The organism is Bacillus sp. AFS002410, from assembly GCF_002556365.1.
GTDB lineage: Bacteria > Bacillota > Bacilli > Bacillales > Bacillaceae_G > Gottfriedia.
This window is the reverse complement of sequence record NZ_NUEU01000001.1, coordinates 1-230,686: the sequence shown is the minus strand read 5'-3', so window position 1 is coordinate 230,686 and position 230,686 is coordinate 1. Positions and strand designations below refer to the sequence as shown.

General features: G+C 33.2%; 203 protein-coding genes, 5 pseudogenes, 1 riboswitch and 1 other annotated feature (1 of these 210 cut by a window edge). Of the genes and pseudogenes, 46 read left to right on the top strand and 162 right to left on the bottom strand.

From position 1 onward, the window contains the following. From CN692_RS01030 to maa, 5 genes are all read right to left on the bottom strand, one after another. Window positions 1-49, bottom strand: partial view of a GntP family permease gene (locus CN692_RS01030; protein ID WP_098117152.1) — the start only. 1,382 nt of this gene lie to the left of the window's left edge; only the first 49 of its 1,431 coding nucleotides appear in the window; it begins with the start codon at window positions 47-49; its stop codon lies off the left edge, out of view. A 489-nt stretch (window positions 50-538) separates the two neighbouring features. Next, window positions 539-1,414, bottom strand: a complete 876-nt coding sequence (locus CN692_RS01025) for an NAD-dependent epimerase/dehydratase family protein (protein WP_098117151.1) — start codon at window positions 1,412-1,414, stop codon at window positions 539-541. A 288-nt stretch (window positions 1,415-1,702) separates the two neighbouring features. After that, a complete protein-coding gene (locus tag CN692_RS01020) occupies window positions 1,703-8,647 on the bottom strand; it encodes an Ig-like domain-containing protein (protein ID WP_098117150.1) in 6,945 nt (2,314 codons plus the stop codon). 397 nt (window positions 8,648-9,044) lie between these two features. Beyond that, window positions 9,045-9,806: a metallophosphoesterase gene (locus tag CN692_RS01015; protein WP_179874347.1), complete on the bottom strand. Its 762-nt coding sequence runs from the start codon at window positions 9,804-9,806 to the stop codon at window positions 9,045-9,047. A gap of 78 nt (window positions 9,807-9,884) precedes the next feature. Then, window positions 9,885-10,442 carry a maltose O-acetyltransferase gene (gene maa / locus CN692_RS01010; RefSeq protein ID WP_098117338.1) on the bottom strand — a complete coding sequence of 186 codons (558 nt, stop codon included), beginning with the start codon at window positions 10,440-10,442 and terminating at the stop codon, window positions 9,885-9,887. 115 nt (window positions 10,443-10,557) lie between these two features. On the opposite strand from maa, the gene CN692_RS01005 reads away from it, so the two are divergent. After that, a complete protein-coding gene (locus CN692_RS01005) occupies window positions 10,558-11,181 on the top strand; it encodes a LysE family translocator (protein ID WP_098117148.1) in 624 nt (207 codons plus the stop codon). Between the two features lie 426 nt (window positions 11,182-11,607). Here the strand turns inward: CN692_RS01005 and CN692_RS01000 are convergent, their stop codons facing one another. The 6 genes from CN692_RS01000 to CN692_RS00975 all read right to left on the bottom strand — a co-directional run bounded on the left by CN692_RS01000 (window position 11,608) and on the right by CN692_RS00975 (window position 18,125). Then, entirely contained in the window at window positions 11,608-12,615 is a 1,008-nt protein-coding gene (locus tag CN692_RS01000; RefSeq protein ID WP_098117147.1) for a PTS sugar transporter subunit IIC, read from the bottom strand. Window positions 12,616-12,862: 247 nt separating this feature from the next. After that, on the bottom strand, window positions 12,863-14,254 hold the full coding sequence (argH, locus tag CN692_RS00995) for an argininosuccinate lyase (RefSeq protein ID WP_098117146.1): 1,392 nt from the start codon (window positions 14,252-14,254) through the stop codon (window positions 12,863-12,865). Between the two features lie 26 nt (window positions 14,255-14,280). Next, window positions 14,281-15,495: an argininosuccinate synthase gene (locus tag CN692_RS00990; RefSeq protein WP_098117145.1), complete on the bottom strand. Its 1,215-nt coding sequence runs from the start codon at window positions 15,493-15,495 to the stop codon at window positions 14,281-14,283. A gap of 49 nt (window positions 15,496-15,544) precedes the next feature. Then, window positions 15,545-16,531 carry an ornithine carbamoyltransferase gene (gene argF, locus CN692_RS00985; RefSeq protein WP_098117337.1) on the bottom strand — a complete coding sequence of 329 codons (987 nt, stop codon included), beginning with the start codon at window positions 16,529-16,531 and terminating at the stop codon, window positions 15,545-15,547. A 304-nt stretch (window positions 16,532-16,835) separates the two neighbouring features. Next, entirely contained in the window at window positions 16,836-17,273 is a 438-nt protein-coding gene (locus CN692_RS00980) for a Dps family protein (RefSeq protein WP_098117144.1), read from the bottom strand. A gap of 78 nt (window positions 17,274-17,351) precedes the next feature. Continuing rightward, window positions 17,352-18,125 carry a nucleotidyltransferase domain-containing protein gene (locus tag CN692_RS00975; RefSeq protein ID WP_098117143.1) on the bottom strand — a complete coding sequence of 258 codons (774 nt, stop codon included), beginning with the start codon at window positions 18,123-18,125 and terminating at the stop codon, window positions 17,352-17,354. A 60-nt stretch (window positions 18,126-18,185) separates the two neighbouring features. Between CN692_RS00975 and CN692_RS00970 the strand changes: the two genes are divergently transcribed. Beyond that, the gene (locus CN692_RS00970; RefSeq protein WP_098117142.1) at window positions 18,186-18,470 is read left to right on the top strand and encodes a YciI family protein; all 285 of its coding nucleotides are present in this window, start codon (window positions 18,186-18,188) and stop codon (window positions 18,468-18,470) included. A gap of 50 nt (window positions 18,471-18,520) precedes the next feature. On the opposite strand, the gene CN692_RS00965 is transcribed toward CN692_RS00970, so the two are convergent. The 3 genes from CN692_RS00965 to CN692_RS00955 all read right to left on the bottom strand — a co-directional run bounded on the left by CN692_RS00965 (window position 18,521) and on the right by CN692_RS00955 (window position 21,537). Then, window positions 18,521-19,471 (bottom strand): aminoglycoside phosphotransferase family protein, encoded by a 951-nt coding sequence (locus CN692_RS00965; RefSeq protein WP_098117141.1) that lies wholly within the window; start codon window positions 19,469-19,471, stop codon window positions 18,521-18,523. Between the two features lie 105 nt (window positions 19,472-19,576). Next, complete coding sequence (locus CN692_RS00960; RefSeq protein WP_257143949.1) at window positions 19,577-20,839, bottom strand: MFS transporter; 1,263 nt, start codon at window positions 20,837-20,839, stop codon at window positions 19,577-19,579. 152 nt (window positions 20,840-20,991) lie between these two features. Further along, window positions 20,992-21,537, bottom strand: a complete 546-nt coding sequence (locus tag CN692_RS00955; RefSeq protein WP_098117139.1) for a GNAT family N-acetyltransferase — start codon at window positions 21,535-21,537, stop codon at window positions 20,992-20,994. Window positions 21,538-21,985: 448 nt separating this feature from the next. Here CN692_RS00955 and CN692_RS00950 point away from each other — a divergent pair, with 448 nt between their 5' ends. After that, on the top strand, window positions 21,986-22,600 hold the full coding sequence (locus CN692_RS00950; RefSeq protein ID WP_098117138.1) for a DedA family protein: 615 nt from the start codon (window positions 21,986-21,988) through the stop codon (window positions 22,598-22,600). 56 nt (window positions 22,601-22,656) lie between these two features. On the opposite strand, the gene CN692_RS00945 is transcribed toward CN692_RS00950, so the two are convergent. The 8 genes from CN692_RS00945 to CN692_RS00910 all read right to left on the bottom strand — a co-directional run bounded on the left by CN692_RS00945 (window position 22,657) and on the right by CN692_RS00910 (window position 29,317). Next, window positions 22,657-24,783 (bottom strand): heavy metal translocating P-type ATPase, encoded by a 2,127-nt coding sequence (locus CN692_RS00945; RefSeq protein ID WP_306659887.1) that lies wholly within the window; start codon window positions 24,781-24,783, stop codon window positions 22,657-22,659. Between the two features lie 32 nt (window positions 24,784-24,815). Continuing rightward, window positions 24,816-25,139, bottom strand: coding sequence for an ArsR/SmtB family transcription factor (locus tag CN692_RS00940; RefSeq protein ID WP_373604983.1), 324 nt, complete (start codon window positions 25,137-25,139; stop codon window positions 24,816-24,818). 295 nt (window positions 25,140-25,434) lie between these two features. Further along, window positions 25,435-26,139 carry an HAD family hydrolase gene (locus CN692_RS00935; RefSeq protein WP_098117135.1) on the bottom strand — a complete coding sequence of 235 codons (705 nt, stop codon included), beginning with the start codon at window positions 26,137-26,139 and terminating at the stop codon, window positions 25,435-25,437. Window positions 26,140-26,459: 320 nt separating this feature from the next. After that, on the bottom strand, window positions 26,460-26,672 hold the full coding sequence (locus CN692_RS00930) for a hypothetical protein (RefSeq protein WP_098117134.1): 213 nt from the start codon (window positions 26,670-26,672) through the stop codon (window positions 26,460-26,462). Between the two features lie 255 nt (window positions 26,673-26,927). Beyond that, entirely contained in the window at window positions 26,928-27,344 is a 417-nt protein-coding gene (locus CN692_RS00925) for a hypothetical protein (protein WP_098117133.1), read from the bottom strand. A gap of 296 nt (window positions 27,345-27,640) precedes the next feature. After that, a complete protein-coding gene (locus CN692_RS00920) occupies window positions 27,641-28,006 on the bottom strand; it encodes a hypothetical protein (protein ID WP_098117132.1) in 366 nt (121 codons plus the stop codon). Between the two features lie 29 nt (window positions 28,007-28,035). Further along, window positions 28,036-28,548, bottom strand: coding sequence for a GNAT family N-acetyltransferase (locus CN692_RS00915; protein ID WP_098117131.1), 513 nt, complete (start codon window positions 28,546-28,548; stop codon window positions 28,036-28,038). 61 nt (window positions 28,549-28,609) lie between these two features. Continuing rightward, complete coding sequence (locus CN692_RS00910; protein WP_098117130.1) at window positions 28,610-29,317, bottom strand: DNA alkylation repair protein; 708 nt, start codon at window positions 29,315-29,317, stop codon at window positions 28,610-28,612. 86 nt (window positions 29,318-29,403) lie between these two features. On the opposite strand from CN692_RS00910, the gene CN692_RS00905 reads away from it, so the two are divergent. Then, window positions 29,404-30,189, top strand: coding sequence for a carbonic anhydrase (locus tag CN692_RS00905; RefSeq protein ID WP_179874346.1), 786 nt, complete (start codon window positions 29,404-29,406; stop codon window positions 30,187-30,189). Between the two features lie 59 nt (window positions 30,190-30,248). On the opposite strand, the gene CN692_RS00900 is transcribed toward CN692_RS00905, so the two are convergent. Continuing rightward, complete coding sequence (locus CN692_RS00900; protein WP_098117336.1) at window positions 30,249-30,818, bottom strand: beta-class carbonic anhydrase; 570 nt, start codon at window positions 30,816-30,818, stop codon at window positions 30,249-30,251. A gap of 265 nt (window positions 30,819-31,083) precedes the next feature. Between CN692_RS00900 and CN692_RS00895 the strand changes: the two genes are divergently transcribed. Continuing rightward, on the top strand, window positions 31,084-31,908 hold the full coding sequence (locus CN692_RS00895) for an aldo/keto reductase (protein ID WP_098117128.1): 825 nt from the start codon (window positions 31,084-31,086) through the stop codon (window positions 31,906-31,908). A 153-nt stretch (window positions 31,909-32,061) separates the two neighbouring features. On the opposite strand, the gene CN692_RS00890 is transcribed toward CN692_RS00895, so the two are convergent. Further along, window positions 32,062-32,703, bottom strand: a complete 642-nt coding sequence (locus CN692_RS00890) for an alanyl-tRNA editing protein (protein WP_098117127.1) — start codon at window positions 32,701-32,703, stop codon at window positions 32,062-32,064. Between the two features lie 119 nt (window positions 32,704-32,822). Between CN692_RS00890 and CN692_RS00885 the strand changes: the two genes are divergently transcribed. Beyond that, the gene (locus CN692_RS00885) at window positions 32,823-33,374 is read left to right on the top strand and encodes a DUF4269 domain-containing protein (protein WP_098117126.1); all 552 of its coding nucleotides are present in this window, start codon (window positions 32,823-32,825) and stop codon (window positions 33,372-33,374) included. Between the two features lie 35 nt (window positions 33,375-33,409). On the opposite strand, the gene CN692_RS00880 is transcribed toward CN692_RS00885, so the two are convergent. From CN692_RS00880 to CN692_RS00855, 5 genes are all read right to left on the bottom strand, one after another. Next, window positions 33,410-33,871, bottom strand: coding sequence for a hypothetical protein (locus CN692_RS00880; protein ID WP_098117125.1), 462 nt, complete (start codon window positions 33,869-33,871; stop codon window positions 33,410-33,412). Between the two features lie 468 nt (window positions 33,872-34,339). Further along, window positions 34,340-35,728: a HAMP domain-containing sensor histidine kinase gene (locus CN692_RS00870; RefSeq protein ID WP_098117123.1), complete on the bottom strand. Its 1,389-nt coding sequence runs from the start codon at window positions 35,726-35,728 to the stop codon at window positions 34,340-34,342. Between the two features lie 14 nt (window positions 35,729-35,742). Further along, entirely contained in the window at window positions 35,743-36,411 is a 669-nt protein-coding gene (locus CN692_RS00865) for a response regulator transcription factor (protein ID WP_098117122.1), read from the bottom strand. A 474-nt stretch (window positions 36,412-36,885) separates the two neighbouring features. Further along, complete coding sequence (locus tag CN692_RS00860; protein ID WP_098117121.1) at window positions 36,886-37,440, bottom strand: Gmad2 immunoglobulin-like domain-containing protein; 555 nt, start codon at window positions 37,438-37,440, stop codon at window positions 36,886-36,888. 311 nt (window positions 37,441-37,751) lie between these two features. Beyond that, complete coding sequence (locus CN692_RS00855) at window positions 37,752-38,096, bottom strand: hypothetical protein (RefSeq protein ID WP_098117120.1); 345 nt, start codon at window positions 38,094-38,096, stop codon at window positions 37,752-37,754. Between the two features lie 249 nt (window positions 38,097-38,345). On the opposite strand from CN692_RS00855, the gene CN692_RS00850 reads away from it, so the two are divergent. Beyond that, window positions 38,346-38,894 carry a GNAT family N-acetyltransferase gene (locus CN692_RS00850; protein WP_306659827.1) on the top strand — a complete coding sequence of 183 codons (549 nt, stop codon included), beginning with the start codon at window positions 38,346-38,348 and terminating at the stop codon, window positions 38,892-38,894. 77 nt (window positions 38,895-38,971) lie between these two features. Here the strand turns inward: CN692_RS00850 and CN692_RS00845 are convergent, their stop codons facing one another. Then, entirely contained in the window at window positions 38,972-40,510 is a 1,539-nt protein-coding gene (locus tag CN692_RS00845; protein ID WP_098117118.1) for an FAD-dependent oxidoreductase, read from the bottom strand. A 167-nt stretch (window positions 40,511-40,677) separates the two neighbouring features. Here CN692_RS00845 and hpt point away from each other — a divergent pair, with 167 nt between their 5' ends. Both hpt and CN692_RS00835 read left to right on the top strand, forming a co-directional pair. Continuing rightward, the gene (gene hpt, locus CN692_RS00840; protein ID WP_098117117.1) at window positions 40,678-41,205 is read left to right on the top strand and encodes a hypoxanthine phosphoribosyltransferase; all 528 of its coding nucleotides are present in this window, start codon (window positions 40,678-40,680) and stop codon (window positions 41,203-41,205) included. A gap of 194 nt (window positions 41,206-41,399) precedes the next feature. Then, the gene (locus tag CN692_RS00835; protein ID WP_179874345.1) at window positions 41,400-42,659 is read left to right on the top strand and encodes a TolB family protein; all 1,260 of its coding nucleotides are present in this window, start codon (window positions 41,400-41,402) and stop codon (window positions 42,657-42,659) included. Window positions 42,660-42,681: 22 nt separating this feature from the next. On the opposite strand, the gene CN692_RS00830 is transcribed toward CN692_RS00835, so the two are convergent. Both CN692_RS00830 and CN692_RS00825 read right to left on the bottom strand, forming a co-directional pair. Then, complete coding sequence (locus CN692_RS00830) at window positions 42,682-43,446, bottom strand: 2-phosphosulfolactate phosphatase (protein ID WP_098117116.1); 765 nt, start codon at window positions 43,444-43,446, stop codon at window positions 42,682-42,684. 70 nt (window positions 43,447-43,516) lie between these two features. Next, window positions 43,517-44,038 (bottom strand): hypothetical protein, encoded by a 522-nt coding sequence (locus CN692_RS00825; protein ID WP_098117115.1) that lies wholly within the window; start codon window positions 44,036-44,038, stop codon window positions 43,517-43,519. A gap of 163 nt (window positions 44,039-44,201) precedes the next feature. Between CN692_RS00825 and CN692_RS00820 the strand changes: the two genes are divergently transcribed. Further along, entirely contained in the window at window positions 44,202-44,675 is a 474-nt protein-coding gene (locus CN692_RS00820; RefSeq protein ID WP_098117114.1) for a GNAT family N-acetyltransferase, read from the top strand. Window positions 44,676-44,728: 53 nt separating this feature from the next. Here the strand turns inward: CN692_RS00820 and CN692_RS00815 are convergent. From CN692_RS00815 to CN692_RS00805, 3 genes and pseudogenes are all read right to left on the bottom strand, one after another. Next, window positions 44,729-45,703, bottom strand: a pseudogene (locus CN692_RS00815) (RtcB family protein); the annotation flags it as partial. A gap of 266 nt (window positions 45,704-45,969) precedes the next feature. Beyond that, on the bottom strand, window positions 45,970-46,188 hold the full coding sequence (locus CN692_RS00810; RefSeq protein ID WP_098117112.1) for an RtcB family protein: 219 nt from the start codon (window positions 46,186-46,188) through the stop codon (window positions 45,970-45,972). Between the two features lie 113 nt (window positions 46,189-46,301). Continuing rightward, window positions 46,302-46,754: a GNAT family N-acetyltransferase gene (locus CN692_RS00805; RefSeq protein ID WP_098117111.1), complete on the bottom strand. Its 453-nt coding sequence runs from the start codon at window positions 46,752-46,754 to the stop codon at window positions 46,302-46,304. A gap of 266 nt (window positions 46,755-47,020) precedes the next feature. Here CN692_RS00805 and CN692_RS00800 point away from each other — a divergent pair, with 266 nt between their 5' ends. The 6 genes from CN692_RS00800 to CN692_RS00775 all read left to right on the top strand — a co-directional run bounded on the left by CN692_RS00800 (window position 47,021) and on the right by CN692_RS00775 (window position 52,371). Further along, window positions 47,021-47,572, top strand: a complete 552-nt coding sequence (locus tag CN692_RS00800) for a cysteine hydrolase family protein (RefSeq protein ID WP_098117110.1) — start codon at window positions 47,021-47,023, stop codon at window positions 47,570-47,572. After that, window positions 47,569-49,038 (top strand): nicotinate phosphoribosyltransferase, encoded by a 1,470-nt coding sequence (locus CN692_RS00795; RefSeq protein WP_098117109.1) that lies wholly within the window; start codon window positions 47,569-47,571, stop codon window positions 49,036-49,038. The genes CN692_RS00800 and CN692_RS00795 overlap by 4 nt, the downstream gene beginning before the upstream one ends. Then, window positions 49,031-49,660: a nicotinate (nicotinamide) nucleotide adenylyltransferase gene (gene nadD / locus CN692_RS00790; RefSeq protein ID WP_098117108.1), complete on the top strand. Its 630-nt coding sequence runs from the start codon at window positions 49,031-49,033 to the stop codon at window positions 49,658-49,660. Before CN692_RS00795 ends, nadD begins: the two co-directional genes overlap by 8 nt. Then, window positions 49,657-50,478 (top strand): ammonia-dependent NAD(+) synthetase, encoded by an 822-nt coding sequence (gene nadE / locus CN692_RS00785; protein ID WP_098117107.1) that lies wholly within the window; start codon window positions 49,657-49,659, stop codon window positions 50,476-50,478. The genes nadD and nadE overlap by 4 nt, the downstream gene beginning before the upstream one ends. Window positions 50,479-50,532: 54 nt before the next feature. Further along, window positions 50,533-50,733, top strand: coding sequence for a lmo0937 family membrane protein (locus CN692_RS00780; RefSeq protein WP_306659828.1), 201 nt, complete (start codon window positions 50,533-50,535; stop codon window positions 50,731-50,733). A 129-nt stretch (window positions 50,734-50,862) separates the two neighbouring features. After that, a complete protein-coding gene (locus CN692_RS00775) occupies window positions 50,863-52,371 on the top strand; it encodes a flavin monoamine oxidase family protein (protein WP_098117105.1) in 1,509 nt (502 codons plus the stop codon). 233 nt (window positions 52,372-52,604) lie between these two features. On the opposite strand, the gene CN692_RS00770 is transcribed toward CN692_RS00775, so the two are convergent. The 7 genes and pseudogenes from CN692_RS00770 to CN692_RS00740 form a co-directional block, all read right to left on the bottom strand. Beyond that, entirely contained in the window at window positions 52,605-53,018 is a 414-nt protein-coding gene (locus CN692_RS00770) for a hypothetical protein (RefSeq protein ID WP_098117104.1), read from the bottom strand. Window positions 53,019-53,270: 252 nt separating this feature from the next. After that, a pseudogene (locus tag CN692_RS25795) lies at window positions 53,271-53,375 on the bottom strand (excalibur calcium-binding domain-containing protein); the annotation flags it as partial. A 174-nt stretch (window positions 53,376-53,549) separates the two neighbouring features. Then, window positions 53,550-54,482 carry a DNA-3-methyladenine glycosylase family protein gene (locus tag CN692_RS00760; RefSeq protein WP_257143947.1) on the bottom strand — a complete coding sequence of 311 codons (933 nt, stop codon included), beginning with the start codon at window positions 54,480-54,482 and terminating at the stop codon, window positions 53,550-53,552. A 45-nt stretch (window positions 54,483-54,527) separates the two neighbouring features. Further along, on the bottom strand, window positions 54,528-55,502 hold the full coding sequence (locus CN692_RS00755) for a DMT family transporter (protein WP_098117103.1): 975 nt from the start codon (window positions 55,500-55,502) through the stop codon (window positions 54,528-54,530). Between the two features lie 28 nt (window positions 55,503-55,530). Next, on the bottom strand, window positions 55,531-55,992 hold the full coding sequence (locus tag CN692_RS00750; RefSeq protein ID WP_098117102.1) for an NUDIX hydrolase: 462 nt from the start codon (window positions 55,990-55,992) through the stop codon (window positions 55,531-55,533). A 39-nt stretch (window positions 55,993-56,031) separates the two neighbouring features. Next, complete coding sequence (locus CN692_RS00745; RefSeq protein ID WP_098117101.1) at window positions 56,032-56,958, bottom strand: DUF1835 domain-containing protein; 927 nt, start codon at window positions 56,956-56,958, stop codon at window positions 56,032-56,034. 226 nt (window positions 56,959-57,184) lie between these two features. Then, entirely contained in the window at window positions 57,185-57,313 is a 129-nt protein-coding gene (locus CN692_RS00740; protein ID WP_098117100.1) for a YuzL family protein, read from the bottom strand. Between the two features lie 103 nt (window positions 57,314-57,416). Here CN692_RS00740 and CN692_RS00735 point away from each other — a divergent pair, with 103 nt between their 5' ends. Continuing rightward, window positions 57,417-57,659: a YkuS family protein gene (locus tag CN692_RS00735; RefSeq protein WP_098117099.1), complete on the top strand. Its 243-nt coding sequence runs from the start codon at window positions 57,417-57,419 to the stop codon at window positions 57,657-57,659. A 205-nt stretch (window positions 57,660-57,864) separates the two neighbouring features. Here CN692_RS00735 and CN692_RS00730 read toward each other — a convergent pair whose 3' ends face one another. The 4 genes from CN692_RS00730 to CN692_RS00715 are packed head-to-tail and all read right to left on the bottom strand — an operon-like array spanning window position 57,865 to window position 59,563. After that, window positions 57,865-58,389: a chromate transporter gene (locus CN692_RS00730; protein ID WP_098117098.1), complete on the bottom strand. Its 525-nt coding sequence runs from the start codon at window positions 58,387-58,389 to the stop codon at window positions 57,865-57,867. Then, entirely contained in the window at window positions 58,389-58,958 is a 570-nt protein-coding gene (locus CN692_RS00725; protein ID WP_098117097.1) for a chromate transporter, read from the bottom strand. The genes CN692_RS00730 and CN692_RS00725 overlap by 1 nt, the downstream gene beginning before the upstream one ends. Before the next feature lie 29 nt (window positions 58,959-58,987). After that, complete coding sequence (locus tag CN692_RS00720) at window positions 58,988-59,191, bottom strand: hypothetical protein (RefSeq protein ID WP_098117096.1); 204 nt, start codon at window positions 59,189-59,191, stop codon at window positions 58,988-58,990. Window positions 59,192-59,218: 27 nt separating this feature from the next. Further along, window positions 59,219-59,563 carry a 2Fe-2S iron-sulfur cluster-binding protein gene (locus CN692_RS00715; protein WP_098117095.1) on the bottom strand — a complete coding sequence of 115 codons (345 nt, stop codon included), beginning with the start codon at window positions 59,561-59,563 and terminating at the stop codon, window positions 59,219-59,221. Between the two features lie 191 nt (window positions 59,564-59,754). Between CN692_RS00715 and CN692_RS00710 the strand changes: the two genes are divergently transcribed. After that, the gene (locus CN692_RS00710; protein ID WP_098117094.1) at window positions 59,755-60,555 is read left to right on the top strand and encodes an aspartate dehydrogenase; all 801 of its coding nucleotides are present in this window, start codon (window positions 59,755-59,757) and stop codon (window positions 60,553-60,555) included. A 168-nt stretch (window positions 60,556-60,723) separates the two neighbouring features. Here CN692_RS00710 and CN692_RS00705 read toward each other — a convergent pair whose 3' ends face one another. From CN692_RS00705 to CN692_RS00675, 7 genes are all read right to left on the bottom strand, one after another. Then, window positions 60,724-61,392 (bottom strand): GntR family transcriptional regulator, encoded by a 669-nt coding sequence (locus tag CN692_RS00705; RefSeq protein ID WP_098117093.1) that lies wholly within the window; start codon window positions 61,390-61,392, stop codon window positions 60,724-60,726. 344 nt (window positions 61,393-61,736) lie between these two features. Further along, complete coding sequence (locus tag CN692_RS00700) at window positions 61,737-62,216, bottom strand: GlcG/HbpS family heme-binding protein (RefSeq protein ID WP_098117092.1); 480 nt, start codon at window positions 62,214-62,216, stop codon at window positions 61,737-61,739. 13 nt (window positions 62,217-62,229) lie between these two features. After that, window positions 62,230-63,702 carry an aldehyde dehydrogenase family protein gene (locus tag CN692_RS00695; protein WP_098117091.1) on the bottom strand — a complete coding sequence of 491 codons (1,473 nt, stop codon included), beginning with the start codon at window positions 63,700-63,702 and terminating at the stop codon, window positions 62,230-62,232. A 59-nt stretch (window positions 63,703-63,761) separates the two neighbouring features. Then, a complete protein-coding gene (locus CN692_RS00690; RefSeq protein ID WP_098117090.1) occupies window positions 63,762-64,490 on the bottom strand; it encodes a TenA family transcriptional regulator in 729 nt (242 codons plus the stop codon). 220 nt (window positions 64,491-64,710) lie between these two features. Continuing rightward, entirely contained in the window at window positions 64,711-66,165 is a 1,455-nt protein-coding gene (locus CN692_RS00685) for a hypothetical protein (RefSeq protein ID WP_098117089.1), read from the bottom strand. Window positions 66,166-66,192: 27 nt separating this feature from the next. Next, a complete protein-coding gene (locus CN692_RS00680) occupies window positions 66,193-66,963 on the bottom strand; it encodes a creatininase family protein (RefSeq protein WP_098117088.1) in 771 nt (256 codons plus the stop codon). Window positions 66,964-67,079: 116 nt separating this feature from the next. Further along, on the bottom strand, window positions 67,080-67,412 hold the full coding sequence (locus CN692_RS00675) for a 2Fe-2S iron-sulfur cluster-binding protein (protein ID WP_098117087.1): 333 nt from the start codon (window positions 67,410-67,412) through the stop codon (window positions 67,080-67,082). Between the two features lie 281 nt (window positions 67,413-67,693). Between CN692_RS00675 and CN692_RS00670 the strand changes: the two genes are divergently transcribed. Beyond that, window positions 67,694-68,029 (top strand): hypothetical protein, encoded by a 336-nt coding sequence (locus CN692_RS00670; RefSeq protein WP_098117086.1) that lies wholly within the window; start codon window positions 67,694-67,696, stop codon window positions 68,027-68,029. 267 nt (window positions 68,030-68,296) lie between these two features. Here CN692_RS00670 and CN692_RS00665 read toward each other — a convergent pair whose 3' ends face one another. Beyond that, entirely contained in the window at window positions 68,297-69,673 is a 1,377-nt protein-coding gene (locus tag CN692_RS00665; protein WP_098117085.1) for a hypothetical protein, read from the bottom strand. Window positions 69,674-70,061: 388 nt separating this feature from the next. Here CN692_RS00665 and CN692_RS00660 point away from each other — a divergent pair, with 388 nt between their 5' ends. After that, window positions 70,062-70,217: a DUF1540 domain-containing protein gene (locus CN692_RS00660; protein WP_098117084.1), complete on the top strand. Its 156-nt coding sequence runs from the start codon at window positions 70,062-70,064 to the stop codon at window positions 70,215-70,217. A gap of 157 nt (window positions 70,218-70,374) precedes the next feature. Here CN692_RS00660 and CN692_RS00655 read toward each other — a convergent pair whose 3' ends face one another. The 11 genes from CN692_RS00655 to CN692_RS00610 all read right to left on the bottom strand — a co-directional run bounded on the left by CN692_RS00655 (window position 70,375) and on the right by CN692_RS00610 (window position 79,607). Beyond that, window positions 70,375-70,701: an antibiotic biosynthesis monooxygenase family protein gene (locus tag CN692_RS00655; protein ID WP_098117083.1), complete on the bottom strand. Its 327-nt coding sequence runs from the start codon at window positions 70,699-70,701 to the stop codon at window positions 70,375-70,377. Between the two features lie 114 nt (window positions 70,702-70,815). After that, complete coding sequence (locus CN692_RS25950) at window positions 70,816-70,953, bottom strand: hypothetical protein (protein ID WP_179865567.1); 138 nt, start codon at window positions 70,951-70,953, stop codon at window positions 70,816-70,818. 113 nt (window positions 70,954-71,066) lie between these two features. Further along, window positions 71,067-72,227, bottom strand: a complete 1,161-nt coding sequence (locus CN692_RS00650) for an MFS transporter (protein ID WP_098117082.1) — start codon at window positions 72,225-72,227, stop codon at window positions 71,067-71,069. 724 nt (window positions 72,228-72,951) lie between these two features. Continuing rightward, window positions 72,952-73,323 carry an ArsR/SmtB family transcription factor gene (locus CN692_RS00645; protein WP_098117081.1) on the bottom strand — a complete coding sequence of 124 codons (372 nt, stop codon included), beginning with the start codon at window positions 73,321-73,323 and terminating at the stop codon, window positions 72,952-72,954. Further along, window positions 73,323-73,748 (bottom strand): SRPBCC family protein, encoded by a 426-nt coding sequence (locus CN692_RS00640; RefSeq protein WP_098117080.1) that lies wholly within the window; start codon window positions 73,746-73,748, stop codon window positions 73,323-73,325. Before CN692_RS00640 ends, CN692_RS00645 begins: the two co-directional genes overlap by 1 nt. Before the next feature lie 109 nt (window positions 73,749-73,857). After that, on the bottom strand, window positions 73,858-74,343 hold the full coding sequence (locus CN692_RS00635) for a GNAT family N-acetyltransferase (protein ID WP_098117079.1): 486 nt from the start codon (window positions 74,341-74,343) through the stop codon (window positions 73,858-73,860). A gap of 93 nt (window positions 74,344-74,436) precedes the next feature. Further along, complete coding sequence (locus CN692_RS00630; protein WP_098117078.1) at window positions 74,437-74,727, bottom strand: hypothetical protein; 291 nt, start codon at window positions 74,725-74,727, stop codon at window positions 74,437-74,439. A 181-nt stretch (window positions 74,728-74,908) separates the two neighbouring features. Next, on the bottom strand, window positions 74,909-76,108 hold the full coding sequence (locus CN692_RS00625; RefSeq protein WP_098117077.1) for a CapA family protein: 1,200 nt from the start codon (window positions 76,106-76,108) through the stop codon (window positions 74,909-74,911). Between the two features lie 230 nt (window positions 76,109-76,338). Then, a complete protein-coding gene (locus tag CN692_RS00620; RefSeq protein ID WP_098117076.1) occupies window positions 76,339-77,376 on the bottom strand; it encodes a hypothetical protein in 1,038 nt (345 codons plus the stop codon). Between the two features lie 90 nt (window positions 77,377-77,466). Beyond that, window positions 77,467-78,921 carry a sensor histidine kinase gene (locus CN692_RS00615; RefSeq protein ID WP_098117075.1) on the bottom strand — a complete coding sequence of 485 codons (1,455 nt, stop codon included), beginning with the start codon at window positions 78,919-78,921 and terminating at the stop codon, window positions 77,467-77,469. Next, on the bottom strand, window positions 78,918-79,607 hold the full coding sequence (locus tag CN692_RS00610) for a response regulator transcription factor (RefSeq protein WP_098117074.1): 690 nt from the start codon (window positions 79,605-79,607) through the stop codon (window positions 78,918-78,920). The genes CN692_RS00615 and CN692_RS00610 overlap by 4 nt, the downstream gene beginning before the upstream one ends. A gap of 247 nt (window positions 79,608-79,854) precedes the next feature. On the opposite strand from CN692_RS00610, the gene CN692_RS00605 reads away from it, so the two are divergent. Beyond that, window positions 79,855-80,181: a hypothetical protein gene (locus tag CN692_RS00605; protein ID WP_098117073.1), complete on the top strand. Its 327-nt coding sequence runs from the start codon at window positions 79,855-79,857 to the stop codon at window positions 80,179-80,181. Window positions 80,182-80,235: 54 nt separating this feature from the next. On the opposite strand, the gene CN692_RS00600 is transcribed toward CN692_RS00605, so the two are convergent. Together CN692_RS00600 and CN692_RS00595 are read right to left on the bottom strand one after the other, a co-directional pair. Then, window positions 80,236-81,081: a class I SAM-dependent methyltransferase gene (locus CN692_RS00600; protein WP_098117072.1), complete on the bottom strand. Its 846-nt coding sequence runs from the start codon at window positions 81,079-81,081 to the stop codon at window positions 80,236-80,238. 65 nt (window positions 81,082-81,146) lie between these two features. Further along, complete coding sequence (locus CN692_RS00595; protein WP_098117071.1) at window positions 81,147-81,866, bottom strand: toast rack family protein; 720 nt, start codon at window positions 81,864-81,866, stop codon at window positions 81,147-81,149. Window positions 81,867-82,131: 265 nt separating this feature from the next. On the opposite strand from CN692_RS00595, the gene CN692_RS00590 reads away from it, so the two are divergent. After that, the gene (locus tag CN692_RS00590; protein ID WP_098117070.1) at window positions 82,132-83,577 is read left to right on the top strand and encodes a flavin monoamine oxidase family protein; all 1,446 of its coding nucleotides are present in this window, start codon (window positions 82,132-82,134) and stop codon (window positions 83,575-83,577) included. 107 nt (window positions 83,578-83,684) lie between these two features. Here CN692_RS00590 and CN692_RS00585 read toward each other — a convergent pair whose 3' ends face one another. The 4 genes from CN692_RS00585 to CN692_RS00570 are packed head-to-tail and all read right to left on the bottom strand — an operon-like array spanning window position 83,685 to window position 86,355. Then, complete coding sequence (locus CN692_RS00585; RefSeq protein ID WP_098117069.1) at window positions 83,685-84,188, bottom strand: GNAT family N-acetyltransferase; 504 nt, start codon at window positions 84,186-84,188, stop codon at window positions 83,685-83,687. A gap of 22 nt (window positions 84,189-84,210) precedes the next feature. Further along, window positions 84,211-84,780 (bottom strand): nucleotidyltransferase domain-containing protein, encoded by a 570-nt coding sequence (locus CN692_RS00580; RefSeq protein ID WP_098117068.1) that lies wholly within the window; start codon window positions 84,778-84,780, stop codon window positions 84,211-84,213. Window positions 84,781-84,839: 59 nt separating this feature from the next. After that, complete coding sequence (locus CN692_RS00575) at window positions 84,840-85,100, bottom strand: hypothetical protein (protein WP_142317358.1); 261 nt, start codon at window positions 85,098-85,100, stop codon at window positions 84,840-84,842. A 4-nt stretch (window positions 85,101-85,104) separates the two neighbouring features. Next, on the bottom strand, window positions 85,105-86,355 hold the full coding sequence (locus tag CN692_RS00570) for a helix-turn-helix domain-containing protein (protein ID WP_098117066.1): 1,251 nt from the start codon (window positions 86,353-86,355) through the stop codon (window positions 85,105-85,107). A 450-nt stretch (window positions 86,356-86,805) separates the two neighbouring features. Here CN692_RS00570 and CN692_RS00565 point away from each other — a divergent pair, with 450 nt between their 5' ends. Next, window positions 86,806-87,303 (top strand): hypothetical protein, encoded by a 498-nt coding sequence (locus CN692_RS00565; protein ID WP_098117065.1) that lies wholly within the window; start codon window positions 86,806-86,808, stop codon window positions 87,301-87,303. A 276-nt stretch (window positions 87,304-87,579) separates the two neighbouring features. Here the strand turns inward: CN692_RS00565 and CN692_RS00560 are convergent, their stop codons facing one another. The 4 genes from CN692_RS00560 to CN692_RS00545 all read right to left on the bottom strand — a co-directional run bounded on the left by CN692_RS00560 (window position 87,580) and on the right by CN692_RS00545 (window position 89,962). Next, a complete protein-coding gene (locus CN692_RS00560; protein ID WP_098117064.1) occupies window positions 87,580-88,041 on the bottom strand; it encodes a hypothetical protein in 462 nt (153 codons plus the stop codon). After that, entirely contained in the window at window positions 88,034-88,294 is a 261-nt protein-coding gene (locus tag CN692_RS00555) for a hypothetical protein (protein ID WP_098117063.1), read from the bottom strand. Before CN692_RS00555 ends, CN692_RS00560 begins: the two co-directional genes overlap by 8 nt. A 228-nt stretch (window positions 88,295-88,522) precedes the next feature. Continuing rightward, on the bottom strand, window positions 88,523-89,242 hold the full coding sequence (locus tag CN692_RS00550; RefSeq protein ID WP_098117062.1) for a YebC/PmpR family DNA-binding transcriptional regulator: 720 nt from the start codon (window positions 89,240-89,242) through the stop codon (window positions 88,523-88,525). A gap of 267 nt (window positions 89,243-89,509) precedes the next feature. Continuing rightward, window positions 89,510-89,962, bottom strand: coding sequence for a hypothetical protein (locus CN692_RS00545; RefSeq protein WP_098117061.1), 453 nt, complete (start codon window positions 89,960-89,962; stop codon window positions 89,510-89,512). Between the two features lie 221 nt (window positions 89,963-90,183). Between CN692_RS00545 and CN692_RS00540 the strand changes: the two genes are divergently transcribed. Then, window positions 90,184-90,705, top strand: a complete 522-nt coding sequence (locus tag CN692_RS00540; RefSeq protein ID WP_098117060.1) for a cupin domain-containing protein — start codon at window positions 90,184-90,186, stop codon at window positions 90,703-90,705. Window positions 90,706-91,331: 626 nt separating this feature from the next. On the opposite strand, the gene CN692_RS00535 is transcribed toward CN692_RS00540, so the two are convergent. Then, entirely contained in the window at window positions 91,332-91,859 is a 528-nt protein-coding gene (locus tag CN692_RS00535) for an SH3 domain-containing protein (RefSeq protein WP_098117059.1), read from the bottom strand. A gap of 200 nt (window positions 91,860-92,059) precedes the next feature. On the opposite strand from CN692_RS00535, the pseudogene CN692_RS00530 reads away from it, so the two are divergent. Next, window positions 92,060-93,619, top strand: a pseudogene (locus CN692_RS00530) (catalase); the annotation flags it as partial. A gap of 312 nt (window positions 93,620-93,931) precedes the next feature. Beyond that, on the top strand, window positions 93,932-94,366 hold the full coding sequence (locus CN692_RS00525; protein WP_098117057.1) for an SRPBCC family protein: 435 nt from the start codon (window positions 93,932-93,934) through the stop codon (window positions 94,364-94,366). A gap of 444 nt (window positions 94,367-94,810) precedes the next feature. On the opposite strand, the gene pbfA (CN692_RS00520) is transcribed toward CN692_RS00525, so the two are convergent. From pbfA (CN692_RS00520) to CN692_RS00490, 7 genes are all read right to left on the bottom strand, one after another. Next, window positions 94,811-96,184: a (R)-1-hydroxy-2-aminoethylphosphonate ammonia-lyase gene (pbfA, locus tag CN692_RS00520; RefSeq protein ID WP_098117056.1), complete on the bottom strand. Its 1,374-nt coding sequence runs from the start codon at window positions 96,182-96,184 to the stop codon at window positions 94,811-94,813. A 68-nt stretch (window positions 96,185-96,252) separates the two neighbouring features. Continuing rightward, window positions 96,253-97,605, bottom strand: a complete 1,353-nt coding sequence (gene pbfA, locus CN692_RS00515; protein ID WP_098117055.1) for a (R)-1-hydroxy-2-aminoethylphosphonate ammonia-lyase — start codon at window positions 97,603-97,605, stop codon at window positions 96,253-96,255. Beyond that, window positions 97,595-98,410 (bottom strand): phosphonoacetaldehyde hydrolase, encoded by an 816-nt coding sequence (phnX, locus tag CN692_RS00510; RefSeq protein ID WP_098117054.1) that lies wholly within the window; start codon window positions 98,408-98,410, stop codon window positions 97,595-97,597. Before phnX ends, pbfA (CN692_RS00515) begins: the two co-directional genes overlap by 11 nt. Next, window positions 98,407-99,501, bottom strand: coding sequence for a 2-aminoethylphosphonate--pyruvate transaminase (gene phnW / locus CN692_RS00505; RefSeq protein WP_098117053.1), 1,095 nt, complete (start codon window positions 99,499-99,501; stop codon window positions 98,407-98,409). Before phnW ends, phnX begins: the two co-directional genes overlap by 4 nt. Before the next feature lie 21 nt (window positions 99,502-99,522). Then, on the bottom strand, window positions 99,523-100,515 hold the full coding sequence (locus tag CN692_RS00500; RefSeq protein WP_098117052.1) for an extracellular solute-binding protein: 993 nt from the start codon (window positions 100,513-100,515) through the stop codon (window positions 99,523-99,525). A 43-nt stretch (window positions 100,516-100,558) separates the two neighbouring features. Then, entirely contained in the window at window positions 100,559-102,184 is a 1,626-nt protein-coding gene (locus CN692_RS00495; protein ID WP_098117051.1) for an ABC transporter permease subunit, read from the bottom strand. Continuing rightward, window positions 102,177-102,929 (bottom strand): ABC transporter ATP-binding protein, encoded by a 753-nt coding sequence (locus CN692_RS00490; protein WP_098117050.1) that lies wholly within the window; start codon window positions 102,927-102,929, stop codon window positions 102,177-102,179. Before CN692_RS00490 ends, CN692_RS00495 begins: the two co-directional genes overlap by 8 nt. A 219-nt stretch (window positions 102,930-103,148) precedes the next feature. Here CN692_RS00490 and CN692_RS00485 point away from each other — a divergent pair, with 219 nt between their 5' ends. Continuing rightward, on the top strand, window positions 103,149-103,910 hold the full coding sequence (locus CN692_RS00485) for a DeoR/GlpR family DNA-binding transcription regulator (RefSeq protein WP_098117049.1): 762 nt from the start codon (window positions 103,149-103,151) through the stop codon (window positions 103,908-103,910). Between the two features lie 1,636 nt (window positions 103,911-105,546). Here CN692_RS00485 and CN692_RS00475 read toward each other — a convergent pair. The 15 genes from CN692_RS00475 to CN692_RS00405 form a co-directional block, all read right to left on the bottom strand. Further along, window positions 105,547-106,104 (bottom strand): hypothetical protein, encoded by a 558-nt coding sequence (locus CN692_RS00475; protein WP_098117047.1) that lies wholly within the window; start codon window positions 106,102-106,104, stop codon window positions 105,547-105,549. Window positions 106,105-106,374: 270 nt separating this feature from the next. Next, window positions 106,375-107,268, bottom strand: coding sequence for a WD40/YVTN/BNR-like repeat-containing protein (locus tag CN692_RS00470; RefSeq protein ID WP_098117046.1), 894 nt, complete (start codon window positions 107,266-107,268; stop codon window positions 106,375-106,377). Further along, window positions 107,265-107,732 (bottom strand): flavodoxin, encoded by a 468-nt coding sequence (locus CN692_RS00465; RefSeq protein ID WP_098117045.1) that lies wholly within the window; start codon window positions 107,730-107,732, stop codon window positions 107,265-107,267. Before CN692_RS00465 ends, CN692_RS00470 begins: the two co-directional genes overlap by 4 nt. A 44-nt stretch (window positions 107,733-107,776) precedes the next feature. After that, complete coding sequence (locus tag CN692_RS00460; RefSeq protein WP_098117044.1) at window positions 107,777-108,172, bottom strand: hypothetical protein; 396 nt, start codon at window positions 108,170-108,172, stop codon at window positions 107,777-107,779. A 569-nt stretch (window positions 108,173-108,741) separates the two neighbouring features. Beyond that, the gene (locus CN692_RS00455; RefSeq protein ID WP_098117043.1) at window positions 108,742-110,364 is read right to left on the bottom strand and encodes a lactate permease LctP family transporter; all 1,623 of its coding nucleotides are present in this window, start codon (window positions 110,362-110,364) and stop codon (window positions 108,742-108,744) included. A 210-nt stretch (window positions 110,365-110,574) separates the two neighbouring features. After that, window positions 110,575-110,787 (bottom strand): hypothetical protein, encoded by a 213-nt coding sequence (locus CN692_RS00450; protein ID WP_098117042.1) that lies wholly within the window; start codon window positions 110,785-110,787, stop codon window positions 110,575-110,577. Between the two features lie 275 nt (window positions 110,788-111,062). After that, window positions 111,063-111,788 carry an ECF transporter S component gene (locus CN692_RS00445; protein WP_098117041.1) on the bottom strand — a complete coding sequence of 242 codons (726 nt, stop codon included), beginning with the start codon at window positions 111,786-111,788 and terminating at the stop codon, window positions 111,063-111,065. Next, window positions 111,767-113,440, bottom strand: coding sequence for an ABC transporter ATP-binding protein (locus CN692_RS00440; protein WP_098117040.1), 1,674 nt, complete (start codon window positions 113,438-113,440; stop codon window positions 111,767-111,769). Before CN692_RS00440 ends, CN692_RS00445 begins: the two co-directional genes overlap by 22 nt. Continuing rightward, a complete protein-coding gene (locus tag CN692_RS00435) occupies window positions 113,413-114,303 on the bottom strand; it encodes an energy-coupling factor transporter transmembrane component T (RefSeq protein ID WP_098117039.1) in 891 nt (296 codons plus the stop codon). The genes CN692_RS00440 and CN692_RS00435 overlap by 28 nt, the downstream gene beginning before the upstream one ends. Next, window positions 114,300-115,220, bottom strand: a complete 921-nt coding sequence (locus tag CN692_RS00430) for a DUF4430 domain-containing protein (RefSeq protein ID WP_098117038.1) — start codon at window positions 115,218-115,220, stop codon at window positions 114,300-114,302. Before CN692_RS00430 ends, CN692_RS00435 begins: the two co-directional genes overlap by 4 nt. 106 nt (window positions 115,221-115,326) lie before the next feature. Next, the gene (locus CN692_RS00425) at window positions 115,327-117,645 is read right to left on the bottom strand and encodes an Ig-like domain-containing protein (RefSeq protein ID WP_098117037.1); all 2,319 of its coding nucleotides are present in this window, start codon (window positions 117,643-117,645) and stop codon (window positions 115,327-115,329) included. Window positions 117,646-117,795: 150 nt separating this feature from the next. After that, a complete protein-coding gene (locus CN692_RS00420; RefSeq protein ID WP_098117036.1) occupies window positions 117,796-121,086 on the bottom strand; it encodes an Ig-like domain-containing protein in 3,291 nt (1,096 codons plus the stop codon). A 405-nt stretch (window positions 121,087-121,491) separates the two neighbouring features. After that, window positions 121,492-121,685: riboswitch (cobalamin riboswitch) on the bottom strand. A 216-nt stretch (window positions 121,686-121,901) separates the two neighbouring features. After that, window positions 121,902-122,348: a hypothetical protein gene (locus CN692_RS00415; protein WP_098117035.1), complete on the bottom strand. Its 447-nt coding sequence runs from the start codon at window positions 122,346-122,348 to the stop codon at window positions 121,902-121,904. Between the two features lie 47 nt (window positions 122,349-122,395). After that, window positions 122,396-122,983: a hypothetical protein gene (locus tag CN692_RS00410; protein WP_098117034.1), complete on the bottom strand. Its 588-nt coding sequence runs from the start codon at window positions 122,981-122,983 to the stop codon at window positions 122,396-122,398. Between the two features lie 234 nt (window positions 122,984-123,217). Further along, window positions 123,218-123,412 carry a hypothetical protein gene (locus tag CN692_RS00405; RefSeq protein WP_098117033.1) on the bottom strand — a complete coding sequence of 65 codons (195 nt, stop codon included), beginning with the start codon at window positions 123,410-123,412 and terminating at the stop codon, window positions 123,218-123,220. A gap of 598 nt (window positions 123,413-124,010) precedes the next feature. On the opposite strand from CN692_RS00405, the gene CN692_RS00400 reads away from it, so the two are divergent. Next, entirely contained in the window at window positions 124,011-124,253 is a 243-nt protein-coding gene (locus tag CN692_RS00400; protein ID WP_098117032.1) for a DUF2584 family protein, read from the top strand. 47 nt (window positions 124,254-124,300) lie between these two features. Here CN692_RS00400 and CN692_RS00395 read toward each other — a convergent pair whose 3' ends face one another. Genes CN692_RS00395 through CN692_RS00385 form a run of 3 tightly spaced genes read right to left on the bottom strand, consistent with a single transcriptional unit; the run spans window position 124,301 to window position 126,550 of the window. Next, window positions 124,301-124,885 carry a GDSL-type esterase/lipase family protein gene (locus tag CN692_RS00395; RefSeq protein ID WP_098117031.1) on the bottom strand — a complete coding sequence of 195 codons (585 nt, stop codon included), beginning with the start codon at window positions 124,883-124,885 and terminating at the stop codon, window positions 124,301-124,303. Window positions 124,886-124,889: 4 nt separating this feature from the next. Then, the gene (locus tag CN692_RS00390) at window positions 124,890-126,365 is read right to left on the bottom strand and encodes a sodium:solute symporter family protein (protein ID WP_098117030.1); all 1,476 of its coding nucleotides are present in this window, start codon (window positions 126,363-126,365) and stop codon (window positions 124,890-124,892) included. Continuing rightward, window positions 126,362-126,550, bottom strand: coding sequence for a DUF3311 domain-containing protein (locus CN692_RS00385; protein ID WP_098117029.1), 189 nt, complete (start codon window positions 126,548-126,550; stop codon window positions 126,362-126,364). Before CN692_RS00385 ends, CN692_RS00390 begins: the two co-directional genes overlap by 4 nt. Before the next feature lie 137 nt (window positions 126,551-126,687). Here CN692_RS00385 and CN692_RS00380 point away from each other — a divergent pair, with 137 nt between their 5' ends. Then, window positions 126,688-128,049 carry a sigma-54 interaction domain-containing protein gene (locus tag CN692_RS00380; RefSeq protein ID WP_098117028.1) on the top strand — a complete coding sequence of 454 codons (1,362 nt, stop codon included), beginning with the start codon at window positions 126,688-126,690 and terminating at the stop codon, window positions 128,047-128,049. A 61-nt stretch (window positions 128,050-128,110) separates the two neighbouring features. Here the strand turns inward: CN692_RS00380 and CN692_RS00375 are convergent, their stop codons facing one another. From CN692_RS00375 to CN692_RS00360, 4 genes are all read right to left on the bottom strand, one after another. Next, entirely contained in the window at window positions 128,111-129,205 is a 1,095-nt protein-coding gene (locus tag CN692_RS00375) for a tartrate dehydrogenase (protein WP_098117027.1), read from the bottom strand. A gap of 15 nt (window positions 129,206-129,220) precedes the next feature. Next, window positions 129,221-130,663 carry an aldehyde dehydrogenase family protein gene (locus CN692_RS00370; RefSeq protein WP_373605017.1) on the bottom strand — a complete coding sequence of 481 codons (1,443 nt, stop codon included), beginning with the start codon at window positions 130,661-130,663 and terminating at the stop codon, window positions 129,221-129,223. After that, window positions 130,663-131,748 (bottom strand): aromatic ring-hydroxylating oxygenase subunit alpha, encoded by a 1,086-nt coding sequence (locus CN692_RS00365; protein ID WP_098117026.1) that lies wholly within the window; start codon window positions 131,746-131,748, stop codon window positions 130,663-130,665. Before CN692_RS00365 ends, CN692_RS00370 begins: the two co-directional genes overlap by 1 nt. A 487-nt stretch (window positions 131,749-132,235) precedes the next feature. Next, entirely contained in the window at window positions 132,236-133,531 is a 1,296-nt protein-coding gene (locus CN692_RS00360; RefSeq protein ID WP_098117025.1) for a VTT domain-containing protein, read from the bottom strand. Between the two features lie 238 nt (window positions 133,532-133,769). Here CN692_RS00360 and CN692_RS00355 point away from each other — a divergent pair, with 238 nt between their 5' ends. Continuing rightward, window positions 133,770-134,741 carry an LCP family protein gene (locus tag CN692_RS00355; protein ID WP_098117024.1) on the top strand — a complete coding sequence of 324 codons (972 nt, stop codon included), beginning with the start codon at window positions 133,770-133,772 and terminating at the stop codon, window positions 134,739-134,741. Window positions 134,742-135,142: 401 nt separating this feature from the next. Here the strand turns inward: CN692_RS00355 and CN692_RS00350 are convergent, their stop codons facing one another. From CN692_RS00350 to CN692_RS26505, 4 genes are all read right to left on the bottom strand, one after another. Continuing rightward, on the bottom strand, window positions 135,143-135,850 hold the full coding sequence (locus CN692_RS00350; RefSeq protein WP_098117023.1) for a DUF6320 domain-containing protein: 708 nt from the start codon (window positions 135,848-135,850) through the stop codon (window positions 135,143-135,145). Next, on the bottom strand, window positions 135,850-137,106 hold the full coding sequence (locus CN692_RS00345) for an alcohol acetyltransferase (protein WP_098117022.1): 1,257 nt from the start codon (window positions 137,104-137,106) through the stop codon (window positions 135,850-135,852). Before CN692_RS00345 ends, CN692_RS00350 begins: the two co-directional genes overlap by 1 nt. A 179-nt stretch (window positions 137,107-137,285) precedes the next feature. Continuing rightward, window positions 137,286-138,089 carry a DUF4097 family beta strand repeat-containing protein gene (locus CN692_RS00340; protein ID WP_098117021.1) on the bottom strand — a complete coding sequence of 268 codons (804 nt, stop codon included), beginning with the start codon at window positions 138,087-138,089 and terminating at the stop codon, window positions 137,286-137,288. Window positions 138,090-138,787: 698 nt separating this feature from the next. Beyond that, entirely contained in the window at window positions 138,788-138,913 is a 126-nt protein-coding gene (locus CN692_RS26505; protein WP_257143946.1) for a hypothetical protein, read from the bottom strand. 121 nt (window positions 138,914-139,034) lie between these two features. On the opposite strand from CN692_RS26505, the gene CN692_RS00330 reads away from it, so the two are divergent. Continuing rightward, entirely contained in the window at window positions 139,035-139,817 is a 783-nt protein-coding gene (locus CN692_RS00330; protein ID WP_098117020.1) for a MerR family transcriptional regulator, read from the top strand. 388 nt (window positions 139,818-140,205) lie between these two features. Here the strand turns inward: CN692_RS00330 and CN692_RS00325 are convergent, their stop codons facing one another. The 10 genes from CN692_RS00325 to CN692_RS00285 all read right to left on the bottom strand — a co-directional run bounded on the left by CN692_RS00325 (window position 140,206) and on the right by CN692_RS00285 (window position 146,838). Further along, the gene (locus tag CN692_RS00325) at window positions 140,206-140,715 is read right to left on the bottom strand and encodes a DinB family protein (RefSeq protein WP_098117019.1); all 510 of its coding nucleotides are present in this window, start codon (window positions 140,713-140,715) and stop codon (window positions 140,206-140,208) included. 271 nt (window positions 140,716-140,986) lie between these two features. Then, window positions 140,987-141,538: a 2'-5' RNA ligase family protein gene (locus tag CN692_RS00320; protein ID WP_098117018.1), complete on the bottom strand. Its 552-nt coding sequence runs from the start codon at window positions 141,536-141,538 to the stop codon at window positions 140,987-140,989. Window positions 141,539-141,559: 21 nt separating this feature from the next. After that, window positions 141,560-141,805: a GNAT family N-acetyltransferase gene (locus tag CN692_RS26980; RefSeq protein ID WP_306659888.1), complete on the bottom strand. Its 246-nt coding sequence runs from the start codon at window positions 141,803-141,805 to the stop codon at window positions 141,560-141,562. Between the two features lie 33 nt (window positions 141,806-141,838). Continuing rightward, window positions 141,839-142,060 (bottom strand): hypothetical protein, encoded by a 222-nt coding sequence (locus tag CN692_RS26975; protein ID WP_306659886.1) that lies wholly within the window; start codon window positions 142,058-142,060, stop codon window positions 141,839-141,841. A gap of 192 nt (window positions 142,061-142,252) precedes the next feature. Beyond that, entirely contained in the window at window positions 142,253-142,549 is a 297-nt protein-coding gene (locus tag CN692_RS00310; RefSeq protein WP_098117017.1) for a hypothetical protein, read from the bottom strand. A 172-nt stretch (window positions 142,550-142,721) separates the two neighbouring features. Then, entirely contained in the window at window positions 142,722-143,015 is a 294-nt protein-coding gene (locus CN692_RS00305) for a hypothetical protein (RefSeq protein WP_098117016.1), read from the bottom strand. 221 nt (window positions 143,016-143,236) lie between these two features. Then, window positions 143,237-143,803 (bottom strand): 5' nucleotidase, NT5C type, encoded by a 567-nt coding sequence (locus CN692_RS00300; protein ID WP_098117015.1) that lies wholly within the window; start codon window positions 143,801-143,803, stop codon window positions 143,237-143,239. Window positions 143,804-143,818: 15 nt separating this feature from the next. Further along, complete coding sequence (gene ribD / locus CN692_RS00295; RefSeq protein ID WP_098117014.1) at window positions 143,819-144,916, bottom strand: bifunctional diaminohydroxyphosphoribosylaminopyrimidine deaminase/5-amino-6-(5-phosphoribosylamino)uracil reductase RibD; 1,098 nt, start codon at window positions 144,914-144,916, stop codon at window positions 143,819-143,821. Continuing rightward, window positions 144,909-145,670 (bottom strand): GTP cyclohydrolase II, encoded by a 762-nt coding sequence (locus CN692_RS00290; RefSeq protein ID WP_098117013.1) that lies wholly within the window; start codon window positions 145,668-145,670, stop codon window positions 144,909-144,911. The genes ribD and CN692_RS00290 overlap by 8 nt, the downstream gene beginning before the upstream one ends. A 73-nt stretch (window positions 145,671-145,743) precedes the next feature. Continuing rightward, a complete protein-coding gene (locus CN692_RS00285; protein ID WP_098117012.1) occupies window positions 145,744-146,838 on the bottom strand; it encodes an FAD-dependent monooxygenase in 1,095 nt (364 codons plus the stop codon). Window positions 146,839-147,001: 163 nt separating this feature from the next. On the opposite strand from CN692_RS00285, the gene CN692_RS00280 reads away from it, so the two are divergent. Then, window positions 147,002-147,316, top strand: a complete 315-nt coding sequence (locus tag CN692_RS00280) for a winged helix-turn-helix transcriptional regulator (protein ID WP_098117011.1) — start codon at window positions 147,002-147,004, stop codon at window positions 147,314-147,316. A 772-nt stretch (window positions 147,317-148,088) separates the two neighbouring features. Here CN692_RS00280 and CN692_RS00275 read toward each other — a convergent pair. From CN692_RS00275 to CN692_RS00255, 5 genes are all read right to left on the bottom strand, one after another. Beyond that, window positions 148,089-150,338, bottom strand: a complete 2,250-nt coding sequence (locus tag CN692_RS00275; RefSeq protein WP_098117010.1) for a dockerin type I domain-containing protein — start codon at window positions 150,336-150,338, stop codon at window positions 148,089-148,091. Next, complete coding sequence (locus tag CN692_RS00270) at window positions 150,338-152,227, bottom strand: S8 family serine peptidase (protein WP_098117009.1); 1,890 nt, start codon at window positions 152,225-152,227, stop codon at window positions 150,338-150,340. The genes CN692_RS00275 and CN692_RS00270 overlap by 1 nt, the downstream gene beginning before the upstream one ends. A gap of 1,380 nt (window positions 152,228-153,607) precedes the next feature. After that, window positions 153,608-157,741 (bottom strand): S8 family serine peptidase, encoded by a 4,134-nt coding sequence (locus tag CN692_RS00265; protein ID WP_098117008.1) that lies wholly within the window; start codon window positions 157,739-157,741, stop codon window positions 153,608-153,610. A 389-nt stretch (window positions 157,742-158,130) separates the two neighbouring features. Continuing rightward, window positions 158,131-162,300 (bottom strand): S8 family serine peptidase, encoded by a 4,170-nt coding sequence (locus CN692_RS00260; RefSeq protein ID WP_098117007.1) that lies wholly within the window; start codon window positions 162,298-162,300, stop codon window positions 158,131-158,133. Window positions 162,301-162,634: 334 nt separating this feature from the next. Then, a complete protein-coding gene (locus tag CN692_RS00255) occupies window positions 162,635-163,891 on the bottom strand; it encodes a helix-turn-helix domain-containing protein (protein ID WP_098117006.1) in 1,257 nt (418 codons plus the stop codon). Window positions 163,892-164,211: 320 nt separating this feature from the next. Between CN692_RS00255 and CN692_RS00250 the strand changes: the two genes are divergently transcribed. Continuing rightward, window positions 164,212-165,114, top strand: a complete 903-nt coding sequence (locus tag CN692_RS00250) for a LysR family transcriptional regulator (RefSeq protein WP_098117005.1) — start codon at window positions 164,212-164,214, stop codon at window positions 165,112-165,114. 137 nt (window positions 165,115-165,251) lie between these two features. Here the strand turns inward: CN692_RS00250 and CN692_RS00245 are convergent, their stop codons facing one another. From CN692_RS00245 to CN692_RS00235, 3 genes are all read right to left on the bottom strand, one after another. Beyond that, window positions 165,252-167,636, bottom strand: a complete 2,385-nt coding sequence (locus tag CN692_RS00245; protein WP_098117004.1) for a pectate lyase-like adhesive domain-containing protein — start codon at window positions 167,634-167,636, stop codon at window positions 165,252-165,254. Between the two features lie 19 nt (window positions 167,637-167,655). Beyond that, window positions 167,656-168,696 carry a DUF916 and DUF3324 domain-containing protein gene (locus tag CN692_RS00240; RefSeq protein WP_098117003.1) on the bottom strand — a complete coding sequence of 347 codons (1,041 nt, stop codon included), beginning with the start codon at window positions 168,694-168,696 and terminating at the stop codon, window positions 167,656-167,658. Between the two features lie 136 nt (window positions 168,697-168,832). After that, entirely contained in the window at window positions 168,833-169,546 is a 714-nt protein-coding gene (locus CN692_RS00235) for a WxL domain-containing protein (RefSeq protein WP_098117002.1), read from the bottom strand. 226 nt (window positions 169,547-169,772) lie between these two features. Here CN692_RS00235 and CN692_RS00230 point away from each other — a divergent pair, with 226 nt between their 5' ends. Next, a complete protein-coding gene (locus tag CN692_RS00230) occupies window positions 169,773-171,227 on the top strand; it encodes a BglG family transcription antiterminator (RefSeq protein ID WP_098117001.1) in 1,455 nt (484 codons plus the stop codon). Window positions 171,228-171,299: 72 nt separating this feature from the next. On the opposite strand, the gene CN692_RS00225 is transcribed toward CN692_RS00230, so the two are convergent. The 5 genes from CN692_RS00225 to CN692_RS00205 form a co-directional block, all read right to left on the bottom strand. Beyond that, window positions 171,300-172,196, bottom strand: coding sequence for a LysR family transcriptional regulator (locus CN692_RS00225; protein ID WP_098117000.1), 897 nt, complete (start codon window positions 172,194-172,196; stop codon window positions 171,300-171,302). Between the two features lie 138 nt (window positions 172,197-172,334). Beyond that, on the bottom strand, window positions 172,335-176,576 hold the full coding sequence (locus CN692_RS00220; RefSeq protein WP_098116999.1) for a S8 family serine peptidase: 4,242 nt from the start codon (window positions 176,574-176,576) through the stop codon (window positions 172,335-172,337). Between the two features lie 523 nt (window positions 176,577-177,099). Beyond that, window positions 177,100-181,257 carry a S8 family serine peptidase gene (locus CN692_RS00215; RefSeq protein ID WP_098116998.1) on the bottom strand — a complete coding sequence of 1,386 codons (4,158 nt, stop codon included), beginning with the start codon at window positions 181,255-181,257 and terminating at the stop codon, window positions 177,100-177,102. A gap of 502 nt (window positions 181,258-181,759) precedes the next feature. Next, the gene (locus CN692_RS00210; RefSeq protein WP_179874344.1) at window positions 181,760-182,770 is read right to left on the bottom strand and encodes an alpha/beta hydrolase; all 1,011 of its coding nucleotides are present in this window, start codon (window positions 182,768-182,770) and stop codon (window positions 181,760-181,762) included. 251 nt (window positions 182,771-183,021) lie between these two features. Then, window positions 183,022-183,303, bottom strand: coding sequence for a DUF3892 domain-containing protein (locus tag CN692_RS00205; protein WP_098116996.1), 282 nt, complete (start codon window positions 183,301-183,303; stop codon window positions 183,022-183,024). 222 nt (window positions 183,304-183,525) lie between these two features. Here CN692_RS00205 and CN692_RS00200 point away from each other — a divergent pair, with 222 nt between their 5' ends. Together CN692_RS00200 and CN692_RS00190 are read left to right on the top strand one after the other, a co-directional pair. Then, window positions 183,526-183,738: a hypothetical protein gene (locus CN692_RS00200; protein ID WP_098116995.1), complete on the top strand. Its 213-nt coding sequence runs from the start codon at window positions 183,526-183,528 to the stop codon at window positions 183,736-183,738. A gap of 592 nt (window positions 183,739-184,330) precedes the next feature. Next, window positions 184,331-184,795 carry a hypothetical protein gene (locus CN692_RS00190; RefSeq protein ID WP_098116993.1) on the top strand — a complete coding sequence of 155 codons (465 nt, stop codon included), beginning with the start codon at window positions 184,331-184,333 and terminating at the stop codon, window positions 184,793-184,795. 278 nt (window positions 184,796-185,073) lie between these two features. Here the strand turns inward: CN692_RS00190 and modA are convergent, their stop codons facing one another. Further along, window positions 185,074-185,880: a molybdate ABC transporter substrate-binding protein gene (gene modA / locus CN692_RS00185; RefSeq protein ID WP_098116992.1), complete on the bottom strand. Its 807-nt coding sequence runs from the start codon at window positions 185,878-185,880 to the stop codon at window positions 185,074-185,076. Window positions 185,881-186,038: 158 nt separating this feature from the next. Between modA and CN692_RS00180 the strand changes: the two genes are divergently transcribed. After that, on the top strand, window positions 186,039-186,974 hold the full coding sequence (locus CN692_RS00180) for a substrate-binding domain-containing protein (protein ID WP_098116991.1): 936 nt from the start codon (window positions 186,039-186,041) through the stop codon (window positions 186,972-186,974). 36 nt (window positions 186,975-187,010) lie between these two features. On the opposite strand, the gene CN692_RS00175 is transcribed toward CN692_RS00180, so the two are convergent. Then, the gene (locus CN692_RS00175) at window positions 187,011-187,322 is read right to left on the bottom strand and encodes a LysR family transcriptional regulator (RefSeq protein WP_098116990.1); all 312 of its coding nucleotides are present in this window, start codon (window positions 187,320-187,322) and stop codon (window positions 187,011-187,013) included. 617 nt (window positions 187,323-187,939) lie between these two features. Here CN692_RS00175 and CN692_RS25945 point away from each other — a divergent pair. Together CN692_RS25945 and CN692_RS00170 are read left to right on the top strand one after the other, a co-directional pair. Continuing rightward, a complete protein-coding gene (locus tag CN692_RS25945; protein WP_172445867.1) occupies window positions 187,940-188,089 on the top strand; it encodes a hypothetical protein in 150 nt (49 codons plus the stop codon). Continuing rightward, on the top strand, window positions 188,086-188,901 hold the full coding sequence (locus CN692_RS00170; protein ID WP_098116989.1) for an SPFH domain-containing protein: 816 nt from the start codon (window positions 188,086-188,088) through the stop codon (window positions 188,899-188,901). Before CN692_RS25945 ends, CN692_RS00170 begins: the two co-directional genes overlap by 4 nt. 180 nt (window positions 188,902-189,081) lie before the next feature. Here the strand turns inward: CN692_RS00170 and CN692_RS00165 are convergent, their stop codons facing one another. The 3 genes from CN692_RS00165 to CN692_RS00155 are packed head-to-tail and all read right to left on the bottom strand — an operon-like array spanning window position 189,082 to window position 192,177. Beyond that, entirely contained in the window at window positions 189,082-190,221 is a 1,140-nt protein-coding gene (locus CN692_RS00165; RefSeq protein WP_098117331.1) for an ABC transporter permease, read from the bottom strand. Then, complete coding sequence (locus CN692_RS00160) at window positions 190,211-190,924, bottom strand: ABC transporter ATP-binding protein (protein ID WP_098117330.1); 714 nt, start codon at window positions 190,922-190,924, stop codon at window positions 190,211-190,213. Before CN692_RS00160 ends, CN692_RS00165 begins: the two co-directional genes overlap by 11 nt. Window positions 190,925-190,929: 5 nt before the next feature. Then, a complete protein-coding gene (locus tag CN692_RS00155) occupies window positions 190,930-192,177 on the bottom strand; it encodes an efflux RND transporter periplasmic adaptor subunit (RefSeq protein ID WP_098116988.1) in 1,248 nt (415 codons plus the stop codon). A 518-nt stretch (window positions 192,178-192,695) separates the two neighbouring features. On the opposite strand from CN692_RS00155, the gene CN692_RS00150 reads away from it, so the two are divergent. After that, a complete protein-coding gene (locus CN692_RS00150; protein ID WP_179874343.1) occupies window positions 192,696-193,283 on the top strand; it encodes a VanZ family protein in 588 nt (195 codons plus the stop codon). 397 nt (window positions 193,284-193,680) lie between these two features. Here the strand turns inward: CN692_RS00150 and CN692_RS00145 are convergent, their stop codons facing one another. The 7 genes from CN692_RS00145 to CN692_RS00115 all read right to left on the bottom strand — a co-directional run bounded on the left by CN692_RS00145 (window position 193,681) and on the right by CN692_RS00115 (window position 201,499). Next, a complete protein-coding gene (locus CN692_RS00145) occupies window positions 193,681-195,153 on the bottom strand; it encodes a sodium:solute symporter family protein (protein ID WP_098116986.1) in 1,473 nt (490 codons plus the stop codon). Between the two features lies 1 nt (window position 195,154). After that, entirely contained in the window at window positions 195,155-195,349 is a 195-nt protein-coding gene (locus tag CN692_RS00140) for a DUF3311 domain-containing protein (RefSeq protein WP_098116985.1), read from the bottom strand. A gap of 111 nt (window positions 195,350-195,460) precedes the next feature. Next, window positions 195,461-196,636 (bottom strand): M20 family metallopeptidase, encoded by a 1,176-nt coding sequence (locus tag CN692_RS00135; protein ID WP_098116984.1) that lies wholly within the window; start codon window positions 196,634-196,636, stop codon window positions 195,461-195,463. A gap of 14 nt (window positions 196,637-196,650) precedes the next feature. Next, the gene (locus CN692_RS00130) at window positions 196,651-197,880 is read right to left on the bottom strand and encodes a Zn-dependent hydrolase (RefSeq protein WP_098116983.1); all 1,230 of its coding nucleotides are present in this window, start codon (window positions 197,878-197,880) and stop codon (window positions 196,651-196,653) included. Between the two features lie 143 nt (window positions 197,881-198,023). Then, window positions 198,024-199,325, bottom strand: a complete 1,302-nt coding sequence (locus CN692_RS00125) for a transcriptional regulator (protein ID WP_098116982.1) — start codon at window positions 199,323-199,325, stop codon at window positions 198,024-198,026. Window positions 199,326-199,336: 11 nt separating this feature from the next. Further along, the gene (locus CN692_RS00120) at window positions 199,337-200,170 is read right to left on the bottom strand and encodes a DMT family transporter (RefSeq protein WP_098116981.1); all 834 of its coding nucleotides are present in this window, start codon (window positions 200,168-200,170) and stop codon (window positions 199,337-199,339) included. 24 nt (window positions 200,171-200,194) lie between these two features. Next, window positions 200,195-201,499, bottom strand: a complete 1,305-nt coding sequence (locus CN692_RS00115) for an amidohydrolase (protein ID WP_218923242.1) — start codon at window positions 201,497-201,499, stop codon at window positions 200,195-200,197. A 649-nt stretch (window positions 201,500-202,148) separates the two neighbouring features. Here CN692_RS00115 and CN692_RS25940 point away from each other — a divergent pair. Continuing rightward, window positions 202,149-202,301, top strand: a complete 153-nt coding sequence (locus tag CN692_RS25940) for a hypothetical protein (protein WP_179865570.1) — start codon at window positions 202,149-202,151, stop codon at window positions 202,299-202,301. Window positions 202,302-202,461: 160 nt separating this feature from the next. Here CN692_RS25940 and CN692_RS00110 read toward each other — a convergent pair whose 3' ends face one another. From CN692_RS00110 to CN692_RS00085, 7 genes are all read right to left on the bottom strand, one after another. Next, window positions 202,462-203,394 (bottom strand): LysR family transcriptional regulator, encoded by a 933-nt coding sequence (locus tag CN692_RS00110; protein ID WP_179874342.1) that lies wholly within the window; start codon window positions 203,392-203,394, stop codon window positions 202,462-202,464. A gap of 127 nt (window positions 203,395-203,521) precedes the next feature. After that, on the bottom strand, window positions 203,522-207,688 hold the full coding sequence (locus tag CN692_RS00105; protein WP_179874341.1) for a S8 family serine peptidase: 4,167 nt from the start codon (window positions 207,686-207,688) through the stop codon (window positions 203,522-203,524). 261 nt (window positions 207,689-207,949) lie between these two features. Next, window positions 207,950-209,038: a dockerin type I domain-containing protein gene (locus CN692_RS26500; protein WP_257143940.1), complete on the bottom strand. Its 1,089-nt coding sequence runs from the start codon at window positions 209,036-209,038 to the stop codon at window positions 207,950-207,952. Then, window positions 209,035-212,079, bottom strand: coding sequence for a S8 family serine peptidase (locus CN692_RS00100; protein WP_257143939.1), 3,045 nt, complete (start codon window positions 212,077-212,079; stop codon window positions 209,035-209,037). Before CN692_RS00100 ends, CN692_RS26500 begins: the two co-directional genes overlap by 4 nt. Before the next feature lie 572 nt (window positions 212,080-212,651). Continuing rightward, window positions 212,652-213,632 (bottom strand): MBL fold metallo-hydrolase, encoded by a 981-nt coding sequence (locus CN692_RS00095; protein ID WP_142317474.1) that lies wholly within the window; start codon window positions 213,630-213,632, stop codon window positions 212,652-212,654. Between the two features lie 35 nt (window positions 213,633-213,667). Further along, a complete protein-coding gene (locus CN692_RS00090) occupies window positions 213,668-214,993 on the bottom strand; it encodes an MFS transporter (RefSeq protein WP_098116977.1) in 1,326 nt (441 codons plus the stop codon). Window positions 214,994-215,033: 40 nt separating this feature from the next. After that, window positions 215,034-215,870, bottom strand: a complete 837-nt coding sequence (locus CN692_RS00085) for an alpha/beta hydrolase family protein (RefSeq protein ID WP_098116976.1) — start codon at window positions 215,868-215,870, stop codon at window positions 215,034-215,036. Between the two features lie 375 nt (window positions 215,871-216,245). On the opposite strand from CN692_RS00085, the gene CN692_RS00080 reads away from it, so the two are divergent. Further along, window positions 216,246-217,037, top strand: coding sequence for a TrmB family transcriptional regulator (locus CN692_RS00080; RefSeq protein ID WP_098116975.1), 792 nt, complete (start codon window positions 216,246-216,248; stop codon window positions 217,035-217,037). Between the two features lie 318 nt (window positions 217,038-217,355). On the opposite strand, the gene CN692_RS00075 is transcribed toward CN692_RS00080, so the two are convergent. The 3 genes from CN692_RS00075 to CN692_RS00065 form a co-directional block, all read right to left on the bottom strand. Beyond that, the gene (locus tag CN692_RS00075) at window positions 217,356-218,705 is read right to left on the bottom strand and encodes an amino acid permease (RefSeq protein ID WP_098116974.1); all 1,350 of its coding nucleotides are present in this window, start codon (window positions 218,703-218,705) and stop codon (window positions 217,356-217,358) included. A gap of 60 nt (window positions 218,706-218,765) precedes the next feature. Continuing rightward, window positions 218,766-219,001, bottom strand: a binding site (T-box leader). 237 nt (window positions 219,002-219,238) lie between these two features. Beyond that, on the bottom strand, window positions 219,239-219,616 hold the full coding sequence (locus tag CN692_RS00070) for a hypothetical protein (RefSeq protein WP_098116973.1): 378 nt from the start codon (window positions 219,614-219,616) through the stop codon (window positions 219,239-219,241). 6 nt (window positions 219,617-219,622) lie between these two features. Beyond that, window positions 219,623-220,111: a hypothetical protein gene (locus tag CN692_RS00065; protein ID WP_098116972.1), complete on the bottom strand. Its 489-nt coding sequence runs from the start codon at window positions 220,109-220,111 to the stop codon at window positions 219,623-219,625. Between the two features lie 391 nt (window positions 220,112-220,502). Here CN692_RS00065 and CN692_RS00060 point away from each other — a divergent pair, with 391 nt between their 5' ends. The 3 genes from CN692_RS00060 (at window position 220,503) to CN692_RS00045 (ending at window position 222,534) form a co-directional block, all read left to right on the top strand. Further along, a complete protein-coding gene (locus CN692_RS00060) occupies window positions 220,503-220,985 on the top strand; it encodes a DUF2975 domain-containing protein (protein ID WP_098116971.1) in 483 nt (160 codons plus the stop codon). 10 nt (window positions 220,986-220,995) lie between these two features. Next, on the top strand, window positions 220,996-221,211 hold the full coding sequence (locus CN692_RS00055; RefSeq protein ID WP_098116970.1) for a helix-turn-helix domain-containing protein: 216 nt from the start codon (window positions 220,996-220,998) through the stop codon (window positions 221,209-221,211). A 903-nt stretch (window positions 221,212-222,114) separates the two neighbouring features. After that, entirely contained in the window at window positions 222,115-222,534 is a 420-nt protein-coding gene (locus tag CN692_RS00045; RefSeq protein WP_218923530.1) for a hypothetical protein, read from the top strand. A 141-nt stretch (window positions 222,535-222,675) separates the two neighbouring features. Here the strand turns inward: CN692_RS00045 and CN692_RS00040 are convergent, their stop codons facing one another. The 3 genes and pseudogenes from CN692_RS00040 to CN692_RS00030 all read right to left on the bottom strand — a co-directional run bounded on the left by CN692_RS00040 (window position 222,676) and on the right by CN692_RS00030 (window position 225,693). Then, entirely contained in the window at window positions 222,676-224,271 is a 1,596-nt protein-coding gene (locus CN692_RS00040; protein ID WP_098116967.1) for an FMN-binding glutamate synthase family protein, read from the bottom strand. Between the two features lie 308 nt (window positions 224,272-224,579). Next, window positions 224,580-224,858: pseudogene (locus CN692_RS00035) on the bottom strand (stage V sporulation protein R); the annotation flags it as partial. A gap of 37 nt (window positions 224,859-224,895) precedes the next feature. Further along, a complete protein-coding gene (locus CN692_RS00030) occupies window positions 224,896-225,693 on the bottom strand; it encodes an alpha/beta hydrolase family protein (protein ID WP_098116966.1) in 798 nt (265 codons plus the stop codon). A 619-nt stretch (window positions 225,694-226,312) separates the two neighbouring features. Between CN692_RS00030 and CN692_RS00025 the strand changes: the two genes are divergently transcribed. Continuing rightward, window positions 226,313-226,780: a CarD family transcriptional regulator gene (locus CN692_RS00025; protein ID WP_142317473.1), complete on the top strand. Its 468-nt coding sequence runs from the start codon at window positions 226,313-226,315 to the stop codon at window positions 226,778-226,780. A gap of 277 nt (window positions 226,781-227,057) precedes the next feature. Here the strand turns inward: CN692_RS00025 and CN692_RS00020 are convergent, their stop codons facing one another. From CN692_RS00020 to CN692_RS00005, 5 genes and pseudogenes are all read right to left on the bottom strand, one after another. Beyond that, entirely contained in the window at window positions 227,058-227,270 is a 213-nt protein-coding gene (locus CN692_RS00020; RefSeq protein WP_098116965.1) for a hypothetical protein, read from the bottom strand. Window positions 227,271-227,685: 415 nt separating this feature from the next. Continuing rightward, window positions 227,686-227,886 carry a cold-shock protein gene (locus CN692_RS00015; protein WP_088011873.1) on the bottom strand — a complete coding sequence of 67 codons (201 nt, stop codon included), beginning with the start codon at window positions 227,884-227,886 and terminating at the stop codon, window positions 227,686-227,688. 154 nt (window positions 227,887-228,040) lie between these two features. Further along, window positions 228,041-228,124, bottom strand: a pseudogene (locus CN692_RS27300) (hypothetical protein); the annotation flags it as partial. Window positions 228,125-228,450: 326 nt separating this feature from the next. Beyond that, complete coding sequence (locus CN692_RS00010) at window positions 228,451-229,926, bottom strand: sodium:solute symporter family protein (RefSeq protein WP_098116964.1); 1,476 nt, start codon at window positions 229,924-229,926, stop codon at window positions 228,451-228,453. A gap of 2 nt (window positions 229,927-229,928) precedes the next feature. Continuing rightward, window positions 229,929-230,123, bottom strand: a complete 195-nt coding sequence (locus tag CN692_RS00005; protein WP_098116963.1) for a DUF3311 domain-containing protein — start codon at window positions 230,121-230,123, stop codon at window positions 229,929-229,931. Between the last annotated feature and the right edge of the window lie 563 nt (window positions 230,124-230,686).

The window sequence follows — 230,686 nt, the reverse complement described above, 5'->3', positions numbered from 1 at the left end:
CTACAAACATTAAAAGTCCCAATGCTAATAAAATAATGATGATTTCCATAATAACCTCCTTGTTATCTTTACGTATTGGTAATTTTGATAACGCTTTCATCCAAACTTTTAAGTAGTTTGAAATCCACTATTTACTGCATTTTGCTTTTTTTAACAGATTGTACTTCTGCTTTTATACAAGCAAATAGTGTGCCAAGTTATTATTGAAATTTATTCAGACTGTTGACAATCGCTCGCTTTCTTCGTTTCTTCGTCTGCCTGCGGTGCTCATTACCGTTTAGGGTAACTCTGCTCCTCATCAGACTTCGCGCCTCGAAAGACAAACGTTTTCAATCAGTCTGAACATCAGAATTTTAGGACTTTGTGTACACTACAACTATTTATTTTATAATACTATTAATATTAGGGTAATTTATAATTTTCTAACTATTTTAAATAGAGTTTTTCCGAGATTTCGGAATTTCACTTCAATAAAATTCCGAAAACCTGGAAATTCCAGAAATTCGGAATTTTATTCTTTGAACATATTGTGAACTTTTTAAATTGAACTATACTGTCGGATTAATTTCTCCATCCAATCATGTACTTCTAAAAATTGAAAACCTTCTTTTCTAGCTTTCTCGTTACTCAAAGACTGATCACTATATGCATCGAATGGCGACTGATGTTCACTCGGACCTTTAGAGCTGATAATAGCCTTTTTTCCAGTTTCCTTTTCACATATATTTACAATCTCTTTAAATGTAATACTACCATTAGAGCTCGCATTAAAAGGACCACTTTTAATCGATTCGTTTTCGCCTAACCATAGTAAAAACTCAGCGGTTTCATCAGAATCGATAAAGGTCATCTCTTTGTTTAAATCAGAAATTATCATTTCTTCATTATTAGATATTTTATTAACGTGGAAAAGCAATCTCTTAGTATAATCATCCGGTCCTAATACGATTGGAAATCTAGCTGCAAACACTGGAAAACTTGCTTCCTGAAATAAAACAGCTTCACAAAGGCGTTTCCCTTCCGCATAAGAATATTCATTATCTTTGTTATACACAACTGGATAATTAAAAGGATCAAAGTCACTTTCCACATGATTTAAGCCAGTATCATAGACTGCTAATGAAGAAGTAAAAATATATTTTTTAACATGATTTGTTAGTAGTTTAATAATTTCTTTCGCTTCAATCGGAGTATAACAAATATTATCATAAACAAGATCCCAATTATGATTACTTAAACTTGTTAAAGTCTCAGGATTTCGTCGGTCGATGACAAATCGATTAACTTGATCACCGAAGCTATCTTCCGTAAGTCCCCTTGTCGCGATTGAAACATCATAACCTTTTTCGATTAACTTATGAACAAGTCGTTTTCCGAAAAATCTCGTACCACCTAATACTAAAACTTTTTTCATTTTTTGAACCCCCAAAGAAAAAATACACATACTAACAATTCGCCATAAAGTAACAAAATACCTTTTTTATAAAGGGAACTTCTTTTAGCAAATTAGGTTTTCTATCTAGCTGTTTTTGTTATCTTGCTCTATCCACGTAAAAGAGTCTTCAATTGATCTGCACTTTTAACATAAAAAAAATAGCGAAGGCATCTTCAATTTTACCGAAGAAGCCTTCACTATTTTTATAATATTGATTTGATAAAAAGAGGGGCTATTCCTTTTCAACACCCCACTTTTTAAAGTGTTTTACTTTACAGTAACCTGACGTGATACTGTACTGCTCTTATTTCCTGCTTTATCAACTGCATAAATCGTAATTGTTAATTTACCAGCTTTTTGTTTTGGTAGTTTCGCTGCAAATGTACCATTACTAGATGCATTTACATTCGCTACAACTTTCGTGCCGTTTGAAATAACAATTTTCGCATTTGCTTCTGCTTTACCGTTTACTTGAATACCTGTTTTCGAACTTACAGATACACTTGTAATCTCTGGTTTATTTGGTGCTGTGCGGTCTAATACTGTTGTTTTCGATGCAACACTTTCATTTCCAGCTGCATCTTTAGCTGTTACATAAAGAACTGTTCCTGCTTTTTGCTTACTTAGTGAAATTTTATATGTTCCATTTGAAGCTACTTTTCCTGTTCCAATTACTTTCGTACCATTCTTGATTGTAATTGTAGCGTTTGCTTCTGCTTTACCAGTTAAAACTACATCGTTGTCATCAATAGCATTAATAACTGGTGCTGTAGGTGCTGTTCTGTCTAATACTGTTGTATTAGAAGCCCCACTTACGTTTCCAGATCCGTCAGTAGCTGTTACAGTTAAAGCTGTTCCTGCTTTTAGCTTACCTACTTGGATTTGGTAAGAGCCGTTTGAATCTGCTTTTCCTGAACCGATTACATTGTTACCAACTTTTACAGTGATTGTTGCATTTGCTTCTGCTTTACCAGTTAATGTCGCATCTTTATCACTAATTGCATTTACCACTGGTACTGTAGGTGCTGTTTTGTCCAGTACTACAACATCGAAAACATTACTTTCATTTCCTGCTTGATCTTTTGCAGTTACTGAAAGGATTGTTCCTACTGCTTGTTTTCCTACTTGAACTACAAAATAGCCGTTTGAATATGCTCTACCTGTTCCAATTACTTTATCTCCATTTTTTACGATAACTGTAGCGCCTGCTTCTGTACTACCTGTTATTTCCGTATCATTATCACTGAATGAATGAATAACAAGTGTAGCAGGAGCTGTTTTGTCTAATACTGTTGTATTAGCATCTTCACTCACATTTCCATCTGAATCTTTAGCAGTTACTGTTAGAGTTGTGCCTGCTGTTTGTTTACCTACTTGAATTTCAAATAATCCGTTTGCATCTGCTTTTCCAGATCCGATTTCTTTAGTACCATTTTTTACTGTAATTGTTGCATTTGCTTCTGTTTTTCCAGTTAGTACTGTTTCATTGTCACCAATTGGATTAATGATAATAGAATTTGGTGCTGTTTTGTCTAATACTGTTGTAGTAGAAGCTGCACTTTCATTTCCTGCTGAATCTTTAGCAGTTACTGTTAATGTTGTGCCTGCTGTTTGTTTACCGATTTGAATTTCATAAACTCCGTTTGAATCTGCTTTTCCAGTTCCAATTTCTGTATTGCCATTTTTTACTGAAACTGTTGCATTTCCTTCTGATTTACCTGTGATTACTGACTCGTTATCAGCAATTGGGTTAATTGTTGGTGCATTTGGAGCCGTTTTATCTAGAACCTTAACAGTTGTTGCTGCGCTCACGTTTCCTGCTGCGTCAGACACAGTTACTGTTAATTCAGTGCCTCCAGCAAGTGGGCTAATTCCAATATAGAACTTGCCTGCTTTGTTCGCGTCTTCAGTACCGATTACTTTTCCATCTGCTTTCACAGTAACCGTACCATAGCCTTCTACTGTTCCAGAAATTTGCGTATCATGGTCGGTAACAGCATTTACAACCGGTGCAGTAGGCGCAGTCGTGTCAGTAACAGAAACTGTTACATCCTTGCTTGCATTTCCTGCTGCGTCCGTTGAACTTACATAAAGAGTTGTACCTGCTTTTTGCGGTGCGATCGTAACTGAGTAGTTTCCATTTGCATCCGCTTTTGCACTTCCAAGTACACCATCATTGTTTCGTACAACTACAGTTGAACCTGCTTCAGCTTTACCTGTAACTGTCTTACTGCTATCGCCTACATTGTCAACAACCGGTGCATCTGGTGCCACGTTGTCACTCACTGTAATTGAAGTTACTGAGCTAACTTTATTGTCATCATTCGTTGCTGTAATACTTAATACTGTTCCTACTGATTGCTTAGCGATGCTTAAACTGAAATCGCCAGCTGCATTTGCTTTACCACTTGCTAAAACAGTGTCTCCCGCTTTTACTGTAACTGTAACATTAGGGTCTGCTTTTCCAGAAATTGTTGTATCTCCATTACCTAAGCCTTTTACAACTGGTGCGTTTGGAGTTGGTACCGTACTTGTTGTGATCGTTACTGCGTTCGATACACTTGCATTTAAACCGCCTGTGATCGCTACACGTACTTGGTATGTCGTATTTTCTGCTAAACCTGTAATCGTTGCTTTTCCATCTGTTACATTTAATGGCCCATCAACAGTAGCTGTTTGCCATGAAGAACCGTTATTCACACTCGTTTGGATTTTGATCGCTGTTGCATCCACTGCTGGGTCCCATGTGAACGTTGCTTTGTGTGCACTGCTATCCACATTTTTGAATGTGTTTACACCTGATGTGATACCAAGTACGTTAAAGTAATCAGTAGCGTATTTTCCATCTACCATTTCTTTTGGTGTGATCGTCGCATCGAAATTGGTTTTGTACAGGTTCCCGACAAGATAGTTCATATCTGTGATATCCACCACGCCGTCTTGGTTCAAGTCTTCCGGATTGAAAGCGGGACCTGCTTTTTTCACGCTGTATTTCTTTGCGACGGCTTTTACGTCAAGAACGTCAATCACGCCGTCTCCGTTTATATCTCCTGCTAGACCGTTCGGTTGCTTAGATGTAGCTCCGATATAGCCGCTAAACTGACCTACATTGTCGCCCCATGGAGTCTGCGCCGTCATTGTGATGGTCTGAACGCTCTTTAAGTGCCCCGGTGCTTCGATAATCACTTTAAATGGGTCGTTTGAAAGCGGAATGCCTAATATATTTACATACCCTTTCGGATCAATTGTTCCTGGGTACTTAGAACCATCCGAAAGTAGTGCATATGCTTTTGCATTTAGTGTGCTATAGTCGATAGTAAAGTTGTTATTAAACGCTTGAAGTCTAACAAAGGATTGGATTGAATTATGCGTTGGTAGAACTTGGAAGCTGTTGACCCGACCAAACGCTGCAATGTTGGTCGGCTGCGTTTGACCATATTGCATCATGCTGAAGTCGGTCTTTACATCATCCTCCACCATATTCCCATATATAATCCCTGCCGGCGATTGCGGGTCATCGTTCTTCACTTTTAATGTTACGTTCAGGAATGGCATCTTATCGCCGCTGAATCCTTTAAAGTCTTCTCCGCCGCTTAAATGTGCGCCTACATTAATCATGGTTTTGCTTGCATAAAGAGGGTCAGGCGTTTTAACCGGCGTATCCACATTGACCTTCACGCCATGATCATTTGCCCATTTTTGGAATTCTGGCGCTACCGTCACCCCTTGCAAATCGTACACATCGTTGAAGTACGATGCATTATATGCCCCTGACATCATTTGCTGTACATTGTGAAGATTCAAAGTCATTGTGACCGTATCATTCAGGGTCACTTTTTGTTTGTCATACGTCGGCACCATATACGGCGTGCCTTGTTTAACAAATACATACTGATGGAAATCATTAACAATTTCCGCATTTCCTGCTACATCATTAGGGAAGAGAGTGACGATTGCTGGGCCATTTTCAATGTCCGATTTTTCAATCCCGAATTTTGTATCACCATTTGAATCGGTCGGGAATACTCCTTCTGGATCGTCAATGCGATTATAGTAATAGAACAACGAGTTATTCGATTGGGTGATGCCTAAGGGAGCCAACTGTGCGGTTCCTTCATCATATAGGTTGGCATGAACCCAGAAAGCATGATAAGTATTGCCCTCCTGTTTTTCATCCGTATAATCTGAATCATTTAGCTCGTATACGCCTGGAGCATGGTCTTTATAGGTCAATTTCGGCAATTGGTTGTCCACTACAAATGGCATCGACTTCTCATACGTTTTAGCATACATATTTGTCGTATCAGTGGCACGGAATTTAATCGTGTACTGACCTTCTGGTAAGGCTGCTTTGGTGAACTGGTTTGTCAATTCTTTCGACGGATCGCCGATAAATGGATAGTAAATACCTGCGTCAAAAGGAATCGATAAAAACACATCCGTTGGCGCTGTACTTGCACTAATCGGCGATGGTGCCGTAGCTCCAAGTGCGTTGCCGTTTTTGTCATATATTACTGCCCACACGTATTTCATCGGGTTGTTTAATGTGAAGCCGATATTCCTTGAACTGCCAAGGTTAAAAAATGAAGGGATGACTGGCTTTCTAGTCGTGGCAGCATTGTCGTCCATCATCAAGTTGCTGACTCCTTTTTCCACCGTACGAACAGCAAGTGGCATACGATACGTTTCAGTTGGATCATTATGGTTCACAATATTCAAATACCCTTCGTATCGACCATACTCCGCACTATCAGGCACGTTTACAGTTGCTGTAAAGTCCGTTGTTTCACCTGCTTTTACTGTAAGTGATGGAGTGTTTGTTGTCACCGTAATACCGTTTTTATTTGCATCACTTACTGATGCACTTGGTTTAATGAAAGTTGCAGATATATCAAATGTTTTGTCAGTGTTTCCACGATTTTTTACTTTCACTGTTCGATTACTTGTATTGACCGCACCATCTTTTTTATAAACTGCACCAAAAGTTAATGAGCCTTTTTCGTAATTCAAAGTTACACTATTACCGCTACTATCAAGGTTTTCAGTTGTGTCTTGCGCTTTAAAGCTCACGTCACCTTTTACTGCTTTAACTACATTGACTAAACCCGCACCTTGTTCGTATACAGAATAATTACCGTCTAGATTTCCAGCAGTATTCGTTAACGCTGCTTTTACGTCAGCTGGCGTGTAATCTGGGTGAGCTTGTAAAATTAGTGCCGCAATACCTGTCACATGTGGAGATGCCATCGATGTACCTGAAATACGAGCATATGCGTTACTATAATCTACTTTATCTGGGCTATGGACGAAATATGGATATGTTGAATAAACCGATACACCTGGTGCAACAACATCTGGTTTAATATCATATGTCGAAGCGACTGGACCTCTAGAACTGAAGCTCGCTAAGTGATTGCCCTCTGTATTCGTTGAACTAATATTTGAAAAAGTGATCGTATTTGTGCCTGATACAGTTCGTAAACGTTCACCATCAGCTTTTGTCATACGGAATGTTGGGATAAACCCATCATCACTTGCTAAATAATTATCGATATCCCCATCAATATTGTTACTCATAATAGCTGCTACCGCGCCTGCTTTCGCTGCATTCGTAATTTTTTCGGCTAATGCGTTTGTACCACGTGCTATTAGTGCAACTTTTCCAGATAAGTCGATTGGATTACCATTTGCATCTTTAAAATCAGCTGCTTGCGCTAAACCAACATCAACGATTTGGTACGTTTTATTCTCAAGATCTGTTATACGATCGCCATATCCTTTTCCTAGTAACTTGAAGTTAGTAAATGTTTCATTACCTACTTTTGCTGATGCAGTCGGAATACTTACCGGGAAGTCACTTGCTCCAACCGTAATCGCAAGCGCTGAAGCACCCGGAGTACCAAGTGTTCCTTCACCTGGACCAGAGTTCCCTGCTGAAATTACACATGTAACACCTGCAAGAGTTGCATTATTGATTGCCACTGCTTCAGCTGATAATGGATCATTTACAGGTGCTCCAAGAGATAAGTTAATTACTTTCATACCATCTTGAACGGCTTTGTCAATTCCACCAATAATTCCATCATCGTAACCTGTACCGTATGGACCAAGCACACGATAGTTATACAAGTTTACGCCTGGCGCAACCCCTTGAGCTGGGAAATCTACATTATTTTTCGATTGAGCAGCAATCGTACCTGAAACGTGTGTACCGTGGAATGTGTAGTATGGCTCTCCACCATCACCTTCTGGTTTGCCAGCTTTTACCCAATCATCAACTGTTGTTTCCATTGGATCAGCATCGTTGTCAACGAAATCCCAACCTTTAACCGTTGATGGGTCGATTTTGCTTGCATCTTCACCGGCTTTTGCACGGTAACCTTTGTATACATCCGTTAAATCTGGGTGATTATAATCTATCCCTGTATCAATAACCCCAACATTAATTCCTTTTCCAGTCGTGCCATCTTTATGCAAGTCATCAATTCCAGGTAATGGAATATAATTTTCTGGTAGATCGCTAACACTTTGTTCACTTTTTGCCGAAGCCTTTAGCTCACTTGGGTCAAGCTTAACAATATTATCGTTTAGCACACGAGCTACTACATCAGAATCTAATAACTTCTCAACTAAATTACCTGGTAGGGTCATTGCTACCCCATTTAATGCATGTGTATATTCACGCGTAATTTGAGCCGTTGCGTCGCCATCATTGCCAGATGTTTCAGTAGATGCTTCATTTTGTGTAATAGTTAATGCAGACACTGTATTAGCTTTACTTTCATTATTATTTTTGTTTAACCCATTCACAAATGACTTGAATGATGCATGTGAAGCACTAACTGCGCTATTTTCTGCGCTTAATGTAGTTGTTTCACCTTCTACTGCTTTTTGTAGCACACTTATTTTTGCTGGTGCTTGTTTAAATTCGACAATGACACGCACTGGATTACTTGTCGTAGTGTCAATTTTTGGTGAAATCTTTACATCACTATTTGTTGATATTTTCTTTAACGCGTCAATTTGATCTGCCGTTAAGTTAGGCGTAGTTGTTTTTTGTGCAACAGAGCCCATTACCGTTTTTGGTGTGGTAGTTTGATTTGTCGCGATGTTAGGTGCAGCAGCGAAAACATTAAACGGAATCAGCGATGTAACAACAAATGCACTGATTGACGTTTTCGCTAAATTTGTTTTTAATTTCCTTTTACTCAAATTGTTCTCCCCCAATTTTTATAATTTTTTGACAATTTTCTTTCTTTTTTTCATTTTAGCGCTAGCAATCGACATCGTAAATTGGGGGAATTTAAACAATTCAACTCTAAAAATAATCAATTTAGCATCCGAATTTTCACTAAAGATTAACTAATACTACTTATAGAGCTTTATTTTTAGATAATAATCATTAGGGGGAATTTTCTACTTTTTAATCCAAAAAAATAAATCCTTGCATTTTCGATCAAGCTTCATTATATTTTTTTAATTAAACTAAATTTAACTACTAATTTTTTCTTAATAAAACACTAATAAAAACAGTCAAAATTAAAAAAAATTAAGAAAAAAATCTACAAAAAAAAAGAGACTAAGTGTCTCCTTTTTTACTAAAACAATTCTAGTTACTCTTAATCTCAATATAATGTGTTTCAGGACGTGCACCTAATCTAAGTGGTATTTTCGTCGTTCCATATCCATTACTAATTATTTGAGTTATTCCATTATATTTACGTGTTTTCCCTTTCTCGTAGGGACCATATCCAAAAATCCTAATTTGCCCACCATGCGTATGACCACTTAAAACAAGTGATACTCCATGTTCTTCAGTTAGTGACTTCAAAATTCTCGGATTATGACTCACTAAAAGCTTAAATGTATCTTGCTCAACACCTTGAAAGGCAAGATCAATGTCAACATGCCCTGTCTTCAAATCATCTACTCCAATTATTGCCCACTCATTTTGTTGATGACTTATCATATCAGCTGCATTTTTTAATACGACTACATTCCATTTATTAAAAATTTTCTCTATGTCCTTTTTTTCTATTTCAATATCATTATTTCCCCAAACAAAATAAACCTTACCAAGACTACTTAGCCTCTGAATATTTTGTTCAAGGCGTTTAAGTGGCACACCTTTTTCAACTAAATCTCCGCCAATAATGACAAGATCAACTTGATTTTTCATTTGCTCTATAATAGAAGAATGAACTTTCCTTCTATGAATATCAGAAATAAAAAATAGTCTAATTGGCTTTTCAAGAGGAGTATTTGAAAAAGAAAATTCATGTTTTCTTACTATATTTAAGTGAGCTTCTATAAACATATAAACTAACAAAAGAAAACCTAGTATTATACAAATGATAAATAGATTTAACATATAGCCCTCCATTTCCAGCATCGGAAAATTTTCATCGCGCTGTGTGCTTTTCTAAAAAGGACTTTTTCGCAAATACTCTTACTTAATTTCCTTTATAATTCTCGCAGGATTTCCTCCAACGACTACATTGTCTGGAACATCTTTTGTTACAACGGCCCCAGATGCCACAACTACATTATGACCAATTTTTACTCCTGGATTAATAATGGCTCTTCCGCCAATCCAAACATTATCACCAATCGTAACTGGTTTACCAAATTCTGCTCCACTAGCTCTTTCAACTGGATCAAGTGGATGTGTCGCAGTATAGATGTGTACACCAGGTGCCATAAAGCAATTTACTCCAATATGAACAGGGCATACATCCAAAATGACACAATCAAAGTTTGCGTAAAAATTTTCACCGACGTGAATATTATATCCGTAATCACAACGAAATGTCGGTTCAATGTATAGTGCTTCTCCAGTCGAACCAAATAACTGTTTCAATAGTTCTTCCCTTTTACTATTTTCAGTCTCAAGCGTTATGTTAAACTCACGCGTTAAACGTCGAGCATTAACTCTCTCTTCGACCAACTGAGGATCCCACGCCAAATATAGCTCACCATTTATCATTTTTTCCTTTTCACTCATAATATCTTTCTTCATCTTTTTCTAATCCCTTCTTTCCATTTTACCTATCAACTCGTGCCTCCAGTGTGTTAAAGTATGATTATTAAATTCAGCCAAATTCATTAAAGGAGGTATTTATTTGGATTTAACGATTTACTTATCATTTATTGGAGTATCTTTATTATTAATTATAGCACCTGGACCAGATAATATTTTTGTTATGGCTCAAAGCATTTCTTACGGAAAAAAAGAAGGAATCGCAACGGCTTGCGGTCTTTGTTCAGGAGTGACAATTCACACTCTTGCTGCTTCGATTGGATTATCTGCCATCTTATATAAATCAGATGTCGCTTTTTCCATTTTAAAATACTTAGGAGCTTTTTATTTACTTTATTTAGCTTATCAAGCCTTCCGTTCAAGTAGTGAAGTCGGTTCCTTTACAAAACCAAAAAAACAAACTTTACCAGCTTTATACCGTCGTGGTTTTTTGATGAATGTACTGAATCCTAAGGTTTCATTATTCTTTTTAGCATTTTTACCTCAATTTATAAACAAGAGCGGTATGGCAGTTCCTCTACAAATGATTATTTTAGGTTTAACTTTTATGGTATTAACACTAATTGTATTTTCTATTATAGCGATTTTTGCAGGTAGCTTAGGTGAAAAATTGTTACAAAATGAGAAATCTTCTAAAGCTATCAATCTAGCACAAGGAATTATTTTTACGGCAATCGGATTAAAACTATTTTTTATGGACCGATGAAAACGCATTTTAAATTGAACAGAAAAATGAGTACTTTAATTAGTACTCATTTTTCTATTTGTTGGGAAGTAAAATTTATCTATTTACTCTGATCTTATTGTTTTTTTATATAATTTTGTTCTGTTTTAGTTAATTCACATTCTATTTTATTATTATTTCGTTTAATTTAGTAGGTTTCCCTCAAATATTCATAATTCATGGTCCTTTATTTGCAGAATACCCGATTTTAATTGCAGTTTTCACTTTTTTATTTGCAGATTTGCAATATTTATTTGCAGATTTGCAATATTTATTTGCAGTTTTAGCTATTTTATTTGCAGTTGCACTATTTTATTTGCAGTTTTGGCTTTTTCATTTGCACTTTCACTAATTTTATTTGCAGTTTTCATCATTTTATTTGCACTTCATCATGATCTTATCGAAAATCTATAAGATTTTCAGTTCTCCAGCTTTAATCATACCTGCTTGTTTTAAGAACATATACACGATATACGAAACAATCCCTGGAACTAATATGTACGTTACCACCATAGGTATAATAGCTGCGCTTCCATATGTAGCCAATAAATTCATTGGAGCAACGAGTGCACATAATCCTAATCCAGCAATTTCTTTTGGTGCTTCTATATGAAATAAGAATGCAGATATTGGTCCAGCGACAGCACTTGCAACGATAGTTGGAATAAGGATTTTTATATTTCTAGTTACATTTGGCAGCTGTAACTTAGGCGTGATAATTAATAATCCAAGAATACTTCCTGGATCATTCTCTCGAGCAGAGATAATAGCTAAACCTACAAATTGTGCTGCACATCCCGCTAATGCAGCTCCCCCAGCTATGCCATCTAGATTCAATGCAATTGCTAGTGCAGCAGAAGAAGCAGGTGAAACAATTAATATCCCCCAAACTACAGCCAATACAATAGAAGCAATAATTGGTGAACCTTCAGTTGATCCTTTAATAAAATTCCCAACTGCTATTAAGATCGGTGAAATCCATTTTGATAAATATAGTCCAATTAATCCGGCAATTAAAATTGAAAAAAGAGGTACAACCATTAAATCTAGTTTCGTTTTACCTTGAATCGCTTTTCCAATAAATATAGCAACTAAAGCAGCCAATAATGCTCCGACTGGTTCTCCCATTTTAATGGTCATTGCCGTATCTACCATTAATAATGCTCCAGAACCTATTATCGCAGCGGCCATTGCTGAAAATATAATCAGTGTACCGCACCCTAATAAAACTGCTATTCCTGCTCCAATAGCTGGTGCCATTAATAACTTAGTTGAAAGTCCAATCGTCATTAACGATTCAAAGTGAAAAATTTTCCCAATACTTTCAAGTAAAGAACCGATCCCGATCATAACAAATACGGCATGCGCAATACCTTCTGATGCTTTAAAAACACTACTTTTTTCTTGCGTACTCATATTATACCTACCTTTTTTTAGTAACTACTCCTAGTATTTGCTAAATGTATCGAAAATTATTTATAAATAGTAGCATAAAGAAAACTCGCCGATTGGCGAGCCTTTAGGCGAAAACAGAGGGGTAGTTGCACTTATATTTAATTCCTAAAATTGGAAACTACGTCGACTTATCCTCACCGCCTGCAAATTTATACTTTCTTAATGTGCAAAAAAACGTCCAAATGATTGGACGCTTTCAATTAGAAAATTATACCATATTCGTCGAAAAGCTTAAACACTCTTCCGCTTTCAGGATTTGTTTCCAAACTTCATTCGTTGAAGTTCCACCTTCACTTATTCTTGCTTCCATAACTGTTTTTGGATTTAATGTATGATAAATATCCTCTTCAAACACTTCATTTATTTCCTTATATTCTTCTAGACCTAATTCCCCAAGAAATTTACGATTCTCGATTGCATATAAAACTGTTTTGCCAACAATTTCGTGAGCTTGACGGAATGGAATATTTTTTCTAACTAAGTAGTCTGCTAAATCGGTAGCATTTGAATAATCATTCTTAACAGCTTCATACATACGATTTTCGTTTACTTTCATTGTATCGATAATTCCTGAAAGTAATTTCAATGATCCCACAACAGTATAAACAGTATCGAACATACCTTCTTTATCTTCTTGCATGTCTTTGTTATAAGCTAAAGGTAGTCCCTTTAAAACTGTTAATAATCCGATTAGGCTACCATAGACTCTTCCTGTTTTACCTCGAAGTAATTCTGGAACATCTGGGTTCTTTTTCTGCGGCATAATACTAGAGCCCGTACAAAAGGCATCATCTAATTCAATAAACTGAAATTCTTGACTAGACCAAATGACAAACTCCTCTGACAACCTAGAAATATGTGTCATGAGTAGTGATGCATGTGAAAGGAACTCTACGATAAAATCACGATCGCTTACTGCATCTAAACTATTATGGTAGATATCACTAAAACCAAGTAATTCAGCAGTACGATAACGGTTAATTGGAAATGTAGTTCCAGCTAATGCGCCTGCACCTAATGGTGAAATATCTACACGTTTTAAACCATCTTTGAAACGGCTCTTGTCACGTTCAAGCATCCAAAAATAAGTAAGGATATGATGTGCAAATGAAATAGGCTGTGCTCTTTGTAAGTGCGTATATCCAGGCATAATTGTATTTACGTGCTTTTTTGCTTGAGAAACAATTTTATTTTGAACGTCTTCAATTAATTGAATAATGGAGGACGTATTATTCTTTAAAAATAGATGCATATCGGTTGCAACTTGATCATTTCGACTGCGACCTGTATGTAGTTTTCCTCCTACAGGTCCAATTTCTTCAATTAACAAACTTTCGATATTCATATGAATATCTTCATTTTCAACGCTAAATTGAACTTCATTTTTCTCAATTTTTTTTAAAATCTTGTTTAAACCTTCTATTATTAAATCAGCTTCTTTTAGTTCAATAATGCCACATTCGCCAAGCATAGTCGCATGCGCTATACTACCAGCTATATCTTCCTTTGCCATTAATTGATCAAATTCAATTGATGCTGTAAATTCTTCTACTAATTGATTTGTATCCTTCGTAAAACGTCCGCCCCAAAGCTTTGACATAGCTACCTCCTATTTACAAAACGATTTTATTTACTTAAAACAGTATTTTTATGTGTTACTTCGCTATATACCTTCGTTGGTAATCCCCACAGTTTAATAAAGCCTACTGCTGCATTGTGATCAAACATGTCACCCTTTGAATAAGTTGCAAGCTCTTCATTATATAAACTGTTTTCAGATTTTCTACCTACTACTGTATGAGTACCTTTAAATAATTTCACACGAACAACACCAGATACCGTCTCCTGTGTTGTATTAACAAACGCATCTAAAGCTCCCATTAAAGGTGAATACCATAATCCATCGTAAAGCATTTTTGAAAACTGCTGTTCGATATTTACTTTAAAGTTTGTCACTTCACGAGGTAATGTAAGGAACTCTAATTCTTTGTGGGCATTGATTAAAATTAATGCCGCTGGGTTTTCGTAAACTTCACGAGACTTAATGCCTACTAATCTATTTTCAATATGGTCGATTCTTCCAACTCCGTGCTTTCCACCTACGCCATTTAACTGTTCAATTAATTGAACTAGATCAATAGATTGACCGTCCAAGGCAACAGGAACACCTTTAATAAATTCAATTTCAAGATATTCAGGTACGTCAGGTGTATTTTCAATAGCATTCGTCCAATCAAATGCTTCTTCAGGAGCTTCATTCCATGGATTCTCTAATACACCCGCTTCACATGCTCTTCCCCAAATATTTGCATCGATTGAAAATGGATTATCTAAATCAACTGGAATTGGTACACCATTATCATTTGCATATTGAATTTCTTCATCACGAGTCATCCCCCATTCACGAACAGGAGCTACTACTTTTAGATTAGGATTTAAAGCCATTACTGAAACCTCGAAACGGACTTGGTCATTTCCTTTTCCAGTACAACCATGAGCTACTGCAACTGCCCCTTCTTGTTCAGCTACTTCCACTAATAGCTTTGCAATTAAAGGTCTTGATAAAGCTGAAGATAAAGGATACTTCCCTTCATATAAGGCATTCGCTTTTAGAGCGGGAACAATATATTCATTTGCAAATAAATCTTTAACATTGATCATATATGACTTAATTGCACCTAAATTTAACGCTTTTTGACGAACAGATTCTACATCTTTTCCTTCCCCTAGATCAAGACAAAGTGCGATGACATCATAGTTATATTTCTCCTGTAACCACTTAATACAAACTGAAGTATCTAAACCACCTGAATATGCTAAAACAATTTTTTCATTTCCCATGTTATTACCCCCGATAGTCGAATTTTAAAAATAGAATAGATTGTTAGAATTATAAATTACTCATTAAAGCAACAAGGATTGATTTTTGAGCATGAAGTCGATTTTCCGCTTCATCAAATACAACTGAATGCTTACCGTCAATTATTGAAGCCGTAACTTCTTCTCCTCGATGTGCAGGCAAGCAGTGCATAAATAAATAATCTTCTTTTGCGTTTTCTAATAAGTGATCATTTACTTGATATGGGCTAAAATCTTTTAATCGTATTTCAGTTTCTTTCTCTTGCCCCATACTGGTCCAAACATCCGTTATAACAACATCCGCTCTGCTTACACCATCAATTGGATTATTGACTACTTCAATCACACTTCCAGTCGTTTTTGCAACATGCTTCATTGATTGAAGTACAACTTTATTTGGCTCATACCCTACGGGACAAGCAATCGTTAAATAAACACCAAGCTTAGCTGCCCCTTCAATTAACGAATGACAAATATTATTATTCCCATCTCCAACATAAGCAATCTTTAAACCTTTTAATCTACCTTTATGTTCAAGAATTGTTAAGAAATCAGCCAATATTTGAGCTGGGTGGTGCAGATCTGTTAATCCATTGATAACGGGAATTGACGAGTGCTCAGCAAACTCCGTTAGCATTTCATGAGAGTTTGCACGAATCATTACTCCATCTACATATCGAGAAAATACTTTAGATGTATCATGAACAGATTCACCTCTACCCAACTGTAAATCTTTGCTGCTCATAAAGATTGCATGACCACCTAATTGCATCATAGCGATTTCAAAAGAAAGTCTCGTTCTAGTTGAATTTTTTTCAAATATCATCCCTAATACTTTGTTTTTTAAATATGGATGCGCCTCTCCCGCTTTTTGCATATTTTTCATCTCTAATGATTTTTCAAGTAAGAATAATAATTCACTTGATGAAAACTCACTAATCGTTAGAAAATTTTTCCCTTTAAAATCCGACCATTTTACAGAGCTAAAATTCCCTTTTGTAACATTCCCCTTTGGCATTTGTGTATAGTTAGTTTTTTTCACATGATTTTCTTGCAATACTTTACTCATAAATCCATCCCCTTTTTTAGAAGCATCAGATTCTTATATAATGAATTATTATACACAAATATAAATAATTATACAATTCCTTTTTTAGTTTTTTTTGGTAATTTTTTTAGATAAATGTACCACATCTAGAAAAACCCTTGGTATTACTACCATCACACCGGAAAACAAACTGGAAAAACCACTAAAAATAAAAAAAGGTGAACCAACCAAACTCCATTTACGAGTCGGTTAATTCACCTTCACTAATATTTATTCATTTACCAAGAAATGACTTTAACATCCAAAGCATCTTTTCTATTTCGGCAATTTTACCTAGAAATAAATCAGCTGTTTCTTGGTCATTACTTTCTTCTGCTATTGAAATTACATCACGTGATTCTTGTACAATTTTTTCATAGTCTTTAATTAAATCTGATACCATTTCTTCTGCAGAAAAAGTATGATTTCCTTCTTTGATCGTAGCAGTTTCTAAATATTCACGAAGTGTAGCAATTGGTTTTGCACCGATTGTTAAAATTCGTTCTCCTAATTCATCTACCATTACTTTCGCTTCATCATAATATAATTCAAATTTTTCATGTAGCGTAAAGAAATTCTGTCCTTTTACATACCAATGATAATTATGTAATTTTACATATAATACATTCCAGTTCGCGAGTTGCTGATTTAATAAACTTTCTAAGTTCGTCAATTTTGTTCACACTCCATTTGGCTATTCTTTGTTTAAATACATACATAGAAATTTTTCCCAAAAGGAGTGACTTCTATTCTATTCTTTCCACGATACTTCAATTGTATTTCGAAATAGTTCATTCAGATCATTAATATTTACTTTGCTAAACTCCTTGATTTCCTTTACATACTCTTCAAAAAATTGGATTTTATTTTCAATGAACTCATTTAATACATCTTTTCTTGGCTCTAAATCAAATTCTTCACCTTGTTTTTTTCGGATTAATAACTGGTTTACTTCCTCTAAAAATTCCTTCTCTAAACCTTCAATTTCTAGTAAGTCATCAAACAAAATTGGAGGAATTTCCTTATATTTCTCAAGCCACATACAAGCTAATATCGGTCTTAATACATAAAAATACTTTTTAATTTTCACTTCTTGACCTTGTAAATAATCTCGATAATTCCCCTTGGCCATATGAAGATAATGGTAGACACAAGCCTTTGTAGAAAGGATTTCATTACCAATCGATCTTAGTTCTTCTGAAATTGTTAAATCATCTGAATAAACAATTGGTGATCGCAACCATTCTAATAACGCAGGATTTGATTTCGCAAATAGATTAAGTGCCTTTTTTATATCCCATCCACTGAAGTCAAGCAAATCATTAATTGGATATTCTATGACATCACGTTTTTGATCAATACTTAAATACCAATCTTTCCGGTGAACATAAACAAACCTTACATCATAATCACTATCTTTAGATGGAAATCCCCAAGCCCTACTTCCCGACTCAACTGCAAAGAGAATCTTTACATCATGTTCACGTTCTATTTGTTTTAGTTTTTCAGAAATGATTTCCTTCATGATTAACTCCTTCATTACATGCTATAGTATAACTAGTATAAACGATTGGATGTGTGACAAGTGGAAAACTTTATTTATGTTTTAAAACCAGTTCGATCAACTTTTTTAAACGATTCAACAGAGGAAGAAAGAAGTATCGTATCAGAGCATTTTCATTATCTTCAAAATTTAAATATAGAAAAAACCGTGTCACTAGCAGGCCGAACAGAAAACGCTGAGTTTGGAATTGTCATATTGCATGCAGAAAACTTACAACATGCTCAAGGAATAATGCAAAATGATCCAGCAGTTAAAAAGAATGTTATGACCGCTGAATTATACCCTTTTTTAATAGCACTAAATTAATAAAATAAGCATCGAAATTGACTAATCTAGCCATTTTCGATGCTTTTCCTTTAATGATTAAAATTAAAAAATATCTCTTCAAGTTCTTTAAAACTAGCAGCTTTCTTAGCTGCTTCAGACTTCTCTTGATAAAAACTAATATTACTAAATCGATGTAGTAATAAATAAATCATTAATTCATTTTGAAATTCTTCATTTAATTCATTTTCGGAATATCCATAGCTTTCTAGAAAAATTTTATTTAGTCCTTCGTATGGATAAAACATAAATGCAATTGGTCCAAGTAAATCATATTTAGCGTTACCTACAAAGCAATCAGCAAAATCAATTAAACCAGTAAATTTCCACATACCATCTACTTTATTCATGATTAAATTGAATGGCGTATATTCTCCAGTTAATAGTACGGTCTGTTCATTGTCTCGAAATGTTTTACGAACAACATAACTTTGTAATTGGCTACATAGCCCTTCATTCATTCCGTTATTTCTATGATGAATTTCTAATTGCTGTAATTGATTCGATAAAAATTGATTCCAATGTTCATAGTCTTCTTGCCTTGAAGTAATCGTTGCTTCATGAATTTCTCTAATTATTTTTCCTAAATCAAACGCAATTTGCTTTTTCTCTTCTAGCGATAACTCATCAAAAATATCGATTAAAAGTGTACCTTTTAGTTCACTCATTATTAAATAATTCCAACCTTCAAATTGTCCGGTCGTTATTATTTGAGGAAGATCTACAGAAAAAGTTCGGGCATTTAAAAACTCAAGAACTTGCTTCTCCTTTACAAACTCATCATTCACATAGGATGGATATAATTTAATAACACTTCTACCATCTACACTAAAAACAATATTCCCACCGTATGAAAATCGAGTAAGCCTCTTGTAATCTATCTTTTCCAAATCACAAATTTTGCTAATCTTACCTTCCCAAAAACAATTTTTCCCACGCATTATTTTATACTTATCTTTTGTTATTTTATAAAGATAGGTCATATAAACACCTCTTATATCTGTTCTCTATCATATAATTATCAGTTGACGCTAACAAAAATACAAGCTTAAGAAACACAAAACAATTTTTCAAATAAGCTATATTTTTTACGCAGTAAGATCTTGGTTTAAGACCGCTTTTCTTTTAATATTAAGTACAAATAATGTAGCGACTAAACAAAAAATTCCTGCTGCAATAAAGATTGACTGATATGCGTTTAACCAAGAATAAATTAGCCCACCACCATATGCTGCCGCTCCAGCACCTAATTGATGCGCCGTATAAATCCATCCATAGATGACGCCTACTTTTTCTTTACCAAAATGATCCGTTGCTAGTTTAATCGTTGGAGGTACTGTAGCAATCCAATCCATTCCATAAAATATAGCAAAAGCACTTAAATAGATTAATGAATTTGTAGAGAGTGCAAATGGAAGAATTAATAATGATAAACCTCTCAAACCGTAGTACCAAAATAATAACCAACGATTATCGAAACGATCTGAAATATAGCCAGATAACGTAGTTCCAATAATATTAAATATCCCCATAAAAGCTAATATACTAGCAGCAGTAACTTCTTTGTAACCATAATCCATACAAAGGGATATAAAATGCGTACCGATTAAACCACTTGTTGAAAAACCACAAACAAAAAAACTACCTGCTAATAACCAAAAAACTTTCGATTTAGCACCTAATTTTAATCCATCAAACGCTGCCTTCACTGGATTAATGTTGTTTACTTGTTTCTTATTACTATGTTCTGCCCCTAACGGCAAAACTCCAGCATCTGACGGGTCACTCTTCATAAAAATCCAAAGTAAAACATAAACAAAAACACCGAAAGAGAAGATTGTTAATACTGCACTTCTCCACGAATAGTTTTCAACGATATATGCCATCAACGGTAAAAATACGAGTTGACCAGCAGCTGAACTAGAAGTTAAAAGTCCTAGTGCCAACCCACGCTTTTTTTCAAACCATGTCGTAGCGACATAAGCATTTAATACTGTTAAAAATGTACCTGCACTAAGTCCAATCATGACTCCCCAAATAATAAATAAATGCCATATTTGTGTCATAATTGTTGTTAGTACTATTGCTACTAATAATGCACCCATTCCTATTAACAACACGCTTCTCACATTAAACTTTTGATATAACCCAGCTATAAATGGACCAGAAAATCCAACGAGAGTAATACAAACCGCAAACGCTCCTGAAATTGATGCCCTACTCCATCCGAATTCTTTTTCAAAAGGAATCATCATCACTCCAGACATTGTATTTGTCACAGCTGCAATAAGAACAGATAGGAATGTAACGATTAATATAATCCAAGCATAATGTATTTTTCCGTTCTTCAAACAAACTCCTCCTTCTGTACAAAACATCGCTTTATTAATAACAATCCCATTAAATCATCAAAATCGAATAGGATCGTTTAAAGCATCATTTTCCATATCTTTCGGCACAAATAAGCGCTAGCATGTTTAGCTAACGCGTTTAACTAATTTATTTACTTTTTCCACTCATTTTTCAACATACTATATACTGCTATGTCGTAAAACTTATCTCTAATTTGTTGCGCCTCTCTTTGAACTCCCTCATGCTTAAATCCTAAACGCACTGGAATCGCTCTACTCTTTTCATTTTCTACAGCCGCTCTAATAACGACTCTATTTAAATTAAGCTCTTCGTAGCAATATGTAACTAAACCTTCTACAGCACGGCTCATGATCCCTTGTCCTTGCATCTTTTCACTCAGCCAATACCCGATTTCAGTAGTTTGATTTGACCAGTCAATATAATGCAATCCTAACATACCAACTAGCTCATCTTTATAAAAGACACCCGTTTCAAATCCATTATTATCAGCAAATTTTTGTAGCCACATCGGTATGATTGATCGTTGATAATCCTCAATCACTGGAATATTTTCAGCCCAAACTAACCACTCTTTTAAGGAGTTTTGATTTTCTTTTAGCGCTTCTACTAATTCTTCTGCATATTTTGGTGTTAATAAATTAATTGAAAGGTCACTACTTAATTGTACTTTAAACATTTTTATTCCTCCTGATAAGAACTGCGGTAAGTATTACCCTTGTCTCAAAGTTTCTATATTAATACTTTATTAAAGAGCTAAATCAATTCTGCTTTTTTATGGGTCTACTTTACTTCTCCATAAACTGTTAAAATCCTCTAACAAAAAAATTCAATTTCACTAGTTTTTCTACTGATTTTACACATTGCATATCTTAGATTGAATAGGCTATTAAAATACCATTTACTCTATATTTGCGTCCTTAATACATCCAGATAGCAATAACTATTTTTAATTAATTCAAATTATTCTTACATTATACTAAATGTACATTTAATTTGGTGAACTATTTATTATATTTATGTAACATTTTTCACAATAACTTGCCTAAATTAGTAGTTACATAGTATATTTTTTCACAAGGAATATTAAAACTTTCTAATCAAAAAAAACAAATTGAGGTAATTTCATGCAAAATTGGATTATTGAAACGATGGATACTTTCGGTTATTTAGGTATCTTTTTATTGATCGCATTAGAAAATATCTTTCCTCCTATCCCATCCGAAGTTATTTTAACGTTTGGCGGATTTATGGCAACGCAATCTTCACTTTCTAATATAGGAGTTATTTTCTTTTCAACTCTCGGTTCAGTAGTAGGAGCAGTCATACTTTATTGGATCGGTACATTATTAGATGTAAAAAAGTTAGAAAAAATCGTAGAGCGCTGGGGTCATATTTTACGTTTAACTAAGAAGGATCTCTATAAAGCAGACGAGTGGTTTGCCAAATATGGTGTATGGACTGTCTTTTTCTGTCGTTTAATTCCATTAATTCGTAGCCTTATTTCGATACCAGCTGGAATGTCACGAATGAATTTTTGGATCTTTTTGTTATTTACTACCCTCGGTTCATTAATATGGAACACAGTCTTAGTGTTAGTCGGAGCGTCAGTCGGTGCTTCTTGGGAGAAGATTGTAGAGTATATGGATGTATATTCTAGTATAATTTATGGGATTTTAGGGATTGGACTTGTAATTTTTATTCTCCTGTTTATGAAAAAAAGAAAACGTGCCACAAAATAATAAAAGAAAAACTCGAGACATTTAATCATAAGTCTCGAGTTTTTTATTTTTCCTTATTATCTCTGTCTTAAAACTCTCATCGAATTTAATACAGCTAATACAGTCACGCCAACGTCTGAAATTACCGCTTCCCACATTGTTGCAATTCCAATCACTCCGAGTAATAAGAAAAATCCTTTTACAGCTAAAGCGAAAAAGATGTTTTGCCATACGATTTTTCTTGTTCGTTTGGCAATTTTTATTGCATCTACTATTTTAGAAGGTTCATCTGACATTAATACTACATCCGCTGCTTCAATAGCTGCATCAGATCCAATTCCACCCATTGCAATACCAACATCTGCTCGCGCTAGTACTGGTGCATCATTGATACCATCACCTACGAAGGCAATTTTTTCCTTCTCAGATTTCATTTTCTCGATTAGTTCAAGCTTTTCAACTTTTTGGTGTGGAAGAAGCTCTGCATAAATTTCGTCTATTTTTAATTCGTCACCGATTTTTCTTGCAACAGAAGTAGAATCACCCGTCAACATCACAGACCTTTTAATGCCAACTTGCTTTAGCTCTGAAATAGCTTTTTTCGCATCATCCTTTAGTTGATCTGCGATGACAATTGAACCAATGTATTGCTTATTTTTTGCTAAATAAACCGTAGTCCCAACTTCTCTAGTTGGTTCATATAAAATTGAATGACTCTCCATTAGTCTTGAATTACCTACTAAAAGTTCGTCTTCATTAAACATAACCCTGATCCCATGTCCGGCAATTTCAGTGTAGTTGGATAGCTTTCCTTCTACAATTTCTTTACCGTATTTTTGGCGAATTGATAATGCAATAGGATGATTGGAATAAAACTCTGCATAAGCAGCTAATTCAAGTAGATCGTCTTTTGAATAACTTCGGGCAGGTACAATTGTACTTACTTGGAATTGTCCTTTCGTCAAAGTTCCTGTTTTATCAAACACAATATATTTTACATCATTTAATGCCTCTAAATAATTACTTCCCTTTACTAAAACGCCTGACCTAGAGGCTGCACCAATTCCTCCAAAAAAACCTAATGGAATTGAAACGACTAAAGCACACGGACATGAAATAACTAGAAAAATTAATGCTCTATATACCCAATCATATAATGTTTCACCAGGAATAATCACTGGAGGGATTATTGCAATAATAGCTGCTGTAATTACAACGATTGGTGTATAGATTTTTGCAAATTTTGTTATAAAGTTTTCTGTTGGTGCCTTTTTATTTGTAGCATTTTGAACAAGCTCTAAAATTTTTGATACAGTTGATTCATTAAATTCCTTTGTTACTTCAATTTCTAATAAACCTTGGACGTTTATAAACCCACTTAATACTTCATCACCTTCAACTATTTCTCGCGGTAATGATTCACCTGTTAATGCTGAAGTATCAACACTAGAAGAACCGCTTTTAACGATTCCATCTAATGGAACTCTTTCTCCTGGTTTTACTACGATAATATCTCCTAATTGAATTTTCTCTGGAGATACTTTTTCAGTTTGATCGCCAGTTTTTAAATTGGCGTAATCAGGACGAATATCCATTAATTTCGAAATCGAGCTACGAGATCGATTGACTGCAATACTTTGGAATAATTCACCTAGCTGATAAAAAAGCATTACTGCGACAGCTTCAGGGTACTCCCCAATAATAAATGCACCAATTGTTGCTACACCCATTAAAAAATTTTCATCAAATACTTGGCCTCTAAATATATTTCGAACTGCTTTTAATACGACATCAGCACCAGCTATTAAATAGGCAGCTATAAAAAGAATCATTTGATAAAGAATCGGTAAGTTTAGTAATTGAGCTAAAATTAATAAAAAAGTACCGACTCCTAATTTAACAATTAATTTTTTTGTTTCGGCATTCATTCCAGATTGTTTCAATTGTCCTACACTTGCATCCATTTTTGAAACAGGATTAATATGCGGTTCTAATAAGCGGATTTTATCCTTAGCACTTTCTAAAACCGTTTCTTTTTGGTCCTCACTCGTTGTAATTGTCATCGTTAATGTTGCAAAATTTACTGAACATGCGTCGACGCCTTCTAGTGTGGATACCCCTTTTTCTATTTTCATTGCACAATTTGCACAATCAAGTCCTTCTAATTTTAACTCACTATTTATTTGCCTTTGCTCCCTACTCAACAAACTCATCTCCTCTCAGGAAAACACATATCTTAATCCTCTAAAATATGTTCTAGTGCTTGATTGAAAATTTGTGTAACATGGTCATCTGCCAATGAATAATAAACTACTTTACCTTCTTTACGATTTTTTACTAAATGCGCTTGTTTTAGTACACGTAACTGATGTGAGATAGATGACTGAGTCATTTCTAATAAGTGTGCTAAGTCACATACACACATCTCAGATTGACTAAGTGCATGTAATATTCTTGTTCTTGTTTTATCTCCAAGAACTTTAAAAAGCTCTGCAAGCACTGTGAGTGTATCAGTATTTAACATTCTTTCTTTTACTGAAAGAATAATATCCTCATGCATAACCGTTGTTTGACAAACATCTTCACATAAATCGTCTACTTTTTTCTTTTCTTCAATCATAAACTGTCCTCCTATGAATACATGAGCAAACATTCATATGTTTTCTATATGTATATTATATGAGTGATTGTTCATATGTGTCAAAGTATTATTTGTAAAATTTTGAGGAATATTCAAATTCATTATAGGAATACTTAGTTTAGTAAGTTTTTAGCTCGCAAATTCAATTAGATGGGCAATATAAAAAAAACTGCCTAATTAGACAGTTTTAAGTGTTAGTATTAAGTTTTAAAATTTATTGATTTACCAAATTTCCAAATAAAAGTAATTTTAATTCATCTAATGACTGAATACTATCTATTCTATGGTGATGCTCAATTTCGTCATAAGACCATGAATCTCTAATAATATGAATTGCTTTCATTCCTGCATCTATTGCAGGTACAATGTCACTTCTAAGTGAGTTCCCGATCATTACTGGATTACTTAATTTTTTATTTAACTCAAGATATATATTTATATCTTTCTTTTGTGTAATTATAACTTCATCAAAATATTGTACTAAGCCAGTATCCATCACACGCTTTGTTTGTACGTCTTTTTCACCTAATGTCAAAATAGTCATACTTGCTACATCTTTGTGATTTGCAAATTCTTCTATTATAAATGTGTCACTTTGTAGTGGAACATTTTCTTGAAATATCATTTTTGCTAATGATTGTAATTGTTCAATGGCTGTACTAGAAACCTCGATATTATGTTTTTCTATAAAGAATTCTAAAGTTGATGCCCACGCAAAAGGATATCTCTTTTTACTGAATCCCAACTCTTTTATTAACTCAAGATCTATTTTATTGAAAATTTCTTTAATATCATTAATTATTACTTTTCCACCGAGTACTTCATAGACTAAATCCGCACATAAGTCTATGTTTTGTCGGAACGCTGCTTGAGTTTGAATTAACGTATCATCTAAATCAAAAATTAAATCATATTTCATAATTATGTTATCTCACTTTCCAACTGTACGTCATAGTTGTTAATTTTCTCATCATGTGTAAAGTATTGTAATATACCTTCTCTAATTATATATGTATTTTTACGATGTGTCCCTTAATTATTTTTAAAATTCTCCAGTGATATCCGCCACTTCTTAAATGAATGCATAATAAAAAAGCAGTTAAATAACTGCTTTTCAAGCTGTTGAAAAAAGAAATTGTCAATTAATCGATAATTCTTTCCATGTAAAGGAAGCTGTTTGATGTTGATTTCCACTACAGGATTCTCGCTTTCCATGGGAAGCGATTCATGTCAATCCCTCTAGTTGTTTGAATTGCCTTCCCCTAATTCGTGTTCATATTCCATCACTTGCTTCTTATGTTTTGTTTTAAGAAAAAAATAGGTAGACATTATTATAATTGCAAAAAGTGTAATGATAAAACCTGCACTAATTAATTTAAGAATTGTAAATTGCAAGTCTAGCATACCAAATTTATGTGCCTGATTAATTGTTTCATTTGTTAGGTTATCCATTCACTTGACTCCTTTTTATTATTAATCCGACTTAAGATATACAACATTCATTCGCTTAAGTAATGGAAGTATTTGGATTAATTATATCAATACCAATCGTTTTTGTGTTAGGAAATTTTTCCTTTTTTATGTAAATTCAGAAAATTACCATTAGGATAGTGTGCAATTTACTACATAAAAAAATCGACTATATAGCCGATTAAGTTGTGTAACAAACGCTTCGGCTAGTTGCCTAGTACCTCTACTACACTCTTCTTATTTATTATGTAATGAAATGATTTCATTAATCGTTTTATTTTTAATTTTATATTCTACCATTACTTCAATTTTTTCATTTTTTTCAGGTTTACTTGTCATATCAACAAACCCACTATCGTTTACCTTCGTTTTTTCTTCCCAAGATCCTCCTCCTGCTTCTGTTTTATTGTTCACTAGATATGCAGAATGCAGAATTGTTGCTTTGTGATAACCCCATGTTGTACCCGTCCAACGGAATTCACCATCGTAATTTCCTTTTAGCCCTTCAGATAAGACGGCTTGTATATTTCCATCCTTTGTTGTTCCTACCCATATATTTGTTTCGGCTGCCAATTTTGGTGACTCCGATAAATTAATGTAAAAGACGTATAAGATAACGAATAGAATTGCACCTAAAGACAATATTTTTTTCATTTTCCCACCTAGAATTGTACTCACATCTTCCATAATATATTTTTAGAAAATTATACCAATAATTAAGAAAAATTGTAATTGGGGGAATTTTGCCTTTTTTACAAAAAAATGTTAATTCTACTAATCTGCCATTTAATTCGATAAGAAACTTAGAAATTTAAATAAAAAAAGCCAGACGGTTACAATAACTGTCTGACCATTACTCGATGGGCATCTTGTATTTATTAACTATGAATATCAGAAAACGGCATTTCAAACTGTCATTGGTGTTTAAACTCAATCTAAAGAAATATTAATCACTTTTCAATTAGTATTTGCAATAGACTTGTTATTAAAAAGAAGTATCTTATTAGAAACCCAGCCCATGCAAAACGTCTATATTTTGCCCATCTTTCTTCATTACCATTATGTTTACAAATCAAAAGTAGAATCCATAATCCAAGTGGTAAAATTGGTATGACAATGTGGTAATTATCAAAATTAAAGTTAATACTAAATACAAACAATCCTATAAGTACAGCGATCAATGCCTTCCACAATTTAGGTTTTAAAACATTTGTCCTATAGACCCAAAAAATTACATATCCAAAAACTAGATAATTTACTAACGTAATAATCGTGGAAGCCAGGTGATATTCATTAAAATAGAATTGACCGTGCATAGCATTCTCCTTTTTGTTATTTATCCTTTCTAATAACTATGACGATCTTTACGAAAATATTTTACTAATTCTCCATTTTCATCATCGATTGATTCTAAAATTAAGGTGAAATTATTTTTCTCAAGTATCTTAACTGAATTACTATTTTTAGCTTCGACAGTAGCTACTATCGATTTTAGCATTCTCATCCCGAAGCAATATTTTTCTATTAAACTAGCAGCCTCAGAACCATACCCATTTCCCCACTCTTTTTCTACTAAGCGATAGCCGATTTCAAACTCATTATTTTCATCTTTTATAACGGCAGCAGTTCCAATAAACTGATTATCTTCATTTTTACAAACTGCCATTACTACAAAATTCTCGTTATGAGTTTGATCCATTTGGAGAATCCTATTTAATTCCATTTCAGTTTCATCAAGAGTTTTAGGCCGATTCATTATGTATTTCATTACATTTGCATTCGATTGAAGCTTATGTAAATTAGTTAAATCATCATTTTTAAGCTTTCTTAAATAAAGTCTATTGGATTGAATGATCATTGTTATCTCCTTGTTCTAATAAAAAGCCACCTATTTAGTTAGATAGGCGCCCGATTTCATCTTAACAAATACATGTTTTTTTCTTAACTCCAAGCCTTCCTTTCGCTTCTACCTTCTCAATGTAGTCCGTTGCAAGAGGTACTTTACAAGCTGTATCCCCTACGTCTACTCGGACTTTTCCAATTTTTTGTCCAACCATCATTGCTTCAACTGTTAGGCTAGGAATAAAACTTCCTACAGCAATTACAAATCCATTCATCGTATAACGAACTCTATTTTTTGAAGTATGTATATTATTTTCAACATAATTAAGTAACTTACGAATTTCTTCCTTATCTATTGCTTCGTCTTTTGCAATTGATAAATAATGACTATAAGTACTCCATCCACAATCCTCAATTAATTCGTCATCTGACTTTAGCCACTCTGTCGCTAATTCAATTGCATACGGACTCTCGGCTGCAACAGCACCAACAATACTTTCAGAAATCATATACCAGTGTGCTTCCTTCACCCACTTTTGAAGATCTTCTTTTGTCATTAACTTTGGATTGACGGATAATCCTGCTAAATACATAGCATCCGAATTTCCTGTATGAAAAAGTGATAACGCTAAATCGTGATCCTTTTTTATATATTTAACAAGCTTTTTCATATCACCAATTTTCACTCCAAAAAAGGGTTCTTTTGCACCATGACGCAAAAAAGTCTTTTTCGTTTGTTCAGTCCCCATTTCCTCTAATGCTTTCATAACCTCTTCTAGTTTCATCTCTTCACCCCTTAATAAATGTTTGTTCCGTACCATCGTTGTCTAAAATGAATCCTATCATACATAACATGAAAGGAAAGTATAAAATGAACTATTTTTTTTTAATTAGCATCATACTCAGCATTATTCTCTCATCTTGTTCAAATAGGGATACAGACCATATAGTTCATCTAAATAATTCAATAGCTTCAGGAACAAGTCATGAAGCTTGGTCATATACAGGTAAAACTGGACCTAATTATTGGAGCTCAATGAATAAAGAATTTAATCTTTGTTCTAATGGTAAAAACCAATCACCAATTAATATTAGCCAAACTGTAACAAAATCCCTTCCTTTAGGTATTAACTATCATAGCGGACTTTTTAAGATAGAAAAAAATCATTACACCGTAAAATTAGTTGCCTTGAATGATTCAAATAACATTAATTTAAATGGAACAAACTTTACTTTAAAACAGTTTCACTTTCACACACCAAGTGAACATACATTAAACGGTTTACATAGTAATTTAGAGATACATTTTATTAATGAAAATAAGAAAAAGGCAGTTGTTACAATAGGCGTTTTAGTTAACGATGGAAGATTAAATAAAGAATTTCAGAAAATAATTAAAGCCAATCCGGTGGACGAACAAAATAAAGAGAAGTATGTAAAAATCAATTTACATTCGCTTATTCCTTATTCTAGTAAAAAAGTGGCCTATAACGGTTCTTTTACAACACCACCATGTACTGAAGGAATAAAATGGATTGTGTTTACAAAACCACTACAATTTTCAAAAAAACAAATTCAATTCTATCAAGACAATTTCGATCCAAATAGTCGTCCGATTCAACCTTTAAATGGGAGAGATTTATTTGAGTCTTGGTAAAATATTAGATGGAATTAAAAAAAGTTATCCCCTAAAGGATAACTTTTTTGTTTAAATCATTATTCAGCAGAATTTTCATCTCTATTAATAACTTCTAATTTCCCTGTATGTGGATCAATTACTAAGCCATGAACTTCTACACCTTCTGGAATAAGTGGATGGTTTTTAATAATTGAAACACTATGATTAACACTATCATATACATTTGTAAATCCAGTTAACCATTTGTCTAAATCTAAACCTGAAAAATCTAAAATCTTTAAGTTCTCTTCTTTAATTCCTCTATCAATCATTTTTTCCTTCATTTTAGCTGGGTTTGTATTCCCCATACCACACTCATGGTGTCCAATTACTAATACTTCTTTCGCACCAAGCTCATAAATCGAAACTAGCAAGCTTTTCATAACAGAGCCAAACGGATGCGCTATAATTGCACCAGCCGTTTTAATCATTTTTACGTCACCATTATGAATATCAAGAGCCTTCGGTAAAAGCTCAACTAGACGTGTATCCATACAAGTAACAACTACAACTTCTTTGTTCGGAAACTTTGAAGCTACATATTGCTCATAATCCTTATTCTCAACAAACTTCTTATTAAATTCTAAAATCTGATCTAACACAAAAATTCCCCTCCAAACAAAAATAAAGAGCTTTTTTCCTAAACCTATTTTGAAGGAAAAGCTCAAAATATACAACCAATTTGCACTCATTAATAGTCTTATTCTAAACCAATTCATTAATTTATTACGCATTAATTTTATTTTTTATTAAATAAACATAATCCTTTTTCGTACGTATTTTTAAATTTCCATTAATTTCTATCAAATTTTTTTTATTTTCAAAGGTTATATTGTACACTAGATTTAGTCTTTAATAAGGAGGGAATTAACAATGAAGTTTGAACATTCTATTGCATTACAAAATGGAGTTAAAATGCCACAATTAGGTTTAGGTGTGTGGCGAGTGTCACCAGAAGATGGTGTTGATGCAGTCCGAACAGCTATTGAAGTAGGGTATCGTCACATCGATACTGCAGCAGTCTATCAAAACGAAGAACAAGTAGGTGAAGCAATTCGTCAATCTGGTGTTTCTCGTGATGAACTTTTTATTACAACAAAAGTGTGGAACGCTGATCAAGGCTATGATACAACTTTAAAAGCTTATGATGAAAGCCTTAAAAAATTAGGCTTGGACTATGTTGATCTTTATTTAGTTCACTGGCCAGTTAAAGAAAAATATTTAGATACATATAAAGCATTAGAAAGACTTTACGATGATAAGCTTGTTCCTGCGATTGGTGTTTCTAATTTTCATATCCACCATTTAGAAGATATTGCAGCTCATCGCAATATTCAACCAATGGTTGATCAAGTTGAATTACACCCATTTTTCCAACAAAACGAATTACATGAATATTGTCAAAAAAATGGTATTGCTATAGAAGCATGGAGCCCGTTAATGCAAGGTGGCGACGCTTTAACAAATCCTGTTATTAAAGAGATTGCAGAGCAATACGGTAAAACAGCTGCCCAAGTCATTATCCGCTGGCACTTACAACGTAATGTAATCGTTATTCCTAAATCAATAACACCATCACGAATTCAAGAAAACTTTGATGTATTCAATTTCGAGCTTTCATCTAATGATATGCAACAAATTGCTACACTTAATGCAAATAAACGTGTAGGTCCAGACCCTGATAATTTTGATTTTTAATAAGTAAGATATAATAAAAATGGCTACCATTCGACTGAAAGGTAGTCATTTATTATTTTATTCCTTTAAAATTAGACTCCTTAAGCAACTCAGTGAATAACGGACCTATGACTAATTCAATACAGTCACAACTCAAAAGTTCACTTCATCTAATCATACTAAGTATATTTCGATCCGCTCTTTTCCTCCTCCAATATTATTTCGCTTTAGCTTTATTTCTTTAATTTCTCCAGTTCTCTTAATATGCGTTCCACCGCACGAAACCTTTCCAAAACCTTTGATTTCCCAATATCTTCTCTGATTTTCTTGATCGTCATAATCACTATTTATTTCTAAATCTGCATCAATAAGCTCCATTGCTTTCTTCTCTAATAGAGGAAATGTTTCTGAAATTTTTCCATCCCAATAAAAATCAATTCTTGCTTTATCACTTGTAATATTTGCACCAATTTTTTCAGGTTCATTATAGTTTTGATACATTAGTTCTAAGATGATTTCCGCAGCAAAATGCAACTTCATAATTTGATATCTTTTCTCCCAATCGATCTCAATAACTACTTCCTGCCCTTTTTGTAGTTCATGGTTTTCTGGTAAAGTATAAATAATATCTAATCCATCCTTTTTTGCGTCAATCACTTCATAATTTCCAATTTTTCCAGAGTCTGATTGTTGCCCACCTGAAAAAGCATAAATAATTGTTTGATTTAGTGTGACCATTTGACCATCTACTTTTGTAACAATTGCAGTCGTTTTTGAGAGATAAGGATCATTCCAAAATAGCTTTTTTACACTCATCATTTTTCTCCTTTTAAGTTTTGCATTTTTACTATTGATTCCACTTAATGGATGATTTCCCTTTATATTTTTTAAAAATGCATATTATACTAAAAAAAACTTATTTGATAGGAGTCTATATGTTTCTTTCCATTGATTATTTAAAACATGGTAATCCTAAACAACAGCTTGCACATTCAGCATTAACACGATTAAATATACTGAATGAATTAAAAGATTTTAGCCCTGTTCTATGCGGAACAATTCCAATTGGGATTGATATAGAGGGATCAGATTTAGATATTATTACAGAGGTAAATGATTTAACATCATTCAAAATACTATTGGAGAATATATATCAGGAACAAGAACATTTTCGGATTTCCCACTCAATTGTAAGAGGAATCGGAACAATTACAGCAAATTTTACTTACGAAGGATTTGAGATTGAAATTTTCGGACAATCTATTCCATCTATTAAACAAAATGCTTATCTTCATTTAATCATTGAGCATTTTATTTTGACACAAAATCCAAATCTGAAAACTAAGATCATAAAACTAAAAACAGAAGGCTATAAAACAGAACCAGCATTTTGTAAAATTTTAGGGTTAATTGGAGATCCATATGAGGAATTAATTAAATATGGAATTAGAGTTGGGGCAATTGATATAGAATTGAAAAATGAGTAAAAAAAGAGGAACAATTTTGTCCCTCTAATCTAATTTTATTTAGTTACAACTTCACTACTTTTAACAAGCTCAATACGGATTTTCGTAAGCCCGTCTTTTTCATCAACATATGTACTTAGCTTCCAATTTGCTGCAAGCATATTTTTAATATTGCTAACTGCTTCATTGGATAATTGGATTCCTTGAATTGCAGTTCCAACATCTTCATAATCTTTTTCAACTTCAATTCCAAATTTATATTTTAATAAAGTCATTAATGAACCTTTTGTTAAAAATTTAATTTGGTATCCTTCATTCACTAGTTTAATAAAACTTTCTTCATCTTTCTTATATAAATTTACTAAAGTTTCCCAATCAGGAAAACCATTACCATACTCATTTAAAAATTCGTAATTCTCTTCTTTCAGAGCATTAATTAACTGTTCATTTTCAACACCAGCATTGCGCAGTCTTTCAATCATGATGGCATTATTTATTGCGATCCCTACATAACTCATTGTTGTTCTCCCTCCGAATTACAAGAATTTTCTTTTTATTCAACTTTATCATAAATTACAGTCGCAAACTATTAATATGATGTAGAATTACTGATTACTAAATTGGATAGCCCCGAACGCTTTGTGAACTTTGTTGATATATTGATGGTTTTTGTTGATATATTCCCACTTTTTGTTGATATAGCGCCTGTTTCCGCTGATTTAGTGCCGATTTTCGTTGATATAGTGCCAGTTTCCGTTGATTTTGTCCCTCTTTTCGTTGGTATAGCCCCACTTTTCGTTGATTTAGTCCCTCTTTTCGTTGGTATAGCCCCACTTTTTGTTGATATAGCGCCGGTTTTCGTTAAAACGAACCTATTCTCGTTAATTTAATGCTAAATCTAGATGTTGACCATCTAAATCTCCATAAAAAAACCACAAGGATAATTAAATACCCTTGTGGTCTCACTGGAAGACAACTCCACAAATCTATATTGTGTTTAATGTGATGATGGCAGTTGTTCCCTTTCCATTTTTACTCGTAATTTTTAAATCTCCGCCATAGTTTTCAATTAAGTTTTTCGCAATCGATAAGCCTAGACCATTACCGCCGTTAGCTCGGCTTCTTGCTTTGTCTGCTCGATAAAATCGGTCAAAAATATGATTAATATCTTCTTCCTTAATTCCGATCCCGTTGTCTGAAACTTTGATTTCGATTCTGTTAGCAACTTGCGAAGTAGAAATATCTATTATAGTGTGTTCTTTACTGTATTTAACGGCATTATCGAACAAAATAATTAAGATTTGCATTAAATGCTCTCTTGCGATATTTGCTTTATTAACAACTTGATTAGTCTCACCTAAGTGAATTTCTAAATCTTCATGTAGCAGTTGATAATTGTTTATGATTTCGTTTAAAACTTCTATAATATTTGTCGGTGCATATTGCTCTATTTTCTCAGTATTTTTCTCTAGCTTCGTCAACTGTAAAAGTTCATTCGTTAAAACAATCATTCTGTTCGCTTCGTTAATACAAGTGTTTAATGAGTTTTCCAAAACAGTTTCGTCTTTTTTTCCCCAGCGATTAACTAGAGACAAATGGCCGTGAATGATTGCTAAAGGTGTTCTCAATTCATGAGAAGCATCTTCAACAAACCGCTTTTGTCTTGTAATTGAAGCTTCTAACTCATCCATCATTTTATTAAAAAGTAATCCGAGTTCCGATAGCTCATCTTTCGTTTCTCCAACAATAACTCGCTCTTTTAATTGATTATTTTTTATTTTAATCATCGTCTGGTTTAAATTTTTAATAGGATTTATTATTCTTTTTGATAAAAAGTAACCACTGAACATACTTAAAATTAGCGAGATAATTGTTCCCAAAATAAGGATCATGAACGATTCTTTAATAAATTTCGAAAAGATTTCTACATTCATTGCAACTTCTAATACACCGTCAAAATTCTTATAGTGTAATGGTTTATTTATAATTAGAATCTCTTGATTGTGTAATCGATATTTTTGAATTTTGCCAACGTCATTTTTATTTATATAAATTTTAGGCATTGTTCTTGAAACAATAAATTTTACTCTTCCATCTTTATCTAATAGTCGAATCATCTCATTATTTTGGATAATTTTTTCAAAGAATTTTTTGTTTTCTGCAAAAGAAGCAGCATTCGGTTTTTTCGTTTTATAATCTTCATCCAAATAAGCTGACGTTTCATTCAACCTTTTTTCAATTCGATGCTGTTGTTGATTCATTACTGACATTTGAATTAAGCCAAGTTGAATAAGATTACATAATGTAAATATGAAAAACATAAGTACAGCGATTGTAATTGTTATTCTCCATCTAATCGAAAGCTTATTAAACAAGGAAAGATTCACCTCTACATCCTCATTACATACCCAGTACCCCTTACAGTGTGAATATAGGTATTATTCTTATCATCTAGTTTTGTTCTTAAATAGCTAATATAAACATCCACTACGTTTGTTTCAATTGTAGAGCCATAGCCCCATACAGTTTCTAATAAAATTTCTCTTGTTAATACACGATTTACATTACTCATTAATAAGTACAATAAATCGAATTCTTTTTTAGTTAAATCAATAACCGCTTCATCTTTTTTAACAACTCTTGCTGCAGAATCTAATGATAAGTCTTTAAATTTTAAGCAATGTAAATTTGTTGAGCGATCAATACGTCTAAAAATTGCTCGCATATGCGCTAAAAGTTCTTCAATAACAAATGGTTTTGAAATATAATCATCAGCTCCACTGTCTAGACCAGAAATACGGTCGAAAACACTGTCTCTTGCTGTAATCATAATAATTGGAGTGTCTTTATGAGCTCTAATTCTTCTACAAACTTCAATTCCACTTAAATTAGGAAGCATTAAATCAAGTAAGATTAAGTCATACTCTTGGTCAATTGCTTGGTTTAATCCATCTCTACCATCATTTGAAATATGAACTTCATTTCCTTCATACTCTAATTCTAATCGTATAAAATTTGCTAATTCTTTTTCATCTTCTATAATTAATATTTTTTTCATTTATTTTATCCCTCATTTTTCATATAATAACATCTATAAAATAATTATTTATACTGTATAAGGATATCTGTTTAAGATGAAAATGGCTTTACGGATTTTTTAAAATTTAATAAGAGTTTTATTAGAAATTTTTAATTTATTAACTTAATAATCTTGATAATACTACCTATTGTTTACATTTTCTAATAATTTCACTTAAAAATGATTAAAATTTATTTAAATTTTAATTTTCCACATGCAAATTCGTATGTAAAAAGTGACTCCTAACAACGTTCATAAAACAAAAAACAAGAGGTAAAACCATTTAAACTGTCTTTTACATATTTTCTATTTTCAGGCCGTCGAATTAGTCGACATTTTTTTATTTTGTCATTAATACTCCTAAGAGAAATTTGGCTATAAAAACAAAAAAAGTGTAGAGAAATTTTAATGGTTTCTCACACTCAGAATTTTGTCTATTTTTTTAGTTAAGTTTTATTTAAACTGAATTGGAATAGTTAATATATGTTCAGGTTGGCCGTCCTTTGCACTTGCTACATATAATGTCAGTACTCCATTCGGACTAGTTGGTTCATTATAATTTATCACTATTTTAAAGTTTCCCCACTCAGGTGCACCCATATCAGCCATGGTGTTCCCTTCTGCTAAAACATTGTGCCCATCTTCTAATTTATATAGAAATGTCGCTTCAAAAACACTAGCCTTCCCTTCAACAATTAACACATTTTTTCCTGTTGAATCATTTACGACCGAAGTAACTTTAAATGCGTCATTTTCAACTGGCGTAAAAACTTTTACTGGCGGTTTATTATCATCCTTTTTTGGAGGATTGTTATTTCCTTTATCCGTTGTATTATTTTTATCTGTTGAATTGTTTTTATCGGTGGATTGGTCTTTGTCCGAAGATTTATTTTTATCAACCTGCGTTGTTTTGTCATCCTTTTTGCTATACCCGAAGTCGCTTGACTGACAGCTTGTTAGGCAAATTATGCTTAAAATGGCCATTCCTATAAATAAAAGTCTTTTCATACTATTCCCCCCTAAATTAATTTATTGCGATAAATTTAATAATGTTCTAAATTAAATTAATTTTTTTTAATACATACCGTAACTAGTTACAAAATGTTTTTCGAGGTGAATTGTGAATGAATCAATTTAAAGAATAGACTAGAAGTTAAATTAGGATTGGCAAAGCTAGATTGCTCTAAATAATCGAGGAAATAACTGTCTGTATAGTAATCTTTGAAGGAATATCGTTTCTAACATTTTGGAAGTAAAACTCCCCCTACAAAAAATCAAAACATTAATAAGTAAATATGAAGCCATGCCCCGTAATTCTTCTACATGTCTCGGTTGGAAATTTTTTCCTTTTGTTTTAGAAATTCACTTTCCGTAATAACTCCATCGTTTTTTAATTTGCTTAATTTGCGAAGCTTCAAATCAAAGTCCACTTTCTCTCTAGTACTATATTCTTCAACATTTACTTCATAATTTGAAATTCCGCGTTTACTAAATAAATTATAAGCGTTGATGATTGTAATCATTAGTGCAAATCCAGTCCAAAGCAATCCAAATAAACCAGCCTCTGGAATGACAATCTTAAAACCGATCACGATAAAAATAAGTCCAATAATTAAAGCAAAGAAAGACTGCCCTTTACTTGGTTTAACCCTAATTTTCCTCATATTAATTAGCACCTCCTTATCGTATTTCGATTTTAGAAATAAAACATAGAAGAATGATAATTTTCTTTTGCAATACTATATTCGACAAAACACGGTTAAATACCTATTGTCAATTTGAACTCCTTATTTTATTAAATGATTATCGTAGATAGGAAAAATCTTTTTTTATCATTACGAAGAACATAATAACTAAACCTTCAAAATGATATGATTTTATTAACCATCATCTATTTTCAGATTTAAGGAGGGGTGTACTTGATTTTCCAAAATAATAAACTGAGCCTTCGTCTATTAAATGAAACCGACGTTCCACTTTTATCAAGTTGGCTTTCTGACCCTAAAGTTCTTCAATATTATGAAGGTCGAGATAATCCGTTTGATGAAGAAAAAGTTAAACAAGTCTTTTTTTCGAAAGATCCTTCAATTAAAATGTGCATTGTCGTTTATGAAAATATTGAAATTGGTTATTTACAATATTATAAATTAGATGCTGAGTCAAAAAGTGAATATGGTTATGAACTAAATAATGAAGTTATTTACGGAATGGATCAATTTATCGGTAATATAAATTATTGGAATCGTGGGATTGGAAGCTTGCTTGTCTCTTCAGTGGTAAATTATTTAGTTTCCAATCACAACGCTGAAAAAATAGTAGTAGATCCACAAACTTGGAATATACGCGCAATTAAATGTTATGAAAAATGTGGATTTAAAAAAATTCGATTACTTCCAAAACATGAGCTACATGAAGGCGAATATAGAGATTGTTTTGTGATGGAATATGAGCTTCTGTCATAGTCAGCTCCCTTGTAAGACTGAAAATACAAAATGAAAGGATGCCTCGTATATAGAGGCATCCCATATCATTATTTTACTTACTGCACAAAAACTTGTTTTAACGGTTGATCAGCTGGTCCTTCTAAAACTTCGCCATAGATTGAAAATCTTGAACCATGACAAGGACAATCCCATGATTTTTCTCCATTATTCCACTCGACCTCACAACCTAGATGAGTACAAGTAGTGTCGACACAATGAACTTCACCGTTTACATCTTTATAAGCTCCAACTCTTTTTCCATCTAACGTAACTACTGAGCCTTCGTCATTATATAACTCTTCAATTTTTCTAGAAACTGGTTCTAATTTACCTTCAATTAAATGTTTAGCTACATCAATGTTTTGCATTAAGAAATGTTTGATACTAGGATCTGCTTGGAATCTTGAAGGTGAGAATACTTCAGCATCAACTGCTTCTTTTTCTAAAATTAAATTACTAATCAGCTGAGCAGAAACTGTTCCTGTTGTCATACCCCATTTACGGAATCCTGTAGCCACATATATATTTTGGTTTTTCGATGACAATCTGCCAATATACGGCATTTTATCTAAAGTTATTAGATCTTGGGCTGACCATCTAAACTTAATATCTTCAATTCCGAAAGTCTCTTCACCAAAAAGCTTTAAATTTTCATAAAATGTCATTGTGCGTGTTTCCACGCCAGTTTTGTGACTTTCTCCGCCAATTATAACTAATTCTTCATTATTATATTTAATCGATCTTAAAGACCTTTTTGGATTGTCAGCGCTTATGTACATTCCTCCTGGATAAGCTGTTTTTATTTTTGCAGCTAATGCATATGAGCGATCTGCATGTAATTTAGTAAAAAACATTTGGTTGCCATCATAAAAAGGAAAATGAGATGCACTTACAACATGCTTACATTTAATTTTTCTTCCACTTTGAGTTACGACAACCGGGCAATCCCCTGTTTCAACATTAATGACCACAGTTTCTTCATATACTTTTAATCCGTTTTCAATGGACTCCTTTAATAAGTGAATCAAATATTTCAATGGATGAAACTGAGCCTGATTTTTCATTGTAATCGAATATTTAGTATCAAATGGTAATAAAGTTTTTACAGCTCCAAATGAGTCAATTCCTAATGATTCATAGGCTTTCAACTCTTTTTCCAAATTTCTTACATAATCATCTGAAGTTGTATAAAGTGTTGCATCTTGAATCTCAAAATTACAGTCTATTTGATTATCAATGCTATATTTCTTTATAAAATCCATCGCATTTTTAGTAGACTGATAAAAGATTTTTGTTTTTTCCAATCCAAAATGTTGAATTAGTTCATCATATATTAAATCATGCTGTGCAGTTACTTTTGCAGTTGTATGTCCCGTTGTTCCATTAATAATTTTATTTGCTTCAAGTAAAGCAACTTTCATTCCCGCTTGTGTCAAAAAATATGCAGTAGTAATCCCAGTTATACCAGCACCTACAATTACTACATCAAACTCACCATCATCATTATACGGTTCAAATGTTGGGATATTTAGTCCACTTCTCCATAATGGCTTTGAGTGGGTCGGTAAGCCATTAAAATCAATTTTCTCATTCATTTGAGTACCTCCAAATCTGTAATGTGGTTATTATTACCAAATTTGAGTCAGTTCATTAAATTAACTTTTCATTCTACTATTTAGTAAATATTGTTAAAATGGACATAATGATGAATGCTCATCAAACAACATAAATGTAGTTAATAATAAGTAAAGAAGGTATTAAAATGGCATATCGAATTAAGGACACTTTAATTTCTGAAGAAGATTTAAAAAATAGAGTAAAAGCACTCGCTGAACAAATTGAAAAAGACTTTAATAACGAACCTCTTATCCTGGTCGTCGTATTAAAAGGCTCTTTTGTATTTGCTGCTGATTTAGTTCGTGAAATGAAGGGGAATATTAATGTAGATTTTATTTCTGTGTCGAGCTATAGCAACCAAACTGAATCAACTGGAAAAGTTAGACTATTAAAGGATTTAGATGAGAATATCACCAATCAAAACGTTGTTGTAATTGAAGATATCATTGATAGTGGTCTAACATTGCATTTTTTACGTGACCATCTTCAAATGCATAAGCCAAAATCCATTAAGATTTGTACTTTATTAGATAAGCCTGAAAGAAGAAAAATCGACCTACCTGTTGATTATGTTGGCTTTGTCATTCCAGATGAATTTATTGTTGGATATGGAATTGATTATGCACAGCAATATCGAAACCTTCCTTATATTGCTACAGTGGAAGAATATTAAGTTATTAAAAAGCCGTTCGATTTTTATCGGGCGGCTTTTACTTATGCTTTTTAAAATTAAATTTACTGTTCATAATTTTGAACTTTGACGGATCTATTTGTAACCTCCCCTTCCATATAACGAGCTTCTTTCATTTTGATATTTCTATACTTACTTGGGAAAAATAAATCAAAATTGAAATACGGGGTGAGTTTGTGAAGCGAAAAATACTATTCATTTTTATTACAATTATCTGTTTAATTTTACCGACATTTAGTCATGCAGAAACAACCGATCCGGCATTAAAAATTGCCTTTATACGTGATGGATTTGTTTGGGTAAAAATAAATAATAAAGAGGAAAAAATAACAAAAGTAAAAGGAGTTTATTCAGAACAGCCCCAGTGGTCATTTGATGGCTCTTATTTAATGTATCAAAAAGAAATACCAACTGGCCCAACCACTTCATACCCTACCCGCTCAGAAATATGGGTTTACAATATGAAAACAAAAAAAGAACAAAAAATCATCTATGATGGTGAAAATCCGAAATGGTCACCAACTAAAAATATTATCGCTTTCTTAGATAGCGGCGTCTTAAATGTTTCTGATTTTAATAACTTTTACAATATTGCACTAGGTGTTGATGACTATAGCTGGATACCAAATGGCAAAGGATTTATTGCCTCTTCAGCTGCTTCACTTAATCCAGATGGTTGGACAAACCCAGTTCTTTATAAAATCACTTTACCTAATGATTTAAAACAGATTACTAGCACAACAAACAACGTAAAACAATTTTTTGTCGTTCCTAAAACATTAACAAAAGGCAATACTTCCATACCGTCTATAAATGCGTCGAACTTTCAATTTTCACCTAATCAAAAATGGATTTCCTTTATCGTTAACCCCACAGCTTCATGGTCTATGGATAGTGATATGCTATGTATCATTTCTTCAGATGGAAAAGTTTTTGAAGTTCAGGATGAAATTATTTTACATTTAGATAATCCAAAGTGGGCACAAACTAAAAATATTTTAGGATATATTGCAGGTGGTGGAAGATTAGTATTTGGATACAAAAATAAAAAGATGAAAGTCACTGAAATGCCAGCCTTTACATCAACAAATTTAACTCCGCCACATTTTGCTGAATTAGCATTTACTTGGGTTGATGATTCAGCAATAGTTGTTTCTAGAGTAAAGGAAAGTGAATGGTCTAATGATGAAAAAAAACGTCCAAAACCATCATTAAACGTAATTAATCTTTCTACACATAAACAAACAAAAATAACAAATCCGCCTACAGGTAAGGGTGATTATTATCCAATCTACTCTAAGTCTTCACACAAAATAACTTGGTTTAGAAAAGGAGAATTGGATGTCATCGGAAACGTATGGATTGCTAATGTAAATGGCAGTAATACTAAGTTACTTTTAAAGAACGTTAGCTCATACTCTATTTATGAGCGTTAAAAAGAAAAGGATGAATACAGTTTCATCCTTTTTCTATTTTTAGAGCATCTTGAAAACAACCATCCTGTAAAACTGGGACTACATTGTAGCTGTTTAGTTGACTACAATGTTTAACATCATCCTCAAAGTCTTTAAACCTAAGCTCTCTCCCACTTCCACATTCCCAAATAAACTCTTTTATTTTATGCTTTGAATGAAGAAATGCGCCAATACAGATTTCCGCTTCAGGAGATTTTGTTCCTTCTAGCTCAGCTAGTATCGCACCGGCACCTAAATAATCCTCTATTGATGGACGTAAAACATCTTCGTTTTCTCGTGCATCATTCCAAACTTCACCACAAGGTATGACTGTTATATTAGCATTTGAAGCTGTTTTTATTTGATTAACATATGTTGCAACCGATGAAGCATTAAGTAATGAGCCAATTAATAATGCTGGTACTTTTGAAGCGATCCAAGTACAAAATGCGCCATTTAATGAACTTAAAACAAACTTTTTAGTTGCATGTTTCTCATTAAACGAGATTGGTGAAAGAGTCGCCTTCCCTAAAACTGCCGCTTCATTTCTCCCTAAAATGTACTCAGCACTAATATTTTTTGCATAAGCTTTTCCATCTAAATTTGGTGGATAAGGGTAAATAAGTGCATTATGATAAACTGCTGAAACTACTGTCGACGAAAAACTAAGTACATCAACAATTATTGTAATATCCCCTCGTTCTGCTGCTTCTCTTGCGCCCCTTTTTCCCCACTCTACTCGACATTCATAATTAGATTGATCGAACATTTTTCTAACCTCCTAAATTTCACAACAAAAAATGCAATACTAAAAAATGTATTGCATCAGCATAATTCGTTTAACGATAAGTAACTTCAGTAAACCCTAAACTATTTTTAGTTGTCACCATTGGCTTATCAGGATAATAGAACACTAAATTTTTATAATTCATTTTGTACTTACTTTTTGCAAAATACTTATTCAAATCAACCTTACTCATTTTTTTCCCATCAATATAAATTGCTTTCCCTTTAGGTTCGCCTTTATCAAATCCATAGATTAGTTTATCATTTAAAAAATGCATTCCCGTGCCTTCTCCGGCGTACAAATGCTCTGCACCAGAAATAGAGGCAAAATTCATATTTAAAAACGCTGATGTTTTAAATATATAAATACTATGTGGGATATTCGTAATACAAAGAATGTATGGACTATGAGGGATTTTAACTAATTGATAATCCTGGTTCTTTAATTCCGGTAAATCTTTATGGATAGCAAAATTAATTGCTTTTTGTTCTGTATTAAAATTAAAAGATATGTATGTAAATATACTCAAAGAAGCTACGCAGATTAACAATAATGTAATGACTTTTTTACTCATCTTAGTTGCCATCCTTATTAAGAAATTTAATTAATTAAGTAAATGCACTCTTCTAACTCTATTTATTCAACACATGTATTTCTATTTCCTTTGATTTATATAAAGGTTTTTTATTCAATCTAGTTAAATATTAATAAATATAGAATTAGAATTTGGAGGTAATATGTTGATTAACATCATAAAAGTTAAAAAAGAAGAGGAATCTATTTTACATAATTTGATGCAATTTTATATTTATGAATTTACTAAATATCTTTCCGATCTTAAACTCGGGCAAAGCGGAACTTATCATAAGTTTAATTTGGAAAAGTACTGGGTAAATCAAAATTATCATGCTTTGTTTATTAAACATAAAGATGAGTTGATAGGATTTGCCTTAATTGAAAGCTTAACAGAGACTGCTTCAAATCAAGTAGAAGAGTTTTTTATTATTAAAAAATATAAAGGGAACGGCATTGGCAAGAAAGTAGCGATTGAACTATTCAATATGTTTCCCGGAAAATGGAGCATCTCCCAAATTGAAAAAAATGAACCGGCTAAAGCTTTTTGGAGAAATGTGATTCGTTCTTATACTAATGGTAATTTTACTGAAAGAATTGATGAGAATAAAAAGACCATCCAAGAGTTTACCGTTTGAAATGATTGAAAAAAAACCACCTTATGTAGGTGGCTTTGGTTTTGTCTATTAAATTAATTTGCCTTGAAATTATAAAGTGGTTTAATCACTTTGATTACTTCTATTGAGTCCTTTGTATTTTCGATGATTTCGTTCATTTCCTTATAAGCCATTGGACTTTCATCAAGTGTACTTTCTAAAACTGATGTACTCCAAACATCTTTCATTGTTTCTTTAAAATCATCAAGAGAAAGTGTGGCTTTAGCTTTTGTACGACTCAGAATTCGACCAGCACCATGAGGAGCAGAATAATTCCAATCTGGGTTACCTTTTCCAATTGCTATTAAACTCCCATCTCGCATATTAATCGGGATTAATACTTTTTCACCTTTTTGAGCAGAAATTGCCCCTTTACGAAGAATCATATTTTCAATATCAATATAATTATGCACGGTCGTAAATTGTTCCACAACAGTTAAATCCATATTCTGCACAATCTCATCCATCATTGCCTTACGGTTCCATAAAGCATAATCTTGGGCAATGGCCATATCGTGCATATAGCGATCAAACCATTCTCCTTCTAAATAAGCTAAATCCTTTGGAATATATGACGACGTAATATTTTTTAATGCAGTTTCAATTTCTTTTTCACGACCTTCATTCCTTAATTGTTGAACGATCTTTGAACGATTTTCTGACTGACTTTTTAATAACTCATACGCTTTTTTCTGATAAAATTCCGCTACAACCTTGCCTAAGTTTCGGCTTCCAGAATGAATAACGAAATAAATATTTCCATCTTCATCCGCGTTACATTCAATAAAATGATTTCCACCACCAAGTGACCCAAGGCTTAGCTTTGTTCTAGTTTCATTTAACTCTTTAAAACAATAAAGCTTAGAAAAATCGATATTTTTCACAAAAGCATGCTTATTATTACGAATTGAAAACCCGGATGGAACATGTTTACGGATGACCTGGTCTAGCTTTTGAAAATCAATTTCTTTTTGAGAGATTCTTATTGTTTCCATTCCGCAACCTATATCGTACTTTAACCTCTAATTTCTTAGGGAGTGGACTATACCTTCACTACAATCATCGGAGTATGCAGCTCCTAATGTAGGCTCGCCGTGTTAATTATCCCCTCTTACATTAAAATCTGGAATAATTCTGCACAATCGTCTACAAACAATGTGCAAGTCTCTGAACCATTTGACTATGTCACCATAGCCTCTGGCTGCTGATTGCCCTCGACTATATTTTACGTTAGGGTTTCCAGCAATTGAGCGAGTTTTTTAACGTTGGAGCCGTTCTAGTTAACCCCAACGAGATTGGGAACAATTTTATCTTGAATCGTCATCGTAGTCCCAATCGTACATCCCTTACCAGCATGAGTATCAGGCATAATTCTAATTTTCGAATTTTTCACGAACTCTTGATTACATAGTTCAATAATTTGCCCAATGGCACCTTGCTCAACATTATCTGTAAATATTTTAGCTTCATTAAATGTACCGTTAACTTTAAGCATTATGTTCTCCTTCAAGTTAGTATTTTTATAGCCTAACTTTTTTAACTATTGCAATGAATTTAAAAGTTGTTCTGTATTAGTATATACCTAGAGAGTTTTAACTTATTTTAAAATTAACTTAACTTTTCCAAATTCAACGAATAAGAAAAAAATTCTTTATCAACTTGATAACCATTTTTTTCGTACAATGCTTGTGCCGATTTATTATCAATCGCTGTTTGTAAATCCAATGCCTTTGCTTTTGTATTGATTGCAAATCCTTTAGCGGCATCTAACAACATTTGTGCTACTCCCTTTTTCCTTGCTGCTTCAGTCACAAATAAGTCATTTAATATCCACAATTTTTTCATTGATACTGAAGAAAAAGTAGGATATAACTGAGTAAACCCTAAAGATTCCTCTCCTTCTTTAACAATAAAAATAACCGAATCTTTATTATTAATTCTTTCTGTAATAAAATTAATCGCTTCATTTACATTACTTTCTTGTTTATAAAACTGTCTATACTGATCAAATAGCTTTGCAACTTCTACAATATGCTCTGATTTCGCTTGAACTACTTCCAATTTTGTCACCTCTACTATCTTTAAACTTATTTAGTATTTAGTTCTTTCCATTTCAAAAAAATCCTTTAATGATCACAAAAGCTACATTTCATCTTTTATTACTTTTTATAGAAAAGGTAATAATAAATTCCAAATGAAATATTAATTTTCCAAAATTTAGGTTTTCATATGAATTAACTTATAATAATATTGAAGATGAAAAACTAATTTGATTTATTTCACTATGTGAAGAATTTAACATTCTATTTACTTGGGGTGATTTGAAAATGAATAAAAAAGCGCTCATTATTATTGATTATATGAATGACTTTGTAGCAGATGCTGGTTCATTAACTTGTGGTAAACCAGCTCAAGAAATTGAACAAAGTATTCTTCAATTAACCAAAACTTTCATTGAAGATCAAGATTATGTTGTATTTGCTGTAGATGTCCATGATGAGAATGATCCGTTTCATCCTGAAACAAAATTATTTCCACCTCATAATATTAGACATACTAAAGGAAGAGATTTATATGGTGGCTTAATGGATTTATACAATTCATCAAAAGGTAAAGCAACTATTCAATGGATTGATAAGACTCGTTATTCAGCATTTGCAGGAACTGACCTTGAGATAAAACTAAATGAAAGAGGAATTAATGAACTTCATTTAATTGGGGTTTGTACTGATATTTGTGTATTACATACAGCAGTCGATGCTTATAATAAGGGTTATAAAATAGTCGTTCACGAGCAGGCAGTTGCAAGCTTTAATGCAGCTGGTCATGAATGGGCATTAAGTCATTTTAAAAATACTTTAGGGGCGGAAATAAGATGAATTACAACTTTCACGATGATAGCCTTGCACTTCATACAGACCTTTATCAAATTAATATGGCAGAAACATATTGGGGAGACAATATTCACAATAAAAACGCTATTTTTGAACTATATTTTCGAAAACTCCCATTCGGGAATGGATATGCGATATTTGCAGGTTTAGAAAAAATAATTAGTTATCTGCAAAACTTCAAATTTAGCAGTACAGATCTTGAATATTTAAAAGAAGAACTTGGATATGAAGATGAATTTATTCAATATTTGTCTGGTGTAAAATTCACAGGTTCCATTAGATCAATTCAAGAAGGAGAATTAGTATTTGGAAATGAACCACTTTTAAGAATTGAGGCCCCGTTATTAGAGGCTCAATTAATTGAAACTGCCTTATTAAATATCGTTAATTACCAAACTTTAATTGCTACAAAAGCGTCACGTATTAAACATATTGTCGGTAATGACACTCTTATGGAGTTTGGTACTAGACGTGCTCAAGAATTTGATGCAGCAATTTGGGGAGCAAGAGCTGCCTTTATTGGTGGATTTCATGCGACTAGTAATGTTCGTGCTGGTAAATTATTTAATATTCCTGTTTCAGGTACACATGCACATGCGCTCGTGCAAGCTTATCGAGATGAATACATAGCTTTCAAAAAATATGCAGATCGTCATTACAACTGTACATTTTTAGTAGATACATACGATACCCTTAAAAGTGGAGTCCCTAATGCGATTAAGGTTGCTAAAGAGCTAGGTGATAAAATTAACTTTGCAGCAATCCGGTTAGATAGTGGTGATTTAGCTTATTTATCAAAAGAAGCTAGAAAAATGCTCGATGAAGCTGGCTTCGTAAATACGAAAATTGTTGCTTCGAATGATTTAGATGAATATACAATCTTAAATTTAAAGTCACAAGGTGCTAAAATTGATTCTTGGGGTATCGGTACAAAGCTTATTACAGCATATGATCAACCGGCTCTTGGAGCAGTTTATAAATTAGTAAGTATTGAAGATGAAAACGGTAAGATGATTGATACTATAAAAATTTCTCAAAATCCTGAAAAAGTAACAACGCCAGGGCTAAAGAAATTGTATCGAATTATTAATACGGTTAACCATCACGCTGAGGCTGATTATATTGCCCTTGAAGATGAAGATCCACAGTCAGAGGAAAAAATAAAGTTATTCCATCCAGTTCATCCATACATTAGTAAGTTTGTTACTAATTTTGAGGCTAGAGAGCTTCATCACCAAATTTTTACAAAAGGCGAATTAGTTTATAAAATGCCTGCGATTAAAGACATTCAAGATTTTGCTGAAAACAATTTAAGTGTACTTTGGGAAGAATACAAGCGTGCATTAAACCCAGAAGAATATCCAGTAGACTTAAGTCAAAAATGCTGGGATAACAAAATGGAAAAAATAGCTGAAGCTAGAAAGAAAACAGAGGAAATGAAAAATGGCTAAAATTGGGATTTACGGCAGTTCATTTGATCCAATCACAAACGTTCATTTATGGACTGCTAGTACAATTGCTCATCGTTGTCAATTGGACAAAGTAATATTTTTACCTTGCTCTTCAAAAAGAAGGGATAAACAATTACATAATACTGATGAACATCGTTGGAATATGTTAAATTTGGCAATTCAAAATAACACTAAATTTATTGCAGACGATTATGAAATGAGCAAAGAGGCTTGGGAAGTCTTTACTTACTATACAATGAATCATTTTAAAGCAAAGTATAGTGAAGATGAAGTTTATTTCATAATGGGAGCTGACCTTCTAGAAGATATTGCAGAAGGAAAATGGAAATACGGGGATCAATTAGTTTCTGAAAATAAATTCATTGTTATGGCGCGTGATGGAATTGATATGTTAAAGACCATCTCTCGTTCTCCCCTATTAAGAAATAATGATAATGGCTCTAGATTTCATTTAATTGATAAAGGATTAGCAATGGAAATTAGTTCAACTTATATCCGAGAAGAGTTTGCTAAAGGCGGCGAGCCAAGATATTTATTGCCTGAGGAATGCTACGCTTATATTAAAAAATACAATCTGTATCAAAAGGAGAATGAAGATTGAACAATTTACAAAAAGAAATCGTTGAAGAAATGAAAGTGAAGCCTGTTATCGACCCTAAAGAGGAAATAAGAATTAGTGTTGATTTCTTAAAAAGTTATTTAAAGAAACATCCATTTTTAAATGGTTTTGTTTTAGGTATTTCGGGCGGCCAAGATTCTACTTTAACCGGTAAACTTGCACAAATAGCAGTTGATGAATTAAATAGTGAGCAAACGGAAAAAGAGTATTTATTTATCGCAATTCGCTTACCTTATGGTGTACAAATGGACGAAGAAGATTGCCAAGAGGCATTAAAATTTATCCAACCAACTAAGACTTTCACAGTAAATATTAAAGCTGCTGTAGATGCTAGTGTTAGCACATTAAAGGATATTGGCATAGAACTTACTGATTTCGCAAAAGGGAATGAAAAAGCTAGAGAACGAATGAAAGCTCAATATAGTGTCGCAGCAATGAATGGTTGTGTCGTATTAGGAACAGATCATTCTGCTGAGGCTATTACTGGATTTTACACTAAATTTGGAGATGGTGGCGCTGACCTAACTCCACTTTTCCGTCTAAATAAACGTCAAGGCAAAATGCTATTAAAAGAATTAAACTGCCCAGCTAAGTTATATGAAAAAGTTCCAACTGCTGACCTTGAGGAAGATCGCCCACAATTAGCAGATGAAGTCGCTCTAGGTGTTACATATGATGATATCGATGATTATTTAGAAGGTAAAGAAATTAATAGTGACTCACAAGCAAAGATCGAATCATGGTTTAATAAATCCAGACATAAGAGACAAATGCCTTATACTGTATTTGATAAATTCTAAAATGAAGTCGCCAATTTTGGCGGCTTTTTTTCGTTTAGAGCTTATTAATTGGATATGAAAGTAAAAATTGGACAACGTAATAATACAGTCATCAAGAAAGGAATGTTCATCATTATGTGGATTTTATTTTTTATTCTTTTAATCTTATGGGTATTAGGCTATTTTACTTTCCATATCGCAGGTGGATTAATTCATATTGTTTTAATTATTGCAATCATTGTATTTATCGTTAATCTATTTAGACGTAAAAAATAGCAGGATCAATACACATCGAGAGCTTGAATTTTCAAGCTCTTTTTGTTTTTTATTTCTCTGTTTAGCTCTTCTATCTTCCTCTATTGTTGAATAAGATTCTATGAATGTCATAAATAGAGGAGCGAAAATATGACAGTAAGTATGGAGCCTCCTATTTCTATGGAACAAATGCTTCAAACTATTCGTACAGGACTACCAAAAACATTGGAACCTAAACATATAATCATTGTTGGTGCAGGTATTTCTGGCTTAGTGGCTGCTTCTCTTTTAAAAGCAGCAGGGCATGAAGTAACGATTCTCGAAGGAAATAATCGCATTGGTGGACGAATTTATACAAATCGTTCTTTTTATGCAAACCAGTATATGGAAAATGGTGCAATGCGAATACCTTCAATTCATTTACTTGTTCTAGAATATATTAAGAAATTTAATCTTACTCTTGAAGAATTCATTAATAGCACTCCAGAAGATATTATTTATGTTAATAACGTAAGAACTATTCAAAAGCTTTATGAAGAAAATCCAGACATTCTAAACTTCCCCACATCACCATCTGAAAAAGGTAAAACAGCAGAATATTTGGCCGAGTATGCTATGCAGCCTGTAACTGATTTCATAAAAAAGAATCCAAAAAAGAATTGGGAAATCGTGATTAAATTGCTTGATCGTTACTCTATGGAATATTATTTAAAATACAATCCATATGGCAGAACATTATCAGTTGGAGCAATTGATATGATTAAGGTTATGCTAGGTATGGAAGGTTTTCCAGAGCTTTCATTCACTGCATTACTTCGAGAAGTAATGATTTTATTTACTCCCGGGCTTAAGTTTTATGAAATTAAAGGTGGAAATGACCATTTGCCATATTCCTTCCTTCCAGAATTACAAGACAATCTTTATTACAATCAAAAAATGAAAAAAATTGAACAACATGACTCATATGTAACAATCCATACTGAAGATACACAAACCTCACAACAATATACTGTCACTGGTGACTTAGCCATCATTACAATCCCATTTTCATTACTAAATTTCGTTGAGGTAATTCCACGTGATTTATTTTCTTACAACAAATATAAAGCAATCCGACAATTACACTATGTGCCCTCCACTAAAATCGGATTGCAATTTAGAACGAGATTTTGGGAGAAAGAAGGTAATATTGGCGGAAAAATGATTTCTGATTTACCTGTTCGTTATTCCTATTTCCCAAGTCAATCCGTTGGCTCAGAAGGCCCAGGTGTCATATTAGCAAGCTATACATGGGAAGACAACGCAGCAATTTGGGATAGCTTAACAGAAAAAGAACAAATAGAAAATGCGTTAGAAGATTTATCCAAAATTTATGGGAAAGAAATATACAGCGAGTATGTTACAGGTAATACATTTAGTTGGGCAGAAAATCCATTTTCAGGTGGTGCTTTTGCCATTTTCAAACCTGACCAGCAAACTGAAATTTCCCCTTATATATCAACACCAGAAGGAAGAATTCACATCGCTGGTGATCACACTTCTACTGCTCCAGGTTGGATTCAAGGTGCGATCGAATCCGGGATAAGAGTAGCCTATGAGGTAAACGATTTGCCTAAATCGGAAGCAAATGAGAACTTTGAAATGCATGAACAAGGATGAGGCAATTGTATAAGGAACGCGGCGAACACTAAGTGAACATTATTAATTGAATTGTTTGTGCATAAACCAGGGATATTTGTTCATAAAGAGCTGATTTTCGTGCATATACGCTAGTTTTTCGCGCGTAAACCAGAGATTTCTATGTGTAATAGATGAAACTCAATTATTTGAACCCACATACGTAGATTACAAATGAAAAACCCACAAGGATCTTGTGGGTTTTCTTCATAGTTTTATCCAATTTTCAAATAACCAACTGAAGGAACAAATGAATAACCTTGATTTATTACCATATCAGTTATTTCCGTTGTTTCTATATCTTTGACTTGATGAAATAATTTATATTTTATGTATTTTACTTTCTTTCCTCTTAACGTATTATTTAAATAAACTAATTCAATTGCTAAAAAAGGTATTCTGTACTTTAAATTATTCGTTATTCTGTTTGTCATTAGTTCATTAAACTCAATATCAGCATGATCAATAGAATTATTTCTCATATCATCTACTACTTTATTTTGTTTATCAGTGAACTCATTAATAATATATTCGATTTCCACTTTTGATAGGGAACGAGTTTCTTTTAATGGCAGTGTAACCTGATTTGTTTTTTCTTTACTAAATAATCGTTTAAAAAATTTAATCATAGTCCCGTCCTCTTCAATATTTTCTTATTTATATTTTGACACTGTTAAACAAAATTGTAAAAATAAATTTTTAGGCACTAATATTATTCTACTATTAAATCAAATTATTCTACTATTAAATCAAAAATCCTTTGTATAAACGCTACTCTTTAAAAATTTTTTTGTTCTTAAATTAAGAAATTCAATTCAAATAGCAAAATAAAAGGAAAGATTCTAATCAGTAATAAAAAACACCTAAAAGTAGGTGCTTTTTTAGTCACTTTCACATGCATAATGATCATGATCTCGATCCATTTTTTCTTGATAAGCTTTGTTTCCTTTTGGCACACCATTTGGATAAACTTTTCTTAAGTCTGCACAATTCTTAAATGTTTTGCCCTTAGATGCATTATTCGTATTTGAGTAATATAAATCTTTTCATGATGTTCCCCCAACTACTCTTGTTACTATCCATTATTTTAACAATAAAATCCAATTATATATCGAATAATAGAGGGATTTTTCAACTTTACCGGATAAACACATCACATATTAGGAATATAAAGATCTCCATAAATAAAAAGTTACGTATGCTTCCCAACCTTCCCAGCTTGTCGACAATTTCTTGATTTCTTCTACTGAAGGCTTTTTCTCTAAAGATAGTAGATTTTTTAAAGCATTATGTATTCCTACATCAGCAATTGGAAAAGCAGATTTTTCTTTTAAACATTTCATTAAAACATAATCTGCTGTCCAATTACCAACGCCTCGAATTTCTACTAGTTTACTTAGCTTCTTCTCATAAGAGCCTAATTCTTGCAAATATTCTTTTGAAATGAGACCGTCTGCCATAAGTTTTGCAATCCCAATAACATACTCTGCTTTTCGAGTAGTGAATTTTAGGCTAGTTAAATCTGAAACTTCTAGTTCGGCTATTACATTCGGAGTTGGAAATAGCCAAAAAATTTCATCCTGCCATTTAAAACTCTCTCCATATGTTTCAACAAAGCTTCGTTTTAAAGAAAATGCGAATGTAAGATTGATTTGCTGCCCCATAATTGCCCATGTAAATGCTTCAAATAAATCTGGAATTCCTATTACTCTAAGTCCGAAATGCTGATTAATTAGTTGCTGTAGCAATTGATCATTTTTACTTAATTGATAGAAATCTGTAAGATTTCGATCTAAATCAAATAAATCCCAAACAAATGCTGCTGCAGCTACTCTTATTTCGTCACGCAAAATTTGGTCAGGAAACTCAATCAAAACTCGATTTTGGTCACTGCTGACTTTGAGTAAAATTAATTCATTTTCTACTTTAATAAGCTTAAAAAAATACTCCCCTCTAACTTGATGGAGTACTTCATTATTCGACCTTGCTAAAAACACTAAGCATTCTTTAAAGGAGAAATCTTTTGGTGTTAAAATGGATATCGAATTCTTACTTTCATCTAGTACAAGTGATTCTCTGAATTCTTTATTCAAGTTAATTACCTCTTTTCAAATTCTGGGATAAAAATAGATTCCAGCTCATAAATTAACAGTCTCTTTATCTTGCTTTAAGACTTTTTCTTTCTGTGATAAATAGCTATGTAAGATCATACCTACCATTATAATAAGCATACCAATCCAAGAAATTATCGTTGGAAGTGCTGAAGATAAGAAGAAAATCTCACCAATTACTGTAAACAATACTTCCATTGATTGGGTCGCTTCTACCGCGCCTAATTTTTGCATATTTCCTCTGACCAAGTCAGTTGCTTGAAAAAATAATACAGTTGCAATCACTCCTGATGAGATCGCTACAATTAATGATTGTGAAATTTGGCTTTGACTCGGCAGCCCTACCGTATAAAACCCATAGATTGAAAGAATAAGCCAAAATGGTAAACTTGCTAAAGTCATACCTAAAACACGTTGATATACATCCAGCTTTCCATCACATATTTCCATCATTTTCCGATTACCAAGTGGATAGGAAAAGGAAGCAATAATGACTGGTAAAATGCCAATTAATACTGTTGAAACAGCTATTTTTGTAGCTAACTCCATCTGCATTAATAAAATACCAAATATAATTAATAATGACATCCCTAGCCCTTTAAATGGAATTTGGCCACGTTTCTTTTGTAAACCATTAGGTGTTCGCACTGAAATAAAAAATAAAGGCGCTAACAATGAACCAGATAAAATCGTGATTTGCCATGAACTAGCTATTAGCCAACCTGGAGAATAAACCGCTGCAAAACAGATTGGTGCATAAAACAAACCAAATCCAATTGTTGACCATAAAATCCAACCTTTTAAATTCCTTTTCATTTCTTTCAATAAAACAGTAAGATTTCTTCTAGAAATTACGATCATCATTAAAAAAGGAACCATAAAAAAGTACCTTAATGACGCGCTCCAAATCCAACTTCCACCGGATAATTCCATTGAGTGGTTTAAAATAAATGTTATTGAAAAGAAAAATGCTGCTAATATTCCCAATAAAATTGGGCGCATTTAAACCACCACCTCTTAGCTCATTCAACTATTTAACAATAAAATGATTTTCCGTTGAAAAATCCTTTAATTTTGTTCGCAAAAATTCCGGATATAATTCAATTTCTTCAAGATTCTCAATCGGTACCCATTTAAATATTAGTCTATCACCTTCACGACCATAAAACGATTTATTCATCATATGAATAATCTTCTGTTCACTTTTAACTTTATAGTAAAGACCAACTTCATGAATATCTTTGCCATTATAATGAAAGAAGTTTTCTACAGTCCACATCATTTTTTCGATGTCAACTTCTATGCCGAGTTCTTCAATAAACTCTCTTTTTAAGCTTATATGTGATTCTTCATTTAATTTAATTCTACCTCCAGGTAAGGACCAAATTGATTCACTTGCTAGCCTATGAATTAGTACATGCCCGTTTTTAATCCAAATACCTGCTACCCTTAAATTAAATACATTGTTTTCTGATTTAAATACAACATCCATTATGAATACCTGCCATTTATTTTATTCTTCTTTCAGTATTTACATTGTGGGCTTTTCGAATAGATGAACTCCTCCAACCCACCAATCGATTCCATTTAAATGAATTCGATTTGCTTTTCCATTTAGTACATCTAATCCCCAACTTGTTAAATCAATCTTTGCTTTTGGGTTATGTTGTTTATAACTTGGTAATTCACTATTACTGCTTATTAGCGGATAATCACCCTTCATTAATTCATTTAAAATTGCGGCAAAATATAAATCACTTAATCCATCATTTGTTCTTTGTCTGACGAGTTTATTAAATAGTACTGCAAAGGTGTTAATTCCTTCATTAATCATTGATAAAGCTAAATATTCTACTTCATTTAATCCATTCTGTGAAGATGGAAAATAAGTTTTATGACTTAATAAGGCTTGCTTTAAAAATGGGAGTGAATGACATTCTTGAATAAACTTATCAAGTTCCTCCAAACTTTCTGATCGATAAGCTTTCCATCCTGCACATGCCTCTTCAATTTGTTCTGTTGTCATTTCTTGTTTAGTTGGAAGTAATTCAATTAATTGTTCAGAAGATAGCTGACCTAATCCATGAAAAGGATCAAAACCTTCATATTCATTGATACTAACCATTGAAATTTTTTGAAATCCAAGTGATGATAATTCTGTTAATAAATATAGAATCGTCACTTGATCGTAGCGATCATGTTCGAACCATAAAACTACTTCCTCAGTCCGTGATAGTTCATTTAATAATCGATATTGTTTTTGACAATTTTCAATAAAAAAATCGGCAGGAATTTGTAGCTTTTGTTCAAAAAATTCTGCTCTTTTTCGATATGTTTCTTCCAAAGACCACTCATTACTCAGTGGCCCAAAATCATACATTTCTCTCCAGACAATTATATTACCATTTAAAGATTGTATTTTCCCACCAACCACGTCACCATTTACAATATGATTCATCTATTCATCTACTCTCCTATTATTTTTAATTAAAAAGAAAATACATTACTCCTAAATATTGTTGTAATGTACTTTAGCAAAATCAAAAGATTATTCAATTAAAATCTTAATTCTTCTTATAGATAGTAGAATCCTTTAACATTGATCACTATTTTTAAGTTAAAATCAAAAACCACCTATTTATAGGTGGCTAAACATTTTTTTCTGAAAGATAAACAGTCTAAAATTAATCTCTTTTTTGTTTTTTTCTACTTGAAGACATCTCCACACCTGTTTCAGATGTAGTAGTCCCTTGGCCTTGTACATTTGGTGACCCTAAGCCAGCTCTAGATGGATCTTTTTTAGTTTTTCCCATTTCAATCACCTCCATCTTTACTTTTTCTAAACGTTAACTTCTTTATTCAAAGAATAATTTTCCTATTAATTGCAAATCTTATATTTCTGAGGAGGTGTTTTTTATGGCTAGAATCGGAGTAGAACAATCTTTAACAAATGTCCAAGAAGCATTACGTTCAGCAGGGCATGATGTAGTTGAATTAAAACAAGAATCAGATGCAAATGGTTGTGATTGCTGTGTAGTAACAGGACTTGATTCAAACGTTATGGGAATGCAAGATACTGCTACACAAGGATCAGTAATTGAGGCAAGTGGCTTAACGGCTGACCAAATTTGCCAACAAGTTGAAAGCAAATTACAATAACAAACTACAAACCAGGGTATAAATTGTAAAGAAAACTCGCCGATTGGCGAGCCATCAGGTGAAGACAGAGGCGTAGTTGCACTTATACTTATCTCAAGATTGGCCTCTACGTCGATTTTTCTCCACCGATGCCAATTTATACTTTCTTAATGTGCAAAAAAGGGTAAGCAAAATTTAATGAAAATTTGCTTACCCTTTTTTCGAGTTATAAATTTAATCCACCGTACAACAAAGCTCCCATTACAATAAATGCTGGATGTAGTTTTACTTTCTCCATTAATATGTAGCTAATTACTCCTAAAAATAGAAATTGCCCGATACCGATTTGAGAATATGAATCATGAAATGAATTATATGCCATGACACCAAGTAATACAGCGATAGTCGGTTTGACGTATAGTGTCATTCGCTTAACTTGGATCGAATGACGATATTTATACAAAATTCCCATTAAAGTCAACATGAGGATCAGAGAGGGCGCTACTGTAGCGAATACTGCTAAAAACGAACCTAATATTCCTCCCTCATGAAATCCGATATATCCCGCCATTTTCGTAGCAATCGGACCTGGTAGAGAATTCCCCATAGCAAGAGCCTCATTAAATTCTTGATGCGTTAGCCATCCTCTTGCGATCACTTCTTTTTGAATAAGAGGAATCGTCGCTGGACCCCCGCCATACCCTAAAATATTAGCAACAAAAAACGACCAGAAAATGTTCCAATATACCATTATGCAGACAGTCCTTTTGATTTTTTACTTTCAACTGAATTGGTTGGCTTAACTAATGCAAATATCAAGAGACCACCAATAATAAATCCTGGATGTATATGAAAATATTGCATTAAAACAACGCCTACCAAAATGTGACCGATTGTAAATGGCCATTTTAGCCCCTTAACCGAACCTTGTACAAATTGCCAAGTTAATACACCAAGCATTACTCCAACTACTGGAACGATGGCTTTAGTCATCCCTTGCACCCATTTTAAATCTTTAAATGTAACGAGTGTTGTTAATAGAATAACCATTAAGATAATCGTCGGTAGGATCGTCGCGATAATTGCATTGATCATCCCCAGCGAGCCACCAACTTTGAATCCGATGTATCCTGCCATTTTTGTATTGATTGGTCCTGGTAACGTATTTCCAATTGCTAGAACATCACCGAATTCTTCATCGTTCATCCATTTAAAACGATCAACCACTTCTTTATGTACTAAAGGAATGGTCGAAGGTCCACCTCCATATCCAAGCATACTGCTTCTAAAAAAGGCGATAAAGATGTTTAATTGTTTCATAAAATCAATCCCTTTAGTTTATCGTTCTTTTAATTTGCAATCAGACAAGAGCATGTTTTACATTTGCCACATGGCATCTTCTTAATTGGCTTAGGTTGATTAACCATGCTAACTAAAAGTGAAGTCTCCGTATTACAAAAAGAACATGTTTCACCAATTGAAGCTTTTTGAATTTGTGGCATTTCTACTAACTTTAAGGCTTCTTTCATATGTTTATCGCAAGCTAACAACATATAATTCACTCCCGCTCCTAAAATAGTTTATGGTGTAGTAGTCACTTTCTTTTTCGGATGATCTAATTTTCGTTTTTTCACTTCTTCTGTTACTTCTTTATCCCAGGAAATCGTTACATCTTCGTCATTGATGAAAGCTTGACAACCTAAACGATACCCTTTACTCAACCATTCTTCCCCAAGCTTTCGACGTTCTTGTACTTTTATATGATCAACAGTACCCTCTTCAATTTTACAGACGCAGGAGCCACAAACGCCTCCACCGCATCGATTTGGTAATTCTCCATCAAAACGAAGAGACATACGTAAAATATTGGAGTTTTCCGGTACTTCTAATACCTTTCCACTAGTAGCAAAATTCAGCTTCGGCATAATATAAATCCTCCCCTTTACCTCTTTGGTATACAATATACCATATTTATAATTTTCTGACAATATTAAAAATACATATTTTTAGCTATTTTTCTTAATTTATATTACTCTATTTGTTTTTGTATTCCGGTTTGATATAATATTTTGTATACCAAACACATCTGAATTTTCAAAAAATAGGGGTGATTACTTTGCTTAAAATAGGACTAATAGGTTATGGAGCGATTGGACAGGATATCATCAAATATATAAACGAAGGAAAAGCCGGAGACGTCATGCTAAAAGCAGTACTCGTGCGAAGGAAGGAACAATACGAATCGCAAATAAGCGACTTATTTTACGACAACGAAGAAGCTTTTTTCGCGTTAGGATTGGATGTTATTATTGAAGCTGCAGGTCATGAAGCTGTCTATAAGTATGGAAAAACTTCTTTATCTTCTGGTAGTGATTTTGTCATTGCCTCTGTGGGGGCACTAGCAGATGATACTCTGTTAGCTGAACTGGAAACCGCTGCAAAACATAATAACAGCAGGATCATCATTCCTTCTGCTGCAATTGCTGGATTGGATCGTGTGGCTGCTTCAATGCTACAGAGTGTTGACGAAGTGAAACTTGTAACTAAAAAACCACCAAGTGCTTGGAGAGGGACTATTGCAGAAGAAAAGATAGACTTGAACACTGTTAAAGAACCATTTTGCATTTACAGTGGTGTTGCAAGAGAATCTTCTAAGCTTTTTCCGGAGAGCACTAATGTTTCAGCTACATTAAGTCTTGCAGGAGTAGGATTTGATAAAACAAAAGTTGAAGTATACGTTGATCCAACTATAACCCGTAATACACATCAAATTTTCGTAAACGGCTATTTTGGAGAAATGGAAGTGAAGGTGCAAAATATTCCTTCTGCTACTAATCCAAAGACTGGTTATATTGTAGCAATGAGTATTTGTAATGCTTTAAAAAGTAGAACTTCCTCTATAGTGATTGGAGTATAATATTTTCCCTTTTACTGTATGTGTAATTAGTAACTAACTTTCTACGTTCATAACAAAAAGCCACTAATAGTATAGACATATAAAAAGTCTAACTATTAGTGGCTTTTATTTTAGAATAAATCAATTTGGACATAAAACCGAAAGGATCATAATCTTAATCAACTACATTTATGTCGTTTTCTCTTTTCTTTTTTCTATGTAGTTCATGTACGCACGTCTAGAATTTTCAATGTGAATTTTTGTTAAATACTCCGACATTTCTACTTCTTTATTTCGTACTGCTTTCATGATTTCAATATGTTCCCTTAATGATTCCTTACGTCTTCCAGGTGCTTCGTAACCCATATTGGCAGACATATGGATATAATCTGTTAAGCCAGATAAAATTTCAAATAGCTTAGGACTTTTTGCTGCTTTGTATAGTAAAAGATTCATTTCAATATGTTCGTTTTCAAAGTTTTCATCCGAGTGTTCTTCTATATATAGAAGCGCTTCGATTTTTTGATCGAATTCTTTTTGAATTTCGTCCGTCATTTTTTGCGCAGCCAACTTTGCTGCTAGCACTTCTAATGAAGATAAAATCGTAAACACTTCCATGATGTCTTCATCGGAAATATTCGAAACGATGACCCCTTTACGCGGAACCGTTTTCACAAACCCTTGTGATTCTAAACGGAATAAAGCTTCTCTAATAGGTGTACGGCTAATGTTCAGCTTTACAGCTAGTTCCCGTTCAATTAAGCGATCACCTGGCTTATAATGCCCTTCTAAAATCAATTCTTTTAAATATCTATATGCATGTTCTCGGATTGAAAGAAAATTCGTTTCCATTTCCATTCAAATCACCTGCCTCTCATTTCTTGCCTATTTTAAAATAGTGTAACACCATTTCTTCAAAAGTAAATTGATATTTCTATTATAATATCTTTTATTGGAGTAATCGAGCAGAAGGAAGAAATACCTACCTTAAAACCTTTTGCACAATTTTAGCCTTGCATAACATTTATAGTTCATTTATCACATTCTATTATTTGTCCCCTCTAACTCACTATGTAATCTGCCTTATATTTAACAGCTTATGTATCTTCAATTAAGAACTTTACTCCCATTTATTATATTATTAAAATGTTTGTATACCAAAAAAGGCGATGTAGGGACAACACCTAACCGCCTCTAAACTATTATTTTTTTATGTCTGCATCCGTAATGACTTCATAACCATCATTTGAAAGTAGCTCTTGTAAAGCTTGCAGAGCTGCAGTCCCTACAGCTGTATCCTGCGCTCCATTTCCGCCACTAATCCCCACACCGCCAATAACTTCTCCGTTAACTACGATTGGAAAACCTCCAACAAAAATAGCAAATTTTCCATTTAACATATGTTGTATGCCAAATGCCTCATTTCCTGGAAGAGCTGGTCCATTAGGCTCTGTATTAAACAAATGAGTCGAACGCTTGTGCCCTGCCGCAGTATATGCTTTAGCAATCGCAATTTCTGGACCAGTAATACGAGCACCATTCATACGTTCAAGCGCAATAACATACCCTCCATCATCTACAATTGCAATTGTTTCTGGTACGTTAATTTCTTCTGATTTTTTCTTTGCAGCCTCAATCATTACTTTTGCTTCTTCTAGTTCTATTTTCAATATTGTCTTCATTAAAAATGCCTCCTTAATAACCGATATAAACTGTTTTTATTTGTGTAAAGAATTCAAGTCCGACTCTGCCTGACTCACGGAACGTAGAAGTACTAGATCGTTTTACTCCACCAAATGGAGCGTTCATTAAATTACCTGTTGTTGTACGATTTACTTTGACAGTCCCCGCCTGAACATCTTTCGTAAATTGATGAGCCAGTTTCAAATTATTTGTAACAATCGATGCAGATAACCCATATTCAACATCATTAGCAATTGAAACGGCTTCTTCATAGCTTTCAACTTCAATCACAGCTACTACTGGTCCGAAAATCTCTTCTTTCGCAATGCGCATATCCGGCTTTACATTCGTGAATATTGCTGGTTCGATATAGTAGCCATTTTTGTAATTACCATACGAAAGTTGTTGACCACCGTATTCAAGTAACGCGCCCTCACCTTTTCCAATTTCAATATATTTCAGAACGTTTTTTAACTGCTTTTCATTTGCAAGCGGTCCAATAATGACACTTTCATCAAATCCGTCACCGATTCTTAAAGCGCTCGTTTTTTCTACTAATTTCTGAACAAATTGCTCTTTTACTTCTTTCATAACAATGACACGACTAGTACCCGTACATGCCTGACCAGTAAGATGAAAGCCTCCATTCACTGTCAGATTCACTGCTAAGTCTACATCTGCGTCATCCATTACAATTAGTGGGTTTTTTCCACCAAGTTCCATTTGTGTTCTTGTCGTAAAGGATGTGTTTTTATGAATATGCTCCCCAGCACTAGTAGATCCAGTAAAAGTAACTCCACGAATAGCAGAATGTTTAACTAAAATATCCCCGATATCAGACGAACTTCCTGTAACGAAATTGATTACCCCTTTTGGGATACCAGCATCGTGCAAGGCTTCAACAAGTCGAAAAGCAATTAAAGGTGTATCAGAGGATGGCTTGAATACAACCGTATTTCCAGTAATCAATGCAGGAGCAATTTTTCTAGATGGTATAGATAATGGGAAGTTCCAAGGCGTAATAACTGAAATGACTCCAAGCGGTTCACGTTCTGTTGTTACTCTCATATTTGGATCATCATTCGGGAATGTTTCTCCTGTAAAGCTTTGTCCTTCAATTGCATAATAACGAAGCGTCTCTGCTGAACGAAGTATCTCCTGTTTAGCTGCGCTTATGATTTTCCCTTCTTCGCGTGTTAACTCATCAGCTAGTTGATCGACTCTTTGTTCAAGAATTGCTGCCGCCTTATTTAAAATTGCAGCACGTTTAGAAGGAGGAGTTTGTGCCCATTCAGGAAATGCTTTGCTTGCTGCTTCAATCGCTTGGTTCACATCTTGCTCTGTTGATGCTTGAAATATGCCGACAATCTCTTCCTTATTTGCCGGGTTAACGCTTTGGAACGTTTTATTATTTGAAGACTCGATCCACTCTCCACATATGTAATTTTTAAAAGTTTCCAGTTTAGTAGTTAACAAATCTATCATCCTTTCTGAACAAGATGGCAGTTCCCTAGTCGGAAACTGCCATTTTAGTTTTCTACTTATTATGCTTGTACTAGAGCACCAAGATCTTTCTCAAGATATTCTCTCCATAAGCCGTCCATATACATGCGGCGCATTTTTGCACCAGTACGAACTACTTCTAAGCAACGTTGTTGTAGCTCAGGAGTATCAGCATGATCAAGTACGATTTTATATCCGCGCTCTCCATGAATTTCATCTGATACGATGTGTAAGTCGAAGAATTCAATCTCTTCATCTGTAAAGTTGTACTTCTCACGTAAAGCTGGAGTTTGCTTACGATAAATGTCAGGAACTTGAGACTCAAGTCCTACTACTAATGCTGCAGTTGCAACTACGAAGTTTTCACGCGCTGCTACAGCAAAGCACCAGCTTTGTAAGCCTAATGTTGTTGCAGCCATGTTATTAGGATCTAATACTCGCTCACGAGTTGTTCCACAAGCTTCAGCAAATCGGATTAATAAGTCTGTATGACGATCGCCAGCGATCTCTTCTTCATACATATTTTGTAAAGTGAAATCTTTAGCGTCTTCAAATTTTGGTAAGTTTGGAGTGTTATGGTAGATATAAGCTAAGTAATCTGCAAAAGGTCCAACATAATGGTAATGGTTTTCAGCCCAGCGAGCGAAGTGGCTACGCTCTAATTTTCCTTCAGCCCATGCTACAGTAAAAGGTGCCTTTTGGCTATGGTTCCCTTTAATCGCTTCCTCTAACTCCTTACGAAACTCATCTTTTGATAATAATCTAGTCATTCCAAACTCCTCCTTCAATATGTTTATGTAGTTTAATAGATTAGGTAAAAAATCGAAGTATACCAAACCACTAAATATACCGATAAAAACTACTAAATTCGAGTATTTATTTGTATTTTGTATTTGGTATACCAACTAACCTTATAGTAACCCATTCATTTTTGTTTGTAAATACATTTTTACTAAATTTTCTAATTTTTCTAAAATTTAAAGAGATGCTCTACCATATAACCAGAGCGACAATGGTAGAGACTATTAATCCTGCAGTAACAGGAAGTAGGTTTTTCCTAGCTAACTCTAAAACGTTTACGCCACAAAAACTGGCAACCGCTACCAATGAAGACCATGCAATTAATGTACCGCCACCTGTCCAAACAGATCCCATTTGTCCGATCGCACCTAACGTGCCTGCATCCATTCCTACACCTGGAGCCAATGCACCTGATAAAGCTCCAACTAATGGTAATCCAGAAAATCCTGATCCTTCTAACCCTGTAATAGCTCCAGTAATTAATAGACCAAATGATGTTAATACCGAATTATGTGGAATAATTGATTGGCCAGCTTGCACTAAATCAACTAAGAAAGCCGGCTTTGCCACATTTTCTCCTAAAGAAAAAATAGTGCCACTAAAGTCGGAACTTCCTAAAAAGAAGAACGCTGCAATCGGAATAACTGGTCCCATTGCACGAAACGCAAATACGAATCCTTCTGTAATATGCTCACTAATTTTATCAAGAGCTTGTAAACGACGGAAGGCTACACATGTTACGACTAATAGCATTGTCGCAACACCACCTATAAATGCTGCACCGTCTCCTCCTTCAAAACCACCCATTTTACTATTACCAAGCTTCGTTGAAAACATGAATATAATAACTGCTAGTAGTGAAAGTGGGACTATAACAGCAAAGATTTTCCCCCATTTTTCACGCTCTCTAGTATCTACAGTGCTTTCTGTTGCAGCAGCAATTTCATTTGCAGAAGAATTTTTGTCTATAAGTGACTGTAAATGTTGTAATGAAGCTTCACCTTTCATTTTACCGATAGATTTTCGTTCAGTTAAATACGTAATCGCAATCGCAACTCCCCCTGTAATAAGAGAAAGAACTAACACTTTACCTGATACAGCTGATGTTGGAATACCAGCAGATTTAGCAGTAAGCATTGGTGCGATCTGCATTATATAGTCTGAAGAAAGTGCCATACCTTGTCCTGCAATCGAGACTACCATAGCACAAGCAATTGGCGATAAACCAGCACGAATAGCCGCAGGTACTAATAAGGTACAAATAAGCGGTACGGCTGGAGTAGGCCAGAAGAATAAGGAAATAACGTATGTTACAACTAGTAAAACAGCAAAAGCGATATGACCGTTTTTCATCACCTTCTGCATCGGAGCAATCATTCTTTCATCTGCACCAGTATCTTTTAAGGAATGTAATAAAGCCACCATAAAAGTGATGATTAAAAAGATGGTAAAAAGTTCTTTCGCTGCAACAAGGTTTGCATTGAACAACGCTTGAAATCCACCAACAACTGATCCCTTATAAGCGATGGAAACAAGAAAGGTCCCAATGATGGTAGGAAGTACAACCCCTTTTCGAAACAACATTGTCACAATTACAACAAGTGTCATGATACCATAAAGCCAGTGAGCAACAGTTAAATCCATAAACTCCACCCTCTCATTTATAGGTACTTACAACTTACATTCTTCTTCTAGATGTAATAGCTTTTGAAGTTCGAGTGAAAGATTTTCAAGTGCTTCTTCTACGATTTTTTCCCCTATTTCGTAACTTGCTTTCGTTGCATCCCCAATGCAACCATTAGTCGTCATTTCTTCATATCGATAAAATCCTTGAATTGCTTTACCAGGTCGTAGCTGTTTCCACCTACCCTCGCTAGTAATACTTCCTTTTGTAATTTTATTAGGTCTAATTAAATGAGGAGCCAAGTAAAGTGCCTCAGACACTTCTCGTTCACAGCTGTGCCCGAATAACGGCGAGTGAATAGATTCTGAGATTGAAAGTTTGGCAGATGCAGTCGTTTTAGCATAATAAATCTCTGCATCTAGCTCATCCGACAACATAGTGCAGGCAACATTTAATGTTGACTGATTGCCACCGTGTGAGTTTAATAATAAAAATTTTTCAATTCCATGATGTTTAAGAGATATGATCATATCTTTTAAAATTGCTATAAGCGTAGTCGGTTGTAAAGATATAGTTCCTGGAAAATTCAAATGATGATGTGAAACTCCCATATTAACAGTCGGTGTTACGATTACATGAGGATGCATTTTTTCTGCTAGTTTATTAGCCATTTTCTCTGCAAGTACAGCATCACAGCTTTCAACCATGTGCGGGCCATGCTGTTCGTGTGCACCAACTGGAATAATTGCAAGTTTTACAGTATGTAACGCATCCTTTACTTCTTCCCAAGTCATCTCAGTTAACAAGAATGCTTTCATATTTTCACCTCCTTTCACGGTAAGTGTATCCGCTTACAAATATTTCTACTTTAGTTCATGTGAATTTAATTTCAGATTAGCGAGGTATATTGTATACCTAAATGATGCAAAAAAAATTATTGGGCATTAACTGGTTTTGCAACTTTCGGTATTGGGGCAATTATATGTTCCTGTGAAATGACAATATCGTCTTTGATCGTTAGCTGACAGCATAAACGCATGCCTTCTTCTACTTTTTCTCCTAACATTTTCTGCTCTTTCCAGTTTGGCGGATCAAGCTTCTCTGCTCCTTCTAACACTCTACAAGCGCATTTTGTACATTTGCCCATCCCGCACCCATATTTTAGCTTCGGGAATTGACGGATGCCTGCCAACACTACTAGATTCGCGTTATCACGCACTTCTTGCTCAATGATTTCTCCTTCAACATGCAAGCGTACTTTTGGCATTTGTATCCCTCCAATTTAATTTTCTTAAAATTTCAAAAATTTACTCTGATTATAATTCGAATTTTTTATAATGTAAACACTATTATTCATTTGGAAATCTTTAACATTAAAAACTTATCTAATCAAACTTTATTTTTTCTTCAATGCATTTTTTGTTTTTATTAAAAATTCTGAAAATTATATTGCTTAATATTTTTTTATGTATTACACTATGAATAGAAATTTGGTATACAAAATACCTAATGCTCAATACTACATAATTAGATGAGGAGTGTGCAAAGATGGGTAAGTATATTGTATTAACGAATAAAGACACGTTTCAAACGATTGTAGATAACGAGGGATTAAAGGCAATCGAAACATACCACTTCTACTTTTTTGAAGAACTAAAAGCGAAATACACCATTGCTGAAGTATTAGACGACAATATTAAAATCAAACTTTACGAAAAGTATGAAGGAAAAGAATATGTGAATGATATTCGCGTAAAGTTCTTTGAGACGTTTGATACAATCGAAGCGGCACATGAAGAGTTATACGAAATTGTTAAAGCCCAAGGTAACAGTGAAGACTCTCAGCATTCAAAATTAGTTAAATCGGACGTATTATCTGTATAGATTACTTAGAAATAGCACTGCTACAGTGCTATTTTTAATTTAAAAAATATATTTGAACTGCACTTACTAATTTCCTCAGGCAACTGAAAATAGTCTAAACTTTTGCCCACCTATTTCTATATTCGGATACTATTCAACATATAAAAAAGCCCCCCCTTTTTATAAGGTGTAGTTACTTATTCCTAAAATCGGAAACTACGCCGATTTTAGGAATAGATAAAATAAAAAGACAACTACTAACTGTTGTCTTTTGTCTGTTCTATTTTTCTAAAAAAGCCACTCTAAACCACATAAATAAAGCATAATCATAATTAAATAACTAATTGTATAAGGAATATTCCAATTCGATACTTTAAACGAACTCTCTTTCACGATACTCGACATTAATCCGATCGTAGCGTTGTATGGTCCTACTAAAAATGCTGAAATGGCTCCTGCTAGTAATGAAACAGTTAATATATACGGTGAAATACCTAAACTTTGTGGGTCTAGCGCTTCTGCCATTAACGTCAAAGTTACCGCAGGATGAAGCCCCGTAAAAGCAAATGCTAATGGAATTAATGGTAAAAGAATTAAAAATACTTCTGGTCCTACAATATCCTTAAAATGAGTAACTGCTAAATTTACTGTTTCACTTATATTCGTTCCTTTGACTACGGAAATAAAAAAGCCAGCTGACAAAAATATAAAAAATTGGTCTTTCATTTTAAAGGAGTAGGATTGAAAATACTCTTTTAAATTATGTAAAAATGCACTTTGTTGCTTAATGAGAAGAGACCAACTAAATGCAAATGGAATAACTAGAATTGAAACGATAATAACAAATGAATAGGAAAAAAGATGTTCGGCAAATGAAATGATCAGATTGAAAATCAGGATTGCTATGAAAATATGAAAAACTTTTCCTTGAGTAGCTACTCCTTCTAGTGAAGCTGCTGTTTCATCTGGTATTAAATTATTTCTAAGACCCTTCGTAACACTTTTTCGTGAATTTCTTGAGGCTAATATCCAATCTAACGCGACCCCCAATATACTTAAAGGCAGCACATACGGTAGAATTGATACCCAACTTACCCCCGTTACACCGATTACAATCCCAACGATTGGTGTAATTGGCGCCCAAAGTAGTGGCATTGCAAATCCATGTGTGATCGCTCTACTCATAAAACGTTCTTCTTTTTTAATAGAAAAAAGACTTAAAGATGGTTGAATGGAATAATATGTCATCGGTAAGGTTGCTAGATTCATAAACATACTTAAAAAATAAGAAATTCCCGATGTCATAATATACAACTGTCCGGATGTTTTTACTTTCTTCTGTATAATCGCTTGAATTCCATTAGCATAACCTCCCAGTCTGACCGGAAAACCTAATATAGGAATTAGTGCAAATAAAGTTAGCAAATCTAGCATTGGTCCAAATGACAGGATATAGTCTTTTAAACTAGCATGATTTCTCCAAAGTAGAATGAACCCAATTAGTAAAAAAATACTTCCAATTGTTCTAACGAGTGACTTAACCGTAAACATTGTATATAGAACAATAAAAATACATAAACAAGAGATATAAATTTGCAAATCCCATTGAAACAAAGAGGATAATAAATAGAAAAAGATTACTAAAGCAAACATATACTTCAACACGTTCCAACATCCTCCCCTTACCTTTGGTATACCATAATTAAATATTCAGTATATTTTATAAGGAATTATACCATAAATAGCTAGTTTTGGTATACAATTTTATCTTTTATCATTTTTATGATAGTGAAGATAAAATTGTGGATTTAGTTAGAACTCAAAAAAGTATGGGGTTTTACAGAGTTAGTATATTCAATTTCAAATATGTTTAATCAAGATCAAGAAACTTAAAAGTAATAGGTAAACTAAAATCTTATCTAATTAATCGATAAGGTTTTTACTCGCCATATAAAGATTTACACCTTGTATTAATTTACATTAAAAAAAGCGATTCAAATATGTATCAATCCTCTTATTAATGTTAATGATAAAATTAAGGAGGTGTCTTACTATGGCAAAAGATGTACTTTGTGAAGTTGATAATTGTAAATATTGGGCTTCTGGAAACCAATGTAGTGCAGATTCCATTTATGTTGTAAGTCATAAAGGGAAACAAGCTGCAAACAATGCTGAAACAGATTGCAAAACATTTGATCCAGGATTATAAACAATTAAGGGTAACCTATTTAGGAGGTTGCCCTTTCTTATTTATAGTATTGATAATAACTATCATTTTCATTCAAATTAATTCCAATTATTTTATATTTTTACATCTGAGCCTTCTCACCGTTATATACTCCTGTATTATTGACGGCGATAATATTTTACATTTCAAAAAAACTATCTCTTTCAACTTTACACACTCTTAACGCGAAAGATTCATACCAGTCTTTTTTTCCACGTTCTTGTGCAACTTTATGAACCGCATGCTCTTTCCATGTTTTAATCGCTTCCAATGACTCCCAATACGAAACAGTTATACCCATTTCATCATCTCGAGCACTCTCCACTCCTAGAAATCCTTGTTGGCTTGAAGCTAATTCAACCATTTTTTCGGACATCTTACTGTAACCATGATCTCCTTCAGTTCTATTAGAACAAAAAATTACCGCATAGTAAGGCGGATTTGGCGTTTTTGCAAATGATCCCATTTATACCTCTCCTTTTTCTATTAATCATATTTGATTAAGGAGCTATTTAACATAGGATTAATCAAAAAAATAAAATAAAATAAAAAAGCGATACAATGTATCGCTTAAAAAGTATCACTCAAATAAATAAGGATTTCCACTTATACTTTTTCTCATTTCCTCTGTAACTTGAAAATCTTCTTGTTCGAAGTTTTGCTCAAATGATTCTTCACTCATTCCGCTGCCATCAAAATGCATTGGTTTATTTTCCATAACTTTCACCTTCTAATTCATAGTAGTTTTATGTCACTATTAGAATGTCCAATTCTGAAAAATAAATGACAAAAAAACGATGCAATAAAAATTACATCGTTTATATATACATATTAATTTGTACTTGCTTTCACTTTATTTGTTTGAACAAAAGAGTAAATTGCAGAAAATAAAGCAAAAATAACGATAATACCACCTACTAATGCATTCATTGTTACATGATACTGAGTAATTAGAATACCACCTAAGCTTGAACCTAAAGCAATTCCTGTATGTGAAAATGAGTTATTTAATCCAACTTGTATATCTGCTGACTCTTTAGCTACTTTCGCAAGGCTATCTTGAACTGCTGGACTAATTGACCATGATACAGTACCCCATATGATAACAATAATAAATAAACTAATGATTGAACTCGGTGCGAATGTTAGAGTTAAAATCGAAATAGCCAATAACCCTAAATTAAATACGATCGTTTTACTTCCACCAAATTTATCAGTAGACCAACCACCTAACCATCCACCTAAAATTCCTGCCATACCAAATACTAATAAAACAATACTAATCATGTTAGTAGATAATCCCATCGTTTTAATTAAGTATGGAGTAAAGTAAGTGTAGATTGTAAAGTGTCCTGTTAACTGTAAAAATGAAATAAGTTGGATCGATAAAATACTTTTATTTTTAAGTGTCGCTACTTGCTTTATCAATGGGATCGTAGGCTGACCTTCAACTTTTGGTAAAAATTTATATATCCCTAACATCGACAGTAAGCTTAATAAACCTACTAAAACAAATGTCATTCTCCAGCCAAAATTTTCTCCAATTACTGTACCTAATGGGACACCAAAAACTAAAGAAGAACTGATTCCCATAAAAATAACCCCAATTGCTCTACCTCTAATTTCAGAAGAAACAATATTTGCTGCAGTCGTTATTGAAACAACGATTACGACCGAGCAGCTTGCTGCAAGAATTATACGTGCAATCAATAAAACAGCAAAATTTGGACTAATAATAGAAATAATATTTCCAAAGAAGAATACGGTTAATGCGATTAACAGTAATTTCTTACGCTCCATTTTTGAAGTAACCGCGATAAAAACAGGAGCACCAAATGCAAAGACTACCGAGAAAATTGAAACCAATTGACCAACAGCTCCAACTGAAACATGTAAATCCCCAGCAATCATTGACAGTAAACCGGTAATAATAAACTCAACAGTTCCCGCTACAAATGTTGCAATAGCTAATATATATATTCCTTTATGCATTATAAAACCCCTTAAATATGAACCACATAATATTTTTTGTCACATTATTTCATTATATAGATATAATTAAAAATGTCTATGTAAAAAAAAGAACCTGGTTGAGGTTCGTTTTCAAACGTTGAACATATTTTTGGCGATTAATAATCAAATTTTTGTAAAGGTTGGCTTCTGAGTTTGATTTCTACTACAGGTTGGTCCCTTTATGAGTTAGATTTTTTCTTTTTTTGGCTGGTTTACTTACTCATGAGCTCTTTATGGGTAACACTTTTCCTTCTTTTTCCTGTTTTACTTACTCATGAGCCTTCCATGAGTAACACTTTTCCTTCTTTTTCCTGTTTTGCTTACTCATGATCCCTTTATGAGTAACACTTTCTCTTCTTTTTGCTATTTTACTTACTCATGAGCGCTTTATGAGTAACACTTTCTCTTCTTTTTGCTGTTTTACTTACTCATGAACCTTCAATGAGTAACACTTTTCCTTCTTTTTGCTGTTTTGCTTACTCACGATCCCTTTATGAGTAACACTTTCTCTTCTTTTTGCTATTTTACTTACTCATGAGCCCTTTATGAGTGACACTTTCTCTTTTTTTAATTGTTTTACTTACTCATGAGCCTTCTATGAGTAACACATTTGCTTTTTTTCGCTGTTTTACTTACTCATAAACCCCGTATGCTCCTCACAAAAAAAGAGTGCCCCAATAAAATTTCGGGACACCTTCATGATTTAATCTTCAATATGGTCTTTTGTCGCTTTCACTATTTTTAAGCTTTGGTCTTCATTATTTTCAACAAGATGTTGTAAAATTGATAATTTATTTGCCCAAAATTGTTCGTAGTAGGATAACCATTGTTTGATTTCTAAAAATGCTTCTGGCTGAAGTTTGTATCTTCTTTCTCTGCCAACTTTTCTTCCACTTATTAGTTCAGCTTCTGAAAGAATATGGAGATGTTTTGCAATTGCTGTTCGACTCATTGGAAAATTACTTGATATTTCAGAGATAGGTAGTTCATTATTTGCTAATAATTTAAGTACTTCTCTTCTCGTAGGATCCGCGATTGCTTGAAAAACGTCATATTTTTGTGCAGAACTGGACACTAGTTTTCAACAACCTTTTTAAGTTTTTGAACAATACCTGTCCAACCAACATTCATATTGTCACGGACAATCGCACTTTTTTGATTTGGTTTTGGAAGAATTTCGTCTGCAGTTTTCCAGCCACTATGAATTAAAGTAAATTCAGTTTGTTCACCTAAATCTTTTAAAATAAATGATACTACCCATCCGTCAACATCCCAAGAAAATGATACTAGGTTTGGTTCATCAATTTCTAATACCTTACATGGGGATGCACCGAATGGTCCTTGCAAATGAAATTCATGCCCTACTGTTGGTTGAAAATCATTCGGCATAAACCAGGCCGCAATACCTTCTGAAGTTGATACTACCTGCCATACTTTTTGAATAGGTGCATTGTATATTAGTGTTTGTTTAATATCTTCTACTTGGTTTTGTACTCCCATATAGACCCTTCTTTCAAATTAATATAAAACCTTTTAGTTATATTTCAAATTATATATAACCATTTGGTTTCATGTCAATCACATTTTATGTCCATATTTTTCTCTTTAGCTAACTAATTTTATTCCCTCTTCTAACCATCGTTGTGAATTCTGCACGCTCAGTATGAAACTCTTTTTCTTTTGTGAAGCTAAAATTTTCATATAGTCGAATTGCTCTTGAATTAAACTTTGCAACTGTTAATCTAAACGAGGAATGTTTTGTTGTATCCTCGATATCAATAAGAATAAATTTGAAAAATTGACTTCCTAAGCCTTTTCCTGTTAAATCTGGTCTAACACCTAATCCGATATCAATCAATGTTTCGTTATATACACCAAACCCGTTTCCTTTTGGAACTTGAGCAGCCTGTCCGCTGCAATAAAATCCTACTAGGTTCTCATTTTGGTCAATTATTGCTTTGTATTGATTGTTTAACAATTCATCTAATTCTTCTTTTCCCGACTTAATATTATAAAAATCGTATGGTGGCACATATCTCCAATTAACAATTTCAATCGCATAAGAATCTGTCATTTCTTTAATAGATAACTGCATTATTTCCCCTCACTTTTTCAATTTGTCCCATACATATAAAAAGCATTACCCCTTAAATTGGAGTAATGCTATACACTAATAGAGCATTTTTAATTACGAAACTGCTCTATGTCTTACAAAAAAGAATACACCGATATTCACTAAAAATATTCCTAAAAATGCTGCTAATAATAACTGTACGCCTGAAATTACACTCGCACTATCAGTAGCATGAAGTAACCACCAAATACTCGCAAATCCTAAGATGAAGAGATTAATATTAAATGCAATCGACATTGTAGCTAGTACATTTTTTGTTTTTCTTTGCATTTTAACCTCTAACCAGACTGATAAAATCAAGGAAACGAAAATAAAACCAAGGAACGCAATAAACTTTACATCCATTCTTATTCCTCCTAAATTTTATTTGGCAATTAACTCTATTAGGTTATTCTTTTGATTCGATATAAAAAAGGATTTTCCTTCCAAAAATAACAGTATTACAGTAAATAAGGACTAATACCCATAACGATTGCACTAACCATTAGAACTGGATTAAAGACATTAGCTAAACCTAATTTCTAATCTAATTTTTTTCATATTTAGTCCAATTTGATCCTTTGATTTTATTTGAAAGATAAATAATTTTTTTCTTAACTCTTTGTGCTTCTGATCCTTTTAAATATAATGGCTGATAATTATTTCGACTAGTTACCGAGGAAATAGAAAATGGCACAACTTTAATTTCCTTTTGATTAGAGAGCACTCCATTAGTTAAATGAAATGTTTGTTGGAAAACAAATGTATCTTTATCTTTTGGATTTTTATTTCCACCAAACATAAAGTTTCCTAAACTATAGACGATAAATTTCCCTTTGTATTCTTCGATCCCTTGGACGACGTGCGGGTGGTGTCCAACAATTAAATTTGCTCCGTGGTCAATCGAATAATGAGCTAAATCCTTTTGAATACTATTTGGTACATAATCTCGTTCGATTCCCCAATGGAAATGAATAATGATGATTTTCACGCCATTTTTTCGCAAGTTTTGAATATCATTATTGATTTTAACTCTTAAATCAGGTGAATCATTCCAACCTTCATAACCGAGGGCAGCTACTTTTACACCTTTAATTGTGGTTACATATTGATTGTCATAACCAAAATAACCAATTTTTTGCTTCTTTAAAGTGTTTATTGTATCTTCATAGCCTTTTTGTAAATAATCATGAATATGGTTGTTAGCTAGATTAACCGCTTCAATACCACTTAGATTTAAAATATTCGCGTAAGCCGGTTTACCTTTAAAGCGAAACGTTTTTGATGCTCTTTTTGTAGCATTTGTAAATGTCGTTTCTAAATTAACAGTCGATAAATCATCTTGTTTAAATATATTATTTAATCCTTTTGTAAAATACGCTAATCCATTTTTATTAGCTTCTGCCGGAAAAGAGTTTACATATTGAAAGTTCACATCTGATCCAAGCGTAAAGTCTCCAGCTGCACTAATTTTAATCGTCGTTTCGACGTTTTGAGGTTTTGTTGTATTGTGATTTTCAGGCTTTTGAACAGGAGGTTTGATCTCCGGCTTTTTTATCGGTTTTGGAGCATTGCCTACTTTATTATTATGATTGCTTTTAACTAAACTGTTTTCTTCTACATAAATTTTCTCATAAACATAATAGCTAAACACTGATATACATCCAAATAGTGCCAGCACCATAATCCAACCAATTACTTTGTTACTTTTTCTTTTCTCGGTGTTCTTAACCTTTCGACTCCTCATATGATTTTATTTCTCCTTTATATATATTTGCTAGAATTATAGGGAAAAAGTTCAGCTACTTGTTCGAACAAATATCTTGCCTATTTCTACGACCATTGAACGAATTTTTTAATAAAATGAAACTATGGAGATTTTTCTTCACAGTTGCCAATCTATACTTCCTTAATGTGTAAAAAAAGAGAAAGTGAGTAAAATCTCTCACTTTCTATAGAAGAAACTTTTGTCATTTCTTAGTTTTTCAAAGTTAATACATATGCTACAAACACATTTTTGTTATCTTTCATCATTACTTTAGAAACTAATAGTTTATTGCCTGACGGACTCCAAGTAATTGGTCCTGCGATCTCATCTAAATCAGTCGATAATTGTGTTATCTTTCTAGATTTGACATCGATTACAAATAATCCTCTTTCTCCTTTATCTTCCGAAATAACGGAAAAAGCTAGCGTTTTAGAGTTTGGGGACCAGCCTGAACCAAAAATTTGCGTCCCCGTTGCTAAAGAGGCAGTTTTTCGGCCCTTTTCATCCGTAATAAATAACTCTCTTTTTGTCGGTGTAATTTTTCTAACAATCGCATATTGCTTTTGATCAGGTGCTGGAATCACCCACTCGACATTTTGTTCACCATATTTTTTTCTAATTTCATTAACCTGATCTAAGCTCGGATTGATTTCTTTCACATGTCCAGTTAGATCAGCTGAATACATCTGACGAGATAAAGTTGAATAAATGATTGTATTATTATCAATCCATCGTCCTTCTGTTGCAAATGCATAGATTGTATCTGGCTCTGACATTTTAACCTTTTCAGTTCCTTCAGAACTTATAATATAACCAGTGCCAGTATTCCCATCCTCTGTTTGTTTATAGAAAATATGCTTTTTATCAGGCGAAATGACAGCACCAACTTGATCGTGCTCCTCACTGACTAATGCTTTCGATTTATTCGTTTTTAAATCATAAGAATACAAGTTAATATGATAAGTATAATTACCATTTTCTGTCATCACGTTTTTTGGTAAACTCGTATTTTTTTGCTCGGTTAAAATCGTATGATCATCTAACCAATCTGTCCCCCGCACACCTTCATATCGATCGATTTTTTCAAGAGCCAATTCATTTGTTACAACTTCTTCATTTCCAGTTAATACAGTAATCTTTTTATGCTTTTTTTCGATAACGATATTGTCATTTTGACTTTGACAACCAGATATTAATAAAATTGTACTAACAAGAACTATCACGTTAACCATAATCTTATTGAACACCACATCACTCCCCTACGCCCATTACTAACTATATGATAATTTTAGGATGTTTCAATTTTTAACAAATCATGTTTCCAACTTGTAAATTTTTTATTTCACAATAGGAAATGTAATGATAAAACTTGATCCGCTACCTTCAATTGATTCGACTTGAATCGTACCATTTTGCTTTTCAATTAAATCTTTTGTTAATGCAAGCCCTAGCCCAGAACCTCCAGATTGTCGCGAACGATCCTTATTTACAGTAAAAAATGGTTCAAATATTTTATCGACTACCGTAGGAGAAATTCCAATTCCCGTATCAGTTACATTAATAATTAACTGGTTATTTTCTACGATATTTGAAACACTTATTTCACCATTCGGTTTATTATACTTAATTGCATTGTCTAGTAAATTCATCATAATTAATGTAAAGCTTTCCTTATCGATTAAAATCGTTGCATGTTCAAAATTTGTCTGAATCGCTAATCCAAACTTTGTCATTTTCCCTTTCATTCTTGAACAGATATCTTCTAAAAGAGACTTTATATCGACTGCTTCTTTCTCAATTTCAAAGTCATATTTCTCAAGTTCTGCTAACTTTAAAATTTTTTCTACCATATCGTAAAGGCGAAGTGATTCCTTTCCGATATTACTGATCGCTTCTTCTAATAATTTCGGATCATCTGAATACATGTCTAATAAGTCAATATAAGCCCTTATAACTGTCAGAGGCGTTTTAAATTCATGTGTAATTGAGCCTATGAATTGTTTTTGTTGTTTTTCTAAAATTTTCAGTTTTTCCACTGCAAGTTGAAGATTTTCTTTTTCTTGTTGAATGCCTTTTATATTACTTTGAATTTCATTACTCATATAGAAAATGGCTTGGCTTAAATAGCCTAATTCATCTTTTCGACTTAAAATTGATCGTTCTGGATAGTTTCCTAATTTAATTTCCTCTGTTACTTTCCTGAGTTTTAAAATACTCATAACGAGCGAATTAAAAAAGAAATATCCAATAATAAAACTAAGAATAGTAGTAACTAAACCAATTTTAATAAAAAGATTAATTGTATTATCATAAAACTCCTGATTATTTATTAATGAATAATCGAATTGAACAACTCCGATTTGTTTATTCGCATTATAAATAGGTGCAAAATATGATAATGTATCACCTTTTTCCTGATAAGCAATTTTACCTTTTAATGCATAGCTCAATGTATCTCCTATATCAGTAGATTCTAATGGAAGAGAATCTCCTACAACTTTTCCTGACATATTAAAAATCGTGACATGAAGACTACTAATAATTCCAATTTGTCTAGCGATTTCCCGACCATATTGTTTATAAAACTCTTGAGGGTTATCTAATGTTTGACTTAAATAAACCTGCTTTACATATACGTTTGCTAGCTTACTTTGCCTAGCCAGTGTTTCTTCCGTTTGTTTTTGCTGATTTTGTTTGATTCCTTGAAGGACTAAAATACTTAATACAATAACAGTTCCTACTAATAATGCAGCTAAAAATAAGCTCGACTTAACTTTTATACTTAATTTCATTTCGTTTCACTTGATATTTTATATCCAACCCCAAAAACAGTTTGAACGATATGTTGGTATGAATTCCCAAGCTTTTTTCGTAAGCGTTGGATATGAATATCGACTGTTCTTGTACCACCGATATACTCAATCCCCCATACTAAATCTAATAATTCATCTCGACTATAAATTCGATCAATATTTGAAATTAATAATACTAGTAAGTCAAATTCCTTAGGGGTTAATTCAATATTTGTGCCATCAATAATAACTTTTCTTTGAGACGGAATGACTTGAAGCTTATTAATTGAAATCGATTTATTTTCATCAGAAGATGATTGCTTTTTTAATCTTCGAAGTAGCGATCTAGTTCTAGCTATTAATTCTCTAATATCAAATGGTTTTGTTATATAATCGTCTGCTCCAAACTCTAACCCTAAAACACGATCAATAATATCATCTTTTGCTGTAAGTAAAATAATGCCAAGTCCATCTTTATTACCAATTTGTTTACATAAATCCAAACCATTCATTACAGGCATCATAATATCCGAGATTAGAATATCCGGATTAAAAGTCGAGATTTTTTCTAGTGCTTCTTTTCCATTAAATGCGTTTTCTACATCATATCCTTCTCTACGAAATGCATATGTTAAAGGATCTACGATACTTTTTTCATCATCTACAATTAATACTTTCCCTTGCAATTACCTCACCTAAATTCATAATTTATGTTTTTTTACTTATGGCTTTTTCTATTTCCTTAGGAAAAATTATAGATGTCTCTTTAACGAATTACTAAACGTTTTTATTTAAATACAAAAAATTTACAACTTGGAAACATCTCATTCTCATTTTTTCATATTTGTTCGGTTCAATTATTAGTTTGGACAATATTCTAGTCCTTTATCTTGTTTCATACATTATGTAATGAATAAGATTGGGAGGGATTTCATGGATCATATTCGAAATATGGAAGAGAAATGTAAAAAATATCGACTCTGCCATGTAGTATTTCAAACTGCTGAAAGTGCATTATTAGAAGGGGTTTTATTAGATAATGACTCAAATAGCGCAAACTTACTTGTCCCAGAAGACCTCACTGCTCCTGAATCGAGTTCTTTTGAAGTAAGACAGAGCCATGCCGAAACTTTTATTCCTAGACAGCGAAAATATAAAAAAGTTAATATACCGCTACAATCTGTTTTAGCAATATACTTATTTCAAGATTACTACCACAGTTACCAGTATGTTTATCAAAGAAATTATCATCCACAGTAATAAAAAAAGCATCTAGCAACAGATGCTTTTTCTTTTTAGATGTATTAAATAAATTTATTGCGCTGTAAAAGCAAATATCGATAATGGCTTGATTTCATTATTCGCAATAAAATCTTCTAGAATTTTAACTTCTGATCGAATCAGTCCCGTTAATTTACTTGGCATGGCTTCAACATTACTTAGTTCAACATCAATATCTGATAATGTTTTATTAATTTCCCAATTACAATCATGTAATTGTGGTGAAAATATTGCTGTCTCATTATTTATGTTCCAGCCGGAGCTTTCACAAATAGTTTTTATATCATTCGGAGTTAAAAGAGTTCGAACATTAGATTCACTATCTTGTTTAAATGATTCGTATTGAGCTTGAATTAAAATCGATAATAAATGTGGGTACTGCTCAATTGAGCTAACTCTTGTGTCCCATTCAGCAAAGCATAATGTTTTGCCCCATTTTTTAATTTTAGTTAATAATGTCCCAAACTCTTCTTGTGATTTGAAATACCATGAGCAGTGAGACATTACGATATAATCAAATTCATTTTCTAAAAAATCAATAGACGGTGATAATAAGTCAACTTCAAACTCCATCTTTAATTGATTCCCTAATTTCGATTTCATTAAAAATTCTGCTGAGTCTCCTAATGAAATTGGACTTCCATATGTTTTTGAACCTATATCAACTCCATGAACTAATCCATTTCCCCCGACTACGTATGCTAAAACGGCAGTCGTATCTCCTTGACCACAGCCTATTTCAAGTACTTTACTTCCTTCTTTTATATTCCAAAATTCAACTAATTTAAAACGATGCTCTGTTTGGATTCTTTGTATGTCAGACATCCCATTACCTGATGCCATACAATCTATAACCGATTCAACTGCGTTTTTAATCATAAAACTCCTCCTTGGACGATACATGTTATTATTAATTTACTTTTCTACTAATCTTCCGTTTTGTTTCAATCTAATTTGAAGGTTACTTCTCCTACCCCAATATCCATATTAACTTCTAATTTAATTTTAGCATCGTCATATGCTTCATTAACGTAAACTCCATTACCTTTCGAAATTAAATCGATAACGTTTGCTTTTCCAATTCCTTTACTTAATTTAACTTTTACACCAACATTTGAAGGCAATACAACAGTCGTTTTACCGATTCCCGTTTTAATATTTGTTTCAAAACTGTTCTTCCAGTTTCCTCCTAAGTTGACATTAAGTTCTCCGACACCTGCATTTATATTTAATTTATTTAACTTCAAACCACGCAAATCAAGATTTGTCTTTGACGCACCTGTGTTTACATTTAAATCGAGCGGAATTTTATCCGAAAGCTTCAGATCCCACTCACTCTTTATTTTCCCGATTTTCATTTTTGATAAATGATGTTTAGACTGATCAACTTTTACATCACCAGTAGAATTTTTTAGTTTGTATGATACATCCGGTTTAAAACTTTTATTATTATATTCTGCCTTTCCCTCTACCCAGTTTTTAGTTCCTTTAGAAACATTCATTGATCCGGCACCTAAGTCTAAACTTACATCCAAATTCTTTGCTTGATCTTTATGAATTGAAATTGTCTCTTCCTTCACCTTACCATTGTTTACGATTGAGCAACCGGTAACAACGAAGGCCGCAGTAATTATTAATAGTACGGACATAATTAATTTTTTCATTTTTTAACCTCCAAATAAGAACTTCTAACACTCTCATTTTATGGAAATTAAAAAATCTAGATAACATCCTCTAGTATCAATCAGGCTACGGCTTAAGACTGAAAGTAAATAAAGTACAAGTAAGTCACTACTATTTATTAGATTTTTTGACAGGATTCTCCTCTATTCTTGTAAAGATTTTTATATTTTGTACTGCCCCAAACTTTCATACGTTATCCTGAATGTGAATAAAATGAAATGAATGAATTGTAAAGGAGGAGAATCTATGACAAATTTCCCACTAACTACGGATCAAATGATTTCTATTATTCGAAGCGGTCTTAGAAAAACCCAATTCTCCAAAAAAGTAGTGATAGTAGGCGCAGGTATGGCCGGATTAACCGCTGCTTCTTTACTAAAAGATGCGGGGCATCAAGTTACGATTATTGAGGCAAATGATCGAATTGGAGGTCGTGCCTATACGTTGCGCTCTCCCTTTAGTAATGGTCTATATTTAAACGCAGGACCATTACGAATCCCCAATATCCATCATTTGACTTTAGAATATATTCGAAAGTTTAAATTGCCAGTAAATGAGTTTATTAATGAAACGCCAAACGATATTATTTATGCAAACGGAATAATGACGAATGAAGCTAACTATAAAATTAATCCTGACATTTTAAATTATCCAGTAGCACAAAACGAAAAAGGTAAAACTTCAAATGCTTTATTGAATCAAGCATTGCAGCCATATATCGATTTTATTAATGTAAATCCATTAACGAATTGGGAAATAGTCGAAAAGAAATATGGCAATATTTCATTTGGTTCTTTTTTAAATTCCTATTTTTCAGTAGGAGCAGTCGACATGATTGGTGTGCTCCTTGATTTTGAAGCATTTATGGGGATGTCCTTTTTAGAGGTATTAAGGGAACAGGTCGCTTTTAATTCAGCAACAAAATTTTATGAAATAACAGGTGGTATGGATCTATTACCAAAAGCGTTTCTGCCACAATTAAAAAATAATATTCATCTCAACCAAAAGCTGATGAAAATTATTCAAAACGATAAATTTGTAACCATACAAACGACTGATAATAAAACCTCTAAACAATTCACGCTAAACGCTGACCTTGCCATTATCGCTATTCCATTTTCTCTCTTAAGATTTGTAGAAATTGAACCATTCAACTCGGTTTCTTACTATAAACGTAAAGCAATTAGAGAAATTAACTACATGTCTGCAACGAAAATTGGAATAGAATTTAAAAGTAGATTTTGGGAAAAACACGGTCAATTCGGCGGTAAATCTACAACTGATTTACCTAGTAGACTTGCACTCTATCCTAGCATTGATATTGGGAAACCAGGGCCTGCTGTAGTAAACGCAAGCTACACTTGGGCAGATGAGGCGCTAACGCTAAGTAGTTTAACAGAAGAAGAACGTATTTTTTATACTTTACGAGACTTGTCTAAAATATGGGGAAACCAAGTGTATACTGAATTCGTAAGGGGAACTTCCTTTAACTGGAGTCAAAATTCATTTTCTGTTGGTGCTTTTTCATTTTTTGAGCCTGGGCAAGAGGAAGAACTCAATTCATATATAAGTAGTCCTGAAGGAAGACTGCATTTCGCAGGTGAACATACTTCACGTTCTCATGCTTGGATACAAGGTGCTATTGAATCTGGGATCCGGGCTGCAAATGAGATTAATAATCTAATGGCATGAATAGTAGTACATCTGCGTTTATGAAAGAAACACTCTCGTACTAATTCAATTAAAAAAGCTTTTTTTCAAATAAAAAGAACCGGGCATCAACTCGCCCGGTTTGCGTTCTATAATAGTGCACCATCCGGCCTCAATCGCGCCATCATAATTTCATCAACAAACCGGCCATTTGCTTTTATATTCCCCTTCTTAACTCCCTCAACCTTAAAACCAAACTTTTCATATAATGCTTGTGCCCTAGGATTTGTTTCTAATACTCCTAACTCTACTCTTTCAAGCATTAACCAATGATCAGCCAAGTCTAATACTTTCGTAAGCAAAGCCTTCCCAATTCCCTTATTATGATGATTTCCATCAGACGCAATAAATAAATCTCCTACATGAGACCTGCGACCAGTTCTTTGCACTAAACCAACTAACCCTACTACATCTCCATTACATTCAGCTACAAATTCATATTCATTTGCTTGTAAGTTTCTAATTCTATTTTCCATCATGTCTACTCTCATACTAGGTAAAAAAATCAGATATGGAAAAACATTTTCTTGAGTGCATATCCTATGAAGTGCTTTCGCATCACTTATTTCTACTGGTCTTATCAAGATTTCCATCAAGGCTCACTCCCTCAAATTATTAGTTTAACCCATCTAACCATTCATGATTAGGATGATGGCGCAAAATTGCTTCACGCAACCACTTTTTCTGGAACTCGTTCAATGAATTAATCACATTTTTAAAATCCTCGTGATCTTTTTCCCTCGTATTACTAACCTTATATAAAAGTACTATTTCAGGATTTAAGTATGGAATACCCTCTTTTGAAAAGCTGTAAAATGAGTCTAGTTTACAAGTAATCGATTTATCTCTTCTAAATTTCCACTCATTGAATTCAATTTCATTTAGTAAGACTTCTAACTCACTATTCGTCTGATCATTCCTACCATGCAATTCATGGATTGGTAATTCTAGATATTCATTCTTCCAATTTGTTAATTCCCCTTTAAGGACTTTATTAAACTTCCACTCATTTAAATACTCTTTCAGACTTAATTGATCCTTACGGGCAATCGCGAATTCAATATCATGATGTTTTCTCGTTTCCTTATCTAAATAAAGGTCAATTGCCCATCCACCAGCAATATACCATCCTTTATTAAACCCTTTCATTATCTCATTTATTTTAAAACAATCATCAAAAACCATAAAAGTTCCCTCCTAATTAAAAAAGCACCACACTGAATGTATGATACTTATTTATCAATTTATTTAGTTCTAAAAAATAAATTTTTTTCTACTTTAGGATGAATTGGTTCATCAACAAAACAACGATTCCATCGATTGAATAGTTGAATCTCTCCGTCAAAAGAACCGTTTGTTTGCCCATCGTCTGAGAAAATTGGACTTTCAGAATCAGTTGAAACAATCGCAGTGTCAGTTCCGCCTGAAACTAAGTTTGGCTCATAATTCATAGATAATACAGTCATCATACACAATATTGTTATAATGCTGGATATTCTTCTCATCTTGTTATTTCCTGCTTTCGATTATTTTTAATAGAGTGTTATTGTATTCTTTATATAACAAGTTTTGATTTTCTAATGATTCGTGTTTTTCATAGTAATCTGCAACAACCCCATAATATTTAATTAATTTTTCGTGGTCATTATATTCAATCCATAATGGCAAAGCAATTTTACGTAAATAAGTCACTAAATTAGCCTCATCCTTTTTTGCTTCAAGTAATAAAACTTTCATTCTAATATAAGATGCACTATTTCTATCTTTTATTTTAGATAGATTTTCGCATAACAATTGAGTAGCAGTCTCGTAATTGTTCATGATCATCATATTGTTAGCTATATTTGAAATGACTAAAAAATACTCCTCAGTTCCCTCTTGTATGTTCGATAAGTATTCTTCATAATATCTAATCGCCTTTTTATGTTGACTAGAATGATAGTATAAATAGCCTAAATTATGTAATGCGCTCATTTGTATCGTTTTATCGCTTAGTATTACAGAAGCATCTAGTATTTCGATTAGAAATTGCTCAGCTCGATCTAATAACTTACTTTTAATTAATTGAAGTGAAAGTAACATTTTTGCATCTAGAATTCGTTTAATATTATTATTTTGTAGAAAAATAGGGATTGCCTTATTACAAAAATACATTGATAAAGAGGTCTGATTAATATAACTGTATACTAAAGCTCTATAAAAGCAGTATTCTTGAAAATCAATTTCAAGGTTCGGTGTAATTTCTTGGACTTCATCCATTACTTGAAGTGAATCATTGTATCTTTTTTCTTTTATGTAATATATTGATAGTGTAAACAAATATTTTATTGATTCATATTGGGAAAATTTCTTCATTTTTGCTTCAAGTTGTTTCCATTTTTTCTTTGCTTTTTTAAGATCTTCGATAAAAATATAATATCTCCAAATTGTAATATAAAAATCATTTGATATATTAGTATAGTTTATCTTATCTTCTTTATTGATTAATTCTTCATATAGCATTTTGCTAGAGTCATAGTCAGCTCGCTCTATAGAATTCCATAATCGTTTGAGCTGAATAGTCACTTCATCTATAATGTCATTCTCATCTATCTCGACTTGCATCTTCTTTAAAAGTAACCCAATCGTTTCTATACCAGCTTCTTTTGTACCATTTTCAATTTTACTTAAGTGTGAAACAGAACAAATCCCTTCACATAATTTCTCCTGAGTCCAACCTAATTTCTTTCGATGATGAAAGATCATCATGCCATAATCCATAATTAAATCTCCTGTTCATCTTTATTTAAAATAGATATTTCATATGATAAATAATAAATAAATTCTATATTAATATTTTTAATCTCATCCTAATAATTAAATTTTAGTAGATTCACCGACATATTAATATAAATTTCTGATAATTTTTAGACAAATTATATTCAAAAAATTTTCCCAATACAAAAAAGTCAAACATAATGGTATGATTTCTTTACAAGCAATTAAACGATACTAAAGATTAATAACTTCATTAGTATTTTTTAAATGCACCCCCATTTAATAACCAGTATTAAAGCAAGATGTAACTATTACATCTTGCGATTTTTTTGATTAAGCCAATAATATTTCTATAAATAATATAAATATAGTTTTAAATTTCCAGTCATCAAGTTTTGAAAACTATTCAAACTAGTAATCTTCTAAATCAATTTAAAGTTGTAGGGGTCTCATATGGCTAAAAAATCACCCACTCTATATTTGGTAATTTTTGGTATAATCTTCCTTATTATCTTAACATTAAAACTATCTATTGAAAAAGAAAAACAGAAAAGATTAGACGACGAAGCTTCAACAGAAGTGATCGTTGAACAAAGCGTCCAGGATTCTGTAAGAAATTATATTACGGCTATAAAATGGAAAGACGTCGAGAAATATAACTCTGTTGTTGTTGATTCATTAAAAATTAACACACATTCTTTCTACTTTACTAAAATAATGTCCAATGTAATTGACGCGAAATTCATCGGTGATAATTTATCTGTCATCCATTTAAATAAGAAAGATCATACTGCTACTATACATGTAAAATATGAAATTACGTTTGATGGTAAGACGTGTCCTAAAGTAAATTATAAAAATGGACGAAATATATATAATGTAACTCTTGATCTTGTTAAATTAAAAAATAAATGGGTAATTGCAAATATATACGATTTAAAAATTATTTAAAGTCATTTTAGATGGAAAAATGTTCTCTATAAAGTCCACGTCCCCGAAGAAAGTCACTAGGAAATTAATTTTCCTTGTGGCTTTTTTAGTATTATTAATGATTTCTCGTATTAATTTGCATTTTCTGTTCGCTTGACCTTATTGTAAATTTTGCGTTTTTCCCCTACTCAATTTATAAAAAAAGGAAGTCTCTAAGTACTCTGACTTTGAGACCTCCCATTTAAGTCATATGTAGTTTCTTCTCAATCTTATAAGTCTACTTTTTCTTTTTATCAATTAGATTGTTTCTAAATCTTTCATTAATAATTCTTTACTATCTTCATACTTTACAAGTTGTGTATATTCAAGCGCTTTTGTTTTAGCAGCTTGACTTTCTGTAACTCTACTTAGTTTTGCGCATGCTCTTGATAAAGCTTCATATGCATATGCTATGTAGAATGGCTCCAACTCCGCCTCTAAACTAATTTTAATACATTTTTCTGCGTAGTCTAAAGCTGTATCCCCTTGTCCGATCACAGCATATACTCTTGATAATTGCCAATATCCAATCGACACATTTTTTGGCGTATGCTCCTCTACTTTTGTCCAATGCCAAAATGAACTGTGACATAAATGAACCATTTCTTCTGTTTCACTAGGAGAACGGTTTTCTAATTCTAGTAAGTCCCACACTTTGTTAAAACATGATACAGCAAATTGCCTATGGGTAAATTTTTCTTTTTCAATTGTCTCAGTCACTATTTTTCCCTCCAGCTTTAAAATCTACAGATTGATTATTAACTTGAATTACGGCATTTCTACGTTGCTCGTCTAACTTTAATCCTTTTTCACCAATATATTGTTCATAAAAAGTGTTTCCTTGTTCTTCCGCAATTTTATTACGCTCATTGGCGTTAAAGCTCATTAAAATGCCTACCGGAGTTGCTAAAACTAACAAAAATACACCAATTCTTAGAGCTGCGGATTTTACAACCTTCATAAATTTTTTCATATGTATGGTTCTCCTCAAATTGAATATAATATTCGATAATTTCCACGCAAATCTTAGCTAACAATACTATTCTCTCTTACATTACTATTTTCCTGTCTGCCAGTTATGGTTCGTAAAAATTGAGTACTCATTTGAGTCAATTTTATATTGTTGAAATAAAAAACGCCTCCATCTAGATGAATATCAAATCACCTAAACGAAAGCGTTTATTTTATGTTTTTTTAATTATTATTCACCTAAGTCTACATTGTGGTAAACACGTTGAACATCTTCTATATCTTCAAGAACATCTAACATTTTTTCAAACTTAGCTAGTCCATCTTCTGGTAATGCTACGTCACTTTGAGCTAGCATTGTTAATTCAGCTACAGTAAATTCTGTAATACCAGCGTTTTTAAATGCTTCTTGAATAGAATAGAATTGGTCTTGATCAGCGTAAACAATAACTGCCTCTTCCTCTTCTAATATATCGCGAACATCTACATCCGCTTCCATTAAAATTTCAAGTACTTCATCAGAAGTTTTACCTTCAAGTCCAATTACAGCAGTTGCATCGAACATATATGATACTGAACCTGTTACGCCAAGATTACCACCATTTTTACTAAATGCAGCACGAACCTCTGCAGCTGTACGGTTTACGTTATTTGTTAATGCATCAACAATTACCATCGAACCATTAGGTCCAAATCCTTCGTAACGAAGTTCATCAAAGCTCTCTTCAGAACCACCTTTTGCCTTTTCAATCGCACGATCAACGATATGCTTTGGTACACTATATGTTTTCGCACGCTCAAGAACAACTTTTAAAGCTTGGTTTGATTCTGGATCCGGCTCACCTTGCTTCGCTGCTACATATATTTCACGTCCAAACTTTGCATAAACACGACTAGTATTTGCATCTTTTGAAGCTTTCTTTTCTTTAATATTATTCCATTTACGACCCATCTTGTCCCACTCTCTTTCAACTTTGAATCTACGATTAATTTACTATGTTTGACATTCTTTACAATTACTATAGCTAACTCTTACTACTAAAGGATAGCCAAACATTCTCTATTTCATATTATACCTCATTTCAACTTTTTTTCGAAATGAATCGTTTCTTAAAATACATGTTTTAAGGAAAAAAATGAGCATAGGGTTAAAAGCTGGAAAGAATGCTAGAAAATCGTTTAAAACTAAAAAAATTACTTCTAGCTTGAAGTAATTTTTTCATATAATCTTTACTTTGATCAAATAAGTAAAATAATTATTCCCTTTCCAAATACCTTTTACTTCATATACTCTTTCCCCTTTTCTAGAACCAAGTGCAAAAGAATAGCTACCTTTACTATCTAAATTTTGGTTATAAATATATGAATTTTTAGTGGCGGTTCGCTCTAAAACTTCTATATTTTCGGGTTGCTTTGAAAAATGAATTTTTATAAGGTCCCCATGAAAGGCAGGAATAGCTGCATCTTCTTTAATATTTTGATCTGAAACATTTACTAATTTATCCTTATCCAATAATTTTCCCCAAGAATAATTTGCTATTTTATACGGTATAGTTTTATCTGCAAGTTCAAATTGAACTACTGGTTTTTCTTCTTTCGATAAAATGGTTTGATTAACAATGAGTGAAATTGTAAAGAACGCCAATAAATATAAAATTCCTTTTTTAAACATCGAACTTCCGCTCCATATTTTTTCTCTTAATAAGTTTAATGTAATCTATTTATCGTAATTTGTATATTGGGAAAATTCTGCCCATTTAACCGAAATTCTGAGAACTCAGATATTCATTTATATCCAGAAAAAATAGTTCATATTTTTTTACTGAAATCAACAATCTAATAAAGAATACTGTAATATGTAGAAGTAGAGTATACATTTTGGGGGTTAATTAAATGGTAAACATGAATCCTGAATATTGGATTTCCAAACTTAAATTAGAAGCTCATCCAGAAGGTGGATATTACAAATCTACCTATCAATCAAAAGAACAAATTTCAGATCAAGAATTATCCGTAAATTTTGATGACCACAGATTGCTTTATACTAGCATTTACTTTTTACTACAATCACATGATATTTCTCATTTTCACAGACTAAAATCTGATGAATTATGGTATTTCCACGCAGGCAGTTCATTAACAATTCATGTCATCCATGAAAATGGTCAATACGAAGAAATCAAATTAGGATTAAATTTAGAAAACGGAGAAGTTCTACAATATTTAGTTCCAAAAAATTCAATTTTCGGATCCTCAGTTATGGAAGAAAACACTTTTTCACTAGTAGGATGCATGGTTTCACCAGGCTTTGATTTTAAGGATTTTGAATTATTCACTAGAGTACAATTACATAAGAAATATCCCGAGCATAAAGAGATTATTAATAAATTAGCATATGAAGTACTTCCTTTTTAATTCTATATAAGGAAAAGGGGCAGTCCTAAAAGTCACCGTTACTGACTAACAGGCTGCCTCTATTTATTTTGAGATATATTTTTGATGAGTAGAAGCAAAACAGGGGTATTTTCGTTGTGTTTTTTAATTAGAGTGAATTTTATGGTCTCAATTAATTGAAATTTAGTAGAATTCTTTACTTTTTTAGCTGTTTAAGAAGAATTTGGGCAAATTTATTAATTTTCTAGTTTCGTGCAACTACTTTTGAACAATTATTAAGGGGAAATACCCTAACCGGTATGGGTAATATCTAATCTATTTTGGGGTGCTAGGGAATTTATTTGCAGTTTTACTAATTTTAATTGCAGATTCTCTATTTTTATTTGCACTTCGACATTTAATTGCAGTTCTACGATTCTTATTTGCACATTTCACTCTTTTATTTGCACTTCCACATCTAATTGTAGTTTCTGATTTCTTATTATCACTATTAAAATAAAACTGAGGATGCCCCTAAATTTTTAGGACACCCTCAGTTTATGGGGAAATGGAACAATGAAACAAATAGTGAAGATCATATTTTAAACTTCTCATTTGGATAAAATCAAAGTTATTTACTCAAGCGGTATGAAAATAGTTTAAAAACTTTACTTCATATTTAAATATTTAGTACTAGCAAATCCTTTTTTTCCATTGTAAGAAACGATTGCCCAATTATAATCGATTTGGGTTTTTCCAGTTGTTTGATAGCCAAGGAAACTAACTTTTGCACCCTTAGGTATTACCGTAAGAACTTTATTTTTTGTGCTAGGGCCAGTGCGTAAATTTAAATTTGCTTTTGCCTGAACTATAGTTGGGATCTTTTGTAAGTAGTTTGTGCTTACATATGCAATTCCGTTTTTGGTAGTAGTTGTTTTAATTTGTGCCCAGCTAGCATTATAGAATTTCACAATTTCGATTTGATCATTCTTTCTTAATGTGTCTACAACTTTTGAGCTTGTGTTTGGTGCACTGCGTACATTTAATACACTTGCAGTTACTTTATATACACTAATTGGAGCACTTACCACTGCTGCACTAGCATGAGTTGGTTGTGCTACTACTCCATTTGAGAATAATAATGCTCCTGATAATGCCATAGTTGAAACTAATGCTTTTACTAATTTTTTCTTCATTTTAATTCCTCCTCTCACTTTCTATCTCCATGATATTGAATCAATGTTTCGAACTTAAACATGAAATGTATCTAAGTTGTAAACTTTTTCAAAAAGACGTTTTAACAAACAGGAAAAATTTGCATATCCTTCCAAATAGATGGACATTCTAAATTTTGAATTTGTATAAATGGGGGCAAATTATGGATAATCAAGCAAACAATGATAATGATGAAATATTGACGAATCGACAAGGCCATCCGGTTACTGATAATCAAAATGTACGAACAGTTGGTAATCGAGGACCAACAACTTTAGAAAACTATGACTTTCTTGAAAAAATCTCTCATTTTGACCGTGAACGAATTCCAGAACGAGTTGTGCATGCTCGTGGTGCTGGTGCACATGGGTACTTTGAAGCTTATGGAAAAGTTGGAGACCACCAGATTGCTAAATATACTAGAGCAAAATTGTTCCAAGAAAAGGGTAAAAACACACCTGTATTCGTTCGCTTTTCTACGGTTGTGGGTGGTGGACATTCCCCTGAAACTTTACGTGATCCGCGAGGTTTCGCTACAAAGTTTTATACTGAAGATGGTAACTGGGATTTAGTCGGGAATAATTTAAAAATCTTTTTTATCCGTGATCCATTGAAATTTCCAGATATGGTTCACTCCTTCAAAGTGGATCCAGTAACAAATCTTCCTGACCCTGAAAGAATGTTTGACTTTCTTCATTTAACGCCTGAATCTCTTCATATGGTTACATTTATCTTTTCACCATGGGGTATTCCGGCTAACTATCGTCAAATGCAAGGGTCTGGTGTTAATACATATAAGTGGGTTAATCAAGATGGAGAAGCTGTTCTTGTTAAGTACCACTGGGAACCGCTAAAGCATGAAATTAAAAATCTAACACAACTAGAAGCAAACGAAATCCAATCGACTAATTATAATCACGCAACTCAAGACCTTTACGAAGCAATTGAAAAAGGCGATTTTCCAGAATGGGAATTATGTGTACAAATCATGAGTGATGATGAACATCCGGAGCTTGATTACGATCCACTTGACCCTACAAAGCTTTGGTGCCCAGAGAAGTTCCCTTTTTTACCTGTTGGAAAAATGGTACTAAACAAAAATCCAGAAAACTATTTTGCAGAAGTTGAACAAGTTGCATTTGGAACAGGTGTACTAGTTGACGGACTTGATTTTTCAGATGATAAATTACTTCAAGGTCGTACATTTTCTTACTCAGATACACAACGTCATCGCGTTGGAACAAACTACTTACAACTACCTGTTAATTCACCAAAAACTCATGTAGCTACAAATCAACGAGATGGTCAAATGGAGTATAAAGTTGATATAGGACCGGGACAAAATCCACATGTAAACTATGAGCCTTCATCATTAGGTGGATTAAAAGAAGCACCGAAAACTGGAAAGGATCATGAGCCTTCCTACAATAATAAACTTGTACGTCAAAAAATTGATCGACCGAATGACTTTATCCAAGCTGGTAACACTTATCGTGCTTTTGACGAAACTGAGAAAAATGAATTAGTTTCAAATTTAGTCGATGCATTAAAAATATGTAAACCTCATATTCAAGAAACGATGGTTAGCTACTTTACAAAAGCCGACGAAGAATATGGACGAAGAGTACGTGAAGGTTTAGAAAAAGCAAATAGCAATAGATCTGAACACACGAGTACCGAAGCCGCTGATGTCGCTTCTGACAAAGCGAAAAATATGGGGCATGAATCGGACCGATATTAAGAGAGGGGTAGGCTTGTGCCTATCCTTTTTTGATTGAGTTAGAAAATACGAACAAAATATGTACTTTATTGATAAAGTTGTGAACTTTGTTGATATAATGGTGTTTTTTGTTGATATAGTGAGGATTTTTATTGATAAACTACTGTTTTTTGTTGATAAACTTTATTGTAGCTCGGGAATGTGTTTTAGAAAGATAAAGTTTATTCACAGAATATTACGACTTAAAGTTCCCAATTCAGCGATAAAAGTTTAAAATAAATTTAATAGTTAATGATGATACATATTACATAATGTGAAAGTGAGTTGTTTTATATGAATAATGTTACTACGTTTAAAATTTTCAAGCCGGCAGAAGATATTTTTGAAGCTTTCGTTGATCCTGCTAAAATCGGTAATTTTTGGTTCTCTTCAAGCTCTGAAAGATGGGAAACAGGAAAAGTTATTACTTTAAAATACGATCTTTACAACGCAGAAGGTAAAATAAAGATCATCGAGGTTGAGGCAAACAAAAAGATCGTGTTCGCTTGGGGACCTACAGAAGAAGGAAATATCGTAACGATTACATTAAATGAACAAGACCAAGATAGCACGGTCATCGAAGTAGTCGAAGAAGGCTTTAATGAAAGCGACGATAAATATGTTCATCATTTAATCGACAATAAAGAAGGCTGGGTTTTTATGCTTAGCTGTTTAAAATGTTACTTAGAATTTGGTGTAACTAAGTTAAGAGGCGGATTAGTGAAATAAAAATTATTTGATAGATATAAAGGGTTGTCTAGTAATTCAGGTTGTCTGATTATTAGGCAGTTCTTTTTTATTTTGATTTGAAAACGTGGAGAGAGTATTTTAGTTTCCCGTTTCATTTGTAGCTGTTATTTTTAAACTTCTTTTTATATTATTAAGAGATTTGTATCCATTTTTTATTAAATTTAGAAGGAATTAAAGATAATTTGCTAGTTTACTTTTAAAAGCATCTACTAATGTGCTAATTTTGGTCGTAATAATGGGTTTTTTCTTAGCTTATTTGCGATTTTATTTGCGATTCCACAATTTTATTTGCGATTCCCCATTTTTATTTGCGATTCCACGATTTTAATTGCGATTCCACGATTTTATTTTCGATTCCACAATCACCCAAAAACATATTTACCAACACAAAAAGAGGCCCAAAAAAGTCCACTCTCGCTTTCTCTATTTATACACTTCTCCACTAACAACCATTTTAATCGCATCCTCTAACGTCCCTAAAATAAAATCAATTTCTTCTTTTGTTAATATAAGAGATGGTCGCATTGTTATAATATTACCTTCAATCAACTTGAATGCTAGTCCATTTTCCATGCACATATACATAATTGATTCGGCTTCTTCAATTCCTCTTTGCATTGTATCTTTGTTTTTTACGATATCAATTCCTAAATGAAATCCGATTCCGTCTACGCCACCAACGATATCATATCGAGCAACCATTTTTCGAAGTTCTTCAATTAAATATTGGCCTAATCGGTTTGCATTTTCTACTAAGTTTTCATTTTCAATATATTCAATTGTTGCTAATCCGGCAGTGGCACAAATTCCGTTTTTTTCATGTGTGTAATGTCCAATTGAGCGATTTTCTAGTATATTGTATTCTTCCTTTGTCATGATGCCAGCAAAGGGAAATAGTCCTCCACCTAGCGTTTTTCCTAAAACTAAAATATCTGGTGTAACATAGTGTTCGAACGCAAACATTTTTCCAGTTCTTCCAAACCCTTCTATTATTTCATCAAAGATCAGTAATGCTCCGTACTTATTACATAACTCTTTTACTTTCAGCCAGAAATTTTTGCTCGGCATAACTGGAGTAGCGCTGATTGGTTCACCAATTACGCAAGCTATTTCCCCCTCTTTTTCGAAAAGTAATGTCATTTGGCGAAGTATTTCATTATCGACATCTTCTTGGTTTGTAAAATTCCAAGGATTTCTTAAATAGTTCGGAAATTCAACATGCAATGCACCAGGAACCATCGGACCGTTTCCGCCTTTAAAGAGTTCTTCGCCACCAATGCTTGCTGCTTGAAAACCTGTTCCGTGATATGAATCCCAAAAGGAAATTGTCTTCCATTTACCAGTAATTTGTTTTGCTAGCATGACAGCCATTTCGATTGCTTCTGATCCACCAGGTGCAAATAAGACACGGTCTAATCCTCTTGGTGTTATTTCAACTAGCTTTTTGGCAAGGTTTATGGCTTGTTCATTTGTATATCTCCTTGGAGTAAAGGTTTTTTTTTCCTTGAGAGCATCGATTACTTTTTCAATAACATAATCATTATTAAATCCTGCGTTGTGTACTCCATTTCCGTGTAAATCTAAATATTTCTTTCCATCCATGTCATATAAATAAGCCCCGTCACATTTACTTAAAACATTTAAAACGGGCGTACTTAAACTTTGGTGTAAAAAGTATTGTTGATCTTCTTCAAAAAGTTCTCTAGCCTTTTCACTTAAATTACGATTCCAATAAGTATCTCTATTCGTTGAAGAATTAATATCACCTTGTTCCCTACTTACCAACTTACTAGTCATTATGAACTCTCCTACCTTATCATTTTCATAAAAAAAGTGTAGCTAAATATTAGCTACACTTATCCGAATTAACTAAACCTTTTCAAGCCTTCTTCAAGTAGTCCAACAGCAAACTCTAGCTCATTTTTTGTAACGATTAAAGGTGGATGCCAAGTTATGCAATTACCTCCTGAAAGCTTAAATGACAGTCCATTGTTTAAACAGTAATAAAGAACTTTTTCAGCTAATTCATCATTCTTTTCTTTTGTTTTACGAGACTTAACTAGTTCAATTGAGATTAATAGACCTGCAACTCGAATATCGCCAATTTTCTCATATTTCCCATAAAGCTCATCTAGTTTTGTCTTTACGTACTTAGATTGAATTTGGCAATTTTCTTCCAAGTTATAGTCATCTATATACTCGATTGTTGAACAAATCGCTGCACATCCTAATGCTGGTTTCTCATGTGTATAGTGACCAAGTGATATTTCTTCAGCAACATCATATTTAGTACGGGTCAGAACTGCCGCTTGAGGAATTACCGCTCCACCTAGACCTTTTCCAAGGACCAAAATATCAGGTTCGATGTCAAAATTTTGATGGACATAAAACTTGCCACTTCTCATTAAAGCTGTCGGAACTTCATCAAATATTAATAAAATTCCATTTCGATCACAAATCTCTCTTAGTCTCTTAAAGTAGGACTTTGGTGGAATATGTGTATCAGTTGCTCTAATTGGTTCTAAAATAATAGCTCCTATTTCACCTTCGTGCTCAATCATATATTCAATATGGTCTAGACAAAAATTGGCTACATCTTCATGAGATTCACTTTTTAATAGATTACGATATCCATTAAAAGGAATTGCTTTTAATGTACCAGGCATAAGAGGACCCATATCTTTTTTAAAAACAAATTCTCCACCAACTGAAATCGCATCTAAACCAGCACCATGGAACGATTCCCACAATGAAATAACTTTATGACGTCCGGTCACTTTTCGTGCAATTTTAAGAGCTAATCCAACTGCCGCACTTCCAGATGGCGTAAATAATACTTTATAATCTTTTGAAGTTGTTTTGTTTATTAATGCATTTGCAGCTTTAATGACTATTTCAGCTGTAAATCTTCTTGGAATAAAAGGAAGTTCATCAATTTGTCTTTTGATTGCATCAACTACATACGGGTTTTTATATCCCACTTGATGTGAGCTATTTCCATGAAAATCTAGATATTTATTCCCATTCACATCAATTAAATAGCTTCCTTTTGCATCTACAATCCCATTAAGACAAGGCGTAGACATCGATTGCTTTACAAAAACTAACTCGTCAGCTTGAATGACTTCTTTACTAATCAAATTTAATTGATCCATCCATTCTGTGCGTAGTTGACTTGAGTTAATATCGCCTTCTCTTTTCAAGTGATTAGTTAGCATTAGGCTTATTCCCTTTTAAAATTCCTTCATTTATTTTTTCAACTAACGTAGGCAACTCGCTCATTTGTTTAATCGTGAAGTCTGCACCATTTTGTATAAATGATTGTTCAGTTTTCGAAATGATTGCTTCTTTCTCACTTTCTGTTAAGCTATTAAACTCTTCTAAGCTAAGTCCCATTTCTGAACTTCCTATAATGACACCAACAGACCACACACCGGCATTAATTCCTTCTTTAATATCTGAAATTGTATCTCCCACCTTCACAACTTTCCAAGGAGCTGTTAATTTCAACACCTCCATATTGTGATAAATCATATATGGATAAGGTCTACCAAATGAATTTGTATCATCAGGTGTAATATAGAAGTCTGGATAATAGCCCTTCTTCTCAGCATTTGGAACAACCACATCCATCATTTTATTTGTATATCCTGTTGTTGAACCTATTTTAAGTCCTTGATTTCTTAATTCCTGTACTGCTTCGATGACTCCAGGAATTGGCTCCGCATAATCAGAAAGTGACGACAATAGAGCTGGTTCAAAGTTTGCATAAAGTATATTCACATCTTGTTCATTAAACGGTCTCTCGTATTTTTCAATCCAAAGCTGAGAAATTCTAGGCATTGATAGCATTTCACGAATATGATCGATTTTAAGCATTCCCATAGGTGCACGAGCTTCTTCCATTGTTACGTCAATTCCGGCATTTTTAAAAATATCAATAAACACATTTACTGGTGCAAAACATCCAAAATCAACTGTTGTACCTGCCCAATCTAAAATAATTCCTTCTACTTTATTCATTTCGTCAACACTCCCATATACTCTTCGATAATGTTACATAAACTTTGAATATCTTCTTCATAAATTTCGCCAATATTTCCTACACGGAATGTATCAGCATCAGTTAGCTTACCAGGATAGATCACATATCCTTTTTCCTTTATGAAGTAATAAAAGTTTTCAAAGCTAAACTGTTCACTTGGGAATAAAAACGTTGTAATAATCGGTGATTGGTTTTCCTCATTTATATAAGCGTGAATGCCAACTTCTTTCAGTCTTTTTCTTAGAAGGCTGTTATTATTTTGATAGCGTGCAAATCTAGCTGAAACTCCGCCTTCTTCAATTAATTCATCAATCGCTTTTGAAAATGCTGCAACAACATGCGTTGGAGAAGTAAATCGCCATTTACCATCCTTGTCCATTTCCTTCCATTGATCGAATAAATCTAAAGATAAACTTCTAGCAATTCCCTCGCACTTAACAAGTTTCTCAAGTTTTGCAATGACAAAGCCAAATCCTGGAACACCCTGGATACATTTATTGGCACTACTAATTAAATAATCAATTTCCAGTTTTTGCACGTCAATTTCAATGCCGCCAAAGCTACTCATTGCATCGATCACTAATGTTTTATTAAATTCTTTTGAAAGCTCAGCTACCATTTCAATTGGGTTTAAAATACCAGTTGTTGTTTCGCAATGAACCATCACGATGTGTGTTATAGCTTGATCCTTTTCAAGGATATCTCTTAGATCTTCCTCTTTTGGAAGTTCATCATATGCAATGCTATATTGAACGAAATTAAGACCTATATACTTAGCCATTTTTACGATACGCTCACCGTAAGCACCATTCGTCACAATTAATACTTTGTCATTTTTAGAGATTGTTGAACTAATAACGGATTCAACTGCAAATGTACCACTGCCTTGCATCAATACAACTGTATAATCCTCTTTTGAAGCTTTTGCCAAATCTAAAAGCTGAGTTCTAATTTTCTGTGTAATTTCTTTATAATCATTATCCCAAGTACATCGGTCAAAGAGCATTTCTTCTTTGACCGTATTTGTAGTTGTTAATGGACCTGGTGTTAGTAATTTATAATTTTTCATGACCCTTCATCCCCTTGATAATTATTTTGCAGCGTTAAAGAACTGTTGGTGATCTTCTAATAATTTAACTGATAATGGTTGACTAAATTTCATCGAATGAGCTGGTTTATGTTCGTCGCTAACAGTTTCTCCATTGTATAAAGCAACTGGGTAATCTTTGATTAAATCTTTACGAGCATCTTTAATAATGACTTCCGCCATTTTCGTTGCTAATTCATTTGATTTCTTGTCCTTTTTAACAACTGCAACTGATTCAGTTAGTGAGAAGTTTCCTTCTGTAGGATCCACATAGTCAATTGGTAAACCTGCATTTTTGTCTAGTACTGCTTGGTGACGTAATCCAAAACCTGCAGCAACTTCTCCAGCTTCTACTTTCTTAATTGGACCTGAACCTGAGCTTTCTAAATGTGGACCACAGTTTGCGATTAAATCATGTAAAATTGTTTTACCTTCTGTTTCTCCATATTGCGTAATAATCGCTTGAATTAATAACCATCCAGTTGAAGAATCCATGATATTCGGAATTGAAACTAAACCTTTGAATTCTGGTTTTGCCAAATCTTTAATTGAAGTTGGCATTGGTAATCCTTTTTCTTTCATTACTTTCGTATTTACAAAGATCGCTCCTGTGTTAGCTAAAATTGGTGTATAAAACGCAGGATATTTCTCTAATGAATTTGTTTTAAATGTTAAGTCTTCAAACATATTGTTTTTTTCTTGAGCACTATCTAAAAAGTATGAACTCATTGTTACTAAATTTGCTTCGATTTTGTCGCCTTCAGCCATAAGTTTTCCACCTAATTCAGAAGTACCAAATGTTTGGAATACATATTTCCCTTCATAACCTGCTTTCTTTAATGCACTTTCCATTGATGTAATAGCTTCTTCATCACCATTTGTATAAATAACAACTTTTCCTGAGGCATTCGTTTTTGAACTATTACATGCAGTTAATGAAAAAACCAAACATAATGCGAATACTGACAACATAATTCCCCTAAATTTCTTAAACATAAAATAACCTCTCTCTTTTGTTTTTTTTTATTAAACTTGTTGATTACCCCTGAATAACGCTTTTACGTTGAAAATAATCACAGATGAATTTAACGATTAAGTTCGTGAAAAAGATTAGTAGAGATAAAACAAATATTTCATCGTATTTTTGAAAGTGCTGAAGCTCTTTAATTTTGCTTGCAACTAAGGAAGTTTCAGCTGTTATTAAGAAAATGATCCCACTTACCGTTACCATTGAATTAATAAAGTAGTAACTAATCATTTCAAAAACGGTTGATTTAGAGTTCGGTAAAACAACTCTGTATATTGTCTTTATCCATGAATCTCCCATTAGTTCCCCAGTAGTCTCCCAGCCAGGATTCATTTTGGATAATGAGTTTTTCGCTAATAAATATGGTGTAGTAAAGAAGTGAACAATATTGCATAGAATGATGATCGCGAATGTTCCTTTTAAACTACTATTATTGAAAAATAGTAAATACGATAAACCTAAAACCATACCTGGAACAGTGTTTGTTAACATTGAAATTAAATCAATGACTAGCTTAGATTTATGTTTAATAGCTGTTCGAACATTTAATAATGCCGAGCTATATGCAACAATCGTTCCTAAAACCGCTGTTAAGATTGAGACAAATAACGAGTTTTTATAAACTCCTATTAAATCACTTGATTGAAAAGCATCGACGAAATGTTGTAGCGTAAAAGTTAATTTAAATGGATAACTAATAAAAAATGGTACGATGAACATTACTGCAAATACTGATAGAATCCCAACTAAGATGATTGTGGAAACTATTCCAAAACTAATATCTCGTAACTTGTTGGGGATCATTTCAACATTTGTAAACTTGTCATAATGAAAATTGAATTTTTCAAGATAGTTTAGCAATAAAACTCCAAAGACAGCTGGAACAAGCATTAATACCGCAATGACTGCACCATTATTAAAATTAGGAATCGCTCCAAGCATAACTTGATATAACTGGGTAGCTACAACGTAATATGTACCACCCACAGAAGCTGGAATACCGTAATCTGTAAAGCTTAAAATGAATGAAAGAACAAAAGCTCCACCAAGCGTACCAAGTAACGGGCGAATAATTGTATTTTTAAAACTTCTAAATGGACCATCACCCATTAGTTCAGATACAACCATAAATTTTTTATCAATATATTTAAAAGAGTTATTAATTAATAGGAAAGCAGCTGGTAATGTATAGATTACATATCCGATTAACAATCCATTAAAACCATAAATTTCAAATAGATTTCTTCCGATTAATTTTGTTATTAATCCTTGTTGTCCAAAGGAATAAATAATCGCAAATCCATATGTGATTGTTGGAAGTAACATTGGAATGAGAATAACGATTTTCATAAATCCTTTTAAAGGCTGAATCAATTTTGTACAATTAATCGAATAGGCCAAAATAAAGGCCAAGACTGTACTGATACAAGCAGTTAAAGTAGAAACCTTAATACTATTAACAATTGCTTGTACTAAGTTTTTGTCTGATAGGATTGTTATATAATTGTTTATCCCAAAACCATGATCCGTTTCAAATGAGCGATAAAATAATGAAATTAATGGCACTAATAGAAATGAGATAAATAATATGAATATTGCTATATAAATGACTCGCATTTCTGGTTTAACTTTATGCATATTTCTCACCAAATAAGTTGTAAATATTATGTCTCTTAATTTGTAGCTGCTTTAATATAAACTCCTCTACAAAACGATTCTTTGGTTCATTTATTATTTCGCTTGGCGTACCAAATTGTGAGATTTTACCTTCATTAATAATTAAAATTTTATCTGATAAAGTTAAAGCTTCTTCTGGATCATGTGTAACGATAATAGTTGTTAGTTTAAATTCTCTTGCAATCGATTTAATACGCTCTTTAATTGATTCCTTTATGACACCATCTAGTGCACTTAAAGGCTCATCTAATAGTAAGATTTCTGGTTTTGTTACTAATGTTCTAGCAAGTGCAACTCTTTGTTTTTGTCCTCCAGAAAGTTCCCCTATTTTCTTATTTAAATGTGGCTTTAACTCTAAAAAGTCAATATAGTCTTGCAATTCTTGATCCGAAACAAGACCTTTCTTATTTCTTAAACCGTAAACTATGTTTTCATAAGAATTTAAGTTAGGAAAAAGCGCATAATCTTGGAAAACAATATTGAATCCTCTATTTTTCATTGGTGTTTTAGTAATATCTACATCATTAAAAATTATTTGTCCTTGATCCATTTGAGTTAGTCCTAAAATGAGGTTTAATAATGTTGTTTTTCCACTTCCACTTGGACCAAGTAATGAAACAATTTCTCCTGTATTAATTTCAAGATTTATATCCGATAATACGACTTTTTTATCAAACTGTTTGCTTACGTTTTGTAGTTTCAGCAAACTGTCCACCTCCTTAAGTACAACCTAAGTATAGAATTCGTATGTAAATCCAATTAGCTTTTTAAGTAAATAATATGTAAATTATAAGTAACTTTTGCATAACTTATGCATATATTTACATTCTTTTAACCAAATATTTGCATTACTACTATTGAAAATATGCATTCATTTCAATTAAACTGTAAGCACATATTATTAAATACGAAAATAGGTGAGGTTATGTTTCCACTTGAAAGACAAAACAAAATAATTGATTTATTAAAATCAAACAATGTTTTAAAAATAACTGAATTAACGGAAGCTCTAAATATATCGACTGATACATTACGAAGAGATTTAAACCTACTGGAGAAACAAGGTAAAATAGAGAAAATATATGGCGGCGCGAAAATAGCAGAATCGAAGTTTTTTGAATCTTCTATGGAAGAAAGAATGGTAAGCCACTTAGAGGAAAAAGAAAAAATAGCCAAAAAATGTGCTGAACATATTGAAGATGGAGATTGTATCTATTTAGATAGTGGTTCTACTACACTGCAAATTGCGAAGTTTATAAGGGATAAAAAGAATTTAACAGTCGTTACAAATTCGATACCAATCATAAATGAACTAATAAATAGTTCAATTGAGCTGATCATCATCGGTGGTAAAATTAGACGAAATGAACAATCGGTTGTTACGTACGATTATTTGTTTAATTTTAATGAATTAAATATATTAAAGACGTTTATTTGCGCCAGTGGAATTACAATCGAAAAAGGAATTTCTGATTATAACTTAGAGGAAGCTATTACAAGGAAAAAAATAATCGAGTTATCAAACATAAATTATGTAGCAGCTGACAGCACTAAGTTTGGTAAAAACGTCACTGTTCACATCGCTCCACTTGAAAAAATTGATTATATTATTACTGATTCTCAAATCAATAAAAGTTTTATTTCTAAATTTAGTAAGACAGATACACATTTGGTGGTTGCAGAATAGAGTTATGAAAAGCAGGAGGGTCCCTTATTTAGGGACCTTCCTGCTTTTCAAAAAAGAACTTGTCAATTAATCAGCAATATTTTCAATGTAAAAGAAGCTTTTTGATGTTGATTTCCACTACAGGATTCTCGCTTTCCATGGGGCGAGACCTGAGCCTCCTCGGCATTGCCGAGGCCGCTGAAAAACTACATGATTTTTGAAAATGTTCAATTCCCTAAATTTCCCATCCCCACTTTCATCTCTAAAATGGGATGTAATATAGATTATCATTCCCACTTTAGCTATAAAAAACAAAGTTTTTATGGGATTTGATTTTTCCGAAAAAGTAATTTTTAACCAAAATTTACTTTTTCATTGGCCTAGCATTGCCTGCGGGGTCTCAGCCTTCCTGCATCTCCCATAGGAGTCGAGAACCCCTCCGTTCCAATCAACCTATTCAAAATAAAAAAGTATGTAATAAAGCACCTTATTAGTCCCCTTTAGTTTGAGAAAAACACAGATTAGACACTCAGTAACTTTGCGAATAACTATAAATCGTTTACTTATAAACAAATAATTAAGTTTGTTCTTCAAACAATAAGCATCTCAATAATTTATATTCTGAAAATGAGCGATTACTAAAGTTCGTCGGTATTTCAAAAACAAATTATCTATTAAAACAAATCAATAGCATCATCAAAAGAAATTCACCATCAAATAGATCTAGTAACATTTTAACTATTGACTATTATATATTTCAACACTCTGAGGGTCTCTAAATTAAGGAACCATTTTTCTTATATTTCAAATGAAGACGGAAGTAATATATAAAAGTAAGTTTTAGTGGGATGTAAGTCATTTGAGAGAATCGCTAATAAAAGAAAAAAACACCCAATCTAATTGGGTATTTAAGGGACATTTTCAAAAATAAGATATGATTCCAACCAAGACAACAAAAGCTACATAAACTATTAATATGCTCCCAAAAACTCGTAATATTTTTTTGTTAAATTTCTTACCAATCTTCAAAATGATGTAAATGACAAGCGCCATAAAAAAGAGCATATTTAATATAGGTAAAATCGCGTAAATGAAATCGAACATATTAATCTCCTTTTATTCCAAATTTCATTATGGTCAAAATAAACTCCTTTGTTATTTTCTTAACTTTATAATACAACGCAGAAATTCATTTGTAATTTGGGGGAATTTTGACCTTTTATAACTAGTTGCACAAGGAACAAACTTAACTATTAAGTTAAAGGATAAAAAAATACTGGAATGCCCAATTCGCTTTGAACTCTTTTGGCTAATAATACCCCCGTTGCATTATGTTTAATTTTCTTATCCTCTGGAAGTGTAGGTTCATTAAACAAATCTATCGATCTTTGATAATCAAGTACCCATGCTATTAAATCTTTATACAACTCTTCAGAGATACGAAAGTCATCAATATCAAGATTCCAATTACACTTAGCACACCAAATTGGATCGGCAAAATCCGCTTCTACTCTGTATGATTCATCATGATTACATTTAGTTTTAATAATAATAAAATACCCCTTTTTCTATTTTATGAATATTACTCTTTTACATTTGAATTTCCTAATTCTTACAAAATAGTATAAAAGGAATTCAAAAGGTTTGTTAAGTTATGTTATTTAATTTGCTTACCATCTTTATCAAAATACTCATATTCAAACCTATATTCATGCCCATTTAGAGGTTTAGGAATATTTTCTAATTTAATGAATGAAGCTGATTTTGGATGTAAAATAAGTACAAATTCTTTTGTGGATTCACCTATAACTGTTAATTTTATTTTAGCCACAGATGTATCTGCATTTGTAACTACAAGTACGTGATCTGAGTGCATTACTTTTCCTATTTTAACAAAAAACAACTCATCAGTAGAACCACGTTTACTTGCAGCATATGTCCATTTATAGTTTCCATCTTTATTCTTATAGAAATGAATATATGCAGGAGAGTTATCATATAAGAAAGCAACTGTTCGGTCATGACCATGATTAGAATCAAAAATTTTTAGGATTTCAATTGCGTCTTTATTTTCATAACCATCAATCGAATGAATCGTTTTTACAATATTTTTTTCATTATTTCCATTCATTTGAAAAGAAGGTCTTATGAGAATGTATACTACTAATAGTATCAATACAGCTAAAAATATGATGCCTTTTTGGGATTTAAGCATAACACCACTCCTTTTAACTTTTTTCAAAAGATGGGGATTAGCTATCCTTTCAGCATAATACTCAGTTTAAAAACACAGGTTAATTAATATTCTTATGCAATTCATCTGGCATTTACTACAATAAAAATATCAATATACTTTGATTCCATCATTCTATTTATGCCTTTCATACCGTTTATATAATTTAGGAGAATATCCTATTTTTTTCAAATAGACCTATACTCAAAAAAATAGAAGCCCCGATCGGAGCTTCCATTTTCCCTGTCCTTATTAACACACTCTTTTCGAATCTTTCTCAAAAAATCTAGTTTCATATTGTCCAGCTACAATGTAGTTTTCATTTTCATTACAGATTCTCCAGCCATGACCTTTTACGTAATCGCATGGGACAATTAGCTGACTTTCTAAATATACTCTTGAAACGGTGCTGTAACCAGAATCATTTTGACTTGAGCTAGTGTAGACGATTCCGTTATGTGCACAAATATCTAAGTAACTTCCATTGTTGATTGTACTGTGGCATTGATCCCAACGTCCATTTTCTGCGTAAAGACTTTTGATTGAAGAATATTCTACAACTCCGTTTCTGCCCCTACATGAACCACTTACCGTTATTAGTAAATCATTATTCACTAGCATTGATGAAATCATTTTATCAGACTCTGTTTTTACTCGAGTGATTTTAAATGTTCCTAAGTCTAACATCCAAATGCCACCATTAATTGGATGAATTTTTGTTCCGATAAATAATGTATTTCCATGTAAGCATAGTGAGCGAATGGAAGGTGGTTTGTTGACTTTAAATGGTGAAATAATCTTCCAGGTCTCACCATAATTTGTTGATATGTAAATTACTTTATCTCCATGCGCTACGACAAGTCCTTTTGCATTACAGCATACGCTCCATACGCTCGCTTTTGTAGGAAACTGTTCGATATTCCAGTCTTTCCCTTCGTTTATACTCTTTATGAATATCCCATTATCGCCAACACCATATATTGTTCTTCCTACACATTTTAAATCACGAATCTGATTTTTTATTGTAGGGAAACTAAATGTTCGGTTTCCATCATTGTCAATGATGATTCCATTATTTACAGTAGCTATAATCGTACTACCATTTTCAGTTCTTGTTACTGCTGTAGAACTGAACATGTTATTCATACAGTTCCCTCTAATTGGTCTTCGAATTGGCTAATAAAGCTAATGGCAAATGTGACACAACTCTCTATGTCTTCTTCTGTTTCTGGTGCGAATTCTACTTTTAATCCTTCCTCTACTATTTCAGCTCCACATTCTTTTAATCGCTCTTCTAATATGTCTACTGCAGCACAAAACTTAGGATAAGCGTGATCACCAGAGCCAAATACAGCTGCTTTTTTACCAGTTAACTCTAAGTTTTCAAGGTCATCATAGAAATCTTCAACTTCATACGGAAGCTCTCCATCACCCCATGTATAAGCTCCTAATATGATTCCATCAAATTCTAATAATTTCTGAGTATTAATATTTTCAATTTCTTTCATCTCAATATCATGTCCCATTGTATCTATACTTGATTTAATTAACTCAGCTATTTCCTCTGTATTACCTGACATACTTGCAAAAGCGATTAAAATTTTAGCCATTTTTCTCTCTCCTCAAATCTTACGTTTTTATTTATGACAATTATTTAAACAGCATCTTTATTTGTAAAAAATCTATTCTTTAATTCTTTTAAACTACGTAAATCATTTGCCATTGTTAGAAATGCTTCTCGATCATTCACATCAAGTGCTTCGTTTATTTTAAAATTCAAATGATTTATTTTAAGGTCAATATCCCACAATGAACAAAGTACTCCGCTTTCATATAAACCTTCTATATCTTCAACATGTAAATAAAACTCAAAATCACTGTTATTATCAATTAAATAATGCCAACCTAAGCAATCCACATACTTTCTCTCACTTGTCATTGTCCATAAATCACCTTCATTGAATTCAATCATGTGTTGATGCTTTTGACCTGGACAACAACATGTTACTTGCTGATGAAACGGCTCTAAAATAATAAAATGTTTATCCATCATCGGCCTCCTTAATGGCTCTTCTATTCTAATTCGAGCTTTTTATTTTAAATAAGGGAATCAATCATTTTCATGATATTGATAATCATTTTCAATTGTAATTTTATATGATAATGATTATCAATGTCAATTAAAAAATCGAAATCTTTTTTCTTCATGTCACTTTTAAATTTTTTATCCCCTAGAAAATAGCCCTTTTTATAGTGTTTCGACGATTTAAGGACAAGGCAAACAAAATATGTCATTTGTTCATAAGGGTGTGAACTTTGCTCATAAAGTAGTTGTTTTTGTGCATATGCCTCTGATTTTCGTGCATAAGCTGCAGTTTTTCATCCATAAGCCACAGTTTTTCATCCATAAGCCACTGATTTTCGTGCATATGCTCCTGTTTTTCATTCATAAGCTACAATTTTTCATCCTTAAGCTAATCGTTTTTGTGCATAAGACATTTGTTTTCCTTCATGACACTCTGTTAGCTTGAGCATATGCCCTTATCTTTCAATGTGAACACGATTGAAAACGCAAAAAAAACCATAAGAAATAATATCTTATGGTTCAAATTCCTATCCTTAAAATATAGTCCAGCTAACAATACCTATTAAAACTAATAGTGACAGGCTGTACTTTACTGTCATTTTAAAGAGCTTTGATTCTTGTCCAACAAGGCCAACTGCTGCTGTTGCGACTGCTACTGATTGTGGGGAAATCATTTTTGCCATTGTTCCTCCCATTACGTTTACGGCAACCATTGTTTCTGGGAGGATTCCGATTTGTGCTGCTGTTACGGCTTGTAATGGTGCAAATAATGATCCACTATTTACAACGGAACCTGTTAGGAATACGCCGATCCAACCAAGTATTGGTGAGAATAGTGGGAACTTGTCTCCAGTAGATGCGAACGCTAGTCCAAGCGTTGATGACATTCCTGAATAGGTACAAATGTAGGCAAAAGCTAAGACGCTACAAATGGTTAGTATTGGTGATATTAATTCTTTAAAAGTTTCACTGGCGGTCTCTTTAACTAAATTCCAATTACATTTAAAAATAATAATCGTTAAAATAGCTGCTAATACAATGGCCGTTACAGTTGACGAAAATAAATCTAATTTATAAACGGCTGCATAAGGTGTATCAGTTGGAACAATTGGCGGTTTTCGAATAATTAAATTATTCAAAGCTGGTACAGGTATTAAAAATACAAGTTTCGCCAGTGCTCCTCCGGGTGCAAATAGAGCTTTAATAAAGTTTAAATTAAAAATTGTCACAAAAACAGTTAGTAGAATAAACGGTAACCATGCATAGATGATTTGATTAAATGAATATCTTTCTTCTGCGTTTGAAGCTTTACTTTCTGTTTGTTGAATTTTATAAATTTCTTTTGGACTCCATATGCGTAAAAATAATGATACTGCAACTAAACTTATTATTGCTGCAAATATATCAGCAAGTTCTGCGCCTAAAAAATACAAAACAGCAAATTGTGTAATGGCGAATGAAATTCCATTAACTAAAATGGCTGGAAGTGTTTGTCTAATTCCTTTAAAACCATCGATGATAAATACAAGTAAAAATGGTACTAAAATGCTTACTAGTGGAAGAACGAGAGCAGTATATCTACCAACTGTAAGTCCATCAAGACCAGTCAATTGTGCTGGTACATTAACAGGTATTCCCATTGCTCCAAATGCTCCACCAGCAATGTTTGCGATTAAGCAGATCGCCGCAGCATTTAATGCATTAAAACCAAGCCCAACTAGAATCGCAGCAGTAATGGCAACAGGCGCACCAAATCCTGCAGCACCTTCTAAAAATGCGCCGAATGAATAGGCCACCAAAAGAACTTGAATTCGTTGATCTTCCGTTATGGATGCGATACTTTTTCGAATAATACTAAACTGACCAGTTTTAGTAGTTAGTTTATATAGGAATATTGCTGCTAGTACGATTGATGCAACTGGCCAAATCCCTGCCAATATTCCATATACAGCAGATGACACAATCATTTTTATCGGCATTCCATAAACTAAAACTGCAACAATACCTGCAACAATAATGCTTAATGCCCCTGCTATATAACCTCTTAGTTTTAAAACTGTTAATGCGATAATAAAAAATATAATTGGAATAGCTGCCATTAATGCAGAAAGCCAAATATTATGTAAAGGATTATATATTTGGGACCATGTTGACATATTTCGTTAGACTTCCTTTCCGTAAAATACCAATTCTTCATTTATACGGATAGAGTCACCAATCATTTGTTAAATATTCTACATAGTAAACTTTTAATGGATAGATTTTCTTGGAACTGGAGAGTTTTAGAAGAAGTTAGATAGAAGTTTATAATTTAGATCTTATCCTAAATTAAGATAGACATTTTCTTAATTTAGGATCACATTAGTTTAACCTTCAATAGAAAAATCACCTTGTTTATCCTTCATAAAATAAGGACTTAATACAAAAATTATACCAGTTATTACGATCACTACTCCGAAAAGCACGTAATAAGTTTCATTTGATTTATTTATTAAATTGCGTACAACATCGATATATTTTAATGCACTTAATAAAATAAGTACCCCAATTAACATGTAATTTGCTTTTTTAAATTCCATTTCTCGTCCCCTCCTTATAAAAATACTATCATAATTTTATTTCGTAGACCCCCGGTAATATTTTCATAAAAAGTTCACATTTATTACTTTACAATAAAAAAAACTCGCCGATTGGCGAAGATAGAGGGGTAGTTTCACTTATACTTAAATCCTAAAATTGGAAACTACGTCATTTGTTCTTCTCCGCTGCTAATTTATACTTTCTTAATGTACAAAAAACATAACCAAATGTTATGTTTTCAGTGAATGACAGAAGCTATCGATATTTACTTTACTTATCGACTTTCTACTAAGCCATATTTCTTTTTTATTCGTTCTAATTTTTCGATCATCGGATTAGCAAGGATCGCTAAAAAGATGACCGTTGCTACTGCGTGACCTAGATCAAATGGTACACCGGATAGATATGTTGCTATGAGAGCTTCCCTAGTGGGGTGTGAAGACCACATTAATAGTGCCCCAAAGTTTATGATTCCGCCATAGATAAAAAATGTTGATAGTCCACCGAAAAGACAAAGGATAAGCCTTTTTTTAGGGAGTCTATTTTTATGAAATATTAGTCCAGCAATAAATCCAATGATCCCAAAACAAAACATTTGCCATGGTGTCCATGGACCTTGACCAAAGAAGAAATTTGATACAAAGCCTGACATTGCTCCAACTAAAAATCCACTTTCAGCTCCAAAGGTTACCCCGGCAATAATGACGATTGCAACAACCGGCTTAAACTGTGGGATCCAAAAAAAGGCTGCTCTTCCAGCAACGGCAATCGCACATAGTACTGCGATCACAATTAACTCCCTTGCTTGAGGGCGACGTTTTTCAAAAACCATTCCAAATGGAAGCATCGAATAGAAAATAATTAGAAGACTAATCAAATAATATTTTCTGTCATTTAATAGTAAGATTCCGCATGCAATTGTTAGGGGAATTACTATTAAAATTAGAAAGGTGGCTAGCATACTTCTTTTTCTTGATTTTATTGCATTGCCATCTTGCATAATGCAATCACATCCTCATTTGTTATGGCATTTTTAAAATATTGGCGAGAGATGCGATTTGCTGCAGTTGTATAAAAACTATTACCACCAAAGAATTCTGAAGTTGTACTTTCCGAAATTAAATTACCATCGAAAAATAGTCCACAATTGTCTGTATGTTTTGCACAAAATTCTAGATCATGTGACACCATTAAAATCGTAACACCATTTTGAGTTAGTTCTTTTAAAATTTTGGCAAACTTCTCTTTAAAACAGTTATCTAAACCTTTAGTAGGCTCATCTAGTAATAGAATCTTAGGTTCTAATAGTAGTATTTTTGCTAATGCTACTCGTTGTTGCTCTCCACCACTTAAATCATAAGGGTGCTCCTTTAGCAAATGCTCTATTTCAACTAAGATAGAAACATCAGAAATTTTCTTGTTCATCTCCTCTTCACTTAATGTTCGATCCTTTACGATCGAAATTAAATCAAGCTCTACAGTCTTTTTCACAAATAAGCTTTGAGGATTTTGAGGTAGTACACCTAAATTTTTATGAAATAGCTCTTTATTATTGTATTTCGCAACTGGTTTTCCATTTAGTAAAACTTTTCCACGATAAGGTTTATTATTTCCTGCTATTACTGATAGAGTTGTTGATTTTCCTGTTCCATTTCCACCCATAATGGCATAAAATTTACCTTTTTGTATTTTAAGAGACAAACTTTTTAAAATATCCGTCCCATTTTTTTCGTACTTAAACCATACATCCCTTAATTCAATCGCGTTTTCGTTGTTATTCATATCATTTTTCACTTCAGGATTTTGTTCTTTTATTGATTTACCATTAAGTAAATGATCTAAAAAATTTCTTCCGTCTCGCACGGTTACTGGGCATTCCTCATTACTAGACAAGCTCGAATAGATTTGCATGGCACTTGGCAACGCACTTATTAAATCAATTTTTTCATTCATTAAGCATTCACAAACACGTACAGGTGTATCGTGAACAATTATCTTACCGTTTTCCATTGCGATTACTTTATCAGCCATCGGAAAAACTTCTTCTAATCGATGTTCCGTTAAGATGATCGTAACGCCTAATTCATTATTTATCTTTTTAATTGCTTCCAAAAACTCAGCTGCAGCGATTGGGTCTAATTGTGAGGTTGGCTCATCTAGTATTAATACTTCTGGTTGCATTGCCATGACCGACGCTAAATTTAATAGCTGTTTTTGACCACCTGACAGTTCACTCACATTTTTCATAAACCAATTTTGGATACCAAAAAAGCTAGCCATTTCAGCTACTCTGAGTCGTATTGTTTGATTATCAATACCAAGACTTTCTAATCCAAATGCAAGCTCATGCCACACTTTATCAGTTACGATTTGATTATCAGGGTTTTGTGATACAAAACCTATTTTGCTCGCTACTGTTCGTAAATCTAGTGATTCAATTGGTTCATTCATAAAGTTTATTTCACCACTTCGATTTCCATGAGGTGTAATAATCGTTTTTAAATGTCGTAATAATGTTGTTTTACCACAACCCGATTTTCCAATTATGACTGTAAAATCACCTCGATTTATGTTAACTGAAACATCATCAATCGCTTTATATTCTCTTTCTGGATAAGAAAAGGTTAGCTGTTTGATTTGATAGATTTCCATTTCAAATCCTCCATTACATTCAGAATCATAGGGGTAAATAAAAATAACAAGTAAGTAAAATAAACAAAAAGATTCCATATCGTTAAAGGCTTTATTAAAATGGCTGGATAGTATTTAATAGAAGTAATTCCTTGATACGTGCCAATTAAAATAATGGTAGTACAAACAATAAAGATTGCTAATACGATTCGATCTCTTTTTTCGAATTTAAAAATTGAGAATGCAGTACGGCCTCTAAGTCCATAACCGCGAGATTTCATTGAGTCGGCTGTTTCTATTCCATTTTCTAATGCCCAAGTAACTAATATGGAAATAATGTTAAGCCCATTTTTTATATGATGAAATAAATTGCCATTTGAGGTAGATTTACCAATACTTCGTTGTGCTTCAGCAATTTCTTTTATTCGCATTTTAAATCTAGGAACAAATCGTAACACCATCGAAAATATTAATGATAAACTTGGAAGGATTCTTCCAAATAGATAGATAAATTTATCCGAAGTCATTACGGCATTGTAGCAAGCAAACCAATTAATGACAGTAACAAGCATACACGCTACTGCAATACCATATAAAATTGATTCAAGTGTAATTGGATTCCCATCGTCAATATAATAAAGAATCGTCACACCTGCGTGACTAAACGTTGGATTTATAATCGCTGCAATAATCATTGTTGGAAGCATCATAAAGAAATTAAATTTGACCGATTTGACACCGTTTAAATAAATTGAGTAGATGACTGCCACTAAAAGTGAAATGATTAATAGGACAGGATGAAGAAAAAACATTGAAAAAATAATGACTGCTGTAAAATAAAACATATTTATGAAAGGATGGCAGGATGAGAAAGCATCCCTCATTGATTCTCCACTCCTTCTACATATCCTCCGACATCACGTCCTAAATCGCATGTATAAACCCATTCAATGACATCTCCATCTTTTAGTTCATAACGACTTGCTCCGTAATTTGGAAACCATCCATTTACTTTGTACATCCAACCAGAAAGCTCACCACAATCAAATTCATAAATATTATTTATACCCTCAATATAAGCGCTATTATATGCTGGGTAAAATTCCATTTCCATTTGAATTTTGGATGCTCTCGTTTCACGTTTCAATACATCTAGAACGCTTTCCCCTTCTGAAAACTCAACTGTCCTTTTTGCCATGATCACGCCATCTTTTGGCAAAACAGATAATTTATCTTCGTTAAACTTGTCCATATTATTTAAAATCGTGTCACAAGCAATTGAAATGGTAGCAGTTAACTTTTTAGTAGGAACAAATGCAGTATCACCAGGTTCTACTGGTTTTGGTTTATCCACTGGTACTGGATCTGTTTGATATTTATCCTTTTTGCCACTTGCTGGTTTTTTAGTCGTTGCAACGTCATTCTTCTTTGTATCTTTCGGAGGAGCATTCGACTTCTTTTGTATTTTATCTGTGCTACTTGATTTTTTTTCTTGAATTGGTGCTTTATTTACTTCCTTTTTTGTTTTCTCTTTTTTAGGGCTTTCCTTTTGCTCTTGTTTGACTTCATTACTTTGCTTTTTTTCAGAGGTTTGCTTTTTTTCATCACTCTGTTTTTTTTCAGTAGTTTGCTTTTTTTCTGCGCTTTCTTTTGCGTTATTCTCTTTAATTGTGTTAACTACTGATTGAGAAATTCCATCGTTTGGTACTTGCTTTTTCCCTTCAGCCGAATAATCTTTTCCACAGCCAATTAGCAATGTCGGTATAAGTATTAGAAGTATGGAAACTAGCCACTTTTTCATCGCATTCCCCTCCTTATTAAAGTATTGAAACGACCGCTAATTTAGCTAGTGGTCGTTTCAACATTAAAAAACATTTCGAGCAGATTTTTTTGACGTTAATAGATTACTATTTAACTGTTACAATCGTATTTGCACTTTTATTTCCTGCTCGATCTACTACATAAATTGTTAGTTTTGTATTTTTCTTTTGTTTTGCTATTTTTACAGAGTACGCTCCAGACGATGATACTTTTGAAGTTCCAATCTTTTTAGAGCCTTGAAGTATATAAATCGTACTATACACTTCTGCTTTTCCAGTAACTTTCGTTGTAGAGCTTGAAATGCTCTTTACTGTCGGTTTAGTTGGAGCTGTTTTATCGATGTAAAATACAACCGTTCTTTTATTTCCTTTCAAATCAGTTACAGTGATTGTATATTTAGCAGACGCTGAGTAAACTTTACTAGATGAATAAGGATAAGACTTTCCGTTTATTGTATACGTAGCTGTTAAAACGCCAACATTATCGCTTATTTGGACTGTTTTATTTACTTTATAATAGGCATTATTTGTTACACCTTTTATCGTCGGTAATGTTTTATCAGCCTTAATAAGTGAAAGCCTAGCTTCTGCTGCAGTAAGTTTAGAAATACTTCCTACAAGTGTTTTTTGATTTGAATCAAGCGCATTGTAACCAGAACGGGCTGCTTTAATCGCCGTCTCACTTGTTAACCTGACACTTCCTACAGCTGGTAAAGCCGAAATTTTATCTTTAACAGCTTTTGCCGCATTTTTTAAATTAGTAATTGTTTTTTCAGCCGATACGAGTTTAGTTAAAGCTGTCGAACTTACGAAAGCTTTTTGTGGTGCTGTTAATCCGTTATATGCCGCTCGAGCAGCTACAATAGCTGATTCATTCGTAAGCTTTATTTGTGAAGGTAATGCATTGATTTTATTTTGAACTTCACTTGCTTTAGCTTGATTTTTTAATGTAGTAATCGCATTTTCTGCTGCGACTAATTTGTTTAATACATTAATAGAAACTTTTTCTTTTTGAGTGTGAGTTAACCCATCATACGCCTTGCGAGCTGAAACTACCGAAGCTTCGTTTGATAGTGTAATAGTAGCTGGTAGAGCATTTATTTGATTAACGACTAGATCGACTAATGTCGTTTCGTTTTTTAATGCTCTAAGTGCATCCTCAGCATCGACTAATCGATCTAAAACTACCGACGCTACTAATCCTTTTTGAGCTAGTCCTAACCCATCATAAGCCGTTCGAGCAGAAACAATTGCTGGCTCGTCCACAAGTGCGATTGTGGCTGGTAAACCATTAATTTGGTTAGTTATGACCGTTACAGGGGCATCTGTCATGTTATAAAGGCTGTTTATTCCATTTAAGAATCGGTCATAAGATTCAAGAGCATAAGTCCCTTGATCTGTCGCCATGCCGTCTGCACTACCTTCTAAAACATGCTTGAATCCTCCACCGTCTACATAAAACTTAAGAAGTGCAGTCACTAAATTTCCATTTGGCTTTACAAATCGACTATCGGTTGCTGGATTTACACCTAATGCTGTTAAAGCTACGATTGCTTGTGCAATACTTTCACTAGACGTAGAGCCCCAAGCAGTGAATCCTCCATCTGTATTTTGTAAGTTTGATAGTGCAGTCACTGCTCGATCAATTGCGCTACTCACCTCAGGCATTGATTCGTATGGAGCTAACGCTTGCAGTGCCATTGCAGTAATATCAGGATCTGGCGTTGTGCCAGATAAAGCAAAACCTCCTGCTTGATCAGTCCCTTTTTTTATTTCCTTACTTAAAATAAAATCAATGTATTTTTCTCTCGTTGCTTGTTTTGTAGAATCTGCAATAGTAGGAATCTCATAATGATTTGAATCAAATGCGATTAATGCAAAAATACCACCATTAATACCTTGATAAATTGTTTTAGAGTAATCGGCAAGCGGTGTTAATAAATTGTAACCACCTACATTCGTAGGATCTTTTCCTAATGCACTTAGTGCCAGTATTAGCCTTGAGTACTCAGTGTTTTTTGATGTGGACAACACACCTTTATCTGATTTCACTTGATCGACGATACGATTATAGTAGTTAACAAAATATTGTGCGGGTACATTATAGTTCCCTCTTGCTAAAGACAGTACTGACCATTCACCTGAAATTGTTCCAAAACTTGGATTAGGAACTTTAGATAATAAAAATCCTAAAGAATTATTTAGTTGAGTACTTATCGTCGTATTGCTATTAGCTTCACTTAGTTTCAATATTGAGTTAGGCGCAGCCTTGGCATTCTCATATGTAGTGTAAGTAGTTGGTTGTCCTAAAATCGTAGCACGGCTATCTGCATGCACGGAATTAGCAGGAACAGTAACTGAAAAAATAAAAAAACCTGATAATAACATCCCTGATATTTTTCTCATTTTTATACCATATCCTCTCTTCTTTTCTAAAAACCAAGAACCGTAAAAATAATTGGAATTATCATATCCTTCGACTTAAAAAAAACTGAAACGACCTCTATTAAACTAGTGATCGTTTCAATATTACATACAGCTAGAGAATTATCAGTATTATTTAACAGTTACTGTAGTTTTTGCGCCCTTATTCCCCGCTCGATCTACTACATATACCGTTAATTTCGTTCTCTTTTTCTGTTTTGATATTTTAACAGAGTAAGTCCCACTCGATGAGACTTTTGCGGAACCAATTCTTTTTGAGCCACGATAAATATAAACCGTACTATTTGACTCTGCTTTACCAGTAACTTTTGTTGTAGAGCTCTTTATACTTTTTACTGCTGGTTTAAGAGGTGCTTTGTTATCAATATAGAAAACGATGCTTCGTTTGTTCCCTTTTAAATCAGTTGCAATAATATTGTACTTACCAGATGCTGCAAAAACTTTTCCTGAATAATAAGTGTATGACTTACCATTAAACGTAAGTTTTACATTTAACAGCCCAACATTATCACTGATTTGAATTGTTTTTTTCGTTCTATAATAGGCATTATTTGAAATTCCTTTTATAGTTGGTAATGTTTTATCTGCTTTTATTACTCCTAGCCTAGACTCTGCTGAAGTAAGTCTAGTAATACTGCCTACTAGCGATTTTTGACTTGAATCTAAAGAATTATAAGCTGCTCGTGCTGACTTAATTGCCGATTCACTAGTTAATCTAACTTGTGATGTAGTTGGTAATGTAGCAATTTTATCTTTCGCAACTTTTGCGGCATTTTTTAAATTCACAATTGTTTTTTCAGCTAATACAAGCTTATTTAGTACAGTAGTTGTAACTAAGTTCTTTTGAGCAGTTGTTAAAGAGTTATAGTCTTTTCTAGCTGCAATTACTGCAGATTCATTAGCTAACTTGATTTGTGAAGGTAATCCATTGATTTTATTTTGAACCGCATCTGCTTTTACTTGATCTTTTAAGACGATTATTTTATTTTCTGCTGCTTCTAATTTATTTAATACAGTTGTTGATACTTTCCCTTTTTGAACAAGAGTAAGTCCATTGTATGCCTCACGAGCTGATATTACTGCAGTTTCATCCGATAGCGTAACAGATGTCGGTAAAGCATTTATTTTGTTAACAACTGAGTCTATTAATGAAGCTTCGTCTTTTAAACTTTTAATTTCTGATTCTGCTGTAACTAATTTTTCTAATACAGTTTCCGTCACTTTTTCTTTTTGAGCTTGCGTTAACCCATCATATGCTTCACGAGCTGACACTACTGCTGCTTCATCTGATAAAGAAATAGTTGTCGGTATGGCTTTTATTTTGACTATAACTGAGTCTATTAATGAAGCTTCTTCTTTTAAACTACTAATTTCTGCTTCCGCCGAAATTAATTTATTTAATACGGTTTCTGATACTTTTTCTTTTTGAGCTTGCGTTAACCCATCATATGCTTCACGAGCTGACACTACTGCTGTTTCATCTGATAAAGTAATTGATGCTGGTAATTCATTGATTTTATTAATTACTGAATCAACTAGTACTGCTTCTTCTTTTAAACTAGTAATTTCTGATTCTGCTGCAACTAATTTATCTAATACCGCTGATGATAGTAATCCCTGTTGCGCTGCTGTTAAACCTTCATAAGCCGTTCTTGCTTTAGCAATCTCTGATTCATTTGAAATTGTAATTGTTGTAGGTAATGCATTAATTTGATTTGTAACTAAGGTTACCGGAGCATCCATCATGTTATAAAGACTATTTTCTCCCTTAAGAAACCTGTCATATGATACAAGGGCATATGTCGCTTGATCTGTAGCCATTCCATCTACATTCCCTGTTAAAACATGCTTGAATCCTCCGCCATTAGCATAGAATCGTAGTAATGCGGTCACTAAATTTCCATTTTCTTTTACAAATCGACTGTCTGTTGCTGGATTTACACCTACTGCTGTTAAAGCTACGATAACTTGTGAAATACTTTCGCTAGAAGTTGAACCAAATGCAGTAAATCCACCATCCGCTTTTTGAATAGTAGAGATCGCTTTTAATGCTCGATTAATTGTTGCATTTACCTCTGGCATAGATTGATATGGAGCCAATGCCTGTAATGCCATTGATGTAATGTCGGGATCAGGCGTTGTGCCAAATAAAGCAAACCCTCCTGCTTGATCAGTACCCTTCTTTACTTCTTTACTTAATATATAATTAACGTATTTTTCCCTTGTTGCTTGTTTAGTAGAATCTGCAATTGTTGGTATTTGATAATTATTTGAATCGAATGCTATTAAGGCAAATATCCCTCCGTTAATCCCTTGACTAACTGTTTTATCATAATCAGCAAGTGGAGTTAGTAAGTTGTATCCACCTACATCAGTAGAATCTTTTCCTAATGCACTAAGAGCTAATATTAATCTCGCATATTCCGTATTCTTTGATGTAGATAAAACGCCGTTTGCTGACTTCACTGTATCGACAATACGATTGTAGTAATTAACAAAATATTGATCAGGTACACTATAGTTACCTCTTGCTAATGACAATACTGACCATTCACCTGAACCCGTACCAAAACTTGGATTAGGAACTTTAGTCAATATATAACCTAGTGAATCATTTAATTGCGTGCTTATATCAACATTGTTTAAAGCATCATTTAAAGTAGTTAGTGCAGTATTAACAGTAGATTGATCAACTGTTAAATTAATAAGTGCTGTATTTGCTTGATCATATGCAGTTCGAATAGATTCCTTCGCTAATAACGCATCTTTGTTAGGTGCTGAATTTACTTCAGCTACTTTTTTTAATAAAGAATCTTTATTTGCTGGTGTATAAAGTGCTTTATCCCCACCAAAACTTGAATTATCTTGTCCTAAATCTGAGCCGTATCCATAAAGTGTAAATTGCCATCTACAAACATCCCCATCTTTCGGGAATTTATCAGATGCCCCAACATTTGGAAACTCATTATTAACTGCATACATCCAACCGGACATATTATAGTAGTCAAATTCCCCTAAATAGCCCGTTTTTTGAGCTCCGTTAGCAATAATTTCTTCATTACTTAAATTCATTGCATCTTTTATAACTGTCGGAACATTTATAGAAATATTTCCATTTTCAAGTTTAACCTTTGACAAATAGAATCCTGAATTAAACGATCCGTAACTATCATAATTACTTGTCCCGCTTAAAAATCGGTCAAGAACATTTGCATAACTTTCCCCTTCATAAAAAGGAACTTTAACTGGTTGTCGAATTAATCCCGCACCTAATGTATTTGCTTCGACTGACATCGTCACATAGCCAATTGGACTATCTGCGTGAACCGATACAGAATTCGTTGGAATTGTAATTGAAAAAACTAATAAAACTGCTAATAATAATCCTAATATTCTTTTCATTTAAACGCGTCCTTTCTTTCATTCCTAAAAAACTATCTTTCTAATAAACTGAAATTCTTCCTCCCTTATTTTGCTTGATTTTCCGGTGTCTTTGAGTGACAAAAATTCTTCATTGCCAATAAAGAAAACTCGCCAAATATGGCGAGTCTTTAGGCGAAGATAGAGGCTTAAGTTGCACTTATACATAGAAATTAAAATTGGCAACCACGTCGACTTTTCCTCTCCGCTGCCAATTTAAACATTCTTCATGTGCAAAAAAAGAGCCCTGCCTTGTTTGGCAGGACTCATAGTTATCCAAAAATTAAACTGCACACAACATACTAAAAAATGCGCGTCACAGCGCTCTTATACGGCTTTCGCATAAGAACAGAATTTTTCTGATAACAAAACTTCCCTCACCGAAAGACTTGTAAAATGCAAATGGCAGGTCTCCTGACTTAAAGCTTCTAGCCTACTCCATTCATCTTCCCAGTTTCCCAGTGATTTACGTGCAATCGCACTCGAATGTTTCGTAGCTTTTTACAGTAGATGTGAGCTGTTTTGGTTTTTCACCAAATTCCCTATTAATGCAAACTGCAACCATATACTGTCTTCATTTTAACAAATGGTTTAATACTGTACAAATTAATTTTTAATTTTTCTAAATTGTTCTCTACTTTTTCTGTTAAATTAAAATGTTGATTTTTGAATAAAAAAAAGAGGTTGTCCAATTAGACAACCTTAGGAACTCTTATATTAATATTGCTAACTTTGTAATGTTTAAGTTATTCTAATGATTTTTAGAGGTTTCGTTAAATTACTTAGAAGATTAATTTTCAATCTAATTCCTTAATATATTCTTCTCTTTCTTTAAAAGCTTGTTTTACGATTTCTTTCAATACCCCATCTGGAATATGAAAGGAAATTGAATTCATATAGTCCTCTGGATATTTATTATCTAAAGAAAAAATTGTAACATTATAAACGTCAAGTTTGGCACTCGTTAAAAATTGGAGTAACTGATAGACCTGATCTACATCGTCTATATCACCTTTTAGTTGAATGTCAAAAATACTATATTCATCAGACTCGAAAGCTAAATCAATATTCTGATTGAAAACTGGCATTTGTTTTGTATTCAAATAGTTATAACCAAGACTCCTTAACCCACCTTCAAAATCCTTGAAAAGCCCGGATTCTTCAACATAGTAAGAGTATTGTGCAAAATTTGTTATATTCGGCGGTTCATAAGGTGTTGAGCTTTCACGTTCAAAATCAGACATCGAATAAATCGAATGTACATTGTCTATATCAAAAGTTATTCTTTTATTTACATCATTTGTATAATACTAATTTCTTTCACATCTAATGGCTTGTAAACATTGCTAAACTCTTGAAGTTTTTTAAGCACTTCATAAATAGAATTCATTTTTTCAGTATCAAATAAATTTTTAACATTTGCACTCACAACATTTACTTTTAAATGTTGTATAACATTTCCACTATCAGCGTAATCAAACGATTCCATATCATTTTCACTTTTAAATTCGATTGACTTTACCTTGGCTCGACTAAGAATTGCTGAATTCGATTTTTCAAAAGCCTTTTTCATTTCAAATGTTTTAGATTGGATGTCATAGTCATCTCCAATAATTTTTGTAAATAAAATCCCCTTAATGTATATGTTAAAAGTGAGCTTATTTCCCGTTTTCTTTCTAATTTTAAAATAGGTATCTCCCATATTCCCTTCGTTTATGTTTGGTTTTTCCAAAACATCTACTTCGAAACCGTATTTGTCTTTAATATATTTTTGTGCTTTTACATCGATCGTTCCTGCCCCAACACACGCAGTCATTAAGAACATCGAAACGAAAATTAGCATTGTACAAATTGATAGTTTGATAGCTTTTATATTCAAAGAAAATTACCTGCTTTCTAGACACCAAAATCCATATTTTTCAATTAGAAAACTCTTAGAAATTCATTACTGACTAAATGATTTTACCATATTTTGGAATTGATTTCGTTATATTTTGAAACTTCTTATCTTATTCAACCAATCTTCAATTTAGTTGCATAAGAAAATCTACAAACTCCTTAACTGAGCTAACAATAAAAAAGAACCCTAAGTATAATGGGTTCATTTACTCTTCTATCTCCGCTGTTTCGATCCACTCACATAAAGAATAACAATGGCAAAAAGAAACATTCCACAAACAATAAATGGCATTAAGCCTGAATTATAAACCATATATATTCGAATATGACGAACCGCGTTTACAATAATAAAAATCACCATGCATATCCACAATATTGCAATGAGAGCCATATTTTTATTTCTTCGCATAAACATCAGCCCCTTCCAAAAAACAACTCCAAAAATACTGTTTATTTTATTATATAGTCGACATAGTGAATCAATGACCATCGTTTATTTGTGTGTGTAAAAGTTATGGACTCATTGGGGGTCTTGAGATAGAAAAGTAGCGATTTGTTGATTATCTTTAACTCATAAGAGGGTCATGAGTTAGGAAAATAGCGATTTGTCGACTATTTTTAACTCATAAGAGGCTCATGAGTTAGAAAAGTAGCGGTTTTTTGATTATTTTCAACTCATAAGGGGGTCTTGAGTTAGAAAAATAGCGATTTGTTGATTATTTTTAACTCATAAGCGGGTCTTGAGTTAGAAAAGTAGCGATATGCTGATTATTTTTAACTCATAAGAGGGTCTTGAGTTACTAAATTAACTAAAACACTATAATTTAATACTCTTAAAACCTCGCACCGCCTCCCTTAAATAAAAAAATGTTTCTAAATTATGAAATTTCATCTTCCTACCTATCTCTTTTTTGTATTCACAACAAAAATATATTAAGATATCTTTAAGTCTTTAATCTCTTCTATATTAAATAGTAAAAATATTCAATTTAAGGAGTTTCCAAAATATGAGTATGCCATTTGAATTTAATTTTGTAATTGTAACGAACGAAAAAGCGATCAGAAAAGAAAATAATACATTCTCTTTAGAGCTTAATGGATACCACTTGTTTCCTATTGATACACCAATCAATGTGACTAGAAAGAATGATGAAAAGCCTTTTGGTATTGCTGTTATAAGAAAGATTGAATGGAAAAGTGAGAGTACATATATGGATTATGAATTAAAAGCAATTGATACGGTTAATTAAAAAATAAAACGGATAGCTAAAGACTGCTATCCGTTTTATTGGTATTTTTAGAACTCTTTCATTGTTTGATATGCCTGTTTTGCTAAAGCAATATGACCAAGTTCATTCGGATGTACTCCATCAGTGCCTTCGAAAAACTCAGTCTTCAATTGTTGATGATGTTGAAACGGAATTCGAAAATCAATTAGATTAAATTGATTTATTTCAACCATTTGCTCAATTCGTTTGGCTAACTCTTTTGCTTTTAAAACAAATGTTTCAAAGCCAGCAATCGGTTCCCATACTTCTTTGCGATTAATATTTTCTAAATGAATTGGTGGATGGATTGCTATAATAGGTTGAATATTGTTGTGTATAGCTTGTTTGACCATTGAATAAATGTTCGACAGTATATAGTTTAAATCAACATTCCACCATAAATCATTTCCTCCAGCGCAAATAATTACATGTGATGGATTGTTTAATACGATATCATGGTAGAATCGTGACAGCATTCCAGTACTTGTATCACCTGAAATCCCTTTATTTATAATCTCAACTGATAATTCGTTTTGAAGTACAGCTGGCCATGCATTAACTTTTGAAATTCCTAAACCTTCCGTAAGACTATCACCTAAACAAATAATTTTCATACGCTCACCATTGTTCCTTGATTGCTTTTTGACCTACTCGTGGTCTTACTTTTACTAAATATGTAATTCCACTCACACCAAACATAAAGATGATATTAATCGTAAATGCAATAAACCCTGGATCTAAATCTTTTAAAAATTGAGGTGCATGAGGGAATAATGTACCGAAACTCGTATTTTTAATTGTTACGTATGCTACTGTAATTAATCCGGATAGTATTCCCGCTACTGCTCCAGTTTTTGTAACTGGATTACGTTTTAAGAACGTTACAATTAAGGCAGGGAATAATTGTAAGACGAAACTATATGCCATTAATAATAGAGATAGCATTGTTTTTCCACCATAAAACGTAAATAATAAAGCGATTAAAGCGATGATTGGCACTAAGATTCTAGTAAGTCCAGCTAACTTCGCTTCACTTGTATCTGGTTTAATTGCTTTATATATATTTTTTGAAAGTAATGTTGAAGCCGTTAATAATAACAATGAACTTGGAACTAATGCTGCTAGTAAACCTGCTGAACCAATTACACCAATAAACCAAGGTGGGAGTGTTGCTTTAGCAATTGAGAATAAAACTAGATCAGTTCGTCCTCCTGGAATATGTGGCATTTGTAAAAGTGCAGTAAAACCGATAAAAAGGATGAATACCATCAGTATTTGATAAAGAGGAATCAGTGCTGCATTTTTTCGTAATGTTTTGGAATCTTTGGATGATAAACTCGCTCCAAAAACATGGGGCCACATGTATTGACCAAGTGCAATAATTAAGCAAACTGATACATACCAAGAAATACTATAACCAGACTTAGGTAGAAGTAAGAATCCAGGTTTAGCAGCATCTAATGTTTTAAACATCGGTTCAACGCCACCGTAATAATGGACTGGCAAATAAATTCCTAAAACTAAAATCGTAATAAGCATCAAAATATCTTTTAGTATCGCTGTAAATGCTGAACCATGTATTCCTGAGATATAGACAAAGATTGTCACGACAATAACACCAATCCATACTGCTAAATTCGGTGAAATGGCACCGTATGAAGCTTCGGATACAATAATTTTTATACCATTTAATTGGAGAACCATATATGGAATAATGGAAACGACCCCAACGATTGCAACAAGTAGCCCTAAAGATTTACTATTATATTTTTTAACGAAGAAATCTGGCTGAGTTAATAAATTATGTTTTTTCGCATAACGCCAAATATGGGGTAAAATCCAAAATGGAATAATATAAGTAACAGCACAGAAAATATAGATTACTGGTCCACCCATTGAATAAGATGCACCACTTGCTCCTAAGAAAATAAATGTAGTGAACATTTCACCAGCCATTAGAACGAACATGACAATACTACCAAAATTACGATCTCCAACTACCCAAGATTCCAACTTCATTTCTCTTCCTCTTCGGGCACGTATTCCTAAAAAAAGTGCAAATAGAAACGTAATTCCAATTAATAGAATGCTCATTGATTTTCCTCCTGTTTCTCTAATATTGCATTGCTAATAAATAAGCAGATAGAAGTGATGACTAACCAACTCGCAGACCAAAATACAATAAATGGTAATCCTAAAATGTATGGCTCCACACGATTTACAATCGTTAATGACCCTATGAAAGCAAAAATAGTTAAAAAAATGGCAAATAATTTCATCCTATTTCCCCCTTACCCTCAAATAGTTGATTATTTTTAAAATTCTGCAAATAATTTGTAGACTTATGTTAAACTCTTTTTGTAAAATAGTAAAATACTAACCTTTAATTGTAAGCGCTTAAAAAGGAGCATACATTATGAACAGTTATTCTAATCTTACAGATATACTAGAATTCGATAAAGAAGTATTGTTAAACATTTTAAACTATTCTTCTGATGAAATTTATATTTTAAACCGAAATCTTGAAATCATTTATGTTAATAAAATGTGTGAACAACATTATGGTTTACGTCAAAACGAAATTATAGGAAAACATAATGATATTTTTTTAGAAAAAGGATATTGGACCCCTTCAATTATTCCAATTGTTTTAGAGAAAAATAACACAGTCACAATTAATCAAACAACTCATACTGGTAAAGAACTTGTCACGACAGCTATTCCAATCTTCAATCCTATTAATAAAAACTTGGATTTCATTTTTATTACTTCTCGCGAAAAAAATTATATTTCTATTATTCATAATAGCACTCATGAACTTAGTTCGAGTGAACATTTGCATTCTAATGGATTTATAACATGTGATGACGAAATGACAAATATCATTGATTTTAGTAAAAAAATAGCCCCTGTTGATACAAATATTTTAATTCAAGGTGAATCTGGAACTGGAAAAGGAGTTCTCGCAAAATATATCCATGATTTAAGCAACCGGAAAAACGGTCCTTTTCTTGCTATTAATTGTGCAGCGATCCCAGAAGAGCTATTAGAATCGGAACTATTCGGTTATGCTGCTGGTGCATTTACAGGTGCTTTAAAAAATGGAAAAATTGGCTTACTCGAAACTGCAAATAAAGGAACAATTTTCTTAGACGAAATCGGTGAAATATCTTTAAAATTTCAAGCGAAATTGCTCCAAGTACTACAGCATCGTAGTTTTTTTTCAGTAGGTGGCCGAGAATTAAAAATGGCTGACGTTCGTATTATTACAGCGACGAACCGTAATCTATTGGAAATGGTAAAATCAAAGCAATTTAGAGAAGATTTATTTTATCGTTTAAATGTAATTGATATTCAAATCCCTCCACTTAGAAAAAGAAAAAAAGATATTCCTTTACTAGCCGATCATTTTTTAACTAAGTTCAATCATAAATACAAAGTTAACCGCTCGTTTTCATCAAATGTAAAAAACGCTTTTGAAGTATTTCAATGGCCAGGCAATATCAGGCAGCTTGAAAATATAATTGAGAGACTTGTTATTACTAGCGATTCAGTCATTCGATTGTCTGACTTACCATCACAATTAATTCCTGATGATCAATCTATCTCAATCTATGAGGAGAATTCATTAGACAATATTTTAGAAGAAACTGAGAAAAAAATGATAATCGAATCTTATAAAATTCATAAGAGTTCTCGAAAGGTTGCAAAGGATCTCGGATTAAGTCAAACAAAAGCAAATAAATTAATTAGAAAATATTGTAAAAGTGAAGATTAAATCAAAAGGGAGATACTCCTGAAGTATTTCCCTTTTAATTATTAGGTATCATTTCTGTTCGTTAATTTGTTTGTGTATGTAACACACTCATTCTTGAGGCAACTATTTCAACGATTCGATCCCCTACCTCTGATGTAGTTGATGCCCCTCCTAAATCAGGTGTTAAATATTTGTTTTCAGTTAATAGTTCTTCTATCGCATTAAGAATTAACTTACCATACTTTTCATATCCGAGATAATCAAGCATTTGGCTTGCTGACCAAATTGCAGCGAGCGGATTGGAAATCTGTCTACCTGATATGTCTGGTGCTGAGCCATGAATTGGTTCAAACATTGACGGATATTCTCTCTCAGGATTGATGTTTGCTCCAGCTGCAAGACCCAAACCTCCAGCGATGGCTGCACCTAAGTCTGTTAAAATATCTCCAAATAAATTAGAAGTCACGACTACTTCAAACCGTTTCGGGTCTTTGATCATAAGCATTGCAGCTGCATCAACAAGATAAGAGTATGTTTTTACTGAAGGATACTCTTTACTTACTTCTTCAAATACTTGATCCCAAAATACCATTGAGTAATTTAAAGCATTAGCCTTACTAATACTTGTTACTGTTTTCCCCTCTTTTAGGGCCACTTCAAACGCATAGCGAATGATCCGCTCTGTTCCTTTTCGAGAAAAGACACTATTTTGTATAACTACTTCATGTTCTTTTCCTTTATACAGCCAATCACCTGCTCCTGCATATTCACCTTCCGTATTCTCTCGGATAAATAACATATTTATATCATCGGTTTCTATATTATTAAGAGGACACGGTGCACCTTTTAATAGCGTTACAGGTCGTATATTCACATATTGATCGAAGCTTTTACGAATTTTTAATAACAAATCCCATAATGAGATATGATCTGGTACACCAGGAAATCCGACCGCTCCTAAATAGATTGCTTCAAATTCCTTTAATCGATCAATTCCATCATCGTCCATCATTTTTCCAAATTGTGCGTAGTATTCACATCCCCAAGGAAATGATGTAAATTCGAACGTAAAAGAAGCATCGAGACTTGCTACTTTATTTAAAACTTTCATTCCTTCATTAATCACTTCTGGACCTATACCGTCCCCTGGAATAACCGCTATTTTATGTTTTTTCATATCAGTTCTCCTACTTTAGTTTTGATTCCAAACAATTAGCTTCAGCTCAGTCATTTCTTCTACTGCAAACTTTATTCCTTCTCTTCCTGTTCCACTTTCCTTTACACCACCATATGGCATATTATCAACCCGAAAAGTTGGAATATCATTAATGATGACCGCTCCTACATGCAGTTCATTTGAGGCAAGTAATGCATTCGACACACTATCCGTATAGATTCCAGCCTGTAAACCATAGCGCGAATTGTTTACATGAGAAATGGCTTCTTGAATTGATTTCACTTTGCTAACCGTTACGATTGGAGCGAAAACTTCCTGACATGAAACTTTTAAGCTAAATGTACAATCCGCAATGATTGTAGGCTCCAAAATATTTCCTTGCGCTATACCACCTGTAAGGATATTTGCATTGCTCTGTTTTGCTTCTTCGATCCAGTCTAACGCCCGATCTAGTTCATCAGGTGAAATTAATGAAGAAAGATAAGTTTCATCATCAAAAGGATTACCAAGTTTTAGTTTTTTCGTTGCTTCTACGAATTTGTTCGTAAATTCCTCATAAATATCTTCATGAACAAATACTCTCTGTAAAGATATACATACTTGCCCTTGATTTGAAAAGGCCCCCATTACACAACGATCTATAACATTATCTAGGTTCGTATTTTTATCAATAATAACAGCAGCGTTTGATCCAAGCTCAAGTGTTGTTTTCTTTAACTTCGCCTTATTTCTAATGTTAATTCCCACACTCGTACTTCCAGTAAATGTAACCATATTTACTCGCTCATCTTCAACAATCGTATCTCCAACTGTACGACCCGGACCTGTCACAACATTTAAGATCCCGTCTGGTAAGCCAGCTTGCTTGAATAATTTAGCAATAAATAATGCCGAAAGTGGCGTTTGAGATGCCGGTTTTAAAACGACCGTATTACCAGACGCAATAGCTGGACCTACTTTATGAGCTACTAGATTCATAGGAAAATTAAACGGAGTAATCGCTCCAATTACACCAATTGGATTTCTTACTGTATAGCCTACTCTTCCTACACCACCAGAGGCAGCATCGAACGGAATTGTTTCTCCATGAATTCGTTTTGCTTCCTCAGCTGCAAATTTATATGTTTCTATTGTTCTTGTTACTTCTCCCCTTGAAAACATTATTGGTTTTGCAGTTTCCTTTGTAATGATTTCAGCAGCCTCATTAAAATTTTCTTTTAATAACAAAACGACATTTTCAAGAATTTGTGCCCTCTCAAATGCTGGCATTCTAGCAAACTCATCTTTTGACTGATATGCTACTTCGATTGCCTGTTCTGTTTGTTCTTTTGTAGCAACAGCAATCTCTGAAATAACTTCTCTTGTAAATGGAGAATACAAGTTTGAATACTCAGATGTTTGTACTTCTTTCCCATTAATAAATAAATATTCTTTCATTGGACTTACTTTGTTCATCATCACTCTGCCTCCAGTGCTTTTAAGACAGTCTCATGGAACTGAACAATTGCTTGCTCTGAAGAAGAATAATGGCCTTTATTAAATGCTCGTGAGCGGAATCCAACTTGCTCTAATTCAACTAACTCAACATCTTCATTTCGTACTATTTCAGCAAATTCAACTAAGTCTTTTTCTTCCTGTGTTAAGTTTTCATCTCTAAAATAGTAAGTGTAAATTCCAAGTGTTGTCTCATGATCGACCGGGACCATTTGGATCGTAGCAATATTTCCTGGTCCTGGATAAATAGTCATCATTAAATTCGGCCATAACCAATAGAACGTACCACCTTGCATTTCTACTTCATTAAAATCTAATGAACCCATTTTCTTATTTGCTTTCACAACAGAACCTTGAACAGAATAATTCTGACATGTAATAATTTGATAGTCTTTCATATCTAAAGTAGCCACAAAGCTTGGATGTGCTATATGACAATGATCACATTCTAAATAATTATCAATAAACGCTTTCCAGTTTGCTTTAATTACTCTAGATTTACTGCTCGTTCTTTTTAACTCACTTAAAAATGAGAACTTACTTAGCTTTTCAAAAAAATCTCCATACGTCTCGATTAATGACGTAGCATGATCATCTAAATTAACAAAAATGAATGATTCAGCAATTTCCATCCTCACAGAACGTAAACAAGCATTTGATACACAAGCTAAATCTTCCCCTTTAAAATTAGGTGCTTTATTTAACTTACCATCTAAATGAAACGTCCATCCGTGGTAAGCACATTGTAAAATTTTCTTATTTCCACTTTCATTTTTCTCTAGCTTAGTTGCTCGATGTGGACAAACATTATAAAAAGCTCGAATAACCCCGTCCTTATCACGTGTTACAATAATCGGTTCACCAGCTACTTCAGCTGTAAAGAAATCCCCTATATTTTCTAATTGGCTAACATGCCCAACTAACTGCCAAGTCTTTGAAAAAATTTTCTCTTGCTCTTCCACCAAAACCTTCGGATCAGTGTATAAATCATAAGTCAACGTTCTCTCAAAAATTTCAGTCGTTCCATTTTGTACTTTGTTAAAAGTCATTAGTAATTTCCCCTCTCATTTCCCTATTTCTTTCCCCTATACCATTTATATTGCAATAACCATGCCAAAACTAAAGAACCCCAACAAAACAACATTTATTGATTCAAAACGACTCAAATGAATAAAATAAACGAATCGAAAACAACTCGATTGAGTTACTTCCGATTCGTTTATTTGAGTTGAAGCTTTTAGCTATTAATCTGGTAAACTTTCTTTAAAAATGGCCCTGTTAAGTTAATACGTTGTTTTTTGAACTAAAAAAAAGGTTATCTAATTAGACAACCTTTGGAACTCTTATGTAACTAAAGCATTAGTTAGTTGAATTACATATTCATAATCCATACAATTTTATCGTAAAGGATTTTTGCCACAAAAATGAATTGGCCTATCTGGTACACGATGAAATCTTTATACATTGCATGAATGCTACAAGTCTACTGTCAGCATTAAGATCATCAATTGGAAGCGATAATATTCAACTTAAATTTTAATCAACTTTATTTTGAATTAGTCTAAAAAGTTCGAGTAACACTAAATTTAAAAATAGCCATGTTGCTCCGAACGTGTACCCTGCCAATACATCACTTAGCAGACGAATTGAAAAATATACGTTAGCTATACCCATCAAAAATAATAGTAATAAAAAAATGAAGGGCAGAAAAATACGGAGGCTTTGAAGATTAGTTTTGGTCAAATGGCGAACTAAAATGAAAACAAAAAATCCGTAAACCAAAACTGACATAAATGACTGCTCATTCGGAAATCCAAGATTCAACAATGAACCTAAACTTGGCTTTAAATAGTGAAAAATACTAATTAAAATCTTTTTAAGTAACACTCCTCCAATAATAGTAGATAAACAAATTAAACTTTCTAACAATAAATCTCGTCTATTTAAAAAAAGTACACTGAAAGTTACGAATGAAATGACTAATAAAAACAATGGGGTTTGGAGGAAGAGTAACCCGTTCATCACCGTTTTCCAATCTTCATTAAATAATTTACGTATTAAATATCTACTAACCTCATTTAATTCATTTAACTCATTATTTAAATATTCCTCACTTAATCCTAGTGTAGAAATAAACATTAACAAAAAAACTGCAAAGAGACAGAATATAAAAATTTCCATTCTTCTTAATGTAGTAAAAAATTTTGATAGGGATGAAATATAACGTTTAATAAATGATTTAATAAACAATTTGTATCTTCTAGTTAAAAAAATTATCAAAATAAATATTATGAGAGAAGTTATTCCAATTCCTAAATACTTACTAGCGGAATGATGAAACTTGTCCCACTCTGGACCTAAAATTTTCCCAAGGGTTACGAATGTCACTCCCCATAAAAATGCACCAATATACGCATTACGAGCAAATGTTAAATATGGCAATTTGGAAATACCAGAAAAGTATCCAGTAAAATGTCTAACACCTGGGATAAAAAAAGCTAATATCAGTAATTTATTGCCATGATGATCAAACCACTTTGCAGTCTTTTGATATTTTCCCGGTCCAAAATGAATATACTTTCCATACTTTTGAATAAGACGATAACCAAATTTATTACCTATTAAATAAGATAAACTAATACCTATTATAGCCCCTAATACTGCTAACAATATGGATAAAAAATAATTCATTTTGCCTTGAAATACTAAATATCCTGAATAACTCATGGTAAGTTCTCCAGATATAGGTAATGCTAATAGTTCAAGAAGATTTACTAAGAATATCAATAGGTAGCTATGTTGACCTATTAATGTAATAAGAAGTAAAGCCATTTTAATACTCCTTTCTTCGAAGGTTTTAATGGATATAAATAATCAAGTTTAGCTTTTAAACAAAGGTGATTAAATTGCATTAGAAATTGATCTTTTTGGTTTATTCATTAAAAAAATTTAACCAAATCTGTATTGTAAAACTTTAATGTTTAAATTATGCTAATCATATTTCATCTTAAATATTCTGATTCAAATCAAAGAATATACAAAAATCTCAAAAGGAGCTCTTGCTAAACAAATGAAAGAAAAGCCTAAAAAAATCAGAAAAACAAAAAGAAAGTCTCTTAAAATATTGCTGTTGCTAGTTATAATTCTTATAGCATTTATTGGATATAAGGGACTAAAAGCATACTTTAAATTACAAAATGCTACTCAGGGTGAAGTTATTCACTCAAGTATGCGTAATCAAGAATTAAAAGATACTCAACCGTTTTCCATTTTGTTTCTAGGAATTGAAAACTATGCAACAAAAGGTCAAGGGGGTAGAACTGACTCAATTATTTTAGTAACAGTTAATCCTAAAGATAATACAATACAAAAAATGAGTATTCCTCGTGATACTTACGTGGAAATTCCAGATCAAAAAAGAAAATCTAAAATTAATGGTGCATATAATAGTGGTCTTCAATCAACTGTCAATACAGTAGAAAACTTTTTACACGTCCCAATCGACTATTATGTTACTGTAGACTTTGGTGGTTTTAAAAATATTGTTGATGAAGTTGGTGGAATTAATGTTGATGTTCCATTTGATTTTTGGCAATATACTGATACTAAACCACGCTATAAGGTTTACTTCAAAAAAGGAAATCAACATCTGAATGGTACAGAAGCTTTAGCCTATGCTCGAATGAGAAAGCGCGATCCCCGTGGTGATTTTGGACGTGAAGAACGTCAACAACAAGCCATGCTAGCAATTATCGATAAATTAAAGTCTCCCAAAACTTTATTTAAAATAGATAAATATGCAAGTGTATTTAGTAAAAATGTCACAACAAATATGAGCTTGTCTGAAGGCTTATTTTTATTCAATGATATGAAAGAAACTAATCCTAAAAACATAACGACATTAAAATTGGATGGAAAAGACGATTATATTGACAGGATTTACTATTATATGCCTGATCAAACTAGCGTAACTGCTATAACAAGTAGTTTGAGAAGTCATCTTGAGCTTGATAAATCACCAGCTAATTCTAATTCAAAATAAGTGCACATTTCATGAATTTACTTATTTACCTCATATTTTTTATAAATTAGTTTTAATTTTGATACATTTAACTTCTAGAAACATAAATATGTGAATCCAAAATCAAATAGAGTTATAAAAGGAATATCATACTTGGCTCTGTTAAATTCTTGCTTTTTATGTAAAAGAAAATGACCACAAAAATTTTTGTGGTCATTTTCTTATGTAACTAATGCATTAGTTAGTTGTATAAGAAAAATTTCAATACACCTTTGGTTTCTCAAATATTAACCTCATATTTAAATAAACGTACCCATTATCTTTCTTGTTATTTTGTGATGAGGATAAACGTCAATCTTCCCTTCGACCTCTAATTCAATTGGATACTTTTGTCATGTTCCACTTGTGAATTGAATAGAAAGTTAAAAATGAAATTTGCTTTTCAATATTTCTTTCCATTTATTTGGAAAACCATAGGAGAGAACTAGACAAACTGTACCAATAGATAAAAAGACTTTTATATCCTCAATAGACCTTGAAAAGGTATAGGGACGGTTAATATATTGTCCTAATATAAAATCGATCCATACTGTTAAAATACATACGGATATGGTAATTATCCCCACAAAAGCAAGCCATCTTTTTTTGTTCTTTTTATAAAACACTTTGTTCAGCCAAATTAAAGTAACGAACATTAAAAAAATAGGAACTGCTATAGTAAAAGACCAATTTATTTGTTCATCTACCATATCTAATGCAAGTAATAAACATGTAGCTGTAATACTTAATATCAGAGTTTTCCTTTTAATTTTCTTAGAGAAGACATAAATTACAATCCAAAAAGAAATGACTGAACTGCTACTATATAGAGACCATGTTAAAGTTCCAGCTAATATAAAATTAATTAATGTAGTGACGAAAAGAGCTAAAAGAGCACCTACGCTAAAAATACGAAAAATTATTTTTAGTATGTTATCTCTTACATTTTCATACATACTGTAATATTGTGGAAAACCATTATCTTTAAGAAGCTGTTTATCACTAGAAACTTTAGGAATATAGGTAAAGCATAAAGGGCAAGGTATTTGGTCCCTCTCTACTTGAATACCGCACTTTGGGCAATAAGCCACTAAAATCCACTCCGATTAGATTCTATTTTCACATGAATACCATCTTTTTTAAGTTTTCTAAAGAACTCCCGTTCTACAATACGAATATCAGATATATTTCCGAAAGTGATATACATGAAAGAACCATAACTAATAATTCCGGCTTTTATTTTATTACCTACACTGGGGGGTGGATAGAATTCAAATCGTTCAATAAAAGGTTCTATGTCCTTATTCAGAGATACTACTCCTAAATTAGAGATGGAGCTTGTATACAAACTTTCCCCAAATTTCGAGTGTATAATAGGTGCCAATTGGTCCTTAATTGTAAGTGGTAAAAGTCGTAGCAAGACATTTTTTTCTCCTCGAACATTTCGAGCAATAAGTGGTTTCAGTTGTTTGTTGTTTAAATATCGTTTAAATTCTATTTCAACCTTATGGACAATCTCATGAAATTTGTATTCTCCTAAACGAGGATCAATTGTTATAGGTATACTAACAAAGAAATTGCGGAGAGTTTGACTTTCAAAAAAATTCCGCAAGTTAACAGGTACATTTATGGTAATAGGTTTAGGTTTATCTGCTAGCTCAGCTTGAATTTCGATTAATACCTCTATGTATTTAGATATTATATAAGTGGTAATGCTTATGCCTTGATGTTTGGCTAACTGTTTTATTTCGCCTATATCAATCTTTCCTGTAGTAATATGGTATACGCCCTTTTTATCAAACTTAAATGGGAGTTTGTATGCATAATCAAGGGTTTCTTGCCAGCTTGGTACATTTTCTTCGTAATATGTAGAAAAAGAATCTTCAAACTCTAAGCTATTTCTATTTTTCGTTTCCATTTGCAAATTAAGAGATTGTTTCCTTATTACATAATAAGTCACCAAGTGTTTTAAAAATTCAAGGGCTCCCGTACCGTCTGTCAACATATGTGAGACTTCAAAAGAAATTCTTCTATTATAATACAAAATACGATAGGGTAATTTATTATGACTGTTAAAAAACAGATTAGAACAAGGATAGTAATGCTCATTTGAAGCAATTGGAATTTCATTCGTTTTTTTAAAATAATTCCAGAAAATCCCCTTCTTTACGATTACTTTAAATAGAGGTAGTTGTTCTAATGTTTGTTCAATAGCCCATTGTAAAATTTCAGGATTAACAATGCTTTTAAGGTTTACTGAGAGTCTAAAAACCGTAGAAACTCTCGATGTAACAGTTGAAGCATATAGCTTTCCGGCATTATCTAGTTTGTACCACTCTACTTTCATTGTTAACTCCTTTGCATAAAAAAGACTCTAAAAGTTTTATTCAATGAATATACACAATTAGTGATAATGGCAAAAATATAGACAAAATCCTCAACTTCAATACTTCAGATCTATCGGATCCAAAAAGATTTACCGTTGAGGATTTTGTATCAGACAGTTTTAATTAATAGCAAAATTGGTTACTTAACAAATTCGAGATTTATGTCTCCATTATTTGCACCTACGTCCAATGTCTTATTCCCACTTTTTTTATTTTCAGGTAGATTATTTTTACCCTTAGAAGCCTCACTAAAAATTTTAAATACATCATACGAACCTATCACAGACCCGGTAATATCTCCATCTTTCGTTCTCAATTTCAACGTATCTCCCACTGCCACATTTGATACCTTGATATTACCTTTGGTAATTGTTGCATCAATGGAATCTTTTATATTTACATCATTTAATTTTATATCATCATTTTTGGTCTTCATTTTCAATTTTTTGTTAGCCGTTACGTTGGTAAGTTCTATTTTCCCTCCATTTGTTATAGTTTCAATAGAACCATCTATTTTTAAGTCAGTTAAAACAATATCCCCTTTGGAGGTTTGAATCTTAACTTCGCTAGTAATACCATTTGGAACAGCTATCTTTACAATATGATGTTCTTCGTCTGTTTGGAATCCTACATAGTCTTTCCAGTCTTTATCAGTTACTAACTTCATTACTAACTCATCATTGTCTGAAACATGAATATCATAGGATTCCTTATCACTTTCGAAATAAGTTATATGAATATCATTGTCTTTTGATTCTTCTAATTCAACCTTTCTCCCTTTGTCAGACAGAGATATTTGCTTTATACTTTCTGCTTCTACGGAATAACTTTTCTTTTCGTATGAAACATCAGAATCTGAATCTGTTGTACAAGCAGAAGCAAAGATCACTACTGATCCAAGAGCAACAGTCACAGACAAAAGATTTTTAAAATATTTTTTCATAACTTATGGTACCTCTTTCTATATTATACGAATTTAATTTTTATACTTGGTGAGCAATATTGTAAATAGCTTTATATACTAGGTATTCAGAGATGCGTGTATCTCGATAGAATCCCTACTTAGCTTTTCAAAGGAGTTATGCTGTAAGTAAAATCATTATTGCACCTGCAATAATAGGTTTAAAAAATTTAATCGTTATTATACCCCCAATAATCTCTAAGTAGTAATTTCATCGTGTATGCAGTAGAACCATGATAGTGAAGGTGCGCTGTCGCATGTTTATCCTCTATTCAAGTATAGGCTGTAAGCTCATCCTTTTTATTTCGACTTAACAAGATATATCGGAAGCGCATTTCACCTTTATGGTATAACCATCTTTGATTCTTTGTTAAAGGATATTATTAAAATTTATCATTTAAATCTTTTTGCGACTAACTACCAAAACACATAAAACATAAACAATCGCAGATACCGCTAGACAACTTATAATTTTCCTCTCTTGATATACCAATTTTCACCGATTGTCGAAATCTACCTAACAGTTCCATTTTCCGCTCGTTTAAAATGATTTGCTTTGCCTCACTGGTCACAGCCATTCCGAACCCACGCTTTTTGTAAAAGTATCCCTTTATCCGTGATTTTAGTTCCCATTTACAACAAGGTTAGTCATCGCTTGATCGTTCACTAAAAAAGGGTGATCATGTGAGTATATTTCTAACATCTCTTTCAATTTCCACGCTGTCCTTTATAACATGAAATGAACCCTTTCCATCAAAATAGCCACTTTCTATACGTACTTCTTCTTTACCTTCTATCTTTTTCATTTGTTTTAATCCTTCTTATTTAACCTCTCTTATTTTGTTATTTCACACCATTGCGATTTTCTCGGTTCAATGATATACTCCACTTTAAATCTTTGTGTTACAAAAAGGTCAAGAGGGAATTATGAATAATTTATACACAATTAAGCAAGCAGCAGAAAAAGTTAGCACGACTAGTGAAACCTTGAGGCACTATGACCGTATAGGTCTGGTAAAGCCATGCCATAAAGATGAACTAACTGGATATCGATATTATTCTGAGCAGGAGCTAGTACAACTTCAAACAATTGAACTTCTTAAAACAATGGATTTAACTTTGACGGAGATAAAAGACATTTTGCAGCAGAATGATCTCCCTAAAGTTATTGCACTTTTAAAACAGGCAGAAATAAATGCAGATGAGAAAATCGTTCGCCTGCAATTCGCAAAATCAAGGATTAAACGTGCCTATACAGATTATGAAAATAAGTTAAATAACCTAGATAACAAAAATGGGGATTTCTTTGTCAAACATATATCAAAAAGAGTTATCATGCTCTCAAATAAATTGGAATACCCTACATTAGATAATTTAAGGAACTATCACAATCATTTTTATAACCAAATTGAAGAACCGTTGCAATCACAATTTTTGTTTGAGGATATGGCAGGAATGATAACAACATCAGAAAAAACACGATTGTTTGCAATTTGCTTAAAATATCCATCTCGAGAAGGGCTAACAATACTACCAGAAGGTAAATATTTATGTGGTAATTGCACCGAAGAAAATAAGGATAAGGTATTGCAGAAATTACTTCAAAAGGCAAGGACAGAATTTGGTGTGTGTCCAGATGTTGTTCTTCACAGCATTGTAATAATTGGGATTTTGCAGTGGAATTATCAGATACAACTTCTCATACAGTGAGTGTAGCTGTTCATCTTAATAGTTTTACAAAAAAATAAGAGCTTTACTACATTTTATACGTAGCAAGGCTCTTTAAAGTAGGTTCAAATAAAAAACACTGGTTTATCTACCCCATTTAAATTACTTATGTTTCTCTTGTGCGAATTCGATGGGGATGAGTTTAAAAACTCGAACCAATTTGTGAATCTTTTTCACTTAAACTAATCTGCCATTTAGTTGAACAAGTACGCCTCGTTTTCACGTGAAAATCTAATACAATCTAGTTTACATAAACGCCGTTATCGGCAATAAAAAAAGGACTTTCAACAGGAAAGATCCTTTTTTTGCTGCTTCTTCAACTAACGCACCCTAAATGAGAAATTAGGTTTTTTCATTAATAGAAAAAGACTTATAAGTATTTATCACTAATCACTTTCATATGGTGTAATTCGTGCCCGGCAATGCCATATGCAATGATACCTATCGAAACTGGCTTGTTCATTACAGTTCCATTACGATCCCACGCTACATCATCAATGGTTGAAATAAGGCTTAACGTGTTGGAGCGTACCGTGTCTAAACCAGCTAGTAGCTGCTCCCAGGATAACTTGTTGAAGTTTGCCGCAGAAACATATTGATCCTGATCCATTGCTGGGAGTGGTGCACTTTCATTTCGTGCAATGGCAAGCATTCGATACGACATCACACGTTCCGAGTCGGTCAAATGCCCAATCACTTCTTTTAAAGTCCATTTCCCTGGTGCGTACGCCTTCCTTGATGACTCCTCTGATACGCTGCTTAAGAGGGTAATGGTATTAGTTCGTTGCTTACTAAGTATTTCTTTAATATCTCCATCTGGCACAAGACTAACATACCTAGCATTCTCCGGATTTTCAATAGATAATGGTCGTGGACGCACAAGAATCCTCCTCATCGGAATTGTTAATTTTGGTTCTAGGCTAATATTCGACTGTCAAGAGGATATTTCCTTTATTTGGTATTTAATTTCATTACCGCAAAATAATTGCAAATTAAACAATTTTATTATCTCTGTACAACTGATTTATGCAGTTAACATAATACAGATATTAATGGATTAATTCACTTTTTATTTCACTAAACTGACATTTAGTTACTCAAGGAAATCAATAATCTCCTCTAATAGAGTATCAAAAATAAAAAACCCGCAATCATTTACGAGTTTTTGCATTTAATGATTTTGAATAAACGATAGGCGCATTATTCTTATTAACCAACTCAATAACGCCAATCTCCTGTATTTTTCCAACAATTATTTCATTTCGATCTAAACAATAATTATATGCTTCTACTAATTTATCCGGTGTCAAACGGTTTGCTAGAGTACAATGCGGTACCCAGCTATCAGGTAAATACATGGACTTTGGATTATCATTAAATTGTTTAAACTGAGCGTGAAAATTCTCATGAAACTCTATCAAATCTTTTGTAACAATTGGTGAATAATACAATATCCCAGTATTTAAAAATGATCCGATTGAATTAAGAGTAATATTTATTTCCGACTCATTCTCGTAAAATTTATCCATCTGTTCGGTGAACTTTGATAAATTCAAATCTTTATAGCTAGCCAAAGTAATATGCGGCTTGCGATCCACTACTTCATCAGCATAGAACGAAATCGAGTTTTCTCTTAACTCTGACCATATATCTCTAATAATTTTTTCGGTTTTCTCATCAAATAACGCGACAACTCCGTACATTGTTTCTTCCTCTTTCCAAACTTATATTAGGTCCATATGCATTACAAAAAGCTCACCTTTTTTTCCCATTACCCTTACGCCTTTATCAACAAATCCACTTTTTAAGTAAACATGCTGCGCAGCGATATTTTTATGGTTTACACCTAAAATGATTTCATTTTTTTCTGGAAAATGTGCTTTTACAAAATCAGGCAATAATTTTAAAGACTGTTTAGCAATCCCTTTCCCTTGAAAATTAGAGTCGATTGAATAAGCCCTAAGTAAAATAGCATCTGCGTTATCGCTATATTGCTGAACACCTTACCAACCATGCAATACAAAAAAACCAGTTACTTCGTTATTGCTTACTATTACGATAGCATGACGTTCTTCCTCTAATTTACATATTTCTAAATTATCGATCGGTAATCCAGTAAACTTTAAGTGCTCATCCGTTAAATAATAGTTCTTTAACTGCTCATCAAATTTTGAATCGTAAAACTCCAAAGAAACTGCAGTAGTTGGCGATAAAGAATTAGTCATGAAAAAAATCCCCCAATAAAAATAGAATTATAAGAATAGTACAATAATTGCGGACGAATATCCATTAATAATTATTCAAACTTCATTAAGTATTTATCGAGGATTCAACTACTCTATGTATACTTTTATAAACAAAAAACCACCTCTACGTGGTTTTTCCTTAGAAGTTTTCCTTAAATACTATCTAAATATTTACTCAAATTGCTCTGGATATTTTTGTTGAAAGAATGTTAATAAATCGCCTTTTTTAAGTATTAAATGCAAACAAATTTGCTGGCTAATTGCTGATTTTAAAACAAGCTTATTGCAAAACTGACATTTTTCTTTTTCAATAAATGCATGTTTAATAGACAAAGGAAATAAAGTTTCTTGTTTTCCAGCTAATAAAATATAACCTTGATGATTAATTGAAAAGCTTACTTTAAAGCCGTCATACCCTCCAAGCCTACTAATTTCCACGTTTTGAAAATCTAATTCTTGAATAATCATGCAAAATAGCACCTCCGTTTTCAACAAAATATATGATGAAATGCTATTTTTATGTCTAATTATTCTTAAATATTTTCATAAAAAAATAAAAACTACCTAAAAAGTAGTTTTTTATCTCGTTTTCACTATGAAATTTATTATTCACTATAGTCGACGATTGTCTAATACAAATTTAAAATTGCTCAGAATACTTTTCTTGGAAATAAGCTAACAACTCTTTTCTTCTATTAAATAAAGTAGGACAAACCTGTTGACTAATATTCGATGGAAAAACTAATTTACCACAAAGTTGACATGTCTCTCTTTCACTAAAAACGTGAATTAAATTCAAAGGAAATAAGATTTTTGTTTTACCAACTAAAAGCACATAGTTTTGATGATTGATCGAAAATCTAATTTTATAGCCTTTGTAATCAGTATGCTTTGAAATATGTAGATTTTGAAAATCAAATTCAAGCTTTGTCAATTTGGCTAGCACCTCCAAAATTAAGATCAGATAGTGAGTAAACTTTATTTTCTATTTCCTATAATTTATTATTGTTCTTTAGTAAAGAGTATAATGAATCTATTATTTTTTCATATATCAACGAAAAATGATTTAATAATTCTAGAATTTGCATTTCAGCTCTTACAATTTTATAAAAAAAAGAGCACCTAAAAGCTTTAACTTCTTGGTACCCTCATCATTTAATTCTGTTCAACAATATCTTTTAATTCAGACCAACATGTAATGCGAGGAATATCTAACCCTCGATTATATGATGTATCTTTTAAATATACTTTTAAAGTTAATTCAGAAAGTGTATTCAAAATGGCTGGTTTATCATCAAAATAGTAATCTAAATCTAATTCTTTTATAATGTGAATTTTTTCAGAGTCTTTCATGCCGCAATAAAAGCGATCTTGATGAACTGGAAATCCATTTTTTATTAACCATTCTTTTGTTCGGTCGCCGTATTCTTTATTTCTAGCAGTCACATAATAAATTTCATGGCCTTGTTTTTCTAATTCTTGTAATGTTTCTACCGCATAAGGAAAAGGAGGACATGTAGTAAAGTAGGTTTCTTCTAAATTACTGTTCCACATTTGGCCACCTTCTTCTGCCGTTAAGCCAAAAGCCTCATGAATTTCAACTGTCTTTAGTTCATTGTAAACTTCTATCGGAACATTTTTATTTAATTTTTTATTATAAATTTGAAAAGCATGCTGTCTTAAATCAATTAAAGTATCATCAATATCGAATCCAAATCTCATTTTAAAAGTCCTTCCTCATGCTGTTGTAAATTTTGGATAACCAACGAATTTATAATCAGGACCAATTTTTGTTATTTGAAGGTCATTCAGTTCGATAGCTTGTCCCATCATATCAATTCCTGGGCCTTCTAAAAATGTAGGTGCATTTTTTCCACCTATTAACTTAGGAGCTAAGTAGACGATCACTTTATCAACTAGTTTCTCATTCATAAAAGAAGCATTCACTTCTCCGCCACCTTCAACTAACAATGAAGAAATTGAAAGTTCCCCTAGAGTTCTTAGCATTTCTTGTAAATCAACTCGGTTTACATCATTCGTAACAAATACTTTTACACCCAAGTTTTCTAATTCTATTTTTTTCTGTTCAGAATGTTTTTGACTTGTGAAAATCCATGTTTCAGCTTGTTGATCGATTACAACTTTTGAATCTAATGGCATTTTTAAAGTTGAATCTAATATCACTCGAACTGGGTTACGTCCGTTTGGAATTCTAGTAGTTAATTCTGGGTTATCTTTTAATACGGTATTAACTCCGACTAAAATTGCGCCAATTTCATTTCTTAATTGATGAACATCATTTCGAGCTTCTGCGGAAGTAATCCATTTACTATCAGATGAATGAGTAGCAATCTTCCCGTCTAAAGTAGATGCAGATTTCATTACGACAAAAGGAATATTTTCAACGATATATTTATTAAATACTTCATTCATTTTAATCGATTGCTCCTCACAAACTCCGGTAATTACTTCAATTCCAGCGTCTTGAAGGATTCTTATTCCTCTTCCTGCTACTAAAGGATTTGGGTCAAGTGTTGCAACTACAACCTTTTTTAAGCCTGCTTTCACGATTGCTTCTGCGCAAGGACCAGTTCGTCCATGGTGAGAGCAAGGCTCAAGCGTTACATAAATCGTTCCACCTATTGCTTTTTCTCCTGCCATTCTAAGTGCATGAATTTCAGCATGTGGTTCCCCAGCTTTTAAGTGTGTTCCAATTCCAACGATTCGATTATCGTTTACGATAACAGAACCAACTAATGGGTTCGGATCAGTCTGACCTTTCGTCGCCATTGCATTTTGAATCGCTAGGTTCATATAAAATTCATGATTACTCATGCGAACGTCCTCCCTTAAAATGACCCGAACGAACAATTTTAGTTTCTAAGTATTTTTCATTATACTTTGATTTGTCTCCCCATAATTGAATTCTTCCAGACACATTCGCTCCAGAACTTTGAAGAGCATCCAACTTTCGAGGGTTGTTTGTAATTAAAGTAACCGGTTTTGAGCGAAGCGTTTTTAATACTCGAATCGCATCCTCATAGTTTCTTGCATCATCCACGAAACCTAACTCTTCATTTGCTTCAACCGTATCAAATCCTTGCTCTTGAAGAACATATGCCATCGCTTTACTAAATAAACCGATTCCTCTTCCTTCATGATTTGCTAAATAAAATAATGCTCCTGATTCATTTGAAGAAATCATTTTCATCGCTTCTTTTAATTGGAATCCACAGTCACAACGTTTGCTTCCAAAAATATCACCAGTGTGGCAAATACTATGCATTCGAATTAAAGCTTCCTCTGAATTTTCAAAATCACCATAAACTAGTACACTTGATTGCTGCATTTCTGCTAAGTTTGAAGAAGCTAATTTACTAATAATTTTTTCCGTGTTGTACGATCCATCACTACAAAAATCACCTTCTATATCTTCACATCGAAGCCAACTATACCATTGGAAAGGAACAGTTTCCCCATCTAAATTTACTGGCAGTTTAATCGGTCCAACTAAATAGATTGATTTATCGTTATTTTTTATTACATTAATTTTCTCTTTTAATAATGAAACTACTTTTTCGTTAATCATGTTAAGTTTCCTCCAAATTCATTACATCATTTACTAGCTATTTTTTAAAATCTACTCAAATCATCAAATTATATTATAAAGTTACATCAAAATTATGTTTAAAGGAACTTTCTTGTAATAGTTGTTGCTCTTGTAAGCTTTCAACTTCTTTTCGTCTAGCATTTTCAAATTTCTTCAAATTAAATGTACTAGCATCTTTATTTTGCACTGCTTCTATTATAATTCCCGCCAGAGTATCTGCATCTTTCATCGCAATATTGACACCAAGTGCAGCAGTAGGGCTCATCGTATGTGCAGCGTCTCCCATAATGATCAGTCCATCTTTAACCCAAGTTTTACTTCGGCTACTTTGAACATTCAATAATACAAAATCGCTCCAGGAATTTATATTTTTCTCGACTGTTTCAGTCAGTTCAGGAAAAGCCTCGACTAGCTGATTTACAAATGGTTTAAATGAATTTTTTCTTAACTTAGTAAATGAGCCTTCTTCAATATTCCATCCAATTTGAATATAACCTCCCGCTTGAGTAAATAAAGCTAGCTGTTGGTTATTAATTAATGTTAGTCTAACAGTTGGGTCCCAACTAACAGGTCTAGGAACTTTAGCCCAAAGTAAATCATATCCATGTTTAATAATGTCCGTTGGTATATTGGCTAATTTGCGGATTGTAGAATATCGTCCATCTGCACCAATTATGATTGAACTATTAATCGTTATTTCGGTATCATTCATAATTGCTTTTACACCAACATAGCGTCCACTTTGATCTTCTATTAATTTTGATACACGTGTACCCATTAAAAGCTGAAAGTTGTCATATTTTTTTGCTTCTTTTAAAATAACATTAAGCAAATGATTTTGTGGAACATGAATGCCAACATGTTCGGAATCTGGTGGCGGAAAAACACTTTTAATTAGTTTGTTCTCGCTCCAATATTCAACACGATCCATAAGTAGTAGACCGTATTCTTTTACCTTTTCATATAGACGATGTTTTTTTAATACTTGTTCGCCTTCAGAATTTAAATGTTCACCTCTAAATTCTTTATCAATTCCATTATGTCGCTCCACTAAAACTGTTGAAATATTATTTTTTGCAAGTAAATATGCTAATAGGGCTCCACCTGGTCCAGCACCTACAATACATACTTCTGTATTCACATTCATGATATTGCCCCTATTATTTATTTTCGTAAAAAAATATCTAGTTACTTTATGTAAGTAAGTTTAATTTAGTAAATAACTTACGTCAAGTAATAAATTTATGTATGGTAAGCTTGTTATTCATACTATTTTCGTTATAATATGGTTATAGGTGAGGTGGTTTTTTATGGATTTTTCTTTATTATGCCCTCGGTTTGAAAAAAGCGTAGAATTAATTAGTAAACGCTGGGCAATTCTAATAATTTTTCAACTTCTTTCTGGAACACAACGATTTTGTACAATCGAATCAACATTACCAATTAGCGGGCGCGTCCTTTCGGAAAGATTAAAAGATTTAGAACAAGCAGGAATTGTAAAGCGACATGTTTATCCTGAAACTCCAGTTCGAATCGAATACTCTTTAACAGAAAAAGGCCTTGCTTTAGAGCCAGTTATTAAGGAATTAATGAAATGGTCTCAAGATTGGATATCGATCGATTAATAAATTTTTTGCTTCGCCTTAAAGTTATTTTTTAGAATTCAATTGCACATAAAAGGGATGTCTCAGTTAGGTTTCTAACTTGTGGACATCCCTTTTTTTATTTGGTTCAGTTTTGATTTTTGAGCCACTATTTTACTTTAACGATTAACTGATAAAAATACGAACACTGCGTGAACATTATTGATGTAGTTGTGAACTTTGTTCATAAAGCAATGATTTTCGTGCATAAATTGGATTATTTGTGCATATTCCATAGTCTTTTGTTCATAACACGATTTTTTTGTGCATAAGTGGATTGGACCAGAAATAGATCCCTTTTTGAAATTGAAAAATACGAACACTGCGTGAACTTTGTTGATAAAGTTGTGAACTCCGTTGATATATGACTGATTCTCGTTGATATATAGCTCATTTTCGTTGATAAATCACTGATTCTCGTTGATAAACCTCTAAATAGGGTTCAGATTCGTACATATCAAGCGCTCTTTTCTGAGAAATCACTGAAACTCGTTGATAAACTCCTAAATTGGGTTCAGATTCGCTCATATCAAGCGCTCTTTTCAGAGAAATTACTGAAACTCGCTAATAAACTCCTAAATTGGGATTCAGATTCGTACATAACAAGCGCTCTTTTCAGAGAAATCACTAAAACTCGATGATCAACTCCTAAATAGGGTCCAGATTCGCCCATAACAAACGGAATTCCCACTCATTTCACGCAAAAAACCACAAGGAAGCAAACTATTCCTTGTGGATTTTCCTCAGTACTTAATTATTGAATGCCTAATTCACTCTTAATCGTATCAATTGTTTGACCTTTATATTTCTTCGCTGGTTTTGGTGCATTGTCTACAGCTGGGTTTTTCATTAGGTAGTTCTTTTCTACGAATGCAAAATCTTTTGCATCGACTGTTCCATCGAAGTTGATATCAGCTGAGCGCTTGTTTGTTCCCCAATATGTTTCAATTGCAAGAGCATCATTAATGTCGATTACATTGTCTTTATTAATATCTCCCGCAGTTGCATCATCAATTGTTTCCACACCAATTCGCTTAAAAATTCCGTACATATTGCCATCCATTATATTGTAAACTCGGTCAAATTTACCGTAAGTGTTAAAGTGACCAGGGATATCTGTGATGACTGTAAATTTTTCTTTCGTAAGCGGTAAGCCAGAAATATAGAACTGTCCAATGCTATCCATTGTACCTGTGTAAGTTTTTCCATTGCTATCGACGATCGTTACATTTGCTCCAATTTTCGTAAAGTCTGTTTTCTTCAGAGTTCCATCTGCATTTGAGAAACTTTCAGGATGAATATAACTAATTACGCTTGAGAAATTTGACAATACTGCAATCGGTGCAATATAAGTAATTGGTTTCGTCACTGTATTGTCAACGCTTGTAAATGTAGATGTTACTGTTCTAAAGCTAGAAGTTGAAATAACATCCTTCGTTACTGGAATTTTAATCGTTACGTCAACCATCGGAAGATCACCTGATACATCCTGAGAACCATCGAATGTTACATTAACGTCAGATTTAACAGTCGTACTAGTTGGATTTGTTGTTGTAACGTTTAATTTCCCACCAAGTTTCTCAGCTGCAGGATTCAATGCAATATTGACGATATTTGTATCCGCACTATTCGTCGTAAAACTATATAGCGCTTGTTTTAGCTTGTTTATATTATTAGCAGTAAGTGTAATTGTGTTTGACTCACCAGGATGTGTGATTAATTTGTTTAATCTTGTTTTAGTATTTGGTTGACCGTATACGTATTGAGTTCCCTCTTTAACGAAGAAGTATTGCTTATCACCATATGCATTTGACGCTTGGTCTCCTCCGATGAATCGAAGTGAAGATGCTGCAATACTCGGTACCATTTCAATTTCATCTTTGGCTGAATTTCCATTTTCGTCTAATGTAAGTTTTCCACCCATGAAAGGACTATTATAGAAGTAGCCAATTATGTTCGTAGACTGATCTGCTTTAACACCCGCTGCATTCAAGATATCAACTGATTTATCATTAATTGTAGCAGTATATGGAACTGACTTTTGATCTTCTTTATACTCAATAAATGGATTGCCTTCTTTTTCACCATCTACATGTATATCAAATTTGTTTGGCATTGTAGTATCAACTAATAAATCTTGTGTGATTGTGTAGGCTTTACCTGCATCATCATAGCCAATTAATTTTACTTTGTATAAGCCTTCTTTTGCTAAAACCGCTTTTGAAGCAATTGGATTATTCACATCATTTGTAAAAGGATAATAAACTCCTTGTCCAGCCGCAATTGTGTATTGCACACCTTCATCAAAATAAAGACCATCAAATGAATTCATTAATCCTAAATCTTGACCTGTAACTGCATCAGTTAATACTACGTCAATATATCTCATATGCGACTTCAAAGAGAATGTAGCGTTTAAATATGGATTAAATAACGGACTATTTAAATTATTTCGGTCTGTTGTCATAGAATGACGAGTAAGACCCATGTCTTGGAATCCTTTTTCTACATAGTGGACACCAAATGGTACTCGATAAGTTTCAGTTGGATTATCTTTATTTGTATAAACTACATACCCTTCGTAAATTCCTTTTTCAGCTGTTTTAGGAATATTTAACGTAATATTTGTTTTCTTTTGGCTTATTCCTTTTAATGTAACTGAAGCTGGTGCTTGAACAGTTACGCCGTTTGCCGCTGCATCTTTTGAACCGCGTAGATTTGATTGGAAATTAACTTTCACATCAAACGTTTTCGTTTTTTCTCCTCTGTTCATTAATGTAACAGAACGTGAATTCGAATAATCTTTTTCATCATAAGCTACATTACCGAAACTTAGTGCACCAGTATCTTCATTAATTTGTTTTTCTTTTCCATTAATAATCATTGGTGTTTTTTCTTGTACTTTAATTTCAATCGTTGAATGGATTGCATTGTATGGATCAATTCGTCCTGCACCTTGTTCAAACACGCTATATGATTTGCTTAATGAATCAGCAGAATTCATTAAAATCGTTTTATATCTTCTGGTTGTAAGCTATGGTTGGCTTGTTTTAATAATGCGGCAACCCCTGTTGTAAATGGTGTAGCCATTGAAGTTCCTGACATACGTTGATACGCATTTTTATAGTCAGTTGGATTATCTGGATTGTTAATAAATCCTGGAACCGTTGATAACACACTTACGCCTGGAGCAGTAATCTCTGGTTTAATGTCATAAGTTAATCTTGCAGGTCCTCTTGAACTGAAGTCTGCTAATGTATCGCCTTGTGTTTTTACTTCACTCATATCAGAGATCGTAAAGTTTGCTGAGCCTGTTTGTAATTGTTGTTTTAATGCAAGTCCCTCAGCATTCGATAAACTAAATGTTGGAATGAAATTTACTCCTTCTCCTAAGTAACTTGGAATAAATCCTTCAGTCGGATTATCATTGTACATTAGTACTGCAGCCGCTCCTTGAGACTTAGCTACAGCAACTTTAGAATCCAATGTATAAGTACCGCGGCTCATTAAGACAATTTTGCCTTTTACATCTTTCCCAGTATAATTTTCTCCTAAATTTACATCTACTACCGGTAAAGTTTGCCCTTTTAATTTTGTAATGTCATCACCATATCCACTTGCCATTAATTGTAAATTTGCTGATACATTATCCATTGAACCTTTTGCAGACATTGTTGTGATTGGAACATCACTTGCCCCAACAGTTAACGCTAAAGCTGCAGTTCCTGGTGATCCTAATGTATACATCTTATTACCAGCATTACCAGCTGCAACGACTGCAGTTACGCCATTAAGTACTGCGTTATTAATCGCAATGCTTTCTGCAAGTAACGGGTCATTATAATTTGCACCTAATGAAAGGTTCATAACATCCATACCGTCAGCAACTGCTTGGTCAATTCCTGCAATGATATTTTCAGTCGAACCACTTCCACCCGGTCCTAATACACGATACACATAAAGGTCGGCATCAGGAGCAATACCAGTTGTCGCATATTCACTTTCATTTTTCCCTTGACCTACAATTGTTCCAGATACGTGCGTTCCATGTTCTGTTACGTAGCTTGCTGCACCTGTAGTTCCACCTGGCTTACCAGCTTTCACCCAATCATCCATCGTTGTTTCCATCGGATCTTTGTCATTATCTACGAAATCATATCCGCCTTTAAATGCTGCTTTAATGTCAGGATGGTTGTAGTCAACACCTGTATCAAGAACAGCTACCTTTACACCTTTACCTGTATAACCTTCTTGATGTAATTTATCAATCTTAAGATAAGTACGTTCGTCAGCCATTCCTTTTCCAGTTGAAGTAGATGTAGCTTCCTTTCCTTCAACAGGTAGTTCTGACTTTACAGTTGCATCACTATAGATCGCTTGTACAGCTGTTGATTTCAGTAATTCCGTTAGTTTATTTGCAGGTACTTCTAACGCTACACCGTTAAATGCATGTTTATATTCACGTTTAATTTTATATGCACCATCAGATTTCGTTTTAAATAAAGAACGTAAGTCTGATTTAAATGTGACGTGATCTTCATCAGCATTTTCTTTCGCTTTATCATCGGATAGAGTCTGTCCTTTTAAAGCTGCTTCCAATACAGCGATTTTTTGAGGCTTTTTTTTAAATGAAACAATGACAGAAACTGGTTCTACACTATCTAAGCTCACATCCGAATCGATAAATAATCCAGATTGATCAGTAGTAGAAAGCTTTTGTAAAGCTTGGCGTTGCTGTGAAGTTAATTTAGCTAAAATTGATTCTGCAGTTGAAGAATTTTCTGCTTTCGTAACATTAGATACATGACCTAATGAACCTAAAACAAAACTCGACGATAAAACTGCAACAGATAGACTTTTTACTAGTTTACTATTACCCATTCTTTTTGACATACTCTTCCCCCAATTATTCTAGTTATCAAAATAAAGTTTTTAATGTATGAGGAAATATGAATCTAAAATACTGCCATTTTATATTCGATTATCGCTCTTCATTAAACCTTTCCTTTGTAATTTGATTATCTAGAATATTCAAATAATTAACAATCGGGTTATTAGATACCAATTAAATCAATACTTTTACAATATCCAACCATTTATTCGACATTTTTCTACTAAAAGCACCACGAAAATTGGGCACTTTATTATCTTTTTAAAACTTTATTGAATTGATCGATTGATAACTATAGAAATTTTTTCTCATTTTTACAATGAGAAGAGCTTGAAAGCCCCCTCCCCGGTGTAGTAAGAGGGAATCTCCTAAACTAACGAAGAAAATCAATGAGGGTGGTCATTTTCTCTGGATTTTGTCTTGAGTTGCACTCATATTTTGCTAGCTTCTATGAAAATATGTAAGAATACCTCTATATTGAATAAGATAGTGCTTCGTTTTAGCAATAGATCAATGCGAACTTGCTATTTATCAACAAATATTTGGCCTATATCAACAAAATCTTGCGGTATATCAACAAAAACTAATCTTATATCAACAAAGTTCACAACTTTATCAATAAAGTACACATCATGTTCGTATTTGTGGCTGTCATTTTCACTCCGCTTAAATTTATCAACGGGTACACGTCTTTTATCAACGAGAACTCCCTATTTATCAACGAGATCTTGCCATATATCAACGAAGTTCACAGCTTTATCAATATAGTTCACATATTGTTCGGGTTTCGGGTTTCCGCTTTCATATTCCCTGCACTTAAACAACAAAAAGCAATAGATCAACGGAACTTGCTATTTATCAACAAAATTTAGGCTTATATCAACAAAATCTTGCGGTATATCAACAAAAACTAATCTTATATCAACAAAGTTCACAACTTTATCAATAAAGTACACATCATGTTCGTATTTGTGGCTGTCATTTTCACTTCGCTTAAATTTATCAACGGGTACATGTCTTTTATCAACGAGATCTCGTCATTTATCAACGAGATCTTGCCATATATCAACGAAGTTCACAGCTTTATCAATATAGTTCACATAGCGTTCGTATTTGTGGCTGTCATACTAACTCCGCTTAAATTGATCAACGCGAACTTGTTATTTATCAACAAAAACTATCGATATATCAACAAAAACTATAATATATCAACAAAAACTAGCCCTATATCAACAAAGTTCACAACTTTATCAATAAACCTCACATAGTGTTCGCATCGAAGGCTTCCATATAAAATAAAAAGGCCGCCTCAAAAGTACTTTGACTAATGAGACAGCCTTTAGCAACTATTCTATAAATTTCTTACTCTACTCACATCTTGCTTATTGAATACCTAAATCACTCTTAATATCTGCAAGATCTTTACCTTTATATTTCTTCACTGGTTTTGGTGCGTTGTCTACTGCCGGATTTTGCATTAAGAAATTCTTTTCTACATAAGCAAAATCTTTTGCATCAACTGTTCCATCAAAGTTGATATCAGCTGAGCGTTTGTTTGTTCCCCAGTATGTTTGAATTGCTAGTGCGTCATTTATATCGATTACGTTGTCTTTGTTGACATCTCCTGCAGTTGCAATATCAACAGATTCTATTCCAATTGTTTTAGCAATCCCATACATGAATCCATCTAATGTATTGTATACACTGTCAAACTTACCAGATGTTGTAAAGTGACCTGGAATATCTGTGATCACTGTAAACTCATCGCTTGTAACTGGTAATCCAGTCGCTCTAAATTGTCCTCGTGTATTGAGTGTTGCATCGTATGAATTTCCTTTGCTATCTACAATCGTTACTTTTGCGCCAAGTTTTGTAAAGTCTATTGGAAGAAGTGTTCCATCCGCTCTTTGAAATGTTTCTGGATGAATATAGCTAGTCACAGCTGAGATATTTGGCAAAATTGCGATTGGTACCATATAAGTAAATGGATTTGTCACTGTATTGTCTACGCTTGTAAGAGTAGTCGCTACATTGTAGAAACTTGAATTTACAATATCTTTTATTGCTGGAATTTTAAACGTTACATCAACCATTGGGATATCACCAGATACTTCTTTAGATCCATCAAACGTTACATTAACAGCTGATTTAACAGTTGTACTAGTTGGGTTTGTCGTTGTTACGTTTAATTGTCCACCTAGTTCCTTAGCCGCTGGGTTTAATTCAATATTTACGATATTTGTATCTGCTGTATTTGTTGTAAAGCTGTATCCCGCTTGTTTCAGTTTAGCCACATTATTAGCAGTTAGTGTAATTGTATTTGTATCACCTGGGTGAGTAATAAGTCGATTATTTCTTGTTTTTGCTTGTGGTTGACCGTAAACATACGGAGTTCCTTCTTTTGTGAAAATGTATTGCTTATCACCAAATGTATTTGTCGCTTGGTCTCCTCCAAGGAATCTAAATGATAGGAATTGTGTACTTGGATCCATTGCAATTTCATCTTTTACAAATCCATTTTCATCTAATGGCATTGTTCCAGATAACCAAGGGCTATTATAGTAATAAGCGATTGTGTTTTGAGATTGATCTGCTTTTATTCCTGCTGCTTTCATTAGTTCAACTGATTTGTCATTGATCGAAGCAGTAAACGGTACAGAACTTTGGCCTTCCTTATACTCTACAAACGGATTGCCTTCTTTTTCGCCTTCTACATTTACATTAAATTTATTTGGCATTGTATTATCCACTAATAGATCTTGAGAGACTGTATATGATTTACCATCATCATCATATCCAATTAATTTAACTTTGTATAAGCCTTCTTTTGCTAAAACTGGCTTTGTACTAACTGGATTTGTTGGGTCATTTGTAAAAGGATAATATGCTCCTACAGATGCCGCAAATTGATATGGTGTGTTTTCATCATAAGCAACACCATCGAAAGTATTCATAATCCCTAAATCCTGACCTGTCACCGCATCAGTTAATACTACGTCGATTGATCTCATATGTGATTTTAAAGAGAAATTAGTTAGCAAAAATGGATAAAATAATCCGTTATTTAAATTGTTTCGATCAGTTGAGAACGACTGACGAGTAAGATTCATTAATTGGAATCCTTTTTCTACATAATGTATGCCAAATGGAATTCGGTATGTTTCAGCTGGATTGTCTTTGTTTGTATAAACTACATAACCTTCATAAATTCCTTTTTCAGCTGTTTTAGGAATATTTAACGTAATATTTGTTTTCTTTTGGCTAATCCCTTTTAATGTAACAGATGAAGCAGTTTGAATTGTCACTCCATTAGCAGCTGCGTCCTCAGAGCCACGTAAGTTTGATTGGAAATTAACTTTTACATTAAATGTCTTCGTCTTTTCTCCTCTGTTCATTAACGTGATCGTACGGTCAGCTACATTGTCATTTCCATTAAATGTTACATTCCCAAAGCTTAGTGCGCCTGTTTCTTCATTGATTTGTTTTTCTCTTCCGTTAACAATCATTGGTGTTTTTTCTTGAACTTTAATTTCAATCGTTGAATGGATTGCATTATATGGATCTATTCGACCCGCACCTTGTTCAAATACACTGTATGGTTTACTTAAAGAATCTGCAGTATTCATTAAAATCGCTTTAATATCTGCTGGTTGTAAGTTATGGTTAGCTTGTTTTAATAATACTGCAACACCTGTTGTAAATGGAGTGGCCATTGATGTACCTGACATACGCTCATATGCATTTTTATAATCTGTTGGATTATTAGGGTTATTAATAAAACCTGGTACTGTTGATAATACATTCACACCTGGAGCAGTAATTTCTGGTTTGATATCGTAAGTTAACCTCGCTGGCCCTCTTGAACTGAAATCTGCTAATCTATCACCTTGTGTTTTTGCTTCTCCAATATCTGTAAACGTAAAATTAGCTGATCCTGCTTGAAGCTTTTGCTTTAACGCAAGTCCTTCTGCATTTGATAATGAGAAAGTTGGAATGAAGTTAACCCCTTCACCAAAATAAGTTGGGATGAAACCTTCAGTTGGGTTATCATTATACATTAGTACTGCCTTCGCACCTTGAGATTTAGCTACAGCAATTTTAGAATCCATCGTATACGTTCCACGTGCCATTAGGACAATTTTGCCTTTTACATCTTTTCCAGAATATGCTTCTCCTAGGTTTACATCTACTACTGGTAAAGTTTGCCCTTTAAACTTTGTAACATCGTCTCCTTCACCGCTTGCCATTAATTGTAAATTAGCAGTTGCGTCATCGATTGATCCTTTTGCAGCCATTGTAGAAATTGGTACATCACTTGCTCCAACTGTTAATGCTAAAGCTGCTGATCCCGGTGATCCTAATGTATACATCTTATTTCCAGCGTTACCAGCAGCTACTACTGCAGTTACACCATTTAGTACAGCATTATTAATAGCGATGCTTTCTGCAATTAGTGGATCATTATAATTCGCTCCTAATGAAAGGTTCATAACATCCATTCCATCTGCTACTGCTTGATCAATACCTGCGATGATATTGTCAGTTGAACCACTTCCACCTGGCCCTAATACACGGTATACATAAAGATCCGCATCTGGTGCAATACCAGTTGTAGCATCTTCACTTTCATTTTTCCCTTGTCCTACAATCGTTCCAGATACGTGAGTACCATGTTCAGTTACATAATTTCCAGCGCCAGTATCTCCATATGGTTTACCAGCTTTTACATAATCAGCATAAGTTGTTTCCATTGGATCATTGTCGTTATCTACGAAATCATATCCACCTTTAAATGCTCCTTTAATATCAGGATGATTATAATCAACACCTGTATCAAGAACAGCTACTTTTACTCCTTTACCTGTATAACCTTCTTCATGTAATTTATCAATTTGTAGGAAAGAACGTTCATCTGCCATTCCTTTTCCTGTTGATTTTGTAGAAGAATCTTTTCCCTCAACTGGAAGTTCTGATTGTACTTTTACATCACTATATATAGCTTGTACTGCACTTGATTTCATTAATTCATTTAGTTTATTTGCAGGGACTTCTAAAGCTACCCCGTTAAAAGCATGTTTATATTCACGTTTTATTTTATAAGCACCATCAGATTTTGTTTTAAATAATGAACCTAAATCCGATTTAAACTTCGTATGATCTGCATTAGCATTACTTGCTGCTTTTGAATAAGATAAAGCCTGTCCTTTTAATGCTGCTTCTAATACTGCAATTTTTTGCGGCTTTTGTTTAAATGAAACGATTACTGAAACAGTTTCTGAACTGTTTAAATTTACATTCGAGTCTAGAAAAAGCCCTGATTGATCTGTAGTTGAAAGCTTCTGTAAAGCCTCTCTTTGCTGTGGTGTTAATTTCGCCAAAATTGATTCTGCTGTTGAAGCATTTTCAGCTTTTGTTACATTTGAAATGTGGCCTAACGAACCTAAAATAAAACTAGACGATAAAGCAGCTACAGTCAGGCTTTTTGCAATTTTACTTTTACTCGTTCTCTTTAACATACTCTTCCCCCATTGTTGTATAATACGGAAAATGATGTTTTAAAAGCAGAGGAATTATGAATCTAAAAAACTAGCAGTCTTTATATTCGTTCATCGCTCTTCATTATCACTTCCTTAATCTAATTATTGAAAATATTCTAAAAATACTCAATCGGGTTATATGTGGTGGATTCTCTCTATATCTACAGCTTTTTTCTACATATTTCGACACAATTCGTATCAGAAGTTTATAAACTTTCTTATATCTTCATAAGTTTTTCTTATATTTTTTATTGTTTAGATCCGTCAAAAACATAAAAAAATTTCTGGTTGACTCGCATTCAATAAGATTCTCAATTTTTTCCCATAGAAAAAGAGAAGCCAAAATTTAGCTTCTCCTCATTCTATGATTATTGTAATCCTAACTGAGTTAATACATCATCTAATGTAACGCCCTTATAAGCAGTTTTCGCTTTCGGTGCATTCGATACAGTTGGATTCTTCAATCCAAAGTTTTTAACAATGAAATCCATATCTTTTTTATCTACTACTTTATCAAAGTTAAAATCTGCAGTAGCTTTGTTTGTGCCCCAGTAAGTTTGTACTGCTAATGCATCTAGAATATCGATTACATTGTCTTTGTTTACATCACCTGCTGCAGCGGTTGGTAAATTCCACGCTAATCTCTTACCTACCACTTCTCCACGTACTATGTTCGCTAAAACAACTTGTTTGTTCATCGTGAAATGACCTGGTACATCAACTGTTAGCGTATAAGGATTTACGTCAGCTTTTAGGCCTTCAATGATATACTGACCACTCTTATTGAAATTCGGTGCATTAACACTTGTTTTTCCATCATAAGAAGTAACTGTTACTTTTGCACCGATTGCATTTTGATCAATCGCATAAATTGATTGACCTGTTGTTGGATCAATTGTCCCTTCTAATCGTAATGTTCCATCTAATCTTGAATAGGTTGGTTTATATTTAATACTTTCCATATAAGAGTAGACATTATTAGTCACTACATCTGATTGATCAGTCGTAGAGGCTGTCATTGTAGACCAATTGAAAGCAGATCCTCCATAAAGACCATCCGTAAACTTTTTAGCAGTTTTAAGGTCGAAATTAAATAACTGTAAGTCTTCTGGTAATACTTTATCCCCTAAATAAGTAAATGTAAATGTATAGTTCGTATTAGACGGATTTGTTTGAACAGCAGCTACAGAAACTTGCGCATCGCCATATTGCTTTACTGCATCATTTACTACTACATTATCAATTGAAGCAATGTTAGGATCAACTGGTATTGTAATTTTAGATGTTTTTAAGTTTTTAACATTATTTGAACGTACACTATAATTTACCGTATCTCCATTTGATACGATTTGTTTATTTGCCTTTAAATAGTAATAAGGTAAATTGTGATCGACAAAGACAACTCTTAACATATTAAATGCATTTCCAATTGTGTTTCTTGCATAATCCATTCCATAAAACTGAACTTGTAAAGGTGCAGCTTGTTTTTTAACTACAAGTTTATCAGTGTAATTTCCGTTTTTATCTGTATAAATTGGGGCTTTTGGCCATGGACCATTATAGAACGTAACAACTGAATTGTTTGATTGATCAACTGGGAAACCTTGTTTACTTGCTTCCTCAGTTTCAGGATCATTCAAATTAATGTTAAAGTCGTATAAGAATTGTCCATTTGAATCAAATTGACTATCATTATATTCAATTACTTTTTGATCTAATGAATCAAAGCTGGAAGTCATAGTTGGTGCACCTTGATCAAAAATGAAATCAGATGATTTTGTAAATGTTTTACCTTGTTCATTTGATCCTACCAGCTTGATTTTATAGTGTCCTGGCTGTGCAGTTACTTGTTGAAAGGCAATTGGATTCTTTGAGTCGCCAGTAAATGGATAATATGTTCCAGTGAATCCTCTTGTAACATAATAAGTTTGATTTTCATTCAATATAATCGGACTCATTGAACCAATTAATCCTAGGTCTTCACCTGTAGTCGCATCTTGTAAAATCACATCCAGTGTTTTCATGTGCGATTTTAATGAGAATGTAAATGATTCAAAAGGCCATGCATTTTCCGGCCATGCTGTATCAAGTGAAAACATTGGTAAAGCGTCAACTGAATCGATTCCTTCATTTATTACACGTCCACCAAATGGAATTTGATATGTTTCCGTTGGATCCGCCGTATTCGTGAAAGTGATGTAACCTTCATATGTTCCTTTTTCCGCTGTTTTTGGAATGTTTAAATTAAATTTAATTGATTTTTGGCTAATTCCATTTAATTTTACAGATGTTGGGCCTGTTAGCGTTACATTGTTTTTAGCTGCATCTAAAGAACCTCTTAATCCAGTTTGGAATTTCACATCTACGTTGAATGTTTTTGCTTTCTCACTACGGTTTTTTAATGTAACTGTGCGTAAATCAGCGATATCTTGGTCATCAAATCCAAATGAACCAAAGCTCATTCCACCTGTTAATTCTTGAATTGATTGTTGTTTTCCATTAATGATTGTTGGTGTTTTATCAACTACTTCAAGTTCCACATTTGAATGGATTGCTTCATAAGCATCTACTCGGCCGCTACCTTCTTCAAATACACTATAAGCTTTTGATAATGGATCTGCTGTGTTCATTAAGATTGATTTAATATCTTCTGGTTTTAAGTCTTTATTTGATTGCAGTAGCAATGCAGATACACCAGCTACATATGGTGTCGCCATTGAAGTACCTGATAAGCGCTCATACGCATATTTGTAGTCTTCTGGCTTTGATCCATCAACTGTTTTATCGTTTACATAGAATGGTACAGTCGAAAGAATTGACACACCAGGTGCAGTAACTTCTGGTTTGATATCATAGTTCACTCGAGTTGGGCCTCTAGAACTGAATGACGCTAATTCATCAGAAGCTGTTTTTAGTTTTGTATAATCCCCAAATGTAAAGTCAGTTTTCCCAGCTTGAATTGCTGCTAAAATTGTATTACCTTCATCATTTGAAACTGAAAATGCAGGAATCGCGTCAACTGATTCACCAAGGAATGATTGTATTGCACCTTCCGCTTTATTCGTTTCATCGTTATACATTAAAACGCCAGCTGCGCCAGCCGCTTTTGCAGCTTTGATTTTATCAATTAATGCAATCGTTCCACGTTTAATAAATGCGATCTTACCAGTTAAGTCTTTTCCTTTAAAGTCGGCTGCGTTGGCTAAACCTACATCAACAAGCTGATATGTTTTACCTTTTAATGTAGTTAAATCATCTTTATAATTTCTTGCTAATTGTCTTAAAGAATAGTTTTTTCCATCTTGCACACCTGCATATTGATAAATATCAAGTGCAATAGATGACGCTCCTACAGTTAAAGCTAACGCCGCAGCTCCAGGTGCACCAACAGTATACATTTGATCCCCACTATTTCCTGCCGCGATAACAGTAGTCACCCCACTTAAAACTGCGTTGTTTACCGCAATAGAAGTTGCATAAAGTGGGTCATTTAAAGTTGCTCCTAGTGACATATTAATGACATTCATACCGTCTTTCACAGCTCGGTCAATTCCAGCAAGAATCGCATCAGTTGTTCCACTGCCATATGGTCCAAGTACTTTGTAAGAATAAATATCTGATTCTGGTGCAGCACCAACAGTTTTATATTCACTATTGCCTTTACCACGACCACCAATAATTCCAGCTACATGTGTACCGTGCTCAGTATAATATGCACTGCCACTAATAAATTCCGACTGACCTGATTTTTTCCAATCAGCATACGTTGTTTCCATCGGATCATTGTCATTGTTTACGAAATCGTATCCACCTTTATATGCATCTTTCAAATCTGGGTGGTTGTAGTCAATTCCTGTATCTAGAATTCCTATTTTAATTCCTTTTCCAGTAAAGCCTTCCGCATGTAATCGATCTAAAGCATCATAAGGTGTATAGTTGCCAACATTTGATTCATCAGCTTTTAGTTCATCGTTATCCTTTGGAGGATCAATTGTAAATGTTCGGTTACTCCAAACTGCTTTAACAGCTTTTGATTTTAATAGATTTTTTATTTGGTTTGCTGGTAGACTCATCGAAACACCATTAAAGGCATTTTTATATGAACGACTAATCGTATAATCTACTTTTTTAGTTTTACCACTTTCTAGTACTTGACCAACATCTTCAGCAAATGTCTCGTGATCTTGATCGACAAGTTTTGCTGCATCAGATGTAGTTAATGTTTTACCTTCTACACTCGCCTCAATTTGAGCTACTTTAGCAGGTTTATTTGCAAATTCTACAATAACGCTTGCTTGCTCTGAAGAATTTAAGTTAATATCTGAAGAAATTTGAAGACCTGTTTGTTCACTAGTCGAAAGTTGTTCAAGTGCTGCTCTTTGCTCTGAAGTTAGATTCGCTAGTATGTTTTCTACATTACTTGGACTTGCTGCTTTTGTGCTATTGACTACATGACCAAGTGAGCTCAAAATAAAACCCGAAGTTAAAGCTAAAACGGTAAAGCTTTTTAAAAACTTTTTCTCTGTCTTATTCCCCATTTCTCTTCCTCCTAGATCGTTTACAACAAGGTAGATTTCTACATTGAAGTTCAAAAATATTCTTACTTTGACAAATTCTGAAATATTTCCCAAAAAATAAACAAGTAATTTGTCTATTTAGTTAACTTCATTATTGAGAATTTTCACTCTTTTATCAATCGGGTTATAACTCACCTTTATCAAAGGGTTTATTGGATAAAAATAGCGTATTTCGACAAATTTCTCGGCTAATGTTTATAAACATTTCTTATAAATTTTAAAATTTTCTTATAAATATCATTTTCTTTGAACAAAAAAAGTCCATAGACAACGAGTACTCGTTATCTATAGACTTTTAATTCAATACTTGATGCATCAATTTAAAACTTTTGTCTACTTCAATCGCTTTTTCATATTCCTTTTGCTCGACATGGTGATTATATAAAATCTTTCCATATTGCTCAAAAAATGAAGTATTATTTGTTGCAATGATCTGTGGAACGACTACTTCAGCTAAAAATTGATAATATTGACTTAGATTTTTTTTACACTTCAATCCTAATAGTTTATAAAGATTAAAATAGATTTGGCATTGTTTCTTTGCTAATTTCGTACCTGCGTCTATTTTTTCTAAAATATTTTCTTTTTTTAATAACTTTCCATCTAAACAGGCTTCAGTAAAATGATACAAACGTCTTAAATACTTTATTGACGATTTATCAGTTAGTAAAAATGCTTCTTCAAAATAACTAACAGCTTGATCATATTTCCCTTTTTTATAGAACTCTTCTCCCAGGTTATATAAAATATTTATTTTGCTTTCTTGAGCACCTAAAATCACACAATTATGAATTAGATTCTTATAGTTTTCGACTAACTCTAAAAAATCAATATCTCTTTCACTATCGAATTGCATTAGCATCAAGATTTGAGCATTCATAGCATTCACATGATTATATGTTTTATTAAAAAATTGCAGTGCTTTCTCGGCATATGTAAATGCAGATACTTTTGCATTTGCATGGTGATACGCAAAAGCTAAGTGATAGTAATATTCTTCATTATTATATTCCGCTAAGTTAATTTGCTTTAAAAGTTTCACTGCAGTTTGACATTCTTCACATTCAATTGTTCTAAAAGTGCTAATACAATACATTCCTTTAATGTGGAGAAGAAGGTTTTTTTCATAATTTGATAAGGTCGGAAACTCTTTTTCCACGTTTTCAATTATGCTTTTTGCTTCTTTAAACATATTTTTGTGAAGATAATATCTCCCCGTTAAAAGCATATAGTTTGCAGCATGTTTAGAGGCCATAATAAACGGGTTTTGTTCTAATTCCAATTTAATGCCTTCAATTTGTGTTGTCCTTTGCATTATGATTGCCTGATTCCAATCATTCAAGTGCTTTTCAATAAGATATAAAGATTCAATTTCTTTATTAATATCAATTTCTAATTTATTGGCTAATTTGTATATAATTTCAGGAGATAATGTAACTTTTCCACTTTCAAACCTACTAATATACGCTTTACCACAAATACCTTCACCCAATTTAGATTGACTGATCCCTTTTTTCTCTCGATAATACTTGATGATTTCCCCAACTAACATGTTTAGCCTCCCTATTTTAGACAACGATCAAATTGAACAATAAAGCATCGTATATTGAGAAATTTTTCTAAATTTAAGAAAGCGCTTGAAAAATTGAACGATTTAGTTCAACATTAATATTATTTTTATAATTCTCATGTACTTGATTGAAACTTTAGAAGAATACTATTTATTAAAACCAATTCTATAATTGCAAAATGATTAAGTAAATTTACATTTTTTAAAGATAACTTCACGAATTGTGAAGTAAAAAAAGAAACAAAATTTCTATTTCAGAAAAGTTCTTTTCGTTGTATGAAAGGATAAAGGTGGTCAAATTAATGCATTTAGAAAAACTAGAGATTTTAGTGGAAGTGGCTAAAACAGGGTCGATTTCAATCGCTGCAGAAAATCTTCATGTAAGTCAATCCGGTATAAGTCAAGCAATCACTAAAATAGAGGAAGAGCTAGGAATCAAAATCTTCAATCGCTCTAGATTAGGCGCAAGTTTAACAGTAGATGGGGCAAAAATTGTGGGAAAATCACAAGAAATCCTCTTAAAATACACAGAAATAAAAGCAATAGCTCAAAAAAGTTTAGATACCCAAATCAGTGAACTTAGAGTTTCAATGGTGCCAGCATTTGTTAATTACTTATTGACACCATTAGTAGAATTTAAGGATCAACATTTGAATTTACATATAGACATTTTAGAAAGCACTACTGAGCGTACAATTGAAATCGTAAAAAAAAATCAAGTAGATATCGGGATTATCTGTTTTTATGAAGGGATTACAAAAGAGTTAGAGGAGTTTAATTGCGAAGAATTAATAGATGGTAAAATGAAAGCATATGTAAAAAAAGACTCGCCTTTTGCCATTTCAAAAAAGATAACACCAGAAGAATTACTTCAGCAGAAATTTGTTCTGTATAACGGTGATTATATAAGATGGTTTACACATAACTTCCAACGTAACATCGGAGAATTAACGATTTTATTTTCCTCCAATCATACTGAGGAATTATTAAGGGCTATATTAAATGGTAGTGCTATTACATGGGGACCAAGTTTTTCAATAAAAAATCATCCGTATATATTGAATGGCGAACTTGTTGAAGTCGATATCGTAAATTACGAACCTGTACATTCAACTCTTGGCGTAATTACTTCAAAAAAGAAGATTTTATCAAAGGTTGAAAAACAATTTATCAACTTTTTGAGATCTGAACTAACTTCATATTGATAAGAAAAGGCAATATTTCAAAAAAGAAATGAGCCTTTTTTTTATTTTCCTAATATACTTTTTACGTTATTTCACTATACAAATTTCAAAATAAAAAACCACTTTTATAGAGTGGTTGATAAAAAATATAGAGTTTTTTATGGAGCATCTGTAAGAGTCCAATTTATTGTTGTCGTGTAATTCTCTGTATATACATCACTAAAATCTGTTTTAACTAATATCCCTCTATTATCTGTCCAATCCACTTGCATAATTTGATCATCACCAGTAGTTTGTTGGAAAACTAATAACTCATTATTATTTAAAGGAGTTGAAATGCCTAAACGATCGACAAAAACTAAAGCATTTATCATTTTATGATTAGGATTAGACGTAGATGTTAACGGCTCGTTAATCGATGCTCTAATCGTCCATTCGCTACCAGATCCTCTTGAATCAAATACTGACATTCCTAAGCTAGTATCAGTTCTTAAAACATAAGTTTCCGAACTAGTAATTGAAGTCGTCTTAAAATTAATCGTATTTGGGATTTTATCAAATTTTAAAATTGGAATTTCTGGCTTTGTAACTGTTATTTTTGTTGCCGCTTTAAATGTAGCATCATGATAAACCGTATCGATTTCCGGGTTCTTATTATTATTTCTGTCTGTTAAAAAGACTTGTAAAATATCTCCTTCTTCAAGTGGGCTAATTATAGGAATTTCCCACTTGCCATCTTGATCCACTTTTATTTCTTCCAATAATGCTAACTCATGACCATTCAGTGTAGCTGTTACTTTTGCTCCAGGTTCATCACTTAATCCACTTATTTTTTGACTAGTAACAGTAACTGGATTATTGATTGTTACAGGAGTAGGCGGAGTAACGTCTTTTACTGTATTTGAAATTTGAGTTTCTTCGATTGGAACATTTTCTTTAAGAACTACGGCTGTAAATACCGTATCTTCTTTATAAAATTTATCTAAATTAATAACAAACTCACCATTTGAATTCGTTGTAACATTCCATATTTTATCATCTTCATTATTCGAAACTTTCAAGCTAACTTGTCCATCCCCTGCTGTAAGACCAGCCAAAGTAACTTTACCTGATAGCTTCTTATCAGCGTTAGTCAGTTCATTTAATGTAATAACTGGATTCATATTTGTTCCAGAGATTCTAGAAAAAGTTTTACCTTTATAGTTTGTTTGAATAGTAGGATCACTTGCAGATATCGGTATGCCACTTGAATCAGTAGTTAAACTTGCATGATCCCAGCTATATGATGGAGTACTATCTAAGTCCGTTCCTTTTGTCCATGCATTTACTTCTGAATTGATGATTTCAAACGTAGCACCTGTTCCAAGTTGTACTGCATAGCCGTTATTGCTAGATAGATTATTATTATTTCGAATATCGTACAAAGCTGGTTTTGATAATAATAATTTTGACCCTGTGGTTGTTAAATTAATAATCGGTGAAGTACTATTACCAACTGCAAAAAAGTTAGCGCCTTCTTTTACATGAATCAAAATATCTTTAGCTAAATATCGTCTTGCATCAATTCCGATAACATTACTTCCTGTACTTAAGCTTGAGGCTTTAAACGTTGCTCCTTTTTCAATGTTTAATGACGATTTATCTTGATGGAATGCAACTGAAACACCTTGTTTTTCTACATCTAATACTCCACCAGGTTCTATATTAATCGAATCATAATACTGAAAAATCCCTGGATAAGTGGCACCATTAGTTGTACCTCTTAATGTAACAGTAGCACCCTCTTTTACATTAAATTGATGGCTAGTTATTCCTGTTGAACTAACTCCATCTTGAAACCAAATAATTGAATAGTCGTAAAAACTAATAAACCCTTCATATGTTGAGTTAGGCAAAAATGTCATTCCGCCTGTGTAAACATTTTCTGCTCTTGTATAAATTTTATTCGTTCCATCGAATGTAAAGTTACTTCTAGAAGCAGCAGCTAATCGTTCCATTTCCGGATTCGTCGTAATGTTTTTAAAAGAAAGTGACCAAAATTCACTCCTATAATCGTTAAAATATGTTTGAACAAAAGCAAATACTGTTCTATTAACTAAAGTTGCATCTTCAACTGAAAAAGTATACTGTGTTGCATTTGTGATATTTTGAAGACGAATCCAGCTTGTATTTAAATCAATTTTATGATTATTACCATAAATTTTAATATCATGTCCTTGTACTAGGATTTCATAGCCTGCTGGAGCATCTGTAATATCATCCATAATATTTATTTCTGTTATATTTACGTTCCGAATTGCATCTCTAAATTGAGCAAAAGTTGAAACATCGACAGCTGAAGCTCGTGTTTCAGATTGACTTGAAGTATCATTCTCAGAAGATTCATCTGTAGGAGTTTGGGCATCATTTTCTGTTAACTCATTTGAAGTAATGTCAGACGCGTCAATTCCGTTGTCTTCAGCAAGTGTAACTAGACTAAATTGATTAGATAATACAACTGTTATGAAGGAGACTAAAATTAATTTCTTTAGGCAACGGATCATTACTTTCACCCTTTCAAACTCATTCTGGATTTTCCGATTGTACTTTTTCCTTTTTTCTTTTTTTGAAAATAATTAAAGTAATCACTCCAATTAAAAGTAGTACTCCACCTCCGATATAAATCCAATAATTGTTTTGCTTGATTTCAACAGCCTTATTGTTCATTTCCTTTGCTTCTTTGCCAATTGTAAATAATTCATCCCATTCCCAAACTTGAGTTCCAATAATCGCTTTCATCTTTAATCGATAAGTTCCAGGTTCAATGGGGTTATTATTTAAATCAATTGCATAATCGAAATTTGAATTAGGTGCCATACTCATCTCAGCTTTTTTTGAGCTATATAAGATTTTGCTTGAACCTTCTTTATAAATTTTTGCATCAATACTCATATCCTTCACAATTGAGGCTTCACTATTTTGAATAGTCGCAGCAATTGAAGTATGATAATTCACTAATTTAGGTTTAATTTCTAGCAAGTGTAAATTCGGATTAACTTCCTTTGTATTTTCAGTCAATTTAATTCCAACTACATATGCATATTCATTCTTTATTTGAATGCTTTTATCTGCAGAATCTGTTTTTGCTTCTTCTGCTTTTTTCTTAAAGTGTACAGCTCCTACAATAACTCCATTATATTCATCTTTAGGCATTGTAATTGAAAATGAAACTACCTTTGATTTGCCAGATGGAATCACAACTTCTTTATGAGTCTCTTTTACAAGTTCAGTCAATGGATAAATTAAGGTTTTATCTGCTTTATTGCGATCTGATTCAGAATAATCAATAAGACCATTATCATTTGTTGTAGCAAAAGTAATATTCGCTTCGATTGTTTCTTCCTTTTTACTATTATTAAACACTTCGATTTTAAGATCCTGATGTTGTCCTGGAGTCATTTTCAAATCAAAGTAGGATTTCAAATGATCAATTTGATTAGTTGGAATACTAGCTCTTACTGAAAAATCGATATCATTTTCAGCCTTTACAGATAAAGGGATAAACGCAAGAGTTAGTAAAATTGCTGAAAAAATTAACAGTAATTTTTGACGTTTAATATCCATTTTTAATATTCCTCCTTAAAATTAAAGACTTTCTATTATTTGCAGCTCACCTATACTTTTTTAGTAAAATTTACTTATACATAATCCGTTCACTTAATAAAAAGTCTCTACATCTTGTTGTTTGTAAACTTATCTATTATAAACCTGGTGCATCCGTTAATGTCCAAGTAATTGTTGCATCATGACTACCGACTGTTGCTGAACCGGCAGGAATTGTTAAAGTGACATTATCGTTTAAGCTTCCATCATTTTCTTCTGGGCTTGGACCAAGCCACCTCGTCACCCATGTCCCTAAGCCTGTACCAGATTTTGCTGAAACAACTGCTGCTGTTGTGTTTCCATCTGTATTTAAGATGATTGTATTATTTACTTCAGGCGAAGTACCATTGCTTATAGAAACTGTAGAACCGTTTTTAAACGTTATAACTGCTCCTGGTAATGAATCTGTGGTTCCATTAGTAAATTTACTTGCCTTAGCAATTACCGACCATCCATCTCCTGTACCGCGACGGTCTGTTACTTGAATAAATGGCTTTTTAGATTTAGATGAATATTCTTCTGTTCTATTTGAAATTTCATTTGAACCGAATTCAACTGATGAAACATAATCTAATGTTAATGAACCTGCATTTCCTGTAGGAGGATCAGTTGGATCAGTAGGACCCGATGGTACTAAAGGTTCAGTTGGATTTGTAGGATCTACCGGTGTAACTGGACCTGAGCCAGCAACAAATGTTATAGCTGCTTTTGAATTACCTACAGATGGTCCTTCCGCAAAAGTTGAGTGAGCTGCTCCAACTAATGATGTCATTCCAATTACACTAACAAGTGCGATTTTAGTAAATTTCATTATCACTTTACCCCTTAAAATTTATTTTTGTTGTTCAACGATGTCATTATATCGTTGTAGCAAAGTGATTCCCATGATGTTTTTTACCTTTGATTCCGGTAAAAATAATAACTTACTTTCATAAAAAATTCACAGTTATCTCATGAAAAGCTGTTCTTCATTGAATTAAGACAGAGCATTAAAAGCAATAATAAAAATAAAAGCTCAAAGTTTATGAGGAAATGAAATGGATAAATCAACTAAGCGTAAATTACAGATAATTGATATTTTAAGTAAGCAAGATAAGTGGTTTAAAACAGAGGAATTGGCAAGTGAGTTATTATGTACCGAAAAGACAATCCGAAATGATTTACAGACAATTAACTCGAACTTACCGAAAGGATGGCAAATTGAAACAATCAAAGGGAAAGGAATTTATATAAATAAACCAATTTCTTCATCAATTAATCAAATCCGTTCACTTTTTGTAAAAAATTCATTGAAATTTCAAGCTATTATGCTCATTCAATTTAAACAAATTAAAAGTATCGCGGAGCTTGCAAATGCACTATTTACACAGCAACCAGCAGTCTATTCAATACTTGATCGAGTTGAGGAATTATTGGAATCTTATCACTTGAAGTTAAAACGTGGACCGCTTGAAATCGTTGGAAGAGAATTAGAAATTCGACTTTTATGTAGAGATATCCTAAATCCCTTATTTGCTCATTCGAATCAAAATTGGCCACTAGAGGACTTTTCGTATAAAGAGATAGAAGAAATTGTTACTACGACTACAAAAACGCACAAATTATTTTTATATCCTTCAACAACTAGAAGTTTCGTTTATTTACTTGGGACAATGCTATATAGAATTGATAAAGAAGCTAAATTAAATTTAACTGAACAAAATATTACTGAAATTTTAGCCTCTGATTTTTACCAAATTTCTAATGAAATTTGTGAAAAGTTAGAGCATTTATATCGAAAACATATTTCAGTGAATGAACGAGTAGCCTTTACTTTATTAATTTCCACACTACCTTATTATGCTTTTGAAGAAATAGACAAAAACGAATTTCTTTCCTTATACAGAAGTTCTAAAGACACAAATTATAAAAAACTTTATCACTTAGTTGAATTACTAGAAGAAAAAATCGGAATTCCTTTTAATGAAGACGAAGAATTTCTTTATACGCTTCAAGCTCAATATAAAAGATATACAATAATCCATTTAATTGATAAAAAGGAACCATCCTATTCGCTAGATCGTTATGTAATAAAACATTATCCAGAGTTATTCAATCAAGTAAAAGATGCTTTACAAATCTGGACTAAAACATATTCATACCCTGATATGACAAAAGATAAAATTGCTAAACTAACCTTAAATGTACAGTCTTCCATGATAAACTCTGCATTCTCAAAGAAGAGAGTTTTGTTATTAACAAGTAATGGTCCAGGCGCGCATCGTTATATAGAAACGAAATTAAATAAAGCTTTTAGTCATCAAATTGATTTTATTCCACCAAACCATGGTGAATTTGAATCAGAGAAAATTAATGAACTAAACATTGAATTTATTATTTCTGATTTTCTGCTTGAGGGGGAAATTGTCCATCCTGTCATTACCATCGATCCTATCCTTACGGAAAGAGATATTGATCAAATTTCAAATTTCTTAAATTCAAAAATGAAATAAAAAAGGAAAGTCTTATTTGCTATTAAAAAGAACCATCCAATAAGNNCTTATTGGATGGTTCTTTTTTCCATATCATGAATTTAATTCTTCCTTTAATTTCGATATATAATCTTTAATCATCCTTGAACAATGTTTTTTACTCGACATGATCCATACATATTGAAGGTTTACAGCATCGTAATCAATAATATCCAGTAATATCACATCATCGCTCAAATTATAATTAACTCCATTAAATGCAGGAACAAATGACACTCCTAAGTTTTCTTCGATTGCTTTTTTTAAAGTATCAGTATTAGTAGTCGTAAATAACTCATTCATTGCACCAAACTGTTTATAGAAAAGCTTTTTAAACAAATGTATGAATTCTCCATCATAAGTAATCAGTGTTTCGTTTAAAATTTGTTGTGGTGTAACAAATGCCTCTTCTGCAAGTGGGGAATTTTTATTTACCATTAATTTCATTTTTGCTTCAAATAAATTGTGATAAACTAGGCGATCATTATTTTCAAGTAAATGCTTAATAAATGGTAATACACCTATATCACTACGTTCTTCTAAAATGTCTTCAATAATATCTTGTCCTGGCTTTTGAAAAATCTCGATATTGATTTTAGGATAATCATCTCTAATAGAAGAAATTGGTTTTAAAAGCACTGCAAAAAAGCCTGGTGTGGTAGATATTTTCAGCTTACCATTCACGTTATTATTAATGATTTGTGCTTTTTCGATTAGTTCTTGATATTTTATAAATAGTTCTTTTACAGTCGCAACTATTTCTTCTCCTTCGCTCGTAAGAATAGCGCTATTACCGCGAGATCTCTCGAACAATTTTACCCCTAATTTCTTTTCGATACTGACAATCGATTGACTAATAGCGGACTGACTCACATAAAGATTTTGTGAAGCAATCGAGAAGGAACCTGTTTTTGCAACTTCAACAAGGTATTCTAATTTTTCGATATTCATATTCTTCTCCTTCTACTAACGTTATTAGTATACTACAAACGTTTTTTCTATATTTGATATTTTACAAATATAATTAAAAAGACCTGTTCTCAAGCTTCGAGAACAGGCCAACAATTGTGAAAATAAAAACTCAAAATATTATTGTAATCCTAATTCACTCTTAATTGATTCTAAAGTAGCACCTTTATACTTTTTAACTGCTTTTGGTGGTGCTGCTACCCAAGGATTTTGCATTAAATAATTCTTTTCAACAAATGCTAGGTCTTTTGCATCGACAATACCATCGAAGTTAATATCTGCACTACGCTTATTTGTTCCCCAATATGTTTGGATTGCCAATGCGTCCATTACATCAATTACATCATCTTTGTTAACATCTCCAGCAGTTGCTTTCGCTACCAAATCTGAACCTAAATTAAAGAAAACTCCGTATGGTCCCCCTTCAACCGTGCCAATACTATTCTCATAAATATTAAAGTCCTTATAAGTAGTAAAGTGTCCAGGAATATCTTGTATAATTGTATAATCTTCTTTAGATGGTTTAATTCCTAAAATATCAAATTGCCCATTTTTATTTACGACGTTTGTTTTTACTGCTTTTCCATTATGATCAACAATCGTAATTGTTGGAGATGATAAAGAGAAATCTTTTGTATAATCAAATTGTCCATTCGCTGATAGAAGTCCTTCTCCTCCAATTGTGCCTTTAAATTCTGATTGATTATTTAAGACACCGATAGAAGATACAACTGAAAATGGGTTAGATGTTACATTACTTACATCTGTAAATGTTGATTTTACGCCAGTCCAGTCCCAAGTGCTATTTTGGCTTGGTACTACCGTTTCTGGAACTTGAATGGTTAAGTCTAGCATCGGTATATCACCATTTACTCCTGAAGTTCCATTAAAGTTTACATTCACATCGGATGAAATTGTACTTCCTGAAGTAGTTTGATTAACATCTAATGAAGCACCTAACTTTTTAGCTTCAGGATTTAATGCAATATTTGTAATTTTTGTGGCCGGTGCATCAGAAAACTTATAGTTTGCTTTCATTAGATTGCTTACGTTGTTAGCATTTAACGTCATAGTAAATGTATCACCTGGTTTTACGATCGTACCATTATGAATCGTTGCATGATTCGGCTCAACTGAAACATAAGGTGTATGCTCATTTACAAAGTAATATTGCTTTTGACCGCCACCATTTGTTGCTTCGTCCATCCCTTCGAACTTAACACCCAAAATACCGTTAGACAGCATCGCAATTTCATCTGATGCATTTCCGTCTTTATCTAGTGTCATTATTCCATTTGGTAACCAAGCGTTGTAAGTATAGTAAATTTGATTTTGTGTTTGATCAGTAGTCATTCCAGCTGCTTGTTTTACTTGAACATTATCATCTGAAATATGTCCAGTAACGCCGACAGTAGTTTGTCCGTCTTTAAATTCTACAACTTCCTTTCCAGGTACTTCGCCATCGACATGTACATCGAATTCAGGGTTTGTATCATCAACAAAGAAGTCTTGTGTAGCTGTATAAGTTTTTCCATTATCATCTTGCCCAATTAGTTTAAATTGGTATTGGCCAGCTTTTGGGAATACCAATTGATCTACTCTTAATCCAATTGGGTTATTTGGATCATTCGTAAATGGGAAGTAATATCCACTGTAGAAGTAATTCATCGCATATTGTACACCTTCGTCCATTGTTGTTCCATCAAATGTACCAATTACCCCTAGATCTTTACCAGTTTTTGGATCAGAAATGACCGCGGTAATTGTTTTCATATGTGATTTTAAGCTCATATAAGCTGCATCTCCGCGATTCCATTTTTGACTGCTTTGTCTAACAGATGCTGGAACTGAGCGTTTATATAGTGTAAAGCTATCAAATCCAGGCTCTACATAGTGAACACCAAACGGTACTTTATAACTTTCCGATGGATTATCTTTGTTCGTATAAACGATATAACCTTCATAAATCCCTTTTTCAGCTTCTTTGGGTATTGATAACGTTACATTTGTTTTCTTTTGAGAAATTCCCTTTAAAGTAATAGTTGAATCTGTTTGAAGTGTAACACTATTTGCTTTTGCATCTTTTGACCCACGTAAATTCGTATTGAAATTTACGCTTACATTAAATGTTTTTGCTTTTTCACCTTTGTTAAACAATGTTACTGAACGAGTATCTACAATATCTTTTCCTTCAAAAGCTTCATTTCCAAAGCTAATCGCTCCTGAATTTTCTTTGACTAATTTTTCTTTATTGTTAATAATTGTAGGGAATTTTTCTTCTACTTTAATTTCAAAATTTGAGTGAATCGCATTGTACGGATCAACTCGTCCTGCACCAACTTCAAATACGCTGTAAGGTTTACTTAATGGATCAGCTGTATTCATTAAGATTGCTTTTACATCTTCTGGTTGTAAATCAGGTTTTGCTTGTAATAACAATGCTGAAATACCTGCAACATTTGGTGTTGCCATTGATGTACCTGACATTCTTTCATAAGCATATTTATAATCTGATGGATTATCATGGTTGTGAACGAATCCTGGTACAGTTGATAATACATTTACACCTGGTGCTGTAACTTCTGGTTTAATGTCATATGTTACTCGTGATGGTCCGCGAGAACTAAAATCTGCTAAGTTATCGCCAGGTAATGTTACCTTTCCTAAGTCACTAAATGTGATCGTACTTGTTGAGTTAACTGGAATACTTTGCGCTAAAGCTACACCATCTGCATTCGTCATTGAGAATGAAGGAATAAAATCTGTACTCTCACCTAAGTTAAAAGGTAGATGGCCTTCAGCTGCATTGTTGTTGTAAATAATGACTCCAGCAGCACCACGATTTTTAGCTTGTAAGATTTTATCGTTAATTGTATTAGAACCTCGTTGAATTAAAGCAATTTTTCCATCAATGCGTGAACTTGCACCTGAATAATTTGATGAAGTTCCTAAACCAACGTTAATGATTTGAAGTGATTGACTAGGTGATAACAACGTATTTAAATCACTATCAAAACCAGACGCTATTAATCGTAAATCTGAAGATTGATTACCTACTGTTGCTTTCATCGTAGCAATTTCACTTGGAACATCACTTGCCCCAACTGTTAGAGCTAAAGGTGCATTTCCTGGATTGCCAACAGTATACATACCGCTCCCTGAATTTCCAGCTGCAACAACGGCAGTTACACCACTTAATACAGCATTATTGATTGCAATTGCTTCTGGAGTTAACGGGTCATTATAATTTGCACCAAGTGATAGGTTCATAACGTCTGCGCCATCCGTTACTGCCTTTTCGATTCCTGCAACGATATCATCTGTCGTTCCACTTCCACCAGGACCTAATACGCGGTATACATATAGATCTGCATCTGGCGCAATACCATTTGTTGCATATTCACTATCATTTTTACCTTGTCCAATTATTGTTCCGGATACATGTGTTCCATGTTCTGTATAATAATCAGAACCATTGTTAGTTGGATTTGGTTTTCCAGCTTTTACCCAATCCGCATATGTTGTTTCCATTGGATCAGCGTCGTTATCAACAAAGTCCCAACCTTTTACAGAATTTGGATTAATCGTTTTAGGATCAACTCCTGCTTGTGCTCGATAGCCTTTATAAGCAGGTGAGATATCAGGATGATTATAGTCAACCCCTGTATCAAGTACAGCAACCTTTATACCTTTACCTGTATAGCCTTCTTCATGTAATTTATTTATGTTTAAAAATTCATTTTCCTCAGCCATACCTTTGCCACTTGCTTCCTTCGAAGGAGCTGCCTCTGCTACAGGCTGTTCAGCTTTTACAGCTGAATTACTATAGATTGCTTTAACTGCTTTTGACTTTAAAAGTGACTTAATTTTATTTGAAGGTATCGTAATTGAGACACCGTTAAATGTATTTTTATATTCATGACTAACTTTATATTTCTTATTATCTTCACTTGATAAGTTCTTTAAATCTTTATCAAACGTAGCATGGTCAGTATCTACTAAGCTTTTAGCCTCACTATCAGATAAGCTATTTCCCTTTAATGCAGCTTCAAGTACCGCTACTTTATGAGGCTTTTGATTGAATTGAACAATTACTGACACATTTTCATTACTATCTAAGTTGACATCTGGACTTACAAATAGACCTGATTGATCATTTTTAGATACCTGATTTAATGCTTGTCTTTGAGCTGCAGTTAAATTAGTTAAAATCGTTTCTGCATTTGTATTAACAGTTGCCGCTTTTACTTTTGATGATAAATTAAAATTTAAAGGGTGAAAACTGCTAGAGATTAAACCTACCCCTAAAGTTAGTGCAGTCGCATTTTTTACTATTTTTTTCTCTAAGTACTTCTTCCCCATTTCTCCAGTCCTCCTGCAAACTATATATTATTTTGATAGAATTCAATTGGGTCCATTTCAAGATCGTCCTTTCTACAATTAAAGAAACTCATAATCTATCAGAATTCGACCCATTTCGAGCTCCTTCCCCATTTGCTATTCTAAGTATACATAATCAGAATTTTCGAATAAAATTAGAAATATTGATATTAAAATAAGAAAATCTTATACCTTCAGAAAAATCGAACTATTCTATTTACAAAAAAGCATCTTCCCTTTTGATGAAAAATGCTTTTTATTAATTCATTTATAGGCATTCACTTAAAATAGTTTAGAATCTGAACGTAATAAAAAAGAAACCTGTCCTCAATTAGAGAACAGGCCATTTCACATTATTGTAATTCTAAATCAGTTCTAATAGACTCTATAGTGCTTCCTTAATACTTTTTAACTGGTTTTGGAGATGCTGTGCGACCCAAGAGTTTTGCATTAAGTAATTCTAGTAACCTAAACAACTCTAAAGCTGTTTAGGCTATCAATTAAATTAATTTAAGCCTAATTCTACGATGATGCTGTCCAACGTTTGACCTTTATAAGTTTTCTTAGCTTTTGGATTTGCATTTGGGTTTGTTGGGTTACCCATTCCAAAGTTGTAGTAAACATATGCAAAGTCATTTACATCTGTTGTACCGTCACAGTTGATGTCTGTACTACGCTTGTTTGTTCCCCAATATGTTTGTATTTCAAGTGCATCCAGGATGTCGATTACGTTGTCTTTATTAACGTCACCGCCAATTGCTTTATTAACATCCGAGCCAAGGTAACCAGCTACTCCGTATTCTTCACCTTCTATATTCTCATATAAACCATGGAAATCAGTGTACGTAGTAAAGTGTCCAGGAACATCAAACACAACTGTCATATCATCATGAGTAAGTGGTAGTCCACTTACAAAATATTGACCGATTTTAGAGATTGTGCCAGGATACGTTTTTCCATCTTTGTCTAGAATGTACGCCTTCATTCCAGTTAAAGTGTAGTCTCTAGTATTAGAGTCATCGAATTTACCATTCTTGTATAAACCTTGAGCATATACATATCCACTTTGAGAAGAGAACTTCGGTAAAATAACAATTGTTGCCATAACACCTATAGGTCTTGATACGACACCATCAACATTTGTAAATTGTGGCGAGCCGTCAAATTTTAAACTTGAATTATGTTTAACGACTTGCGGGTTTTGAATTTTAAATGTTACATCGACCATTGGAATATCTCCTGTTACTTCTTTTGTTCCGTCGAATGTAACAGTAACACTAGTGTTGATAGCTGTTTGAGTTCCAGCTGTTGTTGAAGTCGTTAATACACCGCCTAATGCTTGCGCTTCAGGAGTTAATTTAACGTCTAAAACCTTTGTATCAATTGAGTCTGCAGTTAAATTATATTTAGCTTGTTTTACTTTGCTTACATTGTTTGCAGTTAGCGTAACTGTTCTTGTATCTCCATAATGCGTAATCATTTGATTGTAACGAGTCGGACCTTGTGGTTGACCGTATACATATGAGTAATCATCTTGAACAAAGTAGTATGTTTTCTGAGCGTTAGCGAATGTTGCTTGGTCGCCACCAACAAAGATCATTTGAGTGATTGGTGAAGTTAATGCGATTTCGTCTGCACCATTTCCGTTTTCATCTAGATTTAGCTTTCCAGTGATTTTGTTGCTGTTCCAAGAATAAGGAAGTCCATTTGTACCTTGATTAACATTGATACCAGCCGCTCTCATTTGATCGACCATTTGGTCATGGATAGAAGCAGTAACCGGAATTGTCTTGTCACCTTTCTTGAATTCGACGAATGGGCTACCTTCTTTTTCGCCTGGTACTTTCACTTCGAATTTATCAAGACCTGTGTTGTCAATGAATAGATCTTGTGAATTAACAAATTCTTTCCCCTCATCATTTACACCAACGAGTTTTAGTTTGTAATGACCTTCTCTTGGCAAAGTAGCCACATTCTTAATAGTTTGGTGAGTACTATCAGCGAACGGAAAGATGTATCCAGAGAACGGAACGAAAAGTATTGGTTTACCTTCTTCGAAAGACATTCCATCGAATGAATTCGCTAGTCCTAAATCCTCACCTGTTTTTGCGTCAGTTAGAATTGAGTATATATATCTCATATGAGAATTTAATGTCATCGTTGCATTTATTCCTGGGTCCGTAACCATAGAAAACTGATTACGGTCATTTGAAATCGAGTTACGAGAAAGAGTAACTTCTTTAATTCCTTCTTCAACAAAGTGAACTCCGAATGGAACACGATATGTTTCAGCTGGGTTGCTACGATTTGTGTACGTTACATATCCTTCATAGATTCCTTTTTCAGCCGTTTTCGGAATAGTTAAGGTTGCATCCTTTGTTACTTTACCGTATGCAGGCACTTTGAATGAACTGTCAAAGGAAACAGATACACCATTTTTCGTTGCATCTTTAGAACCTCTTGCGTCTGTTTGATATGACACTTTCACATCAAACGTTTTTGGTGTTAAACTGTTGTTCTCAATTGTTACTTTACGAGTATTAACTAAATCTTGGCCAGTATAAGCTACATTACCATAACTTAAAGAACTTGTTGTTTCTTTATAGTTTTTTAATTTTCCATTAATCATAATTGGTGTTGTATCTTTTACTTTGATTTCAGTTGATGCGTGTAATGCTTGCATTGGATCAACTCGACCTGCACCAACTTCGTATACAGAGTAAGTCTTGCTTAATGGGTCAGCTGTATTCATTAAAAGCGCTTTGATATCTTCTGGTTGTAAGTTTGGATTAGCTCCTTTTAACAATGCTGCAACACCTGCTACAAATGGAGTTGCCATTGATGTTCCTGACATATGATCATATGCATATGTGTAGTCAGTTGGATTATCTGGGCTATGCACAAATCCAGGAACAGTTGATAGTACGCTTACACCTGGAGCTGTAACTTCTGGTTTGATATCATACGTTACTCGAGATGGTCCACGAGAACTGAACGATGCTAACTCATCACCTTTTGTTGTGATTTGAGCTAAGTCGCTAAAAGTAAATTCTGTTTTACCGCTTAAAATTTTTGATTGTAATGCAAGACCATCAGCATTTGTTAAGTTAAATGTTGGGATAAAGTCCGCACCTTCTGCTAAATAGAATGGCATATAACCATTCGTGTCGTTGTTGTAGATCAGGATTGCCGCTGCACCTTTTAATTTAGCTTGTAAGATTTTATCGTTGATTGTAGTTGCACCACGAGCAACTAGAACTACTTTGCCAGTAACATCTAAATTAGTATAGTTGTAAGATGCACCAGGTGCAGCAATACGTGCAATTTGATATGTTTTATTTGCTAATGATGCGATATTGTCATAAAATCCTCTTGCTACTAACTGCATGTCGAAGTTTACAGTGTCATCATGACCTTTCATTGTCGGAATCGTTGTTGGTACATCACTTGCACCTACTGTTAATGCTAAAGCTGCATTACCAGGATTTCCTACAGTGTACATTGCATCGCCAGAATTACCTGCAGCAACGATAGCTGTTACACCACTTAATACAGCATAGTTAATTGCCATACTTTGAGGTGTTAATGGATCGTTGTAAGCTGCACCTAAAGATAGGTTGATTACATCCATACCATCTTGAACAGCTTTATCAATACCAGCAATAATTGCATCGTATGTACCGCCACCACCAGGGCCAAGTACACGATAAGAATAGATATCAGCATCAGGAGCAATACCTAAAGTTGAAACATCGCTATTTGCTTCTCCTCGACCAGCAATTGTACCTGCTACGTGAGTTCCGTGTTCAGTATAGTATGGATCAACTCCACCATTGATAAGTGGTTTACCAGCTTTTACCCAATCAGCATAAGTTGTTTCCATTGGGTCGTTGTCATTATCAACAAAGTCATAACCACCTTTGTAAGCATCTTTTAAGTCAGGGTGGTTGTAGTCAATCCCTGTATCAAGGATACCGACTTTAACGCCTTTACCAGTAAAACCTTCTTTGTGAAGTTGATCTATTTTAAGGTAAGAACGTTCAGCTGCCATTCCATGTGTGCTTCCTTCAGTATTAAGTGATTCCGAATTAGGCGACTTAGGCTCATCTAGTTGGACAGTTTGGTTGCTGTAGATTGCTTTAACAGCTCCTGATTGAACTAACGTTTGAAGTTTGTTTGCAGGAACTTTAAGTGTTAATCCGTTGAATGCGGTTTTGAATTCTCGAGTTACTTTGTATGTCCCGTCTGATTTTGAAGAAAATGCATTTTCTAAATCAGTTTTAAATGTTGCATGGTCGTTGTCTACATCGCTCTGTGCTTCCGAAGAAGATAGGGTTTGTCCATTTACAGCCGCTTCAAGCATAGCTACTTTCTTTGGTTTGTTCTTGAACTCAACGATCACTGATACAGTTTTTGAACTATCTAAATCCACGTCATCCGCTAAATGAAGTCCTCGTGCATTGAACTTGTCAATGTTTTTAAGAGCTTGACGTTGTTCCGCAGTAAGATTCAATTTGCTTTCTACATTAGATTTAAGATTTTCTACAGCACCATCTAATTTAGTTGGGCCTTGTGCAAATACATTGAACATATGAGTTTGTGAAAATACGAAACTAGCAGTAAGTGCGCCTACTAGCAGTTTGCTTGTTTGCTTTTTCTTCATTCTCCGTTGTTCCCCTCATCAATTATTTTTTTGTTTGTTGTTTTACTATTTTTTCTTGTTTGTTAATATTGTTGGGAAATTGTCTACTACTTTAATTTCAAAATTTAAGTGAATCGCATTTTTATGGATCTATTGCCCTCTCTTTGTATTAAGACAACATTCTTTCCACATTTTTTAAAATTTTTCTATAAATACTTCTTCCCCATTTATCCAGTTATCCTGAAAACAAAATATAATATTTTGATAGAATTCGATCAGGTCCCATTACAAGATGTGTTCTAGATACGGATAATTTGTTAAATTTCGACCTTATTCGAGCTCCTTCCCCATTTACTATTATTAGTATACATAATCAGAATTTTCTAATAAAATTAGAAATATTAATATTAAATTAAGAAAATCTAATATTCTCTTAAAATTCGTCTTATTATCAATATTTACACAAAAAAACATCTTTCCTTTGATGGAAAAATGCCATTAATTAACAGAAATAAACCACTTTCTATGTTCCAAGTTGTTGTTTTATAAACTGCGCAATTTCAGTGTTCGCTTGCTTACTAATCGGTGAAGCCTTGTCCATTAACTGAAAATCATGGAACATTCCTCTCCAGACTTTACATGTCACTTCTACACCTTGAAAATTCGCTTCAGCAGCATATGCTAAAATATCGTCCAAAAGCTCTTCCCTTGCACCAGCGTGTATAAGCATTGGTGGTAAGCCTTTTAAATCACCATATAAAGGTGAGATTAAAGGATTTTTCCGATCATTATTTCCTACATATGTATCAACAATATTAATATCATTTCCATGATAATTTGCGTGAATACTATCAAAATCAGAAGTATATAGTTGGCTTTCTTTCGTTAAGTCAGTCGCCGGAGAAATACCTACTACCGCTGATGGGTATTTTCCATTTAAAGTTTTTAATTGATTTAACAATGCAAATGTCAAATTACCACCCGCGCTATCCCCGACAATTACAACTTTTGACTTCGGACCAATTTTTTTGACTAGAGAACTATAGATCTTTTCAGCATCTGTTAAACCTGCAGGAAATGGATTTTCTGGTGAAAGTCTATACTGAATTGTTAATACTCTATAGCCTGTCTCCCTTGCTAAGATTGTTCCTAGATTTCTTGAATATCCTAACCCACCTCTAGACCACCCTCCACCATGTACATAAAAAACAATTTTATCTTCGGGAGATTTGTCCGGTATTAACCATTCTACTTTTGTTCCTTCAATTGTTTCTCCTTTTATTTTAATATTCGAAGGAGTCGGCACTATTTGTTTTTCAATTTCAATTCGTTTTTGCTCTAAAGTTGCAGTTCTACCTTCTTTAGCTTTTTGTTTATATAATGCTCGAATGTCTTCTGTTACTTTATTTGGTTTATCATTTTGATAGATCAAGGATGATTTACTTTCACTTTTAACAGTATTTTTTGAAGCAACTAAATAATTTCCGATTACTAAACAAAACACTAGCGAAAGAAATAAATATACTTTTTTCAAATTGGTTCCCAACCTTATTGGTATTTTTTGTCTTCTTTAATTAAAATTTCCATTTTCTTTTAAATTACTCAAATAAAGAAAACTCACCGATTGGCGAAGACAGAGGGGTAGTTGTACTTATACATAATTCCTAAAATTGGAAACTGTGTCTTTTTTTCTTCTCCGCTGCCAATTTATACTTCCTTAATGTAAAATGAAAAGGCACACGAAAACTCGTGCACCGTTCATCGTTTTATAAAAGATATAAAAAATTAAAAAGTAGGGAGATTACTTAAATTATTCGTTGGATCTCCATCGGGATACGAACGAAGTGTTTTATGTGGATTCTCACCACGCGTTAATCCTGTGTTAACATCTTCAATTTGCTCAAGTTCTGCCATTGCAATGGCTTGCTCAATTCCAACAATTTCACCGTTTTGAAATTTTACATCTGTAAGATCACCATCGCCATTTTTTCTCACAGCGACAATATGTAATTTATTTGGATCATCATGATGTTCAGGATGTCCAATACCACGATTTTGAAATGACATACCCACACCTCCATTTTTTTGACACAAAAATAGTATGGCGGGATGAAAATACGTTTATCCTTCCAATTTCTTACAAGTTTATTCTGATTACTATTAAGCGTTAAATTCACAATTAAAAGTTTGTTAAAATTTTCACAAATTATCCACAGACAAAACTTAACGAACATATTACGATAGTTATGTAAAAATCAATCTAATCAACTTTCGAAAGAGGGAATCAGCATGACTACTGTTTTAGGAATGACAAGCGAAGGAAGATTAATGCACAAAATTGGCAATGATTATTATCGTTATACAAAATTAAACAAAGAAGAGCTTAAATTATTAAATATTCTTGTAAATGAAGGATTGGCGACGGTGATTAAAAAAGGTATCGGATACACTGCGCTCGTAAAACTAACTGAACAAGGAAAACTTATTAGCAACGAGTGTTAATATTTATTTTAAATTGTTATAATCCCCTTTCTATATATCCCCCTTTAAGTAGAGGTTGTTTTACCTTAGCATCTACTTAAAGGGATTTTTTTGGTTAGAATTAAAAGTTTTAGGGAATCTTGAAAAATGATAATCAAATAAATTTTGTACCAACTCAATATCTAAAAATATTCATAATGCCATAATCTATTTACCATTGCTTGGTGGTTGCTCTGGCCTTAGTAAGTATATTAAAAAGCAACAAACTCGGGTTTAATTCTAAGCAGAGTTATCATACTGTAAACTGCTAAAAGGTGTTTTGTAGTCAGCATATCGAATAGCTGTTCATGAGGGAAAGTCCATTTCGGGGTTTCTCTTTTTTGATTTTGGAAAAAAGCTAAATAGGGTGTCTGCCAACCGACGAGGGAGATCACTGAAAAAGTGAAGGCTTTCATTGAGAAAACCTTCACTTTTTTATTTTTCTAATTTTTTCTTCACTATCCTTTTGTCTATTTTTGGAAAGATTAGGAAAAACTATAAATAAAAAGTTCGATATATAAAACATTTAGATGAGAATTCAAACTTCAAAATTTTTAAAAAGTAGGTATATGATATGACTGAAGATTTTTTTGCTGACTATGAAAAATTTGTTGTTCCACCATTATATCAATATAAATTTGATAAATTAAAATTTAATCCTAAAGAGTATGCTATGTATTACATCTTAACCGTTTCATTAAATGACGCTCAAATAACAAATTGGGATGATGCAACTAAATATAATATTGACGTACGAAAAAGTATAGATCATGTATTGGAAGAATTTAATGAAAGAAAAGGTGGTAAATACTTTCTTCAATTACTTGAGTTTGACAATGAAAAGCCATATTTTGTTGTTGCTCTATCATTTAAAAATAAAATTGAAAAAGAAAAAATAAAAGATATTATTTCAAAGTATATTGAGCAATTAGTTGCAAACTCTTTTTATATTGGTCAAAATTGGTATTGGCTAATTGGGCAAAAAGGGAAAAGAGATCGTAAATTATTTAATATATCAATAAAAGAATTTACACACTGATGGTTTGGAACATTTGCCTTCCAATTGAAATGATTAGTTCGCATTTTGTATTGCACTCTTGTTTGATGGATTCACCGACGGGCTTGTTGCTCCTTTCACAAATATCTCCCGGCTTCCTTCACTAAATGTATTAGCAACATAAAGAAAAAAAACCTGAACAGCCTACTTAACGTAATCTGCTCAGGTTTTATTTTTTACTATTACAGTCCGATTTCACTACTGTTCTAGTCGTCATTCTGTATCATCGATCTAGATATCAATAATATGCTCTGACTTAATTACAGTCCTTTAAACCCATACTTCTCTAAAATGTTCATCGATTCAGCATTTTGAAGATAATCATAGAATAATTGAGCTTCTTTAGGTTGTTTACTATTTTTAATTACACCTAATGGATAAATAATCGGATCATGTGTATTTTCAGCTGCTGTCGCTACAATTTTTACTTTAGTAGAAGTTAATGCATCTGTTTTATAAACAATACCTGCATCTACATTATTTGTTTCAACATATGAAAGTACTTGTCTAACATCCTTACCATATACTACTTTTCCTTCAATAGATTTCCAGATATTTAAGTTTTCTAATGTCTCTTTACCGTATTGTCCAGCAGGAACAGCTTCTGGCGTACCGATTGAAACTTTATCTGCCTTCGTAATATCTTCGAATGAGTTAATTGCTTTAGTTGAATCTTTTGGTACGACTAGCACTAGTTCATTTCCAACTACATCTTTACCTTGACTCTTATCAATTAGTCCTTCTTGTACTAGGTTATTAAATTTGTCCTCTGCAGCGGAGAAGAAAAGATCTACCGGTGCTCCTTGAGAAATTTGTTGTTGAAGTGCTCCTGAAGCACCAAAATTAAAATTAATTTTCACATTAGGATTAGACTTCTCAAAATTTGCTTTAATATCATTTAGTGCATCTTGCAAACTAGCTGCTGCTGAAATAGTCAACTCTACTTTCTTTTGCGAAACTTCTTGTTTCGTGTCAGTTGATTTTTTAGCTTGGTCATTAGTTGAACAGCCAGATACAACTAGTCCTAATAACATCATCGAAAAAATTAAAGAATAAAGTTTTTTCATTTTTCATCTGCCTTTCGTCTTTTAAATTAAATCTAGTTATATCTAATTATATTTAGTTATATCTAATTAAGAAATAAAATTTTAAAATTTTCATTAAAATTATTTGGAATATACTTTTCAAAATGCCTTAGGGTAAAATAAAGATTGGAGGGATGTAAATGACGATGGAACTTTCTTATACGATTGAAGAAGTGTCGCAGTTTTTAAAAGTATCGAAATTAACCATTTATGACCTTGTAAAAAAAGGAGAATTACCTGTGTTCCGTGTGGGAAGACAGATGAGAATTGCAGCAAATGACTTAGACAATTATATAAAAAATCATAAAACAAATCAGCCTACTACATTATCTGCCTCTGTTTCCGAACCTCACAGAAGCAATCCAAAAGAATCCAATAATATTGTTATTAGTGGACAAGACTTAGTTTTAGATATTCTTGGAAAACATATTGAGAAAAATTCAACTTATAAATCTTTACGATCCTTTACAGGTAGCTTAAACAGTCTGATTTCAATGTATAATGGCGAATGCGACGTCGTTAGTTTACATTTGTTTGATGGAGATACTGGTGAATATAATCTACCATATCTAAAAAAAATTTTAGTGGGCTATCCTTATATCTTATTCAATCTTCTTTCCAGAAAAGCAGGCTTATACGTTAAAAAGGGTAACCCTTTAAAGATTACCTCATGGAGTGATTTAAGCCGGGAAGATGTAAAAATCATTAATAGAGAAAAAGGTTCAGGAGCACGAATTCTTCTAGACGAACAACTACGAATCAACGATATTTCTTATAAATACATAAAAGGATATGAGCATGAAGAAAATAATCATTTAAGTGTAGCCTCTGCCGTTGCGACAGGAGTAGGAGATGTCGGAGTCGGAATTGAAAAAGCTGCTAAAATGATTGGAATTGATTTTATTCCTTTAATAACAGAACAGTATGACCTAGTTATTTTAAAAAATACTAAAAATGAACATCTCATAAATATCGTAAAAGATATCTTATCATCACATCAGTTTCAATCTGAGGTCGATTCCATAGGGGATTATGATACTACTAAGACGGGAAAAGTCTTATTTGAGACAGAATAAAAGAAGGCTCCTTAAATGAAGCCTTCTTTTTTAATTCTATAAGATACTTACGTCATACATCAAATTGCGATTAACGGAAGATTTATTATTAAATGCTTTAATTTCTTCTTCCAGTTCCTTTATATTCAAAACTATATCCTTTATGATTGGAATAATTTGTAGTCCTTCAAATGAGGGGATCACTCTTGAATCCATATCACACTCAATTAATCTTACTCCTAGTTCAATTTCTAAACTAATAATTGATTCTTTAATATCAGTTTCACTAAGATCGAATTTCTTTGCTGCAATTACAAAGGAACCACTTTCTAATACTTCAAAAAGATGTCTTAACTGTTCGATATTCATTTAGCCCCTCCTAAAAACTTGATGCTCTTCTTTTTCTCTAGCTTTATTATATTGAGTGTTGACGTAATTTTAATTTTGAAAAAAAATATCAATTTTAGTTTTCCTATGATTTTATCGTGATGCAATGATTCATCGAATAAATCTTTTTTTAATTTAACCATCCCCTCCTTAAAACTAACTGAACAAATATAAATTACTCCCACTTCAATAAGAAATCATTCTACAATTTGGGTCCAACTCCTGCTGATTTCATATTGGGTTATTTTCGCCTTTTTTGATCAATTTTTGATTAATTTTAGGAGAACAATCGTAAGAAAATTGGGTTTTTTGTACATATTTTGGAAATTTTCTTGATGTATATTGCATTTTGAAAGTAAAAACCTCCTAAAATAGATGGTTTCTATAGTAAGTTTTCTTATTGAAAGTGGGTTATTTTCTCTAATTCTTTGCGTCTTAATACTTCTATAATTTAGAAAAATAATTTAACTAAAAAAACCAGAAATCCCCCAATATTTCTTAGCAAAATTTAATTATTAATATGGCTTAAACCATTCTATAATTGCATATAAGAAATGAAAGATAGAAAACAAACTAACGACCACAATTGGGGGAATAACATGGTTTTCTTTTATCAATTCGGAATTTTAGTTGTTATTATTGGTGCTGTACTTTTCCTACTTTTTTATAAGGTTTTTATTAAGATTGGTAGATTATTTGATAATCGCATTCAAAAAATAAAGAAAGAAATTGGGAGAGATGAAGAGTGAAAGGCTTAAGAAGTCTTGTTGTAGGCGGGGTCATTATCGTAGGAGGCATTATTTATACGATCGGCGGTATGTCTCATATTAGTGTTGGTAGCATTGGGATTGAGAAGCATATGAGTGGACAAATTACTGAAGTACCTCAAGGTTTTCATTGGACTGGTTGGGGAGTTTCAGTGCAGGAGTATCCTACATATACACAATCATTAGTTTTATCAGATGATAAACACGAAGGTGGCAATACTGATCAAGCTTGGTCAGTCGGTACTGGAGATCAACAGGAACTACCTGTTAATACAAATTTAACGTGGAAAATTTCAACTAAAAATGTAGCTAATCTTTATCAATCCGTAGGTGGAAAAGATATTAGTTATATCAAAAATAATATCGTTAAACCTACAATGAAAAATGTTGTAAACAAAATAACTCATAAATATAGCTGGAACGACATTAAAGGTTCAAAGCAAGCTGATATTACCGAAGAAATTAATATTGAATTAGATACGGAACTAGCAAAGCAAGGTATTGAAGTCGGTACGTTTGGCTTTACACATGTAGGTTCGCCTGCTGGTATGGCGCAGTCACAAGCACAATTAGCAACTTCTGAACTAAACGTCAAAAAAGCATTAGCTGACCAAGAAAAAGCTAAGATCGAAAATCAAACAAAAATTCTAAATGCTGAAGCAGATGCTAAAGCAAATAAAATTTTAGCAGATTCACTCACTCCAGAGTTATTAAAGAAAATGGAAATGGATGCACGACAAAAATTTGGTTGGGTTACAGTTCAAGGTGGAACACCTTTAGTTCAAGCAAAATAAATAGCCAGTTAACTCATGATGTCAAAATCAAAACTACTAGTTCTTTTAAATAAATCAATTCCCCCCAATTTTTATAAGTAGAATGTTTTCGAATAATCGTTTGAAATAACCAAAAAAGTATTAGATTTAAGAACATAAAAAGAGGATGCCCCATCATTTTGGGATATCCTCTTTCTTTTTTTATTCATATCGAAGGGCTTGAATCGGATCAAGCTTAGACGCTTTATTGGCTGGAAAAACACCAAATACTACTCCAACTAATAAAGAGAATACAAATGATAACAGCATAACTGGAACTGAATATGCAATCGTTGTTCCTGTCGTTATAGTGAATATTTGAGCACTTATTACCCCAATTCCCACACCTATAATTCCTCCAAGAGAACTTAATACCATTGATTCAATAAGGAACTGAAGAAGAATACTTCCACGTTTTGCTCCAATTGCTTTTCGAATACCGATTTCTTTCGTGCGCTCAGAAACCGATACAAGCATAATATTCATAATACCGATACCGCCTACAATAAGTGAAATTGCAGCACTTCCGCCTAACATTAATGTCATAGTTTTATTAACCGAAGAAGCTGTTTCCATTAAATCTTCAGGGCTAGATACGCTATAACTATCTTCATCACCAATTATCGTAAACATTTTTTGTTCAATTCTACGTTTTGTAAAGTTAACCATATCTTCATTTTCTACTTTAACATATACTGACCCAATTGAAGTTGTAGATGCTAAGCGTTGTGCAGTGCTAAGGGGAACAATAATTGTACTGTCTCCACTTGAACCTAACGAACTTCCAACAGATTCAAGAACCCCAACAACTCTGTAAGATGTACCATTGACCTTAACAAATTGACCAACGGGGTTTCCAAAACCAAATAATGTTTGCGCAGTTGTTGCGCCAAGTACAGCTATTTTTGAATGGTTATCATTATCTAAATCTGCGATAAATCGACCAGATTGTAGCTCTAAATCTCTAACTTTTAAATAAGAAGAAGTTGTTCCTGTCATTGAAACTTGTGCGTTCGTTTCTCCATTTTTTACGGTTACTCTTCCTGAGACAGTCGGAGCAATTGCTTCTACTCCATTGACTTTCTCAAGTTGATTCGCATCATCTTCTTTGAATGTAACATCTGAGCCTGTAACACTTACAGTAAGGACATTTGTACCTAAACTTCCAATTTGATCTTGTACTTCCTTCGTTGATCCTTGCCCAATCGCAACCATAACAATTACGGAGGATACACCGATAATAATACCTAGCATTGTCAGGAACGCTCTTACTTTATTTCCTTTAATGCTTTTAAGCGCCATTTTCAGTGTCTGCAAACCATTCTCCTCCATTCTCGAACAGCTGGCCATCGTGAATTCGAACAACACGGCTTGCTTGTTTTGCTACTTCTAAATCATGTGTAATGAGAATAATCGTATGTCCTTGTTCATTTAATAAATTCATAATCTCCAATATTTCCTGACTCGTTTTACTATCAAGAGCACCAGTTGGTTCATCTGCTAGTAAAATTGGAGGGTTTCCAGCGAGGGCGCGCGCAATTGCGACACGCTGCTGTTGCCCCCCTGATAACTGAGTAGGTAAATGATTCGCCCGATCAACAAGTCCTACTTTTTTTAACGCTGAAAGAGCAAGTTCCCTTCTTTCAGCTGTTTTCAATCCTCTATAAATGAGTGGAAGTTCTACATTTTCAACCGCTGATAGCTTAGGAATAAGATTAAAATTTTGAAAGATAAATCCAATTTTTTCATTTCGTATTGTCGCTAGTTGCGAGCTCTTCATTTCCCCTACGTCTTCACTATCAATCAAATATTTTCCAGTATCTGGTGAATCTAAACATCCGATCATGTTCATAAATGTTGACTTTCCTGAACCAGATGGGCCAATGATTGATATAAAATCTCCCTTGTGGATATCGAGGGATACACTCTGAAGAGCCATTACCGTTTCTCCACCAAGTTCATACATCTTCGTCATGTTTTTAATTTGAATAATGGGCTCATGCATAGTCATTATTTCCCTCCTTGTCCGCCACCAGTTTGATTTCTTTCAAAGTTTCTTCCTCCGAAGTTACCGCCTCCAGAGAATCCTCCACCTGAGAAGCCACCTTGGAATCCGCCGCCTTGCATCATAAATCCACCAGAAGAATTACCTCTAGATTGAACGCTAGGTATTTCAACAGCTTCTCCTTCTGTTAGTCCGCTTGTAATTTCTACATTCGTATCATTCGTGATACCAGTTTTCACAGTAACTTTCTTTGTAGATTGATTAGAATCGTCAGTAGATGTTGGAACTAGTACATATTTTTCATTACCATTTTTATACACAGCTTCTACTGGAACGTATAACGCATTTTCTTTACTTTGAATTGAAATGCTCGCTTCTGTAGACATTCCAATTTTTAAACTTTTTGGATTTTTAATTTTTACAGTTACATCAAATGTAGAAACTCCATTTGTTGATGTTCCTTCATTTGATACTTTCGAAACAGTTCCATCGAATGTTTGCCCCTCAAAAGCACTTGCTGTAATTTTTACTGACTGTCCAACTTTTACCTTTGTTATATCTAATTCATCAACACTAATTGTTGTTTCCAAAGAACTGTAATTTGTCATATGTGCAACTGTCGCTGAACTTTGCACTGAATCGCCGCTTTTAACATCAAGACTTGTAATTGTCCCAGAAACCGGTGCCTGTAGAATGCTTCCATCAGTAAAAGTTACAAGCGTTGCTCCAGCTTTTACAACATCGCCTTCCTTCACACTCACCGAATCTGCTACTAAACTGCTTCCTCCAGTATTTCCAGTACTAGAATTTCCAGAAGTACTATCACTGTCTTCACTTGTAATCGGTAAAGTTATACCATCTTCATCTTCCAAACGAAATAGTACTTTTCCTTGTGTTACTCCATTACCGTCTACCGCGTAAACCTTTGTGATTTCTCCATCCTTTGGAGCCGTCACAACATCACCATTCTCAAAAGTTGCAAGTGTGTCACCTTTATCTACTGATTCTCCAGAAGTAACACTTACACTTTCAACAATCTGCTTCGTATCTGCCGCTGTAACATCTTGGTCAGTCACTGCTGTTACAGAACCCGAACCAGTAACAGCTACCTCTAACTTCCCTTTTTGCGCCGTTATTGTTTGTGCTGTTGCCATAACACTTTGGGTTTGATTATTCTTCTTACTATATATGAACCAACCGCTACCTCCCCCTACTACTACAACAATAACTGAAATAATAACCCACTTTTTCAATTTCCTTTCTCCTCTCCATGTTGAGATTGATTCGATTAATTTATAACTAATTAATCTTGAGCTAATTCATATAAATTCCGATCCTTGCAAACCTAAAAACAGGGCCTGTCTTTCGTTTATACTACATACTCCCTCTAATAAATGATTGCTCTTACTGCGAATACCAGAGTTTGTTTTATATACTTTTTTTACTCCTCCTAATTTCTTTTGATAAGGTCATTTTGGATTGTGTACCTTAAATTTTCCTTAAAAGAAATCAAAGTTTTTTAATAGTGGGCGGACTTAGACTAATTTTGGAACGTTTAAAAATAAATAATCCCCTTCTATGTTTTTAGAAGGGGATTAATGGTTTACTAGTTTCTATTTAGTTAGTTCTGACTAATTCTTAAAAGATTACTCCAGAAGAATATTATTCACAAAAACTTCTAAATTTTGACATAAAAGTAGTGAAAGAAAATAAAAAAAGTATGGTATTGTCAAGATGTAATATGGGTTTGATTTGGAGGAGATTCTCTAAAATGAGGGAAACGAGGATAGATTTTGATACTGGCTGGATATTGTATGGATCTATAATTATATTATTAATGATATTGTTTGTTTTAAAGGTAAAATTCAAAAAAGATATTGTTTATTTATTCTTTTTTTCTATTATGTTTATCTATTTATGTTCTGTTATAAATTATACTCAATTTCCAATCATGGCATATCAACATCTTAGGGATATAATTGGGCAACATGTATTCAGAAACATGAATTTGGTTCCTCTTATAAATCTTACAAAACAAGACTTTAGGATTTCTTTACTTAATGTTTTAATGACATTACCGTTTGGTTTTGGACTTCCTTTTATCACAAAGGGTACATTAAAAAAAATAGCTATAGCAGGATTATTGATAGGAGTCATAATTGAGTCTTTGCAAGGGCTTATTGGACTACTTAATGGTTATACTGATAGAGTTATTGATATTAATGACGTCATATTTAATTTTACAGGAACGTTAATTGGATATAGTATATTTAAAGTGTTTTCTTATCTATTTAAGTTATCTATAAAAAAAGCTAATATAAAATTAAACTCGCTATTAAAACATATACATGATGCTTAAGAAGTAATTTAATTTGATAAACGTCTTAGAATGTTAAAAAACATTCTAAGGCGTTTTTATTTTAAAAATTTTTAGAGTACACCTTCAAAAATACCACAGTTTTTAAAAACGTGGTACACCTCAAAGTTTATACTGTCTTATCTTTTAAAATAAGGGGGATTTTATTCAATCCCCCCTTACTTTTAACACCCTAAAAATATATCTTACCTATTATATACTTCTTACTGTCTCATCTTGAGCAAACATTAGTAATTGTGAGTAAACAGTAAAACTCAATATAAGGATGTATATAATGACAATACCCCAAAAATACAACGGCAGAAGATACCATATATCTAAAGACTGAATAAATTTTCTGACATCTCTAATTTCAAAACTAAAACAATGCAATTCTAACCTAAGCAACAATTTCTTTCTTACTTTGAACCGCAATATTTTTAGTAAGTAAGCTTACAACAACTAAAAATACAAGATTTACAACTAAACCAATAACACCAATATTCATATCTTTAATGTATTGAGGCAGTGATGGGAATAATGTTCCGATTGTTGTATTACTAATCGTCACATAAGTAACTGTAGCAACTCCAGTAAGAATACCAGCAAATGCTCCTTGTTTTGTTACAAAGTTATTTTTCATTAAACTACAGATAAGAGTTGGGAATAGTTGAGTAACTAGACTGTATCCCATTAAAAGAAGTGTTACTAATGAAGTTCCACCGTTAAATGTGAAATAAACTGCGAATAGAGCTACGGCAGGAACAAGGTATTTAGCTAAAGTAGCAACTTGTTTTTCTGAAGCAGAAGGTACAAACACTTTATAAATATTTTTTGAAATTAATGTAGCAGATGCCATTAAAATCATTGAACCAGGTACGATTGCAGTCAATACGCCTGCTCCTCCAATGATTCCGACAAACCATGGGTTAAAAGATTGTTTACTTAATTTTAATAAAGAAAGATCGGCAGCTGGACCTTGTAATCCAGGAACTTGAAGAATAGCTGCAAATCCTACGAAGAACACAAAAAGTAATACAAGTTGATATAAAGGCATTATAATAGCATTTCTACGAAATACGTTTTCACTTTTAGCTGAGTAAATAGAGCCGAATGTATGAGGCCACATATAAAAACCTATAGCTGTTAAAAGAACTGTAGAGTTAAACCAAGATACACTTAATCCCTCTTTTGGAAGAGTTAGAAAACCTGGTTTTGCTTTATCAACTGCTTCAAACATCGCTTGAAACCCACCATAATAATGATAAGGAAGATAGATTCCTAGAAAAAGTACAACAACTAGAATCATAATATCCTTTAATGCTGCAGTCCAAGCAGATCCATGGATACCAGATATCATCACGTATATTGTTACGGAAATCGCGCCGATCCAAATCGCAACAGTTGGTGAAATTAATCCATAAGAAGCTTCTGAAACAATGCTCCCCAAACCTTTTAATTGTAGAACCAGGTAAGGAATAACAGCAGCTACACCAACAAGTGAAACTAAAACTCCAAGGGCTTTACTTTTGTATTTACTTGCGAAAAAGTCCGGTTGGGACATTAAATTATTTTCTTTTGCGTATTTCCAAATTTTTGGTAGCAACCAATAAGACATAATATAAGCAAGTGCGCCGTAAGCAGTGATATAGTAGGTTGGTCCTCCTTTTCCGTACGCCCAACCACTTCCACCTAGGAATGTAAAGGTTGTATAGATTTCACCAGCCATAAGAAGAAAGACAAAAATTGTACCAAATCCTCTTCCTCCAACACTCCATTGCTCAAGATTCATGTCCTTCCCTTTCCTAGCTTGAATCCCTAGAAAAATCGATACTGCTAGAAAGAGAAATATTATAATTAATGCACTATTCATCTTATCTGCCCTCCTTATTTGTCGAATCTAATTTGTAGATAATCCACATAATTGGTGTTGAAATAACGGTCCATAACACGACCCAAAAAAGAAGAAATGGCATTCCTAATACATATGGATCAACCTGATTTGCCCAAGATGAAAAACCGAGAATAGCAATAAATGGAATAAGTGCTAATAAATGATAGATCTTCAAAAATTGTTCCCCCTCTTCCAACATTAAATTTATACTAGTTTAAAAATTCAGAAATATTAAAAGGTAGATTAAGTAGAGCATTTTGTATGCGTCTACTTAATCATAAAACTATTAATCTAAAAGCTTAAATGTAGCATGAACAAATGTGTTTACACCAATTTCTAATGCGTTCTCATCTATTGTAAAACGAGCATGATGATGCGGATAGACGATATCTTTTTCTTTATTTCCCGCTCCTACATAGAAGTAAGTGCCCGGTGCCTTTTGTTGGTAAGCAGAGAAATCTTCCCCTCCCATGTTTGGTTTCATTAGTTCAAGAGTCTCTTCACCAAACACTTCCAGAACAGTTTCTTCGATCGCCTTCGTAAGTTCGTCATTATTGATAACTGGGCGGTATCCGAACTCATATTTAAATTTGTATTGTGCACCATGTGCCTCCGTTATTCCTTTTACAACTCGCTCCATAAGTGCAGGAACCGATTTTCTAAGTTCAGCATCGAAACTACGAACAGTTCCGCATATTTCAACTGATCCTGGAATTACGTTATGGGTTGTACCAGCTACAAATTGAGTAACAGATAAAACTAGATTATCAAGTGGATCTGTATTTCTTGAAACGATATGTTGAAGATTAGTTACAACCTGGGCAGCAACAGCAATTGAATCGATCGTGTCATGAGGAAGTGCTGCATGTCCACCTTTCCCTTCTACTGTAATATAGAAAGTATCCGGTGCAGCCATCATCGGACCATATGCTACTCCTACTTTACCTAGTTTCATAGGAGCCCAAAGATGTGCGCCAATCACCATATCTACTCCATCCATTACACCAGCTTGTACCATTTCCTCGGCACCACCAGGGAACAATTCTTCAGCGTGTTGAAACAAAAAGCGAACTTCACCTTTAATCTCGTCTTTTAAACTAGTTAAAATCTTTGCCGTGCCTAGAAGCATTGCAGTATGACCATCGTGCCCACAAGCATGCATCACACCTGGATTTTCAGAGGCAAATTCAAAAGTGTTTTCCTCCTCGATCGGTAAAGCATCCATATCAGCGCGAATAGCTAGCACCTTTCCAGGCTGCGACCCAATCAGTCGAGCCATAACACTTGTCTTAGTTGGACGTGATAATTCTAAATTTCCGAAAGATTGAAGTGTTTCATACACATATTGAGCTGTTTTTTCTTCATGAAAAGATAACTCTGGATGTTGGTGGAAATGTCTTCTCCACGCAATTACTTCCTCTTTTGTTTGTTCTACTAATTTGTCTAATGCTATTGTTTGCATTATTGTTTCCTCCTCTATTCATTATTTGATAACTGAAGTACGGTATGATAAAGTACGTTAGCACCGTCTGTACAATCTTCCTTTGAACTCCATTCGGCGGGATTGTGGCTAATGCCATCTTTTGACCGGATAAAAAGCATCCCAATTGGACATAGACTTGTAAGCTGCATGCAATCATGCCCAGCTCCACTTGGTAGGAATAATGTTTCCACACCAGTTTTTTCACACGCTAATTTTGCAATATCCTGAATTTCATTAGAGCATAATGATGGTTTAATACGCTGCAGTACTTCAATTTGTAATCCTACGCCGCGTTGTTCACATAAAATTTGCGACCCTTCTAAAATTCGATTTTCCACCTGATCACGAATTTCTTCATTTACATCGCGGAGGTCCAAAGTAAATTCTACCTTCCCAGGAATAATATTGATTCCTCCTGGAAACAGCTGCAATTGACCAACTGTTCCAACCGTTGAACCTGTCTTAGATGATTCCTTTTCTATTAGTTGAATAATTTGAGATGCAGCAACTAAGGCATCGTTACGATCATTCATTGGCGTTGTCCCCGCATGTCCTGCTTTTCCTTCAATTATGAATTTAAGCCATAACGGGCCAGCGATTCCTGTAACAATACCAACTGATAAATTACTGTTCTCAAGCACTTTTCCTTGTTCAATATGTAATTCCACATAGGCTTTTACTGATCCGTTACTTCTAACTGACTGTTCAATTAATAATGGATCATATCCAGCATCTGTCATTGCTTGCGCTATCGTAATCCCTTGTTTATCCTTATTTTGAAGATCCTCTAGTTTGAGCGTTCCAGCAATTCCACGGCTGCCAATCATGCCAAAGCTAAATCTTGCTCCTTCTTCATCGGTAAATGCAATCACTTCAATTGGATGCTCTGTTGTGATTCCCTGCTCGTTCATCGTTTGTAGGATTTCAATCCCCGATAGAACACCAAGTGGTCCGTCAAAGTTCCCACCGTTATATACAGAATCAACGTGTGAGCCCACTAAGACAACCGGTGCGTTTGGGTTATTGCCCTCCTTACGTCCAACAAGATTTCCAACAGTATCTTCATATACATTTAATCCTGCTTCAATCATATAAGTAGTAACCAAGTCTTTAGCTTTTCTCTCTTCTTCGCTAAAAGACAAACGAGTAATCCCTCCAGACTCTCGTTTTCCTATGGCTCCTAACTCCATAAGGCGATTCCACAATCGGTCCTGATTAATCATTTTTCCTCCCATTTAATCTTTATTTAAGGTCTATTTATGGCTATGACCATAACTATATCACTAATTATTTATTTTGTTAAGTAATAATATTCAGAATATTTAATATGAAATAAAAAAAAACGGTAAATTCATTCTTTACCGTTTCACAGAATAATTTTATAAATGTTCCTTGGCCTTCCACGTGAATAAGGCGTTTCCTCACCAATCACCTGAGCAATTCCTTGTTCCTCTAATTCTTTTAATATTCTACGAGCGCTCCTCGGCATTATTTGCATATACTGTGCCAGCTCATGTGCTCCAATCTCACTCTTTCCTATTTTTCGAAGAATTGACTCTAGTTTACTTAGTGTAGAAATACTAAGTGAAGTTTTTTCGCTAATTTCCTGTAGTTCTTTTGAAACATAGGAGTATGTGATACTTTCTTCTCTTCCTAACGGACCTGCAATCGTTTGATTATCGAGAGCAACCATCCAGCTTCCTTTTCCATGCTCTCTAGCATGAAATAAAGCTCTACCTGCATGAATTTCTGCTTCGTAAGCCGTTTTGCCGATTCCAATACCACAAGTAATTACTTCTTTCTTTAACTCTTCCAGATCTTCCAAATTCGGAATAACAGAAAACTCATTCGTTATATCCTGTAATAGTCCGCGTGTTGTAAAAATGACATATCTACCAGGACCTGCGGATTTAAGTGATCCTTGAATTTTATTGGCGTATACTAGTAACTTCTCAGCCATTTTAATTTCAATTTTATACATTTCATCGGTAGAAAAAGTATCCTTCGCCAATCCAAAAAACGAGTCGATTTCAATCATTTGAACTGCAATTTGACTTTGTTTAAAATGCAACATCTCATAAGTTCGAAGCGCTAAATTTAGAACTGATTCAATAGCTGATTTGGCAGGTAGTACTCGATAAACAGGAACACCCATTTTCTCAAGCTCTATATGTGCAGATCGCAAACATGTAACTGCTGCTTTCGTCTTCCCGCTTTTCCATAACTCATAATGGTATCCGGCAAGTATCTTTGCATCAATTTCTCCTTCATAATATTTCAGATAAAGATCATTTGCTTTAATTTCTGCTTCATCCAAAATGCTTTTCAGTTCATCCATTTGGAAGTTATCAAAGCTGATCTGCTCCATTGCAATCTCGTTATGATAGAATATTTGTAATAAAGTTTTATAGAGACTCGGTCCAGTATGTGGAGTAAAAAACATCGGTTTAGAAATGCCACCCCATTCTTTTGCTATTGCATACGGAACCTTACCTGAAAAGAGCCAAATATCAAAGTTATTTGCAATTGGTTTTAGAAGGTCAACAATCTCCTCTTCTCTCCAATAGATGATCGGAACGCATTCAAATTCAGGGTATTCCTTTATAACAGATTGAATAACGTCAATTGAATCATCCGATCCAAGTAGACCTAAACGGATTTTTTTCATCTTTTCCTCCACTATTCTATGATAAATAAAATTCCTAAAATAGTAATACAACAGGCAATCAACTTAGCCGCTGTAATTTTTTCCTTGTAATAAATTCGAGCTAAAACTAAAGCAAATATTGGCGATGTATAGGCTAAAGCTACAACTAGAGTCCCATCGGCCATCTTTAAAGCAGCAAACAGTGCGATCCATTGAGCAATTGCAAGTACACCACGCATTGAAAGATGTTTATTCAGTCCAGGATACCAAATTTTCGGACGATATAACAAATAGATTATTAGTGCAATTCCAGTAGCCCTAAAAAAGTAAAGTGTAGGAGCATTGATCAATTCATGAACAAGCAGCTGTTGAGTAGGAACCATACTGAGTCCAGCAGATACTGCTGCTGCAACCCCAAATAAATTTCCAGGCTTTTTAATTTCTACTATTGGAGACAACAAGTTTTTCCCTTTAATATTTAGAAAATACACACCAAGAACAATAAGCAGGACCGGTATTAAAATATGTATATCAAATCCATGCAAAATGCTATTTGGAATAAACGTAAATAATGGTGTCAGCGCAGTATACACTGCTAGTTGAGATACTTCTATTCGTCCTAACGCTAAGAAAAATGATACATTTGACACTGTATCTAATAAAATTACAATTAATAACAGACCCATTGAAACTGGGGTAGCAGAAAATGAATAATACCACGGCATTACACAGCCAAGTAGTATAGTAACGACTAGAAAAGAAGTCACGATAAAACTATTATTATCTTTCATTTGCAATGTTATTTTTTTAGCATACAGCGCATTCACTGCATTCAAAAAGGAACTGATTAATGCAAGAAAAAACATATTCTTTTCTCCTCTCTTTCTATATTAATATCCTGCTAAATGAATTAGGATGTTGCCATAAACTTCAACTGCAAACGGAATTGTTTTTTCGTTAAAGTCGAATGCACAGTTATGATGACCTGCCGCCAATTCAGTTCCAAACAATAGATAAGTAGCCATTCCACCATTCGCTTGAACCCTTTTCATCATATAAGTTACATCTTCAGAAGCAAGAAAAGGCTGAGAAATAACAATCTCACTCGTTTGTTTAACTTTTGATCCAATACCGTATACAAGGTTTGCAAGATCTGAATCACATACTGCTGAAATTGAACGGCCAACTACTTCTGTTTGTTCCTTAACCCCATACATTTGAGCAGCTGCTTGAATGATACGAAGTGACTCATCCTTCATATATTGGTCAACCTCATTTGTCGTCCCTCTTGTTTCAAACTTTAACTTAGCATGGCCCGGGATAATATTTCGACCTTCTCCACCTTGAATAACGCCTACATTTACTCTGGAATCTCCTAAGCCATGACGTGAGATTGCATACAATTGCAAAGTGATTGTAGATGCAGCAAGGATTGCATTTCTACCTTCATGCGGTGCTAATGCTGCATGTGCCTGCACACCTTCCAGTTCTAAATCAATCTTAGTCGATGCGAAAAAGTCAGTTACGCTACAAACGAGTTGATTTTGTTTAGTTGCAGTTACACCAATATGACCACTAAAGAAATAATTAACATCTTCTAAGACACCAGCGTCAACCATTGCCCTCGCACCACGTGCACCTTCTTCAGCAGGTTGAAAGATAAGTTTAATTTTTCCTGCCAGCTTCTCTTTCATATTAGAAACCAACTGTGCCAATCCCAACCCAATAGCGATATGACCATCATGACCACAAGCATGCATCCAGCCCTCTACTTTCGAACTAAAATTCTGGTTCCATGGTACATGACTTGTTCCTTTGTCCTCAGAAATTTCTAATGCATCAATATCAAATCGGTAGGCAAGTGTTGGGCCAATTCGCCCAGTATCCCAAACTCCTACAACACCAGTTAGCCCATCCTCCATTTTCTCAATCCAATAAGGATTAGCACCAAATGAAATTGCCCGATCCTTCGCTTCCTGAATTGTTTTTTCATCTGGCACACCCATTCTAGATTCAGGTACAATGATTTCTTTTCCTACTTTTACTTCAAAACCCAATTCTGATAAGAAATCTGCTATAAGAGATGATGTTCGGAATTCCGTCCATCCAATCTCCGGAAAACAGTGGATATTACGCCTAACATTGATCAAATCTTCTTCCATATTATCAACCAACTGTGAGATTAATTCCTCCAAATTACTTACCTCCTTATTAATTGAGCTTTAGCATTTTTATATTTTCGGTTGAATTCAGGTTACGACCATAATTATAGACTATTCTGACACTTTTGGATAGAAAGCTAAAATACTATTTTGTTAGATGATTCTTTTATACTATTTTAGTTGTTAGGATTCTCTATGATGTTATTTTCATAGGAATTCTTCAAATAGGGCTGAACGTTTTTTAATCTTCTTGGACAACGATATCAGGGAATCAGCATTTACCCCAATATACAACAAGATAGTCTGTTATATTTTCCCACGCCTTATCGGTTAATTTTTATTCCTCCCTCCACACTTTCTATTTAATGGATGATTGTATTCCTCTTAAATATTAGAAGAAATTAATGTAATTAACATAAAATTAAGCAATCCTTAATACAAAGTTAAGAAAACCAAAAGGTAATTCCATCAATTTTTGGGAAACTGTAGTAGTTTTATAAATAATTAACAAATATAATTATTATTGTTCTTAATTAAGAAAAATATTAAAAAAGGAATATTCCTATCTAAAAGAAGATACTTCTAACGTTAGTAATCGAGATTAAAAATGAAAGATTAATAAAAAAATAGGCGTGGCTTCTATACTAAGTCACTCTTTTTGAATTCAGGGAGGAAAATGGAAATGGAAAAGAAACCAATATTTTATGATGGAAGTAATCTAGTGGAAAGTACGAATCAGGAAGATCAAATTAAAACAAATGTAAAGAATGATGAAACTAAAGTGACAGATGATATGAGAAAAAACATTAGTGGGAACCCGTACATATTTGAATAAGATTCAACTAAAGCATTGCGGTTGATAAAATTCAAGAACCCCTGTTTATCACTCCATCTCTTTAAGGTAGATGTATAAATCATAAATCAGACAAGAAACATTTTCTTTGAAACAAACTAAAAAGAAGGTTACTGAATTAACCTTCTTTTTGGATATAAAATCATTCTGCATTAAATTCTTCTTTTAATTTCTCTATATAATTCTCCAATATTTTTGAATATCTTTTTTTACTAGACATACAACACACATATTGGATTTCTATATCTTCGTAATCTACTATATCTATTAACTTAACATCTTCATTAAGAGTATAATTTATACCAGTGAAGTAAGGTACAAATGTGACACCTAAGTTATTATTAATAGCTCTAAAAATTGTTTCAACATTTGTAGATGTAAATAATTCCTTCATATCGCCGAATTTTTTATAAAAATTATCTTTAAACCATTTAATATACACACCATTATAAACAATAAGTGTTTCTTTAACGATTTCTTGTGGCGTAGCAAATGACTTTTTTGCTAAGGGAGACTTTTTACTTACTAATAACTTCATTTTGGCTACGAATAAATTTTGATAAGTTAGATGTTCGGTATTTTCTAGTATATGATTCGTAAGTGGTACGATGCCAATATCACTACGTCCCTCTAGTACATCCTCAATAATTTCAAGGGCTGGTTTTAGAAAGATATCGATTGTGATATTAGGATATTCTTCCTTTATAGTTGAAATGGGACTTAAAAGTTGTGTAGTAAACCCTGGTCCTGAAGATATTTTTAAATTGCCGGTCACATTATCATTAATTAATTGTGTTGAATGAATTAGTTCTTGATATTTTAGAATGATCTCACTCGCTAATTTAATGATCTTTTCTCCTTCAATTGTAGGAAGAACATTATTTCCACCTCTTGCTCGCTCGAATAATTTTATATTTAGTTTTTTTTCGATACTAACAATTGATTGACTAATCGCGGACTGACTCACGAATAAATTTTGTGAAGCAATCGAGAAGGAACCAGTTTTTGCAACTTCAACTAGATACTCTAATTTTTGTATATTCATGTTGTAAATATTTGTACTGTTGATATCCATATGCTTCTCCTTCATATACAATTATTAGTATTTTACCACTATTTGAACGAATTTTATCTAGTTATTATTTAAGAATATTTTTATCATAAGAAAAGCCTGTTCTCAAAGTTAGAGAACAGGCTTACTTTTATTGTATACCCAATTGACTCTTAACTAATTCTAACGTACTGCCTTTATATTTTTTAACTGGTTTTGGAGGAGCTACGACCCAAGGATTTTGCATTAAGTAATTCTTTTCAACAAATGCAAAATCTTTTGCATCAACCGTACCGTCGAAGTTAATATCTGCACTGCGCTTATTTGTACCCCAATATGTTTGAATCGCTAATGCGTCCATCACATCGATTACATTGTCTTTATTTACGTCTCCAGCAGTAGCATATGGAGTGCTTTCTGTACCTACTCTATAATTCACGCCGTAAATATTATCGTCTAGAGCATTATAAGCATTTAGTCTTGTATAATATGTCGTAAAATGCCCTGGAATATCTTGGATAAGTGTATAGTCATCTTTTGATGGATCAATTCCTGTAATATCAAATGTTCCATTTTTTGCGACAATATTTGTTTTTACTTCTTTTCCATTACGATCAATTACTGTTAAAGTTGGCGAAATCTTTGAGTAATCTTTTGAATAATCATAATTACCTTTTGCATCTAATAATCCTTGTGCATGTATATACCCTTTGAATTCTGTTTGATTATTTAATAGATCGACTGGAACTATGTTTGTAAAAGGAATAGTAGTTACATTATCTACATTTGTAAACTTAGATGTAACATTGCTAGATACAATTGTACTAAATGATATGGCATTACCTGGAGTTAGCGATTTTGGGACTTGAATTGTTAAATCCACCATTGGAATATCACCAGCTACTCCAGTAGTTGCATCAAAGTTAACTGTAACGTCAGATGATGTCAAATCTCCTGATGATGTTTGTTTAACATCTAGTATTCCACCAAGCTTTTGTGCCTCCGGATTTAAAGATATATTTGTAATTTTTGTACCTGTTGTATCTGCAAACTTATAGTTAGCTTGCTTCAATTTGCTAACATTATTTGCTGTTAATGAAATTGTAAATGTGTCTCCCGGTTTAGCAATTACTCGATTATGGTTTGTCGGACCATTTGGCTGACCATATACATATGGTGTATGTTCATTTACGAAATAATATTGACTTTGCATATAGCCATTTGTCGCTTCATCCATTCCTTCAAATTTCACACTTAATACTTGCGAATTTGGCGTCATTGCGATTTCATCTGAAGCATTGCCATCTTTATCAACTGTTAAATTTCCAGTTGGTAAATAAGAATTATAAAAATGCAAAATTTGATTTTGTGACTGATCAGCAGTGATTCCAGCAGCTTGTTTTACTGCGACATTGTCATCTAAAATATGCGCGGTTACACCAAGTGTAGCTTGTCCATCTTTATACTCAACGATTTGTTTTCCTGGTACTTCTCCTTCTACATGAACATCCCATTTTGGTTTGGTACCATCCACAAATAAATCTTGACTGATCGTATATTGTTTTCCGTTATCATCTGTACCAATCATTTTTAATACGTATTGCCCCGCTTTTGGCACTACAACATTGTCTGGGTTCATATCAACTGGATTATTCGGATCATTTGTAAATGGGAAGTAGTAGCCCCAATATACGAATGGAAGTGAAATATCAACCCCTTCATCAAATCCAACTCCATCAAACGAATTAACGATTCCAAGATCTTTACCCGTTTTTGGATCAGAAAGCACTATATCAATTGATCTCATATGTGATCTTAAGGCAAAGTTAGCAGCATCAGTTCTATTCCATTTTTGACTACTTTGAATAATCGATTCAGGCACTGATTTTTTATAAAGCTTAAAGTAATCAAACCCTTGATCAACATAATGAACACCAAATGGAATTCGATATGTTTCTGACGGATTATCTTTATTTGTATACACTACATATCCTTCGTAAATCCCTTTTTCCGCTGTTTTAGGAATATTTAATGTAATGTTTGTTTTCTTTTGGCTAATTCCTTTTAGAGTAATCGATGAGTCCGTTTGAACAGTTACACCGTTTGCGGCTGCATCTTTTGAACCGCGTAGATTTGTTTGGAAATTAACTTTTACATTAAACGTTTTCGTTTTTTCTCCTCTGTTCATTAACGTAATTGAACGTGTATCTGCAAAGTCTGACCCATTAAACGCTACATTCCCAAAGCTAAGTGCACCTGTATCTTCATTAATTTGTTTTTCTTTTCCATTAATAATTGTTGGCGTCTTTTCTTTGACTTTAATTTCGATTGTTGAATGAATTGCATTATAAGGATCAATTCGTCCAGCACCTTGTTCAAATACACTATAAGGCTTACTTAAAGAATCCGCAGTATTCATTAAAATTGCCTTTATGTCTTCAGGTTGTAAATCAGGTTGTGCTTGTTTTAATAATGCTGCAACTCCAGTTGTGAATGGTGTTGCCATCGATGTACCAGACATTCTTTGATATGCATTTTTATAATCAGTCGGATTATCTGGGCTATTAATAAACCCTGGAACGGTTGATAGTACACTTACACCAGGTGCCGTAATTTCTGGTTTAATATCATAAGTTACACGTGAAGGACCTCTTGAACTGAAGTCTGCTAATGTATCTCCCTGAGTTTTCGCTTCACCTATATCAGTGAATGTAAAGTTAACAGATCCTGATTGTAGCTTTTGCTTTAAAGCAAGTCCATCCGCGTTAGATAAAGAGAACGTTGGAATGAAATTTACACCATCTCCTAAGAAGGTCGGTATTTGTCCTTCAGTTGGATTGTCATTATACATAAGAACGGCTGCAGCACCTTGTGATTTAGCAACCGCAATTTTAGAATCTAATGTGTAAGTTCCACGACTCATTAGAACAATTTTCCCCTTAACATCTTTACCAGAATATGCTTCACCTAGATTTACATCTACAACCGAATTTGTTACACCTTTTAATTTGGAAACATCATCACCTGCGCCTTTTGCCATCAAAAGTAAAGATGCCGTTACATTATCGATTGATCCTTTTCCTCCAAGTGTCGTAATTGGTACACTGCTAGCACCAACTGTTAATGCTAGAGCTGCTGTACCAGGTGATCCTACGGTATACATCTTATTACCTGCATTTCCAGCTGCAACAACTGCTGTTACTCCATTTAAAACTGCATTGTTAATTGCGATACTAGTAGGATACATTGGGTCATTATAATTAGCACCTAAAGAAAGACTCATGATATCCATTCCATCTGCTACTGCTCGATCGATTCCAGCTAAGATGCCATCCGTCGTTCCACTGCCCCCAGGTCCAAGTACACGATATACATAAAGGTCTGCATCTGGAGCAATTCCAGTAGTTGCAAATTCACTAGCATTTTTCCCTTGTCCTACAATCGTTCCGGACACATGTGTTCCGTGTTCAGTTTCATAATTTGCTGCACCAGAACTTCCACCAGGTTTACCAGCTTTTACCCAATCAGCATATGTCGTTTCCATCGGATCATTATCATTATCAACGAAATCATATCCGCCTTTAAAAGCACCTTTAATATCAGGGTGATTGTAATCAACTCCTGTATCTAGTACAGCAACTTTAACTCCTTTACCTGTGTATCCTTCTTGATGCAATTTATCAATTTGTAGATATGAACGCTCGTCGGCCATACCTTGGCCTTGTGTTTTAGTTGAATCTTCTGCTTTTTCTGCAGGAATATCTTCCTTAACAGTTTCATTGCTATAAATTGCCTTAACTGCTTTTGAATTTAGAAGATCTTTTACTTTATTTGCAGGGATCTTCAATGCGACTCCATTGAAAGCATTTTTATATTTTCTATTAATTTTATATGTCTTTCCATCATCTTTTGAAAGTGATTGCAAGTCCTTATCGAAAGTAACATGATCTGAATCTTCTAAACTTTTAGCTTCAGTATCTGACAAGCTATTACCTTTTAATGCAGCATCGAGTACTGCTACTTTATGAGGCTTTTGGTTGAACTGTACAATTACTGAAACATCTTCCGAACTGTTTAGATTAACATCTGGATTTAAAAACAATCCAGATTGATCATTCTTAGAAAGTTCTGTTAAAGCCTGTCTTTGAGCTGTTGTTAAATTTGCTAAAACTGACTCTGCCTTCGTGTTAACTGTATCAGCCTTTACCTTTACCGAATGAAAAGTTGAAGCATGAAAACTACTAGAAATTAAACCTACACCTAAAGTAATCGCTGTAGCATTTTTTACAATTTTCTTCTTTGTAAACTTTTTCCCCATTTCCAGTCCTCCTACGTTCATTGTGTTTTATCTTGATCGAATTAGTTCAGAATTTATTCCAGTTTTCTATAATTGAAATTAAATGAAAGTTCAATCTATCTTAGTTTCATAAAACTGCAATTTTTCATTGAATATTCTGACAAATAATTCACTAGATTAAAATAATGTAAGTTTCTAATCTCAAATTATGTTCTTTATTTCTATAGAGAAGCCGAAATCTTCAGCTTCTCTTATTCATAATAATTACCAACAATGAAATCTTTACTTTAATCCTAACTGACTTAATACTGTGTCTAATGTTGCACCCTTATATGATGTTTTCGCTTTTGGTGCATTTTCTACTGTTGGATTTTGTAAACCGTAGTTTTGAACAATATAGTTCATGTCTTTTGCATCTACGACTTTATCAAAGTTAAAATCTGCTGAAGCTTTATTTGTACCCCAATATGTTTGCACAGCTAAAGCGTCAAAGATATCGATAACATTGTCTTTATTTGTATCTCCAGCTGCAGCGATTGGTAAGTTGTATTTAAGTCGTTTTCCAACGATTTCACCACGAACATCACTGTACATTTCAAACTTTTGGTTCATCGTAAAGTAACCTGGTACATCAACTTGTAGAGTATAAGGATTTTTATCAGCTTTAAGTCCATCAACTATATAGCCACCATATCGATCTGTAATTGGAGACTCAATGACTATTTTTCCGTCATAAGAAGTAACCGTTACTTTTGCACCGATTTTACTTTGGTCAATTGCATAATTGATTCCACCTGTAGCCGTTGAAGTTCCTTGTGTTCTTGCTGTTCCCTCTAATCTAGAAAACGTTGTTTTTACTTTATAGCTTTCCATGTAAGAGTAAATATTTTTCGTCTCAACATTCGACTGATCAATTATTGAAGCATTCATACCAAACCAGTAAGGGCTATCAGTCGACCACTTAGATGCAGTTTTCAAGTCAAAATTAAATAAAGGTACATCTTCTGGTAATGCTTTATCACCTAAATAATTAAATGTAAAAGTATAACTTGATGGTGTAGACCCTACACTAACGTTCGCATCACCATACTTTTTAACTGCATCATTTACGACTACATTCTCAACTGAAGCATAAGTATCTTTTGACATTGTAATTTTAGTCGTTTTTAAATTTTTCATATGATTCGAACGAACGGTAAAGTTTACACTATCACCTGTTGTAACAGTTTGTTTATTTGCTTTTAAGTAGAAATAAGGTAAGTTTTCCTTAACAAAAACAACTCTTAACATATTAGAAGCATTACCATTAAAGTTTCTTGCTGCATCAAACCCGTAAAACTGTACTTGTAATGGCGCATCTTGTTTTCTCACAACAATTTCATCCGTATAATTACCATTTTTATCTGTTGGGACGGGTTAGAAGGATATCCACCGTTATAAAACGCAACAACAGAATTGCTTGATTGATCAACTGGTAAACCTAAGCGAGTTGCTTCTTCTGTTTCCGGATCATGTAAGTTAATGTTAAAGTCATATAGGAATTGTCCATTCGAATCAAATTGACTATCTTTAACTTCGATTACTTTTTGATCTAACGAATCAAAACTTGAAGTCATTGTCGGTGCACCAACTTCATAAATGAAATCAGACGCCGCCGAGAATGTTTTTCCTTGATCGTTTGTACCAACTAGTCTCAATTTATAGTGACCTGTTTTTGCAAATGCTGGTTGAGAGCTAATTGGATTTTTCGGATCACCTGTAAATGGGTAGTAAATTGTATTAAATGCACGAGTATAATACTCTTGATTTTCATTTACTGCCATCGCATTAAATGATCCTACTAGTCCTAGATCCTCACCCGTAGTTGGATCTTGTAATACAAGGTCTAGTGTCTTCATATGTGATTTTAAAGTGAATGTAATATCCAAAAATGGATATGCATTTTCAGGCCATGCTATGTCTGTACCAAACATAGGGTTATCAGCGTTAAATTTATCAATACCTTCGTTTACAACTCGTCCACCAAATGGAATTTGGTATGTTTCAGTCGGATCTGTTGTATTCGTGAAAGTAATATACCCTTCGTATGTTCCTTTTTCAGCCGTTTTCGGAATGTTTAAGTTAAACTTAATCGACTTTTGGCTAATACCATTTAATTTGACTGAAGTTGGTCCCTCTAATGTTACTCCATTTACTGCTTCATCCTTTGACCCTCTTAAACCTGTTCGGAATTTCACATTTACATTAAATGTTTTTGCTTTTTCACTACGATTTTTTAATGTAACAGTTTTAGAGTCAGAAATGTCTTCTCCATTAAATCCATAAGATCCAAAGCTCATTGCCCCTGTTAGTTCTTTGATAGATTTTTGTTTTCCATTAATAATCGTAGGCGTTTTGTCATTAACTTCTAACTCAACATTTGAGTGAATAGCTTCATACGCATCTACACGTCCACTTCCAACCTCGAATACACTATAATCTTTAGATAACGGATCAGCTGTATTCATTAAGATTGATTTCACGTCTTCCGGCTTTAAATCTTTATTCGATTGTAGTAATAATGCCGATACACCTGCTACATATGGTGTGGCCATTGAAGTACCTGATAAACGTGAGTATGCATATTTATAGTCTTCTGTATGAGTTCCATCTACTGTTTGATCATTTACGTAAAACGGAACTGTTGAAAGAATTGAAACACCAGGAGCTGTTACTTCTGGTTTAATATCGTAGTTTACACGACTTGGCCCTCTTGAACTGAACGTAGCTAATTCATCAGAAGCTGTTTGCACCTTTGAAAAATCACCAAATGTGAAATCTGATATGCCCGATTTCAATGCAGATTGTATCGCTAAACCTTCATCGTTTGATAAAGAAAATGATGGAATTGCATCAGCTGACTCACCTAAGAATGCTTGGATTGGCCCTTCAGCTTTATTTGCTTCATCATTGTACATAATTACTCCAGCTGCGCCGTTTACTTTTGCATTTTTGATTTTATCAATTAATGCAATCGATCCCCGTTTAATGAAAGCAATTTTTCCTTTTACATCTTTCCCACTAAATTCCCACGTATTTCCTAATCCAACGTCTACTAATGGGAATGTTTTCCCCTTTAATTGTGTAAGATCATCTTTATAACTTCTCGCTAGCTGCCTTACTGTATAATTCTTTCCATTTTGTGTACCTGCATATTGATAAACATCAAGGGCAATTGAAGATGCTCCAACCGTTAATGCTAATGCAGCAGCTCCTGGTGAACCTAGTGTAAACATCTTATCGCCACTATTACCTGCAGCTACAACAGTTGTTACACCACTCAATACTGCATTGTTTACAGCAATAGAGGTTGCATAAAGTGGGTCATTTAATGTTGCGCCTAGCGACATGTTAATAACATTCATACCATCTTGTACTGCTCGATCTATTCCGGCAATGATCGCCTCACTTGTCCCACCACCACCTGGGCCAAGTACTCGGTAAGCATATAGGTCTGCTTCTGGAGCTGCGCCAACTGTTTTAAACTCACTGTTTGCTACACCACGTCCACCAATAATGCCAGCAACATGTGTACCATGTTCAGTATAATAATCCGCTCCATTTTGAGAGCCAGGTTTTCCAGCCTTCACCCAATCCGTATACGTCGTTTCCATTGGATCATTATCGTTATTAACAAAATCATATCCACCTTTGTATGCATCCTTTAAGTCTGGGTGGTTATAATCCATTCCGGTATCAAGAATTCCGACTTTTATTCCTTTACCAGTAAAACCTTCCGCATGTAAACGATCTAAACCATCATATGGTGTATAATTCGCTACTTTTGCTTCATCAGTTCTTAACTGGTCACTATCTTTTGCAGGAGGATCAATCGAAAATTTCTCGTTACTCCAAACCGTTTTTACAGCTTTTGATTTCAATAGATTTTTAATTTGATTTGCCGGTAAACTCATTGAGACACCATTAAATGCATGTTTATATGAACGATTAATCTTATAATCTATTTTTTTATTATGATCGCCCGTTAATATGTTCTTTACATCATTTGAAAACGTTTCATGGTCCTGATCGACTAGCTTATTAGCTTCAGAATCAGTTAAAGTTTGACCTTCAACACTTGCTTCGATTTGTGCAACTTTTGACGGTTTATTACTAAACTCGACTATGACACTTGTTTGATCTGAAGAGTTTAAATCAGTCTCAGAAGAAATTTGAAGACCAGTCTCTTCATTTGTTGAAAGTTGATTAAGGGCTGCTCTTTGTTCAGAAGATAAATTTGCAAGAATATCATCTACATTCCTCGGACTAGCTGCTTTTGTATTATGGGTTACATGTCCAAGTGAACCTAATATAAAACTCGATGTTAATGCTAAAACAGTAAAACTTTTTAAAACTTTACTCTTTTTCCCCATTTCACCAATCTCCCTATAAATATTTTGTTTATATTGATAGAAATTGTTCGATTTTTCATTAATAAGAACGCACAATCTACCAACTTTCGACTTTTTTCTATCCCCTTCCCTATTTATTGATTTCATTATACGTAATCAGAATTTTCAGGTAAAATTAATAATTAAAAAACTTTAATAAGAAAATCTTATTTTTCCTAAATCGACTTGGAAAAGCCGGAATAAAACTTCCAGATACTTAATTAAACTTTTCTCAATATAACAAACACATCGAAATTAACTTTTTTCTGACAAAACATTTTGAAATAAAAAACAAAAAAGAGAAGCTAAAATTTTTAGCTTCTCTCTACTTTTATTACAATCTGTCTCAGATACTAATTCAATTCGATTGCCTAATTTGAATCTAGATTTAGTTCTCCCCTGATGAAAATGTGCAAATAAATTGCCCAGTCTTCTTTCTCTAAAAGATATTAAATATTCTACTAAATTTAATAGAAATATAGTGTATTAGTTTCCAACGTATTTTAAGAAATTCATACACTTAGGTGTTCTTATCAGTTCTGAATATATATAATTTACGATCTTACATATTTATTTTGAACCCCATCTTTATATTCACGAATTTCACCTTTTCCAACTAGATAACTTAAATAGGCATTTGTCTCTCCTAGTGCTATCCACTTTTCTAGCACACTTGACCTCTTTGGAAGTAACGTATTTGATACTTGGAATGCACTCATCTCTCCTATAATTTGCTCGAGTACGAAACCAATTCGTTCTTCATAGTGATGAAGTAATTCCTTAATTCGCACTTGTGCATCATTAAAAATGGGACCGTGTCCTGGTAGAACTAATGATATTTTCATTAATTGCATCTGTTTTAATGTTTCAAGATACTCGCTTAATGGATTTTTATTTCCGTAGCCATGATATGAAATATAAGGAATTGTTTCTCTAGTCAAGTGATCTCCTGACAAAAGAATCTGTTCCTCACTATTATAAAAACAGATATGTCCATCCGAGTGACCTGGCATTTGTATGGCTTCAAAAAGAAGCTCACCAATTGGATATAGTCTATTTGTGTCTATGGTACACATGTTGTTTGGAAATTTATTTGCTGATGTATTCACGGGTTGTAGTTGCATTATTAGTTCCTGTGGCATGCCTGCTGATAAATAAAATCTTGAAAATGATTCTGCATCTAGATTATTCTGTGCAACTACTTTTTCTTTCTCACTTAGAAAAACATTCGCTCCAGTTTGCTGTTGTAATTGTCTTGCGTATTCAAAATGATCAGGGTGATGATGAGTTATCAAGATACGCTCAACATCACGATTCGGTTCGACCCCGTATTCAGTAAACGCAGCATTCCAGGCCAGGCGCGTTTCATTGCGATCCATTGCCGTGTCGATGATTGTCCACATTCCATCTCTACGTGCTAAATAACAATGAACATTATCATTCCAGAAAGGTAATGGAATTGTTACTTGATAAATGCCATATCCTTTCATTTTTTGGATAACTTCATTAATTAATTGCATAATTGGCTTTTGCACCTCTCCTTTAGCTGTTTACTATACTAAAATTCATTTCATACAATCTGATTATTTACAGCGTTTTTAACGATTTCATTTGTTTGGACTGGTTTTTCTTTTAGAAAAAGAGCACTTATTGCTGCGATCGCTGCAAGGACTGAGAAAAATATAAAAACTTTAGTGAAATTAAAATTTCCACCTGTACTAACAGTAATTAAATAACCAGCTACTAACGGAGTTACAAATGCCCCCAACTGACCACAACCATTAACTATTCCCGTTACACTACCGACAACTTCACTAGGGTATCTTTTTTGAAGTGCAGCTGTAAGAGAACCGGAGTTAAATGCTACAAAAAATCCTGAAGCCAATAGTAAAGTTAATAGCATTGGTGTATTTCCCTTACTAACAGAACCGAGCATCCAAAGCACAGGAATACATCCAATATAGGCGATTAGTGCGATTGGCTTCATTTTGTTAAATTTATCCATCAACCAACCACCCATTAAAATACTGATGATACTAATGATCGGAGGTAATGCTGATACAAATCCCATTTCCTTAATATTAAAGTTGTGTTGTTGGACTAAGAAAGTGCTAAGCCAAGTTGTGAATCCCCAAAGAATACCGATTTGACAAAACATCATTAAGCAAATCACATAGAAGGTACGATCTTTCAAGTAAATCTTGTGGTCAACTTTTTCCTTCGTTGTTACTTGTAGAGCTGCCCCTTTATTCTGATTTATAAAGTCTAATTCACTTTTACTTATTCTGCCTTTTTTATACATTTCTTCAGGTGTATCTTTAAAGAACAACCAAAGTAGTAAGATACCAATTACACCAGGAATGGCTAATGTGAAGAATACCGGTCTCCACTGACCATGAAATAAAGAAGCAGAGAGATTAGTTAAGACAATCGGTACAAGTGCTAAGCCAACGTAATTGGATGTATTAAATATTGAAAGTGCTTTACCGCGTTCTGAATAGGGGAACCAATTACTAATTGCTTTAGCCGAAGGTGGAAAATGATGCGCTTCCCCAAACCCTAAACCTATTCGCAAAGCAATAAACTGAGTAAAATTTTTGACAAATCCAGTGATTACACTTACTAAAGTAAATACAATTATGGCAACATTCATGACCTTTTTGGGTCCGAATTTATCAGCTAAAAATCCCGAAGTAACTTGACCAATCGCATACGCGAAAAAGAAGGCAGAAGCGATTTGTCCAACTTGGACTGGTGTTAAATTCATATCTTTTTGTATAAATGGTAAGAAAGTTAACACTGCCACACGATCAAAGTAATTGATTATATATAGTAGCCAAACGATAAACAGTATAACGTATTTATATCCCCATACTTTCCTTACTGCATTTGACATCTATTATTACTCCCCTTCCTTTATTGGCTTTTCCTATTTTTTAATCTTTCAATAAATTCCTAACCTCATTAACAATACCGTCCCATACCTTTGAATCTGGATCAATAATTTCAAAATGTTCTACATTAGGTAACGTAATCATCTTAACTTGATCACCTGCTTTTTCAGCAAGTTCTTTATATATGGCACTTAATTTTACTGGAACATTTACATCTAAATCACCATGAATCAATACTTGGGGAACTTTTAACGGAAGCAATTGAACTGGTGAAACCTCAGCATATCTTTCAGGCACTTCAAATGGTGTACCACCTACATAGTCAGTTACTGGGTTATCAATATTCATATTTTTTACTATTTTTTGTTTGTAATTGATTAGGTTATTCATAAGTTCTAAGTCAATTATGCCGCCTAAACTAATTACACCTTTAAGTAATAGGGGAGCACTGAACGTTTTTAATATGCTATCTTCTTGTAGACGATGACGGCCAGCTAACCAGAAAGCAAGTTGACCTCCAGCTGAATGACCCATTGCAACCACTTTTGATAAATCTAAGCAATATTGTTCGGCAATTGTTTCTAAAAAATCTGTAGCATTGGCAACATCCTTCAAAGTACCAGGATAAGCACCCCCACTATTGCCTACCCGTCTGTATTCAATATTCCAAGTTGCTAGTCCACGTTTTGAAAGATCTTCCGCAACGGCATCCATTAAATCTGCCGCAAATATCGATTTCCAAAATCCTCCATGAATAACGACAACTACAGGATGTGGTCCTGGACCTTCAGGAATACGCAATTCCCCATATTGCCACTGATCATCACCATAATTCAAATGTATCTTTTTTGTTTTACCTATTTCACTATCAACTATCATGTAAACGCCTCCATTTCTCTGGATACCTAAGGATTCATTTAAATTATTAAACTCACTTCTCTCCTCCTTTTTCCATTTGAATACAAATTAAAAACAACTTCAAATTAAGTAGTATTACATAATACTACTCTTATAGAATGTATTATAGTTATTTTTCAGAATATTATCAATATTTATTTTAACAACAGGAGTATTTTCCGATACTACTACACATCAAACAAATCTATTCAATCATGAAGCATTCATATAAAGATTAAAAACTTAAAAATTATGAATCGTTGTATAGCTTGATTATTTTGTTCAATCTAGTAGTATTTAGATATACTCATATACAATTAACAACAAAAAATAAATATATTGTAAAAGGAGGTACATATGGTTGAACTTTTAAAAAAAATAGGATTATCTGACCTTGAAGCACGTTGTTATTTAGCATTACATGAAGAGCCTGGAATTTCTGGTTATGAAGTAGCTAAAAGAGTGTCGGTTTCTCGTACTAATGTTTATTCCGCTTTGAGATCATTAACGGACAAAGGTGCTTGTAGATGCATAGAAGGAGATCCGGCTCGATACGATGCTGTTCCTATTGAACAATTAACAAAACATTTACAATCAGAATTTGAACAAGTAACAAAAGTATTAGTAAACCAATTAAAATCTCCAACTATAATTGCTCCTTCTTTTTATAACTGGCAAGGAGATAAGCAACTAAGTACAACTATTCGTCGAATTATTGCCAATGCAGAAGATTTCATTGTAATAGACATTTGGTCAGAAGATTTACATTGGTTTGAGGATGACTTAATTGATGCTGAAAATAGAGGTGTCAATGTGATTCTCATTACAATTGGAGAATGTAAAACAACGCTTAAGAACATTTTTGTCCATTTACGAAGTGAAGATTGGAGTATCTCTAATTTAAGAAATTTTTCAATCTTATGCGATTCAAAGAAAGCTTTAATTGGTGGATTTGGAAATTCAACAAAACTCACTGCCTTAGAGACTGACCATCCATCAGTTGTTGGAATGTTAAAGACTGCTTTTTACCATGATCTAATCATGCAGCATATTGAAAAAGATCTTCAGTCTGAACTTTTAGAGAGATATGGTGAAAAATACAAAAAAATATTGGATTTTTATGCTTTTGAAAAGGGTTGGAATATCTAAGATTATTAACAAGCTGAACAGGTTATCGGAAGACTACATACAGAACAAGAATGGCTTCAACTTTTTGTTCGATTTAAAAAAAAATACCACCTCTAAAGAGGTGGTATTTTATATATTTTCGATTAAACTTCTTCCCATAATAACTAAACAACACAGACTTATTCTCTACTGTATTCCTCTACCCCACTTTACTTCATTATTTAAAGTAAAGCACCAGTTTATTAAAGTATAAGTCTAAAATAAGTGTATTAATGCATTAACATCCTCAAGGCTTACTAGCAATCAATCTATTTTAAATATTACTAATAATCACTTCTACTAGTTTTTGTTAAGACGATTCTTCCATACATACGTTAAAGTAATAAAGATGTAGATGCAAAGTGTAATAATCGTTACGATTGCAGGTGTCGTGAAAATGATTCCGATTAGAATCATAACTAAGGCAATTATCGCAGCCCATGTCGTATACGGAAACCATTTAACCGAATAGGCACTTGGTTTTACAGCTGGCTGTTTACGTGATTTCAAATGAGCAATGGCAATGATCAACCAAATGAATAATACGGTATACCCCAGTGATCCCATCAGGAAATCGAATGTCTTGCTTCCAGCAAATAAAGAAATCAGCACACCGATAAATAATGTGGAAGTACACATTAATATTGCATAAACAGGAACTTTTTTCTTCGTTAATTTTGAAAAGACTTTCGGAATGCGACCGTCCACCGCTTGCGTATACAGAACACGGGATGAACCATACAATCCAGAGTTCATGGATGAAATAATAGCTATTAAGACAACGGCATTCATAATATGGTCAGCACCTGGAATTCCAATCATTTTAAATACCATCACAAACGGACTTTCAGGAACCCCATTTACTTTGTTCCAAGGAATTAAGCTAACGATAATGAAAAATGGAATGATATAGAAAGAGATGATTCTAACCAATGTACTGCGAACGGCTTTTGGAACCACTTTTTCGGGATTTTTCGTTTCTGCTAATGTAACTCCAATTATTTCTGTACCACCATATGAATAAATTACTACTAGCATTGCCGTGATCAAACCTTTTGGTCCATTCGGAAAGAATCCGCCATGGTCAGTTAAGTTAGAGAAACCGACTGCTTTATGATCACCAAAATTCACAAGCAGCAATATTAAGCCAGCCACTATGAATACAATGATGACGGTAATTTTAATTAATGCAAGCCAGTACTCCGTTTCGGCAAAAACCTTTACAGATAGCAAGTTGATTGTTGTAACTAACACAGAAACTGCTAATGCCAGCATCCAGATTGGATAATTAGGCAACCAATATTGAATGAAAATGGCCGCAACAACTGATTCAGCCGTGATGTTTAATACCCACATTTTCCAATAAATCCAATCAAGGAAATAGGCAGGATACTTTCCTAAAATAGTTTGGACAAGATCTCTGAACGTTCTTGCACCGCTATTACGAACCGCCATTTCAGCTAAACCTTGCAAGATGAATAAAAGAATGATGCCTCCTATCAAGTATGCAATTAGTACCGATGGGCCTGCCATATCAATTGCTGAACTACTTCCTTTAAATAAGCCAGCCCCGATGGCACCTCCTAACGCCATCATCGTAATATGCCTTGAAGTCATTGTCCTTTGTAAATTACGCTTGTCCTTTTCCATATCCTAACCTCCTAAAAAATCAAAAAAGGCATATCGTCTCTTTCTTCATAATCAAATGAAAAAAGAGACGACATGCCTTAAGCTCACCGCGGTACCACTCTCATTGGCTCTTTACGAACCCTACTTTAAAAACCTTGTAACGAAGGTCAATCGTTAAAACTCGAGAATAGATTACATCTAAACTTTCGCTTTACCACTCCCAGGCAAGTTCAAAGTATCATTGGACTGCGTTGCACCAACCCGCAGCTCTCTTAACCGAACAATTATCTTTTACTACTCCTGATCTTTGCGTTTTGAAAAACATTTCTGAATATTTTTTATAATAAATAATACTATACGGATGAGAAACGGAGTTGTCAACAGTTTTTTCAGAATAATAATTTCAAAGAAACAACTGATCGGCGAATTTTTTCATTACCCAGTTTTGGTGTAGTAAAGTCATTTTCTTTAAATTTACTAGACATTTTTAATTGTTCTAAACTGTAAAAAAAGACCGCTATAGCAGTATTCGCAATGTTCAACTAACACATATTTTATTTTTTTCTCAGTAATGGTAAATCCGAAAAAATAAAAACAAATGAAAAAGATATAGAAGTTGATAAAATACTATCAAAATTTATTTCTGAAGGCTGTTTTAAATATAAAAATATAAATACAATACAACTACTTATACCTAAAGTAATAATAAATTTATATAACCTTTTTCGTATATCAATCCACTTTATATTTTTTAAATTTATTAATGTTAAAGCTAAGACATAAATGAGGAATAAACCAAGAAAAATTACATAACCAAATACAAATTTAATGGCAAATGGATGATCAAAATTCATATAAACAATAAATAATGTCATGATCAAACCTACTATACCTAGCCCATACATAATGATTGTTACAATATTTTTCTTCATCAATTATCACCTCAAATTAAAAAGCAAAATTATTACTGCTCCGATAAGAGTCAAAATAACACTCAATTTTATACTTAACCAGTAAATTTTATTAAGCTTATTATACTTTTCTGTGTAGCCTCTATATGCTGATTTAACTATTTCATATACTTCTATTTCAGTTTCCTCGTAACTCTTTTCATCACTTTCATTTATAAACTGTTCGAGTTTAGGAAATAGCAATTTATTTATCTTTCGAGAGGTAGAAAATCGCCAAATTAATTGAAATAGACCAAATCCTACGTTCCATAAAAAGAACAAATTGCTAAAAGCCCCCAAATAATTTGATTTTATATTTTCCCCAAAGGCCATAGCAGTTCCTATTAATAGCACCAACATGAAAGCGATTAAAATTGTAACCATGATCGAAGTTACAGGCTTAATCCGATATAGTTTTTTTATATCTACTAAAATTTCTTTTTTAGTCCCCATCATTACTATGTTTTTTTGATTCATCAAATTCATCCCCATATAGTTCTAATTAACTTATAAATGCAGTAACAAATTAATTATATCTAACCTATCAATTTTTGTAATTCGGGGGAATTTTACACTTTCTCTATAATTTTTGAGTTCTCTTCTGCAAATTATTTCTCTTAAACAAATACATTTTTTTATTTTGCTTGATGTTTTTTTATTCAAATGAGGTATCGTTCTTTTTTAATTTTTATCCCTTCAAAAGAACCCGGTATTTTTAATATAATATGTTTTTTCTAAAATCAATAGAATATTTAATATCAATAATAATATAATAAAAAACAATAATGATTTATTGAAAAACGATAAGACACGTGATAAAATCAACCTATCATTTATTTTGTGGAAAATTTAATTAACGAGGTGCTTTATGAAAAAAGCTACGACACTCTTTTTAAAAATAGCTGTTATTTTTATAGGAATCCCAGTTCTTGCATTGTGCGTATTTTTGGTGCCTAAATTCGCGAATTTTGCTGGAGATTTGTATCCAAATCTTACTTATATGAAATCGCTTGTTTTAATTGATATATACGCAGCAACGATCCCTTTTTACTTTGCTCTGTATCAAGCTTTTAAACTGTTAGGCTATATTGATAAAAGCCAAGCGTTCTCGGAATTATCAGTAGAGGCCTTAAAAAAAATAAAATACTGTGCCATTACGATCAGTGCCTTGTACCTACTAGGTATGCCACTTTACTATCTGATGGCGAAAAAAATTGACCCACCTAGTGTCATGCCAATGGATTTTGTCATTATTTTCGCCTCCATGGTAATCGCTGTTTTTGCTGCAGTTCTTCAAAAACTTTTACAAGAAGCTATTAATATAAAATCAGAAAATGATTTAACGATCTGAGGTGACTATCATGGCGATTATCATAAATGTAGATGTGATGTTGGCAAAAAGGAAAATGAGCCTAACAGAACTTTCGGAGAGGGTTGGAATTACTATGGCGAATCTTTCCATTTTGAAAAATGGAAAAGCAAAAGCTGTTCGCTTCTCAACATTAGAAGCGATCTGTAAGACTTTGGATTGTCAGCCGGGTGATATTTTGGAGTATAAAAGTGAAGAAGACACTTAATAAAAACAGATAGCAACTTTCTTCAACCAATGAATTTTTATAGCCAAATTAAGATGAAGGGATTGCATTTAGCTATCCCTTTTCTGCGTTTATAATTGTTATTAATGTTAAAGTTGCATTAATCTTAGTGGCAAAAAATGTGATGTGATTATGATTAAACAAAAAAAACTGAATACGATTTATATCATTTCTTTTTAACGACCTTCCTATCATATCTTGTTTTTATAAAATAAAGTATTATTGCGATGCCAAGAGTTACAATTGAAATAATATTTTCTATTTTTGTATTATCTACAGTTATATAGAGTAAATTTACGATGATAATCAAAAAAAAGAAAATAGTTTTATATTTTCGAGCGATCATTCCCATGAAAACAGCTCCTTTTATTACTTAAAGTTAACTCATATTTATTTATTCTATTAACAGTTTAAGTAGTCCTGTCTTTATTCAAATAATCTACTAGAGCAGCGAGGTAATTAATTTATTTTAGATAATAACTCATACAAAAAGACTTAAAAAGGTGGCTTTAATAATAGACTTATTTTCAATATTTGTCTCTAAAGCCTGTCCGATTCTAGCTCACGAACCTCAACACTGTCAGTAGATTGGCAACATTCTTTCCCTTTAGGATTTTCTTTTTTTATTCTTCAATTACTTAAGCAAAAGTTTATAATATGAAAAGGTGAAAAAAATGAGCTATATATTTCGTTTAAATTTAAAAGTTTGTGGAGGTAAGAATGGGACTGTTTGATGTATTTTAAAAAAAGGGAAATAAAAAATTTCATTTAACATTGCAACTTAATGCACGGTTACTACCTATTGACCGCGGTGAGTTTTTCGAGGACCCTATTAACGAAGCTTTAGAGTCTAGTAAATGTGGAACCACAGATGGTGGTGGAACGATGCAACAGGAAACAGGCGAAATAGAATTTTGTGATATAGAAATTCTTCTTAAAGATAACAAAATGGAAAACGTTGATAAACTACTGCAAATTATTGATCGTATTGACGTACCAAAGGGTTCTTTACTGCTAGCCGATGGGTTCGAACAATCTGTTGGAACACTTGAAGGTCTATCTTTATATTTAAATGGTACCGAATTGTCAGAAGAAGTGTATCAAAACTGTGATATTAATTATGTAATTGAAAAAATTGATGAACTGTTAAATGGTTCTGGTCGATTTTATAGTTATTGGGAAGGTACAGAACATACAGCTTTATATTATTACGGTATTTCATTTGAAGAAATGAAGCAAAAAATGACTTCGTTTTTATCTGAATATCCACTTTGCCAAAAGTGTAGAGTAGAACAAATTGCATAGTATATAATATCCGTAAATGGAACAAGCATGTAGAAAAATTCTCTACATGCTTGTTCTTTAGAAGAATAAAACGAAACTCATAATGGATAATCATTATGATATTTATAGAAAATAAGAGTCTAAAAAACTTGGTAACAGTCTTTATTCTGCTTTTTCTACCATAGATTGATAAATTTCCTTAAGAGACCACACTTTCCCTTTCTCATCTTTGTAAACGACATGTTCGCTTTGAAAGTGGACTGGGGAATCCAAACCCGCAGCCGCAGCTAATCGGAATAAACCTTCGCGCATTGAAATTAGATAATTCGCTGTTCGATATTTTTTTTCATCAATGACAAGGGCTTTTTGTAAATCAGGATCTGTTGTGGCCACACCGACTGGACATGCATTGGAGTGGCATTTTAATGCTTGAATACAACCAACCGTAATCATAAACCCTCTTGCGATATTAACAAGGTCAGCCCCCATTGCTAGTGCAATTGCTACTCGATCTGGAGAAAATAATTTCCCTGAAGCTATTATTTTCACTTGGTCACGAACACCATATTTTCTTAAAGCATGATCCAATAATGGTAATGCAGATTTAATTGGCAACCCTACACTATCCGCCAGTTCTTGGTATGTTGCACCCGTCCCCCCTTCACCACCGTCTACAGTAATAAAGTCAGGGCTCTTCCCAGTACTTTTTATATGTTTTGCTAATTCATCAGCTTCATCACTACTTCCAATAACCACTTTCATTCCTACAGGTTTTCCTGTTTGTTCTCGGATTTGTTCCATAAAGTCAAACAAAGTAGGAAAATCTTGAAACTCTCGAAAACGATTAGGACTATCAATCGATTTATATGGTTCTACCATTCTGATCCTAGCAATTTCCTCTGTTACCTTCTCGCCATCAATATGCCCACCACGTGCTTTAGCACCTTGAGCTAGTTTCAGTTCAAAAGCCTTTATTTCAGGAATTTTACTTTTTTCTATCAATGCATCCCAATTAAAATTACCTTCTTTATCTCTAACTCCAAATAAACCTGGGCCAATTTGCATGATAATATCAACACCACCTTTTAGATGGTATTCCGACAAACCACCCTCACCTGTATTCATCCATGTCCCCTTCGCAATTGCTAACCCCTCTGAGAGTGCAGTAATAGCATTTTCACCTAAGGAGCCATAGCTCATCGCTGACATACCAATCTGACCTTTTACGATAAAAGGATACCTTGTATTTTTACCGATCACTATTGCATCACTATCATCCAACAAATATGCAAGTGATTCATTCTTTTCTAATCGTTCTTCCTTCTGTGTAAATAAAGGCTCATTTATCAATAAATATCGGTTTGTTGTAACGTTTATTTCTTGGTCCATTTTTAATTCTTCTGACAGTTTTGGGAACATCGTATTTCTAATATAATATCCTTTTTCTTCAAAATCTCTTTTAGACCCAAACCCAAGGACATCTCGTTTATATTTTGCTTTTTTGACAATATGCTCATATTCATCCCTAGAAAAAGGTTTACCTTCTAAGTCATTGTTAAATAAATACTGACGTAACTCCGGTCCGATAGTTTCTAAGAAGTACCTTACTCGTCCTATTACGGGGTAATTACGTAGTATTGGATGCTGCTTCTGTCTACGATCAATAATAAACAAATATAATATACCTATTATCAAAACTAAAAGTACTAAGGCAGCAAATACGAATCCAAGGATAATTAATCCATTTGTTATATTCAATTATAAATCCCCCTCGCAAAAGTTCCGTAACATTACTATCAAATTTATGCTAAATTAAAATACTTCATTCTAATTGTTAACAAATCTGTACTAGTTGAGCATACAAATTTAAAAAAGGTGAATTATTAACCATAAAACTTATTATTCAATCATTCATCTTAGACTGTTAACTTTAAGGAGCTTTCTAGAAAAAGAAAGTTATATAACTCTCCTTAATCATTTTATACTTTACACATTTCCTTCCAATTTATACGATGCTCGCATTAAACTTCCTAATCCATTAAGAAAACCACCTAAAATAGGTGGCTTTAAATATACTTCCGATGAATATTCTTCCCATCATAACTAAACAAAACAGACTTACCTTCTATATTCGTCTCCAAATGAACCCCTCTACCCCACAACTGATGAATATAAGGCATTACTTTCTCAACATACTTCACATCAAGTTCCATATTTTCATAGGAATGCTTCAAATAAAGCTCCCCATTTTTTAAATAATCGCCCTCTTGAACAACAATATATGGGAATCCACCATTTACCCTACTAACAACTAGCTGATTTCTAACATTTTCCCATGTTTTATCTTTTTGATTTATGTTAAATACCTTATTTTAAGACTAGTCATTCATTTAACAAGTTTAATATTGATTCTATAACTACATGCCATGCATCCGATTTCGGATTAATGATTTTAAAGTGGTCCGCGTCTTGGATGGTATTAAGAATAACATTGTCACCTGCAGCTTTTGCAGCTTTTGCAAACTCCATACTAATACGAATCGGCACATGAATATCTAGTGAACCGTGAATAAGGACAAGTGGTAGACTAATGGGTAAGAGAGAAATTGGTGATCCTTCTTTATACCTATTTTGAAGGTCATTTGGAGGTCCACCCATTAGATCGCGTGTTGGATTTTCTCCAACTTCTGTATTCAATTCTTTTAGATGATGAATTTCGTACATAAGGTCCAAATCGGATACTCCCGCAAGACTAATTGCACCTTTCAACATCAATGGATTTTTGGTATTTTTTAGAATGCTATTTTGAGGAAGTTGATGTCTTGCAGCAGTCCATAAGGCTAGATGCCCACCAGCAGAATGTCCAATCGTGAAAACCTGCTGTAAATCAAGTGGATAGGAATCAGCAAGAATTCGAACAAAATCTACCGCTTGACCACAATCAAGAAAAGTACCTGGCCACCCTCCTCCTTTTTGCCCAACCCGACGATATTCAATATTCCAAGTAGCTATACCTCGAGCTGTTAAATCTTCTGCAAATTTATCCAATTGATCTAGCTTAAATTGTTCTCGCCAAAAACCTCCATGAATAATAATTGCAACTGGAAAAGGGCCATTACCTGAAGGCAACCTTAAGTCTCCAAATTGATTTTTATTTTCTCCATAAGCAATTCGATACATTCTATTCTTTCCTTCACATTCATATTTTGTTTTATTTTATCATTAAATTTATCCTTTTGAAGATTGCTGTTTATTTTCCATTCGTACGATGTCATTTACTTATTCCCATGTCAGTTTTCCTTATGCAACAACGCATGCGTTTAGTTGTATTTGATTTTGACTAAGTTGTTAAATGAATTTAACTAAATTAGAATCTAAAGATATAAATCGTCGCATATAGTCTGAATTTCGGTTCCTATTTCGTGATTATTAAGTCATATCCTATTGTTCCAGTTTTCTCAGTCAGTGTTAAATCTTGTAATTTAGTTACATGTTTAGAAATCTCAATATTGCACTTTTTGCAAATTAATTTCATAAATTGTAATCCTCACTTAACCTATAATATATTCAATTTAACTAATTTCTATCTATACCTTTTGCAACTAATCTGACACTTAGCTGAACAACATGAATCAACTAAGTAACTCTTTTTTGTCTTTTGTAATCAATATTGAAAATGAAAGCACTTTCTAAAAACTTATTGACACGACCTATTTATTGGTTATATAATAATTGTTTTGACAAAAAAGTTTTAAGTGTTATGCTTATATAGGTTAGTAATTAAATGGAGGTATAGATTATGTTTGAAGTTGGTGATAATATTTTTTATCCTTTGCAAGGTGCAGGTGTAATCGAATCTATCGAAGAAAAAGAAGTACAAGGTGAAATACAACAGTATTTTATTATAAGATTACTCATTAAAAAGATGGAAGTAATGATTCCAATTTCGAAAATGGATAATTCCAGAATTCGAATGGTCGTTGATTCATATACGCTCGACAACATACTAAAAAATTTTCATAATGGAGAATCTGATCGTTCTCTTTCTTACAAACAAAGATTTAAGCTAAATACTGAGAAAATGAAAACAGGTAATATTGAAGAAGGCGCTGAAGTAGTACGTGATTTAATGCGCATAGATAAAGAAAAACCTCTTAATTCAAGTGAAAAACAGATGTTAAGTAACGCAAGTAAAATATTTATAAGCGAACTTGGATTAGTTAAAGGGATCCCAGAAATTCAGGCCAAAGAACTATTATTTGGGTAAGAAATAATAATTTAAACTTACGTTAATGAAGATTACAGAATTTCAAATTTTCAAATCGTGTATGCAACAAAACTCCTTAAATTAAGTAAATAGTAAAGCCCCTTTAGTTCTATGCTATTATTACACCTTTTAAATTCCATTAATAATATATGTTAATAATAAAATTAAATAAATGATAACTTAATACACCAAATGTGTTGAATTGAGTCCTTCAGTAATGCTCATTTTATATCTATTCAATATCCTTTATTTATTCAACGTCAAAAAAGCATCCAATTTAACTGGATGCATATTTAAGTATTCCACTTAAAAAGAGTGAATCTTCTAGCTGTGTGCACTCTTTTAGTTTAATTAATCCATCTAGCTCTAGTTCCTTAGCCAGTTTTTCAATCATATTTGTATCATTTTCCAAGGAGTTTTTAATGTTGATTAAAAAGAAATTTCCTCTTGTTGCAAGTCGAAGGCTCTTTAATAGATTCTCTTTACTCATTTTCTAATCTCCCTTCTAAATTATATTAATTCGATACAGTAGAGGTTATCTCCTGTAACTTCAATTAAATTACAAATTTTTAAAGATTAATTAATTTAAACTCCATAGTATATAACGTCAAAAATAAGTAATAAAAGTCAGAATGATTTTCCAAATAAGACAATAAATTTTTGATTCCTTGTTCAACCAGATAATCCTTAGTTGAACAAGTTTAATCTACTTTAAACAAACTACCTTCTTAATGATATTTTGTAGATATTTGTATATTCATTTTATTTGGGCTATAATACTTTAAACCATTTTCTTTATCAAGATTCACGTTAGATTTTCCCCTTATTCTATTTATGAATAAGGGTTTTTTATATTATAAAAAAAGTCAGATTCTACTTGATAGAATCCAACTTCTTTGAGTTAACTATGCTTTTTTAACATTAGTTGCTTGTGGTCCGCGTTGCCCTTGTTCTACTTCAAATGTTACTGCTTGCCCTTCATCTAATGATTTGAATCCATCAGTTTGAATTGCTGAAAAGTGAACGAATACATCATCTCCATTTTCACGTTCGATGAATCCAAATCCTTTTTCTGCATTAAACCATTTTACTTTACCTTGTTCCATTTTTGTTACCTCCTAATGTGCCTTACACACATTGTAATATTTCTATTTTAGCAATTTAGTTAGTAATAATCAAATTCCCCTAAATAAAAGGACCTTCTTGAATTCACCACAGCAAATGAAAGTTTAAAACGTAGTTAAACAGGACTACAAGTCACTGAAAAATTATGATTTTCACACTCATTACGAGTTCTTTAGTTAAGTAGTTGCGGATAAATGAACTATCAGACTCTAACTCACGAAAAAAATATTGCCAATTATTAACTTTTTAGTTTGATATACTGAGCTGGGCATATGAAATTGTTGTTCCTCTAATTTGGAGATTCGCGATGCACATAATATTTCTAATGACGTTAAAAACATACTTAAGAAGGAACACAGGGTTTATGATGTTCATGTCCTAAAAGAATAAATATAATAACCGCACATCTCTGTGCGGTTTTAAAAAACGAAAAGATCTCTATTTTCTGCGAAAGGATTATGTTTTAAACTTGGTCAAGTCTAAGCACTTTTTTTCCCGAATAGATCCTTTTCCGCTAAGTTTAATGTGAATTTGAACCTTTAACCTCACGATGCAATTTCATCATTCTTCATTTTAGAAACATTATTATTCTTTGTGGCTACGCTGACAGCGGTCATAGCTATTACATTTATAGTAAGTGCTATTATCCCCACATTTATATCCTTCACCCACTGTGGAAGTAAAGGAAACAGTGTTCCAATAGTGCTTTGTGAAAGGGTAATGTATGCTACCGTAGCAACCCCCATAATGATTCCCACGAATGCCCCTTGCTTCGTTACAAAATTATTTCTCATTAAGCTAAATATCATAGCTGGAAACAACTGTGTAACCAAACTGGACCCCATTAATAATAATGCGACAATCGTACTACTATTAAACGTAAAAAATAATGAAACAAGAGCTACTACAGGTACTAAATACCTAGCCAAACTTACAATCTGCTTATCAGTAGCTGAAGGTACAAATACTCCATATACATTTTTGGCCAGCAAAGTAGCCGCAGACATTAATAGCATCGAACCTGGCACTAATGCTGTGAGTACTCCTGCAGCGCCAATCACTCCCATTACCCATGGGTCGAAAGCTAATTTAGAGAGACGTAATAAAGATAGATCAACCTCATCCGGCTTCAAACCAGGAATTTGAAGAATTGCGGCAAAACCGGCAAAGAACACAAAGAGTAAGATAAGCTGATATAGTGGCATAATAATTGTATTTTTGCGGAACGTTTTTTCGCTTTTTCCTGAATAAATTGCGCCGAATGCATGCGGATACATATAGAAACCAAGAGAAGTTAGCAAAACCGTAGAGATAAACCATGATATGCTTAATCCCTTACTAGGCAAAGTTAAAAACCCTGGCTTCGCTGTATCGATTGCTTCAAACATGTGATGATACCCACCATAATAATGAAGCGGTAAATAGATTCCTAAAAATACGGTAACCCCTAGGATCATAATATCTTTGGCAACTGCTGTCCAAGCAGAACCATGGATTCCTGAGACCATCACATAAATGGTAAGAACAATAACTGCAATCCAAATTGCTACTGTTGGAGAAATCGCTCCGTAAGATGCCTCTGAAACAATACTGCCCAAACCTTTCAATTGAAGAACTAGATATGGGATGACAGCGACTACACCCACAATTGACACAAGGACACCTAAATATGGACTATTATACTTACTAACGAAGAAGTCCGATTGTGACAATAGCTTCTTTTCTTTTGCATATCGCCAAATAGCTGGAACATACCAATACGACATAATCAATGCTAATGTACCATATATTAATATATAAAAAGTAGGGCCACCTTTACCGTATGCCCAACCGCTTCCTCCTAAAAAGGTAAAAGTCGAATACGTTTCCCCTGCCATTAACAAAAAGATAAAAATCGTACCAAAACCTCGACCCCCAACTGTCCACTGTTCAAGGTTCATATCTTTACCTTTCCGCGCTCTAATGCCAATTGAAAGTGCAAAAATTATAGATGCAATGATAATAAGAAGTGCGACATTCATTACTAAATTTCCCTCCTATTTTTAGGATCTAGTTTAAATATAATCGCCATAATTCCCGATGTAATAACCACCCATATTACAATCCAAAAAAGAAAAAAAGGCATTCCCAAAATATAAGGGTTAACTTTATTCACAAAAGGAATTCCTCCTAGAAATCCAATAAAAGGAATTACCGCCAAAAAACCAATAAACTTCAAAATTATTCCTCCTCCTATTTTCTTGAAATTAGTGATAGTAGATCATTCGATGCAAGGATAGTTTAAAAAATAAGCAAGTAGTACTCGCTCTATTCAAATTATAAAAAATATTAAGATAATTCACCTTAAAAATATTTACGTATTTTTTAATTATCTTTACTATATTAAGAAAGTATATTAGTCAAATGAGTTTACATTTGTAACTCCATCTTATCGTGACATTTGCCGTACGAAAGTATAAGGATAAACAAATCGAATAAAATTTAATGATCCAAATAAAAATGGAATCCACACTTTTATGCGTGTGGATTCCATTTTTATTATTTATAAACTCTTTTAATTTCAATACTTTATATTAACATTTCTAATGCAACTAAACTTCCATTATGTTGAATAAGAATTGACAAAATTCTAATCAGATTTGCAGGTTAAAGTAGAAACCAATTCATACAAAAAACCACCTAAAATAGGTGGCTTTAAATATACTTCCGATGAATATTCTTCCCATCATAACTAAACAAAACAGACTTACCTTCTATATTCGTCTCCAAATGAACCCCTCT

Bases quoted from the DNA above. Each gene is read 5' to 3' on its own strand.
- CN692_RS00160 (WP_098117330.1), bottom strand. From the start codon at position 190,924: ATGCATGAGCCCATTATTCAAATTAAAAACATGACGAAGATGTATGAA.
- CN692_RS00445 (WP_098117041.1), bottom strand. From the start codon at position 111,788: ATGCAAGATGGCAATGCAATAAAATCAAGAAAAAGAAGTATGCTAGCC.
- CN692_RS00775 (WP_098117105.1), top strand. From the start codon at position 50,863: ATGACAGTAAGTATGGAGCCTCCTATTTCTATGGAACAAATGCTTCAA.
- CN692_RS00670 (WP_098117086.1), top strand. From the start codon at position 67,694: ATGGGTAAGTATATTGTATTAACGAATAAAGACACGTTTCAAACGATT.
- CN692_RS00880 (WP_098117125.1), bottom strand. From the start codon at position 33,871: ATGAGTTATGTAGGGATCGCAATAAATAATGCCATCATGATTGAAAGA.
- CN692_RS00080 (WP_098116975.1), top strand. From the start codon at position 216,246: ATGGTTGAACTTTTAAAAAAAATAGGATTATCTGACCTTGAAGCACGT.
- CN692_RS00940 (WP_373604983.1), bottom strand. From the start codon at position 25,139: ATGCATGAGGATATTATTCTTTCAGTAAAAGAAAGAATGTTAAATACT.
- nadD (WP_098117108.1), top strand. From the start codon at position 49,031: ATGGCTAAAATTGGGATTTACGGCAGTTCATTTGATCCAATCACAAAC.
- CN692_RS00465 (WP_098117045.1), bottom strand. From the start codon at position 107,732: ATGGCTAAAATTTTAATCGCTTTTGCAAGTATGTCAGGTAATACAGAG.
- CN692_RS00375 (WP_098117027.1), bottom strand. From the start codon at position 129,205: ATGAAAAAACATAAAATAGCGGTTATTCCAGGGGACGGTATAGGTCCA.
- CN692_RS00860 (WP_098117121.1), bottom strand. From the start codon at position 37,440: ATGAAAAGACTTTTATTTATAGGAATGGCCATTTTAAGCATAATTTGC.
- CN692_RS00135 (WP_098116984.1), bottom strand. From the start codon at position 196,636: ATGCAAACAATAGCATTAGACAAATTAGTAGAACAAACAAAAGAGGAA.
- CN692_RS00105 (WP_179874341.1), bottom strand. From the start codon at position 207,688: ATGGGGAAAAAGTTTACAAAGAAGAAAATTGTAAAAAATGCTACAGCG.
- CN692_RS00630 (WP_098117078.1), bottom strand. From the start codon at position 74,727: ATGGATGTAAAGTTTATTGCGTTCCTTGGTTTTATTTTCGTTTCCTTG.
- CN692_RS00020 (WP_098116965.1), bottom strand. From the start codon at position 227,270: ATGAGTAAAGAGAATCTATTAAAGAGCCTTCGACTTGCAACAAGAGGA.
- CN692_RS00025 (WP_142317473.1), top strand. From the start codon at position 226,313: ATGTTTGAAGTTGGTGATAATATTTTTTATCCTTTGCAAGGTGCAGGT.
- CN692_RS00640 (WP_098117080.1), bottom strand. From the start codon at position 73,748: ATGGGAGTACAAAACCAAGTAGAAGATATTAAACAAACACTAATATAC.
- CN692_RS00310 (WP_098117017.1), bottom strand. From the start codon at position 142,549: ATGATTATTCAAGAATTAGATTTTCAAAACGTGGAAATTAGTAGGCTT.
- CN692_RS00130 (WP_098116983.1), bottom strand. From the start codon at position 197,880: ATGATTAATCAGGACCGATTGTGGAATCGCCTTATGGAGTTAGGAGCC.
- CN692_RS00175 (WP_098116990.1), bottom strand. From the start codon at position 187,322: ATGAATATCGAACAGTTAAGACATCTTTTTGAAGTATTAGAAAGTGGT.
- CN692_RS00570 (WP_098117066.1), bottom strand. From the start codon at position 86,355: ATGGATTATGGCATGATGATCTTTCATCATCGAAAGAAATTAGGTTGG.
- CN692_RS00085 (WP_098116976.1), bottom strand. From the start codon at position 215,870: ATGATAGTTGATAGTGAAATAGGTAAAACAAAAAAGATACATTTGAAT.
- CN692_RS00345 (WP_098117022.1), bottom strand. From the start codon at position 137,106: ATGAAAGTAGAGTGGTACAAACTAGATAATGCCGGAAAGCTATATGCT.
- CN692_RS00250 (WP_098117005.1), top strand. From the start codon at position 164,212: ATGCATTTAGAAAAACTAGAGATTTTAGTGGAAGTGGCTAAAACAGGG.
- CN692_RS00215 (WP_098116998.1), bottom strand. From the start codon at position 181,257: ATGAAGAAAAAGCAAACAAGCAAACTGCTAGTAGGCGCACTTACTGCT.
- CN692_RS00955 (WP_098117139.1), bottom strand. From the start codon at position 21,537: ATGTTTAAAGTACAATTAAGTAGTGACCTTTCAATTAATTTATTAACA.
- CN692_RS00110 (WP_179874342.1), bottom strand. From the start codon at position 203,394: ATGGATATCAACAGTACAAATATTTACAACATGAATATACAAAAATTA.
- CN692_RS00730 (WP_098117098.1), bottom strand. From the start codon at position 58,389: ATGGTATATTGGAACATTTTCTGGTCGTTTTTTGTTGCTAATATTTTA.
- CN692_RS00580 (WP_098117068.1), bottom strand. From the start codon at position 84,780: ATGGTTTTTGATGATTGTTTTAAAATAAATGAGATAATGAAAGGGTTT.
- CN692_RS00605 (WP_098117073.1), top strand. From the start codon at position 79,855: ATGGATCATATTCGAAATATGGAAGAGAAATGTAAAAAATATCGACTC.
- CN692_RS00925 (WP_098117133.1), bottom strand. From the start codon at position 27,344: ATGAAAAAAATATTGTCTTTAGGTGCAATTCTATTCGTTATCTTATAC.
- CN692_RS00390 (WP_098117030.1), bottom strand. From the start codon at position 126,365: ATGAGCATTCTATTAATTGGAATTACGTTTCTATTTGCACTTTTTTTA.
- CN692_RS00540 (WP_098117060.1), top strand. From the start codon at position 90,184: ATGGTAAACATGAATCCTGAATATTGGATTTCCAAACTTAAATTAGAA.
- CN692_RS00015 (WP_088011873.1), bottom strand. From the start codon at position 227,886: ATGGAACAAGGTAAAGTAAAATGGTTTAATGCAGAAAAAGGATTTGGA.
- CN692_RS00885 (WP_098117126.1), top strand. From the start codon at position 32,823: ATGTTTCTTTCCATTGATTATTTAAAACATGGTAATCCTAAACAACAG.
- CN692_RS00910 (WP_098117130.1), bottom strand. From the start codon at position 29,317: ATGAAACTAGAAGAGGTTATGAAAGCATTAGAGGAAATGGGGACTGAA.
- CN692_RS00435 (WP_098117039.1), bottom strand. From the start codon at position 114,303: ATGAGGGATGCTTTCTCATCCTGCCATCCTTTCATAAATATGTTTTAT.
- CN692_RS00165 (WP_098117331.1), bottom strand. From the start codon at position 190,221: ATGGCGCTTAAAAGCATTAAAGGAAATAAAGTAAGAGCGTTCCTGACA.
- CN692_RS00365 (WP_098117026.1), bottom strand. From the start codon at position 131,748: ATGACTTTTAACAAAGTACAAAATGGAACGACTGAAATTTTTGAGAGA.
- CN692_RS00780 (WP_306659828.1), top strand. From the start codon at position 50,533: ATGAAAGTAAAAATTGGACAACGTAATAATACAGTCATCAAGAAAGGA.
- CN692_RS01025 (WP_098117151.1), bottom strand. From the start codon at position 1,414: ATGAAAAAAGTTTTAGTATTAGGTGGTACGAGATTTTTCGGAAAACGA.
- CN692_RS00355 (WP_098117024.1), top strand. From the start codon at position 133,770: ATGAAAGAAAAGCCTAAAAAAATCAGAAAAACAAAAAGAAAGTCTCTT.
- CN692_RS00425 (WP_098117037.1), bottom strand. From the start codon at position 117,645: ATGAGAAAAATATCAGGGATGTTATTATCAGGTTTTTTTATTTTTTCA.
- CN692_RS00460 (WP_098117044.1), bottom strand. From the start codon at position 108,172: ATGGATAAACATTTTATTATTTTAGAGCCGTTTCATCAGCAAGTAACA.
- CN692_RS00045 (WP_218923530.1), top strand. From the start codon at position 222,115: ATGCAACAGGAAACAGGCGAAATAGAATTTTGTGATATAGAAATTCTT.
- CN692_RS00190 (WP_098116993.1), top strand. From the start codon at position 184,331: ATGACTGAAGATTTTTTTGCTGACTATGAAAAATTTGTTGTTCCACCA.
- CN692_RS00555 (WP_098117063.1), bottom strand. From the start codon at position 88,294: ATGAAAAAATTTATGAAGGTTGTAAAATCCGCAGCTCTAAGAATTGGT.
- CN692_RS00745 (WP_098117101.1), bottom strand. From the start codon at position 56,958: ATGAATCATATTGTAAATGGTGACGTGGTTGGTGGGAAAATACAATCT.
- CN692_RS00675 (WP_098117087.1), bottom strand. From the start codon at position 67,412: ATGCCAAAAGTACGCTTGCATGTTGAAGGAGAAATCATTGAGCAAGAA.
- CN692_RS00225 (WP_098117000.1), bottom strand. From the start codon at position 172,196: ATGAATATCGAAAAATTAGAATACCTTGTTGAAGTTGCAAAAACAGGT.
- CN692_RS00615 (WP_098117075.1), bottom strand. From the start codon at position 78,921: ATGAAATTAAGTATAAAAGTTAAGTCGAGCTTATTTTTAGCTGCATTA.
- CN692_RS00550 (WP_098117062.1), bottom strand. From the start codon at position 89,242: ATGGGTCGTAAATGGAATAATATTAAAGAAAAGAAAGCTTCAAAAGAT.
- CN692_RS00750 (WP_098117102.1), bottom strand. From the start codon at position 55,992: ATGGATGTTGTATTTAAATCAGAAAACAATGTATTTAATTTAAGGGTA.
- CN692_RS00260 (WP_098117007.1), bottom strand. From the start codon at position 162,300: ATGGGGAATAAGACAGAGAAAAAGTTTTTAAAAAGCTTTACCGTTTTA.
- CN692_RS00385 (WP_098117029.1), bottom strand. From the start codon at position 126,550: ATGAAATTATTTGCCATTTTTTTAACTATTTTTGCTTTCATAGGGTCA.
- CN692_RS00930 (WP_098117134.1), bottom strand. From the start codon at position 26,672: ATGGATAACCTAACAAATGAAACAATTAATCAGGCACATAAATTTGGT.
- CN692_RS26975 (WP_306659886.1), bottom strand. From the start codon at position 142,060: ATGACTAATTCTTTATCGCCAACTACTGCAGTTTCTTTGGAGTTTTAC.
- CN692_RS01000 (WP_098117147.1), bottom strand. From the start codon at position 12,615: ATGAGTACGCAAGAAAAAAGTAGTGTTTTTAAAGCATCAGAAGGTATT.
- CN692_RS00275 (WP_098117010.1), bottom strand. From the start codon at position 150,338: ATGAATTCTGCTGATTCATTAAGCAAATCATATAGCGTGTTTGAACAA.
- CN692_RS00820 (WP_098117114.1), top strand. From the start codon at position 44,202: ATGTTGATTAACATCATAAAAGTTAAAAAAGAAGAGGAATCTATTTTA.
- CN692_RS00705 (WP_098117093.1), bottom strand. From the start codon at position 61,392: ATGGAAATGGAAACGAATTTTCTTTCAATCCGAGAACATGCATATAGA.
- CN692_RS00715 (WP_098117095.1), bottom strand. From the start codon at position 59,563: ATGCCGAAGCTGAATTTTGCTACTAGTGGAAAGGTATTAGAAGTACCG.
- CN692_RS00535 (WP_098117059.1), bottom strand. From the start codon at position 91,859: ATGAAGAAAAAATTAGTAAAAGCATTAGTTTCAACTATGGCATTATCA.
- CN692_RS00320 (WP_098117018.1), bottom strand. From the start codon at position 141,538: ATGTACGGAGTTGTCGCGTTATTTGATGAGAAAACCGAAAAAATTATT.
- CN692_RS00030 (WP_098116966.1), bottom strand. From the start codon at position 225,693: ATGTATCGAATTGCTTATGGAGAAAATAAAAATCAATTTGGAGACTTA.
- CN692_RS00415 (WP_098117035.1), bottom strand. From the start codon at position 122,348: ATGTCTGATTTTGAACGTGAAAGCTCAACACCTTATGAACCGCCGAAT.
- CN692_RS00220 (WP_098116999.1), bottom strand. From the start codon at position 176,576: ATGGGGAAGAAGTACTTAGAGAAAAAAATAGTAAAAAATGCGACTGCA.
- CN692_RS00450 (WP_098117042.1), bottom strand. From the start codon at position 110,787: ATGGAATTTAAAAAAGCAAATTACATGTTAATTGGGGTACTTATTTTA.
- CN692_RS00010 (WP_098116964.1), bottom strand. From the start codon at position 229,926: ATGAATGTCGCACTTCTTATTATCATTGCATCTATAATTTTTGCACTT.
- CN692_RS00600 (WP_098117072.1), bottom strand. From the start codon at position 81,081: ATGATTAAAAACGCAGTTGAATCGGTTATAGATTGTATGGCATCAGGT.
- CN692_RS00395 (WP_098117031.1), bottom strand. From the start codon at position 124,885: ATGAAAATTATTTGTTTAGGTGATAGTCTTACGGAAGGTTTAGGAATT.
- hpt (WP_098117117.1), top strand. From the start codon at position 40,678: ATGGCATATCGAATTAAGGACACTTTAATTTCTGAAGAAGATTTAAAA.
- CN692_RS00755 (WP_098117103.1), bottom strand. From the start codon at position 55,502: ATGCGCCCAATTTTATTGGGAATATTAGCAGCATTTTTCTTTTCAATA.
- CN692_RS00895 (WP_098117128.1), top strand. From the start codon at position 31,084: ATGAAGTTTGAACATTCTATTGCATTACAAAATGGAGTTAAAATGCCA.
- CN692_RS00075 (WP_098116974.1), bottom strand. From the start codon at position 218,705: ATGGAAAAGGACAAGCGTAATTTACAAAGGACAATGACTTCAAGGCAT.
- CN692_RS00720 (WP_098117096.1), bottom strand. From the start codon at position 59,191: ATGTTGTTAGCTTGCGATAAACATATGAAAGAAGCCTTAAAGTTAGTA.
- CN692_RS00625 (WP_098117077.1), bottom strand. From the start codon at position 76,108: ATGAGGAGTCGAAAGGTTAAGAACACCGAGAAAAGAAAAAGTAACAAA.
- CN692_RS00595 (WP_098117071.1), bottom strand. From the start codon at position 81,866: ATGAAAAAATTAATTATGTCCGTACTATTAATAATTACTGCGGCCTTC.
- CN692_RS00485 (WP_098117049.1), top strand. From the start codon at position 103,149: ATGTTTCCACTTGAAAGACAAAACAAAATAATTGATTTATTAAAATCA.
- CN692_RS25940 (WP_179865570.1), top strand. From the start codon at position 202,149: ATGGAAAAGAAACCAATATTTTATGATGGAAGTAATCTAGTGGAAAGT.
- pbfA (WP_098117055.1), bottom strand. From the start codon at position 97,605: ATGCTAACTAATCACTTGAAAAGAGAAGGCGATATTAACTCAAGTCAA.
- CN692_RS00400 (WP_098117032.1), top strand. From the start codon at position 124,011: ATGAGTATGCCATTTGAATTTAATTTTGTAATTGTAACGAACGAAAAA.
- CN692_RS00120 (WP_098116981.1), bottom strand. From the start codon at position 200,170: ATGTTTTTTCTTGCATTAATCAGTTCCTTTTTGAATGCAGTGAATGCG.
- CN692_RS00230 (WP_098117001.1), top strand. From the start codon at position 169,773: ATGGATAAATCAACTAAGCGTAAATTACAGATAATTGATATTTTAAGT.
- CN692_RS00370 (WP_373605017.1), bottom strand. From the start codon at position 130,663: ATGATGAACAAAGTAAGTCCAATGAAAGAATATTTATTTATTAATGGG.
- CN692_RS00055 (WP_098116970.1), top strand. From the start codon at position 220,996: ATGGCGATTATCATAAATGTAGATGTGATGTTGGCAAAAAGGAAAATG.
- CN692_RS00470 (WP_098117046.1), bottom strand. From the start codon at position 107,268: ATGAATAACATGTTCAGTTCTACAGCAGTAACAAGAACTGAAAATGGT.
- modA (WP_098116992.1), bottom strand. From the start codon at position 185,880: ATGAAAAAACTTTATTCTTTAATTTTTTCGATGATGTTATTAGGACTA.
- CN692_RS00975 (WP_098117143.1), bottom strand. From the start codon at position 18,125: ATGAAGGAAATCATTTCTGAAAAACTAAAACAAATAGAACGTGAACAT.
- CN692_RS00270 (WP_098117009.1), bottom strand. From the start codon at position 152,227: ATGTCAAAAAGAATGGGTAATAGTAAACTAGTAAAAAGTCTATCTGTT.
- CN692_RS00770 (WP_098117104.1), bottom strand. From the start codon at position 53,018: ATGATTAAATTTTTTAAACGATTATTTAGTAAAGAAAAAACAAATCAG.
- CN692_RS00830 (WP_098117116.1), bottom strand. From the start codon at position 43,446: ATGTTCGATCAATCTAATTATGAATGTCGAGTAGAGTGGGGAAAAAGG.
- CN692_RS00935 (WP_098117135.1), bottom strand. From the start codon at position 26,139: ATGAAATATGATTTAATTTTTGATTTAGATGATACGTTAATTCAAACT.
- CN692_RS00695 (WP_098117091.1), bottom strand. From the start codon at position 63,702: ATGATAGATTTGTTAACTACTAAACTGGAAACTTTTAAAAATTACATA.
- CN692_RS00455 (WP_098117043.1), bottom strand. From the start codon at position 110,364: ATGTCAACATGGTCCCAAATATATAATCCTTTACATAATATTTGGCTT.
- CN692_RS00685 (WP_098117089.1), bottom strand. From the start codon at position 66,165: ATGGATTTAACTGTTGCTCACTGGCTTTATGGTATCATGACACTTGTT.
- phnW (WP_098117053.1), bottom strand. From the start codon at position 99,501: ATGAAAAATTATAAATTACTAACACCAGGTCCATTAACAACTACAAAT.
- CN692_RS00500 (WP_098117052.1), bottom strand. From the start codon at position 100,515: ATGTTTAAGAAATTTAGGGGAATTATGTTGTCAGTATTCGCATTATGT.
- CN692_RS25945 (WP_172445867.1), top strand. From the start codon at position 187,940: ATGGTTTTCTTTTATCAATTCGGAATTTTAGTTGTTATTATTGGTGCT.
- CN692_RS00290 (WP_098117013.1), bottom strand. From the start codon at position 145,670: ATGATTAACGAAAAAGTAGTTTCATTATTAAAAGAGAAAATTAATGTA.
- CN692_RS00180 (WP_098116991.1), top strand. From the start codon at position 186,039: ATGACGATGGAACTTTCTTATACGATTGAAGAAGTGTCGCAGTTTTTA.
- CN692_RS00235 (WP_098117002.1), bottom strand. From the start codon at position 169,546: ATGAAATTTACTAAAATCGCACTTGTTAGTGTAATTGGAATGACATCA.
- CN692_RS00920 (WP_098117132.1), bottom strand. From the start codon at position 28,006: ATGCACGGTCAATTCTATTTTAATGAATATCACCTGGCTTCCACGATT.
- CN692_RS00495 (WP_098117051.1), bottom strand. From the start codon at position 102,184: ATGCATAAAGTTAAACCAGAAATGCGAGTCATTTATATAGCAATATTC.
- CN692_RS00865 (WP_098117122.1), bottom strand. From the start codon at position 36,411: ATGAAAAAAATATTAATTATAGAAGATGAAAAAGAATTAGCAAATTTT.
- CN692_RS00300 (WP_098117015.1), bottom strand. From the start codon at position 143,803: ATGAGATTTGGATTCGATATTGATGATACTTTAATTGATTTAAGACAG.
- CN692_RS00200 (WP_098116995.1), top strand. From the start codon at position 183,526: ATGACTACTGTTTTAGGAATGACAAGCGAAGGAAGATTAATGCACAAA.
- CN692_RS00635 (WP_098117079.1), bottom strand. From the start codon at position 74,343: ATGCAGTTATCTATTAAAGAAATGACAGATTCTTATGCGATTGAAATT.
- CN692_RS00330 (WP_098117020.1), top strand. From the start codon at position 139,035: ATGAATAATTTATACACAATTAAGCAAGCAGCAGAAAAAGTTAGCACG.
- CN692_RS00810 (WP_098117112.1), bottom strand. From the start codon at position 46,188: ATGCTTAAAGTTAACGGTACATTTAATGAAGCTAAAATATTTACAGAT.
- CN692_RS00725 (WP_098117097.1), bottom strand. From the start codon at position 58,958: ATGAAACAATTAAACATCTTTATCGCCTTTTTTAGAAGCAGTATGCTT.
- CN692_RS00890 (WP_098117127.1), bottom strand. From the start codon at position 32,703: ATGAGTGTAAAAAAGCTATTTTGGAATGATCCTTATCTCTCAAAAACG.
- CN692_RS00590 (WP_098117070.1), top strand. From the start codon at position 82,132: ATGACAAATTTCCCACTAACTACGGATCAAATGATTTCTATTATTCGA.
- CN692_RS00255 (WP_098117006.1), bottom strand. From the start codon at position 163,891: ATGTTAGTTGGGGAAATCATCAAGTATTATCGAGAGAAAAAAGGGATC.
- CN692_RS00100 (WP_257143939.1), bottom strand. From the start codon at position 212,079: ATGGGGAAAAAGAGTAAAGTTTTAAAAAGTTTTACTGTTTTAGCATTA.
- CN692_RS00285 (WP_098117012.1), bottom strand. From the start codon at position 146,838: ATGAATGTGAATACAGAAGTATGTATTGTAGGTGCTGGACCAGGTGGA.
- CN692_RS00065 (WP_098116972.1), bottom strand. From the start codon at position 220,111: ATGAATCAAAAAAACATAGTAATGATGGGGACTAAAAAAGAAATTTTA.
- phnX (WP_098117054.1), bottom strand. From the start codon at position 98,410: ATGAATAAAGTAGAAGGAATTATTTTAGATTGGGCAGGTACAACAGTT.
- pbfA (WP_098117056.1), bottom strand. From the start codon at position 96,184: ATGACTAGTAAGTTGGTAAGTAGGGAACAAGGTGATATTAATTCTTCA.
- CN692_RS25950 (WP_179865567.1), bottom strand. From the start codon at position 70,953: ATGGAAAATAAACCAATGCATTTTGATGGCAGCGGAATGAGTGAAGAA.
- CN692_RS00800 (WP_098117110.1), top strand. From the start codon at position 47,021: ATGAATAAAAAAGCGCTCATTATTATTGATTATATGAATGACTTTGTA.
- CN692_RS00845 (WP_098117118.1), bottom strand. From the start codon at position 40,510: ATGAATGAGAAAATTGATTTTAATGGCTTACCGACCCACTCAAAGCCA.
- CN692_RS00735 (WP_098117099.1), top strand. From the start codon at position 57,417: ATGGCTAGAATCGGAGTAGAACAATCTTTAACAAATGTCCAAGAAGCA.
- CN692_RS00380 (WP_098117028.1), top strand. From the start codon at position 126,688: ATGAACAGTTATTCTAATCTTACAGATATACTAGAATTCGATAAAGAA.
- CN692_RS00125 (WP_098116982.1), bottom strand. From the start codon at position 199,325: ATGAAAAAAATCCGTTTAGGTCTACTTGGATCGGATGATTCAATTGAC.
- CN692_RS00430 (WP_098117038.1), bottom strand. From the start codon at position 115,220: ATGAAAAAGTGGCTAGTTTCCATACTTCTAATACTTATACCGACATTG.
- CN692_RS00205 (WP_098116996.1), bottom strand. From the start codon at position 183,303: ATGTCATTTCAAAATCGTGGTATTGGACATCCTGAACATCATGATGAT.
- CN692_RS00855 (WP_098117120.1), bottom strand. From the start codon at position 38,096: ATGAGGAAAATTAGGGTTAAACCAAGTAAAGGGCAGTCTTTCTTTGCT.
- CN692_RS00700 (WP_098117092.1), bottom strand. From the start codon at position 62,216: ATGAAGACAATATTGAAAATAGAACTAGAAGAAGCAAAAGTAATGATT.
- CN692_RS00825 (WP_098117115.1), bottom strand. From the start codon at position 44,038: ATGAGTAAAAAAGTCATTACATTATTGTTAATCTGCGTAGCTTCTTTG.
- CN692_RS00545 (WP_098117061.1), bottom strand. From the start codon at position 89,962: ATGTTTAAAAAAGGAATTTTATATTTATTGGCGTTCTTTACAATTTCA.
- CN692_RS00795 (WP_098117109.1), top strand. From the start codon at position 47,569: ATGAATTACAACTTTCACGATGATAGCCTTGCACTTCATACAGACCTT.
- CN692_RS00150 (WP_179874343.1), top strand. From the start codon at position 192,696: ATGAGGGAAACGAGGATAGATTTTGATACTGGCTGGATATTGTATGGA.
- CN692_RS00950 (WP_098117138.1), top strand. From the start codon at position 21,986: ATGCAAAATTGGATTATTGAAACGATGGATACTTTCGGTTATTTAGGT.
- CN692_RS00340 (WP_098117021.1), bottom strand. From the start codon at position 138,089: ATGAAAAAATATTTTAAAAATCTTTTGTCTGTGACTGTTGCTCTTGGA.
- CN692_RS00680 (WP_098117088.1), bottom strand. From the start codon at position 66,963: ATGAAAGCATTCTTGTTAACTGAGATGACTTGGGAAGAAGTAAAGGAT.
- CN692_RS00360 (WP_098117025.1), bottom strand. From the start codon at position 133,531: ATGGCTTTACTTCTTATTACATTAATAGGTCAACATAGCTACCTATTG.
- CN692_RS26505 (WP_257143946.1), bottom strand. From the start codon at position 138,913: ATGAAAAAGATAGAAGGTAAAGAAGAAGTACGTATAGAAAGTGGCTAT.
- CN692_RS00240 (WP_098117003.1), bottom strand. From the start codon at position 168,696: ATGGATATTAAACGTCAAAAATTACTGTTAATTTTTTCAGCAATTTTA.
- CN692_RS00420 (WP_098117036.1), bottom strand. From the start codon at position 121,086: ATGAAAAGAATATTAGGATTATTATTAGCAGTTTTATTAGTTTTTTCA.
- CN692_RS00145 (WP_098116986.1), bottom strand. From the start codon at position 195,153: ATGAATAGTGCATTAATTATAATATTTCTCTTTCTAGCAGTATCGATT.
- CN692_RS00070 (WP_098116973.1), bottom strand. From the start codon at position 219,616: ATGAAGAAAAATATTGTAACAATCATTATGTATGGGCTAGGTATAGTA.
- CN692_RS00575 (WP_142317358.1), bottom strand. From the start codon at position 85,100: ATGAGAAGAATATCCAGCATTATAACAATATTGTGTATGATGACTGTA.
- CN692_RS00650 (WP_098117082.1), bottom strand. From the start codon at position 72,227: ATGCATAAAGGAATATATATATTAGCTATTGCAACATTTGTAGCGGGA.
- CN692_RS00060 (WP_098116971.1), top strand. From the start codon at position 220,503: ATGAAAAAAGCTACGACACTCTTTTTAAAAATAGCTGTTATTTTTATA.
- CN692_RS00905 (WP_179874346.1), top strand. From the start codon at position 29,404: ATGAACTATTTTTTTTTAATTAGCATCATACTCAGCATTATTCTCTCA.
- CN692_RS00740 (WP_098117100.1), bottom strand. From the start codon at position 57,313: ATGGGAAAAACTAAAAAAGATCCATCTAGAGCTGGCTTAGGGTCACCA.
- CN692_RS00965 (WP_098117141.1), bottom strand. From the start codon at position 19,471: ATGACCTATCTTTATAAAATAACAAAAGATAAGTATAAAATAATGCGT.
- CN692_RS00585 (WP_098117069.1), bottom strand. From the start codon at position 84,188: ATGGAAATCTTGATAAGACCAGTAGAAATAAGTGATGCGAAAGCACTT.
- CN692_RS00405 (WP_098117033.1), bottom strand. From the start codon at position 123,412: ATGCGAAGAAATAAAAATATGGCTCTCATTGCAATATTGTGGATATGC.
- CN692_RS00565 (WP_098117065.1), top strand. From the start codon at position 86,806: ATGGCTAAAAAATCACCCACTCTATATTTGGTAATTTTTGGTATAATC.
- CN692_RS00655 (WP_098117083.1), bottom strand. From the start codon at position 70,701: ATGGGATCATTTGCAAAAACGCCAAATCCGCCTTACTATGCGGTAATT.
- CN692_RS00915 (WP_098117131.1), bottom strand. From the start codon at position 28,548: ATGATCATTCAATCCAATAGACTTTATTTAAGAAAGCTTAAAAATGAT.
- CN692_RS00280 (WP_098117011.1), top strand. From the start codon at position 147,002: ATGGATTTTTCTTTATTATGCCCTCGGTTTGAAAAAAGCGTAGAATTA.
- ribD (WP_098117014.1), bottom strand. From the start codon at position 144,916: ATGAGTAATCATGAATTTTATATGAACCTAGCGATTCAAAATGCAATG.
- CN692_RS00660 (WP_098117084.1), top strand. From the start codon at position 70,062: ATGGCAAAAGATGTACTTTGTGAAGTTGATAATTGTAAATATTGGGCT.
- CN692_RS00265 (WP_098117008.1), bottom strand. From the start codon at position 157,741: ATGTTAAAGAGAACGAGTAAAAGTAAAATTGCAAAAAGCCTGACTGTA.
- CN692_RS01015 (WP_179874347.1), bottom strand. From the start codon at position 9,806: ATGTTAAATCTATTTATCATTTGTATAATACTAGGTTTTCTTTTGTTA.
- CN692_RS00090 (WP_098116977.1), bottom strand. From the start codon at position 214,993: ATGTCAAATGCAGTAAGGAAAGTATGGGGATATAAATACGTTATACTG.
- CN692_RS00245 (WP_098117004.1), bottom strand. From the start codon at position 167,636: ATGATCCGTTGCCTAAAGAAATTAATTTTAGTCTCCTTCATAACAGTT.
- CN692_RS00475 (WP_098117047.1), bottom strand. From the start codon at position 106,104: ATGCTTAAATCCCAAAAAGGCATCATATTTTTAGCTGTATTGATACTA.
- CN692_RS00440 (WP_098117040.1), bottom strand. From the start codon at position 113,440: ATGGAAATCTATCAAATCAAACAGCTAACCTTTTCTTATCCAGAAAGA.
- CN692_RS00525 (WP_098117057.1), top strand. From the start codon at position 93,932: ATGAATAATGTTACTACGTTTAAAATTTTCAAGCCGGCAGAAGATATT.
- argF (WP_098117337.1), bottom strand. From the start codon at position 16,531: ATGCCAAAGGGGAATGTTACAAAAGGGAATTTTAGCTCTGTAAAATGG.
- CN692_RS00990 (WP_098117145.1), bottom strand. From the start codon at position 15,495: ATGGGAAATGAAAAAATTGTTTTAGCATATTCAGGTGGTTTAGATACT.
- argH (WP_098117146.1), bottom strand. From the start codon at position 14,254: ATGTCAAAGCTTTGGGGCGGACGTTTTACGAAGGATACAAATCAATTA.
- CN692_RS00690 (WP_098117090.1), bottom strand. From the start codon at position 64,490: ATGACTAGATTATTATCAAAAGATGAGTTTCGTAAGGAGTTAGAGGAA.